Below are 230686 nucleotides of genomic sequence, written 5' to 3' on the forward strand. Positions count from 1 at the left end.
CGTTCGCCCGTTGCCGAAAAAGGCGCGACACTGACAATGGCACGGCGGGAAAAACCGGCCTTCGGGGGCGAAAAGCGCGTCAGGGGGTTTTGGGGTCGGCGACAAAGCAGCACGGGAAAAACCGGGTGGTAACTGACTGAGGGCATTAGGAAAATTGGTGTCCGGCGGCCAACTTCGCAATGGAATGGGTTGTTGCGGATAATAATGCTCTAGCTGTACCAATGCCACCACCACCGATAGCGGGTTCAAACACGGGTGAAGCCGTAAATGAAGCAAATCAGACGATAGCTTCAGCTGTGGACAAAAAATTGAAGGAAATGGGAGAATCTATAGATAAGGCGACTCAATGTTCCTTTGGCCGGGTATGTTCGTCAGATTATGTAGATGGTGAGAATCAACCCAATATATCAAAGGATCTGACAGATTCAGAGAAAGCCGAACTTGGTGGTTCAGGAACAGGAACACCGGGAGGACATGATCCAGAAGATGAGCAGAATGCCAGAAATAACAATCATATTGGCAAATGGTCAGTTGATGAATTGTCAAATGGAGCAAAATATACAGATCCGGCCTCAAAAAAAGGCGATTTGACACTTGCTGGTCGCGCTCTACAAAAACATGGTAGTCGGCCAGGTAGCATTTTTCCAGAGGCTAAAGGAAACCCATCTGCGATAAATGAACAAGGCCAAAAAATTGTAGATAGTATATTGAATGACCCGAACAAAAAGGTGATTCAAAGTAATACAGGACGATACGGTCAAGTTACTGATGTTATATCTTCTAATGGGCGTGGATTACGTTATGATGCTCAAGGTAGGCTTATAGGATTTTTGGAACCACCGAAATGACAAATAAATTAACAGCACAAATAGCGAGCTTGCCAGATCGAGAGAATGTTGTTTACGAGATCTTTTGGGGTACAGATCAAGTAGCAGAAGTCTCGAATGAACCTGAGCATGGCATGAGAATAGAGATCTTTTCTTGTCCGAATGGAGGAATATGGAACTTTGACTTTAGAGAATTCCGTGCTCTTGTAGAGCAAGTAGAAAAAAATATTATCTAAATATTTACCCCCCCGGTTTGTAAAAGCCGGGACTGTTTTTTTAGCCTACTCCGTCAACATCACAATGGCGGTAGTAAAGTTAAACGGTTGCTTACTGAGCAGGCTGTTGTTCTCTAACCGCATCTGGGGAAAGTGGACTATCTGGCTGAAAAAGCGCGTCGGGGCATTATAGGCTGGGTATCAAGCTGCACAGGGAAAAATCGTTTGTAACCGACTGAGTACATTGAGGTAATTGGTATCCGGCGGTCAACTTCGCAATGGAATGCGTTGTTGTGGACAATAACCACCTCAGTGTGGAGAAGAATCAATCACGCAGTGAGGAACTGGTTAATTGTCAGGGTGATACCAGTTGTCGTGCGACTGTCAGGGATAAATATCGGCAGGAATATGACAAGGTTCAGGAGCGGATAGCAACGTGTTCAGGCGCTGACCAGTGCGTTGCCGTTGCCAAAGAACTGCGGGCATTGCAAGGTGATTACAGCGCACGAATAGGCGAAATTCAGGAAAAAGCCAGAATGCAGGGGCTGGATTCCCTCACGCCGGCAGAAGTGCGGGAATGGGCAGATTTACGGGGTGCCATGTCAAATATTGACGCATCACGGAATTTGGTGCTCCATCGTGCCCAAGTCACCGGCGGTTCAGAAGAAACGACCCAGGAAATCGTGAAGATTATGGGGCAGACGGGAATTGCGGCGTCTGCGGGGGTGGCCGGAGGGATCAGTAAGGCTGGAGCAAAAGGCGGCGGAAATGTTGGAAAAGGTAAACAACCGTATCAACCGAATCAGGGGGCTGTTGGTAATATGGGAGAGTTCTTCAAGCAGCCAGGGTTTGGGAACGAAGCGAAAGCAGGTTCACAAAAAACCAGTAAAATATATCAGGGTCAAACGGTTTATAAAGCATCAAAGAACATTAATGATAATATCCGTAAAGGTGACCAGTTCTATCTGGATAATAAACATAAAAATCATCTTGAAGTTTTTGATAACAAAGGAAACTTTAGAGTTGTGTTAAATATGGATGGCTCCATTAATCTGGTCAAAACAAGGGCTGCGGAAGCTGAAGGGAGGAAATTACTAAAATGATTAGTGAAAACTATTTCGATGAATTAAAAAATATTTATCTTTATCTTTCAAAAGAGATATCAGAATGTCCAATAGATCAAGGAGATCTATTGATTGACTATGAGGATAAACAAGATGCTTTATTTGAACGAAATTTCGAGTCACTAAAAAATGCAAAGGAATTACTAAAACAAGCTAAGTTAAATGATGACAAAATCGCAATGCAGGCGGCGTTAGTTTATATCAGAGTGTATGCAATGGGACTGTCAAGCTTTTTTGATTCTTTTAAAGAAGATGCCGACTCTTTGTTAAAGGCTTCAGAGTGGCCGGACATCCCAGAGAATTACCAATTTCCAGAATGTTACAATTATCTACTTAGTAAATAGCATCAATCCCGGTTAATCTGAACTGCCCCCAAATGTTAGATAATCATCCGGCATTTAAAAGGGGCAATTCACTACATCCGGGAAAAGTGGCTTATCAGGCTAAAAAATCGCGTCAGGGCGTTGTGGGCCAGGCATCGAATCGCACCGAGGAAAATCGGTCTGGTGTTGCACCAAATCATACCGGCAACACAGAAAGTAAGTCGGATACTAGCGGAAGTACCACAATTACGCCGATTCCGGAAGAGCCGAATAAAGACGACTTAGCTTATCTGGCTCTGAAAGGAAAAGAAGCCCAAGAAGCAGCAGGGAAATTAGGCTTTGATCGGAGGATAGCTCCTCCTAAAGCATCATTTAACTCACATGGGCAACCTGTATTTTTTGATGGTAAAACCTATATTACTCCCGATGTTGATAGCCATAATGTTACTAATGGCTGGAAAATGTTTGACCGTAGAGGTAAGCGAATGGGGACTTACGATAGTGATCTGAACAGAGTTAAGGACTAATTGATGTTTGGTATATTTCCCGGTGATGCACCTATCAGAGAAAACAATGAGCTAGTTCTGCCTGCAACAATTATTATTGATACATTTACAGAAGCAGTTCACATACCTTTATCTTATTGGAGCTTTGAGGATTACAAGCGGAGTTGGCGAGCTTCTCTTGAGGAGGGTATACACAGTAAAAAACCTGTGGCGCTAGCTGTATCAATGTATGAACCTGATTATACAAATTTTATCTTTGTTTGGGTCATATATTTCTCAGGTGAGGAAGTTTTCTTGCAAAATAGCATCCTCTTTTTAGATGAGTGTCCAGGTTTTACTCCAGAGAAGATAAATAACTTCATAGAGTCGCGTACTACGTACAATGAAGACGGAATGAAAATATCTGAATGGAATACTGATCTGAATAGCATTATAGATTTTTATAACAGTCTTAAAGTTAATACAGAATCCCAGTCTTGAGTTAGGATTTTTACTTTATTGTCCACTAAATTATAGTGGACAATAACCACCTAAGTGTGGAGAAGAATCAATCGCGCAGTGAGAAACTGGTTAATTGTTAGGGTGATATCAACCGCTGTTCTGTTGTCCGGGATAAATATCGGCAGGAGTATGACAAGGTTCAGGCATGAATAACAAGCTGTACTGGTGCAGAGCAATGTGTTGCCGTTGCCAAAGAACTGCGGGTATTACAAAGTGATTACAGCGCGTTAATAGGAAAAATTCAGGGAAAAGCCAAGGTGAAATATTTTTTTTCACTTGGAGATGTAAATAACTACATTAAAAATAGGAGTATTTATCGGACTGACAAGTTATTAGTTTATATACTATCACCTGTATGATTTAACGTGAATTAACAATCAATCTTTGGATTAAAATTACTATTTGGAGAAATTTTATGAAGTGTATTAAATGTGAAAGTCCAGCATTACATGAATCAGACTTTTGTGCAGTATGTGAAGAGAAAGAATTAAGTGGCATTGGCGGGTTTCTCTATTTACCTGCAATAAATCTTATCTTTGCAATATTTGGCTCTTTATTTAGTTCATATAAAACAATGACAATCTTAAACTCTAGTTATGATTCTCTGGGTGAATTACGTATCCTTATAGGATTTGAGTTTTTCTGTTTTACAATTATTTTTGGAATTGCACTTTATACATCTATTCTCTTCTTTAGAAAAAAGAAGAAAACACCTTTGTTTTATATTATCCTGTTAGTTTTTACCTCATTATTTGTCATCACCGATTTAGCGTTGGCTCATTATGGATATGAAATAAAACTGGATTATAATCATCTTTTCTTGCTTTTTAGAACTGTGTTTTATGCATGTGTATGGGTGCCTTACTTTATTATATCTATTCGAGTTAAAAGGACATTTATTAAATAATGGTTAAAATTAAACTATTTTATAAACAATATTCAGTGGGAGTAGGTTAATTTTTTATAATTAATATTTGTTTGAAAAATATGACAGCCAAAACTACCTCGGCCTTGTGAATTGCTCCCCAAAATCAGAAAATTCAAATCACGCTTTCATTAAGGTCCGAGTCCTGTATTTTACTGGACTCAGACCATTTAATTTATACTTGATGCGTAAGCGTGCGGCGAAAAAGGGTAACAGTGTTATGGTCAAGAGAATTTATATTTCAGCTATTAATAACGACTATAATGGCAAAATGATTTTGGTTGATAATTGTTTTTTTACAATCAAAATAAACGTGTCAATGTTATACTGAGATTATCAAGGCTGGCGAAGGAGATAATTCAACAGATTTTAATTTTGCTCAAGAAAACGGTGGGTTCGACTAATAAATGCAATTTTTCATAAAGATAGATCATTTGACTCCCAATAAATTACAATGGGAATCAAATAATCTTTCTAGTTCTTTATCGTATAAGAATACTATGATCTTAACGCTTGGTTATTAAATACTGGATTGGATTGAATATGAATTCTCTGTAAATGCCGTTCTGATTTGGAGGTAAATCCTTCACGTCCATGTAGCAGAGAGAAGTTATCCACAATCACCAGATCGCCTTTTTTCCATGTATGAGCATATAAATGGCGTTTATCATAGAGTGTTTTGATGAAATCTTGCTGAAATTCCGCTACTTGATCAGGGCTGATGTTATGGTATTCAATAGCATGCTTATTCAGGAATTTTTCTCCATCTATTGCTGGTTCATTATATCTGATAACGTATCCGTTTCCGTCAGGATGTTCTTCCAGTAGAGGAGAATGAACCTCTCCACCATAATGAGTGACCTTATTAATGCGATAAGTAATAGATATATTTTTCCATTGTTCTAGTTGCTGTTGAGTAGCATTAGTAACAACACGACGAGTATTGACAAAGGTTGTTCTGCCCCCTTGGTCACTTTCAGGTGCGTGGGCGCAATGGAACATAATAAATTCAGGAATGGTCGGTTTATACATGCCGTCCCAGTGCAATGGCATATAGCTGTTATCAAAAACGTGATCGGTAGCATCTTGATGTTCACGAACATCCAAAATAGCACCAAACGGCCACATCATTATTTCTCCCCAATTATGGGCATATTCTTCATATTTTTTGTGGTCAGATAAGTCAGATTTGAAACCACGTAATATAAGCAGATTGTGTTTTCTAGTCAGTTCTTTCAGTTGTTCCACTGATAATGTATCAATATGTTGATCGGAATATTGAGGAGTAATTTTTAAACCAAATGGGGTTATCTCTTCTGTCTGGAAGTTATTTAATTCTGTCATCGATATTTTCCTTTAAATTATAATTTCTCTTTAAATCACCATATTACGTTAAATTACCATTTTACGTTAAATTACATAGTGACTGGGTTTTCCATGAATATTAACTAGCTTTCCACCCATCATCTGGACTTCTTTGTGTTTCATAAGTATGAATTGTCCATTTACATTGGCTGCGACACCGTGCCAAGGGGTTAACCAATCATCCCGGGTTGGCATCATATGAATACCAAGTTTAATACTACTTGCTGGCTGAGGATGAATAGATAAACGTATGGCGTTTGGAAAATGAGTATCTAATAAACTTCCCCATGCCCAACTTCGTTGAATAACACCGACGGCCCTTTGTTTGGCATCTTTTTGTAGGGCATTGTTTGATCCGGTATAGCCGGGTAACAAGCTGTCTTCATATAAGAAGCGGGTGACCGCACGGTATAATTGTAACCCATCACTATTTTGCAACAGTTCGTCTTTGATAGACTCTTCCGGGCGGGCATAATGTTTGACTAACAGATGTCTCTGTAAATTGAAATCATCACTATGTTCGCAAAGTTCCTTATCGTCATTAAGGTTAAATGTACTTAAATTGATAGCACCCACTTCATGAAGTAATTGTTTAATATCTTCATGATATTGGCTGATAACTGTATCATTGACGTGGATGAGATCACCGAAAACATGCCCATCAGAGCAAATAATAATGCGGGCGCCAGGCGGATAATAAAGCTGGATACGCTGGCAAAGAGAATTAAGAAAAATTAAAGATAGACGTTCTGCCATATCAGGAGCAGTACCAAGCACTTTATTTCTGTTTGGTGATTTTGTTGGGAATGCTGGTAAAATAAATTCGATAGGTTTTTTGTTCTTGATAAATTGTTCAATTCTGGGCAATTGTACAGTTTTAACAATCTCTTCTTCTTTAGCCGAATCCCTCCCTGCGTCAGTAAGGCGTCTGCGATATTGCAACAACTCACGCAGAATCTGCATAGAAATATTATTAGTGGAAACATTCTCGGAAGTAATATTATTAGCGGTGGTAATTTGCATAATTACGATTTCTCATATATTTGTTGCAAGTATATCTATTTTCAAAATAGATAAATAGCGGTTCAACTAATTGGTATAGGCGAAGTGTAAGATAATGCAATTAAAAGATAATATAATATTTAAGAATATCTAATAATTTATTTAATAATAAACAATATGTTTGAATATGATTTATATAATTAGTCAATATATTTGATTGATTGTTACATTAAGGCACCGTTTAATAGGGTTATTAAAACATTCGTTAACTGGTACGATCACTTCAATTAGACACTAGTTAAAGTTAAATGAGCGATGTGCAATGAGATTGAGGCTAATTTTATATTAGTCGTTTTTTGCTGAAATTGATTCTGAATAAGGTAAATAAGGCATTTTTTTGCTATTAATATATTGTTAATAATTATATGATGTGATTTTTGCATAAGGAAAAATTATGAGTTTAATGGGGGAAGATATCATTAAAGTAAATTACTGCATGAGGTTGATCATAAAGACCATTATTATGACTATATCTAGTTATTATCTTTCGTAAATAAAATTTTCCCATAATCCAATCAGATTAGTAATCTTCATTTTATATGCATATTGTCATAGGATTGTTATCTTAGAATAAATATTGATGAATAGATCACAGCATAATTATTCAATAGTACAAATGAATATTGGCCTCGATTTTGGCGGGATTACGTAGAAAAAAGGAGTTATGAAATGTGAATTAAATTGCAGTAAATAGCGTTTCATAATTCTGCTACACATAGCCTTATCCAACCCGTTGTTATATATGGAATTATGAGTGGTATAAGGTGTAGCGCTATTTTGGAATCTTATTTACTTCCCCACAGATTGGTAATCAATCATAGGGGAAGTTAACAGTGGTTTAAGAATGGATTTGATGATGTTCAAAAGTATCAAGTAATTGCTGAATGAATTCCAGACGTGTCATTCTTTCGTTCAGATCGGTGATGAATTTCAGTTTAGCGGGGCCATCCAACCGGTAGATTTCGGGCTGTTTCTGTAACAGGCCGATGAGATAAGTTGGATCGACTTTATGTTTCTCACTAAACTCGATGAACCCTCCTTTTTCATGGGCTTCTATTCGTTTAATACCTAACTTCTGAGCTGACAAGCGAATGGCTGCTGATTGTAATAAATGGCGCCCCGGATTAGGTAATGTGCCGAACCGGTCTATCAATTCAACCTTCAATTCTGTTAATTCTGATTCTTCCTTGGCGCTGGCAATACGTTTATAAAAAGACAAACGCATATTGACATCGGGAATATAATCATCGGGTAACAAAATAGGCATCCGCAATTCAACGTCAGTTTGGCTATTGCTCAAGTCTTCAAGTGAAGGTTTGCGGCCTGCTTTTAGTGCATCGACAGCACTTTCCAACATCTCCATGTAGAGAGTGAAGCCGATGGTTGTCATCTGACCACTCTGTTCTTCGCCCAAGAGTTCGCCGGCTCCACGGATTTCAAGGTCGTGAGTTGCCAATGCAAAACCTGCGCCTAAATCTTCAAGGGAGGCGATGGCTTCCAGACGTTTGTGTGCGTCGGTTGTCATTGCTTTCGGATGTGGTGTCAGTAGGTAAGCATAAGCCTGATGGTGGGAGCGTCCGACGCGTCCACGCAATTGATGCAATTGGGCCAGGCCGAAATGGTCAGCACGTTCAATAATGATGGTATTGGCGCTTGGAATATCGATGCCTGTCTCAATAATGGTGGTGCAAATCAGAACATTAAATCGTTGATGATGGAAATCAGTCATCACCCGTTCCAAATCCCGTTCACGCATCTGCCCATGACCAATTGCGAACCGTGCTTCTGGTACTAACTCTTCGAGACGCAGTTTCGCTTTCTCAATATTTTCAACATCGTTATAGAGGTAGTAGACCTGCCCACCGCGCAAAACTTCACGCAGTATGGCTTCTCGCACAACCAGACTGTCATACTCGCGCACGAAGGTTTTAACTGCCAGACGACGGGCGGGCGGGGTCGAAATAATTGAGAGATCCCGCATACTACTCATTGCCATATTGAGCGTCCGGGGAATTGGGGTTGCGGTAAGGGTCAGAATATCGACGTCGGCACGCATGGCTTTGATCTGCTCTTTGTGGCGAACACCAAACCGATGTTCTTCATCGACAATTAACAAGCCAAGGTCTTTCCAACGCAGGTCGCTTTGTAGCAGTTTATGCGTGCCAATAATAATATCGACTTTACCTTCGGCTGCCATTTCAACGACTTGCTGCTGTTCTTTGGCGCTGCGGAAGCGGGATATCATCTCAATACGTACGGGCCAATTTGCAAAACGGTCGCGGAAATTATCAAAATGTTGTTGAGCCAGTAGGGTTGTCGGAACCAGGACCGCTACTTGTTTGTCATTATGGACTGCCAGAAATGCGGAGCGCATTGCAACTTCGGTTTTGCCAAATCCTACATCACCGCAAATTAAGCGATCCATCGCTACGGGTTGACACATATCATTCAGAACGGCGTTAATCGCTTGTTCCTGATCTGGGGTCGTTTCGAATGGAAAGCTCTGACAGAACAGTTGGTATTGTTCCCAATCATGTTTAAAAGCAAATCCGGGTTTTACGGCGCGGTGAGCATAAATATCAAGCAGTTCCGCGGCCACATCGCGCACTTTTTCGGCTGCTTTCTGGCGGGCTTTGTTCCATGCTTCTCCGCCCAATTTGTGTAATGGGGCATTTTCATCAGCACCACCTGCGTAGCGGCTGATTAGATGCAGGGAAGATACCGGAACATAGAGTTTGTCGTCGCTGGCATAACTTAGGATCAGATATTCAGCTTGGATACCACCTGCTTCCAGCGTAGTTAACCCCTGGTAGCGGCCAACGCCATGCTCCAAATGGACCACCGGCTGATTGGGGTGTAATTCTGCAAGGTTACGGATCAGGGTATCGGTATTAATCGTGCGGCGGGTATCTTGACGGCGGCGAACAATACGCTCACCGAGCATGTCACTTTCACAGATTAGAGCAAATTCATTCTTTGTATCGATAAAACCATGTTCAGCGGCACCAATCATCAAAAAGTGGCCGGGTTGTTGCGCCTGATTTAATCTATTGATTTTAATTGGTTTAATCTTTATTCGTGACAATAATTCCTGTAATGCTTCTTTTCGTCCTTCGCTTTCGACGGAGAAAATTACGCGGCCACTGAATTGTTCCAGGAAACGGCGAAGTTTATCCAGCGGCGCCTTATTTTGTGCAACAACGGAAAGATCGGGCAGTAATTGATAATCAAGGTTTACGTGGCTCGTTTTTTTACTCAATTCTTCCGCTTTAAGTTGAATGCGGGGCCAGTTTTTTAGCGCTGAAAATAATTTATCCGCCGGAAGCCAAAGCTCTTCTGGGGGGAGGAGAGGGCGCATTGGATCAATTTTACGGCTCTCGAAGCGCTGTTGAATATCTTGCCAGAAACGTTCAGCGGCATTATTGATTTCTTGGCTAAGAATCAGGGTGTTATCAGGCAGGTAATCAAACAATGCAGGCAGAGGTTGGCTGAAAAACAATGGTTGCCAGTATTCTATCCCTGCCGGTAGCGTACCTTTGCTGACTTGCTGATAAATATGCTCACTGTCACGACGGACTTCGAAACGTTCCCGCCATTGGCTGCGAAACAGTTCAATCGTCTCTTTATCTGTTGGGAATTCATGAGCAGGCAGTAGGTTGATTTGCTTAACCTCAGTTAGCGTGCGTTGGCTGTCGACATCGAAAATGCGTAAGCTATCGATTTCATCATCGAAAAAATCAATACGATAAGGATGCTCGCTTCCCATTGGAAAGAGATCAAGTAGTGCGCCACGAGTAGCAAATTCGCCATGCTCAAGAACTTGTTCGACACTACGGTAGCCGGCCTGTTCTAATTCAGCACGAAGTTTGTCCCGCGAGAGTCTCTGACCTTTATGCATAACCAATGCATGTCCGTTAAGGTACTCATGAGGGCAAACCCGTTGCATTAAGGTATTTATCGGCAGGATTAAAACACCTTTGGTCATCGTCGGCAGACGGTAAAGTGTAGACAGGCGGTTGGAAATGATTTCCTGATGGGGAGAAAAGCTGTCATACGGCAGTGTTTCCCAATCGGAAAGAAGATCAACCGGGCAGTCGGTAAACTGATGGATTTCATCATGCAGACGCAAAGCGTTTTGCATGTCTTTGGTTATCAGTACGACAGGCCCTTGATGGCGCTCGATAATTTCAGCACACTCTACAGCGCAAGCGGCGCCAATAAGTCGACCTAATTGACGGTTATCACCGCGGCGCTCAGGAAGTTCATAACGATATTTTGAGGACATAAGCGTAAATGTGTTCTCTATGATTCAGTCCATTCCCAACGGGCTTTCGACGCATATATGGTCTTCAAGTAAACACGCAGGCTGGTTGAGAGAAAATAAAAAAACCACAGAATCTGGGTGTTGGTGGTTCCATAAAATATAACTACCCTTTATTATCCCCGAACACTTTGCTTTGGCAACAGGGGCGTAACAGATTTCATGTTTCAATCTGTCTCATTATTTATAGGTTTACGGTATATGCGTGGCCGGGCGGCTGACAAATTTGGTCGGTTTGTCTCATGGCTATCAGCAATTGGCATTACTCTCGGTGTTGCTGCATTAATTACAGTATTGTCTGTGATGAACGGTTTTGAGCGTTCATTGGAAACTAGCATTCTCGGCTTTATGCCACAGGCGATTGTGACGTCGGTAAACGGCTCGCTAGACCCAAAAGCGCATCCTGTTAGTGAACTTGCGGATCTAAAGCAGATTAACAGGGTTACCCCATTGGTGACGGGGGATGTGGTATTGCAAAGCGCCCGGAATGTCGGTGTCGGTGTGATGTTGGGCATCACTTCTGATGAATATGAGCCGCTGGCTGAATATTTAAACGGTGCTTATCGTCATCAACTTGAACCCGGTAGCTACAATGTTATTTTGGGCGAAAGAGTAGCCGGGGAGCTTGGCGTAAAACGTGGTGATCGCATTCGCCTGATGGTGCCAGGTGCAAGTCAGTTGACGCCAATGGGACGTATTCCTAGTCAGCGTCTATTTACTGTTATTGGTACTTTTGCATCTAATAGCGAAGTCGATGGCACACAGATTCTGGTTAACCAGCAAGATGCGGCTCGTCTGATGCGCTATCCGCCAGGTCACATTACTGGCTGGCGTCTCTATCTCTCAGAACCATTGGCTGTAGATAGTTTGAGCTTACAAAACTTGCCTGAGGGATTGTTGTGGAAAGATTGGCGCGAACGTAAAGGTGAGTTTTTCCAAGCGGTCAGGATGGAAAAAAACATGATGGGCTTATTGTTAAGCCTGATTATTGCTGTGGCTGCATTCAATATCATTACTTCGCTTGGTTTACTGGTAATGGAAAAACAGGGTGAAGTGGCGATTTTGCAAACACAGGGGCTGGTACGGCGTCAGGTGATGGCGATTTTTATGATCCAAGGCGCGGGAGCCGGGATCATCGGCACTTTACTGGGAACTGGGCTTGGTGTTCTGCTTTCCAGTCAGCTTAATAACTTAATGCCGCTTATTGGCTTGTTGACCTCAGGGGTTGAACTGCCTGTTGCCATTGAACCGCTACAGGTTGTTACAATCGCAATTTCAGCGATGGCGATTGCCCTATTATCTACGTTATATCCTTCCTGGCGTGCGGCTGCCGTCCAACCTGCTGAGGCTTTGCGTTATGAATAATCAACCACTATTGTTGTGTAATAATCTGTGTAAAAAATATCAGGAAGGACAAGTACTGACCGAGGTGCTGAAAAATGTCACTTTTGCTATCAATCAGAGTGAAATGATGGCGGTTGTGGGAAGTTCAGGTTCAGGTAAGAGTACGCTTCTGCATTTGCTTGGTGGATTGGATACGCCGACTTCTGGTGAAGTCCTGTTTAAAGGGCGCTCGTTGAATAAAATGTCTTCCAGTGCCAGGGCGGAACTGCGTAATCATGAATTGGGCTTTATTTATCAATTTCACCATCTGTTGCCAGATTTTAATGCGATAGAGAATGTCGCTATGCCGCTGTTGATCGGCGGTAAAAATCGTAATCAGGCGCAGAGGAAAGCATTAGAAATGCTGGCGGCTGTTGGTCTGGAGAAGCGAGCCCATCACCGCCCATCAGAATTATCGGGAGGTGAACGCCAGCGTGTGGCAATTGCCAGAGCGTTGGTGAATGAACCCTCTTTAGTTTTAGCGGATGAACCTACCGGCAACCTCGATTTACGTAATGCAGATAGCATTTTTGCATTACTGGGCGAGCTCAACCAGCAGCAAGGCACGGCATTTCTGGTCGTCACCCATGATTTGAATCTCGCCGGCAGATTAAATCGTCAGGTGGAAATGCGTGATGGTTATTTACAGGATAAATTGACCCTGGCGGGGGCGTTGTAATGGCGAATTTGCCTCTCTCTTTGGTCACTGCTTTGCGATTTAGTCGCGGGCGTCGCCGTGGCGGTATGGTATCTCTGATTTCTGTGATTTCTACGCTAGGGATTATGCTTGGTGTCGCTGTTCTGATTATTGGTCTGAGTGCCATGAATGGTTTTGAACGAGAATTGAGAAACCGCATCCTCTCTGTTGTTCCTCATGGTGAAATCTATACGGTTCATCAGCCTTTTGAACAGTGGCAACCTGCATTGGAACGGGTAAAAAACACAACTGGCGTGGTTGCTGCTTCACCTTATATTACTTTCACTGGCTTGATGGAAAAAGGCGCCAGCTTACATGCGGTTCAGGTGAGAGGCGTTGATTTAGCCACTGAATCTCAGGTCAGCTCATTACCGCAATTTGTACAAGATAATGCCTGGCAAGATTTTCAGGCAGGTCATCAACAGGTCATTCTGGGGCAGGGGGTTGCTAATGCCTTGAAGGTTAAACAGGGTGACTGGCTGACTGTTATGATCCCGAACAATGATCCTGAGATGAAATTGTTGCAACCGAAACGAATTCGTTTGCAGGTTAGCGGGATTTTTCAATTGAGCGGCTTGCTTGATCATAGTCTGGCTCTGATTCCTTTGGCTGACGCGCAACAATATTTGGATTATGGACAGGGAATCACGGGCATTGCGCTCAAGGTCGATGATGTATTTGCCGCTGATCAGCGGGTAAGGTCTGCCGGGGAAGCATCACAAGAGTATGTCTATATCAGCAGTTGGATGAGAAGTTATGGCTATATGTACCATGATATTCAGATGGTACGTAGCATTATGTATCTGGCGATGATTCTGGTGATTGGCGTAGCGTGTTTTAATATCGTTTCTACCTTGATTATGGCGGTAAAAGATAAAAGTAGTGATATTGCTATCCTGCGAACTCTTGGCGCTAAAGATAGGCAAATTAGAGCAGTTTTTCTCTGGTATGGGTTACTGACGGGTATGACGGGCAGTATTGCCGGTGTTGTAGCCGGTGTGTTGACATCACTGAATCTGACAGCGCTGATTCATGGGTTGGAAAAGTTGATCGGGCATCAATTTCTTTCTGGCGATGTTTACTTCATTGATTTCCTGCCATCTGAGTTACATGGCATGGATGTTCTGTATGTTCTGGCGACGGCTCTGATTCTGAGTTTATTGGCCAGTTGGTATCCGGCGCGACGAGCAAGTAGACTTGATCCGGCCCGAATTTTAAGTGGAAAATAATTAATCTATTATTGGCATGAGCTGATCAAAACGTTATGGTGTAAAAAACAGAAACCTAAGCAGCATTTAAGAAATCTTAAAGGAAGTCAGTATGCGAGTTCGTCGTCGGCTTAGTCGGCTTGGCCGACTTCGTAAGGTTAAACGTTTGAGACAACAGAGATTTCGTAGCCGGATTTTTTATAGGGATAATCGATTGGCGCTTAATATGAAAAAACCTTACATCGTGGTGTTGACGGGGGCCGGTATTTCGGCCGAATCGGGTATTCGGACTTTCCGCTCTTCTGATGGGTTGTGGGAAGAGCACCGGGTGGAAGATGTTGCCACACCTGAGGGATTTCAGAAAGATCCAGAATTGGTGCAGGCATTTTATAATGCTCGTCGTCATCAACTTCAGCAATCAGAAATAAAACCGAATGCAGCGCATTATGCTTTAGCCGCGCTGGAGCGTGAGCTTGGCGATAATTTTTTATTGATTACTCAGAATATCGATAATCTTCATGAGCGGGCGGGCAGCTATCGTACGGTGCATATGCATGGTGAATTGCTCAAAATTCGTTGTTGCCAATCTGGACAAGTGTTTGAGTGGACAGGCGATTTGACGACAGATGAACGCTGCCATTGTTGTCAGTTCCCCTCGCCATTGCGTCCACATGTTGTTTGGTTTGGTGAAATGCCTTTGGAGATGGAACAGATCTATTCCGCACTGGCTCAGGCAGATATTTTTATCGCTATCGGCACCTCAGGCCATGTTTATCCTGCGGCTGGGTTTGTACATGAAGCTAAACTGGCAGGGGCGCACACGGTAGAGTTGAACTTAGAACCGAGTCAGGTGGAAAGTTTATTTGATGAAAAGCATTATGGGCCGGCTAGTAAGATAGTAGATGAGTATGCCAGAAGGTTAATTGATAGTATTAAAGAATTTAAAGCTGATTTGACGCAATAATTATTGTGTTTCTCTTCCTCATAATGGGTAACAAAATCCCTGGGGGAAGAGAATAATGGACAGATTACTAGAACGTTTTTTTAAATACATATCCTTTGATACTCAGTCAAAGCCGTCAGCGAAGACTATTCCCAGTAGTCATGGACAGCTCGAACTTGCTAACGCGCTGAAGCAGGAACTGATCGAATTAGGTTTTTCCAATGTGGTACAGGATGCTCATGGTTGTGTGATGGCGACATTACCTGCCAATACATCTTGGCCTGTACCTGCTATCGGTTTTATTGCTCACCTTGACACTTCACCTGATTTCTCTGGAAAAAATGTCAGTCCACAAATGTTGGAAAATTATCGAGGCGGCGAGATTGCTCTGGGAGCGGGTAATGAAGTGTTATCGCCGGTTATGTTTCCTATCTTGCATAACATGTTAGGGAAAACATTGATTACCACCGATGGTAAAACGCTGCTTGGCGCCGATGATAAGGCGGGTATTGCGGAAATCATTACTGCAATGGTTCGTCTGAAAAATAGCAATATCTTACATGGTGATATTCGGATTGCGTTTACACCTGATGAGGAGATAGGTAAGGGAGCAAGCTATTTTGATATTAATTCATTTGATGCTGAATGGGCATACACTGTAGATGGTGGTGGTGTAGGTGAATTGGCGTTTGAGAATTTCAATGCGGCAGTAGTAACCGTTAAGATTGTTGGCAATAATATCGACTCTGGTAATGCTAAAAATATCATGATCAATGCATTATCGCTGGCGATCCATATCCATCAGGCATTGCCATCAGAAGAAACACCGGAACATACCGATGGATATGAAGGCTTTTATCATTTGCAACGTATTAAAGGCACGGTTGAGCGTGCTGAAATGCACTATATCATTCGTGATTTTGATCGGAATAACTTCGAAGAGCGTAAAAAGAAGATGATTAAAATTGCTGAAAAAGCCGGTGAAGGGTTGCATTCTGGTTGTTATATCGAACTGACTATCGATGACAATTATTACAATATGCATGATGAAGTTATCAAATATCCGCATGTTATTGAGATTGCCAAACAAGCAATGCTGGATTGTAATATTGAACCCGTTATTAAACCTATTCGTGGTGGTACTCATGGCGCGCAATTGTCATTCCGTGGTCTACCTTGCCCGAATATATTCATGGGAGGGTATAATTATCATGGTAAACATGAATTTGTTTCGTTGGAAGGCATGGAACAGGCTGTCAATGTTGTCATGCGTATTGCTGAATTAACCGCATTGTTGTCTAAAAAATCGGAAATAAGTCCGTCGTTGTGCAGCATTAACTAAGTCGATAATTTGCTGTGTTGTTTTTCGATATATGCAATAAATTAATAGGTCTTGCTTTCTGTTTGTGAGTGATAGAAACAGCATGATTCATTTGTGCTTTCCTTTAATATACAAATCCCAAAATTGCCTTTGAATCAGAGGATCTGATTCAAAGGCAGCGAGTTAATAACTAAATTAGGCGCTAAACAGAATTAATGATCTTTGATAACTCTATTGAAATTAACCTTTTGAGGTGAGGTATCAATCATTAAAGTACCAGTAACCACTATTAACCAATGCAGTGAGCAGCCTGATAAAACGAACATCATCTATCGCTTCACCAAGCATTTCGGCATTAATTTCATAATAGTGACAAAGAACATCAGCCGCTTTAATATGAGGCGTATCTATTAATTCACCGTTAACAAAGCACTGATCACCAATCCTTATAACTCGTAGTCCATTAAGGCGGTGGAGATTTTCACCTTGTTTCATTAATTCATAAATTTCATCACTTTCATAAGGTGGTTCTGGTGGAGCAATATCAAGTTCATGCCGTGACTGAGAGATGAATTCACCAAACCATTGCTGGAAAGTGTCAGGTTGTGCCAATAACTCGTTCATCATGGCATGTAGCTTTGATAATTCATGCGGCTGGACCAGTGCTGGATTTTCACGGAAAGTCAGATCAGGATCGTTATAACGATAGCTGCCTAAATCATTAGCCAGCACATAATCGGCGAAGCTACTGAAAAGCTCACGGGAATTGGGGGCGCGGAAACCAACTGAATAATTTAGTGACTCTTCGATGGCATAACCTTCATGCGGAAATCCAGGTGGGATATAGAGAATATCGCCTGGCTCCATCTCTTCGTCAATAATGGCATTAAAGGGATCAACCTGTAATAGATCGGGGTGAGGGCAGCGCTGTTCCATTGGTAGCTTTTCCCCGATGCGCCAGCGACGGCGACCCATTCCTTGAATGATAAATACATCGTATTGGTCTAGATGCGGACCAACACCACCTCCGGGAACAGAGAAGGAGACCATCAGATCGTCTATCCGCCAGTCAGATAATATGCGGAATGGTTGCATTAATGCGGCGGAAGGATGGTGCCAATGATTAACCGCTTGTACCAGCAGTGACCACTCTTTTTCACCTAAATGATCGTAACTTTCAAATGGACCATGAGAGACATCCCAACGGCCATTTTTCTGGCTGACTAGGCGGCAGTCAACTTCATTTTCCATAGCCAGACCCGCGAGTTCATCGGGAGTAAGGGGATCAATGAATTGACGGAAGCCTTGTTTAATCAGTAAAGGCCGTTTTTGCCAATGATTATGCAAAAATGCCTGCCAGTCCAGGTTCAACTGATAATCCATAGTGACATCCTGAGTGTGAAGTGAATTTCAGGGTATTATAACCAATAGTTAAATCCAGTATCAGACTGTACTGGCATATTTAACTAATCGTCATCATTAATTTGCTGGCATCGGAATATAACGCAAATTCTGGCGCCACCAAGCGGGCTGTCACTGATACTGATATCACCTTTATATTGTTCGATAATTTCAGAAGCAATTGACAATCCTAGCCCTTGACCGGGCTTTAAAGTATCAACACGTTGGCCTCGCTGGAAAATCATTGCCCGTTTTTCAGGCGGCACCCCTGGACCATCGTCATCGACAATAATCATTACCGAATCGTGATCGATCGCCACAGAGATCTCAACAAATTTAAGGCAATATTTACAGGCGTTTTCCAACACATTACCCATGACTTCCATAAAGTCGTTTTTCTCACCAAGCCAGGTGATCTCCGGTGAGACATCTAACGTGAGACTGACGCCTTTACGCTGATAGACTTTTGTTAAAGCGCTGCACAGGCTATCCAGTAAAGCAGGAACAGAAGAAACTTTCCGCATAATGGCGCTATGTTCACTGCGCATACTGGCTCGATGTAGATAATAGCCTATCTGCTGAGAAATACGGCCAATTTGCTCTAGCATGATAGGTTCTGCCTGTTGAATAGTCATTTGTTTGCTGTCGCGTAAAGAACGGAGAGTTGATTGTAAAACAGCCAGTGGCGTTTTCAAGCTGTGTGTCAGATCAGCGAGCGTTGTCCGGTATTTTGTATAGCGGTTGCGTTCATTATTGAGCAACACATTAAGATTACGCACTAGCCCCCGCAGCTCTGTCGGGGGATTCTCATCCAGTTTTTCCCGTTCACCTTTTTCTAACGAACTGATCTGATGAATAAGCGATTTAATTGGCCGTAAACTCCAGTGTGCCGCCAGCCAGATTAATGGGATAACCAGAATAAGATTGGCAATCAATACATAACCGAACCACTCCCACACCAGAACCGCTTTTTGTAAATCCTGTGGAATGGTATCGATGACTACAATAGTTAATGCTGGCAAATGAGCTGTCGCGCTATATCTGTTGACGGAAACGGAGTGGGTTAGCTCGTTATCTTCATTTTCGTCAAGTGCGTCAAGTTTACCTAATTGCCCTTGTGTGTTAGCCGAATTTTTTAGTAAGTCGCGGCTGCTTTTTAGATCAGTATCCAGTTCATATAAACCGTCTTCTTTTAACCATTCACTGGGAATAGAGTTTTCGACTTTTGGGATATGGCGTTGACGCCAGAGGATGGTGCCTTTGTTGTTATAAATCAGAACCAATGATGGGTTATTCAGTGTGAAATTAGGTGGTACTGAAATATCCAGCTTATTATTATTCCACTGTGCAAGGCTGAAAAATAGGTTACTCTGACTGCGTAGCAGTGTATAAGCAGTTTTATCAAAACTAACCAGATAACCGACAATGGCGACAATACCGTAAGACATGGTAAGAGCAAGAATAACCGCCGCAGTTGCCATTAAAAACCGGGTACGGAGTGAGAAAGGCTGCTTTTTGTGCTTAAGCACTTTTTTACCTATGAAAGTCTTACACATCAAAGCGATAGCCTTGGCCACGAACAGTTACGATAGCTTCATAGGGCCAGATATCCAATATTTTCTTCCTTAGCCGACCTATTAAGACATCGATGGAGTGGCCTTCGCGCAGTTCAGCATCGGGATATAATTGGCGCATTAATGACTCTTTAGTGACAACTTTGTCGCTATTACACATCAGTATTTCAATGATTCGGTATTCAAACGCCGTTAGTTTGACGCTCTCTCCGTAAACTGTTAACTCCTTGCGTGACAGATCAATTTTGAAAGGCGGGAATTCAATGATCTGAGAAACTAGCCCATTATTACGGCGTAAGAGTGCCTGCATACGAGCAATAATTTCTTCAAGATGAAAAGGCTTGGTAACATAGTCATCCGCTCCTGCATCAAGAACCGTGACTTTTTCTTGCCAGCTTTCGCGGGCGGTCAGAACAAGAATGGGGAGTTTTTCATCTTTTTGGCGCCAGCGACGGATCAAACTCAAACCATCTTCTCCGGGCAAACCAAGATCAACAATGGCAATATCGGGTTCGCTCTCGACCAGATAGTAATCGGCTTCTTTGGCATTTGCCGCGGCATCAACTAGATGACCGGTATCACGAAGCTGTACCGTTAAATGGTGACGCAGTAACATGTTGTCTTCAACGATCAATATCCGCATGGAATAATCCTTCTCAACTCCAGCAGGCAGTATTGTAATAATCAATTCATTCGGACTGTTATATAGACAAAACTGCCAGTAAAAAATTCAATGCAATGGTTCTGGCTGAACATGTTAGATACATGGATCTGTAACAGCAAGACGTTAAGTAGAAATAGAGAATATAACTTTAAAGTGTGTTTGGGATTGGTTTATATAAGGATAGCAACAGACGGGTGTTTTATCCGTCTGTTGAATATCAATTACTTCAATTCATCAACCAGTGTAATTGCACGGCCAATATAATTTGCCGGTGTCATGGCTTTCAGGCGAGTTTTCTCTTCTTCCGGTAAATCCAGTCCATCGATAAAGATTTTCATCCCCTCAGCATTGACGCGTTTACCGCGGGTAAGTTCTTTGAGTTTTTCATAAGGCTTTTCGATACCATAGCGACGCATCACTGTTTGGATAGGTTCAGCAAGCACTTCCCAGTTTTGATCTAGCTCATCCAGCAGATGCTGCTCATTGACTTCCAACTTATTTAAGCCTTTCATCGTAGATTGATAAGCGATCAGAGCATATCCCAAGCCAACACCAAGGTTACGTAATACAGTTGAATCAGTCAGATCGCGTTGCCAGCGGGAAATCGGTAACTTGCTTGCCAGATGACCAAATACTGCATTTGCCAGCCCCAAATTGCCTTCCGAGTTTTCAAAATCAATTGGATTGACTTTGTGTGGCATAGTGGAAGAACCGATTTCACCGGCAACCGTTTTCTGTTTGAAATGGTTAAGTGCGATGTAACCCCAAATGTCGCGGTCAAAATCGATAAGAATCGTATTGAAGCGAGCGATGACATCGAACAATTCAGCAATATAATCATGGGGTTCGATTTGAGTCGTGTATGGATTCCATTTGATGCCGAGTGAAGTCACAAAAGTTTCACTAAACTGATGCCAATCAACCTGTGGGTAAGCGGCTATATGGGCATTATAGTTACCCACGGCGCCATTAATTTTACCGAGTATTTCGACTTGTTCCAGTTGGCGATACTGGCGTTCCATCCGGTGAGCAACATTGGCAAACTCTTTACCAACGGTGGAAGGTGTGGCCGGTTGGCCGTGAGTGCGAGATAACAGTGGTAAATCTCGATATTCACTCGCCATTTTTTTGATGGTATCAATCATCTGATGCCATTGTGGTAAAAGTACTTCTTCACGAGCTGTTTGTAGCATCAGTGCATAAGCCAGATTGTTAATATCTTCAGAAGTACAGGCAAAGTGAATAAACTCAGAAACCTTGTGTAGTGCAGGAACATGTGCAACTTTCTCTTTCAGAAAATATTCCACTGCTTTGACATCGTGGTTAGTGGTGCGTTCGATAATTTTAATGCGCATTGCATCCTGTTCATTGAAATTTGTGATAATTTCATTCAGGTAAGCGTTTGCGTCTGTATCAAAAGCGGGAACTTCTTTAATTTCAGCACATTCTGCCAGTTTTTGCAGCCAACGTACTTCAACCTGCACTCGGAATTTCAGTAAGCCAAACTCACTAAAAATGGTACGTAATGCGCTGACTTTATCGCCGTAACGGCCATCGATCGGAGAAACAGCAGTTAGTGAGGACAATTCCATTGGTAGCAACTCCCGGATTTTATTTAACAATGAGAAAGAATATCTTTCGCCTGTTGGATCAGGCGTTGACGAGAAAACATTAATTGCAGGCGACCGCCGCCAACTTGTTGCCATAAGACCGCGCAACGGACGCCAGCCAGTAGAATAGCCCGGACTTTCGCTTGTACAAGTGGATTGCGCAGAACATCCGGGGAACCTGTCACTTGGATACGTGGGCCTATTGGGCTGATAACATCGACATAAATACCGGCCAACGCATTGAACATCCCTTCTGACATGGGTTCAAAATGCGCCTGTTGGCGCTCTAACAAACTGATACGATTACCCAGTGCATCGAAAGCGGCCTGATTTTTATTTAGTCGGCGCTCCAGTGCGACTAGACTCAAGATATAGCGGGTGAGATCGGCGGAAATACCATTGTTGTTAGCGCTATTAAACATCCCTAGCAATGCGTTTAGCCCAGTGCGCAGATTGCGTTCATGATTGCCGAACACATCTAAAACAGATGTCGGGTTAGTGTTCAGGATGCTATTAACCATAGTGGCGACAGCATCGGTATCACACTGGTTTTCATGAGCAAGTTGCTGTACCAGACGACCTGACTGGCAAATTCCCGCCAATGCCAGTGTGATATTGTAATAATTCTTTGCCACGATTACTCCTGCAAACGTTGTTCAATCACGCCACCGCCAAGACAAACTTCACCCTGATAAAAGACGGCTGATTGGCCGGGGGTGACTGCGGCGACAGGGTTAGCAAAACGGACTTCAATTTTATCTTCGTTTATGGGGGTGACAGTGCAAGGAATATCCTGCTGACGATAACGTGTTTTGACGACGCAATGGATTTCTTTAGTTAATGTCTCTCTATCAACCCAATGAAGTTGCTGAGCGATAAGGCCGGTAGACATTAAACGAGGGTGTTCATGCCCCTGCGCCACGATCAGGATATTGTTTTGAACGTCTTTATCTATGACATACCACGGCTCTTCGCTGCCTTCTTTCGTTCCACCGATGCCTAAACCTTTACGTTGGCCCAACGTATGGTACATCAGCCCCTGATGTTCACCGACGGTTTCTCCATCTACAGTCATAATGGGGCCAGGTTTGGCAGGTAAATAACGGCCAAGGAAATCACGGAATTTGCGCTCGCCGATAAAACAGATACCGGTGGAATCTTTTTTCTTTGCCGTCGCCAGACCGATTTCTTCCGCGATACGACGAACCTCCGGTTTTTCCAGTTCACCGACAGGAAATAGGCTTTGAGCAATTTGCTGGTGGCTCAGAGTGTATAAGAAATAACTTTGGTCTTTATTGTTATCCAGCCCGCGTAATAATTGGCTTTTACCGTTAATATCTTTGCGACGGACATAATGACCTGTTGCGATGTAATCCGCGCCTAAATCCTCAGCAGCGAATTCCAGAAATGCTTTAAACTTAATTTCTTTGTTACATAGAATATCTGGATTAGGTGTTCTGCCCGCTCGATATTCAGAAAGAAAATGTTCGAAAACATTGTCCCAATACTCGGCGGCAAAATTGACGGTATGAAGTTCGATGCTCAACTTATCGCAAACGGATTGGGCATCAGCCAGATCAGTCGCGGCTGAACAGTACTCTTCATCATCGTCCTCTTCCCAATTCTTCATGAACAAGCCAGCCACTTGATAACCTTGCTGTTGTAGCAAATAGGCGGAGACGGAGGAATCTACACCGCCGGACATGCCGACAATGACTTTTTTCTGGCTGTTATCTGACATGGGAATCTCACTGGAGAAAAAAACGAGCGTCGTACTTTAACACGTTGCAGACAGGGGTGCATCAAACGTATTACTGTTTTGTTATTAAATAAACGGAGAAACATAACTATCCAATAGGGCGAGAGGATATTTTTCGTTTTTCAGGTAGCAGCGGATACTTTCTGCGACGAGAGGAGAACGAAGACAATGGCTATTGAATATTTGTTCGGCTGTAACCCAATGGCAACAGTCAATATCACGGTCTTGTGGATCGGCTAAGGTTTGTTGTTCCATTTCAACCAGAAACAGAAAACGGATAAAGGGCGTGCCGTCTGGCGCAACCCACTGATGAACTTTCAGCAGTGCTTGTGGTTTAGCCTGAATACCGGCCTCTTCCCATAATTCGCGTTCCGCCGCTTGTAACAATGTTTCATCAGCCTCAAGATGACCAGCGGGCTGATTCCATAATGCTTTGCCATTAATTGTCTCTTCAACGACCAGAAATTTATTCTGGGCATGGACAATACAGGCAACTGTGACGTGGGGGTTAAACAAAATTGATCTCCTTCCATTCACCGGGTTTCATCTTGCCTAATTGCAAGCTTCCCATACTAAAACGAATTAGCCGAAGTGTGGGGAAACCGATATGTGCTGTCATTCTGCGCACTTGACGATTTCGGCCTTCATAAAGTGTTATTTTTAACCAGCTTACCGGAATATTTTTACGTTCACGAATCGGTGGCTGGCGACGCCAAAGCCATGATGGTTCATGAACTAACTCAGCGCCTGCGGGTAGGGTAGGCCCATCTTTTAATATGACGCCATTGCGTAACTTATCGAGAGAAGCTTCATCTGGAATGCCTTCAACTTGCGCATAATAAACTTTGGCTGTTTTTTTATTCGGTTGGGTTAGCTGTGCTTGAAGTTTGCCGTCATTGGTCAGAATTAATAATCCTTCACTGTCGCGATCTAAACGCCCGGCAGCATACACATTTGGCAACGGGATAAAGTCTTTTAGTGTTGTTCTGCCCATTTCATCGGTGAATTGGGGTAAAACATCGTAAGGTTTGTTAAATATCAACACTCGACGAGGTTCTGTTGGTTTTTTGACAGAATGTGATATTTTTCTTTGGCTGAATCGGTTAAGTCTGTGTTTTTTAATGGAGAAATTTGTCATTATAGATCACTGCATAAAATGGAAGGGGTATTATACATTAGTCTGCTATCAATTGGCGTTCGCAGAATATTCAAGTAGTATTGACACGTCCCTTACAAAAAATTAACAAGGTATTACGCTTACTTGAAGGAGAGGTTAATGGAAAGCAAAGTAGTTATTCCGGCGGAAGGTAAAAAAATAACAGTCGACGCTAAAGGTAAACTGGTTGTTCCGAATAACCCGGTCATCCCTTATATCGAAGGGGATGGGATTGGTGTCGATGTTACCCCTGCAATGTTGAAAGTGGTCGATGCAGCGGTTCAGAAAGCCTATCAGGGTGAGCGTAAAATTTCCTGGATGGAAATCTACACCGGTGAAAAATCTACTCATGTATACGGTAAAGATGTTTGGTTGCCGGATGAAACGTTGGATCTGATCCGTGAATATCGCGTAGCCATTAAAGGTCCTCTGACGACGCCGGTTGGCGGCGGCATTCGTTCTCTGAACGTAGCATTGCGTCAGCAATTAGATCTGTATGTTTGTCTCCGTCCTGTTCGTTACTACCAGGGTACGCCAAGTCCGGTCAAACGACCTGAATTGACCGACATGGTTATTTTCCGTGAAAACGCGGAAGATATTTACGCCGGTATTGAATGGAAAGCGGGGTCTGTCGAAGCGGATAAAGTGATCAAATTCCTGCAAGAAGAGATGGGCGTAAATAAAATCCGTTTCCCACAACAATGTGGTATCGGTGTGAAACCCTGTTCTGAAGAGGGCACTAAACGCTTAGTCCGTGCTGCCATTGAATACGCAATTGATAATGACCGTGAATCTGTCACTCTGGTTCACAAAGGCAACATTATGAAGTTTACCGAAGGTGCTTTCAAAGACTGGGGTTATCAGCTTGCTCGTGAAGAGTTCGGCGGTGAACTGTTGGATGGCGGCCCTTGGGTGAAAATTAAGAATCCGAAAAACGGCAAAGAGATCATTGTCAAAGATGTCATCGCGGATGCGTTTCTACAACAGATTCTGTTGCGCCCTGCTGAATATGATGTTATCGCCTGTATGAACCTGAATGGTGACTACATCTCTGATGCACTGGCTGCTCAGGTTGGTGGTATTGGCATTGCTCCGGGAGCAAACATCGGTGATGAATGTGCCTTGTTTGAAGCGACTCATGGTACAGCACCTAAATATGCCGGTCAGGATAAGGTGAATCCAGGTTCTGTGATTCTTTCCGCTGAGATGATGTTGCGCCATATGGGGTGGACAGAAGCCGCAGATCTGATTGTTAAGGGCATGGAAGGCGCGATTGCCGCGAAGACCGTGACTTATGATTTCGAACGTCTGATGGAAGGCGCTAAACTGCTGAAATGTAGCGAATTTGGTGACGCGATTATTCAACATATGTAATCCGTCATCATTGTGAAAACTTCACGGTAGCTAATGCTTCCGTGGGGTTTTCTGAATTTACAGGGATTTTTGCTGTAAAATTCTCAAAAATAGTGGAAATAAACGTGTTTTTTTGCGTTATATTCTTCAATTTTATTTTTTTCAGATAGTTATCTGTCGTTTTTACCTTTTTATGCCCTATAGCCTTAATTGGAAAATCTCAATCACTTAAAAGGTATATATTGTTGTTTTATTAGGCATGAAATTTTGCAAGTCACATATGACAGAGTGTATACTGAGGTTAATATTCGTTCTGTCTGATAGGAAGAGGGGAGTAAAAGATGAGTGGCTCAGATGATAAAAAAATAGAGTTTAGTACGAGCGATGTGTTAAATGCTCTCTTGCATCGCGGTCAGAATATGCAACATCTTGCAACTCAGGAAAGCGTGGATAATCTGCGCCGTGAGACTGAGGCTAACTTTGCGTCACTTGATAAGCGTTTCGAATCTATTGATAAACGCTTTGAATCTGTTGATAAGCGATTCGAATTAATAGATAGACGCTTCGAATCTATAGATAAACGTTTCGATGTTATGGATAAGCGTTTTGAATCTATAGATAAACGTTTTGATAAACTTGAAGGTAAATTTGATCGACTTCAATGGTTTATTGTTGCGGCGGCGCTGGCATTGCTATTCAAAGAATATATTTTTAAAGCGGCGGCTGTTATCCAGTAACTTGCAACCTTATTGCAAGTTACTGCCTAACTTATTCTTTCATCTTTTATTTTTTCTCTGTTTCATTGCTTTTTGGCTACAGTATCTTCCAGTTCATCGAAAATTGAAGGGCATTGATAACAAGGTTGTTGGCCGTAAGATATCGCTGTTTATATTGGTAAGTCCTCGTTACACCTATTCACCGTGGTTTATTGCTTTATAAGCGCCTATAAGTGGAATCTGGTGTAACAATATTTCTTGAGTCATATTCAAACCGGCCCATTGCTTGTGAATAAGCTTTCAGCTCCTCGAACCGTTGGCTGAGAAATGCGTTACGTTCCTCTTCATGAATCGAATCGGCATTGCAATCTGTAAAACAATTGGGGGTTTCATAGAGTCTGACGCGGTGAATTTTGAGGCTATCCCATTCACTAAAAAGAACTTCCATAGTGAGGAATATCTCTTTTGCAATATTTTCAACGGTTGGATTGCAGTACTCGCCACTACGATTTAAGCTCATGAGTCTAAATTTACTGCGCGTAGCATGGACAGCGGATATAAAATCTGCATCCTTGGGATTAAGAATCGAGGCGTGATCCAGATACTCATCAATCCATGCTGCGCCGATACGCTTTATCTCTTTAAAATCTATTGCGTATCCAATTGGCTGCATCTGTTCAAATGAGAAAGTGAGTTCATACAGATAAGTGTGTCCGTGGATATTGAAGCATTTCACCCTCTCGTTCATGACTCGATGAGCGGAGTCAAAAGAACCTTTGCGTGTAATATATTGAATTGTCATGCGGTACCTCTAATCAATTCATAGAAGTCTTGCTTGGCAGGTGAATTAGTATCGGCGAATACACCTGAGAACATTTGTGTCTTCATCCGGCTTTTCTGGTGGCGTACACCTCTGCAACTTACACAGTTATGTGATGCATCTATCAATACTGCGACACCCTGATTTCTTTCACATACTTGGTTTACTGCATTATGGATTATTGCTGTTAATCGTTCTTGTATAAGCCCACGTCTGCCAAAATGTTCGACGATCCGATTTAACTTTGACAGGCCAAGAACACGGCCATGTTGACTTGGTATGTAGGCAACGTGAACATAGCCTCTGATTGCTTGATGATGGTGAGAGCACATGGAGTCGAGAGCGATCCAGCCGTCGAATACAATGCCATCGTAGTTATCTGCCGGAAATGTAGTGATAGGTCCCATTGGTTTGTATCGACCTTTCCATAGGTCAAGTACATAAGCTTTCGCAACACGTCTCGGCGTGTCTTTCGAATTAGGATCATTTTGCCAGTCTACGCCAAGAGCGGTCAGGAATTCTCCGAATGATATAGCAGCTTTATCTATGATAAGGTTAAGTTCTGTTTTGGTCAGAGTCTCATTGGGTCCGTGTAATGCGCGTTTTTTTGCTAATTGCATGGATATTCCATCTGCAAATCCATGTGTAGAAATTTCTAAATCTCCTGGTTCCACAGTAGGTACCTCGTTATTGTCACTAAATGGTTCATTATGATCCGTTTAGAAAAATGCATATTTTTGTTTAACGGACCACCAGTATTTAGTCCCTTACTATCTGAATGCTAGATAAAATAGTGGTGGGTATCATGTCCTTTGCAGTCATTCTTAAGACCTTTTAAGTCTTAATTGGGTGAACTGATATTGGGATTCGTGTTTTCCCGCTCACTTAGTCACGTTGTGAAATTGTGCATTAAGTTAGATATGTTATGCCATTATTTCTGCTTGTTTTAATTTCTTGATATGAATATTTAATACTTATCTTTCCAGAGAAAATAATGAGTCTTATTTATTGTTATTGTAAATGTATTGACGTACAGTTTGGGGCTTATTCATTAAATAAATTAATTAATTGTATGAATGGCATCCAGATAGAGAGCGGTTTCACAACTATCAGATACTGTTTTTTAACAAGGTTAGGCAAATCTTGCTCAGTGATCGGTTATAACATATTTACTAAAGGAGGTTTTATGTAATTCGGAATTGATAATATGGGCCCTGATCTAACCTACGGGACAACACCAACTTAAACCTGAACACTTTTAGATGATCTGAAAGGACAAATAAAGATGTGTTCAGAAAGAATAGGCATAAGTCTGTTTAGCGAAAGATGGAGGTTGCATATATATGAAATTGCGACATTTACGGTGTTTTGTGGCGGTAGCAGAAGAATTACATTTCGCGAGAGCTGCGCAGCGCCTGCATATAGAACAATCACCGCTATCAAGGATAATTAAAAACTTGGAAGCTGATCTTGGTACGATGTTATTCGTGCGCACCACAAGGAATATCCGGCTCACACGTGCGGGGGAAATTTTACTGGAGCAGGCTCCTCGCATCTTTTCCGTACTTGGTCAGGTTCGTGATAGTGTGAAAGCAGTTTCGGCTGGATTTCATAGCCAGCTTCGTATTGCATTATCCGATGGTGTTACACCACCCAAGTTAGCCGAATTGTTAGCAAAATGCCGTGAGGACGAACCAGGGATGGACATTCGCTTACATGAGATACCTCTAGCTCAACACATGAATGGATTACGTGACAACCTTTTTGATGTGGGATTTGCTCAATCTATGACAGTAGGCGATGGCATCATTGCCATGCCGGCTTGGTATGATTCGTTGGTGGCGGCTATTCCTATCAGGCACCCGCTTTTAGTGTATAAAGAAGTGCCGTTAGATGAACTTTTATACTATCCACTGATCATCTGTGGTCAGGAGGCGTATGAGGGATATTTGGAGCCGGTGCTGTCTATATTACAAAATGCAAAGTTAGCGCCATCTATATCCGAAAAGGTTGCCAGTTTTGACCTTTTGCTAACTTTAGTGGCCGCTGGATATGGGATTGGGGTGGCGGGAGAGTCACAGATCAACCTGGCTCGGCATGGCGACGTCGCCATAAGACCATTCGCTGGTGATATTCCTAAACTGGTGACATATATGCTTAGGCTTGATGCCCCGTTAACAGAAGAACTTGCCCGGTTTGAAGAAAGAGTTGGAAATTTGTACACCAGTGTTTGTTGATCTTATTAGGGGAAAGAGCCTTTTGGAGTTCTGCTAGTGCTGATTAAAGTGCAATTCGCAATCATCTAAGTATCTAAATTGATAGAGAACTGCGAATTTCTGGCAAATATTTGACCATTTTTTTCCAATGCCTGATGAAAGTTTTCATATCAATCGGAGTCGAGGACTTAAGATACCTATCTTGAGAAAGAATGGAATGATCAGCTTGGTTTGATGAGTGACAAGTAGATGTAAGAAGTTAAAACTGGATAGTTAATTTAATAGCATGTAAAAATCTTTATTGCGTGTGTGTTTAGGCAAAAACCGCTAACGGGAGTTTGTTCTCCCGCTGGTTTTATAACTGTAAATAGAGTACTTACTGTATAATATTTGAAGTGTTATTATTTAGTTATTGTTTTTCCTTATTAAGAATTTTTTCATATTCCTCCCAAACGACAGACAATGGTGAACTTAAACAACAAATGGATATTGAACCCCCTGATGGAGGGTGATATTCATATTTAGATCTCCCACGATAGACTCTTATAGGTAAATTGTTATCAGTGGGATTCTTCCTTTTTCTTCTTAACATCATTCATAACCTCAACGTATATTGTTTAAATTATGCATTTAGAATAAAAGTGAGATATTTATACAATATTAACTTCATAAACATATTTTTTTTGTAAAAGATAACAAATGAAAATATTAGCAGTAGATAATAAAAGATCCAGTTTTATGTTGCATATAAGAGAAGTTTTTTCACATTTTTTATAAAATAATTTCAAAATGAAATAATATTTTATGGAAATTAAAACACAATGTTTGATAAATGTAAAATAAAAGTTGATTTTAACTATGCATGGTTGGGTTAAATCTGCTGTTTTTATAGCCGAATGAAGTGGTGACTAACATATAACTGACTGTTTGGGAGAATTTTGATGCTTATACCCGTCATCTTTAAAGTTGCCTCTTTGTTGGCTGCATTCATTCACCCCGGTCACATAGTTATCTATGCTCCCGGGGATTCGCTCCCTTGCCGTCGCGATGCATCTTGAAATCCATAGGGTATATAGGTATTCAACGAATTGTTGTAACAAAATGGTGGGTGTAATTTTGGTCAAACTATCTCTAACTAGCTATCACGATGGATTGCCAAGTTGAGTCTTGGTATTTTTGTGATTTACCTAAGATACCTCTACTCGTAGTATCCAGCCTTAGGGAAACTCAACGTGGTGATATCATTGTGATAACTTTATTTTGCAGTGTATTCTATTTTACTTAAATTCTATTGCTCATGCGGTAAATTTTCTACAAGCTTTATTAAATATTCAGTCTATCTGGCAGTCGATCAAATTTGTCCTGATGCGGCTGGAAAACTTGCTGAATAAACGTTATTTGCTTCCAAAAGGCAATCAGAGTACCCCTTGATTTTTTATAAAAAAGGATTTTATTATGCCGATTTTATGGTCATTTCATTTTAATTCACTTGCGGAAATATTGGACAATCATCTTGTGGAAAATAGAGTAATAGGAGGCATTAGATATATATTTTGAAGATATTTGCAGAATAGAAAAATAAGCAGAAATGTGTTCGTTAGAATCAGATGAAGAAGTGGGGAACATTCGTTAAAATCTTTTTAATGCTAATGATACTTAACACAAGTAGCTAGGAGAAAAATATCATTTTTTCTTGTGATTTAGGATGCTTACAGATAAATACCAGATATAGGTTAAGGTTTTTATTAGTTTTTTGCATGTTATGTTATTTGTTGGGATGATATTTCCTACATTGAGTGTATGTGTTGGTATTTCATTGTGATCTGATAAGTGAGTTTTTTATCTTTTTGATTTTTAATGTTTTATGTGATGGATGTCACTATGCGAAATTTTCTAAATTAATGATGATTTTTTTGTTAAAGCTGATAATCTGCTCACAAAACTAATCACAATATCTTATTTTTGAATTTTTTTTCTTGATATTAATTGGTTGTTGATTTAATTAACAAGAGGCTCATTGGTAGAACTTTTTTACTTGCATGAGGACTATCGTCGTAGGCTTCATAATAGTAATGGATTTCATATATGTAGCTTATTGTGAATCATAGGTAGGAGGCATCGCCAAAAAAGTGTATGAAATGACTGACGGGCGATAGTCGATTGAATGCCATATCTATTAACTATCAGTCAAAAACAGTACACCAAACATTCATTTAATCTGATGGATAATGTAAAAAGGTCAGTAAACATTACACATTAATTTCAAACTTGTGTTACATTCATAGTGTTTTTCTGACCGGTATCTCTGTGTTTTTTTATACAGCATTGTGTTACTTGTTAATTATAAAGGCATATTAAGCGCAATGAATTCTGCCGGATACGATTTTATGGTCAGACTGGGTTTACTAATTTAAGGGGAAAAATATCTTGACGGAACTAATTAGCTTTCTTAACAGCCTTAACAGTATCCTTTGGGGCTCCGTGCTGATTTATCTTCTTCTTGGCGCCGGTATTTACTTCACGATACGTACAGGTTTTATACAGATTCGCCATTTTGGGCACATGTTTTCAGTATTGAAAAACAGTAAAAAATCTGACAGTGCAGGTATTTCATCATTCCAGGCTCTGTGTACCAGCTTAGCAGCACGGGTTGGCACCGGTAACCTTACTGGTGTGGCAATCGCCTTAACGGCTGGTGGGCCTGGCGCCATTTTTTGGATGTGGATGGTCGCTCTGATTGGAATGGCAACCTCTTTTATTGAGAGTACACTTGCCCAGCTGTACAAGACAAAAGACGATAAGGGGAATTACCGCGGTGGTCCGGCCTACTATATGGAAAAAGGGCTTGGAGTACGCTGGATGGGCATTCTGTTCTCCATATTCCTCATTATTGCTTTTGGTCTGGTATTTAATGCTGTCCAGGCAAATTCCATCGTTCAGGCTGCTGCTTTCGCATTCGATTTCAATCCTTTATATGTCGGCATCGGTTTGGTGATTCTTAGCGGGATCATTATTTTTGGTGGCTTGCGCTCTATTGCTCGGGTTGCAGAGTTGGTTGTCCCTTTTATGGCGATAGCTTATCTGATTCTGGCATTCTGGGTCGTCGGTCATAACTTTGAACGCATGCCAGAAGTGTTTGCATTAATTTTCAAAAGCGCATTCGGTTTACAGGAAGCTGTTGCAGGCACCGTTGGTTATGGTGTTGCACAGGCGATGACACAAGGTGTTCAGCGCGGGCTGTTTTCAAATGAAGCAGGGATGGGTTCGGCACCCAATGCTGCGGCTTCTGCTTCTCCATATCCTCCTCATCCTGCATCTCAGGGTTATGTGCAGATGCTAGGGGTCTTTATGGATACTCTGGTTATCTGTAGTGCTACTGCCGTTATCATCCTGTCATCGGGTGTGCTTGATGGCAATATTTCAGGGATAAGTGGAATAGAATTGACTCAGCGAGCACTGTCTTCCGCTGTTGGTGATTGGGGATCTGAATTTATTGCACTGGCTATCTTCTTTTTCGCATTCACATCAATTATTGCAAATTATGCTTATGCTGAAAGCAATATCGTATTCCTTGAACGTAATCATACTGCTGGTTTAGTGATCTTACGTCTGGCGGCGTTGGGTATGGTGATGTTTGGTTCGTTGGCTGAATTGCCTTTAGTTTGGAAAATGGCTGATTTGTCTATGGCATTGATGGCAATTACTAACCTGACCGCTATTTTGTTGCTTTCTGGCGTCGCATTTAAGCTCGCAAAAGATTACAACCAACAGAGACGTGTTGGTAAATTACCGACATTTGATATCAATCAGTATCCTGAGATTCAGAAAAAAGTTGAAGTTGGTATTTGGGAAGAAACGGCAACTCTTGCCCAATCTAACCAAGCGGTTGACCGCAAGTGAAATGCTAGCACACAGTATCGTTAATACTCTTTAACAACATAGCGACTGATAGCCTTTCACGTTTCATCTGTTATTCTTGCCTTATTTCCATCTAACTTATGGGAATAAGGCATTTTTACTTGTGGTCTATGTCAAGAGCAAAACCGGTAGTTTTATAAAAAAATCATGTAAAACATAAATTTTATTTTGTATTCATTTGATTTCTTTGTGTTATTATCTTGCTTTCAATTAATAGGTAGGACAGGGAAATGATGAAGAAGATCATATTAGTTGGCTTATTTATGCTATTGGCGGGGTGTTCCAGCCTGGAAGATCGGGGCACTTATAAAGTTGATAGCTCTTTTCCTTCACAAGGTCAAAATGACAGAGTAAGGTTTTTGGTATTCCACTATACCGCTGTCAATGATGAAGATTCTTTACGTATACTCACTCAGGGCGGTGTTAGTGCTCATTATTTGCTCCCATCGTTACCGAATTATGTGAGAGGCAAGCCTGTTATTTTGCAACTGGTTCCTGAAGATAAGAGGGCGTGGCATGCTGGTGTTAGTGGATGGAATGGTCGGAAAGACTTGAATGACACTTCGATTGGCATTGAAATTGTTAATAAAGGATTTACGGAAATGCTACTTGAGAAAGAGTGGTATCCGTTTAATGAGCAGCAGATCGATCTATTAACGCGTTTGGCGAAAGATATTATTCAACGTTATGGCATTGAACCTATTAATGTCGTTGGTCACAGTGATATTGCACCTTTGAGAAAGTATGATCCAGGTAAACTTTTCCCTTGGAAGAGTTTGGCTGAACAAGGTATCGGTGCATGGCCTGATGATGCAACCGTTGGAAAGTATATGGCGGGTAGAAAGTGGAATGATGGTGCTTCTGTTGAGTTAATTCAGAAGACATTGGCTAAATATGGCTACACCATTCCACAAACTGGTGTGCTTGATGAGGATACCCGTAAAACAATCAGTGCGTTCCAGATGCATTTCAGGCCAGATGACATCAGTGGTAATCCTGATGCACAAACTGAATCGATAGCTCTGGCTCTGGTTGAGAAATATAAAAAGTAGTTTTGATTTGTAATATTTCATTGTGATCGTGCCATAAAAACAACTTCATCAGAGTGACCTTTATGGCATGATTCTTCTCATTAACTCTATAGATTTTCATGATCTATTCTTCGAGCCTTTCTTCACTTTGTTTTAACCTGCAATGACAGTCTTACCTCGGCAGTTGTTGATCACATCTTTCCTGTTATCACTGTTTTAACATCAGGCGGCTTTCATTATTATTTCTATAGAGAAAGAACTAAGATTATGGCTAAGTAATAAAATATTCAGTGTATATAAATAATCGTCGCTTTATTTTATAGTGACTATTACTGTCTTAAGTAATAGTCAGATTAAATGAAATTTTTGCAATATGGAGAAAATATTAATTTTTATTATTATTTTTCCTTTTTGGCAGAATCAATGCCAGGATAATTCCAATTAGACTGATAAAGGGTGAATATATTATTATTTTGTTTTTGTCGGGAAAATAGTTTGGTAACACACTGCACAGATAGATAAAAATAGAGACTGGCCAACCATACAGCCCCACATCATTAAATCTGTAGGCTGTTTTCATGATTAAATAGTAAACCGTAGCGAAGGAACACATTGCCCATAGGCCAATAGAGATTATATATAACCACACTGATAACTCATATTGCATGTGAGTCGCATAATTGTTTTCTGCTAGATAACCTGAGAGAAAGATCAATATTCCTAAAATAATGGCTATTTTAATAAAGCTAATAATATAATCTTTTCTACTCAATTTTTGGCTGAAATAATTTTTTATTGCACTAACTAGAGAATCGTTCATAAATAGCAGTCAGGTAAATAACAATGTGGCAGATAATAACTGATCTAATGATAGTATGAACAGAAAAATATAAATCAGATATTAGATGAGAATATTTTAAAAGTAATTTTATGATTAAATATGTGTAAATAAGGTGATGATTGTTAAATTATATGATAGTTTTTATCCTTTATGATCTTTTTGGTGTTTAAGCCATTGTGTGAGGAGTTGGCAAATGATTATTCGGTTATCTAAAATTTTGATGATTTTTGCAGTAGCTTTGTTTGCTACATTAGCTGCTTTTGGCAATATCACAGACTATGCTACTAATTTTGCATTTGTACAACATGTATTAATGATGGATACCATCTTCCCAGATACAACTATTACCTATCGTGCAATTCATTCACCAGTGCTACACCACATTGGTTATATTGCCATTATTTCTTTAGAAACTTTAACGGCAGTGTTATGTTGGATTGGTGGTATTCATTTACTGGCGAATTTAAAATCCAATGCTGCTGTTTTTAATAAAAAGAAGACTATTGCGATAGTTGGTCTGACCTTGGGATTCTTGACTTGGCAGGTGGCGTTTATGTCAATTGGTGGTGAATGGTTTGGAATGTGGATGTCCACACAGTGGAACGGCGTGTCGAGTGCTTTCCGTTTTTTTGTCACTATCATTCTGGTACTGATTTATTTGATTCAGTATGACAGAGAACTAGAATAAATATGGGAATAGGTGTGAGAACAAGGATCGAACAACACAAAGCAACTCTGTACGGAATATTGGCGATTATGTTGTGGAGTACAATCGTTGGATTGATAAGAAGTGTGAGTGAAGATTTTGGGCCTGTAGGCGGCGCGGCGCTGATTTATACTGTTGGATCAATTTTTCTGATTCTGCTAATGGGCTTCCCAAAAGTCAGTGCTTTTCCCAGAGTCTACTTGTGGCTTGGCAGTCTATTATTTGTCAGTTATGAAATCTGTTTATCACTTGCATTAGGCTTTGGTGACTGCTCCCCGCCGTAAACGGCAAGGCTTCCCACTTCTCAGGCCGCAACCGTTGATGCAACGGATTTACGCTGGCCTCCGTGGGCAGAAACGACGAGTCCCGCCGCCTGTAATTCCTGTATGCCCTTGCGCTGGATGTTGATCGCTGCGTTGATGTCACGATCATGTTCGACACCACAGCAAGGACATGGCCAGATCCGCTTGTTCAGCGGCATTTCCGGCACTTTATGGCGGCAGCAGTGACACGTTTTCGAACTGGCGAACCATTGATCCAGTTTCACCAGATGGATGCCTGCCGCTTCCGCTTTGTATTCCAGCTTCGTGATGAATCCATGCCAGCCTGCATCACCGATAGCACGAGCCAGCTTGGGATTTTTCATCAGGTTGGCCGATTTCAGTGTCTCCACAATGATCGCTTGGTTTTCGTCAACAATTGAACGAGACAGTTTGTGTTGAAAATCGGCACGGGCATTGGCGACCCGTTCGTGTACACATGCAAGCTGTATACGCGCTTTGCGACGATTGGCACTCCCCTGGTCTTACGGGATAACGCTTTCTGTTTACGCCGCAGGTTGCGGCTGGCGTTGATAAGGTGGCGTGGATTCGCAATCTTATCCCCACTGGATGTGATCGCATAGTGAGACAACCCCATATCCAGCCCGGTGACACGGGCTACCAAAGAGGGCTTTACTGGCGCTTTCATGCCGTCATTGCAGAGGATTGAGGCGTAATACTTGCCTGTTTCAATGTTCTCTGACTATCGTGTCACGAACGGTTGGCAGCAAAATGTAGAGGTAATTTAACTTCGAGCTCAATATCTGGATTCTGCCGGAAATCATAGGGCGTTATGCCATACTCTTTGCGGAACATGTAAGTGAAATGAGACTGAGAGCCGAAGCCGAAATCTAAAGCGATATCAAAAATAGGCAAAGAGCTGTTTCTTAAAAGATGCACAGCGCCGGCCAGGCGTCGCTGGCGGATATATTTACCAAGCGAAATGCCGGTGACTTCCTTGAATATTTTCTGCATGTGCCAAAGCGAGTAACCGGAGTAAGCTGCCAGTTCTTCCAGGTGGATTACCCGGCCAAGGTGATTCTCAATCCATTTGCTGAGAGCACATACAAGTGCTAAGTGATTATCCTGTGGCATTAACAATTTTGTTCTGGTTGAAAATGAAAGGAAGTATACACAACTTTTTCTAAAGATGACAAAGCCTTGACATCACGATTTAGATTGTAACTGAATGTGACAATTGATTTTTTTGTCATAGTGAATAAAATCCACATGGTTAGTATTTGTTTAAACGTGTTCTGATATGTTGTTAGCATACATATTGTTGCCGGTACGATTTTTTCGCAATGAAAGCACAGGATGAATATTTTTCTTGTTTCATTGTTGTAAAATATCATTTTCCAACTTTATTCTTAACGTATTGCGTTCTGACCGAACTTGAAGGAAATAGAATTGGACATAAAAAAAACCATTGCAATCTTAGTATTACTTGGAATATGTCTGTTCTTGTATCTGTTAGCTTTGGATAGCTATTGTGATCAGGGGGGAAAGTTTGATTCAGGTATTTGTTCTGTGACTCGATATCTGCCTTTCTGATTAGTTGCTGATACTCATCAGCCATTTTCCCGTCATATATCTGTGCTAACATATATCTTCAATATCCACCCTTTAAAGCTAGTGTTTTGTTTGCTTTGAATAAAGCAGATAAGGGGAAGCGGTTGTTTTCCCACTAATAACAAGATAGAAGTTGCATCAAGAGGACAAGATGGCAGGACAATCGCAGCGGTCAACACTTAAACGCGGTTTAAAAAACCGGCATATTCAACTTATTGCTTTGGGGGGGGCTGTCGGGACTGGGTTGTTTCTCGGTATTGCACAAACCATAAAAATGGCAGGTCCCTCCGTAATTTTAGGATACGCTATCGCAGGCTTTATTGCATTTCTGATTATGCGTCAGCTAGGAGAGATGGTGGTCGAGGAGCCTGTAGCGGGGTCGTTTAGTCATTTCGCGTATAAATATTGGGGGGATTTTCCCGGATTTTTATCAGGTTGGAATTACTGGGCGATGTTTACTCTGGTTGGCATGGCTGAATTAACGGCTGTGGGAATGTATATCCACTACTGGTGGCCTGATATTCCAACCTGGGTTTCTGCAACCGTCTTCTTTGTCTTAATCAATACAGTAAATTTAATTAATGTCCGATTATATGGTGAAACAGAATTTTGGTTTTCCATCATTAAAGTGACCGCCATTATCTGTATGATTGTATTTGGCGCTTACTTGTTAGTTAGCGGAAATGGCGGACCTCAGGCCAGTATTACTAACCTTTGGCAACATGGCGGCTTTATGCCTAATGGCATCACCAGCCTAATCATGGCAATGGCTGTGATCATGTTCTCTTTTGGTGGATTGGAACTGGTAGGTATTACCGCAGCAGAAGCGGAAAATCCACGTATCAGCATTCCTAAGGCCACCAATCAGGTAGTATACAGAATATTGATTTTCTATATTGGTTCTCTGACCGTGTTATTGTCGCTTTATCCGTGGGGCAATGTCGTTGAAGGTGAAAGCCCATTTGTTATGATTTTTCACAACCTGGATAGTTTCTGGGTGGCTAACGTTCTGAATATTGTTGTCCTAACTGCCGCATTATCCGTTTATAACAGCGGAGTGTATTGTAACAGCCGGATGCTGTACGGTTTAGCAAAACAAGGCAATGCTCCTGGGATGCTGACAAAAGTTAATGAGAGTGGTGTTCCTATCAGAGCCATTGTCGTGTCTGCTTTGGCAACGTCCGTTGGTGTATTGATTAATTATGTAATGCCGGGCAAAGCATTTGAATTATTGATGGCGTTGGTGGTAACAACGTTAGTGATTAATTGGGTCATGATCTGTACGGCGCATTTAAAATTCCGGGCGGAAAAAGTTAAACAGGGAATAGAGCCATCATTTAAGGCATTCTGGTATCCATTCGGTAATTATCTGTGTCTGGCTTTCCTTGCCTTTATACTCGTCATTATTTTGATGATGGACAGCATCCGTATTTCAGTCATTCTGATGCCATTCTGGGTGGGTGTGTTATGGATTGGGTTTTTAATGTCTCGTTCCCGCCGTGATAAAATGAGAGCACAGGAGCAGGGATAACATATATTTGGATTATCTCTATGAAGATACCAGGCTGATATTACACAGCCTGGTATTTTTTATCCAGTTACCATTGCCAACGTAACCAAGCGAAGAGGACGTTACCGTTATTATATGTGCCGGGAATATATGTCCCTTGCAGCGATAACCGATCATATTCTATGGAGAATAACGGTAGTGGCAGTGGAATAGGGACATAATAATAATCATGACGAGCTGTAACGCTTAAAGTGAAACCGATTCCCATTCGGAAACCATCTAAATCACCGGGTATCCACATTTTCTGAAATCCATAGCCAACGATGGGTTCCAAACGGTTATGAGAATCCATAAAAGCCATTGCATAAAGGGAATGCCAATCATTGTCTTGGTCGTAACGATATTTACCATAGCCGAAACCCCAGGGCCGCTCATTATATCTATCGATTTTCTCTTTATCGTAGGTATGCCTGTTATGCCAAGTAATTACCGGCAGATAAAGTTCATTGTCGGGTGCATTCCAGGTGAGAGCGACATTATTGTTGAATTTTTCCCATAAACTACCTGAATTGTTGCTATAACCGAGCGGTGTGTGTGATTGAGTCGTTGCTAATGATTTATTAGCAGTATTTGCTGTTGCTGCCAACACTGTCCCAGATGAGACTAAAAGAGTGGCTGATAGGGTACAGGCTGTGGTTAAATCAAACTTCATTATTTATTGCTCCAAATTTCCCGACGACATAAATTGGGAAGATCCTGCGCATCACGTAAAATATGACAAACATCTAAATTCAGGAATTCTACTCTTGCTATTTTCAATAAAAGTTAAACGAAAAATTAATATTAAGATGTGATAGGTATTAACTGGGTATATTTAATACTGATATTTTAGTCGACTAATATTGGGAGTGTGTTGATTTTTTCTTTCACCCAAACAGTAGAGATTGGCCTCTGTGAACATACTAATAGATATAAAAAATCTAATAATAAGATAGGCAAAATAAATTAGAATTTTTTATGTTATCTGGGGTTTTGTTGAGTGGATAAACTGTAAGCTAATTAGGATAACCTTGGATTTTCAAATTTTTGCAGTTATGTTAAACAATAATTGTTGTTAAGAATTTTAAATATGTGCGTTAGCTCCATAGCTGATAAAAAATGGCTTGCCATCATATTAAGAATATGTGATAAATCGTTCGGGTAAACGAGGTACGGTTCTGTTATACAGTTCTGTTAATAGCAGCAACTTGCTCTAGTTTTTATGTTGCGCCGAAACGGCGAATTAGAATTAAGTGATCCAAAGGAAATTCTTAAAATGGCAAAAATCACTGGTACTGTAAAGTGGTTCAACGAATCAAAAGGTTTTGGCTTTATTACTCCTGCTGATGGTAGCAAAGATGTGTTTGTACATTTTAGCGCTATTCAGAGCGAGGGTTTTAAAACTCTGGCGGAAGGCCAAAAAGTTGAGTTTGAAATTCAGGACGGTCAGAAAGGTCCTTCTGCGGCAAACGTCACTACAGCATAACTTCTTTTTGTCGATCATTTTGGATTGACGAAGTAAATTTGTTGTCTGATTGGTTTTTTACTGGCAACAATGACATACCGATATCACCCTGTTGGTTATCTGATAGGGTGTTTTTGTTTTGGCTCGGGGCGCTCTTTATTGAGCTGAGATGAACCCGTAATACCTGATCTGGATAATGCCAGCGTAGGGAAGTCATGGTGTCTTTTCCTGATACTTGCTTTTCTTTTGCTGGTTGGAAGAGGTGCTTATGATGAGAATCAATTCACTGACAATTGCCGGTACTGATCCTAGCGGCGGTGCCGGCATTCAAGCTGACCTAAAAACTTTCTCTGCACTTGGTGCTTATGGCACAACAGTAATGACAGCGCTTGTTGCGCAAAATACCTGTGGTGTGCAATCCATTTATGATATCGATCCTACTTTTGTTGCGGCACAGCTTGAATCTGTGCTGTCAGATATCAGAATTGATAGCGCTAAGATAGGCATGTTATCTAATGCAGCCAACGTTGTCGTTGTTGCTGATGCAATAAGTCGTTATTCCGTTCCTTATGTTGTATTGGATACGGTAATGATTGCGAAAAGTGGCGATCCGTTGCTGGCGCCGGAAGCGGTTTCCGAGGTTGTTGAACGATTATTACCGAAGGTTTCGTTGATTACCCCAAATTTGCCGGAAGCCGCAGCGATATTAAAGTGCTCTGTAGCAAAAACCGAAACGGACATGCAAAAACAGGGGCGTGAATTATTATCGCTAGGATGCGAAGCCGTTTTACTGAAAGGCGGGCACCTTACAGAGCATGAAAGCCCTGATTGGCTGTTTACTGTTGAGGGTGAATGGCGTTTTACTGCGCCCAGAATCAATACGCGCCATACACATGGTACAGGGTGTACGCTCTCCGCTGCGCTAGCTGCTTTGCGTCCACGTTACTCGAATTGGCAGACAACCCTGCCTGTTGCCAAATCATACCTCCAGGCGGCATTAGAACAGGCGGACTCGTTAGAGGTAGGAAAAGGCATTGGGCCTGTGCACCATTTTCATCAGTGGTGGTGAGAATAACTGACAGGCGTTTTCGGGATTGGGTGAGAAAGTGATAATGAATAAGAAGAGTAAGGTATTTATGCTGTGAGAGCAGTATAACTCAACATTGGTAGCGACTTACTATCTACTCATTATCACCGGCGACAAGCTTGACAGCTTGATTTACGCGATAGTCACTTGCTTATCCAGATAGACATCTTGAACCGCATTAATCAGTTCAATACCTTCTTTCATGGATTTTTTGAACGCCTTACGACCGAGGATTAGCCCCATGCCGCCTGCGCGTTTATTAATGACGGCGGTACGAACGGAGTCACTCAAATCATTATTACCGGATGCACCACCTGAGTTGATCATACCGGCGCGTCCCATGTAGCAGTTAGCTATCTGATAACGGACCAGATCGATAGGATGGTCGCTAGTCAAATTAGTGTAAACACGTTTATCGGTATGACCAAAACCAATTGCAGTATAGCCGCCATTATTTTCGGCCATTTTCTGCTTAACGATATCAGCGCCGATAGTGACGGCCAAATGGTTAGCCTGGCCTGTTAAGTCCGCACTGGAGTGATAATCTACCCCCTCTTTTTTGAAGGCAGAATTACGCAGGTAGGCCCACAATACCGTTACCATGCCCAATTCATGCGCCCGTTTAAAGGCGGCTGAAATTTCCTCAATTTGACGCCGTGATTCAATAGAGCCAAAGTAAATCGTTGCGCCAACGGCAACGGCACCCATCTCAAATGCTTGTTCAACACTGGCATATAAAGTTTGATCATATTGGGCGGGATAGCTCAGTGCTTCATTGTGGTTCAGTTTAACCAAAAATGGGATCTTATGAGCATAACGACGAGAAACAGAGGATAACACGCCATAAGTAGAGGCAACACAGTTACAGCCGGCTTCGATAGCCAGTTCAACGATATTTTTGGGATCGAAATAGAGAGGATTTGCTGCAAAAGAAGCGGCAGCAGAATGTTCTACTCCTTGGTCCACCGGCAAAATAGATAAATAACCAGTGCCTCCAAGACGACCATGATTTAACAATGTTTGCATGGAGCGCAAAACTGTATTGGGTCGGTTATTGTCGATCATTACTCGGTCAACAAAATCGGAGCCTGGCAGATAGAGATTTTCACTTGGGATGGTATTACAACGATGTTGCAATAAACTGTCCGCATCTTTGCCTAACAACTTAGCGATATCAGTCATGTTTTACTCCAGTTATGAAAAGATATCATTGATTGTCATTTATCCTTTTTAGGATAACAAGTTGTATTGGGAGGGAAGTGGTAGTGGATCGCTTCAGGTGGGGGGGATAAAGAGAATTTTATTACTTGGAAAGCGGCTATTTAGCGCAAGAGTGACATGACCATTCTTTAGGGGATATAGGGGCGAAAGCGTAAGCTCTTTATGTGTTGGGTTATATATTTTTGTAATTCTTATTGCTTGCTAGCAGACAATTTTCTTGGATAAGATAAAGAGATGTATGAGATTTAATACTGATAAAGAATAAATTATTCATTGTATTTATGACATTGATATTGATTGGGTTTTGATAAATTGCAATATCAATATAGTTAAACTGATCGTCTTTGTTGATATTGTTAATATTTCCTTTGCTTTTATTATTCAACAATGAAATGTTTTCATTATAGATTGGATATATATTATTGTTTCTATAAAGTTTCGGGAAAAATAATTTATATTTTATTTATTTTAGGTTTTTATCTATGCAGATTATATATTATAAATTTAACTATTTCTCTTTATCAATATCAAAAAAAGGAAATAAATTTATTATCGTAAATCTCTATCTATTAGTGCCTTTTTATTTATGAAAGAATTAATCCTTTAGTTATTGTTCTTTATTGATTTATAATATTACAATGTTGTTGGATAGAATTGATAAGATTGTTAGGTGATTTTGGAGTAAAAACTAATGTTAATTTATCATTCTCAATAAATAACTCATTGATTAATATTAAATTGTTTCATTGTTTGCGTGATTTAATTAACCGATAAATAAAGTTATTCTTTATATTTTACTATTTATATCGCTAAACTTAATGTTTTATTACATGAGTCTTTTATAAAGATACAATATGTTTTTCTATTATTTAAATGAGTTTTACAAGGTTAGGTGTTCATATTTTATTTACAGCTATTGATATAAATTTAATTGGTTTTAATTGTTCGTGTTAATAATTTTTTATTTTGTCAATTGAGTTATAACCATGTTTCAATATTGTACATGATAAATAACCATTTTTGGCATCAATGTTTTTAAATCCACATAATTCTGTAAGCAACAGTCAATATGGTTATTTATTCTTTCTTAAAAGTGATAATAATATAAAATAATAATTATACTAAATTCTTAGTTTTAACTTGTATTTATCCATTAATTAACTAATTGAAAAATACATCAATATAATTTGATTTTGTCACAGGTAGAAAATTTCTCATGTTTTTATTACCAATAGTGACATTTAGGTTTCTTTCATTTGCCAAGAGTGATTTCTTATTACATTTCTTCTTTAGTAATTTGTTTGCAAACGATGTTTTATAAAGTTATTGGCTCTATTGATATAGGTTAAGAGTTTGATAGATAAAGGTTGAATGTCTATTGCTGTTACTCGCTAAGCTAATTTTTCCTGATGTTATTGTTAGGTGATATTTTTCATGCTGGTTCGGTGTAAAAATGGGTTTCTATAGTTTTTTGGTTTACTGAGCAGCTCCTATTGTGGGATTAAATTTCATCTTTACAAGAGAGTAACATGTACTGTGCTGCTGTTTATCAGCTTTGGGGTGATTTGGCTATTTTACCCCTGTTTATACTATGGATATATATAAAACAAAATCCATTTTGGGTTGTTAAGTCGGTATAGTCAGCTAAATGTTGAACTAATAGTTTTAACAATAAGTAAATTGTAATTATCTGTTTTCATAATTTTCACCTGATTAATTCTATCAAATTGTATAATATTTGGTCTAAATATGATGGATTTCCTGAATTATTGAACAGTGGAAAATTTTAATTACATTTCTTTAGATAGTGTGATATTTCAATAAGTAGAAATATTTTCTTATTAATATATAGGTATAAGGAACACATTGATATAAATATTCATGGCTTTAATAGTTAAATTTCTCTATTTAATTAATCATGTAAATGAATTCTGTAACTTGTTGATTTTATTTCTCGGAGGAAAAAAGAAAAGGCCAGCTCAAGGGAGATTGAGCCGGCCAAGGAGGTGGTTCCTAGTCTTACTGTAAAACTTTTTTAATTTTTTATTTTTCGCCAGCAATACTACGGTAAATAAAATAGTATTGATGTGATCTGTTTCTAAAAAAAGAAATATATCCTCATAAAGAGGGGATATTGATGATTATTTGTCTGAGTCTCAGTTCGTTTGAGCAGATTGAGAATTAATACCATTTAGATTACGTATTAATAAGGCATAATTAATATCGATTTGTTCCGGCATTGGCAAATAGACAATATACCCATCCCCAGGCGCAACTTCCATTGGTTGGCCTTTTTTATCCTGCATTGCTTCCAATGTAAACTGGATATTGCCTGATGGTGTCATTAATTCGAGACGATCTCCGATCATGAATTTATTCTTGACAGCAACTTCAGCTAATCCGTTGACTCGTTTACCCGTAAATTCACCAACAAATTGTTGTGTATCGGATATCGAATAGCCATATTCATAAGTCTGATAGGCATCATGGGTATGACGGCGTAAAAATCCTTCGGTATAGCCGCGATGAGCGAGTCCTTCTAACGTTGTTAGCAGAGTTGGATCAAAAGGTTTCCCTGCGACGGCATCATCAATGGCTCGGCGGTAAACTTGTGCTGTGCGAGCGCAGTAATAGAAGGATTTTGTCCGTCCTTCGATTTTCAAAGAGTGAACGCCCATTTTAGTTAATCGCTCAACATGCTCAACAGCACGTAAATCTTTAGAATTCATGATATAAGTACCATGCTCATCTTCGAAAGCTGACATATATTCACCAGGGCGTTTTGCTTCTTCGAACGTAAATACTTTATCTGTTGGTGCGCCCTTTCCCAATGTTGGCTCGATATTTTTTGTCGGTATAGGTTCATGCATATGCACAATATTACCGATATCATCCTCTTTGCCTTCTTGGACATGATATTCCCAACGGCAGGCATTAGTGCAGGTTCCCTGATTGGGATCTCGTTTATTAATGTAGCCGGACAACAGGCAACGACCGGAATAGGCCATACACAATGCGCCATGTACGAAAACTTCCAGTTCCATACCGGGAACCTGCTGGCGAATCTCGTTAATTTCATCGAGAGAAAGTTCTCGGGAAAGAATGACCCGCGTCAGCCCCATTTGTTGCCAGAATTTTACTGTTGCCCAATTAACTGCGTTAGCTTGAACGGAAAGATGAATTTCCATTGCAGGAAAAGCTTCACGAACCATCATGATCAGTCCGGGATCGGACATAATGAGAGCATCTGGTCCCATATCAATGACAGGTTTTAGATCACGGATAAAAGTTTTCAGTTTGGCATTGTGAGGTGCAATATTGACCACAACATAAAAGCGTTTACCAAGTTCATGAGCTTCTTTAATGCCGAGTGCCAGATTTTCGTGATTAAATTCATTATTGCGGACGCGCAGGCTGTAACGTGGTTGACCGGCATATACAGCGTCTGCGCCATAGGCAAAAGCATAGCGCATATTTTTCAGCGAACCGGCAGGGGAAAGTAATTCTGGAGTAAACATGGTTAAAAAATTCTCGATTTGAGTTGAGATTAGTTTTCACTATAAAAAGTAAGGATAAGATGGGGATTCTAACGCTTAATTTGTTAGGGACACAAATTTATTGGCATGAATCGTTCGATTCTATTGATCGATGAAGGGCGCCTTATCAATTGATAGTAACTTTCAACTGATAAGGTGCGGTTTATCATGAAAAAATGTCATTCTGACTTTGTTAAATCTCGGACATTGGTGCTCGAGCCATGTTTAATCGCAGATTGAATGCCTTTTTTGGCCGCGACTTCATTATCGTGAGATTCACTGATGCCGATAACTTGATAGTTTCTCGCTTTCAGCACGAAATAGGACTTGCCAGATTTGTTTTCTCTGATTTCGAAGTTTTTTTCTGCCGGTGAATTTGCTTGGACAGAACGAATTCCTTTATTCGCTGCTGCCTTGGTGGTGTACATTTCACTGGTAAGGATAACTTCACCGTTCGATGCTTTTAAATTGAAGTAATACTGCTTGTTTTTTGTTCTCTTAAGATCATAATGACCTATAGCCATAAGAAATTCCTCCAATTAAAGTAAGTATTTTTAATATAGCTGAATTTCTGACCGGTGAAAGGTTGAGAGAAATTTAATTCAGTTAAAATGTGACAGTTATAACAAACGGCATATATCCGCTTCCCATCGGTAACCAAGTCCATAAATAGAACGAATGAATGTTTTACTGTTGTCCAATTGTTCCAGTTTACGGCGTAAATTTTTAATGTGGCTATCAATAGTACGGTCTGTCACGATTCGGTGATCGTCATACAGATTATTCAGTAATTTATCGCGGGAAAATACTTGTCCTGGGCGACTTGCCATCGTTTTTAATAACCGGAATTCAACCGGGGTTAAATCCAATATTTTATCGCGGTAACGCGCTTGGAAACAGTCCTCGTCAATTTGCAAATCACTTTGTTTGACAATATCTTGTGGTCGATAACAACGACGAAGAATCGTTTTAACTCGCGCAACAATTTCACGTGGACTATAAGGTTTACAAATATAATCATCTGCCCCGATTTCCAATCCAAGTAAACGGTCAATTTCTTCCGTTTTGGCGGTGACCATGATAATCGGTACGTCAGAGAAGCGGCGAATGTCCCGACAGATAGATATGCCATCACAGCCTGGAAGCATCAGATCCAGCAAAATAATATCTGGAATATGTTGTTGTACATGGGAGACAGCTTCATCACCCCGTAGTAGCCACTGGGTTTTGTAATCAGCCGCCCGCAGGTAATCAACCAGCAACTGACCAAGCTTTGGCTCATCTTCAACAATCAAAACAGTATATTGTTCAAACTCTGTACTCATAACATTTCGCCGTCGAGGGATTTAGTTAGCGGCAATTCTACGATAATTCTCAAACCACCTAAAGGTGAGGGTTTAGCATGGATTGTACCGCCATGTGCTTCAACAATGTTATAGCAAATAGCTAACCCAAGCCCTGATCCACCACTGGCACGGTTTCGTGAGGATTCACTACGGTAGAACCGTTCAAAAACCCGTTGGCATTGCTCTGGTGACAAACCGGGCTTACTGTCCTCCCAATTCAGAATGAAGTGGTGCTCGTTAGAGCAACCTTTAATGATTAATTTTCCATTATCAGCGGTATAGCGAAGACTGTTTTCCAGTAAGTTGTGAAATAGCTGAGTCAATCTGCTTGGGTCAGCAAACACCATAATAGTTTCAGGAAGTTTAACATCTATTTGGATTTGTTTATCAAGGAAACGTCCACGATAAGATGCAATAGCAGCCTGAATTAACTCACTGATATTGATAAATTCTTTCCGGTATGCCAGCGCTCCGCGATCGGATAAAGAGAGTTGGTGTAGATCATCAACCAGTTTGGTCAATGTGGTAATTTCAGCCAATAACGAATTGAGCGTTTCTGGGGTGGGTTTGTGAACACCATCCTGTAACGCTTCCAATTCACCGCGCAATATAGAAAGGGGGGTGCGCAGTTCATGAGAAATATCGGCCATATAATCGCGACGCATCTGCTCGTTTTTTTCCAGGGTACTGGCGAGCTGGTTAAAATTGTGGGCAAGCTGACCAATTTCATCTTTACTTGATGGTGTGACTCGGGCGCTGAAATCGCCGGCGGCCAGTTTATGCGTCCCTTCAACCAAACGTTTAACGGGTTTTAACATACCGCGGGACAATAATAGCGTGGCTATGATTGCCAGCAAGGTAGATAAACCGGCGATGATCCAGCTTGTCAGTTGCTGTTGGCGATCAAAACTGATGTCAGCTTGACGGGTAATTTTATCTGATGTGCTGACAATGACCCAGCCAACGACTTGATGATGATAGAGGATCGGTTTGCGATAGGTTTCTGACGGAATTCTACCGTCATGACCAACCAGTAGTTTCATGTCACTATCCACCACCCAAAATTGGGTTCGCCAACCGCGAGGTGGTGGACCTTGGTAGCTTTCACTGGTTTGTTCAATGGAGCGAATGATTTGAAAAATTGCTCGATCATTCCTCTTTAAAAATTTCCAGCTACCATATTGTTGATATTGTTCAGCCAGTGCTTCGGCTAACATAGCGGTACGTAACTGGATATTTTGTTTGATATAACCAATAAAACCATGCTGGAAGCTGCTTCTTACTCCCCAGTGCATGGTGATAAGCACTAGCATACAAGTGGCGAAGATGGCCATAAACAGTTTACCACTGATGCCTAGTTTCATAATGGCTCCATAATTTGTCTGGTGGAACGCCGTTGTTGCCACTTTTCCCTTAGTCGATCAAAACAGAGATAGACAACCGGTGTGGTATATAGCGTTAAAAGCTGGCTCATGACCAAACCACCCACAATGGTTATTCCTAAGGGTTGGCGTAATTCCGCACCATCGCCACTACTTAAAACCAGTGGCAGAGCACCAAACAAGGCGGCCAGCGTGGTCATCAGAATTGGACGGAAACGTAACAGGCTGGCTTGGAATATCGCATCACGGGCGCGAATATTACCGTTACGCTGAGCTTCAATAGCAAAATCCACCATAATAATGGCGTTCTTTTTTACGATACCAATCAATAACATGATGCCTATTAATGCTATCAGGCTGAATGGTGTGTCAAACAGTTCCAATGCCAGCAGGGCGCCAATGCCGGCAGAAGGCAGGGTAGAGAGAATAGTCAATGGATGGATATAACTTTCATACAGTATCCCTAGCACCAGGTAGACGGTAATAATGGCGGCCAGAATCAAGAATAATTGGGATTTCTGGGTTTCCTGGAAAATCTGGGCGGTACCAGCAAAAGTGCCGCGAACTGTCGAGGGTACACTGAGTTCAGTCATGGTTCTTTCAATTGCATTGACAGCATCAGAGAGGGTATAGCCTTCTGGTACATTGAAAGCAATGGTTGAAGCAGCAGAAAGCCCTTGATGATTGACACTTAGCGGAGCGTTAGCCGGTTGCCAATGGGCAAAATAGGAGAGTGGAATAGCTTTTCCTTGATTGTTAATCACAAACATTTTTTCCAGTGCGCTGACATCCTGTGTATATTCTGGTGCAACTTCCATCACAACCTTGTACTGATTAAGTGGTTGATAAATAGTGGATATTTGTCGCTGACCAAAAGCATTATTCAGTAGACTATTGGCTTCACTGACATTGATTCCCAGACGAGACATGGTATCGCGGTCATAGGTTATTGCCATTTCAGCCCCTTTATCCTCTTTATCCGAATTCACGTCGGTCAGTTGGGGCAATTGCCCTAATGCCTTACGGATAACAGGTTCCCATTTGCGAAGATCGTTTAGATCATCTGCCAGCAATGTAAATTGATAGCTAGCATTAGCCTGGCGACCGCCAGCCTTAATATCCTGTACCGGAATGAGAAACAGATTTGCCCCCGGTTCATTGGCAAGTTTAATTCTCAGGCGTGAAATAACCTGTTCAGCGCTTTCTGAACGCTCTTTTAATGGTTTCAGAGAGATAAACATAAAGCCATTATTTACCCTTCCACCACCGGTAAAACCGATAACGTTGTCTACCGTAGAATCTGCATTAATTGTCTGCATGAAGTTTTTCATTTTTTCACGCATAGATTGGAAAGAGATACTTTGGTCTGCCCGAACAAACCCTAGTAACCGACCGGTATCCTGTTCCGGGAAAAAAGTTTTGGGGATATGGATGTAGAGCCAAACATTTAGAGCAATGATGCCAGCCAAAATTAACAATACCCAACGGCTATGATTAAGAACCCACATCAGGGAGCGTCCGTAAATTTGCTGAATTTTCAGCAGAACTTTACCGAATCCCCGTATTTTCTTCTGTGCTTTGGGAAGCTGAGATTTTAGTAAATGAGCGCACATCATTGGCGTTAGTGTTAGAGAAACCAATAATGAGATGCCGATTGAGGTGGTTAAGGTAATGGCAAATTCACGGAACAGCCGACCAACCAATCCATCCATGAGTAGGAGTGGGATAAAGACGGCTACCAGTGAAATACTCATCGAAAGGACCGTAAAACCCACCTCCCGGACACCACGTAGTGCCGCTTGCAGAGGTTTTATGCCTGCTTCAAGGTGGCGGGAAATATTCTCCAGCACCACAATCGCATCATCCACCACAAATCCTGTGGCAACCGTCAGCGCCATTAAAGAAAGATTGTTCAAACTGAAACCGCACAGATACATGGCGGTAAAGGTGCCAATGAGTGAAACGGGTACCGCGATGGCCGGGATCAATGTTGCGCGACCGGAACGCAAAAACAGGAATACCACCAGAATGACTAGCCCGATAGCAATCACCAATGCACGTTCTACTTCTGCTAATGAAGCACGAATCGTTGGTGTGCGATCTTGAGTAACTTTCAGTTGAATACTGGCAGGAATAGATTCACGTAATGTAGGTAATTGTTCCCGGATACGGTTTACTGTGGCAATAATATTCGCGCCAGCTTCACGGCGAATAATCAACAAAATAGCTGGTTCACCGCCAGACATTCCGGCTGCTCTGACATTCTGAACAGAATTTTTTACATTTGCTACATCCTGCAATCGCACTGGTGAACCGTTGTTATAGTGAACGATGATTGGGCGATAGCTTTCGGCTGTTTTTAACTCGTCATTCGTTTGAACTTGCCAGTGTTGCTGATAGGAATCCACATATCCTTGTGGACGGCGAACATTGGCATTGCTGATAGCTTTGCGTACCGCGTCTAGCGAAACTCCCTGATGAAACAGAGCGCCAGGATTTAATTCAACTCTGACTGCCGGTAATGAGCTTCCGCCAACAGAGACTTCACTGACACCTTCAACTTGGGCGATTTTCTGAGCCAGTTGAGTAGAGGCAAAATCATAAAGCTGCCCTTGATTATAGGTATCAGAAGTCAATGTGAGGATCATAATCGGGGCGTCAGACGGATTGACTTTGTAATAATGCGGTCTGCTCGGCATACCGGAAGGCAACAGACTTTGAGCGGCATTCAGTGCTGCCTGTACATCCCTTGCTGCGCTGTTAATATCACGATTAAGGTCAAATTCAAGTGTGATATCGGTATTGCCAAGGGAGCTGCTCGACGTCATTTCATTAACTCCGGCAATTCGGCCTAAGGCATGCTCCAACGGAGTAGCGACAGATGAGGCCATTGTCTCCGGTGAGGCGCCCGGTAATGAGGCGTAAACGGAGATCACCGGAAAGTCCACTTGTGGTAAAGGAGAAACCGGCAACAAGGTAAATCCTAATACTCCACATAGGGTTATGGCTAAACTCAATAGCGTGGTGGCAACAGGACGTTGGATAAATAAGGCAAAAAATTTCACCGCGGCTCCTGATGATCAATAGATGAAGTGCCTGGGGTTGATAGCTGGCGATTGCGGCGATAGTGTGCCAACCGGTCAAACAGCAAATAGATCACCGGCGTAGTAAACAACGTCAGGATCTGGCTCATAATCAGTCCACCTACCATACAGATACCCAGAGGCCGACGTAATTCAGCGCCTACACCGGTGCTGAGCATTAAGGGGAGTGCTCCAAGCAACGCTGCCATTGTGGTCATCAGAATCGGGCGGAAACGTAATAAACACGCTTGATAGATGGCTTCGTAAGGCGATAATCCCTGTTCGCGTTCTGCCGCCAGCGCGAAATCGATCATCATGATGGCATTTTTCTTCACAATACCTATCAACAAGATAATGCCGATGATCGCAATGACATCCAATTCCTGACCTGCCATCATCAGCGCTAATAGTGCACCCACTCCCGCTGTCGGCAACGTGGAAAGGATTGTTACCGGGTGGATGAAGCTTTCATACAATATGCCTAGCACGATATACATAGCGATAATGGCAGCCGCGATTAGCCACAATGTATTGCCCAGTGCGCTTTCAAATGCCAGCGTTGTTCCCTGAAATTGGGTGGAAATATCTTTGGGCATTTTGATCAATTGTGCTGCATCACGAACAGCGTTAACCGCCTGTTCGAGAGAAGCATCCTCGGCAACGTTAAAAGAAAATGTCGCTGAGGGAAATTGAGCGAGATGATTGATTGCCAGTGGGCCAAATCGTTGTTCAATAGTCGCAATAGCCCTGAGAGGCACGACATGGCCGTCAGTTCCGTTAAGGCGGATGTTATCAAATGCTGCTAGCCCTGGAGTCGATGTTACATCATGTTCCAAGATGATCCGATATTGATTAGCCTGGGTATAAATGGTTGAAATTAGCCGCTGGCCGAATGCGTTGTAGAGTGCGTTATCTATAGCGGCCATTGAGATACCCAATCGGCTGGCAGTGTCTCGGTCTACTTTAACGTGAGCGGTAAGCCCCTGATCTTGCCAGTCGCTGCTGATATCAACCAGTTCTGTTCTCTGTTTTAATTCAGCCAATAATTTTGGCACCCAGATACTCAGTTCATCCAGAGAGGTTGCCTGCAAAGTGAATTGGTATTGGGTACGGGTAACCTGAGTGTCAATCGTCAAATCTTGTATCGGTTGCAGATAGAGCTTTATGCCGGGTATAGCGGCAACTTTTTCCTGCAAACGCGGAATAATGTCAACGATTCTGTCATCACGCTGATTCAGTGGTTTTAGTGTGATTTGCAGTCTCCCGTTATTCAATGTTGGGTTACTGCCATCAATACCGACAAAGGTGGCGATATTTTCTACTGCCGGGTCTTGCAGTAATAAAGATGAAACTTGCTGCTGTTTATCTACCATTGCAGCAAAGGAAATGGATTGCGGCGCTTCAAGTGTTCCCTGAATCAGCCCATTGTCTTGCGATGGAAAAAATCCTTTTGGAATCACCAGATAGAGCAGGACAGTTAGCGCCAATGTGCTTAGGGCGATGCCGAATGTGATCCACGGATGGTTCAGCGCTCTTTTTAGCCATACGGCATAACTGGCGATCATTTGTTCAAAAAAGCGTTCACTGGCTTGTTCAAAACGATTGTGTTTTATCTGTGATTCCGGTTTCAGTATTCGAGCGCACATCATGGGGGTTAATGTCAGCGAGACAATGGCTGAAATCAGAATTGCCACGGCTAGGGTAATCGCAAACTCACGAAACAGGCGCCCAACGATATCGCCCATAAAAAGCAGCGGGATTAGCACCGCAATCAAAGAGAAAGTCAGGGAGATAATGGTAAAACCGATTTCACCCGCACCTTTCAATGCTGCTGTCATCGGTTTCTCGCCTTGTTCTATATAACGAGAGATATTTTCAATCACCACAATGGCATCGTCTACGACAAAACCGGTGGCAATGGTGAGCGCCATTAGCGTCAGGTTATTGACGGAGAAACCGCAGAAATACATCACTGCGAATGTACCAATCAGTGAAAGAGGAACGGCGATACTGGGAATGAGTGTTGCAATACCGTTACGTAAAAACAGGTAAATCACCATAACAACCAGTGCAATTGCTAGTAACAGTTCAAACTGAACATCTTTCACAGAAGCACGAATGGTTGTCGTGCGGTCAGTCAGGATTTTCATCTCGACGGATTTAGGCAAGCTGCTGATAAGTTCCGGCAACATCTGACGAATGTTATCTGTGGTTTCAATGACATTGGCGCCGGGCTGGCGCTGAACATTAATCACAATGGCTTGTTTGTTATTTGACCATGCACCGAGTTTGGTGTTTTCTGCGCCTTGTTCAATGGTTGCGACATCTTGTAACCGTACCGGCGATCCGTTTTTATAGGCAACGATCAAGTTACGGTAATCATTGACTGATTTCATTTGATCGTTAGCTGAAAGCGTGACGGAACGGGTCGGACCATCAAGGCTGCCTTTGGCGGAGTTAACGTTGGCATTGTTGATAGCGGTGCGGATCGTTTCGCTATCCAATCCCTGTGCCGCGACTGCTTGAGCGTTGAGTTTCACTCTGACGGCTGGTCGCTGGCCGCCGGCGAGTGTCACCAACCCCACACCGTTGACCTGGGAAATTTTCTGTGCAATACGGGTTTCCACCATATCTTGAATTTGTGTCATTGGCATTGCATCGGAGGTGACTGCCAGCATTAAAATAGGCGGATCAGCGGGGTTAACCTTGCTGTAAATAGGAGGGTAAGGAAGGTCATTCGGCAGTAAATTACTGGCTGCGTTAATGGCTGCCTGCACTTCCTGCTCGGCGACATCTAACGGCAAAGTCAGTTGGAATTGCAATGTGATAACGGAAGCTCCGCCGGAACTTTGGGATGCCATCTGTTTAAGACCGGACATTTGCCCGAGTTGACGTTCCAGTGGTGCGGTGACTGCCGAAGTCATCACATCGGGGCTTGCGCCGGGGTAGAGTGTGACAACCTGAATGGTGGGGTAGTCCACTTCCGGTAATGCAGACACCGGCAGCATGCGATAGCCGATAATACCTGCCAGTAGAATTGCTGCCATAAACAGCGTGGTGGCAACGGGTCGCAAGATGAACAGGCGTGATGGTCCGCCTCCTGGGATTAGGGAGCTTACCTGCATCAGGAATTCTCCGCTTTGTCGTGTTTTTGCGGCTGAGGGTTATTTACTATCGGTGTGACAATATCCACTTTAGCGCCATCTGTCAGGCGATCGATGCCATCAGTGACCACTTTATCACCTGCTGCCAAGCCGGTACTGATAACAACGCGTTTTGTATCCTGCAATTTGACCGTGACCAGATGCTTGCTGACTTTATTCTCTTTGCCTAACATCCAGACAAAATTCCCTTCATTACCCATTTGCAAAGCAGCATTTGGGATCACCACTGCGTTTTCCAGTGTATCGACTTTAATACGGACATTAACGAACTGATTTGGGAATAAAACGCTATCTTGATTGGAAAAACGGGCTTTCAGCTTAATTGTGCCGGTAGCGGCATCAATTTGATTATCAATGCTCAACAGTTTTCCTTCGGCAAGTTGTTGCTGGTTATTGCGATCCCAGGCGCTAACAACGACGTTGTGATTCGCTTTCTGAGCTTGTAAAACAGCATTGATATCGTTTTCAGGGAGTGAAAACAGCACATCTACCGGATCGGTTTGAGTAATCACCACAATAGGAGAGTTGTTGCCACTGGAGATAAAATTTCCTACATCGATCTGCTTCAAGCCCACTTTACCGGAAATAGGCGCCGTAATACGGCTGTAAGTGAGTTGAAGTTTTGCGCTATCAATTGCTGCTTGATCAACCTTTAGACTGGCTTCGTGTTGGCGGACAAGTGCACGTTGATTATCCATTTCTTGTTGGGAAATCAGGTGAGTGTTTGCCAATTTCTGGTAGCGATTGAGATCCTGACGGGCATTCGCCAATATTGCTTCATCTTTAGCAAGTTGGCCTTTGGCTTGTGCTAACTGAACCTGAAAAGGGCGTGGATCAATTTCCGCCAGTAAATCCCCTTGTTTAATTTGTTGCCCTTCCTGAAAGTGCAAAGCGATAAGCTGACCTTCAACCCGGCTGGTTACTGTGGCGGTATTGGCGGCTTGAATGGTGCCAAGCCCGGTCAGAAAGCGAGGGACCGCCTGCTCTTTTGCCGTGGCAATTTGAACCGGGGGTAACGGGGGATGCTTTAAACCGGAAGGTTGATCCGATGTGCTAGATTGTTGAGGGGTTTTAAATTGGTACCAAAAAAATATGGCCGCAGCGATGGCAATGGCGGCTAATGTTGCACGGAAAATAAGGGTACGGCGTTTATTATTTTGATTCATTTCTTCGACATTCTCTCAAACGCAAGGTCAAGGTATTGCTTGATTATGTCCGATTGAAATATCGGTTTAATCACATCTATTAGTTTAGACAGTGAGGATAGGCTAAAAAATGGAGAAAATGTGGAAAATATGTCAAGGAAGCGCTTTTTAAGGTAAATTTAGGCGTTTTTTGTCAGTTTTTTCGAGACGGCTCCAGAAATTATGCAAATGATGTTGCCTTTGTTACCTTCTTTTCCTTTTTCTCGTTCATATTTGAGTATAATTTTAAATAGATAAACTTAATGAAAGACGTTAATTGTCTATCTTAGGCAGCTATTTTTTCTTTATATTTTGCATGTATGTATTATTTATAACCCATAACTTCAAATGATTTATTGACGGTATATACCCAATGGATTTCAAGATGGATCGCGACGGCAAGGGAGCATAGAAAACTATGTGACCGGGGTGAGTGAGTGTAGCCAACAAAGAGGCAACTTGAAAGATGACGGATATATTGTGAAATAGATCACATACTCGTTATATATCTCTATGCACATTGTTTCTTGATTTTGAAAAAAGGTCATGTGACTTTTTTTGGGCGGAACTTATAACTTAATGTAAGGAACATAATAAAGGGAGGTAGTCTATGAGACATTTCATTATTGATACAGATACGGCTTCCGATGATGCGGTTGCATTACTGATGGCGCTTCGTGAGCCATCAGTTTTTATTGAGGGTATCACCATTGTTGCCGGTAATTGTGCTGTTGCTCAATGTAGGAAAAATGCGTTAGTTAGTATTGAGAAAGCAGGAACATATATTCCTCCGGTATATGAAGGAATGAGCAAGCCGTTATTTAGAGAACACTATGCTTCATATCATATTCATGGGAAAGATGGTATGGGTAATATGAATTTACCAGAGCCCTCACTAATAGCAGAAGATAAGCATGCAGTAGATGCAATTATTGATATCGTAAAAAAATTCCCCGGGGAGATAGAAATAATCACTTTGGGGCCGTTGACAAATATTGCAATGGCTGTCTTGAAAGAGCCAGATTTATATAAATTTGTCAAAATGATTTATATTATGGGTGGGTCAGGGATGAAGCCAGGTAATATTACGCCGTTAGCTGAATTTAATATTTATGTTGATGCTGAATCAGCACATATAGTATTGAATTCTGGATTACCTCTTATATTTTGTGGATGGGAGCTAGGTATGGAAGAGGCTTTTATTGATGAATTCGATATGGATAAATTAAATTCTTTAGGTGATCTTGGTCAGTTTGCAGTGAACTGTAATAGAACATTGGTTGAATTTAATGCGGGAAGGACGAATAGAAAAGGGTTTGATCTGCCTGATCCTATAACAATGGCTATTGCTTTATATTCGAATGAAATGATAGAGGATAAGTTAGAGGCGTATGGTTATGTTGAATATCAAAGTGTACGTTCATATGGGCATTTAGTTATTGACTCAACCGATCTTCTCAATCATCCCCATAATATGACTGTGGTGACTAAGATCAAGGGGAGAGTATTTAAGAATAAACTATTTGCATTATTGTCATAATTTTAATCATATAGGCGGATAAAAGATGAATTTTAATCCTGATTTACTGAGAAAGGTGGAGTTACATACACATCTTGATACTGGGTTGAGTTATCATTTCGTTAAAAAACTTATTCCTGATATTACCCAGAAGTCGTTTTGTGAAAAATATATTGCCTCTGAAAAATGTCATGATTTAGGTGATTTTTTAAATAAGATTACTCCTTCATTGGATTTACTGCAAAAAAGGGAGGTAATAGTTGATGCTGTTGAGGATCTTTTCATACAACTAAAAAGCGATAACGTAGTCTATGCTGAGATTAGATTTGCCCCTTTACTGCATCTTCGTTTAGGATTAAATGACCGCGATATTGTGGAAACTGTTTTGGAGGCAATGAAAAGTTCTTCAATTAAATATGGTATAGCAGCCGGTTTAATATTGTGTACATTGCGGCATTTTTCAGAAGATCAAAGTTTGAGAACCGCATATCTAGTCAATGAATATGTTAAATATGGTGTTGTTGCTCTTGATCTTGCTGCCGATGAGGCAAGATATCCACTCAATGCGCATTTGAGGGCGTTTAGAATGGTGTTGGAAAATGGTGGAAATGTTATTGCACATGCAGGCGAAGCGAAAGGGGCTGAGAGTGTGCGTGAGACTATTAATAAATTAAATATCTCTCGTATAGGACATGGTGTCAGAAGCATTGAAGATCGAGATGTTATTGATCTTATTATAGAAAGAAATATACATTTAGAAATATGTCCGACATGTAATATTGTTTGCGATATTTATGATATCTATGAAAACCATCCAGTTAATCTCTTAAAAGAGATTGGTGTCAATATTGGGATTAATACGGATGCCCGGACAGTTGCAAATATAACTTTATGTGAAGAATATTTGAGGATTAATCGATATTTTGGTTGGCAATATAGTGATTTTATTGAAACAAATTTGAATGCATTACAGGCTTCCTTTTCTAGTAATGAATTGAAAAATCGATTAGAAAAGGAAATAACGAGATTATCGTAGTGAAAAATTTTATTTTATTCATCTTTATGTACAATTGAAAAAGTTTATATTAAATCTGTAATCTGTAATCTGTAATCTGTAATCTGTAATCTGTAAATATCTTAGTGGGGAAATTTATGGAGAATAAATGGAAAGATCGGAAATATTTAAATATACTTAGTTATGATGTGATTTAAGATATAGTGGATTAAATATGTGTCTGGGTAAACAGAGAAAGCTGAAAAATTATATTGATAAATATCATCTTGATAGCATTTTTCCATTAGAATTTATGCAAAAATTGGAGGTGGTTGATGTTAAGAAAAATGCTTATCTTACGCATCAGTCATCGAATTTTACTCATCTCTATATTTTGGTTGAGGGGAAACTTAAGGTTGAATTTTATAATGTTAATGGCAAATTCTTTGTTTTTGCCTTTGCTACTCCTCTTTTTCTTATTGGAGATTTAGAACTTTTTCATTCCCAAGAGAATAACATAATTAATACTATTTTTGCTCAGGAGCAGTCAGTACTTCTATCAATACCGTTAGAGACGGTGAAAACGTTTGGCTTAACGGCTCCTGGATTTCTTGAATTTGTTTGTAAACAACTCAGTAATAAGCTTTTCGAGTCATTTTTGTTTCGGTCGGGAGTATTTTTGACTGTTGAGGATAAATTAAAGCGATTTCTTTATTATAATTCGAAAAGAAATGGATTTGTACAGATATTAGAGAGAAGGGAAGACTTAGCATCTATTTTAGGTGTTTCAGTTAGGCAATTAAATAGGGCTATTAAGAGTTTGAATGAGAAAGGAATCATTATGTCAAAAAATAAGAGAGTTGAAATTATTGATTATGATTTTTTAAAAAAGGATATTGAGTTCCAGTTAGATGTTAAGTGATGTAAATAAGAAATTCTATTTTCCCAAATAGCTGCATTGTTAGTAGGATAAACAATGCAGCAATCAACATAATTTAAATTACAGTCTCACACAATGTTGAAATTATGATATGAAATTAAAGTAACCAGATTCTGAGAAATCTTTACCAGATTCTTTGAAACGCTCCTTTGGTAGTGGATAGCCTAAAGAGAGATATTTTTCAGCGAAATAGAGAGCGCTTTGGCTGGTTAAGCCGATAGTATTAAGGTTGTCAACAACGCTCTTTGGTAGATCGCATTTAATATCTTTAACGTAATCTATGATAGTATTTTTTACCCCGCTACCATCTGGCATTCTTATTTTTGGTCTGTCAATGATATATTCGGGTATTTTTCCTCTGAATGCTTCACGTAAAATATGTTTTTCTACTCCGTTATTGAGTTTGTAAGAAAAATCCAGACTTAAAACATAAGGAACCAATGCTGAATCCATAAAGGGAACTCGTGCTTCAACCGTATTTCTCATGCTTGCCCGATCGACTCTTTGTAAATCAGTTCTATGAAGATTATTTAATCGATATAGGGAGAGATAATGGGGATCGGGATATGTCTTAAATAGATCGTAGCCAGCAAAAATTTCATCACTGCCTTCTCCACATAGAGCGATTTTAAAGCCGAGGCGGTTAGCGATATAATAACCAAAGTGAGCAATATTCGAATCAATTGCATCAATTTGTTCGAAAAATTCACCATAATAGATAGCATCTTGGATGTTATTAATTAATTCTTCCTGAGTAAAGGTATAGATGATGTGTTTTATCTTATTCTCAGAACAATATCTTTGGGCAATTTCAATATCTTTTGAACCGGGTAATCCAAATGAAATTGCTGTAACATCGTGGTGATATTTGTGTGCAAGATAGAGCACAATGGTACTGTCTATACCGCCGCTAAACATGATTGATATAGGTAGATCTGTATCAACCCTCTTTTTGACGGCATTATCTAAAAGTGAATAGACTTTTTCTTTTGCCTGTTCGAAGTTATCGTTGCTTGCGGAAATATTTGTGTCGTAGCTAATATATTTTTCACTGGTAAAGCCGTCGAAAATTGAACCGGGTTCAACGGGTTTAATTTCTGAATTAAACTCGATCAATGATTTTATTTCTGATGCTACATACCAGTTACCCTCTTTTTGGGTGTAATAGAGTGGCTTTATTCCGACGTGATCTCTTCCTAATAAGAATTTATTATTCTTATTATCAAATAGAATAAAACTGAACATTCCATCTAATTTTTTAATAAATGACTTGCCATAGCAAATGTAGGCGATTAGGGCAACTTCAGCATCGCCGCCATTTTTGAATTGGTAACCTTGTTTAATTAACTCATTTCGAAGAGATTTATAATTATAAATTTGACCATTCAGCACAAGATGAAGATCATGTTCCTGATTTGATATGGGTTGATAGGCTGAATCACGTTCGACAATCGCCAGTCTGTTGGTTGCGATTGCAAAGTTATTTCTGACAACTTTCTCATTAAACCGAGATGAATCACCTCGATGTGCTATTTTTGACATTATAGTATGTAGCTTATTCTCAATATCATCAATAAGCCTGTTTTCTGTATTAAAAATACCACCAATTCCACACATAGTGAATTCCTTTGGTTAAGAGTTATCAATGATGTTTAGATGTCTTCTGGTATAGGGCCAGAATATTTTAATTCATTCACGTTAGCGCCTAATGTGGATATTTCGGCGAAGTATTCTGGATAAGTTTGACCAACATGATATGGCTCACTAATAATGAGTGGCTCATCACAATGTAAACCTATTGTGGTGAGCGCCATGATTAATCCATGATCATAATGGCCATCGACAATAACACCGCCTTTATATCCATATGGATTACCATAAATAATTAATTGATCTAGCTTTTCTTCTGATCTAATTCCTATTTTGTCTAATTCTCGCCGAAAATCGGAAATTCTATCTGATTCTTTATAGCGGATATGCTCAATGTTATAGAAAACGCTTTTACCATCGGCAAACGCAGCTAATGCAGCAAGTGCAGGTACCGCATCTGGCGCCAGTGAACCATCGAAATCCTGTGCTTTCAGGGGGCCGCCAGAGCGAATATTGAGACAATCTTCTCTGATAAAGCTGATTTTCGTTCCACTGTTAATTAAATAATCCACTACCGCGCCGTTACCTAATTCTTCCTCAAAGAAACCGTTTAGGGTGACGTCAGAATTCAGTGAGGCGCAAAGTGCAAGGATCGCTGCCGTGCTGGCGGGATCAGCGCCGACGCTAAATTCTGATGGGATAAATCGACTTTTTCCTGTGGTAAAGAAATTGCGGAATTTATCGTCATATTCAATATTGATGCCGGCTTTGCGCAAATTATTAATTGTCGTGTGAACCATCGATGGCGCGGTAATTGTGTCGGTGACTTTTATTTGTAGATCTCGTTCACTGATAGCGCCTAAGTAAAGTAGTCCACTCAGGAATTGAGAGCTTTTTCTGCATGAAATCTCAGTGTAATTACCGATGTTTCTATTTGATTTCATGCTTATTGGTAAAAGTGAATCTGGCCCAACGGCGGTACACTGAATATTGAGTAATTTGAGTGCATTGACCATTTCTGATTGTGAACGTGTACCCAGGGAGTGACGGTATTCTGTAATAAATTCAGTATCAGGTAAATAACCGGATACACCCATTAATAATCGTAATACAACGCCAGAATTACCTGGGTTAAAGATGATTTTTTTATCAATCTTTCTGATATCTATACCTTCTACGATTGTCCCTGTAATATCACTATTAAATGATGCTCCTAAACGGGAACAGTTTAATTTCATTGCTGTTGTATTGTTCCCTGATGCCATGTTATTTATTTTACTTGTACCTTCCGTTAATGATGCAGTCAGAATGGCGCGAGTTGAAGAACTTTTTGAGGCAGGTAAAGTTATTGAACCATTTAGTGATTTAGTTTTATTTATTTCGATAAATGGCGGATGATTATTACCATAATACTTCATATTTTTATCTCGCTTATTATACTGTTAGCTAACTTATTCTAGCCCCGAGAGAATTTAAGGATTGGATAAATCCAGGAAAACCATCATCTAATTTATGTATATGATTAACGGTTGTTCGTTCTCTTGCCCCTAGTGATGCAATAATATTGGATGCGCAAATCCGATGATCATAGTAGCTGAATATTTCAACGCCTCCGTTTAATGGCCCGTTACCGTTAATCCTTATTTTGTTGAAAGCCCCAGTGTCATTAAAAATTAAATAACTTTTGCCTCCCATCATGCGTATGTTTTCGTTGATAATAAATGCCCGTTGGCATTTATGATTATTTATAGCATTAAGACCGGAAAATGTAATATCTCCATTACCATTAATCGCCGCCGCGATGATATTAGTCGCAACGGAAGGGAGTTCATTTAAATAGATTTCATCTGTAATGGCGTTATATTCCCCCTCCAGTCTGATATTAAGTTCATTCTTAATTGGATTATAGTTTAAATTCATACCAAGTTTTCTATATATGTCAAATAGTACTCTTTCGTTAATGGTATTCCCTAGATAATAACTTTTTATGGTGACTTTGCTTGGTCGGTTAATACTTAATATTGATGAAGCAATGTAGCTTAGTGATGTGAAATCCGAAGGGATATTGATAGTAATATCCTTTGATTGATATTCAGTTGAAATAAATGTACTGCCTATGCGGGTGATTTTGCTCCCCAGTAACGCCATCATGTTAATTGTTATATCGACATATCCATTCTTAATTTCACCGTTGTTGTTAATGATAAGACTTTTCCCTTTAATAAATGGTGAAACAAGAAGAGAGAATGATAGGAATTGAGTGCTTTTATTGAAGTTTAATGGTGACTGTGATGGATATATTCTCCTGGAAACCGTGACGATATTTTCTTTTTGCTTTTCTGCAAATACATTTAGATATGAAAAAAATGATTCATCATACAGACTTTCTCTGTTAAACAATGAATCATTGCATTTTATATAAACTTCTTTTTCCGTCAGTGAGGCCAAAGCGACACTGATTCTAAATAACATACCAGAGCCATTAGCATTAATAATCCCATTGCAATGATATATTGGACGTGCTCCTTTCAATATGATGCGATTTTTACCTCTGTCCAGAATTTGCAGCCCAAATTGTTGTAAAGCAATAAGGAGATCTTCTGTTTCGGTACACCACGATATATTATTTACGGTAGTTGTTTCTTCATTCAACAATGCTAATAGTAGCGCTCTTTGGATATGAGGCTTAGATGATGGTATGACTATTTCCCCATTAAGAGTAGAGCCGGGGAGCACGCTAATTTTATTCATGCCAAGCCTCCAGGTAGATCAATTACCATTGGTATTATTCTTTAATTTAACTATTTGCTGTCGATGGCAATAGTTGTAATTTCAACATAATGTTCTGGCTTCACCATCGATTTAACGGCAATGGTGGTATTGACCGGCCGTATATCGCCAAATTTCTCATTAAATGCTCGACAATAATCATCAAAATGTTGGAAATCTGTTAAATGTGTTACTGTGCTGACAACATCAGTCAGTTCTGCACCAAGTTCTTTTAAATATTTCTCAATTTTTTCTATGATAAATAGAGTTTGTTCGTAAGCATTTTCTCCCATAACATTTCCATCACCATCTGAGGCGACACATCCTGCAATAAAGATTTGATTGCCAACTCTTTTTCCTCTTGAATATCCCATTTTATTTTCCCACGGGGAAGGGCTGAATACTGTTTTTCTAACTTCATGAGATGACATAAATACTCCTATAAATGAAAATATATAAGAAGAAGATTTGGGAATAATAAATTAATTTAAACAATTTATTCCATTAACTAAAAGATATCCGTAAATCAATGTAGTATTAATAAAAGTATACAAAGTCTGATATGTCAAATAAAATTAATTATTAAAATGGAATAATTGTTTATTTCCTTATTAAAAAAATGAATAAATATTTTATCTTGACAATAAAATTGTTTTTTATGGAAAAATTTCTATTATTATTGAATTGGTTATATATTAAAGAGATGAATCTGGTTGTATTTCGACTATTTTGTATTTGAAAGTCACCTTAGTTGGAACTATACATGATGATTAGGTTGTCTTAATTTTGATGAAAATTTTATTTGTTAATAAAAATGGATAATTTAAAGAGTGAATAAGATGGGTATAAAATAATAATTGTTAACTGATGATGGGGTGGATATGGGCGTTTTTATTTTTATTGAAGTAAGACCGGTTGAATGTTCAGCGATTGATTATATTAGAAATTTAGGGTTTTCTCCTGTTTTGTTTACGTCAATGGAATCGATGAATAAAGGATTATATGATGATTTGAAGAAGGAATTATTCGATAATATTTATTATTTAAATACGAGAAGTAGTGCGGATATCATTAATTTAATTAAAGATAACAACATTCCTGTTGTAGCGATCTTGGGCTGTTATGATGATTTTATGATTATAGCGTCTGAAGTGGCGTTAGAATTCGGTTTGCCTCACTCGGATATCAATGGTTTGAGGAACGCATTTAGTAAGAAGAATGTTAGGGATATTCTGGCGCAACATGGTTATGAACAACCGACCTACGAGGTTTTTCCTTATAATAATATGCCAGAAAATCCTAAAGTTCCTTTTCCGTTTGTTATTAAGCCACTTCGTGATGCGGGGGCTTATGGAGTATCACTTTGTAAATCTCTAGATGATTACCGCCATGTAATTTCAGAAATTTCATCTAATGGCACAATGTCGATGCTTGGAAAAGTCAATGAGGAGTTCTTGATAGAAGAGTTCCTGCAAGGAAATTTTTATGGCGCGGAATTAATTTATAGTCATGATGAATGGCATGTAATTGGTATCAATAGAATTTTTGTTTCTCCTGACGATGACCTGTGTATGATAGGTTTATCTCATCCTGCTGAGCTGCCTGAATTTGAGTTTACAATGGTTTGTAAGCTTATTAAAGAGTGGGTAACTGTTTTGGGATTACGAGGTGGCGCAATAAATGTAGAATTTATTTATACCTCACGCGGGCCAGTATTGGTTGAAATTAATTTACGTATAGCGGGCGCTAGAGCGGCTCAACAGATCTTCATGACCTCTGGGATTAATATGGTTAAATACTTGGTCGATTTTGTTTGTGGTATCGAGAGTTCTATATCACCAGAATCGGAAAGAGTTTATCCATTTGTCGCTGATGCATTTGTTTTTTATCGTGGTGAAGGGATGGTAAATGATATCAGGATAGATGCTGATATTCCTTATTTCATCTCCGCAGGATTTAAAAAAACACCTTTTACTATTTCATTTAAAAGTGAAAGTTCATCGAAAAGTAAAAATTCATCAAAAAATAAAAACTTTGGTTCTATTGTCGGTTATGTTCTGGCTTATGGTAATAGTTGTGAGGAAGCGATGGAAAATGCGACACGTATTGCTAGCAGCGTACAGTTAAAAACAAATTAATAAGAGATCATCATTATGGCTATTTTAATGGGGTTGATTTCAGCATTGTGTTGGGGAAGTACTGATTTTTTGGCAGGACAAGTGGCAAGAAAAGTCGGCGTTGCTAAATCTTTATTCTACAGTCAGCTATTTGGTTTTTTTGTTTTATCGTTGCTGCTGTTTTTTTATTTTGAGATGTCTTTTGTTAATGCAAGCTTCTTGCAACTGACTATATGTGTTGTTGCTTCGGTTTGCAATTTAATGGCAATGGTGTTTCTGCTTAAAGCGTTATCGATCGGCAAAGCCTCTATTGTCGCGCCGATTGTTTCGCTTTATGGGGCCGTTACCACGATTTTGTCACTGATAAATGGGAAACCAATGACCGCTTTGGTTTTGTTTAGTCTATTTATTTGTGTTGTTGGCGCCTGTCTAACCAGTATACCGAAATCAAAAGATGGACAACGAGAATCATCTGGTTCAATTTTCTTCGCGCTTTTATCTTCATTTATGTTTGGTTTGGGCTTCTGGCTGCAAGGGGAATTTGCTGTTAAAGATCTGGGTGTTATCAATGCATTATGGGTTTACTATTTAACCGCTGTGGTTCTTTTGTTCCTCACGTTGTTACAAAAAGGGAATTTATCATTACCGCCGATTTCAATTATCGCTCTGGTTTTTTCAATTAGTTTCTTTAGTTTGATAGGGTTTGCTTCATTAGCTTACGGCTCTGTTACGGGACATGTTGCAGTTGTTACCGTTTTGAGTTCATTGGCAAGTGGCGTCACCGCATTATTAGGTTTTTTTATTCGCGGAGAACGGTTGAGCCAAATTCAGTGGATGGGCATTGTGATAATAATAGTGGGTGTTATTCTTTTGAAATTATGACGTTTATGATAGTTTGTTTCCCCGAATTCTTCGGGGAAACAGTGAAATAATTACATTGATTTAGACGCTAGCTTGATTATTTCATTTGATGATTTTCACTTTTCTCTATTATGACCTTTTTATTTTGCTGATGATGCTCTAATGCCGCTATGGATGAGTAAATGAAACGGCCAAATAACATCAGAAAGCTGATAAGTAAAACCAATTTAATTATCTGAGATCGTTTCTTTTTTTTCATAGTTTAAAATCGCTATATTGATTCCTCGGCTATTTCTAATTGCCAACCCGTAACGTTATGCCAGTAACCTTGCTCTTTTTCCAGATCGAGCTGCATCAGTGTGTTTTCTGATAAATAATTATAAGGCAGGTAGAGCGCCCAATGACTATCATCAGTAACAAGTCTGAGTGATTCAGGGGTGGTTGTGGATTGACGTTGATTATTGAGTAACGTTGCCAGACGTAGGATTTGAATTAATGGCAGATACTGTTTTTTCTTGAATAAATTGAATCTTGGTAAATCATCCAGTTTTATTGTTTTGCGATGACAGCGAACCAGGGTTGCCAACAGTAATTGTTGCTCCTGATTAAAGCCCGGCAAGTTGGTGTTTTGCAGAATATAGGCAGAATGTCGTTGTAATCCGCTTAAGTTAATACTTAATCCAACTTCATGTAGCATTGCCGCCCAGTGTAAAATTGCTTCGAGTTGAGGTTGTACCAGTTTGGGATTCTGCATTGCCCACTGTTGGTAAAGTGTTTCAGTCGTATTAAGTACGCGCTTGGCCTGTTCTCTGTCGATATTATAGTGTTCAGCTAAACTTTTGGCGGTTCTTTGGCGAATATCTTGATGACGGAAGCGGCCTTCCATTTCATACAAAACACCTTCACGTAGTGCGCCGTCTGAGAGTTGTAGCGTTTTTATGTGCAGAGCATCGAATATACCGCATAAGATAGCCAGACCAGGAATAAAAAAATGTTTGCGATCGTCTGATAATCCAGCTAGGTCAAAGGTTTTTAACTTTTTGAATTTGAGTATTTCTTTGACTAACATCTCCAATCGTTCAGGAGTGATTAATCCGTCTTTTTCTCCCATTGCGACCAGTACTTCATATACGGCTTTAATTGTCCCTGATGCGCCAAGTGCTGAGTTCCAGCCGGTGATGCGGTACTGCCATGAGAGATTTTCCAGTTTTTGCGCAGCTTCGAGCCGCGCTCTGCGGAATTTTTCTGCGCTAATTTCGTCATCGGGAAAAAATTGGTGGGCGAAACTAATGCATCCCATTCGGCGGCTTTCTACTAATAATGGTTCAAAATTCTCACCAATCACCAGTTCTGTGGAGCCGCCGCCAATATCAATCACCAGTTTACGGTCTTTTTCTGGTTGCGTATGTTCCACGCCCATATAGATTAGACGGGCTTCTTCATGGCCGGAAATAATTTCAATCGGGTAGGGGATAACGTCTTTAGCGCGTTTGATAAATTCTTTTGCATTACTGGCTTCACGTAAGCTATGAGTGCCCACCAGACAAACATTATCAGCAGGAAAGCTTTGTAATCGTTCTGCGAATAGAGCCAGACAAGCAAGACCGCGCTCCATCGCTTCTTCGCTTAGTCGATTGTTGTGGTCAAGGCCGTCGGCAAGATGGACGCGTTGTTTTAAGCGGCCCAGGATCTGAAATGCACCGTTAACAATTCGTGCGATAATCATATGAAAACTGTTTGAGCCCAGATCAATAGCCGCGATTTCTATTGGTCTGGGTGTTGGCTTGTCGTGTGTTAGCGGCATAGATTAAGCTCTTGGTTCAGGTTGTTCGAGGGCTTTTATATAGTCATAAATAGCCAGTTGTGCCCGGATTTTCCGCTTATTTCCTCGTGGCACATAACTATTGCTCAGTTCTTTATCAACGTAACGGGCTTTGACCGTATCATTGAATTGTAATTCGAGAATATCCAATACCCGTTGTTTTAATTGTGGATCAAGTAGGCAAACCGCAACTTCAATTCGGTAGTCGATATTACGGGTCATCCAATCGGCAGACGAAAGAAAGACTTTTTCATCTCCGTCATTAGTGAATACGTAAACCCGATCATGTTCGAGGAAACGGTCAACGATACTGATGATCTGAATATTTTCGCTAAACCCGGGCTGATTGGGCACCAGTGAACACATACCGCGTATCAGCAGACGTATTTTTACCCCCGCTTCTGAAGCGTCGTATAAGCGGTCCACCAGCTCTTTATCAACCAGATTATTAATCTTTAACGTAATGCCTGCGGGCTTATTTGCTTTGGCGTTGGCGATTTCCTGTGAAATAAGCTGGTTGAGCATCGCGCGGGAATTTTGCGGCGAAACCATCAGGTTTTCAAATTTAACCGGACGGTAGGGATTTTCAATGAAGTTGAATACCCGGCGCACTTCGTTAGTAATTTGTGGATTGGCTGTCAGCAAGGAGTAGTCGGTATAGAGGCGAGCTGTTTTTTCATTAAAATTACCCGTACCAATATGGGCATAGCGAACAATTTCTTCACCTTCCAGACGGGAAATAAGGAACAGCTTTGCGTGAATTTTTAGTCCCGGTGCTGAGAAAATAACATGTACACCCGCTTCGGTTAGTCGTTTGGCCCAATGAATATTGGCTTCTTCATCAAATCGTGCCTGTAATTCAACCACGACGGTCACTTTTTTACCGTTATGGGCAGCATGGATCATGGAATCAATAATGCGGGAGTCTTTTGCTACCCGATAAATATTGATCTTGATGGAAAGTACACTTGGGTCGAAAGAAGCCTGACGTAATAATTCCAATACATGTTCAAAGGTGTGATAGGGATAATAGAGCAGCACATCTTGTTCACGAATCGCATCAAAACCGTTGCGGAAATTATCAAACCAGGTGTGTCGTAATCTCGGCAAGGGTTTATTGAGTAGATTTCTCTTCCCCTCATTGGGGAATTTAATGAAATCTTTAAAATTGTGATAGCGTCCGCCAGCAATCACTGAGTCATCGTTTGACAAACCAAGTTTGCTACGCAGTAATTCCACCATTTCGTCTGGCATTTCTCGCTGGTAAACGAATCTTACCGGTTCCGCTGTCAGCCGTTGTTTCAGCGTGGATGACATCAGTTCGAGCAAGCTTGATTCCATCTCTGTGGCTAGATCATATTCAGAATCACGGGTCATTTTCATTGAGTAGGCGTTCAGGGAATCATAATCGAAAAAGCCTTTGAAAATTTCATCAAGACAATAACGCATAATATTGTCTAGCAGGATCATCGATTTGCGGCGGTGCGGCATTTCAGGTGGCAAGTTAACAAAACGTGGCACCTTATCTGACGGAATTTCCAATAGCGCATATTGAATATTCTGGCCGTGGACAATTTCAACTGCCAGATAAGTGTAGTCATCTTTCAGAAATTCAACCAGGTTGGTTTCTGGATTGATTAATATTGGCGTAGTATGTGGCCGCAGATGTTGACGAAAATATTGACGTAACCAGATTTGTTGATTGGGTGAAATTTGTCGTTCATTGATTAGAAAAATTTGATTACGAGCGATTTCTAATAGCAATTCATTATAGAGCACATCAAATTCTTGATCGGTTTTAGCCACTTTAGCCTGAATTTTTTTCAGTACATTTCGAGCGCTGGTGGCCGATCCCCGTTCTTCATTAATTAATATTCGCCGTTTCACATCAGCAAAACGGACTTTGTAAAATTCATCCAGATTATTGGAGTAAATACCAAGGAACCGCATCCGTTCTATTAATGGATTGCTCTTATCCGCTGCTTCTTGAAGCACACGTTCGTTGAATGATAACCAACTAAGTTCTTTCTCGGTATAGAGCCTGTCTTGGGACATTGTTACTCCAGGTGTTAAGGTAAAAGTATTAAAACTTTGAATACGACAGGGCGTCGTTTGTCGCTATATTTTTGTCTGTAATTGCTGACTCACTTTTTCATCTTTCTTGGATGTAAAATATTGATGTTGGAAAACGCACATGCGAATGGCTGTGTGGTAACTACCATTAATAAAGAATTCGTCTATTAACTCGCCTTCAGTATAGAAACCTAACTTGTTATAGATGTGAATGGCCTTGACGTTCTCTTTATCAACAATCAGGTAGAGTTTATACAGATTAAGGACGGAAAATGCATATTCCATTGCCAGTTTTGCCGCTTTGGTTGCATGACCTTGGCCCTGATGTGCAGGATCGATAATAATCTGAAATTCTGACCGGCGGTGGATATAGTCGATTTCGACTAATTCAACTAAACCCACTTTGGCGTCAGAACCTTCGATAATAAACCGGCGCTCGCTCTGGTCGTGAATATGTTTATCATAGAGATCGCATAGTTCAACGAAAGCTTCATAAGGTTCTTCGAACCAGTAACGCATAACGCTGGCGTTGTTATCTAATTGATGGACAAAAGGGAGATCTTCCCGTTCAAGGGGACGTAACCTAACAGGTGGGGTATGAGAACCACCAGACATTTGGCACCTCAGTGTTTTTAGTAAGGAACATAATTAATAATAGTTCGCAGTGCCGGGTATGTTACCACAGCACTGTAATTAGCCGTTAATATACCCATTAGGGTATAAGTAAATTATTCTGCGGCATAGCCTTCTGGAGGGAGAATCTTTCCATCCAGATACGCTTTGCCATTAACCATACTTAGGCGCCCTTCGATAAACCAGTTGATAACTAACGGATAGATGTCGTGTTCCTGAGTCTGAACTCGTTTAACAACCTCATTTTCCTGATCACCGGCAAAAATAGGAACTTTAGCTTGCAGGATCACCGGACCGCCATCCAGTTCTTCTGTTACAAAATGGACGGAAGTACCGTGCTCTGTATCACCATTTTCTATCGCTTTGCGGTGAGTATGCAGGCCAGGATATTTTGGCAACAGAGACGGGTGAATGTTTAGCAAGCGGCCAAGATAGTGCTGAACAAAATCTGGCGTCAGAATACGCATATAACCCGCGAGGACCACCAAATCTGGTTGATACTGATCAATGGCATGTTTCAACGCTTCATCATAAGCCTGACGATCTGCATAGTCTTTCGGGCTAATAACATGAGCGGGAATATCCGCCTGTTTAGCGCGTAACAGACCGTAAGCATTTGCTGTATTGCTAAATACCGCGCAAACCTGACCATTGATTCTGTTCTGCTGGCAGGCATCAATCACCGCCTGGAGATTGCTTCCGCTGCCAGAGATGAGTACAACGATACTTTTCATTTAATAACAACCTGTTGTTCACCCTCTTGCAGTGTCGCGATAGAGCCGATATGCCAGGCTTTCTCACCGGCGGCAGTGAGTAATTCAATAGCGTGTTCAACGGCTGTTGGTGGTAATGCAATTATCATCCCGACACCACAGTTGAATGTACGGTACATTTCATGACGGCTAACATTACCTGTCTGTTGCAACCAATTAAATATGGCCGGCCATTGCCAACTGGATTCGTTAATCTGTGCCTGGGTATTTTCAGGTAGAACACGTGGAATATTTTCCCAGAAACCGCCACCGGTTAGATGAGCAATAGCGTGAACATCAACGTGTTCAATCAAGGATAAAAGGGATTTCACATAAATTTTTGTCGGGGCGAGCAGGTGATCTGCCAGTGATTTACCTTCAAGCTCGGTTGCTTCTGGATCTGTGTTGCTGACGGCCAGAATTTTGCGTATCAGAGAATAGCCGTTTGAGTGAGGGCCGCTGGCGGCAAGGGCAATCAAGGCATCACCTGCTTGAACCTTACTGCCATCAATGATTTCTGATTTTTCAACCACGCCAACGCAGAAGCCAGCAACATCATAATCTTCGCCGTGGTACATCCCCGGCATTTCTGCGGTTTCTCCACCGACCAGAGCACAGCCGGATAATTGACAGCCTTCCGCGATACCGGTGATAACGCTGGCGGCAGTATCAACGTCCAGTTTCCCGGTTGCATAGTAATCGAGGAAAAATAGGGGTTCTGCGCCTTGAACAACCAGGTCATTAACGCACATTGCAACTAAGTCAATGCCGATAGTGTCATGGCGTTTGAGATCCATTGCCAGACGTAATTTGGTGCCGACGCCATCAGTACCAGAAACCAGAATGGGTTCGCGGTATTTTTGTGGTAACGCGCATAAAGCGCCAAACCCGCCTAAACCGCCCATAACTTCTGGGCGACGGGTCTGTTTTACAACACCTTTAATACGGTTGACTAAGGCATTACCAGCGTCGATATCGACACCGGCGTCTTTATAACTGAGAGAGGTTTTGTTGGTCACTCGAAGCCCCCAAGGCGGTTGCGTTTGATAAATTAAGACAGAATAGTAACAATTCTAACAGTCTAAGCAAACGTTTGCGAGACTCTTGTTTAGGATCGGAATTCTCGCAAGTAGGGCTATGTTTGATGAAAACCAACGGATTGGTAGTGGTGTTATGGTTAAAAGAGGGTATAATCTCGCGGTTTTTTTGTCTGCTGGCGACATGACATACAGTAGGAGATGTCCATGAAGATCGTTGAGGTGAATCACCCACTTGTTAAACATAAACTCGGCCTGATGCGAGCGAATGATATCAGCACCAAACGCTTTCGTGAACTGGCCGCAGAAGTTGGAAGCCTTCTGACTTATGAAGCAACTGCTGATTTAGAAACTGAAAAAGTCACTATTGATGGCTGGTGTGGTCCGGTGGCAGTTGAGCAGATTAAAGGTAAAAAAATAACTGTCGTACCTATTCTGCGTGCGGGGTTGGGGATGATGGATGGTGTATTGGAGAATGTTCCCAGTGCCCGGATCAGCGTCGTAGGGGTTTATCGTAATGAAGAAACCTTAGAACCTGTCCCTTATTTCCAGAAACTGGCCTCCAATATTGATGAACGTATGGCTCTGGTGGTTGACCCTATGTTGGCAACCGGCGGCTCTATGATTGCAACTATCGATTTACTGAAAAAAGCCGGCTGCCAGTCGATTAAAGTTCTGGTTTTGGTGGCCGCGCCTGAAGGTATTGCCGCGTTGGAAAAGGCCCATCCTGATGTGGAACTGTATACAGCCTCTATTGATGAGAGACTCAATGAACAGGGATACATTGTGCCTGGCTTGGGGGATGCAGGCGATAAGATATTTGGTACGAAATAATAAGTTAGCCGACTTTTGAGTCGGCTTTTTTTTGGTTCTAACGCAAGAATATTAAGAGGATAAATTAAGATGACCCGTCGTACGATTGGAATAGATGAGCGGCCTCCTTTTTTACAGACCATTCCACTCAGCTTCCAACATCTTTTTGCTATGTTTGGTGCGACGGTATTGGTGCCGATTTTGTTTAAAGTCAACCCAGCGACAATTTTGCTGTTTAACGGTATCGGTACATTGTTGTATTTGGTGATTTGTAAGGGAAAGGTTCCGGCATATTTGGGATCGAGTTTTGCTTTTATTTCACCGGTCTTATTGTTGTTGCCTCTGGGATATGAGTTGGCTCTGGGCGGGTTTATTCTATGCGGTGTGTTATTTTGTCTGGTTTCACTGATTGTCAAGGTGGCAGGGAGAAGTTGGATTAATGCGCTGTTTCCGCCTGCGGCAATGGGGGCGATTGTGGCTGTTATCGGTCTGGAACTTGCGGGTGTTGCGGCTGATATGGCGGGTTTGCGTCCGGCGGAAGGTGCCAGTATTGATCCGACAACGTTGACAATTTCTCTGGTAACGCTGGCGGTAACTGTGCTGGGTTCAGTGATGTTCCGTGGGTTTCTGGCCATTATCCCGATTCTCATTGGCGTATTGGTAGGTTATGCGTTGGCGTTTCTGATGGGGGTAGTTGACCTGACGCCAATACGTGAAGCGCCGTGGTTTGCATTGCCAACTTTTTATACCCCACGTTTTGAATGGTTCGCTATTATGACGATCTTGCCTGCGGCGTTGGTTGTTATCGCTGAGCATGTTGGTCACTTAGTTGTGACGGCGAATATTGTGAAGAAAGATTTGTTAAAAGAGCCGGGCTTGCATCGTTCTATGTTCGCAAATGGTTTATCAACTGTGATTTCCGGTTTCTTTGGTTCAACGCCGAATACGACTTATGGCGAGAATATTGGTGTCATGGCAATTACCAAAGTTTACAGTACCTGGGTTATTGGCGGTGCTGCGATACTGGCGATTTTGCTCTCCTGCGTCGGTAAATTGGCGGCGGCAATTCAGGCCGTGCCGGTTCCAGTCATGGGCGGTGTATCGCTGTTGCTTTATGGGGTTATTGGCGCGTCAGGTATTCGGGTGCTGATTGATTCCAAAGTGGATTATAATAAAGCACAAAATCTTATCCTAACTTCTATCATTCTTATCATTGGCGTCAGTGGGGCGAAAATTAATATCGGTGTCGCTGAACTAAAAGGCATGGCGCTGGCAACGATTGTTGGTATCGGGATGAGTTTGGTTTTCCGACTGGTCGCTATTTTCCGTCCCGAAGAACGATATATTGAATCTTCCGTTGAATCTGTTAAGCACGGTAAATAACAGAGCAATAAACTTGGGCTGATTTCCCCGCTTTGGGTAGTTTTCATTATTAAGAGGCGGGGATGATGGTCATTATTTTATTCGTAAGGGAGGCAGGAAAGCAAATGTTCGCCACCAATGAGAGGAATGAGTTTTAACAGAACTTCATCGTGGAGTCCAGGTTCTGACGCAGTGATGAATTTTACTTTGCGTTGCCGCCAATCTAGAGTTTGGATCAAAGTTGTTGCTACTATGCAAGGTTGTTCCAGATTAGTAACAGGTACTTCTGTAGGTGCTCCTCTGATACTGGTGCTAATAGGACAACAGATAACTAATCCAGTTAGTCGGTTATAGGTTTCATGCGATAATATGAGTGTTGGGCGATATTTGCCAATTTCTTTGCCTTTTGTTGGTTCGAAATCAAGCCAGCAAATATCTCCACGTTTAGGAACAAACATCAGTAATTGAGTTCCTTGTGATTCGGAGCTGCCAGTTCATCAGCATGCGCAGTGTAAGCGGATAAGCCATTTAATAAATCAGACTCGGTTAACCGTTTCTTGACGGCTTTTTGAATAACTAATCCTTCTTCACTGATGTTAATGTTTACGATATCACCCGCTTCAAGATTAGGTATCGTTTTCAGATTTCCCGATAATCGTAGAGCAATACTGTTTCCCCATTTTTGCAAAACTGCTTGAGTGCGCATATCTATGCCTCCATAAATGTTTCTTCATGTCTAGTAAGTATACATTATAACCGTATGAGTATCTACTAAGTAGATACAAAAGAAAGCCATTATCTAGGGTATCAGATTTGTTTAGTGTGGAGTAAAAAAGGAGCGAAAAGCTCCCTTCAAGTGTTTATCGGACTACGTACCAGTTTGGTTTTTCATTGAGATACTGAACAGTACCCTCTCTTTCGGATTTTTTTAGGGCGCTGTAAGCAGCTCTCATACGTTCCGCTTTTTTAGCTACCGCTTTTTCGAGTTCAAGCTTTTCTTTTTCAGCTTGTTCGTTATATATGTATGACATAACCCCTCCCGTTTGGATCTAACTTATCTATTATGGTAAAGCCGTTTTGTGTCACAAATCGATATATATACCGCTTATAGACCCTGTTTAGTCGCTCATCTGCGGCTAGTAAAATGTATCCACTAGGGCTGACCGCATTATAGTGCTCATTAATCAGCCTTTCAACTGCGTACATAATCCCTATCATCTGATTATGGTTATTTGTAGGACACCTCTCAAATAGCGTGTTGTTATCTAAATTGTTTTTTGCATCAAATGAGACTTCGAAAAAATTGTTTAAATCGAAGCTGTAATTTTCAGGTAAAAAGACAGAAGAATCTCCCTTTGAAATAATCTCCATTATAATCAGGGTATATTCCACGCCAGACACCTCAAAATCTGAGATATGTGCTTCACCATATCCCAAGTTTTCTATTTTAAATGGCATAGATTTTCCTAAAATTTCAACGTATTGAAACTTTATATTCCAATATTCTTCAATCAATTGATTTCAGCACAGTATAATACAGAATCTCTTGTTCAAACTTAACGTGAAAGATAAATGCGTGCGGCGCCGCAAAAAAAGAGGTTACAAAGTCAGTTAGCGATATCTGTTAGTCAGAAGTAACAGATATCGTTTTAACTTTATGTTTATTCATTGAAATTGCGGTAGATAATCACGGTTTATTGTTAATACGTCATTCAACAGTGGTGAAGCAATGTCTACATCGGCAACCAGTGGGTTGGTGATCAGTGCCAATAGTGCGGCGTGGCGGTCGCCATGAACTGCTGCTTTGATCGTTAAGCGTTCATAGGTTTTTATCTGTTGCGTCAAAGGATACATACTGTCAGGCAGGCGGCCGAATGTTAGCGGGTGGGCGCCTTCTGCATTAATAATACAATTGGTTTCGATGACGGCATCGTCCGGTAAACCCCGAATAGCGCCGTGGTTTGTGGTATTGACCACCAATTGGCTATCGAGATTGTTATGAATGGCGCAAATCAGATCCAGTGCAACCTCAGAATAGAATGCGCCACCGCGGAAACTGAGTTGCTCTGGCTTGTGATCAAGTTCTGGATCAGCATACAGTTCAAATAGTTCCTGTTCTACTTTCATGACCTGTTCTGCCCGAGTGCCTTGTGCGACAGCGGCTTCGTGCTCTTCCTGTAACATATTGCGGGTTTGGTAGAAGTAGCGGTGATAAGGGCAAGGGATTGCGCCTAGTGCTTTAAGTAGTGGCGGAGGCCAGGGGGCCTCTTGAATATTATTCATGGTTAAGACTGCACCATTGCATAGCATATCAAGTACCTGTTGAGTTTTATCCTGACCTGCAACCAGTACTTGATGTACCCAGACCATATGATTCAGCCCGGCAAAGTGTAACTGCACATCTTGATAAGGGCGTTGTAGCATATTAGCTATCATGTGATGCATTGTGACTGGGACATTACATAGGCCGATAATTTTTGCTTTGCTATAGCGGGAAATTGCTTCGGTGACAATCCCGGCTGGATTGGTGAAGTTAATAATCCATGCGTCCGGTGCAAGTTGTTCAACTTTATGGGCAATATCCAGCAAAATGGGGATGGTGCGTAATGCTTTGGCAAAGCCGCCTACGCCGGTAGTTTCCTGACCGATCAAGCCATATTTTAGCCCCAGACGTTCGTCCGCAGCGCGAGCCGGAAGCTGGCCGACACGTAATTGAGTTAAAATAAAATTAGCCCCGCGAATGGCGTTATCTGGTGTGAAATGGACGCTGACAATAACGTGTTCCATGCCATGACGAGCTAACATACGGCGAGTAAGCGCGGCGATAATTTCTACTTTCTGTTTTCCACTGTCAATGTCAACTAATGCCAGTTCAGATAGTGGAATGTTTTTTTGGTGTTGAATAAGCCCTTCGACTAATTCAGGTGTGTAGCTGCTACCGCCGCCAATAACGGCTATTTTGATTCGTTTCATACCTTTTCCTCTTATGATGGTATTCGGCGATAGAGTTCAATCATATCGCTGGCAAGATCTTGAATAACCATTGCGTTCATTAAATGATCTTGCGCATGGACAGTGATGAGATTGACAGGTAATTTACCGCAGCCTTCATCCAATCCGATGAGGGTGGTTTGAATCGTGTGTGCTTCTTTAATTGCCTGTTGGGATTCAGCCATCAGTATTTGTGCTGTCTGAAAGTCACTGTTTCTGGCATGTTGTAATGCCATTAGGGCGTGACTGCGCGCACTTCCGGCATGAACCAATAGCTCTACAATAATTTTTTCTAAATCAACAAATTGTTCTAAATCCATGTGTAAATCCTCCGAAAATTAGGGTTGGGATCGAGTTTCTACACCGGTGGATGCTGTGTTTTCTCGCTGTTTATTTTCTTCGTTGACCAACTGTTTTTCATAAATTTTGAAGAAGGGATACCAGATAAAGAGGTCGATTATCATTAGTATGAACACGAGCACTGCCGCACGATAATCCCAGGCAGCGGAAATCATTGCGCCGAATGGCGCTGGCGTAGTCCAGGGGGAAAGGGCGACCATTTTATGCACTAGGCCAAGATGCAGAGTGCTGTAGGACAATACTGCATTGACCAATGGCACAACCAGTAGTGGAATGAATAAGGTTGGATTCATCACAATCGGTGAGCCAAATAACAGTGGTTCGTTAATATTGAATATGGACGGAACCACGCTCAGTTTTCCGATAGTACGCAAATGTATAGAACGGCTGCGCAGATAAAGGAACGCCAGAACCAGCGTAGAGCCAGAGCCGCCAATACAGATATAAAACGACCAGTAAGGGTCAGTAAAAATTTGTGTTGTAGCAGTACCTTGAGCCATTAATGTTGCATTGGCAGCAATATTTGCCATAAAAATAGGGGCCATCAAGCCAGTGACAATGTTGGCGCCATGAATACCGGCAAACCACAGTAGGTTAGCAATGAGTAGCGCCAATATAATGGCGGGCAGAGTATCACCGATGGAAATGAGTGGATGGAACATCTGCATTATTGCTGCGGGAATAAGTAGATTGAATTCACTCTGTAATAGCAAGCTGGCAGGATAAACTGTCAACAAGATACCTATGACTGGGTACAGAAGTTCAAAAGAACGGGCAATTGCTGGCGGCACTTGTGTTGGCATTCGGATGGTGATGTTATATTTTTTTAGTAAACGTGTTAGTTCAACTGACCAGATAGCGCAAATTAATGCGGTAAATACACCCGTGCCACCGAGGAAATCGAGAGCTATTTTGTTTTCTATCTGTGGTGCTGCTGCTAGCAAAAACGCCATTAGTGACAGTAAAGCAGAAGTTAGTCCGTCCAGACCGTAGGATTTAGATAAACTGTAGGCGGTGCCGACCGAAACAAAGACACTCATTAATCCCATAGTCATAAAGTAAGGCATAGTGATGGTGCCCCAGTGAGTTTTGGCAAAGGACAACCAAGCTTGGCCGAATGAGGATGCAGTCTGTAAATCGAAGGGTGGGTTTGCCACAATTAACATCATGCTGCCGATGATCAAAAATGGCATGGCTGAGATAAAGCCGTCACGTATTGCAATGATATGCCGTTGGTTACCGATTCGCCCGGCAATCGGGATAATATAGCTTTCTAAGACGCGCGTAAAAGAGGTATAGAGACTCATGGGAGGACTCCGAGTGGTGGTGAAATTGCTTATTCCAATAGGCTTAATGCTTTATCGAGAACCTTATCACCACGAAGAGAGCCATAATCCATCATGTCAATAACGTCGATTGGCTTACCGAGTGGTTTGGCGATAGCGGAAAGATGGGTTAATTGATATCTCACCTGTGGGCCGAGTAAAACAACGTCAGCATCGGCTATCTGGTGTTCTAATTCAGCCGTGGGGGCAGCTTTGATCTCAATGTCCAATGCCCGTTTTATCACTTCTGCTTGCATACGTTGTACCAACATGCTGGTGGACATACCGGCCGCGCAACACAATAGGATTTTTTTCATTGCTAAGTCTCCAGTTTGTTATACCGTTTCTTATGAGATAAGTGGTTGGTGAAAGCTTTCACTTTTTATTAAGACTAGCAATTTATGTTAAATATGTTGCGATTTTGTTCGCATATTAATCAAGAATAGTTTAAGGAATAGGGATAGAATGTGATCTTCGTTTGTATTGTACCTAGGTAGTGTACATAGCGTGAAAATGTCAAATTATATAGGGCGTTGCAGCGAGATTTTTCACTTATGGAATAAGAGTGAGTGTTTGGATACAGTAAATATTGGCAACTAGTGATGAAGCAATGCTAAAGTTAATTCCTGAAGTAGATTTCGATATCAAACTTAACATGACAGAGAAAAATGCAGAACACACTCAGGCTTTCATTGAACGCGGAGTGAAAGACTTTTCTTTGCCTGGATTTGTTACTCCACATGGTTACCGCTTACTGACATCTGTTTCTGGCAATCAATATAGATTGGTGACTGATGCAGATATGCCGGGGACGGTTTACGCGGTAAAGCTCGAATTTATGGAATTACTTGTTCTGTAATGGAATATAGCCCGCGGTTCCTCGTCAGACCTGCCGCGGGCTAGCTAAAGTAAACACGAAATACAGATCCTTAATAATCTTAATAAATCCGAGTATTTTGGGCAAAATGTGGATCACTTTGCTGCTAGTTAAATTGGTTTTCTAATGGATTCAGGCGAACTGCATCATTCAAATAATCAGGTGAAAAATGAGCGTAAATCATGGTTTGCACAATTGAAGCGTGCCCTAGAATTTTTTGCAGAGTTAATATGTTGCCCCCATTCATCATAAAATGGCTTGCGAATGTGTGTCGTAGCACGTGTGTTGCCTGCCCCCGCGGTAGATTTGGAATCATTGATTTAAGTAATAGTCGTACATATGTATAATTGACGTCGGGAAATAATTGTCGGTTTTTATGTTGCAGAATTTCATCATAAAGTGATTTAGAGATGGGAACTGTTCTGTTTTTCCCATTCTTTGTGTCTATGAAAGTAACTTTGTGCTTTATTACCGCTTCCCTAGTCAGGCGTGCTGCTTCATTCCACCGTGCCCCGGTAGCTAAGCACAATCTTGCAACCTTTAAGTTGTCACCATCGAGCGCGGACAGAAAAGCCTCAATCTGTTCCCGGCTGAGAAAAGCCATCTCAGCTTGGCTTTTCTTTAGCTGTTCAATTCCTTTTAATGGATGGATACCATGATATTTGTCCAATTTGATTAACGTCGTGAAAACCCCACTGAGCAACATTTGCTTTTTGTTGATCGTTGCTGGCTTTATACCCGCCAGTAGCTTCTCTGACCTGTAGTCTGCAAATGTGCTTTTCGTCATTTTCAGTACTGGGGGGTTTCCCATATCATGTGCCATATTCAGCAAATTCTGTTTAGATTCTTCACCTGTTTTTAATGATTGCCCTTTGTGCATCCACCACAGCTCAATTAACTCAATGAGAGTCCGGCGATCCGCTGCCTTATTTAACCAACCTTTATCGTGTTGGGTAGCAATCACCCATCGCTCATATTGTTGCGCTTCGGACTTTGTACTAAAACGCTTGCGAATACGTTTGCCCTTACGTCCTTGCGGACGAACGTCAACAAGGTACTGCCCGCTATCTAATTTTGATACACTCATAATCAGTACCAACTAATGAGGGCGCGGCTAAGTTTATATGGCGTGCCCTCAATGCGTGTATATTTTATATACGGTTAACCAACTTTCTGGTCGCTTTGGTTGTCGGATATGCCGTCGTCTCGCCCATCAGAGGAGAGAATAGGGGATATCTGCCCCGCCGCTTTTGACGTCTTATCTGTCATTAGCCATAACGCGTATCTTTCAAATCTGGGGTGATGAGTGACTTTATCAATAATTGATAAGCCAGCCTCTCTATGCCCCGTTTCATAATTTCTTACAGTACTCAAACCTAATCCTAATTCTTTTGCAAATGCGACTTGTGTTAGTCCCTCTGCTTTTCTGATTAGTTTAAGTTTTTCTGCATAGCTGCTTGACAAAGTTCCCACTTGATCCATTGATTGATAATCACCATCAAAAATATTTTCATTAATGAGTTACTTAATTTATAAGCTAAGGGAAACGTTCAGCGCAAATCCCACCACGCCCCCAACGTATGTATATGTTATATATAGTTAACCAGCCTTCTGGCCGCTTTGGTTGTTGTATGTGTCGTCGTCTCGCCCATCAGGGGAGAGAGCGGGGGATATCTGCCCCGCCATTTCTAAAGTTTTATTACTCATTAGCCACATCGTGTATTTTTCAAATCTGGGATGATTAGTGACTTTACCAATAGTTGATAAACCAGGATCTTTATGTCCCGTTTCATAATTTTTTACAGTACTCAAGCCCAATCCCAATTCTTTTGCAAATGCGACTTGCGTTAGCCCCTCGGCTTTTCTAATGAGTTTAAGTTTTTCTGCATAACTGCTTGACAAGGTTCCCATGTGGAGACTATCCTCATATTGCGGCCTCCCATAGGAGACCTTTGAAGTACGGCGAAGTCCGGCTAAATCCGAACGAAACTCAGATAAAGATTTGGGAAGAATAAACTATGTCAGTTAAAAGACCTAAGCCTCTCGTGATAAAAATGCCCGATTGCCCTGTTGTTTTCTGTCTGCCATACCCAAAGCTAACGCTTTCAGCATATGCAGAGGTTACAGGTCAAACGGTCAGAACCGTCCAACAACAAGCCAATGAGCAAAAATTGATACTGACAAAGAAAAAGAAAGGCAGAGAACGTGAAGTAAATATGGTTTATGAATTCCTTGAAGCTTATGAAGAAGCTCAAGAAGCACTCCGCATGAAGTTTTAAAAATAGCTGAGGTGATTAATGATGAATCACACAAATCTCGTTTTAAAACATGTTAGCAATCATACAGAGAGTTACGGTGCTTTTGCAATTCGCCGATTGCCGAAAAACAAAATCAATACAACGACTCGCTATCAAGTCAGTGATGGTGAGTACTCTTACGGCAAGTTTGACTCAAAAGAACAGGCAATGGGCCAAGTCAGACAATTATATAGGAGCCGAGAACATGCAACGTCTAGCAACTGATTCTGGATTACCAAATTTAAAATTATTATCCCCAATTGAGCGTGCTGATTTTCATTTAACAATCGTGCGCCGAATAACAGATGTCCTGCAATATGCGGGAGACGAAACTCCGTTGTCTCTTTCAGACGTGATAGCAATCTTTGAATCATTCATGAAGATTAGCACCGGTGAAAATTATGAACTGAGATTATTAAATAGAGGATTAAACGATGTCACAAAATAAAAAACACGTGCACGCTGAATTAATGATGCAATATGCACAAGACGCTCTGAAAACCGACGAGCCCTGGCTGATGTGGGAACGGCTTTACACTAAAGCAATCGGCTGGGAACAATGTCCACACAATCCGGGATGGAACCCAGAATTTAAATATCGTCATAAACCCGAAATAATCACTGTCGGTTCTGTGAGTTTTCCAAAGCCAATAAGTGAAGCTCCTGCGCTCGACACTTTATGTTATGTTGTTGCTATACGCAGTAATATTAATATTCACCGTATTACTTGGCATAACGGTTCGCCGATGTTTAGCAATTTCTTAAAGCAAGGGCTTATTCATTTAACGGAAGATGCCGCTCAGCAACACTTAGAAGCGTTAATTAAGATAAATAGGGGGGAATTCTAATGAACTCACTCGAAAAGATGGCTCATAAATATAAATTAACTGGCGAAGATTTTCGCGCACCCAAACTGACTGACGGATTATTATATCCGCTCGTCATGTTGTATGTTGCGTCGGCGATTATCTTCTTACTGAAATAAAACTTTCCTGCATTCTTATACGGGGGAAGCATGGCAAATACAGAAGCATTTCGCTTTGCTGAAATAGCGATGGGAAACCGGGCTGATGCACTTAATCAGTTATCAGCAATACGATATCAACACTTTAGAGGAAATGAAAAAGAGTTAGGCGAGTTTATTTCACTCATGCGTGATAAATGGGAGTGGCCCGACAGCTTCGCATTTAACAAGCGCGTTCTGACAGCTATTTTCAATCTCGCTGATATTCCTGAATCCCGACACAATATTAGCTTTAATGAATTCACTCCTGATGAGAAGAAATCATTAGTACGAACAATTAATCACTTGAAAGTGGTGGCTAGCATATTTCCAGAGCGATTATCTATGCCCCGTTAATTGATGCTTAATTTAATGGCGTAAACCCGCCTGGCCTTTTATTACCTAAATAAAGGAAAGTGAAAATGAGAAATATCGAAAAGAGAAAAATAAAAATAGGTGGCAAAGTTGAAGACAATACTTTGCTTGAATTGCTTAACGACGCACGCGCAGACGAAAGGCAATGCTGCGCAGCTCGCTTTTCAGCACGTCTTGCAAAACTCTCAACGCACATTCTTAAGCATAAGCTTGATTATGCTAATGCTTCTCTGTTGTTAACCGACGAAGCGCGTGAAATCGAGCGTCAAGCAGGGGAGTGGCATTATGTCTGATTCTATTGATGTTGCTGAAAAACATATTGCTGCAACTTTAGAGCGCCAAATCAAAGCTGTTACTGGCCGCCACATTAGTGTTTCAGCTTTTGAGTGTGAAGACTGCGGTAATTCTATCTCAGAAGAACGCCGAAAGGCTGTAACCGGAGTCACTCGCTGTATGACATGCCAGTCAATTCTTGAGCTTAAGAATAAACACTACGCAGGTGGGTGCTGATGAGCGCAGCTTATTACAACGAGATAGATCCATTTGCCGCGCAGTGGCTGCGTAATCTGATTGCAGCAGGACATATTGCCACCGGTATTGTTGATGAACGGAGTACTGAAGATGTCACGCCAAATGATTTGCAAGGATTTACACAATGCCACTTCTTTGCCGGGATCGGCGTCTGGTCTTATGCATTGCGCCGCGCTGGATGGCCGGACGACAAACCCGTCTGGACAGGCTCTTGCCCTTGCCAGCCTTTCAGCGAAGCAGGCAAGAAAAAAGGATTTGCTGACGAGCGGCACCTCTGGCCAGCCTTTTTTCATCTCATCAGCCAGTGCAGACCTGGCGTCATCTTTGGTGAACAAGTTGCAAGTAAAAACGGCCTTGCTTGGTTCGACATTGTACAGGCTGACTTGGAAACAGAGAATTACGCCAGCGCAGCGGTCGATCTCTGCGCTGCGAGCGTCGGCGCGGCGCACATCAGACAACGGCTGTTTTTCTGCGCTACCGACGCCAATGGCACGCGATTACCGTGGGCGTATGAGCATGAAAAACCTAGAGAAGCGGAAATTACATCGGCGTGGAGTGAATTTACAAGAATTCATGCAACGGCAGATTGGAAGACCTGGTTATCTCAATCCGGAAATCCCGCGCTTGTTGATGGGACTGCCGGCAGAGTGGGACGAACACGCGCCTACGGCAATGCGATTTGTGCGCCCGTCGCGCAAGTATTTATAAGATCATATATAGAGTGTTACTCAAATGAATAAAACCATTCTGAAATGGGCGGGCAGTAAAGCCCGCATCATGGATAAATTACATTTACCAGCCGGGCGGCGGCTGGTAGAACCTTTCGCAGGTTCATGCGCTGTCATGATGAATACGGATTATGACGAGTATTTAATTGCTGATATCAATTCAGATCTGATTAATATGTATCAGCAAATTAAAAATGATGTTGAATTATTTATAGAATTATCACGAGATTTTTTTAAGTTCTATAATAATGAGCATGGCTTTTATCTGCTAAGAGACAAATTTAACTCAGCGTTGCCAGAATGCCGTTCCCCACTTATTCGCGCTGTCTGGTTTTTATATCTGAATCGTCATTGTTTTAATGGCTTGTGTCGATACAACAAAAGTGGTCATTTCAATGTCCCATTTGGTAAATATAAATCTGTGTATTTCCCGGAAGATGAAATTCGTGCTTTTGCTGAAAAAGCGCAGCGAGCAACGTTTATTTGTGCTGACTGGAGAGAGACATTGCAGCTTGTTAAAGCTGATGATGTTGTATATTGCGATCCGCCCTATCTTGGTAAATTCACCAATTATCACAGTAATCATTTCAGCTTTAGTGAACAGCATAAACTGACGAATGCATTAATCACATTACATAACGAATCGGGTAATCCTATTGTTGTATCAAACAGTATGGAAGCAAAAGGTATTTATAAAGATTTTGATATTACAGAAATTACAGCTCAACGTTCTATTGCAGCGTCAAGCAATAGCAGAAAGCCCGCGGCAGAAATTATTGCCAGTCTGTTGGCGGGAGTGGACGCGTGAGTATGGAACTCCAAGAATGGGCGTTTCCGTGGAATGAACCCCGCCCGGCGATAGCGTCACCTTATCTTGATGATACTGATACTTTGTTATCAAAGGGTGAAATGACGTCCGAACATCCGCATGTAAAAAAATATCTCACCCGCTTGATAGAGCGGGATTTACTGCATAGCCAGGTCTTAACGCCTGCGCAACAGGAATCCCGCCGCCGATTTGCTTTACAAGAGAAACAAGCTTATGAAGAAAGCCGGAGCTCGTGGCAAGAAACTGCCGCGGGCGTTGAGTCTTACTTGAACGAACAGCCGCATTTTATTAAATCGTATTTTCAGAAAAAAATAATCTGGTTACGGAAAAATCGCGGTACAAAACACAGCAATGCATTTTTACTGGGAACAGTTAAGAGTGCATTGCTGCGTTTAGATGCGGTCAGAGAAAAACAGGGCGTCAAACCTTACTGTGAGCTGGCTGCTTATTATCAGGGCGTTTTCCGCCATCTTGCCGAAATGAATAAGCGCCGGATTAAATCGCTGGCGAATGAAATTGCGGCACGCGTCAATGAGATGTTTTGTACTGAGACCGAAGACGAAAACGGCGATACCGCAGAGATATCTCATGATGACTTCTTGTTGATATATTACAATATTGCCGCAGAAGTCTATTCTTTGCATATTATCCCGCCGCGACTGTCTCCATTTTCTGCAATGGCAAGAATGATTGATGCGACGTGGTGGGAACGTCAACTCTGGCGTCTGCGCTGTGACTGGCGAGAAAGTCAGTTACGCGCCGCAAATCAGGTGAATAAAAAGGCCCATCCCTACTTAAGTTACGAAGCCGTATCAGACTGGCAGGAACAGCGTCGCCGCAATACCGAGTTCTTTAAAGCGCACGATTTGGTTGATGAAGCCGGTAACGTGGTTTCGTTAGAAAGCATGGTTTATGCCAGTATCAGTAATCCGGTTTTGCGCCGGCACGAATTGATGACAAGAATGCAAGGCATTGAGTTTGTCGCGCAAGAGCGTGGCGACGTCGGCGTTTTTTATACCATCACTTGCCCATCAAAGTATCACGCCAATAATCACAGCGGGCACGCTAACCCCAAATGGAATCATTCAACACCGGTTCAGGCACAACGCTATTTACGCAAAGTGTGGGCTAACATTGGCTCAAAACTCGATCGCGACGGATTGCGAATTTATGGCTTCCGGGTTGTTGAGCCGCATCATGACAGTACCCCGCATTGGCATTTATTGCTGTTTATGCGCCCGAATGAGCGTAAAGCTATTACGGATATTATGCGTAGCTATGCGATCAAAGAAGACCGGCAAGAACTGGGTAAGCGAACAGGTGCCCGGTTTACGGCCAAAAAACTCGATCCAAAAAAAGGCAGTGCCACTGCTTACGTGGCTAAGTACATTTCGAAAAATATCGATGGTTACGCGCTTGATGGCGAGCGTGATAAAGAAACTGGCAAGCCACTAAAAGAGACGGCTAAATTCGCGATGGCTTGGGCGTCACGTTATCGCATTCGTCAGTATCAAGCTATTGGTACGCCGCCAGTTACTGTCTGGCGTGAACTGAGAAAACTCAGCAATCAATTGACGTCAGTATTAAAAATTTCGGGCGAGTTTAAGCGCGGGCAAGCGCTGTTAAGCGATCCGATGATGGATGCTGTTACTGCCGCAGCCGATGCGGGGTGTTTCGCTACTTACATTATGAAGCAGGGCGGCGTACTAATTCCGCGCAAAGATTACGCAGTTCATCTTGCGTATCAGCAAAATGATGAACCTAACGCTTATGGCGAAACCGTCGATAAGATTTACGGTATTTATTCCCCCCGGCTGGGCGAAGATTCCCGGGTTTGCACCCGTCTTACAAAATGGAAAATTGTCTCTAAGAAAACTAACTCCAGCTCTAACAACTCTGATGCTGAATCCGTGGGTTTGTCTTTTGGGTCTTTGTCTTTTAGCGGCCCCGCCGCCCCTTGGAGTTCTGTCAATAACTCTCCGGTAGTTCAAAATTCAAGCAAAATTAAGAGAGAAATTGACAGACATTACGACGAGCTATTGGTGAATGAGTTTCATCAAAACTACCCGATGATGCCTTTTGATGAAAAAGTGAAACGGATTTATGAGTCGGCATCGCTCAATAACATCGAAATGGACGATTTTTTAGCCCGCTCATTACTTGATGGAGGAAATATTATCGTCAATGACGAACATTATTGCTTATCTATGTTTGGTTATTTGCAGAAAGAAACCAAACAACATAGAAAAAGCGTAAAAACAATCATGAACAGGTTAAATGATAGATTGGGTAACACTATCAATCTTAACGATATTTTTCATGATCCAAAGATGCATTACTCTGTCATGTTAAAAAACATTGGCCGTGATGCGTTGTTGTAAACTACTTACATAATGATGAGGTAAAAATGAAAGATTTAATGATTCACTTAGAAACACTGGGAACGGGTCCCGACGCGGTAATCGTATCAATCGGTGCTGTATTTTTTGAACCAGCCAAAGTCGAATTCGGTTTTGGTCATACATTTTATGCGGTTGTTAATCTTGCGAGTGCAATGAATACTGGCGGAAAAATCGACGCGCATTCTATAAAATGGTGGTTGAGTCAACCCAAACACGTGAGATCTGAAATTAAACGGGGAACGTCTCATATTGCCACTGTTTTACGTGAACTCAGCGATTTTGTCTGTGAAGATGAAGCATACTTACGAGTGCGAGTATGGGGTAACGCCGGGTTTGATAATGTTATTCTTCGCTCTGCCTATGAACGTTGTAATATTCCGGCATTCTGGCGTAACTATGACGACAGAGATGTAAGAACGATTATCGATGTGGGCGAATTAATGGGGATTGACTTAAAGAAAGAGGCATCACTGATAAATACTCTTTACGTTAGGGTTGGGCGGTTTAGTCTTCATAACAATGGATTAGATAATGCCATTGAACAGGCTAAGTTTGTGTCTGTTGTTTATCAAAAATTAACAGCGGGAAAAGATAATGACTGACCATTCAAAAACCCAAGCTATAAGTAGCGTTCTGTCAGAAATGACAAAGCAGGATGAACTCTGGGGCGCTGACCGCGATCATGACCCGTTCGTATGGGCTTCAATTTTGGGCGAGGAAATAGGCGAGTTTAACCAGGCTATTCTTCATGATCAGTTTGGTGGCGGTCACGCAGGAACGGCAAGAGATGAAGCGGTACAGATTGCCGCCGTCGCGCTGCAAATTATTGAGTATTACGACCGTAAAAATTGACCAAATAGCCCGTTTATACGGGCTGTTTTTTGCATTAAATGACGAATAAGTTATGCTTAAAGAAGCAAGGACGTTAACTGGCTAAAATGAACTTAACTGTCTTGTTGTTGTCTAACGTCATATAAGCTCTGTTGAGTTGTGTACATAGGTGTATGATTTATTTGAAAATAGGAGGTAACTATTATGTCATTTGCATTAGATCCGACCGAACGCCTCGCCCGGGTTCTGAAAGAAAATAAGAGAAAATTTGCGGTAAGTAAAGATGGCTATGTCTCTATCGACTTGAATAATAAAGAAGTGATTTCTGAGATAAAACAACGGTTTGAAAAGTTTGAAGAAATGGAACACAGTTTTGTACAGGGAAGTAAATGAACACAATACTTATCGCAATCATACTTATTAGTGGTTACATTTACGTCAATTTATCATTATCAACAAGGTATAAATATAAGCGTTCCGAGGGTTGGGACGCTTATTTTTTTGTCGCTACGTGGGGTGTTGTGTTTGTTTTTGGGGCCTGGTTCCTCTGTTCACTTCTGAGCGCAGCAGGTTTGTTTCGCTGGCTGATCAATTCAATGCTGCATTGGAAAGCCGATGTTTTCCAACAATTTTTCCCGATTTCTTTCGAAAAAGACAGTAATCATCTTAAGGAGTTAAAGGTTACGGTCTGGGGATTGGTATCGATTGGCCTTGCAAGTCTCTTCGGATATCTGAGCAAGCGTAAAACAGAAAAAGGTGATCGTCGGTTCGACGCGTTGGCTCGCGCCGTGGGGAACAACCCTGTTGAAAATATGTTGATGGAAGCTTCTGTCAGGCAATTTCCGGTTATTGTCACTTTAAGTTCAAGAAAATTCTATGTCGGGATTGTATCATGTCCGGCTTTTGAACATGGCGATTGTCATCATATAGAGTTGTTGCCACTATGGAGCGGTTATCGTGATAAAGACACATTAACGATCAACATAACAACTAACTATCGTCGCCATTATATTGAGAGTATCGGCGGGCTTGCGTTAAGTGATTTTCGAACGCTTATCGATAAAAGTGTAATAGAATCAATATCTTTTTTTGATCCTCACACTTACTCTATTTTTAAACAGCACGAAGAATATGACAAGCAAGCATGTAAATCACTCGATCACAACTTTCAGCCGCGAAAATAGTCACCGCATAGCATAAATAGAGAGATAAATTAGGTTGCAGTCGCAGCCTTTTATTTTCTTGATTACCTCTTAATATTCTTAAATTTATCTCACAAATTCCTTGCACAAATCTGCATAATTTTGCACAATAACCACCACGCCAGTAATTCCCTCCCACGCCAGACCCGGCAAGACTTCATCCACTCCGCACAATTGCACAAAAACGCCCCCTTTTTGCGTGCGGGCGAGGCGGGGGAGCAAGCGCGAGCCAAGAGGGGTATTAGCAGGTTACTTTGGTGATCTCGGTAATCGCGAAATAGGCCGCTGATACCGCGTCAGAGCCGCACAGAGATGCGGATGTCATAACGTTCAAGGCGGGGACGGAAAAGAAAGAAAATGAACACAGCGCGATTGAGTGACGATTAAATGCGTTGTGTCCGTGGAAAGGTTGGTTTGGTAGTTATTTGTTGCTGTTCAACGCATCAAGCAAAGCGTAGCGATTGAATTGCACAACGGCTTCACCCGCCCAATCATTGACTGACTTCAAGCTTTCAATAATGGGGCTAAGTTCGTTGATAGAAAAAACTTTCGCCGCTTTCTCAATATCCCCGAAGTTACCCCCACTCGTGGGAACAATCCCCATCAATTGCGGCGGTACGCGGTGCATAGCTAGCATGTCGTCGCGGGTGGCTTCTTTAACGTTAGTAAATTCATCTTTGGCGCTGATTTGGCTGAATGGTAGGATTTGCAATCCGTCTTTTTTCCCGTTAGCTGCATAGACAAACAGGTTCTTGAATGCGCCCTCTCGCCGCGATTTTTGCAACGCGGTTTTCAGATTGTCTACGCCTCTGGGATCAGCCAGTGCATCGGTCAGATAGACAATAACGCCGGCATGACTGCCGTTTTCGTAATAGTTCATTCTGAATGCGGTTGCCGAGCGGTTGAGGTTTGCCGAGAGAAGACCGGCCAGGTACTCGGGTAAACCGTAAATTTCTTGATGAATGTCGGGGTTCATCAGATGAAAAATACTGCCCGCCTTGAATTCAAATTCTTGTAGCCAGCTTTGTACGAACCAGTATTTGTCGATTTCTTCTCCCCGTCGTGTGTACTTTGCTGGCGTGTGCTTGAGCTTTAACAGTCCGCCAACTCGATTCATTCGCTTTTCAAGATAGGCATTACCAAATACCAAATAATCCAGTACATAGGCGGCCATGTCCTGTCGTGACAATAACGGGTGAGGTTTAAAGCAGCTCATGATCACATTACGTTTAAAAAATAGGGGCGACTGATGGTAAACCGCCGCCGAAAATGCGCGTGCCAGCCCATAAAAATCAATGGGGGTTTCATACCAGCGGCCATTTTTGGCGCATTCCATGCAATCAAGCAGATCCCAACCGGATGTCATTGGCGTGGGCGTATCAAAAGTAAATGCCGCGCACTGTGCCGCGTCGTCGCTAATGGTATTCGTTACTTCGGGTAGATATGTGTGCATGATTAAAACTCCGTTACAAAAGACTCATTAGTGCCTGCGTCGCTGGATATGGGTTCCCCGTACAGAACATTCATCACAGCCCAAGCAATGTCACCATGATCAATGCCGCGTGTGCGGTCGGCGTCATAAGTCACAACACCGCCCTGTGTAATTATTTTCTTAATAGACATAAACGAAGTAGCGACTTGTTTCATGCCGGCATCGTATTCAAATCGGCCGGAACGGATTAGCATTTGTGCTTTCATCACCAGAAGACGTTTAAGCGGCGCGGAATATTTCAATAGGGTTGCTGCCGGGAACCATTTACAAACCAGTTCATGCACGGCTTCGCCGGTACCGCCGGTACCGTCTATCGTGATCCCTTGCACGTTATAGCGCTCAGTGAGTTTGCGAATTTCTTCGGCTTGCTTCTCAAAAGCCATACCGCGGCATTGCAGCGCTTCAATGACTCGCCATTTACCGCCACTGATAGCAGGCGGTGACATCACAACCAGTCCTAAGCCGTCACCGTTACCCCCGGTACCGGTCGGATCCGCGCCGATATAGACGGGTTTGCGTCCTAGCGGCCGCAGCGCATAGGGTTTCCAGTCCGGCCAGACATTATCGTTGTAACCGTCAACACCGCATTTAATCACTTCGTTATAGTCAAAAGCTCGTTCACCCGATTTAACAAAAATGCAGCGGTAAAGATTATCAAAATCCCCAGGGTTGTTTTCACTCTCGATTTCTTCTAAATCAACAAGATTCAGACCTGCCGCGATAGCGTCATGAATAGTCACGATCTGTCGCCAAATGTTATCCCCGCACAATACACCATGTTGTAATGTGGCATGACTGGTATCAATAACAACTTGTTTCTTGCCGGGGCGGGCTTTATTAAAAAAGTCCCCTGTCCAGAACGGATATCCCTCGTGTTCCTCGCTGGACGGTACCGAAAAATAAGTTCGTCTTAATCCTATGTGGGTTGCCATTCCCGCTGCAACTTTGCGCAGGTTCATAAAATTGCTGACCCAAAAGAATTCATCGAAATAGAGATCGCCGGTATAGGATTGCGCATTAGCAGCCGATGTACCGAGAAAATAGAGTGTTGCCCCGTTTGACAAAATAATCTCGTCACCGCCTTTGAGCTCAACACCGACTTGCCGCGCGGCAACACGGATAAATTTCTTGAACTGATATGCCTGCGCCCGGCTGGCAGACAAAAAAATCTGATTATTGCCGGTTTCCAGCGCGGTGATCAGCGCTTCACGGGCAAAATACCACGTGGCCCCAATTTGCCGCGATTTTAATATCATGCGGTTGCGGCGGTCTTTCTGTTTGTACCAGCGTTTTTGATACTCAAACAGGGATTCATAGACCAATGCCCGCAATTCAACGATTTGTTCATCACTAAAGTGATTTTTCGGGGTTTTTGCTTTTTTCTTCCCTTCTTTTTTGGCTTCAGCGCGATCGAAACGTTCCAACTGGCGATAAAGAAAATCCAGCGTCTTGAAGTCATGCGGTGTCAGGGTTTCTTTCGCCTGTAATCGTAATATTTTTACGTGAAGCTCGCCGTTGACGCGCTCGATGGGGTTGGCTTCATCCCATTTATCGCGCCGCCGCCAGGAGTAAATCGTGTTCGCACTGACGCCCAGCTGTTTTGCTATTTGCGAAACGCTGTAGGCTTGCCAGTACAGGCTTTTGGCTTCATATCGAGGATCATGTTCTGTCGTCATCATGCCGCCACTTTCCCACAGCCCGCGCGTGCGCCGCTATGACTCCCGCCTGTCACAGTGCCACGACACGGCGAAAGCTTTGAGTCAAAAAGCCGTGGCTGCGAACATAGCACCATCAAAAGTCAGAGGTCTTGTTGGAGAAGTGACTATGCCAAAAACCATTAAATTAACGGTCTGCACGGAGGGAATGACGCTCAATGGCTTTGCCGTCACCCGCGAACAGATCCAACAAATGGCGGATAACTATAACCCCCGTCTGTATGCGGCACGTTTGAATCTGGAACACGTGAAAAGCCTGTATCCAGACAGCCTGTTTCGTCATTATGCCCTCGTCAAGTCAGCCGGTGCTTATGAAATCAAAGACGGTCCGCTACAGGGCAAGCTGGCGCTAGAAGTCACTGTGGAGTTGGACGAAGAGAAAGACGCGGCGGTGTTCAAGCTGAACCAGACCGGACAGAAGATCTTTTCCAGCATTGAATTTTACTCGTGCTTTCCTCAGACCCAGAGTGCTTATCTGACCGGGATTGCGTTGACCGATACGCCTGCCGCCGTGGGCACAGAGCTGATTAAATTAAGCGTTCAGGAACGTGGGTTACCAAGTAGCGATGACCGTTATTTGTCTGCTTCATTAGAAACCGCCGTCGAACTGATTGAAGGCGTAGAACAAAGCAATGCCGCCGATAAATCCATCGGTGAGAAGTTTGTGCTGTCCGTGAAAAAAGCACTGGGGCTGCGCCGCGATCATAACAACGCGGAATTAAACACCTTGCGGGAGATGGTGCAATTAACCGCTGAAAAATGCGGTGAAGCCCTTAATCAAGTGCAAAAGTTGTCCCAACTGGAAGTGCTATACACCAGTCAGTCGGAAAAAATCACTGCGCTTGAAAATGAACTCTCTACGCTGAAAAACCAACTCAGCCAGCAGGATAATTCATCAACACATCGACCACTGGCAAATGGTTCAACCCAAGTGTTAGCCGATTATTAATTGCTTACAGGAATTTTATCTATGTCACTCAGTAACGAAGGACGTCAACAATATCTGTCCTACCTTGATCAACAAGGCAAATTAAACGGCGTCAGGCGCGAAGGGGATAGCATTCAATTAACTGTGACCCCCGCTGTTCAGCAGCGCCTTGAAAAAGCCAAAATGGAAGCCAGCCCCTTTTTGAAAGAAATCAATTCTATCGGCGTAACCGAGCAAGAAGGGGAAAAAATCGGCGTGGGTATCAACCGCACCATTGCTAGCCGTAATACATCAACCACGGAACGCCGTGAGCCAGTCAGTGTCCATGATTTAAAGGCTAACCGCTATCGTTGTGAGCAAATTAACTTTGATACCTTTGTCGGCTATACGCAGATTGATGCATGGAATGACCACCCGCAATTTCAGCAACTGATTAGCCAGCAGATTGTCCAGCAGGAAGCCAATGACCGTCTAATGATTGGTTTTAATGGCACGTCGTGCGCCCTGAAATCCGACCGTGCAAAAAACCCGCTGTTGCAAGATGTCAATATCGGCTGGTTACAGCACATGCGCGACAACGCCCCGCAGCGTGTGATGAAAGGCATTACTATTACCCGTCGTGATGAGGACGGGAAAATCATTAAGAAAGGCGACTACGGCAACTATGACGCCGCTGTTTATGACGCGGTGACTTCTTTGCTTGATCCGTGGCATCAGAACGCCCCCGGTTTGCTCGCTATCACCGGTTCACGCCTGACGACCCAGAAAAATTTCAAGATCCTGAACCAGCACAGCCAAAACAGCCCGAACATGGAGCTACTGGCGGGTAATGAGTTGATGAAGCTTAGTACGCTGGGTGGTCTGCCGACGATGAGAGTCCCTTTCTTTCCTGACGGTACTATTTGGATCACCACCTTTAAAAACCTGTCGCTCTATTGGCAGAAAGGGAAATACAACCGCTATATCAAAAACGAGCCGGAATACAACCGCATAGCAACCTATGCGCAAAGCAATGACGGTTATGTTATTGAAGACTATGGCCTGAGTTGTCTGATCGAGGGGATTTCGTTGGCAAGCGCAGAAAGCGGCGGCGAAGAATAAGTCACAGTATCCGGTGCCGTCATCATTCGGCACTGGCACGAGGGGGAATGATGCTGACACCGGCACAACAACATTGGCAACAGGTTATGGCTTCACGCCGTGGCGATGAAATTATGTCATCAGAAGCGCTGACTGCATATGAACAGATATTACACCGCCTGCGCATTGATCAGTCACGGTTATCTGTCCTGCAAGGCACAGAGCGAAAAATTGACTACAAACGCGAAGTCATTGCGCATTATGACAGTTGGATTAACGGAGTATTAGACGCTGACACCGGTCAGGCCGACGAGGTACTCATTCACGTAATGATTTGGGACATGGACATTGGTAATTACGCGCGGGCACTGACGCTGGCCGAGTATGTCATTCGCCATAACCTGCCCTTGCCCGATCACTATCGCCGTACAGTGGGACCATTATTAGTAGATGAGATTTGCGATAAAGCACTAACGATTTTTTCAGCGTGTAGCGAGTCCGTTGAGCCTGTCCCTCTCGCAATACTGGAGCGACTCGCTGAATTGGTTGAGCCGCTGGACATGCCCAGCCAAGTTAGAGCCAAGCTATTTAAAACAGTGGCGTATACCTTGCGCCTCAGTGAGCGGCGGGCAGACAAAGAACGCGCATTATCTCTTATGCAGCAAGCATTGTTATTGTTTGCCAATATCGGGGTGAAAAAAGATATCGAAACGCTGACGAGAGAATTAAAAAAAACCGCTGATGACTCGGCTTCGCCGGATAACGCAGTAGCTGAGCCCCCAAAGACGAAACCCGCAGCGACTGGAAAAAAAACGACCAAGACAAAAACAACAGCGGCGAAGAATAAATCTTCACGTTAACTGAATGCACCCCGCGTGCCAGGCGGCACGGTGATCAGACCGGTTTTTAAACTCAGTCCGTTTTGCCGTTCACCGCCGTTTCTTTCAGCAGGTGAATTATGAGCTTAGTAGCAGCCAAACAACCTCATCCTATCGATACTCATGCCGATATCAATGACAAAGTCACTTCTGGTACATTCTGGCCGGAGATAACGTTATCTGATTTGCGCAATTCGATGCGCCTGAACGGCGCAGTGACAACTGAGCGATTGATACACATCACTGTTGAAGCGGTGTTATATGTCAATCAATTGCTGTCTGCGTGGCAACAAGAGCAGGAAGAAAACGGCTTTGCTTCACTCGTTTCGGTTCCTTCTCCTGCTATCAACGACACTACGGCGTATGTTTTTCGCTACCGCCACGCGGTTTACAGCTTCACTAAAGCTTTGCTGATTGAAAATTATCGCGACATTGACACAACACGCGACGGAGAAAAACACGCCGAGGCGTTGAGCACACAAATTGATGATCTGCGACGGGATGGACAAAATGCCCTCCGCGATGTGCTCGGTAAAAATCGCATGATAGCGGAGTTGGTTTGATGGAAGTGCAGGCGCTACAGGGGGATACCGTTGATCTATTGTGTCAACGTTATTACGGACGTACGCAAGGTGTTGTTGAAGCTGTGTTAAGCGCTAATAACGATATTTGCAACACGACGCTGTTGCGCCCCGGCCAGCTTGTTATCTTGCCAGATTTCGCACCACAGGCACAGGATAGCATTGTTCAATTGTGGGATTAAATTAAGACACTAGGCTGTACAACTAGGGAGCCTGTGACAAAAGGATGATACATGAAAAATCAGCCTGACATTTTTTTTCAGTTATGGGAGTGGCTGTTATCAGTTAGAGAGCAGGGTATAGGTGCCGCGCTGGCCGCCGCAATGGCGTATCTCAGAGGTCGCTATAACGGCGGTAAATTCTGGACAACGATTATGGACGCCATTATGTGTGCCATGATTGCATGGTTTATTCGTGATGTGCTGGATTTCTTTGGTATGAGCACGGATTTGGCTTACATCGGCAGCGTCATTATTGGTTATCTTGGTACCGACTTTTTCGGTCAGTTAATGCGCGGAACGTTAAATAATAAAGCGGGGATAAAAAATGAATATGAGTCGAGGCATCCGAAATCATAACCCTGGCAATATCCGTTGGGGCCTTCCTTGGCAAGGTTTGGTACTGGGATCGCAACGTACTGATAAATCTTTTTGTCAGTTTAGTAGCCCTGAATATGGTATTCGGGCCATGATTAAAATTATTCAGAATTACAATCGCAAATATGGAATTAATACAGTCAGCGGCATTATTTCTCGTTGGGCACCCTCTAATGAAAATAATACCGATGCCTATATTAACCACGTATGTAACGGCACGGAATTGACTCGCGATCAGGTTGTTGATGTATTTAATAAAGAATTTATGACAAAGCTTATTAAGTCCATTATTACCATGGAAAATGGTAGTCAACCTTATAGCGATTCGGTCATTGATAAAGCCTTTTCCCTTTTGTAGGGCGATATTATGAAGTTTAATTCTCATGGTTATACGGTGATTGCGCTGGCGCTTGTCTGTCTTATTGCTTATCACTATCGAAGTCAATATACAGACCAGCTTAATACAAGCCTCAGGCTGCAAAACGAGTTGCTGGAACAACAGAATGAAATTGTTAATCAGCAGGAGAAAATAAAGCACCTGTCTGAACTGGATAATCAGAATATAAAGGAACTTGCTCGTGCGAAATCTGAAATTGATGTGCTTCGCAACGATGTTACCGCTGGTCGTCGCCGGTTGCGCGTCGCGGCCACCTGTCATCAAGGCAAAGCCGGTTCCTCCGGCAGCGTGGGCCATGCAGACACCCCACGACTTAACCCATCAACTGAACAAGATTATTTCGATTTCCGAAGAATGATTGTTGAGAACGAACAACAAATAAAATATTTGCAGGACTACATTAAAACCCAGTGCCAATAACGGGGGAAATATGCTGAAAACAAAGCTGATGAGAGACATTATCACAAAACACAATCCCTTTTTTGTTCAAAATCCAGACCGGCTGGAAGTGTATGTAACTGAGGGAAATCTGATAGCAACTGGCACGACTTCACCGTCATTTTTGTATCAATATAAATTGCATGTGCTAGCACTTGATTACCCGGCATCACTCGATAGCCTCAGTATCCCGGTGCTTGAATGGGCGCGTCGGCATCAACCTGACCTGTTATTTAATCCTGATCAGCGTACAGACGGCATTAAATTTGACGCGGATATTTTAAGTGATGGTACCGCAGATATTTTATTTGTATTGCGAACAACTGAACGCGTCATTGTTCATGCAGAAAACGGGCAATTGACAACACACCATCTTGATGAGCCTCCTTATCCTTCTAGTCCCGATCCTTGGGGGGTATTGGCGGGGACGTACAGCAATGACGGAAAATAATTCACTGTTCATTACGCTTGATAATGAACTGCAAAGATTAATCAGTACAACAAAACCAGTATATCGCCGCAGGCTAGCTAACAAACTGGCAAAAGCGATTCGTGCTGACCAACAGAAACGCATTCGCAGTCAAAAAAATGTGGATGGCACCCCTTATGAGCCTCGCCGCCGTCGCGTATTGCGCTCACAAAAAGGCATTAAATTTTTGTACCAAGGAGATGTACGCACGTTGAAAAATTGGCGGGCAACCCGTGGTCGGCGGGGGCGTATGATTACCGGCTTTGATGAAGAACGTAACGCGGTGCGCTCATTTTATCGCAGCGGCATAGAGCGTTATCTGGAAATCAATCACAGTGAAGTGAAAAAAACATCAAATCGCCGCGATCCGATGTTCCGGCGATTGAGAACCGCCCGTTTTCTTAAGTCCAGCGCATCATCATCAGCCGCTGTTGTTGGCTTCCAGGGACGAGCCGCTGTTGTTGCTCGTCAGCATCAATATGGTTTGGAGGGCAGTATTAACGCTCTTGCGGAGGTGCGTTATCCGCAGCGCCAATTATTGGGCCTCACACCCCATGATCGGTTGCAATTGATTGAACTGATTTATCATGACTTAGTAGGACAATTATGACATTAGCCGAATTGCACCGACTGTTAACAAATATTATCCGCGTCGGTTTAGTCACAGACATTGATCTTGTCGGTCATCGTTGCCGTGTGCAAACCGGCGGCTTAAAAACCGACTGGTTGTGTTGGTTGACACTGCGAGCAGGTCGTTCCCGAAATTGGTGGGCACCCAGTATTGGCGAACAGGTTTTATTGCTGTCTGTAGGGGGAGAATTGACAACCGCCTTTGTATTACCGGCCGTTTATTCTGATCAATTTCCGGCACCGTTGGTTTCTGCCGACGCTGTTCATATCGCTTTCCCTGATGGGGCAGTAATGGAATATGAACCGGCGTCCAGTGCCTTAAAAGTAACCGGTATTAAAACCGCAACGGTGAATGCGTCTGAATCAGTCAGTGTAACCGCACCAAAAATCACTTGCATCGCGAGCAGTAATATCACGCTTGATACACCAGAAGTCATTTGCACCAATTTACTGACAACAGCCAGCTTGGTAGTGCAAAAAGGCGGGAAAATGGCGGGCAATATTGAACATAGCGGCGGGCAATTCAGCTCAAACGGGGTGATCGTGGATTCACATAAGCACACCGGCGTTAAATCAGGCGGTGATACATCGGGGGGCCCCGCATAATGAAATTTTTGGGTATGAATAAGCAAACCGGCCGCAACATGACTGATATTGAACACGTTCGCCAAAGCATCACCGATATTTTGATGACCGCTATCGGCGCTCGCGTTATGCGCCGTGAGTACGGTTCATTGCTGCCCGCACTGATTGATCAGCCGCAAAATCCGGCCTTGCGTTTAAAAATCATGAGCGCATGTTATCTGGCTATTTTGCGCTGGGAACCCCGTGTACGACTGACAGCGATTACATTTCAGCGTACAGAGGCGGGAGAAATGCACGTTGAAATAACCGGCGTTCATATTAATGGCAATGATTTAGCGATAGCTATTCCTGTGAGGTGAAACTATGCCAACTATTGACCTAAGCCAGTTGCCGCCACCTGATGTCGTCGAGCCACTGGATTATGAAAGCTTGTTGGCTGAACGTAAAGCCAGGCTGATATCTCTTTATCCCGAAGCGCAACGAGCTGCAATCACTCGTACGCTTGAGCTGGAATCTGAGCCAATTGTGAAATTATTACAGGAGAATGCTTATCGGGAATTGTTGCTACGTCAACGCGTGAATGAAGCCGCCCGCGCGGTAATGGTAGCCTATGCAACGGGTAGCGATTTAGATCAGTTGGGCGCAAATAATAATATCTCGCGATTAATATTACAGAATGCCGATGACAGTACTATCCCGTCAACTCCTGCGATCATGGAATCTGATAGAGATTTTAGGGTTCGTATCCCGCAGGCTTTTGAAGGGCTAAGTGTTGCCGGTCCTGTTGCGTCTTATGAATATCATGCCCGTAGCGCCGATGGCCGTGTTGCTGATGCATCGGCTATCAGTCCGTCACCGGCCAATGTCACTGTGACTATTATGTCGCGGGAAAATAATGGTGTTGCTTCACAAGATTTACTCAATAAAGTCGCAGCAGCACTGAATGACGAGAACGTTAGGCCCGTTGCTGACCGACTGGTCGTTCAATCAGCTAAAGTAGTTGAATATCAGATTGATGCCGTGCTTTATCTCTATCCTACGCCGGAGTCTGAGCCGATTCGCGTTGCTGCCGAGCAACAAATGAAACGCTATACAGAAACCCAACATCGGTTGGGGCGTGATATTCGCTTATCTGCCATCTATGCCGCTTTGCATGTCGAAGGTGTGCAACGCGTGGAATTGAAATCACCCACAAATGACGTCGTGTTAGATAAAACTCAAGTGTCATTTTGTACCGCCGCAAAACTAAGTGTTGGGGGTTCTGATGAATGACCGTCTATTGCCAACAGGCTCTACGGTTTTGGAAGTGGCCGCAGCTAAGGCATGCGCACAATTACAAGACGTGCCGGTACCACTTCGCCAGCTCTGGAATCCTGATACTTGCCCGGTGGAATTATTGCCTTATTTGGCGTGGGCGTGGTCCGTTGATCGTTGGGATGAAAACTGGCCGGTAACGACTAAGCGAGAGGTAATAAAAAACTCACTATTTTTGCACAAACATAAGGGCACTATTGGTGCTATCCGCCGTGTGGTGGAGCCGTTGGGCTATTTCATTCAAATAAAGGAATGGTGGCAAACCAATGATGCGCCCGGCACTTTCCGACTTGAAATCGGCGTTCGTGAGAGCGGGATTACCGCTGAAATATTTTCAGAGCTTGAGCGTTTAATCTCTGATGCTAAACCCGTAAGCCGTCACTTAATTGGTTTAGCTGTTAGTTTAGATATATCGGGTGTCATTCACTGCGCGGCAACAAGCTATATCGGCGATAGTCTGACAGTTTACCCCTATTTGCCAGAACTGATTGAAACCAAAGGTACCGCTCATGCGGGATCAGCGGTTCATTTGATTGATACGATGAGGATTTTATCATGAAATACTTTGCCATTTTAACTAAGTTGGGCGCGGCAAAGCTGGCGAATGCTGCCGCACTGGGTACCAAGATTAGTATTACTCATATGGCCGTGGGTGACGGTGGCGGCAAATTGCCGGAGCCTGACGCCAATCAGACAAAATTAGTTAATGAAAAGCGTCGCGCTGCAATTAATACATTAAGTGTTGACCCGGTGAACACCAACCAAATTATTGCTGAACAAATTATTCCCGAAAATGAGGGGGGTTGGTGGCTGCGTGAAATTGGCTTATTTGATAGCGAGGATAGCTTAATTGCAGTAGCAAATTGTCCAGAAACCTACAAACCACAATTACAAGAAGGTTCAGGTAGAACACAAACGGTGAGAATGATTCTAATTGTTAACAACACTGAATCAGTCACGTTAAAAGTTGATCCGTCTGTAGTATTGGCAACACGTGAGTATGTCGATAAAAACACGATTGAAGTGAAAGCTTACTGTGATAATGCGTTTAAAGCCCATCTTGCAGCTAGTGATCCGCATCCGCAATATTTATTAAAAAAAGATTTACCGCCTTTGCCTGATGCCTCATTGACTCAGAAAGGAGTTGTACTACTGAGTAGTGCAACAAATAGCGTAAGTGAAACCCTGGCTGCTACGCCAAAAGCCGTAAAAGCAGCTTATGATCTTGCAGCAAGTAAGCTTGCAAGCGTGCCCGACGCCTCATTAACCCAAAAAGGCATCACCCAACTCACAGACAAAACAGGTAACAGTAATACCCTTGCAGCCACTCAGAAGTTAGTTACTGATGTGAATGACAATGCTAATAGTAAGCTTGCCAAAAACCAAAACGGTGCCGACATCCCTAACAAAAGTGAGTTTGTGAAAAACCTCGGGTTGGTGGAAACCGTCAATTTATCTAAGAATGCGGTACCGAGCAGCCGGAAAATTAACGGCAAGGCGTTAACCGGGGATGTCAGTCTGAGTGCCGGGGATGTGGGGGCTGTTAACGGCCTCAATAATTTTTCAGATTTACCAAATAATAATTATGTCGGCATATTTCAAGCTGGGCTTGAAACCCAATGGGCAAAAGGGATCAATATAGGTTCAGAAAAAGGCGACATCGGACAAATCTACGTTGATAAAGACGGAAATCTTTATTCATATTTTCTAAAGGCAAGCTCAAAAGCGCGGCTTGGCGGAGTAGTCAATACTCACCCCGTTGGCTCTCCCATTCCGTATCCCCATCGCTACACACCACCCGGCTATCTAACATGCAACGGTCAAACGTTTGACAAATCCTTATACCCAAAGTTAGCGGAAGCCTACCCGGACGGCAAAGTACCTGATTTAAGAGGGGAGTTTATTCGAGGATGGGATGATAGCCGGGGGGTAGATCCGGGGCGAGTGTGTGGGTCGTGGCAAGCTGATAGAACAAAAAAAATACAGCTTGCGGAGGGTAACGCAGATAGTCGCTATATGTCACCCAATCAGGGGCCGGTGAATGGCTACAATTTCCCACTCGGTAGGGATGTGAAAGGTGGCGCCACTGATACATCAATTGCTAACAATACAGGCGGCAACGAAACCCGTCCCCGCAACGTCGCATTTAACTACATAGTGAGAGCAATATAATGACAGAACAGAAATACTCTTTAGAACATGAAAAAGCCGTATTGGGTAAAGATGGATTAGCTACTCAGGCCGGCTGGATAAAGGTTTATCACTCGAATCAAATAACGAGAGAATTTACCAACTCTGATATTGAGTACGTAATGCTCGGCGTCAGTCTGTCAGCCGGGGCTTATCCTGATGCTCCCGAACTGCCGAAATCTCCTGACGAAGCTGTCTGTCGTAGCGAAGACGGCAAGTGCTGGGAAATACTCCCCGACTATCGCGGAAAAATCGCTTACGACACGCTGACTCGTGACCCGATTGAAATTACTGAAATTGGGGAATTGCCGGAAACCCTGACCTTCAAGAAACCACCTACCGATTTCGACAAATGGGATGGTAAGGATTGGGTAGTTGATAAAGACTTACTCAAGTCTCATCAAATCAACGAAGCAAAACAGAAACAAGCAACACTGTTACAGCAAGCAAATGAAACAATCTCCTTGCTACAAGACTCTGTTGACTTAGAAGTCGCTACAGACTCAGAGAAAGAAGCTCTGTTGGAATGGAGAAAATACAGAGTATTGCTGACTCGTGTAGATGTGAATCAAGCGCCGAATGTTGAGTGGCCGGAAGTGCCGAAGTAATAAAAAACAGGGCCGTGAGGCCCTTGTTCGTGTTCAAGATATGGAGATGAGAGATGTCAATGCGTCGTTTTTTTATTGCTGCAAGCAGTATTATGAATATCATGCCAGCCACTAATTACAAAAAACTTATATCATCGAAAAGTGATAAAGAGAAAATCAGCAATGATATTGCTGCGATATCTCAAGATACTATTAATGTTTTAAATAAAAATACAATCAACAAGCGTAAATTATTTAACAATATTAAGTAGGTCATCAGCAGTAATATTGCTTAAGCCTTCTCGAATATCTTCACTGACTTTTTTCAGTGATAAAGTAAATTCAATTTTTCGGGCTTTACCATCTGAGAAAAATTCAGTGCGGGTTTCATTCAGGCTTTCAATCACAAACATGCCATAGATCATGCCTGTCCCTTCAATCAGCGGCCATGCCCTGCCCGCGTACGCCAGCGTGCGCAGGGCTTCAAGAGAAATATCACCGCCAGTCACTTCGGGGTACAGCACTCCATCTAACGTAATACTGTCTTCACCGGCACCGATATACTGCCACTTTGCCGATTTTCCGACACGATCATTTTTCACATGCCGCCAGGCCATTTCGCGACTGAGCGACTGATAGGGCGTGGTATTCAGCATAAAAACAAACATGCCATAAATCATCATCATAAAATTAATCTCCGTCAGTCAAACGAGAACGCCGACGAGTATTAGTTTCTCGCATCAGTTCACTTATCTTTTCTTTTACTAAGTCACCCAGCGCTTTGCTATCACGCATATCAATACCGTAGAAGTTCAGCTCAAAAGTGTAATTGTCACTCGCTCTTTGCCGCTCATTTCTGTTTCCGTTCAGATCAATCGGTACAGGAATACCTGCAAATGCTGGCTGTACAGGTTCGGGCAGTACAGCACTGGCAAGCCCGATCGCAGAATCTTTGAGTCGAGATAACAATGAGGCGCGTGGGACATTCAACTGGGGCTCACGATACGCGCCATCTATCGCCGTTACTGCCGGGTAATTCTTAAAGACAATCTCGCCCAGTTTATTAGCATCAGCTAGTGACGTGGATGTGGTACCTGGCGACGATGTATTTGCGGCTCCACCACTTGATGAATTTTTATTATTCTTTTTATCCCCTTTAGGAGTATAAACTTGTGTGCCATATGCAGGTATGTTGCTATCACCTGTCGTAGCAGTGTCCTGCTTAAGTTTTTTCTTTTCCGCAGCACTGGCGGCGGCTTTGACTTTATTAATAACGCCTTTTGTTTTATCTCCTAGTGCCGGGAGAATACTACTTGCCCAGCTCGGCACGACGAGTTGTTTGACTTTTTCACCCATTTCATCAAGTTTCTTAGATGTGCTGTCTGAGACTTTGACGGGTTTGTTGTTCATGGCTTCGGCAGCTTCAGCGGCGGCTTTTGTAGCGTCAGGAATTGCGCCTAATTTTTCCAGTATAAAGCCTAGGCCCTTTGCTACCGCGGTGATGGGTAACATGAGGGCGCTGATTGCAGCACCCACAATTTCCCCAAATGTTTTTCCAGCCTCAGTGCACGCTTTCAAATCTTCTGATGTGGTATTGACGGGTTCAAATAGCTTTGTGAACCAGTCCCACACTTTTTTAACCGCACTGGCAATGCCATCAAAAATGGGGGCGAGGGGCTTAAATGCTTCTTTAATGGGCGCTAACCCTTTCATCAGCCCCTCAAAAAAGCCGCTAAAAAACGCTTTAATGGGTTCCCAATATTTCCAGATTAATATCGCAGCGCCGACAACAGCAGCAATCAAGAGACCGAGCGGGCTGAGTAACAGTGAAAACCCGCTCATCAGTGCCCTAATCGCCACTGTTCCGCCGCTCCGCAATGCGCCGAACACCGAAGAAACCGAGTTCTTTAACCCGTTGAACAGCGTAGACATCGTAGCCGCTGGCTGTGTGAATGCCATTGCGATCCCACGCCCCGCCGCCGATGCGCCGCCAGATAATGCCTTAAACCCATTTGCTCCGCTTGTTGCGAGTTGACTGCCAAGGCGACTTAGCGCCGCACTGCTATTTTTGAAAATAGGCCCCCAGCCTTTAACGCTTCTGCTTACGCCGCCCAGTGACGGTAATAGTCCCTTCAAGCCGCCCGTTAATCTGCCGACTGACGGAATTAACTTGCCGATCCCGCCGCCACCCGTCAGCATAAATAGACTGAGTTTCATCGCAGCTAAGGGCACGATAACGGCAGCGGCCGCTAGCGCCAGCGCACCCAGCGCACCGACCAGCGTCACGATAACCAACGTGCCAACCATCAGTGCATAGGTTAAGTTGGGATGAGTTTTCATCCAGTCGCCGACGCGAGCAATAACCTTTGTTAGCCCTTGTGCCAGTTTTCGGAACGGAGAGTCAACGCTCTCTTCCATTTGTATCCCCAAATCTTCCCATGCTGATTTTAATTGCTTGAGATCACCTTTCAGATTATCGATTTTGACTTTTGCAACTTTTTCGGCTTCACCCTTCGAATTTTCGTTGGCTTTTTTCTGTTCGTCATATTTACCGTTTTGGGTACCTTCTAACACGGCCCCCATCCCGACCATAGCCTCCTCGCCAAAAATATCTTTTTTGATGCGGATTTGGCTGGCTTGATCATATTTGCGGAGTTTTTGCGCCACCTCTTTTAGGATATCGCCCATGTCCCGCAGCTTGCCATTGGCTCCGCTGACTTTAATCCCCATTGCCTTCATAGCATCCGCGCCTGCGCCGACTGGCGCAACAAGGCGCGATAATCCCCCGCGCAAAGCCGTACCTGCCATCGAGCCGCGCATGCCATTCGCGGCCATCATTGCGGCCATTGCCGCCATACTTTCTAGACTAACACCCAGGTCGGCAGCCACTGGCCCGGCATAGGTCATCGCTTCGCCAAGTTGCCGTAAATCAGTATTGCTACGGGTAAAAGTCGCAGTCAGAACGTCAGACACCCGGTCCATCTGATCAGCATTGAGTTTGAACTGGGTCAGCACGTTTGAGCCAATATCAGCCGCTTCACCCAGATCAACATCCCCGGCTAATGCCATGTTTAGCACGCCCGGTAATGCTGCTTTAATAGATTCGGGGGTAAAACCCGCCATCGCTAAAAATTTCTGACCCGCCGCGGCATCAGTTGCCGTAAATGCTGTACTGGCTCCCAGCGCTCTGGCTTGTTCTCTGAGCATCTTAAGGCGAGGATCATTCTTATCAAGACGGGTTAGTGCTTGAACGCCCGACATGCCTTCATCGAAATCCAGACCGGGCGCCATAATGCGAGATGACGCATACAAAAAGCCCGCGCTGCCCGCAGTTGCAGCAGCCCCCGCCGTGGCAAGCTTCCCGCTCACTTCCTTAGCTTTGCTATAGCTACTCTGAGCGCGTGTAACGGCATTTAACCGCCGTTGTTGTTCGGCTAATTGTTGATTGTAAATTTCAGTGCGACGGGTAATTTGAGCGGTAACATTATCACTCTGACGAATAGAAATATTATGCCTATCCATCTGTTCACCCACGGCCTGCAATTTCTGCTTTTCTTTAGCCAAGGTGCGGCCATAGCGATCCCGTTCCTGTCTTGCTGCAAGCAGGATTTTACGCTGTTCTTCGGTTTGCTCCCTGAATTTTGGAAATTGCGCCGCTAGCTCTTTAACTTTGGCTTTTTCCTTGTCGTAAGCCTCTGTGTTTTTTTTAATAGAATCGCTTAAGCGGTCAAACGTTTTTGCCTGACTGGCTAAGTTTTTAATGTCGCCTGATGTGGATTTGATTTGAGACGCCAGCGCCGCCGCTGCACGTGATGCAGCGGAAACGGGGCCAGAAAGTTTATTAGCGGCGCTCAGTGATACCCGAATATTCAGATTACGATCTGTCATGAATCACTTCCATTGCGTGCCGCCGCCCGCTCATGCCATTTCAGCAATTCAGGCACGGTCATAACGTCATATTCAGACGGGGCCCAGTGAAAAACCGTCGCGATATCCGCGATAATTTCGTCGGTTTCGACAAGCGGACAGGGAATTATTTTTCGTCCTGTGCTTGTGTCGTATCGACTTCCGAGCTCGGCGCTAAAAAATCAGCAACACCGCTCGCCAGTTGCGTGAAATCCTGAATACCCATGCTATTAATCTCTGCTTCTGTCAAACGCGGCTGCGTTACGCGTGGTAACAGAGTGATAAGCGAGTTCACATCACTGGTCATCACGTCATACAATTTTAGTCCGCGCAACGCACCGACTTGCTTCATCGTGTCAGTGATAACAACCTCTGTAATTTTTTCCCCGTTGTGACGTTCTAATGGCTCTGAAAGGGTAATTGTTTTTGACATGGTTCAATCTCCTGCAATTGGCTATGTAATGACGGCCATTGATTTTAAGTAGATGAGTAGATTAATGGCCGATATTGGCCCGGTGTTGTTCAAGTAAGTCTTTGCCGTCGACTTTCCAAACCAAGTTCAACATGTCGACTTCAAACACTTCACTATTATCAATAGTGACTTTGCAATACGTGTTTTTCAGCGTGTATTTATGCTGAGTGTTGTCACCGGCTTTTGCAGAACCCCAGTCCAGTTCTGTAAAACGGCCGCGTGTCTGAATTTCACACGCGATAGTTTGCCCGGTGGCGTCATCGTAATAAGAACCCGCGAAGCGCAATTGCAGACTGTCAAGCGTGCCGCCCCATGTTTTCAATAATGCCGCTTCAATGCCACCCATCGTCACATCCATATCAAGGGCCCCGCCATCCATGCCAACGAGTACGGCAACAGATCCCGGCATCCCGGCCCCTTGATAATCCTCAGTTTTTAATGACAATTTCGGCGTAGTAACTTCTTCAACTTGCCCCAAATAAGTTTGACCGTTGATATACGTATCAAACATGAATAACTTTTTTGGCATACCCATTGTGTATTCCTCTTAATTAACCCAACTGGTTAAAGACGGCAAAATATTCGTCAGTGAAAGTTTGCGTTAATTGCAGATTTTCTAATGGCGGTACCGGCGTATATTTATAACGAATATGCGCTTTACCATCCCGTAAGCTTTCTTTCGGATTGTCTGCCGGGTCATACCAGCATTCAAAACCCAATAGCTTCCCTTCTGTGACAAGCTGTACCCCTTTCCTGTTGATTCCATCGATCACGTCTTTGATGAGAGAGGGTGTTAGCGTTTTATCAATATAAGAGAAATGGGCTTCGGCAATCATATCTGCCAAGATCTGCGCCGTCCGGGTGTAGACTTCAAAAAAGTAGGTTTCACTGTCACAAGTACGATTACCCCAAAAACGGAAACCATCTCTTTTAATCAGTGTGGTTATGCCCTTGCTATTGAGATCGTTAGCGTCAGTATCTGCGCCTTGGAGTGTCCACCAAATATCTGCGGAAATACCGACAACGCCATTAACGGCCACGTTTGACAGGGACTTATGCCAGCCTTGATCTGCATCAATACGTGCCCTCAGTCCTAGGGCAAACGCCGTAGCCGGAATAGTTTCATTTTTTCCTGACTGGCTGTTGTAAGTAATGAAGTCGGGATAAATCACCATCAGTTCACGCTGATTGAAGTTTTCGCGATACTTCTTCACGTCAGCAAGCGTCTTATTGCCATTTGCGCCGATATATGCAAATGCTCGCAACTTCTCAGCAAATATCGCTAGTTGAGCCGCGACGGGCTGCGTATCAAGTCCGGGAGCCGCTAGAATCCGTGGATGTTCACCTACGTTTGATTCCGCTGTTAATAGCGCATACAGGCCGGTATAACGTCCATCAGCTCCAACACCACCAATAACAAGCTGATCTTGTGTTTTGGCATCTTCGCCTGACTTTTGTTTCGCTGCGTCAGCAACACGAATAACAATCACTTTCGGGCTGCACTGATCAGAAATGGCTTTCAAGGTGGTGTATAACGTCCCGGTTTTTCCGGCTTTACCAATCACACTGTTAATACGCGTTACCAAGGTTGGCGTGTCTAGCGGAAACAGGGCAGGATCGGCGTCATCCGCAGTGCAAACGACACCGATGATAGATGTATCAATATCCCGGATTAGCGTACTGAGTTTTGTGGTTTCTGTAACAGATACGCCGTGGTGAAAAGCGGCCATGATTTTTACTCTCATGATTGAACATGTTGCTATAGTGATAGCTCGGCAACAGAAAATCATGTTGTGCTGCGTGTCGTGGAACCGCGACAACGCCCGCCAATTGTCTACGCGCACGCGTGCGGCAATGATGAACTGAAATAAATCGGACTGAGTAAGCAATGAGTTTTCTTGATAATTTAATGGCGAGTGAATACATCAAGCAACCGGCCTTTGATCTGATGATTGGCGGCCAACAAATCACCACGCTGAATGACCGACTGATTTCACTCTCATTGACTGATAATCGGGGTTTTGAAGCGGATACGCTTGAGCTTGTGATTGACGATTCAGACGGTAAAGTCGCATTACCGCCACGCGGTGTCGAGATTTCTGTTGCAATTGGCTGGCAGGGGGAGCCGCTGATACACAAGGGCTTTTTCACTGTCGATGAAATTAGTCACGGTGGCCCACCTGACCAGTTAACTGTGACTGCCAGGTCCGCAGACTTTAGACAAGAATTCAATGTCAAACGAGAATATAGCTGGCACGATATCACCGTTGCAAAAGTCGTGAGCGCCATTGCCGGTCGATACAATTTAAAGCCCGGCGTCAGTCGTCAGTTGATGAATATTGAAATTGATCACGCCGACCAGACCAATGAAAGCGATATTAGTTTTTTGAGCCGGATGGCGGAAATGCTCGGTGCCATTGCAACAATCAAAAACGGCATGTTGCTGTTCATTGTGCCCGGTCAGGGCGTTTCACGCAGTGGCAAGCCGCTGCCTGTTATTACAATCAAACGTGAATCTGGCGATAAGCATAATTTTAGCCTGGCCGATAGAGATGCCTACACCGGTGTTAAAGCATTTTGGTTGGATTTGAATTTTGGTAAAAAACCCGCAACAACGATGAAGCGTAAAAGTCAGTCTGACAAATCCACAAAAACCAAGGCAACAGCATCAAGTAAAAAAGAGGGCGATTATTTAGAGGGTGCCGAAGGAAATGTGTATGTGATGCGCCAGACATTCAAAACAGAACGTATAGCCCGCCGTGCTGCCGCGGCGAAATGGGCCGCTTTGCAACGAGGAGCCGCCGAATTTAGCATTACTCTCGCAAGAGGCCGCCCGGATCTTTATCCCGATCTGTATGCTCAGGTGATGGGCTTTAAAACTGTCATTGATTCATCAGGGTGGGTAATCACGAGGGTGGTGCATAATATTGGTGACAGTGGCTATACAACTTCACTTGAACTTGAATTAAAAATTAAGAATACAGAAATGAGCGCGGGTGACGAAAATAGCAAAAATAATAACAAGTCATGATATGCTTATATTAAGCAAACCCCTGATTAGAGGGCTATATCATGGCGTTTATATGTCCCCGCTGCAATGCTGTAGCAAAAACTCGCACAAGTGAAATGATGAGTGAAGAAACTCGTCGCAGCTATCATCAATGCCAAAATCTACTTTGTGGCTGTACATTTACAACAATCACAACAGTCGAACGCTATCTCTGTACACCCAATCAACAAGAATTGCCGCCCAATTTTAAATTACCAAAGATGGCATTTCCATCGAGTCATTACGGTGATGAGCAAATAGGGTTTGGATTCTGATTGAAAACGAATAAGCCCGAGACAGAAAACTGGGCTTATTCTTAGACTGACAAAGATTATCGATTCATGTGACCGTGAGTGTGAGATAAAATGATAAGATCAACATTATCATCTGTTGCTTTGCCGACGTCATCACATGATGAACGTGGATTTTCAAAAACATAGCCAATATAGTTATGTCTGTTCAGTACACGAATCTCTTTTGTATTTTTCAAGTATGAATTTTTGACACCCAGCCAGATTGGGCCACATACGCCCATCTTAATTACTGACTTATAAATGTCGCTTGTTACCTGACCTTCATCCATCGTTAGTGTAATGACATCTCCGCTATCACTGATTGATAGTGGTTGCCATGACCGCATTGATTTTTGTAAAACTGAGTAATTGGTTGATTGTGCAAAAACGCTGAATGATGTCAGTACAAGTAAAAATAGCGTGCAGATATATTTTTTCATTAAATCTATCCTCTGTTTGTAGTAGAAACCCATACGACAAAACGGGTTTCCGTGAACTTTTTATCTTACCTGAATTTGGATATTAAAAGCCCCGAAAATCAGGGCTATTTCTCGACATGTGGTCAATATCGGGACACAAAATAAATATAATCATTTTAATTCAATAGGTTAAGTTAAAAATAAATGAATTACTTGTTCCATCAAAAAAAACATGCACACAGATACTTGTGTGGCGTACAGTCCTTCCTCAACATGACGGGGCTGTGCGAGGTTTGCCACAAGAGTTTTTTAGATTTTTCCTTGAAAGATACTCCATTGTCGTGTCTGACAGTGAGCAAACGCTAGATGGACGTAGGTTTTGGGAGCGTATGATTGCTTGAGCTATCAGCATTAGTGGGTATCATGTGTATGTTTCTGATGGCACTAAAGAGGAACGTCCACTGAACCTGATTACCTCGTGGGATGACTTCTATGGAACCTGGGCTAATTATTGCTGGGGTCATGATAAGGATTATCACTATCATCGCCTTTTTATTATCAGTAAGGAGCTATTACATTGATCTCTGCTAAGAATGAATAAAACTCACTATCTGATGGCTTTTTCTTAAATAATATAGCTCTTAAATAACATAATTCTTAAATAACATAGGACTGAAAACTTAGATTTTTCCTGCTCTTACATGAGGAATATTTTATAGGAATTTGCGAGTCGTTCTGTGCTATGACGAGATATTATGCGCTTCTGGGACTGGAATGGATTTAACTTATTGAATCCTAAAAATAGTTTTTTTATTCTTTACCTATACAGTTCATTTACAACTATTTTCTGTGATAAACTTGTTGGCGTTTATTACCAGCTCTGTTTGAGGTGCTTCTGAACACACCATCGCAGCTTTCGTTACCTTTGTATCTTCCCGATGATGAAACTTTTGCCAGTTTCTTTCCGGGGGAAAATGCCACCCTGTTAGCTGCAATCAAATTGGCCATTAATCAGCCGCATGGCAGCTATATTTATTTTTGGTCCCGTGACAGTGGGGGCCGAAGTCATTTGTTGCATGCCGCCTGTGCTGAGTTGTCCCTGAAAGATGAAGCTGTGGGTTATGTTCCGCTGGATAAACGTGCCTATTTTATCCCTGAGGTGCTTGATGGCATGGAACACTTATCACTGGTTTGTATCGATAATATTGAGAGTATTGCTGGTGATGAAGAGTGGGAAATGGCGATTTTCAATCTTTATAATCGCATTCTGGAGATTGGCCGCACTTGTTTGCTTATTAGCGGCGATCGCCCACCTCGCCAGATTAATCTTAAGTTACCTGATTTGGCTTCTCGTCTGGATTGGGGGCAAATTTATAAATTACAACCGCTTTCCGATGATGAGAAATTACAAGCTTTGCAATTGCGAGCGAAGTTACGCGGCTTTGAATTGCCAGAAGATGTAGGTCGCTTTTTACTGAAAAGATTGGACAGAGAAATGCGGACTCTGTTTATGGCATTAAATCAGTTAGATCACGCTTCGATAGTGGCCCAGCGTAAGCTGACGATTCCATTTGTGAAAGATATTTTGCATCTTTGAAGATGATGATGGTGGTGTGACCATCATCATATCTATTCTTATCAATCAAGAAGTTCTTTTACTTTTTCCGGTGGGCGCCCAAGTTTAGCTTTATCACCGCAAACGACGATTGGGCGTTCAATCAGTTTAGGATTGGCAATCATCGCTTTCAGTAAATCATGCTGAGTGAGTTTTTCATCAGCCAGATTCAACTCCTTGTATAGATCTTCTTTCGTTCTCATCAATTGGCGTGCATCATGGAAACCAAGCTGTTCTAGCAGAACGGATAATTGCTCTACAGTGAGAGGAGCCTCCAGATAGAGAATAATCTGTGGTTTAATTCCCCGTTCTTCAATAAGAGCTAAAGTTTCACGGCTTTTGGAGCAGCGGGGATTATGATAGATCGTCACCTGTTGCATGAGAATTCCTTAACGTTTGTATTGACTGTAACGCTGTTGTAGCTGGCGTAATTGATCGATACGAGCATCATAACGTGCTTGATCGTAACTGCCTAATTTTACGAGTGCGCTGGCACTACTGAGATACTTGATGGCATTGTCAAATTGACCGCGAAGTGCCATTTCTTCAGCATATGCTGATAGTTCTTCATGGCGTTTGCCTTGTTTGGCGGCGGCTTCGGCCATCAGGCGCCAACCGTTTGGATCATCTGGGTTATTGAATGTATAGCGGTGGAGCAGCTTTAAAGCTTGTTGATATTGTTTTGCGTGAATAAGCGCATTAGCAAGATTAATTTGTAATACCAAATTGTCCTTTTGTTTTTGCAAGGCGTTCTGTAACCGGGTGATAGCTTGAGCAATTCGGTTCTGTTCAATGTCGATATCAGTCATTGTGTCAATAAACCAGACATTATCCGGTTGTTTTGCTAACAGTGGTTCCAAAATAGCCCGTGCCTCAGTGTATTTTTTATCTTGAGAAAGCAAGATTGCCCGGCCATAAGCGGCGGCAAGTTGCTCTTTAGCTGTGCCTCTACGGTAATTTTCTAAAATTTGCTCAAGATAGCCGCGTTGCTCTGTGCTGTACATGCCCATAACACGGATTCTGGCGAACAGAAAATCTTGAGATTGTGGAATGTTCTGGGCCGGATATTGATTAGCGCGGTTACGCGCATCAGCAAGGCGGCTGTCAGGTAACGGGTGAGTGAGTAACATTTCCGGTGGTTTAGAACTGTAACGGGTTTGATCTACCATGATTTGCATAAAAGCTGGCATACCTTGAGGATCAAAGCCAGCTTTACGTAGTGTCTGCATGCCAATACGATCAGCTTCTTGTTCATTGGATTGAGTAAAACTGATCATGCCTTGTTGTACACCGGCAAGAGTACCACTGAGGGCTGCCATCCCTGCTTGCGGGTTAGCCATTAGCAAAAGGATAGAACCCAACGTGCCTGCCCAGGCTAGCGGTGCTGTACGTTGTTGATCTTCCATCATTCGTGCCAGGTGGCGTTGAGTGACGTGAGAAATTTCGTGAGCCATTACGGAGGCAAGCTCGCTTTCATTACGGCTATAACGAAAAAGTGCGGCATGGAGTACCACATTTCCGCCAAAGAAAGCGTAAGCGTTGATATTCGGGTTATCAATCAGATAGAAATGGAAAGGCGTTTTAACCGAGTCAGCATGAGCCACTAACCTCTGTCCAATGGCATTAATATATTGTGTTAACAATGGGTCATAAATCAGCGGAGCGTTGTCACGCATCTGGCGAACGTAAAAATCTCCCATTGCTAGTTCCTGATTGATGCTCAGGACTGAACCTGCCGTGGTGCCGATATCCGGTAATGAATCTTCAATAGAGGCGCTGAGAACAGGGGGACTTGTGAGCAATAATGTATTGATTAATATTGCTGTCAGAGATTGATTAGACATTATTTTCATAAAACAAAAGTGCTCTCATTTGGCCATCGTCTTAGATAATGCGTGTATGATAAATAAGGGTACCTTAAAATTAATCAATTAGTACAATTTTTAAGAAAAATAGAAATATGAATATTGCTATCAAGGAGCCTGGTCAATGCTGGATATGATTATACAGTGGTATCGCCGTCGGTTTACTGATCCGCAAGTTATTGCGTTATTTGTCATCCTTTTAGCAGGGTTTTGCATTATTTATTTCTTACATGGCATTTTGGCGCCTTTGCTGGTAGCGATTGTTCTTGCCTACTTGCTGGAATGGCCAACGGCTAAACTTGAAAGGTTGGGATGTTCGCGCACAGTGGCTGTTTGTATTGTGCTGATTATTTTTTCCGGTATTAGTTTGTTGGTTATCTTTATTGTAGCGCCAACCGCATGGCAGCAGGGGATTAATCTGTTGTCAGATATACCCAATATGCTTAATCGGTTTAATGAATATGCCCAAACATTACCGGCCCGTTATCCGGTTTTGGTTGATGCTGGCATCATTGATGTGATGGCTGAAAATCTGCGTAGTAAGATTTCAACTGCCGGGGAATCTGTGGTGAAGTTTTCGGTGGCTTCATTGATTGGTTTATTAACGCTGGCTATCTATCTGATTCTTGTGCCGTTGATGGCCTTTTTCTTATTAAAAGATAAAACCCAGATGCTGCAAGCATTGCAACGGGTCCTGCCGCGTAACCGCATTTTGGCCGGACAGGTATGGCGCGAGGTGAATCAACAAATTACTAACTATATTCGGGGTAAAGTCACCGAGATGGCGATCGTCGGTATTTGTACCTATGCGGTGTTTGCCTTTCTTGGATTGGATTATTCATTGCTGCTTTCTGTTTTGGTCGGGCTATCAGTGTTAATTCCTTATGTGGGGGCGCTGATTGTCACGATTCCTGTTGTATTGGTCGCGCTATTTCAATGGGGAGTCGGGACAGATTTCTGGACCTTGATTATTGCTTATTTGGTCGTTCAGGGGCTGGATGGTAATTTGCTGGTGCCGATTTTATTCTCCGAAGCGGTGAACTTGCACCCTTTGGTAATCATTCTTTCTGTGATTACTTTTGGTGGTTTGTGGGGATTCTGGGGCGTATTTTTTGCTATTCCGCTGGCGACGCTGATTAAGGCGGTGATCCATGCATGGCCGGAAGAGATAGTTATAACAGAGGACGATGAAATAAAAGAGTAAATCTATTTTTAATGATACTGGTACCCGTATTAGAAGAAGCACGGGATGGGGATATCCCTCCCGTACTTGCCTTTGGCATCTTGAGCTGTTAAATGAGCGTGATTAAATTTTGAAGCATTTTCTATTTAAGGATGCTGTTTCAGATAATCCACCACGACTTGGTGGTGATCACTGGTCTTAAATTTATCAAAAACGTGCTCAATATTGCCGTTGGTATCGATCAGGAAACTGATACGGTGCATACCGTCATAGGTTTTTCCCATAAATTGTTTCTCGCCCCAGACACCAAACTGTTCAGCAACTTGATGATCCTCATCGGACAACAATGTGAAGTTCAGCATTTCTTTCTCCACAAAGCGTGACAATTTACTTGGGGTGTCTGTGCTGATGCCTAGCACTTCAACACCGGATGCCTTTAATGTATCCATTTCATCGCGCAGACCACAAGCTTGTACAGTACAACCAGGAGTCATTGCTTTAGGGTAAAAATAGACTAAAACACGCTGACCTTCGAAATCAGATAAATTGATTGTTTCTCCATCTTGGTCAGGAAGGCTGAACTGAGGGGCCTTATCACCGGCTTTCAGTGGGTTCATCCCGTATTCTCCGTTTAATCTTTCAACTAAAGTGGTTCAAGAATACTAATACTGCCTTGTGCATTTAGATCTGTACATAGCTTATTAAACGCCTGCTTAATAATTATGCCGTCATCCTCTAATAGACTATGGGCAGTAATCTGGATCTGCAACCGAGCAGGGATATTGCTTTCCGGTGGATGTGTTTTTGATACCAGTTCAGCAATATTAAAATCTTGTGTGGTAAATAGATTGGTAAACTGCTCGACAATGCCGGGTGAATCATCAACATCGACCTTAACGGAAACCGTGGAAGGAAATGTTGTATGGGCATCGCACTTTGTGCGTTTCATGACGATAAGAAGATCGAGCTCGGCTCCTTTCTGTGGCAGTGAAGATTCAATCATTGTGATAGCGTTCCAGCTACCGGAAAGCAGCATAATGAAGGTGAATTCCTCACCAAACATGGCTAAGCGGCTGTCTTCAATGTTACAACCACACTCACTCACAAGACGAGTAATGGTGTTGACGATGCCAGGACGGTCAGCGCCTAAAGCGGTTATAACGAGAAAATGTTGTTGTGATTGTGGCAAAGTCACTTTTCCTTCTCTGCTATGGTTTCGTTAAGGTAAACATAAACATAAAAAGGCTATACTGCCAAGGCCAATTGCACCAAAGTTGTTCTATTGTGTTCCCATAAAGTTGTTCTATTGTGTTCCCATATTGTGTTCCCATTCACTGACATTGAATTTCAACAAATTACTTTGATTATCATTTCTTTTTAATGGAGGTTATCTGGTATTAACAAAATTCATTGAAATTCCGTGTTAAATAGTTTCCTTCTGGATGACTAAAAAGTACCATTGAGTTCTTGTTTGTATAGGGGGTAATGTAATGTCTAGCGGGAGATTTGAATTTACAGGCAGCATTGTTGCGCTGGTAACACCAATGGATACAAATGGTCAGGTTGATAAGGTCAGTTTGAAAAAGCTAATCGATTACCATGTTGCTAGTGGGACATCAGCGATAGTCTCGGTAGGAACAACCGGAGAATCAGCCACATTGAGTCATGATGAGCACGGTGATGTTGTTTTGACAACCGTAGAATTGGCGGATGGGCGTATTCCGGTTATTGCCGGAACAGGTGCAAATGCGACTGCTGAGGCAATATCCCTAACGAAACGTTTTGAAAACAGTGGTGTTGTTGGTTGCCTAACGGTAACGCCTTATTATAATAAGCCGTCGCAAGAAGGTTTATATCAGCATTTTAAAACGATTGCTGAAAATACGGATTTACCACAAATTCTGTATAATGTGCCTTCTCGTACCGGGTGTGATCTGCTGCCGTCAACTGTAGCGCGTTTGGCGAAAATTAAAAATATTGTCGCAATTAAAGAAGCTACAGGGAACTTAAATCGTGTCAGTCAAATCCAAGAATTGGTTAATGATGATAGTTTCATCTTATTGAGTGGTGATGATGCAAGTGGGTTGGATTTTATCCAGCTTGGTGGTAAGGGGGTTATTTCTGTTACTGCAAACATTGCAGCGCCTGATGTTGCTAAGTTTTGTGAATTGGCATTAAACGGCCAGTTTGCAGAGGCGCGTAAGGTGAATAATCGCCTGATGGATTTACATCGTCAGCTATTTGTTGAACCTAATCCGATTCCAGTTAAATGGGGATGTTACAAATTGGGTTTGATTGCTGATGACACCGTGCGTTTGCCGATGACGCCATTGACAGATGCAGGAAAAGTCTCAGTTGAAAAAGCCTTGAAAACGGCCGGATTACTGTAAAATTTAGGGAATTTTAATGGCAATATTGTTGCAAAAATCGAAGGTGATAAAGGTTGCTGGTATGTCACTTGTCGTGTTACTGGCCGCCTGTTCTAATGACCAGAGCTATAAACGCCAAGTCAATGATGATGACACATATCTTGAAACACCTCCCCTGAAGGCGTTGAAAGTTCCTGCGGGTATGGCATTGCCATTGCAGAATGGTGAATATGATATTCCAGCAATAGCCTCTAAAGGGCAGGTTGGGAAAGCGCTTGATGTTCGCCCGCCATCTCAAACATTAGCCCTGTTGAGTGGTTCCCGTACTGAAAACAGTGCCAAGAGCAGTAAGTTGCTACTTGAAGACACGCCTGAGAATAGCCATTTGTGGTCACAGATTAACAATGTTTTGTTGAAAAAAGGTTATCAAGTTAGCCAACGCGATGATGCTAGCCAGACATTGACAACTGATTGGATCGATTGGCCGCGTGCAGATGAAAATGTTTCATATCAGACTCGTCATCGTATTAGTGTTGCACGCCAGAGCTATCAAATTGAGTTATCCGTGACTAATGAAGGGCTGAGACAAGGTGATCAACAGGTCACTGATCCTATTGAAATCCAGCGTTATAACTCACTGATGCTCAATGAATTAATTGAAGGTGTAAACCAGCAGCGCGAACGCGTTAGCGATGATGCCGTGGCGCGTAATCTAGGTCCATTGGATGTACAGAGTGGCGGTGACACATCTGGATTGCCTCAGATAATTGTTCGTGCGCCATATAATATTGTTTGGGATCGATTACCGGCAGCATTGGAAAAAGTAGGCATGAAAGTGGGTAGCCGCAGCCGTTCAACAGGGGCTATCACTGTGACTTATAAAAGCCTCAGTTCATCTAGCTGGAAATCAATGGGTGTTAGTGAACCATCCATTAGTGAAGGTGATTACAAATTACAGGTTGGTGATTTGAATAACCGGAGCAGTTTACAATTTATTAGTGATAAAGGTAAACCGTTGACCCAATCACAAAATGATGAATTAGTTGCAGCGTTGAAAGCCGCTTTTAGCCAGACAACGGGATTATAGGTTTAATAAAGGGGTGAAAAGCCCTCGGATTATTGACAAAGCGCTGGCTGTCTAGCTAGCGTTTTGGTTTTTATATAAAAAACGAGTTTGGCACGAGATTAAGAAGGTTCCCAACGCAATTTTTCCTCGAATCCTCGATAATCAATTGTGAATTTATCTGTAACTGCCTAATACCGATTGCTAATATACAAAAGATAGACTATATCTGACAGTCATCATATTTCTGAAAGCTTAAAATCCTGTCATCAAAATCATTGATTTTCCTTTCTCTACTATGAATGATCATTTCACTAATATATTAATGACCGAACTGGCAACTAAGTTAGGCATGAATGGACTCTCCTTTGATGAAGAGGGGAATTGCTTCTTACTTGTCGATAACTCTCTGCCTGTTATTTTGCGTCGCCAGGAAGAACATTTAGTCATTATTTGCCAAATAGATATGGTACTTCCAGATTCAGCAGATGCTGATACTCTTCGTTATTTGCTCAATACAGCACTTAATCCATTAAATAACCGGCTACCTGGTATTGGTTGGCATCAGGAGCTTGGGGTTGTTGCGTATAAAATATTGCCCTTACTACATCTAACGGCCAATAAGTTGGAGCATGAATTGTCTGAATTTATTACTTGGGCAAATAAATTTCCATCGTCACTATCACAGAAAAGTACCTTGCAATCGTCTTATGACAGGAGAATGATTTATGATCGAATTTAAGAATCTTGCTGTATTACAACATGCCTCGCCACAAATACAAGAACAGGTTCGTAGCGAAGGTAAACTGCAAATTGCTGGCCGTGAATACCATATTAATGCAGATCTGCAACAGGTTCTGCGTACGCACCCAAAAGGAAATCACTTTGCCCGTTTCCTTGAAGGGGTAAGTAAATTTTTCTTACATGGCAGTAGTGCTTCAGTAGCCAAAGAGGTGACTAAAACCCTCTTTTCTACAGAGGGGGCACAGCAACAGCGTTTACAGAGTACAGATTCGGTCAGCCATGCTCGTATGTTGTTTAAGGATGGTAATTTGCAGACACCAGAACAAGTACTAGAAAAATTAAGGACGGTGGATACACATAAAATGACAGAAGCCATGTTGGCTGAACATACGCTTTTACTACAGCGTACTATGTCAGAATCGCTACAAAATACAGAAACTGGTAAAAAATTACAGGATTTGATGGGGCGCCAGGCAACAGCTCAATTGACCAACAAATTGGTTGCCCCCCAACAGTCTTTTGTCAGCCTTGAACAATTGCGTAAGCAATCTTCGGCTGCTAATGCTGTTGCCAGTCTTGAGCCAGTTTTGATGATGGAAGAGAAGAACTTACTGGCGGCCCAACATCATCAAGAAGCAATAAGAGGCCAAGATCTTAGCCAAGGCATTTATGCAGAAACACTTTCTGAAGAGTTTTATAACCCAGGTAAATTAACTGATAATGTTGATCGGGCTGCGGCTTGGATACTTAAGGCATCGACTTCGGGGGGGAATGAGTGGAGTAACTTCACAGCGCTACTCAAGGAGTATACCCATAACGGCAAAGATCTGACTGATAGCCAAGTCCTCAAGGAACTTCATCATAGATTAGTTCCCAACATAGAGCGTGATTATCGCGGTCCAGCAATCAGCGGCGGGAGTCTTCCTTCTAGTATAGGTGGTGCAGCAATGCTGGCACAGCATTTGGAGACATTGGATAAAGCAGATCCCCAGATTGGGAAACAGCTTTTTGCTGCTGTCGTCGGTTTTCACGGTTTCACTGATGGTAATGGCAGGATGGGACGCCTCCTCTATGCGCTGACAGAACTGAGAGCGGATCAATTTACCCCCCTTTCGGTCAAAGCAGAAAATGCTTTGCATGGGATTCACTGAAAAAAAGCCTGCATATGTATGCAGGCCAGCTTATTGACCTAGCGCTGTGTTAAGAATGTCCCCTTCATGTAATTTCTTCCTAAGACTCCGGAAATTCAAGTTAATATCGCTTACTACCGCTGGTTAGCATACTGCTAAGGTATTGACGATATTTTGGTTTTGTAACTGCTTAGTAATTTAGAAATGCAGAATCGATTAATTTTTTTATTAGCTTTACTTACCGGATGGACTTTTAGGGTAAGTTTTTCGAAGGTTATCAGCTTGCCTTGAAACTGATTAGGGAATAGAGGAAGTTTTTTAGCATGATGTTTGGCTGTTTTTTATACTAACCAGATAACTATAGAAAAAATCAGCCCTTTGGACAGGATTTTATCGACAATCTGTTTTATTATTTATCTATGGTATTTATACAGTAGTAATATCTCTGGAGATATAAGATGCAAAAAAAAGCTGAGTTGTATCGTGGAAAGGCAAAAACGGTGTATACCACGGATGATCCTGATTTGCTCGTGCTGGAGTTCCGTAATGATACATCAGCATTGGATGGCGAACGTATTGAACAGTTTGATCGTAAAGGGATGGTGAACAATAAATTTAACCATTTCATTATGAGCAAATTGGCAGAAGCAGGGATTCCGACACAAATGGAACGGCTGTTATCGGACACTGAGGTATTAGTTAAAAAGCTGGATATGGTGCCGGTTGAATGTGTTATTCGCAATCGGGCTGCGGGCTCATTAGTTAGACGCCTTGGTGTTGAAGAAGGTTTGGTATTGAATCCACCTCTGTTCGATCTGTTTCTGAAAAATGATGCTAAGCACGATCCAATGGTGAATGAGTCTTATTGTGAAACTTTTGGTTGGGTTAGCAAAGAACATCTGGCTGAAATGAAGGAATTGAGCTACAAGGCCAATGAAGTATTGAGCAAATTGTTTGATGATGCGGGTTTAATTCTGGTTGACTTCAAACTGGAATTTGGTTTGTTCAAAGGCCAGGTAGTTCTGGGAGATGAATTCTCTCCTGATGGTAGCCGTTTGTGGGACAAAGAGACTTTGAACAAAATGGATAAAGATCGCTTCCGCCAAAGCCTTGGTGGCCTGATTGAAGCGTATGAAGAAGTAGCGCGCCGTATTGGCGTTATTTTAGACTAATTGCGCAAACGATTACTTGGGCCGAAAGGCCCTTTTTATTGGCCTCTTATGGCCAAATCTCATCCGACTACTAAGTAGTTAATATGAATTAATCCAATTATAGAATAGACTAGCCCTTTGCAAGAGATAATTTGCTTAAACTTAGAACAATTTAAGGCATGTTAATATTGAATAGGAATTCATTTATATAATCGCTATATATTTTAAAATTACTATAATTCATTGTAATTATTGGTATTATTTATCCCATCTACGATTCTTCGTTTGGAATAAGTTACTTATTATTCATATTGGCGATATATTTTTCAATTAGTGCATTAAATAACCTAACAAAGGTATTGATATTGTCGGATAAAGTATCAATTTTATTTTTCGGCTATTTTCTTGTGATAGCGTTTATAAACATTTCAATCAGATCGTGATAAATGCGGGTATTTTGCGATAATTACATTTTGCTAAATGTGAACCAGATCTTGCTGTTGTGATCGATCTGTTATTAATAACCTTGATGTTGGCTGCATACACTGATGTTGCAAATAACATCGCTAATTTTGATGAGGTGCCATAACCTAAAGATGAAAAGCGTGATGTCAAAGAATTTAACTGTATGGCGGATATTGCTACAGAGCGCCATACCATTTAAGGGGACAGTTTTATGTGCGTTTTTGGCCTTAGCCGTTACATTATCGTGCGATCTAAGCGGTCCTTATATTATTCGGAATTACGTTGATAAGGCGACATCAGGGACGACTGTTGATCAACTTATCATGTTGGCAATCATTTATGTTTTTATTGCGTCGATTGGTGTTATCGGTAGTCTGGTAACCAGTTACATGAGCACCAAGGCAGGTTGGGGTATTGCTGATACTATTAGATATAAGCTATTTCGCCATGTGATGACAGTTTTACCTGTATTGGAAATAGAACGACGATCGCAGGGGGAGTTGCTGGAAAATATCGAAGGTAATGCTGATATTATAGGAAAAACGATTTCTAAAGCAGGCTTCAAAGCCATTGCTAATTTAGCGCTGACATTAGGGACATTGATCATTATATTCAGCGTCATGCCTCAGGCAGGTATTGCCATAGCAATCGTCGTCATACTGGTGGCGTATGTATTGATTCAGTTAACCAGACTTTCTGTCCGTCGTTGGCTAATTGCGCGAAATGAAAAAGCCCGCATCTTTGGTTTTGTTGGTGATTCGTTACATGCAATGGATGATTTACAGCCATTGTCGCAGGCGCATTGGCCTGCCATTGCATTTCGTAAGATGCTGTCAATGTTGCTCAAGTTTGAACGCAGTGCCTATATTGGCGGCAGGGTTTTTTGGCCAATTACCCAGATCTTCTTTGCACTCTGTTTCGGTATAGGTTTTGGTTTTGGGCTTCAATTACTTGGTGTGGGCAGCTTAAGCATCGGTACATTAACGATGGTTTATCTCTACGTTGATAAACTTCGGGAACCGGTGGAGGATATGTCATCAGAAATAGAGCTGATACAGAAATTATTTGCTGCTTTGTCACTTTCGGCAAAAATGTTAAATGAAGGTACCCCAGATAAATCATCGAATAATTTATTGCCTGATGGTCCTCTCTCTATCCATTTCGATAATGTTGATTTCAGTTATAACGGAGAAGAAACGCAAGTTTTGCATGGCGTTAATTTTTACGTCGCTCCGGGGAGCAAAATTGGCATTATTGGTAGAACGGGAGCGGGAAAAAGTACCATTCTTAATTTGATGTGTGGATTTGCGCGACCCGATTCAGGAAGAGTGACCATTGGCAATGTCGATGTCTCAACCATTCAGCCGGAAGAGTTTGCGAAAAAGATTGCTGTTCTTAGTCAACGTTCTCATCTGTTTTCCGCAACGTTGCGGGAAAATTTAACGCTTTTCAGTAATGAAATATCTGACGATCAAATTTGGGAGGTTCTTCAAGAATTAGATGCGCTTGAATGGGTTAGGGCGCTGCCAGATGGTCTTGATACACAGGTTGGTACTAATGGTCTGATGCTATCAGCAGGAGAAATTCAAATGATAGCGGGCGCCAGAGTGATGTTACAGCATTGCTCGTTAGTGATTATTGATGAAGGAACTTCTCAGCTTGATCCCCGAACGGAAAAGAGTTGGCTGAAATTGCTTGAAAAGTTAAGCCGCAATTGCACCGTAGTGATGGTTGCACATCGCCTTCACACGCTTTCGGTCGTTGATGAAATTATCATTATCGATGATGGACGGATTCAACAACGAATCCCTGAAACAGAAGTCGCAATGTTAACGAGTAATCATGGGCTTATGGTATGACTATATCCAATGTATCAACTAAACTTAAAATGCTACCAGCCTTGACTGAGCTGATAAAAAAGTTTGCTCCTCTCTATTTCATTACCATGTTTGTGTGGACGTTAATGCATGGTTTTCCTCTGTTGATTGGTTACCAAATCAGCAAATTACTCGATAGAGCGATGAATGAGCCAACTAACCCTGTCGTCTGGTGGTTGCTGGCCTCTGCGATTGCGACTATGGTCTTGCGATCACTATTTCTATTCTTGGGATTAACCTTTGATTTTACGTTGATTTTCAAGGTCAGTGCTTACCTGAAGGAGCGGGTTTTGTGGGGAGTGAGCCATTGTTCTCACGATCAGAGACAGGCTTTTTCTCAAGGCGATATACTGAACCGTATTCGTGATGATAGTGATGAGATTGCGGAATTTCTGAGTTGGACCTCTGATTTTATTTACCGCGCATTACTTTTAATTATCGCATTAGTTGTGCTTATCAACACTGACATAATAACCACACTTGCTCTTATGCCTATGATTGTGGGCCTTTGGGTCGGGGCGATACTTAAACGCAAGGTAGGGAATTTACAGAAGAGTAAACGTCAATCGCAAGGGGACATTGCTGGCAAGATTACTGATGTCTTAACGGGGATACGCGACTTGCGTCTTGGCAACAAAATGGAAGGGCAGATTGAGCGGTTATCGCAGAAATTTGTCAATCGACGGGCTATTCAAGCCAAACATCAGGTATTTACTGACCTTCTTTCTGGGCTGTTCAAAAATATTGTCATACTTGGGACGTCGGCTGTTTTATTGATAGTGAGTAAACGAATCGTCGATGGCAGTTTTACGGTAGGTAATCTGGCATTATTTTTGACCTATATCGGCTGGATCAGTGAACAAATACTTTTCTTTGGTCGGTCAGTTGCCTATTACAAAAATGCTGATGTGTGTTATGGCCGAATTAGGCAGTTTCTGGCAAATAAAGTCGATAAAAAAGAAACCAAAGAATATGGACAAGATGAAATCTTACATAAGCTAAGTGTTAATCATCTAGCTTACTCAAAAACTCAGCCTCCTGTTTCGTTTGAGGCAACGGCTAATCAGGTTATTGGCATTGTCGGTGATATTGGTTCGGGTAAAACCACCTTTTTGCGTTACCTGATTGGTCTGGAAAAATCCAGTTCCGGCAGTGTACTGTGGAATAACCGAGAGGTTCTGGGCAATGAAAACTGGTGGCGGAATCCACGTATCGGATATGCCAGACAGAAAGCGGGTTTTTTTGGTGGAACCGTAAGGCAAAACCTCGCGTTGGGTGATAAGGATATCGATGATGATGTCATGGTGCGGGCGCTGGAGGCGGTAGGTTTAACGCCCGGCTCATATGAATTACCAGAAGGGCTTGATACCGTCATTAATTCTGGCAGTGCCGGTCAATTATCTGGCGGCCAGCGTCAGCGTTTGGCATTGGCCCGGATGTTATGTCGTCCCGCTGATGTTTATATTGTTGATAACTGCGATTCGTCATTAGATACGGATACGGCTCGTCGTTTATGGACTGTTTTACCTGAGCACTGGCCTGGTTTGTGGATTGTTGTTTCACATAATGCCGATCTTCTCGCTAAAGCGGATCATATTGTCACCGTTCAACAACGGAGAGAATTAGCATAATCCATTGGATATCCACTCCTGGCTAAGTCGGTAGGAGTGGATGTCAATAATGAAATGGTATATATTTTTTTATATCAAACGAGGAGGGGCTATGGGTAAACAAGCTGTTTTTACTATGAAACTTGAATCAGATCTGCGTGATCACTTTATGGCTGCTACGGCGGCAGAACACCTCCCAGCTTCTCAAGTTGTCCGTGAACTGATGCATGAATATGTCCAGCGTCATAAATATCGTGCTTTCCTTCAGGAAAAGGTTGATATCGCACGCCAATCTGTAAAAGAGGGTAATGGTGTTGAACATAGCGACGTAAAAGCGATTTTTGCGGCTCGAAGAGAACAGGTTAAAGCTCGTAAGTGAACGTGATTTGGACACTCAGGCGCTATTGACTGGTTTATGAGGACTATCTGGATTTTAGCTTTAGTACATACATCGCGGTTGTGGCCGCAAGAAGTTGAGTAATTACATGCTTATTAAGAACTTAATTGCCACATTGGAAGGTGAAATACAGATATTAATAACCACATTGCTTAATGAGCAATGGGAAACAGCCAGGGAATTAATGAATGAATCATTGCGTATGGCGGCTGATGATTTAGCTTTAACTGTATTGGCAGACAATTTGTGTAACTCAGATATCGATATTATTTATCACCAGCAAGGTGCTTGTCATCTGCGGCTAAATACCCTCAATGGAAAGTTTAATCTTTATATTGGGATTAAAGATCGGCAAATTGATTCTCTCACGCTATCTCGATGCCCAATACCTGATGCGTATGCAAAACAGGGTATTTTTATCGAAAAAACGTTAAAGACGTTTGGTCTTGGAGATGTCCCGGATGGTTTGATATGTTTGCCATCACCACATAATGTCAAAGCAGTTGTACTATTGCTAGCGGGTTCTGGTCCGCATTCGATGGATTATGATGTTGGGCCTAATCCACTGTTTCGTATGTTGGCGCATGAATTAAGTCAATATGGGATTGCGAGTGTGCGTTTTGAAAAACGTTATTACCGCATCCGGCAGGGAAATATGAACTCTGAGGTTATCGATCTTAATACGGAAATTGTTGACGATGCTTGTAATATTCTGACCGGTTTGATGGGACATATTGAATTTTACGATGTGCCAGTATTTCTGGTTGGGCACAGTTTCGGCGGATATGTCAGCCCATTAATTGCAAAAAACTTACGGCAAAAATCGGGTTTAAATGTTGCGGGTATTGCGATGTTGGCGGCGCCTTTCCGTAATTTACTCCGGGTGATTTTATCCCAATTATCCAGTGGGAAAGAGAAAGATACAGTATCTCTTGAGAGCTTTTTGTCAGTGCCGGAGAGTTATCTCAAACAGATTGAGAATTATCATGCATTTGACTGCTTAAACAGCTTGCCTGCAATGCCGTTATTCTTTGCCCAGGGAGATCAGGATTTCCAGATTTTGCATAATGTTGATTTCACGATGTGGAAAAACGCACTGCAAAATAATAGGCAGGCAGAGTTCAAACTCTACACTGGATTGAATCATATTTTATTGCCCACAATGGGGTGCGATGGTGGCGAGGATTATCTGCAACCAGGTCAGATCCCGGTGCAGGTAATTGCAGATTTGGCTGCATGGATCAGCCACCATTCGTCATGAAATAGACAGCGCTATTTATCTTTTGCGAGCAGTTTGATCCAATCGTTGATTGTCGGCCAGCGAGCTAAATCTGCAAAGTTGACTGGGTACCCTGCATAATTTAGCCGATCAACCAGCATCAGCATTTTTACCGAATCGAAACCGATATCGAAAAGATTTTCATCCTCCGGTATTGTCTCTACTTCTGGGTAAAGCGCTCTGATTTCTCGATGTAAAATTTCATAGATAAGCTGATTTTTCATTGTGTCTCCAAAAAGTTTTATGAAACGAAACAAGCTACAATTCTCTGATACCTTCGATTGGCGCTGATGCGGCTGCGCGATGTGATGGATATACACCAAATACTACGGTGATAAAGCAGGCTGCGAGGGAAGCGAGTAAAAAGGAATATAAAGAGAAGCCAACCGCGATATCAAATAGTAATAAAATTCTGAAACCGATAAATGAGAATAACAATCCTAATAGTGTTCCCAATAGTGAAATCAAAAATGCTTCGGTAAGAAATTGGTAAAAAATATCGGAATAACTTGCTCCTACAGCAAGCCGTATACCAATCTCTCTTCTACGTTCTCTGACACTAATGAGAATGATATTCATGACACTGACACCCGCAACAAAGAGGGTTACTGATGATATTGACAGCAGGAAAAGATTAATTTTTGATTGAGTTTCATGCAACGTTTTTAACAATTCCGTGGTATTACGTATCTCATAGCTTTGTTGATGTTTAAACCGTGATAATCGTTGTTCAACAGCGTATTTAACCGGCTCAATATGAGTGGCGTCTTTGGCTTTCAACACCATGCCGCTAGGAGGTGTGTGGCCGAACAGCCGTACCAGATAGCTGTTGCTTGGCAAAAATGCGGCATCATCGACACCGGCATCCATGCCTTCGCCTTTCTGTGTCAGGATACCGATAACTTGCATTGAGATGTCATTGATCTTGATGTTTTGCGCAAATGCGGTTTCTTTTTGTGGAAAAAGTCGTTCGGCCAGAGATGCTCCCAAAACAACGACATTTGCCAGAGCTGCATCGTCTTGTGGTGTATAAAAACGTCCACGATCAATCACCAGATTACGGATAATCGCGATATCTGCATTGGCGCCAATCAATTGAACATCAGCAGATCCTTGTGGAGAAACTATCGTTCCTGACGCGGTGTAAAACAGGGTGCTGTGACTAATATGGGGGTTATCTGCAAGTGACGTTATATCCTCTTGCGTCAGATAATTATTATGGGAATCGAAAGCGCCGTTTTTTTGTCCCTTGTATTTTACTGAAATGATATTACTTCCCATTGAAGAGACCATCTTAACAATATGATGCTTGGTTTCTGTGCCAATTGCTTGCATGATCACAATCGAAGCTACCCCGATGGCAATGCATAATAGGGTCAAGAAGACTCGTGTTTTATGAGCGGTAAGAGAGCGTGCCGCCATTTTGAGATTGAACAGGATAACGGTTAAATACGCATTGAATTTTAAGGTTATTTTACTCATGCTCATTGAGTCACCAAACAACCATTATCCAGATACAACTTGCGTTTGGCGTATTCGGCGACAGCTTGATCATGTGTTACCAGGATGATACCGCATCCATTATGATGTAATTCAGTAAAAAGCTGCATGAGATTGGTCGCATTAGTGGTATCTAACGCGCCAGTAGGTTCATCGGCAATAATAAACTTTGGATTGTTAATTAAAGCGCGAGCTACAGCAACCCGTTGCTGTTCTCCTCCTGACAGATGGCGCGGATATTTATCTAATAAATTATTAAGCTGGAGGCGATCAATTAAGTAATGGAAATGTTCTCTGTCATAATCGAAGTTTCTTTTTAAGTAATACATGGGCATCAAGATATTTTCATCAATGCGGTAGTTTTCCAGCAGACTATAATTCTGAAAGACAAAGCCAAAATATTTTCGCCGTAAAAGCGCCAATGAGTGAATCTTTTGCTGAGTCACCGTGAGATCGTTAATAAGATATTCTCCCGCACTGGCGATATCCAAAAGCCCTATTATATTCAATAAAGTACTTTTCCCTGAGCCAGAACGACCAAGAATAGCAATATAATCATTCTGGTTTATGGTTAAGCAAATATCTTTCAGGACAAGATGCCGTTTACTCTCATTGCCGTAGGTTTTGCAGATATTATTTAGCGTTATCATTGTTACTACCCCCAAGATTATCTTGTTTAGCAAGTACAACGATTTGCTCATTATTCTGCAATCCACTGACAACGACTGAACGTCTTCCGTCGTTATGGCCGATCAGCAATTTTCTTACAACGATGTTTCCATCTTTCATCTCACGTAAAAAATAGGTAGTTAGATCATTGTTCAAAGGTTGATGCCGTTTATTATTCAGTATGTCGCTGGGTATGGTCACTACTCCGGTGCTTTCGTGGGTCACAATAGTGACATCCGCACTCATACTGGGTTTGAGCAGGAGATTATCATTAGGGACATCAAAGAGCACCGTATAATAGACGGCATTATTAATGAGATCAGGTTTATACATAATCTTCTTAACATTGCCGTGCCATATATGTTGATTTGCCCCATAGATCTTAAAGGCGGCTTTTTGCCCTGTCACAATTTGGTTAATATCTGCTTCGGAAACTTTTGCATAAACCGTCATATTTTTGAGGTCGGCAATTTGCATGAGAACCGGTGTCTGTTGATTGACATTCAGCGTTTGCCCCGGATCGACATGGATTGCAGTCACTACACCGGCAATGGGTGAATAGATTTGGGTATAACTGAGGCTGACTTCTTCACTATGCAAAATATGTTCATTCTGTCTGATATCTGCCTTGAGGCTTTCAATTCTTGCCTGACTTTTTTTGACGCCAAAAGCAGCCTCATCCAGCAGTTGTTGGCTGGTTGCGGAGCGCAGGTTAAGTTCTCTTTGGCGTTTTTCCGTGATGACCAGAAGTTGATAGGCGTATTGTTCCTCCTGCAACATGGCCCGCAATTTTTCTAGCCGCGCTCGGCTGGCCTCAACTTTAGTGCGATAAAAAGTATCATCAATGCTGGCGACCAGTTTACCTGCTTCAACGATATCCCCGACCTCAACATATAACTTGGTTAGCTGGCCTGAGATTTGGCTGCCAACATTGACTTGTCTGGTTGGTTGTGTAACGCCGGCGGCACTTACCGTAGTAATAACGTCACCTAATGTTCCGGTGACAATTTGTTCTGCCGTAACCGCAGACGTCTCTTTTTGGCGAGAGTTGTTATAAAGCACGGCAAGAAAAACGATCATGACGATAGTGATAACAACCCATTTCTTTTTTTTAACCAGCACAATCAGCATCCATTTTAATACTTGTTATCGTTCCGTATCGCCAGGCATCAGGTCATGCTGAGTGCCCATGCAATCCAATAAATCAATCAAAAATAGCCCCATATCACTGATGATATCTTCAGAGAAAATATCATCATCGTAGAGCCATTCCAGCCCTATTCCGGTTGGCAAATTGATCAGTTCGAGCGCAATATCTCCTTTAGGCTTGAGTCCTTTGATTTTTTCCTTGGTACAACGGGTTTCACCAAGATATAAACTGGTTTCAAATCCTATTTGAGAAGAAAAATAGTAGGTAACTTCCGGCAATTGCATACCGTGGTGGTGGTGAAGGTGTTGTTTTAAATACGCCAGTGAGATATTGGAATGAGTATTCGCGTCTGCCAGAAAATCGCGGACATACCGGGATACGTTAATCAACGAAGTTTCCGTGGTAACGTAGGGCAGCAGCAGTGTTGTTGCGAAGCTACCAACACTGTCAAACGATATGGGAGGAACGCGGTTGGCACAAGGAATACCGACGATAATCTCATCTTTATTGAGTAATGAATTAATAGTCATCAGAAATGCGCCAATCACAATATGTTCCAGAGTCACCGCGTATTTTTTCTGCGTGTTGGATAGTGAGGCAATTAATTGAGGAGACAACGGCATTGAATAACGTCGCCCCCGGCTCCTCTGATGAGCTTCTGATGTATCATTGCGCTGTCCGGCAGCCGAAAGTACATTGAACAATTTTTCTGTCCAAAAATTTAATGTTTCGTCTGACATGCGCTGATTGATGACATTAATACCTGTTTTCGTAGCGGCTTCAATTTTTGGTACATTATCGGCGTAAGCGGAAGATAATTTTTGCAGTACATGAGCAATCGACATCCCGTCACAAAATGCATGATGGAAATTTAATAAAAGGTAGTGCTCGTGCTCTGCTATTTTTAATAACTTAAAATATACCGGCGGATTATCTTGCAACGCCATCGGCTTAAATGCCATATCATTTAAGATTTTGCGTAATGAAATCTCAATATTAATGCCGGTAGCATGAGTTAAATCGATATATTCGAAAGGCAGATTCTCTTCGGCAGCAGGTGAGAAGGTTAAAGAGAGTTGCCCATCTGTTATGGTGACTCGTTGGCAGAGGGCAGGAAAATATTGCATGATATACAGCAAAGCGTAACGTAATTTCTTTAAATCAATCTCGCCGGTCAGATGATAATATAGCGGGATATTATGAGCGCCGGATCGATTAGAGATGGTATCGATAATCCAATAATATTGGTCGTGTTGCTCTGTCAGGCAAGTGCTATTTTTATCGGTTAAAACCGGTATTTGCCCTTGTTGAATGATAGATTGTAATAGATAACCTACTCTTGGGGCGTGATAGAAATCTTCCAGGTGGAGAGAACAATTAAAGCGTTGCTGGATCTTATTAATTAACAATAATGCTTTAAGCGAAGTACCGCCTGCGTCAAAGAAATTAGTCTCTTCATCAATAATGCTATCACTATCGCCAAAAACTTCCCGCCATAAAGTAAAAAATATTTCTCGTTTTTCCCCTTTAATTTGCGAAATATTATCTTTTTTATTCAACTCCGACACTGGAGAAGCATCGTTGGATGCTGCTAGTTCGACAATAAAAGGTACTTGCAATTTTGGATAACATCCACGCAAGAATGAGACGATTTCGTGACGTGTAATTGAGTAGGAACCATCAGGTATAAATATATTAATATATTGGTACCCAGTCTCATTTTCTTTGATAGTTAAATGAATGTCATCAATATTAATCGCCGCTGTAAGTAATTTTTGCATTTCATCCAGATCGACACGTTTCCCGTCAATTTTACGCTCTTTATCCAGGCGGCCAATGAAATTTAAATTCCTTTGGTCATCGTAAAATCCACGGTCTCCGGTTAAATAATAGATTTCTCCATCGTTCAACTGTAAGAACTTACGTGAAGTTGACTGATTATCGTTAATATATCCAGTACAGATAGAATCGCCACGAATGCATATTTCTCCACTACTGCCACTAATGATCTTATCAGTTCCATATTCCCGAATAACGATAGTGGTATTTGTTAGCGCTTTACCAATGATATTGCCGGGTTGAAATTTATCATCTATGTTGTGACAGCTAGCTACAACGCAACATTCTGTTGGGCCGTAAGAATTAATTAGGGAAATACCACATCCTACTTTTTCCAACCAATGATGAATGGCTTTATCCATTGCCAGATCGCCACCGATAATTGTCATTCTAATCGAAGGGGTGAGTTCTTTAATCGCTGCATGTAGGAAAAAGACAATTTGATGCCAATAATTGGTAGGAAAGTTAACTATAGTGACTGATTGTGCGTGGCAAAATGAAAATAGCGCATCAAGCTCAACGATCATGTGATCGTCGGCAATCGCCAATGTAGCGCCTTGATAAAAACAGCCGAACACCTCTTCAATATAAGCATCAAAAACCGGGGTGCTGAAATTGAGAATAACGTCATCTTGTTTAATACCATACTGCGTTGTCATCGCAGCTAAATAAGCATAAAGCCCCTTAAATGTTATTGGTACTGCTTTCGGTACACCAGTGGTGCCTGAGGTAAAAAAGATATAGGCTTCGTCCTCTTGAGTCGCGGGACGTTTTATATCATTCCCCAGGAATATCTCGGAAGGACGAGTCTCTATATCTTCAATAAAGAGAAGATGCGTATTATTAATACTGTTTACTTTTTCATGATAACGTCGGGCAGTAATTAATAAAGAAATATTCAGGCCATCTAATATGCTGTTAATTTCCTCTTGACTGAATGTCATATTGATTGGGACAAAACATAATCCCGCAGTATGGATTGATAATATAGATAATAATGACTCTACCCCTCTGGGTAATAATACAGCTACCCTTCGGTTTTGTAGCGGGCAGGATAGTAGTAGTTGACTGAAAGTTAATAATTTGTGGTAAAGTTCGTGATAATTAAGGCAATGCACACTGCTTATTTCTGCTTGATTCCCATAAATGACTGATTTTTTATCCGGCGATATTTCAACGACTTGTGCTATTCTGGCAAGAATACTCTCTTTGATCGGATGATGAGTGAAAATATTTTCTGGGTTCCACAGGACTGAGGTAATATTATCTATTGGTTTAATTTCTTTATATTTTTTCCAATATGCCTCGACCGTTTCATTAATATTTTCTGCAATAATGCTATAAATACGTAAATAATCGTCGATCAGAACATCAGCGGCAAAATGACTGTACAATCGGCTCCCCACATCCAATTCAACTAATGCTGATTTCTCATTAGGAGAAAACCGGATGTTAATACCATAATTATTGACTGCGCCGGAAGTCATACAACCGCGAATAGCGCGATTATCTTTCATGAGATCATGTTCAAGCTCATGCAGCAGATTAACATAAGGAGCGGCAGTGAATTGATCTGCTCGATTGATTGCCTCATCGTTTAAATCGTTTATATCAATACGGCTATGCTTGCTATGCAGACTCATTTGCGACTGCATTGCTACAAGGATCTGTTTTATTGTTGCCTGAGGAGTTAAAGAAACCATCAGAGGTAACGTGTTCATTGCCGGGCGATAATAACAGTATTCTCCTTTGTCGCGTCGGTTAGAGAAAGGTAAATTAATGATACTTGTTGATAAGCGACCTCGTTTGCTCATTTGCAGACATAAAGCCAGTATCATCATGAATTTATCATTAAAGGTAAAACTACCGTTGTTTGCAGTGAGCGGCCGGCTTACCTTAATTGCTTTTGAAGGAAATAGGCGTTTACGGGCGTAATCCTCTAATTTGGGCAGTTGGTTGAGATAATTATTCCAATACTCTTTGTTGTTGGCATAATGCGCGTTTGCTTTATATTTAACATCGTTAAGGTAAGCCTGATAGGTAAAAACAGGCGCTGATGTTGGGTGGAATGTTTGCCGTTCATAGCAAGACAAAACATCGTGAATCAACTGACCTATGCCCCAATAATCTGTGGCGATATGGTGAGCGATGATTCCCCAAAAACAGCACCCAACATCATTAAAGTAAAGATAATGTCTTATCGTCACCCCTTTTTCAGGCGCTAGCGGTTGAGTTGTTCTCTTTGCAAAATCAGCTTTTGCCGCTGGTTCTACTGCTGGATCTGACAGTTTTATTGGTATAACTTCGACCGGCGTAGCGCTCTTTTCCTGAAAAATATTGTGTTCGGCAATACGGTAACGTAAGGAAAAACCATCATTGAATTGATGAATGGTAATAATGGCCTGCTTCAATTTTGCCAGGCTAATATTATCACTGAAGCTGACGAATTCACCGACATTAAAGACAGATTTATCGTCAGCAACAGTATTAGCGATAGCTAAGCGGAGCTGTGTATAATTCAACGGCCAATGATTGTCACGGTATTCCATTATCTTGTGGCTCCACGCTATATTTTATCTTGCAACTCGCCTTTTATTTTTTCAAAAATAGATTCATCTATGCATAACCCAATATTACCTTCTGAGTTAAAGCAAATCAGAGGGCGTTTGCTTACACGTAGAATGAAATATTTATTTTTTCCCTTGTGATAGTATCCAGACGAATAATGGATAATATGTATACCATTACTGCGACTGAAATCTTCCAGGGAAACGCCTTCTTCCCGGCGTAATGAGGAAATAACCCATTCGTGTGAATATACCCCGGACTTCATCAATAATTTTTCTTCCTTGACCACGGCTTTATTTGATAACAGTTGATAGCCTACAAATAAGGCAATGATGACAAAGAGAGTCGTCGCGATACTTGCCGCCAGCTTATTGGGATTATTGTTACTGAGCCAGTATGGTACAGGCAGAAAAACTAAAGCGATCAGGACGAGCATAGCGACATTCATTAATATGACTTTGAAGTCTGGATTTAATCCCACGATATTATTCATGCTGCTGCCATTCCTAAAGATAATTCGGTAAAGAGATGAATCACTTCTTTGCGCTCTTCACGTGTTGCGGGCAGATTGATATAACCACACTTTTGCGCTGCAAACAGGCAAGCGGTGATCTCCCTTCTGACAGCTTCTTTGACCAGTGTATCGACCATTTCTTGGTTGTTATAGAGTCTGGCAAGATGAAGAGAAGCCGTGCCGGTTGAAAGGTCGCTATGATCAATTTTGGGTAAATAATTTGCCATACATACAGTAACCGCTGTTTGTACCGCCAGGCTTAAGTAGGCTACTACGTTAACTGCCGCCGCCGCATTCACTGCTGCGACAACTCGGGTGCCGACAGCCACGTTGACCGCAGCGACGACATTGGCCCCTACCGCAAGGCGAGCAATCTCAATACTGGTGTCATCTGCATGGTTTAAGGGTTCCAGAATTTCCTTCAGCCGGATAAGAGGAGGACTGTTTGTATCTTGGAGCTGGTAGGATTCGATGTTTTCTTTAAAATGTGCGAACAGGCTGGCATCTTGATTGAGATGGTGATTGATTCGGCTTCTCAGACTTGAGCCTCTTTCGTTTAAACCATAGGTTTTTAGGTGGGAAAAGAGGGCTTCATAGTCGTTGGTTTTTACCGCATTCATTAAATCTTTATCATAAGTGATGAATAGCAGTAATTCCTCCGCGGAGCCGGGGCTAACGATATCTTTGTCTATGCCAAATTCAGCCAACACTTTTTCCGGCGACTCCCGGTATTCTAATGCCAAATTGGGCTGCTGTTGTAGGGTTTCCCAGAATCGGTTATAGGTGATGATCTCTTCCCAAACTTCAACCGGAAGTTTAGCGTTTGACATTGACAACCTTAGCTTATTTTCTTCAACCTCTCCCGGAGAGAGTAATGAACGTGGCACGCCAAAGAGGCGGTTACTATCAGTGCGAGCGTTAACGGTGGGTATAACACTGCCAATAGCTGCGCCGGCAGCCACGCCAATAAATGTACGTCTTTTCATAATTCGTTCCTTTATAAGTTAACGGAATTCTTTTTTTATTGAGCGTTATATAAGATAAGATGTAACCTTTCCTTATTAAGTTTCTTCATTACTGAGATAATTTCATTAAATAATTATTTAACTGATATTTCTTACCTGCGATATTCATTGTGAGTATATATTATGATTACCATAACAGGATTTGGGTATCGTTCCTGATACTCAATGGAAAAACATTCAATAGGAAAACATGGAATAATTTACCCTCCGTTAGATTAAAGGTCAGACGATACTAACTATTGGCTGGATGGTGACATTTTGCAATAGCTTAGTGGATTAAATTTATATTTTGAGCGTTTAGACTAAACATATTTTGTGACAAAAGGCACTTATTTAGAGTCCGATCACAAAATAGTAAGTAAAAATATTCCTAAAGAAGAATAAAGCCTTTCCTTGATTACCACCTCATTCAATAAAAATTTTCTAGCCGAAAAGGAGTTATTTTGCTGATATTCGTTAGTAATAACGTTAAAATTTGGATTCGATCTTGTTGTATTTTTCATCAAACTATTCCTCAGTTAAGTTAATGGTATTTTTCTCTGCTGAGTAGTAGATGAGATCCAGTCTTTCTTTAGCATTAAATTTCTTCATCACGGGAATAATTTCTTTGTGATAATTATCTAACAGATTCCGGCGTGTACCTTCGTCTTTATGCAAATGAGCACAGGCTTGGCAGGGATGAACGATTTTTTCCAGATTAATGTTGCTATCCAGCGGGCGATATTTTTTTAGGATCTTGTATGGTCCTTCTGTCCTTAACCATACTTTCATAAAATCTTCTTCCTGACCTTTAAAAAGCTGAGATACATCGCCCCCTTGCAAACGGCCAAGTTTCATTTCGGGAATATGTTCTAATGTTAGCCCACAACAGGCGGAAATTTCACCGTGTGGTGTTAGTACAATATTTTCAAAGACCTGATCGCACCCTTTTGCCAATTGTTGATCCCGGTTTGGCACATCTTTTCGTTCTTCACTGGTGTCATAGAACGGCATCCATGTATTTCGTTGTAAATTAATCTTGTTTTGTTCTTTCAGGCGCTTAATGACCGGGTTCTGTGTGATTTGCGTTGCAATGGCAGAATCAGCGGTATCCTGTTCTACTGTAATCAGTGTTGTAATGTTTTGTTCGGCTAATGCTTCTGCTGCTGCAACTACGCTGTCAAGAGGAATCCATTCACTGTGATCTTTCCCGGTGCTGATGTTCATCTCTGTGATGCCGGCATCTAGTAAATCTTGGGCGATCCTTTGCGCCTTCTCTCTATTTTTTCCCCAATAACCATTAGTCACGCAACGGGTTAATAAGCCATGATCTGAGGCAAAGCGAATAGCTTCAATCAGATCTTTACCCAGTAGGAAACATTCACCACCACTGAAAACGACGAGCTTTAGCCCCGGAAAATTCGCTTTTGAGTGTGTAATAAATTGTTTAATTTCATCCAGGCTTAAACGTGCTTTTACAGAGGGATTACATTCAAAACAACATTCTTTGCAAGCTGCATTGCAAGTATATGTTGTGATCACAGTGGCAGTATTCGGATATTGCTCCCAATACCCGGGAGGAAAGCATGACATAATTTACCCCTTTTAAATTAAAGGTTATACGTTACTAACTATTAGCAGTATAAGTTTATTTTGCAATATGTTGGGTAATATAAATTTGTATTTTGAGCGCTTGCACTAAGTATGACCTGTTACGAAATGTATTTATTTAGAAGCGGCTCACAAAATAGGGATCGAAATATTTCTGGTTGAGGGTAAAGTAAATATGTATAAACAGTAGTTGGCGATTGTTCAAGGTATTGAATATTATTGTAAGGAATAAAATCATGTCTATTGAATTTACACCCTGGCCGGTTGAATTAGCCGAACGTTATCGTGAAAAGGGTTATTGGTTGGGTAAACCCTTAACTGACATACTTTATAAACAATGTCAGATACAACCTGAAGCAATTGCTATTATCTGTGGTGACCGTAAATTTAGTTATCATCAACTTGATCAACAATCCTCTGCATTAGCTACAAATCTCACTTTAGCAGGAATAAAGCGAGGTGATACTGCTATCGTACAATTGCCAAATATAGCTGAATTTTATATTACGTTTTTTGCGCTCTTGAAAATGGGAGTAGTACCTATTAATGCATTATTTAGCCATAATAAACTTGAGTTACTTGCTTATGCACAGCAAATTGATCCAAGTTTGATTGTACTTTCATCAGAACATTCACTTTTGCAGAATAATGATTTCCTGGAGCAATTAAAAACAGATTGTCCACGGTTGAGAAATATCGTCGTTGATGGTCGGAAAATACAATATGTCAATGAATTATATACCAATGAATTAAAGCCGTGGTTAGAATCGACAGATTTACCTTTGAATTTTGAGGCGACACGTTCAGATGAAGTCGCTTTTTTTCAACTTTCAGGTGGGAGCACAGGAACACCTAAATTAATTCCAAGGACGCATGACGATTACTATTATAGCATTAGACGTAGTGTTGAAATTTGTGAGTTGACACAACAAACCCGTTATCTTTGTGCTTTGCCGGCGCAACATAATTATCCGTTGAGTTCTCCGGGGGCGCTTGGCGTATTTTACGCTGGCGGTTGTGTCATATTAGCAACAGATCCTGGGCCTACTACCTGCTTTCCACTAATACGTGAACATCAAGTCACAATGACCTCACTGGTGCCATCGGCCGTCGCGTTATGGATTCAGGCGATTAGGAAATACGAATATTCACTGGAAAGTCTTCAACTATTACAAGTCAGTGGAGCAAAGTTAAGTGAAAGTGTGGCGCGAGTGATACCGAAACTTTTTTCATGTAAGTTGCAACAGATTTTTGGTATGGCCGAAGGGTTAGTATGTTATACCCGGCTTAATGACGATGATGAACGTATATTTACCACTCAGGGGCGTCCAATGAGTGAAGATGATGAGGTACGTATCGTTGATGATAACGGCAATATACAAGCGCCAGGTTCGGAGGGGATGTTAATCGTTCGTGGGCCATATACATTCCGGGGATATTATAAAAGCCCGGAGCACAATTCGAAAGTATTCGACAAAGAAGGTTTTTATTATTGCGGTGATTTAGCTTATATGACTAAAGAGGGTTATGTATGTATTATCGGTCGTGAGAAAGATCAAATTAATCGCGGCGGTGAAAAAATTGCTGCGGAAGAAATTGAATCTTTGCTACTCAAACATGAAGGTGTTATCCATAGTGCTTTAGTTGCGATGCCTGATCCTTTGTTGGGGGAAAAAAGTTGTGCTTTTATCGTGGCGGCTGATCCGAATATAACCGGGTTGCAACTGCGGAAATATTTAAGGGGGTTAGGAATCGCTGAATATAAATTGCCTGATCGTTTCGAGATGATTGATGTTATGCCTGTTACACCGGTTGGAAAGACCAATAAATTATTATTAAGAAAAATCATTCGAGATAAATTAGAAAATTAATTTAATGACATGAAGGTATTGAAATGACCATTCCATCATTGAAAAATTATAAACTACCTCAGCCGAAAGATTTTCCAGGCAATAAAGCCTCCTGGTTATTCGAACCCCATAAAGCAATCTTGCTTATTCATGATATGCAGGACTATTTCTTGCAATTTTTCGGTAATAATAGTCCTTTAGTTAATAAATTAATTGAAAATATTTATTTATTGAAACTATTTTGTCAAGAAAAAGAGATTCCCATTATATATACAGCGCAACCTAAATTACAAAGTGATGAAGAGCGCGCATTACTTAATGATATATGGGGAGCTGGCTTAAATAGATCACCCCATTTACAGAATATTAGCCATGCTTTAGCCCCTAATCGCGATGATATTGTGATAGTTAAGTGGCGTTATAGTGCATTTCAACGTTCTTCGCTGGAAAAAAATATAAAAGAGTTAGGGAGAGATCAATTAATTATTTGCGGAGTGTACGGACATATTGGTTGCATGATTACTGCGGTTGACGCATTCATGAGAGATATAAAGCCTTTTTTAGTGGGTGATGCGATAGCGGATTTTACGCTTGAAGATCACCTTATGGCTTTAAAATATGTTGCTGAAAAATCAGGAATGGTTATGAGTACGAAAGAAATAATTTCATCAGTAAATTTCGATAAATCGGATTTATAAAAAATGCGTAATAAATCGCTATCAAAGAAGAAATAATATGAAAAATAAACAAAATTTACAGATGGATTTTAGCCATAAAACCGTCTGGGTAACGGGAGCGGCACGTGGCATTGGTGAACAAATTGCCCGTGATTTTACCGCGCTTGGTGCTAACGTAATAGGTTTCGATCGCGTATTTGAGCAAGATGATTTGCCTTATCAATGTATACAACTCGATATTAGTGATCCAGAAAAGGTCGAAATGATTTGTTCCCAACAACTGTCTATCTCAGCCAAATTAGATATTTTGGTTAATGCTGCCGGTATATTGCAATTGGGAAATATTGATGAGCTAAATATTAGTGACTGGCATCGTTGTATTAATGTCAATGCTTCTGGGGCTTTTTATCTATTGCGTGCCGTGGTTCCCCATTTTAAACGTCAGCGCAGTGGCGCTATTATCAGCATTAGCTCTAATGCGGCACATGTTCCACGTATGCGAATGGCGGCTTATTGTGCATCAAAATCAGCACTGACAAGTTTAACGCATTGTGTTGGGTTAGAACTCGCGCCGTTTGGTATACGTTGTAATGTTGTATCTCCGGGTTCGACGGATACGCCTATGCAGCGTTCCATGTGGAAAACCGATGATGATGAAAAAAATATGATTAACGGGTATCCTGAGCAATATAAATTGGGTATTCCCCTTGGTAAGATTGCAAGCGTTAATGAAATTTCACATACCGTACTCTTCTTGTCTTCTGATTTGGCAAGCCATATAACGCTACAGGATATTGTGGTTGATGGTGGTGCGACGTTAGCTTGTTAATTGTTTGAATCAATACGAAAATACCCGTTGTTTCTGTAATATAAGGAAAAATTGCCCTCGCCTAATAGGATTAGGCTGTTGTAGGGTATTGAAATCTATGAGTCATCTCGATCCTACTTTACTGGTGCTGCTAGTGTTGGCAGCACTGGGCATCATCAGCCACAACATGACCGTCACTCTTGCAATGCTGCTCTTGCTGGTTATTCGCATAACGCCACTAAATCATTTTTTCCCGTGGGTGGAAAAATATGGGTTGACTATTGGTGTACTTATTTTGACTGTGGGAGTAATGGCGCCTATCGCCAGTGGAAAAATTACGGTACAGGCTGTCCTTAACTCGTTTATGAATTGGAAATCGTTACTCGCGATAGTGATAGGTGTATTAGTGTCATGGTTAGGTAGTCGCGGTGTTTCACTCATGTCTAATCAACCATCGACAGTTGCGGGTTTGTTGGTCGGGACGGTATTAGGCGTTGCCCTGTTTAAAGGTGTTCCTGTGGGGCCGCTGATTGCCGCGGGGATTTTGTCATTGTTGATTGGTAAATCATAGCCGTTATGTTGTCAGAATTGAGTGTGATACAGGCGGAAATGCAGCAGCAAGGGTTTCGTCGTTTGCTGGTATTGAGTGGAGATTATCATTGGTGCTATTTACAGGCTAATGAGTTACAGCAGAGATTTACTGGTGATTGGTTATGGATCTCTCATCGTAAACAGAATGCTGTGTTGCCAGAAAAGGCGGTCAGTTTATTAGGTCAGGAATATCTACACGGAATATTTGACGCTACCGAAGGTTTTAATGCGGAAGCTCTGGCGATATTAGCAGGCACATTGAAAGCTGGGAGTTGGTTGGTGATGATGGTTCCATCTTGGCGCCAATGGCGTTATCAACCAGATAAGGATAGCGCGCGTTGGAACGAACAGTTAGATGCTATTCCAACGCCGAATTTTGTTCAGCATATTCAGCAGCAAATTGTTAGCGATTCCCAAGTTTTGCTCTGGCGGCAAAATGATCCCTTATGCATCCCTGAATTTCCACAGTACAGCGCGTGGCAACTGCCTGATGGCACCCCAACTGCTAGTCAGCATGCCATTTTGGCTCGACTTTTGCGGGCAAATCGGGGGGTATGGGTCATTACTGCTCCAAGAGGGCGAGGTAAATCGACACTTGCTGGTATGTTAATGCAGCAATGGCAGGGAAATTGCTGGTTAACCGCACCGGCGAAGGCGACAACCGAAGTTATCAGGCGCTATGCGGGGGACAAGGGAAAATTCTGGGCCGTAGATAGTTTGCTCAAATATTGTAGACAAAATAGCGTATCAGATATTGATTGGTTGCTTATTGATGAAGCCGCTGCCATTCCAATGCCGCAATTATCTGAGTTGATCAGCTATTTTCCCCGAATATTATTGACCACAACGGTACAAGGATATGAAGGTACCGGGCGCGGATTTTTACTTAAATTTTGTGCTGGGATTCCTGATAGCCATATTCTGAATCTAACGGCTCCTGTGCGTTGGGCGGAAAATGATCCGCTGGAAAACTGGTTGGAAAACGCTTTACTGTTTGAGGATGCCATTCCTGCCAATAATTCTGATCAGGCGATCAGTTATCACGTCTATCATCAGCAACAATGGATTAATCAGCCTGAATTACTGAGGCAGTTTTACGGCATATTAACCAGCGCTCACTACAAAACTTCACCTTTGGATTTACGGCGTTTACTCGATGCCAAAGGGATGCAATTTGTTGCCGCTCTTAGAAATAATGCCTTGATGGGGGCTTTATGGATGGTTGAAGAAGGTGGGTTGTCGCGTGAATTAGCCCATGAAATATGGGCAGGCAGGCGTCGTCCAAGGGGAAATCTGGTTGCGCAATCGTTAGCTGCCCATAGCGGTTTACCACAGGCGGCGGTTTTGAAATCTCAACGGATCAGCCGGGTTGCTGTACAGGCTAATAATCGCAGACAGGGTATTGCTCAGGGAATGATCGCGTATCAACGGGAAAGGGCAGAAAAACAAGGCGTGGATTTTATTTCCGTTAGCTTTGGTTATACCGCAGAGCTATGGGCATTGTGGCAGAAATCTGGTTTCCAATTAGTGCGAATGGGAACTCATCTGGAAGCCAGTAGCGGTTGTTATACGGCAATGGCTATTTTTCCTCTGAGTGAACAGGGGATTGTTCTGGGGATTCAAGCTCAGCAACAGCTTGCTCGCGATGCACATTGGCTAGAATCCCAGATTGGATTTAGCTTGCCTGTTGATTACCAGACTGACCATCATCTCAATCGGCATGATTGGCAGGAACTATCAGGTTTTGCATTTGCTCACCGGCCACTTTCCGCTTCATTGCCGGCCGTGCAACGATTGTTGCTGAACAGTGATTTGCCGTTGATTGCGCTGAGAAATCATCTCCAGCAGGAAATGAGTGTTGAGCAATGTGTCTCTGTATTGAGGTTGAGTGGTTACAAAGCATTAGTGCAACTCTGGCGGCGAGAAACCGCACAGGCGTTGTTAAGTCTCGATGAGAAACTTGCCAGAGACTGGCAAGAGTGGACTACGGCTTTTTCTGTGGCCAATCATCTTCATCATCCCACTTGTTATTGAGATCCCGATGAGGAGGCAGTTCCGGTTTGTTGTCCAGAAATTTTTTCACATCCAGGCGACGTAACTCTTTAATGGCATTGAGAAGAACGCCAACCAATAAAATTAAAATAATCCACCAGTAATCAGCTAACCATTGCATTAGGTTATCTCCTGCTCAACATGGAGGTAGTTTTCAAATATATAAGGTAAGTTAGCCGATAACCAGTCAATGCCTGCGATGTCATGTTGTTGCCATACATCCAGCAACATTTGTGGAGTCAGCAATTTTTTTAATTGTTTGGCTAATGGTTGGTAGCTGATATGCCACGGTTCATAAGCGATGCCGCTATTGTGACCGACAAAGGGACGGTAAAAACCGAAATGGGCCATATTCTCGGTTAACCAGTAAGTTAATGGTTCGAAATAACCGCCATTTTCATATTCCCAAGGTTCGAGTAATAACTTCTGGTTATCCGGTAGCATTGTTGGATCATAAATATCCAGCTCTGTTCCCCAGTGATGGCGGCTACCACCGGGCAGGGCAGACCAACGAAGAATTGCCTTACAGCGTTCTCCTTCTGATAACTGGGTGATATCCATTGGTTGGCTGTTTTCATCCAACACCGGGCGTTCACCACGAAATTTTCCATTCCAGATAGCTTGCTGACGCTGAAAATCGCGGAATGTGCTGGCAGGTTGCAGATTAATGCCGGCCTTTTCAGCGGCTTGTTGCATGGCAAGAAAAGCATTGGCGGCTTCTGGTTGTAATCGGTGATTGCCGGAGAGAGAAATCAAGTGACCAGTAGCCAAGCCGGTTAACATATTTGCTGTGATCACTGGATTAGCTGCTCCATAACGCGTTGATAAATCCGGCTGAGTTGTTGCAGATCGGCGGCGCTAACAGACTCATTAACTTTATGAATTGTTGAATTTAGTGGTCCCAGTTCGACAACTTGAGCGCCCATTTGGGCGATAAATCGGCCATCGGAGGTACCTCCACTGGTAGATAATTCAGGTTGGTAGCCACAATACTGGTCTATTGCCTGTATGACAGCATTGACTAACTCACCTTTGGCTGTCAGAAAGGGCTGGCCTGCCAGTATCCACTCAATCGTGTAATTCAGGTGGTGATTTTTTAGGATAGTTTCAACTTGTTCACGAATTTGGCTATCAGTCAGTTCTGTACTGAAACGGAAATTAAATTGAACTTGCACATTTCCAGGGATCACATTATGGCTGCCTGTTCCTGCGTGAATATTGGCAATTTGCATACTGGTCGCCGGGAAAAATTCGTTTCCTTCATCCCAGTGCGTATTGACCAGTGTCTGTAAAGCAGGAAGGACACGGTGGATTGGGTTATCAGCTAAATGCGGATAGGCAACGTGGCCTTGAATACCGTGGACGGTGAGATTCGCAGTCAGGGAACCGCGACGGCCATTTTTCACCATATCGCCAAGGCGATGCTGGCTAGAAGGCTCACCGATCAGACAGTAATCCAATCGTTCATTGCGGGACATTAAGGCTTCAACCACTTTGACGGTGCCGTGAGTGGCTTTCGCTTCTTCGTCTGAGGTAATAAGGAAGGCCAGACGACCATTATGGTTGGGATAGGAGGCAACGAAACGTTCAGCCGCGACAATCATGGCAGCTAACGAGCCTTTCATATCTGCCGCTCCCCGGCCATATAACATGCCATTACGGATAGTTGGCTCAAATGGGGGATATTCCCACTGAGATTCATCGCCCGCCGGGACGACATCAGTGTGTCCGGCAAAGGCTAACGTCGGGCCTGCGCCGCGATAGGCCCAAAAATTGTTTGTATCGCCAAAGGGCATCCGTTCAACGGTAAAGCCAATTGCTTGCAAGTGGGCGATCATAATATCTTGGCAACCTCTATCATCCGGGCTGACAGAGGGTTGCTTGATGAGTTGTTGGGCAAGTTCAATTACAGGACAAGTCATTTCAGAGTGCCTCAGCAAAAAATTGCTGATATTCATCCACTTTATAACCTAATAGGCAATCACCTTTTGCAGAAATTAATAGTGGACGTTTGATAATCGCGGGTTGTTCCAACATCAACGCTTTTGCCGCGTCAGCATTATTAATTGTCGCTCGTTGTTGATCGGTCAGTTTACGCCAAGTTGTACCGCGAGTGTTAATCAATGATTCCCAACCGAGTTTGTCAATAAATGACTGCAAAAGTGCCGCGTTTAATCCATCAACACGATAATCATGAAACAGGTAAGTAATTTCTTGTTCTTCCAGCCAACGACGGGCTTTTTTTATCGTGTCACAATTCTTAATCCCATAGAGAGTAAAAGCGGGTTGAGAAGATTTATCCAACATCATTTAACAGATCCTTAAAGAAAATTTAAATACCTAAACATAATGCTGGAAAATGCTAGTTTTATCCAGATGATATCCTGATTTTTATTACCGGAGATATCAAAGCAGGAAACTCAATTTTGTTGGCTGGTTTCATAGGAGGTATTTGCCGCATAACATTTGCTACATAACGACGATAAGAGCCGATCCTCGGTAATAAGCTCAAGGATCGGTTCGGGAGAAGTATTAGGCTACTCCATTTTTCCTATGTTGCAAATACATGATTGTTGCAGCCAGGCGGGAGCGTACATTCAGTTTTTTTAACAAGTTTCTGATGTGTACCTTCACGGTCTCTTCAGAAATAAATAAGACATCAGCAACTTCCTTATTAGTCATGCCACTGGAAACTTCTTTTAATACATCTAACTCACGTTTGGTCAATTCAGATAAAGGATCAACATGTTTATGACGGTTAGCGAGATGTTGGTATATTTTTTCGCTAAATACAGTTTGTCCACGAGCAGCGTGGCGAATACTGCTTAATAACGAATCTAGATCGCTATCTTTAAGTAAGTAGCCATTGGCTCCAGCGTCAATAGCGGCGTAAACATCATTTCGATCATCTGAAACGGATAATACCAGTACATAGGAATTGATCCCTTTTCTACGGATAGATTTAATTGTGTCCACGCCTGAAAGACCATTCATATTGAGATCTATCATAATGACATCAGGTTTCAGCTTGCATGCAATATTTATTGCTTCTTCACCATTGTCAGCTTCTGCTGTCACGGTAAGCGCTCGATCGAGCTCTACAATCTGTTTCAAGCCATGGCGAATGAGAGGGTGGTCATCAACTATCATCACTGAATGGTTATACATTTTCCTTCTCCCTTAATAAGTAAAGCCACGAAATGCAGACTTTGAATTTGATTAAAAGGCAGTAATGAATGGGTCTGCCATAAATTAAATTGCTATGAAAAAATTTTACCAAAACCGATTGATTTACAGAATTGATAGCTCTGTAAGTCCAGAAAGCACATCCTGATATAAAAATATAAATAGCGCAAATTAGTTTGATAAGTAAAAAAAGAAGATGAGTAATTTTCACAAAAAACACATAACTTCCTGACTTAAAATGATGTTAAAAATCAATAAATTAAATTTGTGATTATTAGATTTGTTTTCTTTTATAAAATTTATTTTAATTGAATTTATATTGAGAATTTTTTTATGTGATAATTATTGTAGTTATTATAATTTTAGTGATATTGTATGAATGATAATGTTTCTCTCTTTATTTTCCTATATAAAGTAGGGTCGTTAGTAGATAACTTGGGTAGTGTTTTTTATGAACAAATAAAGTGCTACTTTATTGATAAGGTGCTGCCAATGTTATGATTTGACACACAGTACCTATTATACTGCTCCCGCTCTTACTCCAGATTGTAGAATGTATATAAAGGATCCGACGATGGATGAAAAATTAAAACAGAGTGCATTGGATTTTCACCAGTTTCCACAACCAGGGAAAATCACGATTACTCCGACTAAGCCCCTGACAACTCAGCGAGATTTAGCCTTAGCTTATTCACCAGGTGTTGCCGCGCCTTGCCTGGAAATTGCAGAAGATCCATTAGCGGCTTATAAATATACGGCGCGTGGCAATCTTGTGGCCGTGATATCTAATGGTAGCGCGGTCTTAGGATTGGGGAATATTGGCGCACTGGCAGGTAAGCCAGTGATGGAAGGAAAAGGTGTCCTGTTTAAAAAATTCTCAGGTATTGATGTATTTGATATTGAAGTCGATGAGTCTGATCCTGATAAGTTGATTGATATCATTGCGGCGCTGGAGCCGACATTTGGGGGAATTAACCTCGAAGATATTAAAGCACCGGAGTGTTTCTATATTGAGAAAAAACTTCGGGAAAAAATGAACATTCCGGTATTCCATGATGACCAGCATGGTACAGCGATAATTTGTACCGCTGCTGTTTTGAATGGCTTGCGGATTATGAAAAAAGAGATTTCAGCGGTTCGCTTAGTTGTTTCTGGCGCCGGTGCTGCCTCAATTGCCTGTATGAATTTACTGGTTGCGCTTGGGTTGCAACGCAAAAATATTGTGGTATGTGATTCTAAAGGGGTGATTTATCGCGGTCGCGATAAAAATATGGAAGAGACTAAAGCTGCTTATGCGATTGAAGACAATGGCAGCCGCACATTAAGTGATGTTATCCCTGGCGCGGATATTTTCCTCGGATGTTCCGGCCCTGGCGTGTTGACTCAGGACATGGTGAAAACGATGGCCAAAGATCCACTCATCATGGCATTAGCAAACCCTGAACCGGAAATTTTGCCGCCATTGGCGAAACAAGTTCGCCCTGACGCCATCATTTGTACTGGCCGTTCTGATTATCCGAATCAGGTTAATAATGTGCTCTGTTTCCCGTTTATTTTCCGTGGCGCGCTGGATGTTGGCGCAACAACCATTAATGAGGAGATGAAGCTTGCTTGTGTTCATGCGATTGCTGATTTGGCGCTGGCGGAACAGAGTGAAGAAGTGGCTTCTGCTTATAATGATCAGGATCTGTTTTTTGGTCCTGAATATATTATTCCTAAACCGTTTGATCCACGCCTGATTGTGAAAATTGCCCCGGCAGTTGCCAAAGCCGCAATGGATTCCGGCGTGGCAACCCGTCCGATTAAAGACTTTGGCGCATATATTGAGAAGCTAAATGAGTTTGTCTATAAAACAAACTTGTTTATGAAACCTATTTTTTCTCAGGCTAAGAAAGCGAAAAAACGTATCGTTTTGGCCGAAGGGGAAGAAGTACGTGTATTGCATGCGACTCAGGAATTGATCTCTCTTGGGCTGGCTTACCCAATTCTAATTGGTCGCCCTAGTGTTATCGAAATGCGTATTCAGAAACTGGGATTGCATATTGAAGCGGGTAAAGACTTTGAAGTCGTTAATAATGAGAATGATCCGCGCTTCAAAAAATACTGGCAGGAATACCATAATATTATGAAACGTCGAGGTGTTTCTGCTGAACAAGCTCGCCGGGCGGTTATCGGTAATCCAACCCTGATTGGGGCGATTATGGTGCTGCGTGGTGAAGCTGATGGTCTGATTTGTGGTACCGTTGGCAGTTACAGTGAACATTACGAGGTTGTGAGAAACGTATTTGGTTTCCGTGATGGGGTTCATACTGCCGGTGCAATGAATGCACTGATGTTGCCAAGCGGTAATACTTTTATTGCGGATACTTATGTCAATAATGATCCAACGCCTGAGCAATTGGCCGAGATTACCCTTATGGCGGCAGAAACTATCCGCCGTTTCGGTATCGAACCAAAAGTTGCGCTGCTTTCTCATTCAAGTTTTGGTTCCACTGATTGCCTCTCAGCACGGAAAATGCGTCAGACGCTGGAGTTGGTGAATAAAATGTCACCTTCACTTGAAATTGATGGTGAAATGCACGGTGATGCTGCATTGGTTGAAAGTATTCGCCGTGACATCATGCCAGATAGCCCATTGAAAGGGGCTGCCAATCTGTTAATTATGCCGAATATGGAATCTGCCCGTATCAGTTATAACTTGCTACGTGTCACCAGTTCTGAAGGCGTTACCGTTGGTCCAGTTCTGATGGGGGTTTCCAAACCGGTACACATTCTGACGCCAATTTCTTCTGTACGCCGTATCGTCAATATGGTCGCTCTGGCGGCAGTTGAAGCGCAAACTCATCCGCTGTAACACCTACTGCCCCTGTTTCCTGTACGAGCAGGGGCTGTTTGTTGTAAACGATTCTTATCATCTATATGATGCGCAAAACATTAATATGGATAATGGACATGATAAAATTTCTCACGACTGTAAAATCTTTTCTGATTATCTGTGGTTTACTGATCTTATCTGGATGTGTATCTGTACAACAAAAACCAACTCTCCAAACGCTTTCACCGGAACTAACTCAGCAAGGGGCTATTATCGATCTTAAAACAGGTCACGCCCTGACCCCTAATGAATTGCTCAATCGATTGGCGCCACATCAGCGGATAGTGGTGGGTGAAAAACATGATAATCCATATCATCATCAGATAGAGCTTTGGCTGGTTCAGCAACTTCCGCTCAAAAGAGAGCAGGGTTCGGTCCTGTTAGAGATGATTAACCCTGATCAGCAGCAAAAAGTGAATAAAGTTAAGAGTTGGTTGCAAACTAAGCCTATTGTACGTGAAAGCCGTATAAAAGAGCTTCTTACATGGCGAGAGGGGTGGCCGTGGGAGTTGTATGGCGGATTGGTCATGGAGCTGATATCTCAGCCTTATCCGTTGCTGTCTGCAAACTTGGATCGCAGTGAAATTAAAGCGGCTTACAGTAACCCTCCGCTCCTCCAGGGGAATATTTCTGTTGCTGAAAATGTTAAAGCGCAGATTAAAGCGGTGATTGAAGATGTCCACGGTGGTGAAATAACGGAACAACAGTTATCTGCCATGACAACTATTCAGCAAATGCGGGATCGCAGAATGGCGGAACAGTTACTTAAAGCGCCGGTTCCCGCCACATTGATTGCGGGTGGATACCATGCAACGAAAGTAATGGGTGTTCCTCTGCATGTTAAAGAGCTATCGCCCCAAGAGGATCTTGTTGTGTTGATCATCGCTGAGAAAAGCAATGTACTGGATGACCAATATGCTGATTATGTCTGGTATACACCAGTAAAGAAACCATAGATATTTTAAACAAATATCCCCGTTATCTTTCAAGTTGTCTCTTTGTTGGCTGCACTCGCTCACCCCGGTCACATAGTTAGCTATGCTCCCGGGGATTCACTCCTTTGCCGTCGCGATACATCTTGAAATCCATAGGGTATAGTGGTCTTTTCCCTTATATAAAGGGCTTTGGCACAAGGATGTGCTCAAGTTAACGATACATGTAAAAATAATTTTCATTAGCATATGAAATTAATTATCATTACTAAATGATAATTAAAATTATGCGCTATCATCCATGTTGACGCTGACACACCCGGCCTTTCAAACGGGTCATTTTAAAAAAGGGCTCGTTTCTGCTATTGCTGCTCATCTCATTTTGGCTGGCTGGATTATCTACCAGCCAGAAGAAATTGCCGTTGATGAACTGATGCCACCGCCAGCGGTGATGATGGAGCTTTCATTGTTGACAGAAGCGACGCATCAGGTACAAAAACAACCTATTGGTCTTGAACAGCAACTTTCTGTTGCCAGCCGACAGCAGGAAAGTGAGGTTAATGAGATTAAAATGCCTGAGCTTATGAAAGATGAACAGGCGCAGATTCTGGTGCATAAACCTAAAAAGCAGAAAAAGCGCCATGAAGAGATTAAAAAGACACCACCGGTGAAGCGCCAGCAGGTAGAAGAACAAGAGAGTGAAAAATCTCAAAGCAGTGCTGCTATGGTAAGCAGTACTGCCACTTCCACTAATCTGACTTCGCGGGTTGCCGCTGCTTATGACAGTGATTCAAAGGCGGTTGCTGATGCGGATGCGCTATGGCGAGCGGAAGTTATCGGGCATTTAAATCGATATAAACGTTATCCAGAGGATGCACAGAGAAGAAACCGCACGGGTCGGCCTACAGTCAGATTCACGATTGATAAACAGGGCTATGTTACTCACAGTGACTTAGTTCGTCGTTCTGGAACTCATTCTTTAGACAGGGAAGCGAAGCAAGTTCTGGCAAGGGCGCAGCCGTTGCCAGCTCCCCCCAATACCGTTTTAAACGGTAATGAAATTACGATAGAACTTCCGATTGATTTTAGTTTAGTTAATTAATATTTTTGAACGATTTAAGGACAGCATATATGTTAAGGCAGCAAGTGCGATTTGCCCTGAAAACTAAAGGGCTGTTATTGATATTTTTATTGAGCGGCTGGTTGAATTCTGCCGCCGCAGAGGAAGAAATTATGCCACCAAAGGCGATGAAGCAACCACACCATATAACTATTCACGATGATACTCGTATAGATGATTATTACTGGATGCGGGATGATACTCGTAAGGATCAAAAAGTTATTGATTATCTGACCGCCGAAAATAAATATACCGAACAGGTGTTAAAACCCGGTGAACAGTTGCGGGATACGTTATACGAAGAAATGGTTGGCAGGATGAAGCAGGATGATCAATCAGTACCCTATACTTATAATGGGTATATTTATCGGACAACTTATGAAACTGGCAAAGATTTCCCGATTTATCAGCGTAAACCTGCTGATGGCTCATCAGATTGGCAGGTGCTGGTCGATGGTAATGAGAGAGCCAAAGGGCATGAATATTATCAATTGAGTAATTTTGCGATTACTCCAGATAATAAACGTATTGCGATTGCTGAAGATACGCAGGGGCGCCGTAATTATCAGATCTCTTTTAAAGATATTGCTGACAAACAGTGGAATAACGATGTAATAAACAATACTTCTGGTAATATTGTTTGGGCGAATGATAACAATACGTTGTTTTATGTGCGCAAGCATTCACAAACATTGTTGCCATATCAGGTATTTCGTCATCAATATGGTACTAATACCAGCGAAGATCAGAAGATATATCAGGAAGAAGATGAGCGTTTTTATTTAGGCATATCTAAAAGCACTTCCCGTGATTATATTATGTTGTCGATAACCAGTAATTCGACTTCTGAATATTTGCTGATTGATGCAAACAAACCACAAGCGGAACTGCAACTCTTTTCTCCTCGTAAGGAAGGCCGAGAGTATTATATTGACCATTTCCGCGATCATTTCTACATCCGTTCAAATCATGAAAATGAAACCTATGGGCTTTATCAGACGGACGCCATCAATACGCCGTGGAAAATAGTCATCGCTCCGCAGCAGGATAGTGATCTTGAAGATTTCGATCTGTTTAATGACTGGTTAGTCGTACAGGAACGAACAAAAGGATTACCGACAATTCGTCAGATTAATTGGCAGACACAGCAAGAAAAACAGATTAAGTTCGATGATCCAAGTTATATGGCATGGATTGATTACAACCCTGAACCCGATACTGATTTTGTCCGTTATGGTTATTCATCCATGACGACACCAAGCTCAACATTCCAATGGAATATGAAAACAGGTGAGCGGGAATTACTTAAGCAGCAAGAAGTAAAAGGTTTCGATAAACATCATTATGAGAGCCAGCGTATTTGGGTGAAGGCTCGTGATGGCGTTGAAGTTCCTGTCTCTCTGGTTTATCGAAAATCACTGTTTAAAAAAGGCCAAAACCCGATATTAATATATGGTTATGGGGCTTATGGTATCAGCATGGACCCTTCATTTAGCTCACCGCGATTGAGTTTATTAGATCGGGGCTTTGTTTACGCATTAGTACATGTACGTGGTGGCGGAGAACTGGGTAAGAAATGGTATCTACAGGGTAAGGTCGAAAATAAAATGAATAGTTTTAATGACTTTATCGATGTGACTAAAGCACTGATTGCTCAGAAATATGGTGACAGCAAACGGGTTTATGCGATGGGAGGGAGTGCTGGTGGTTTGCTGATGGGCGCTGTGATTAATCAGGCACCGGAATTATATCGCGGCGTGGTTGCTCAAGTTCCCTTTGTTGATGCCGTGACAACCATGCTTGATCCTTCTATTCCTCTGACAGTAGGAGAATATGAGGAGTGGGGTAATCCTGAAAATAAAGAGGATTATTCCCGGATTAAATCATATAGTCCGTATGACAATATAAAACACCAACGTTACCCAAATTTATTGGTGACGAGTGGATTTTATGATTCCCAAGTGCAATATTGGGAACCAACTAAATGGGTAGCAAAATTACGGGATATGAAGGAAGGTAACTCTATTTTATTATTAGAAACCAATATGAGCGCCGGGCATGGTGGTAAATCAGGCCGATTTAATCGATTAAAAGATACTGCAATGGATTACAGTTTTATTTTGATGCTGGATGACGCTAAAAAGTATTTTCCGCAATTAAAAGATAACTGAAATAAATTATAAATAATATAAATTTGTTATTTGAAGCACTGATAATAATTTATCAGTGCTGAATATTTTTGTTTTCTGAATACTGGTATGTGAGCAAATATTGATTTGTATGCATTTAGGATAATTGAAATGAAAATAATGACAAAGATAGCAGGGGCTGGCGTGGTTTTAATTGGGCTGCAAGGGTTTGCTTATGGTGAGGAAAAGCAAGAGAGGAAATCAGATAAGGTAATGAAGTTCAGTAGCCTTAAGGTTTCTGGTTCGCAGGATGATGCGGAAGTGCGGGCAATGGAAAGGCCCGGTTCTTACAGTTCTAAAGGTGAAGATACAAAACTTCAATCAATGGATAGCATATTACGTAGTATGCCAGGGACCTATACCCAAATAGATCCGGGGCAGGGAACGGTGAGTGTGAATATTCGTGGATTAAGTGGATTTGGTCGAGTAAATATGATGGTTGATGGTGTTAGCCAGAGTTTTTATGGTACATCTCCGACGAGTCCAGCTCACGGTACTACTTATAACCAATTCGGTACAATCATTGATCCTAATTTTATTGTAGGAGTTGATGTCAATCGTGGTCAATCTGATGGCGCAGGTAGTGTTAATGCGTTGGTAGGTAGCGCCAATTTTCGCACAATTGGTGTAGATGATGTGATATTCGCAGGGAATTCATTGGGAGTACGCACGAAAACAGCTTATGGAAATAATGGTGTTGGCTATAATGGTATGATAGCCGTTGCGGGTAAAACACCTGCTTTCAGTTCTGAAGGTTCAATAGGTGCTATGTTGGCTGTCAGCGGGCATTCAATTGATGCACATTATAAGAATGGCGACGGAGTATTAAGCGATGAGTTTGTTACAGATAAATCGTTTAAACAAAAACCCAATTCGCAATTAATGAAAATAAAAATTGAACCAAATGAATTTCATGATATGGAGATAAGTGGTCGTAACTATCATAATAAATTTACTCGCCGTCATATTGATAGTCGGGATATTTATTTAAAATACAATTACACTCCATTTAGTGAATGGGTTGATATAAAATTATTGGTCAGCAACAGTGAGAGTAGTCAACGCTATGAAGGTGATTCACTTTTTAAGTTGCTAAATAGCAACGCCAAAAATAAGTCAGATGCAGTAGATATCAGTAATATTAGTCGCTTCGACTATGGAGATACAAATTTTGAGTTAACACTTGGCAGTAAGTTGATGGAGACCGAATATAGCAGGACAACGAATAGTGTTTATTCTGGTCAAGGTAAAGATGAAAAAGAAAAGGAAAAATATAAAAAGACAGATAGTGAAGTAAAAGAAAATAATGTTTTCGCGCCAAGTGGCAAACAAGATATTGCCAGTATTTATGGTGGATTGAAAATAAGTCGTGGAATTTATCAGGCAGATATTACGTTTAATTATATGGATTACAGTGTCAAAGGCTATAAACCGGCTTGTGATCTACGGATTCCTTGTTTTCCTCAGGGAGCAACCGAGTTAGATTTGAAAGAACATGGGTTTAATCCAGGAGTTTTATTATCAGCAGAGATTATTCCTGAGTTCCAACCATTCGTCAGTTATGCCCGTTCAATGAGAGCACCAAATATTCAAGAGACTTTCTATAGTAATGAAGGTGGTGGATCTATGAACCCATTTCTGAAAGGAGAGGAGTCAGACACTTATCAAATTGGCTTTAACAGTTTCCGCCCAGATTTAATTGTAAAGGGGGATATTTTCCGCCTGAAAGCTGCTTGGTATCATACTAAAGTAAAAAATTATATTCTCAGTGATATCTGGCTTATATGTGGCAATAGAAACAAATGTAAAGCTGATAGTTCGACAGATTACAATGAAGTCGATCCTAACATCAAAATGTATATCTATCACAATAGCTTGACTCCGGTAAAAATACGCGGATATGAAATTGCTGCTGATTATGATGCAGGTATGTTTTACAGCAAATTGGCTTATAGTTGGCAAAAAACTCGCCAACCAACCTCTGCTGCTACAGCGCATTTTGGGGCAGAGCCATTGTCACAATTACCTGATCGCTTTATGACGTTGGATACCGGTGTTCGTTTATTTAATGAGAAACTCCGTGTTGGTGCGATTGTTAAATATACCGGTGATTCTCATAGACTGGACCCAGATCAATATAATTTTGATGACGAGGGAAGGGTTATACAGCAAAAAGAACCTAAAATACCAACGATAGTCGATCTTTATAGCGATTATCAGATAAATCACAATGTGTTGTTGAAATTTTCAGTACAGAACTTGGCAAATAAAAATTATTCTGAAGCACTTAATCGTGCAAACTCTTCTCCATTAATGACTGAGCAAACTTCAGCTATGCAAACCGCTCGGGGCCGGACCTATATTGCCGGTGCAGAAATCCGTTTCTGACATAGGAAAAATAAGTGGCAAAGGAAGGCCACTATTTCAGATTCAGATTTGCAGATCGTCTTTTCCGTTCTTTCTTGATTTTCAATACCTCACTCTCAATCCAGCCATCTTGTAAACGGGTATTCAGGACATCACCAACACGTACCTGTTTGGTTTGTTTTAGTAATTTTCCATCCGATGTTTGACTAATGTTATAACCACGAGCCAGTGTTGCCAAAGGGCTAACCGCTTCCATTCGTGAACAGGAAATGGCAAATTTTTCTCTGGAACGACTAATTTGCCTCTCAATCGCTTGTCTTAACCGAAAATCTTGTTGTTGAATCTGTTGGCTATACTGGTGGATCTGCGGACTAGGTTCAGCGTACCAGAGCCGTTGCTGTAATTTCTCATAAGTCAGGCTGCTTTGCTTTAAGTACCGTTGCAAACTGTCAGTGAGTCGCTGGCGTAAACTGATCAGTAAGTTTTGCTGACGCGCTAGTCGTAAATGAGGATGTTGCTGTTGTAAACGATGAGATACCAGACTGAAAACACGCTGTTTCTGGGCAAAGAAGTAGTCCATTGCCATTTCCAGCCGTTGTTGCTGCGACTGAATGTGACGTAACAATTCGAGCTGATTACGGCTGACTAATTCAGCCGCCGCTGAGGGTGTCGGGGCGCGTAAATCTGCTACAAAGTCAGCAATGGTAACATCTGTTTCATGACCGACCGCACTGACTATCGGAATATCACTGTGAAAAATGGCTCTGGCGACGTGTTCGTCGTTGAAACTCCATAAGTCTTCTAAAGAGCCGCCTCCGCGTCCGACAATCAGTACATCACATTCCTGCCGTTCATTGGCTAATTCAATAGCTCGGATAATCTGTAACGGTGCTTCTGTTCCCTGAACCGCTGTCGGATAAATGATGATGGGCAGTGATGGATCACGGCGCTTTAAAATATTCAAAATATCATGCAGGGCGGCGCCACTGGTTGAAGTAATTACACCAAGCTGTTGAGCCGGGGATGGCAATGGTTTTTTATGGCTTTGGTCAAATAACCCTTCTGTACTGAGTTTTTGTTTCAATAGTTCAAACTGTTGCTGTAACAGACCATCACCGGCGGGTTGCATACTTTCAACAATAAGCTGATAGTCCCCTCTTGGCTCATAAAGCGTAATTGCCGCACGAACCAAAACTTGCTGACCATTTTGCGGCCTGAATGTTACCCGTTGATTGCTATTGCGAAACATCGCCGCTCGCACTTGGGCACGTTCATCTTTTAGCGTGAAATACCAGTGCCCGGAGGAGGGCTGAGAAAAATTGGATATTTCAGCGCTTAGCCAAATTCTGCCCATTTCCATTTCAAGCAGTTGCCGAACCGTCTGATTGAGACGGCTGACAGAAAAAATTCCAGTATTAAAAAGTAGTGACATGTGAGAAAGATCAAATTTCAAAACAATAACTTAATGTGCTGATACTAACCTGCATCATGAAGTAAGCAAGAAATTTTTTAATAAAATGCTGGAGGCAACCGATTACGTTCTGTATAATGCCGCGGCAATATTTTATCCCTTAAATTTTCAGCAGCTTGGTGAGATATTGCTTATGTTACGAATTAAAAAAGAAGCTTTAACCTTTGATGATGTTCTGTTAGTTCCTGCTCACTCTACTGTTCTACCTAACACTGCTGACCTGTCTACTCAACTGACCTCCACCATTTGTCTAAAAGTTCCAATGTTGTCTGCCGCTATGGATACTGTCACTGAATCCGGTTTGGCTATCGCATTGGCTCAAGAAGGTGGCATGGGTTTCATCCATAAAAATATGTCTATTGAGCGTCAGGCAGAAGAAGTTAGCCGAGTCAAAAAACATGAGAGTGGTGTTGTGACAGATCCAGTCACTGTGGCACCTGAAACAACGCTGCGTGAAGTTAAAGAATTGACAGAACGTAATGGTTTTGCGGGTTATCCGGTTGTCACTGGAGGAAATGAGTTGGTTGGTATTATTACTGGCCGTGATGTCCGTTTCGTTACCGATTTGGATCAGCCTGTTACTGCGGTAATGACGCCTAAAGAGCGTCTGGTGACAGTAAAAGAAGCTGAAGCCCGTGAAGTTGTGTTGCAGAAAATGCATGAAAAACGTGTTGAGAAAGCGTTGGTAGTTGATGAGGATTTTCATCTACTCGGCATGATCACAGTTAAAGATTTTCAGAAAGCAGAACGTAAGCCTAACGCCTGTAAGGATGAACGTGGTCGTTTACGTGTTGGTGCCGCGGTTGGCGCCGGCGCTGGCAATGAAGCGCGTATTGATGCATTGGTTGCCGCTGGTGTTGATGTTCTGCTTATTGATTCCTCGCATGGTCATTCAGAAGGGGTACTGCAACGTATCCGTGAAACTCGTGCTAAGTACCCAAATCTACAAATTATTGGTGGTAACGTGGCGACTGGGGAAGGTGCAAAAGCGCTGGTAGCGGCAGGCGTCAATGCGGTTAAAGTCGGTATTGGTCCCGGTTCTATCTGTACTACCCGTATTGTTACCGGTGTAGGAGTGCCGCAAATTACGGCTATCTCTGATGCCGTTGAAGCGTTGGAAGGCACTGGTATTCCAGTTATTGCTGATGGCGGCATTCGTTTCTCTGGCGATATTGCCAAAGCTATCGCTGCGGGAGCGTCGTGCGTTATGGTGGGTTCTATGTTGGCAGGGACAGAAGAATCACCAGGAGAAATTGAGCTGTACCAAGGACGTTCATTTAAATCTTACCGTGGCATGGGATCATTAGGGGCGATGTCCAAAGGCTCTTCTGATCGATATTTCCAAACTGATAATGCCGCAGACAAGCTGGTACCGGAAGGTATTGAAGGTCGTGTTGCCTACAAAGGCTTGCTGAAAAACATTGTCCATCAGCAAATGGGAGGCTTGCGCTCCTGCATGGGTCTGACTGGCTGTGCAACTATTGATGAATTGAGAACCAAAGCAGAATTTGTTCGCATTAGTGGTGCTGGCATTCAGGAAAGCCACGTTCACGATGTCACCATTATCAAAGAGTCTCCAAACTACCGGTTAGGTTTGTAATCCATATTTATTGTGGCCCGTATAAGGGCCGCTTATCTTTATTTGTTACTTGTTTTTTTGGAATTCACCGCACATGACAACTAATATCCATCAGCACCGCATTCTTATCCTTGATTTTGGTTCGCAATACACTCAATTGATTGCTCGCCGTATCCGTGAAATCGGGGTTTATTGTGAACTTTGGGCATGGGATGTCACTGAAGAGCAAATCCGCGAATTCAACCCAAGCGGTATTATTCTTTCCGGTGGTCCGGAAAGTACTACAGCACAAGGAAGTCCCCGGGCTCCTGAATATATTTTTAACGCGGGCGTTCCGGTTCTGGGCGTTTGCTATGGCATGCAAACGATGTCAGTACAATTCGGTGGTAAGGTAGAGGATTCTACTGAACGTGAATTTGGTTATGCTCAAGTTGAGATTAAAGCGGAAAGCGCATTATTCCGTGGAATTCAAGATTCATCAAATGAGCAAGGTAAACCATTATTGGATGTATGGATGAGTCACGGAGATAAAGTTACTGCAATTCCTAAAGACTTTATCATCATCGCCAGCACTGATACCTGTCCATTTGCCATCATAGCGAATGAAGAAAAACGTTTTTATGGCGTACAATTCCACCCGGAAGTCACCCATACCCATCAGGGGCAGCGTATATTGGAGCGTTTTGTACTGGATATATGCCAATGTGAAGCGTTGTGGACACCTGCTTCTATTATCGAAGATACCGTTGTACGCCTGCGTGAACAGGTTGGTGAAGATCACGTTATTCTGGGGCTGTCCGGTGGTGTTGATTCATCTGTCACTGCATTGTTACTGCATCGTGCAATTGGTGATCGCCTGACCTGTGTATTTGTTGATAACGGCTTACTGCGTCTGAATGAAGCTGATCAGGTGATGGAAATGTTTGCCGGCAAATTTGGGCTGAATATTGTTCATGTCCCAGCAGAAGATCGCTTCCTTGCTGCACTGGCCGGTATCCATGATCCGGAAGAGAAACGTAAAACGATTGGTCGTGTATTTATTGAAGTCTTTGATGAAGAGGCAAGTAAACAGACTCAGGTCAAATGGCTGGCGCAAGGTACTATTTATCCAGACGTCATCGAATCAGCGGCATCTGCGACAGGCAAAGCACACGTTATCAAATCTCATCATAACGTAGGTGGTTTGCCGGAAGAGATGAAATTGGGTCTGGTGGAACCGCTGAAAGAGCTGTTTAAAGATGAAGTACGCAAGATTGGTTTGGAATTGGGATTGCCTTATGACATGTTGAACCGTCATCCATTCCCTGGCCCAGGTTTGGGTGTTCGTGTATTGGGTGAAGTGAAGAAAGAGTACTGCGATCTGCTACGTCTGGCTGATGCTATTTTCATCGAAGAGCTGCACAAAGCTGATTTGTACAACAAAGTCAGTCAGGCGTTTACCGTATTCTTGCCGGTTCGCTCCGTGGGCGTAATGGGGGATGGTCGTAAATATGACTGGGTTGTTTCGTTACGGGCAGTAGAAACGATTGATTTTATGACCGCACATTGGGCGCATTTACCATACGATTTCCTAGGCCGGGTTTCTAACCGGATCATCAATGAAGTCAATGGAATATCAAGAGTTGTCTATGATGTCAGCGGTAAACCACCTGCGACTATTGAGTGGGAATAAGTCCTCAGAGTCTATAGACATCGGTTGAAGCCTAAATTAAAAGCACCAATAAAACTAAAGCGTTTTTTGGTGTTTTTATCTATGATATGCACTGTGGATATTCACTTTAGGTTATTGTTAAGACTTGGTTTTTTCAGCTTTATTTTGTCTAGAATCTGGATTGGGTTTAGTGACAACAAATGGGCTATATGCACAAATTCCACGACATCCAGTCTCCTTTCACCATTTTCAACTTTGGCTATAAATGATTGAGGGCGGCCAAATGCTTGGGCCAGTTTTTCCTGTGTAATGCTTTTTTCCAAGCGTGTTTCGCGTAATAATCGGATAACATGCTGATATTCTTCTGAGTAAATCGAGCTCATTTGTTTTGTCTTAATAAAAAATACTAAGATAGGATATCTCTTATTTGCAAAAATATCCAAAATAAGAAAAAAACTTCACCGGCTAAATATCAAGAAACTCAGGTTTGAAGTCTTTAGGGCGATAATAAAAGCATATAAGATAAAGACATTAAACTGGTTTTATAATTAGCTCACAGTTGGAAGGAAAAACATGGTGAATGAACAGTTTACTCGTTGGGATTCAACAGAATACCTAAAAACTAAAGTTGACATGGCTATGTATTTGAATGCCTGTATTGAAGAAGCGGGTGATGATCCTGCCTTTATTGTGCGTGCATTAGGTACGATTGCGCGTGCGCGTGGTATGACTCAGGTGGCAAAAGATGCCGGTCTGTCTCGTGAGAGTTTATATCGAGCGTTATCTGGTGACGGAAACCCTGAGTTTGGCACTATTCTGAAAGTCGTTAAAGCATTAGGTCTAAAACTCCATGTGACAGAGGAATAATATTGATCATAGGTAAGTAACCCGAATTCTGGATAAGAAATTGACGAGAAGCCTGTTCCAGGAGCAAAGTTTTGGTGCAGACCCAAAAACAGCTCCGAGGTGGAACAGGCTATGGACAACTTAGTTGAAATTTTCTGTGATGTCGATGATTTTTGCCGTTTTTTCATCCCTCAATGGGAACAATTTTGTCTCGATAGCGGGCATCTTTTACGCCGCCGACAAGGTCACATGTCTCCCAGTGAAATCATGACCATTTTGATCCTTTTTCATCGGTCGCATTACCGGGATTTTAAACATTTTTATTTAGAACATATTTGGAAATATCACCACAACTATTTTCCCACCTTACTCAGCTATCCCCGTTTTGTCAGTGTGGCCCCTTCCGTTTTGGTACCACTATGCAGCTATCTGACGCAATTAAAAGGAAAACCCACAGGCATTGCTTTTATTGATTCCACCTGTTTGAGTGTCTGCCATAACATTCGCATTCCTCGACATAAGGTCTTTGCGGGGATAGCCAGGCGCGGAAAAAATTCAATGGGATGGTTTTACGGTTTCAAATTATACCTGGTTGTCAATCATCAGGGGGAAATTTTGGCGCTTAAAGTCACTGCCGGTAATGTCGATGATCGGGAACCTGTTCGCGAGTTAACAGCAGAATTAACGGGTTCTCTGTACGGCGATAAAGGTTATCTCAGTCAGGAATTGGCTGACGACTTAGCTAAAGCGGGACTCACTTTCATCACCCAAAAGCGCCGAAATATGAAAGCTCACCTGCAAGCTGAGTGGGATAAGATAATGTTATCAAAGCGTTTTATCATTGAAACGATTAATGGGCAATTAAAAACTATTTCTCAAATAGAGCATTCCCGCCACCGAAGTATAAAAGGCTTTCTGTTGTGCGTTTTAGGTGGATTGATTGCTTACTGCCTTAAATTGAAGAAGCCATCACTGAAAGTTTTCTACTCAGAAGAAGATTTTTCAATGACGGCTTAAGCAGAATTCGGGTTAAGTAATGAATGACCTGCTATTTGCCAGCTTGCTGTGGAGAAAGGGAAAATTGAAAGGAGTGAACTATACTGGTTACAGAGCAGGTTCACTCACTCCTTTAGGGATGTTGCAGTTAACGCCATATGCAAAGCTACAGATTCGTAGAGACTGTTATTTGTATTAGTCTAGCGATACTCCCACTTATATTTAAGCTCAATGAATTTGCTGTCAGAACCTAAGCTGGCATCAGCTTTTTCCATTTTTTCAAGCCATTTCTCAAAATCATAAGGCCATTTTTTTACATCCTCAGGTAAAATTTTGGATAAGACCGCTATTGTTTCTTTTGGGAATTTTTTAACTATTGCTTCATTTTTAATATGATACATTAAGGATTCACCATTGTTCGTGCATGTTAAGAAAGGCAGAACAATATCTATTAACTCTGGAAACATAGTTTCTTGAGAAAATAAAAGACGGGCAATATTTTCTGTTGTTTTTGGTGATTTTATTGCTTTTTGATGAGGCCAAACATGGGTAAAAAATTGAATTATTAAAACTCGCCATTGTAAAAAATTTTTATTATCAGGTTCATCTTTTGAAGAAAGCCACCATAGCAACAATAGGATTTTATGGCGTAATTTCTCATCACCATAAACAAGTGCATCTCTAAATTCAGAATCGGAAATAAATTGCTTTGATTTCTCATACAATTCACTAGCCCAACCGAATAATAAAAAATTTGCTATTGAATTTGTTTGATGCTCAGAGTGAAATGACACGCTATTACGTAAAAAGCCTAGTAAAAATGGTTTCAAAGTATCATACAACTGAGAGCTTCTGGGGTAGGTTTCTCCCCAGAAATAGCCATTCCAGAATGCTTCCTTCTCGTCTGGCTCACCATTTTCAATAACATGTAACAAATTATTATTAGTCCACACTGGAATATGGTGATGTAACCAAATTAGTTGTTTAGCTAAATAGACTAAGGCATATTTCCTAGAATCACCTGATAAAATATTCAAATGTTCAATATGAGAAAGCCATTGTTGAGATAATTTATCTTCTAAATGGAAGTTTTTTAGACGAGAGTCTTTAAACAATATATGTGCGATTGATGATATGGGAGAGTTTTCAGCTTCTGGAGTCCAATCGCGCCGTTCTCTTTTAATTTCGATGGTAGTAATAGGAATTGGCATTATCCCTATAATATCAATAAGATGCTTTAATAATGCATCATAGATATCAATATCTATAGAAGCTAACTTTTCATTTATAGACGAAACCCAAGATAAAACAGGATCAATAATTGAAACTAAATCTTCGTTAGAAGAGGACATCATGTGTCTTGCAATAAAACAAATGAACTTTCTTTTATCATCTTTTCGCGATTCAGACGACAGGAATTTTCTCCATATTTCTTTGGGATACTCCTTTTTCTCTTTAGCCCAATATCTTAGTACGGAAAAAGCCCTTAATGGATATTGCTTTGATAATCCTTTAAAAGGGTCGTTCCTATCTAAAAAGATCCGTTCAACAGAATTAAATTCTAAGACTTTAGGAATAATATCCCTTATAGGAATATCCAATAATTCATTACAGTTAGATTCAATACTTATATACCCACCTTTCGGTTCCATAGAAGTAATGGCATTGTCTGCTAGCCCAATTTCCCATTCAGGATATATATTTTGAAGTTTTCTAACACGCTCTTTTATATCAATATAAAGATTACAGCCTTTACTCTTAAGCCAGAATATTCTATTTAGGATACTATTAGCTTGCCATTTATCTCCTAGATTACTATCTATCCATGCAGGAATGAGCCTACCTTTTAATAAACGCTCAATAATTTCAATGCATTCATTCTCTCTTAATTCATCCCATCTATCTGCAAGTGTCAGCATCAGGTCTCTTTGATTATGTTCGTTCCAAAATTCATCATCGCTTAATGCATTGATAAGTGGGTAAAAATCGGAAGAGGGGACGATTTCAGGCTTACATGCAATCCATATACGAAGTTGTGAAAATATGGGGTTATTTCTGGGCCAACTCAAGAATTCGTTTCTTGCTTCATACAGGTCTAGTTGAATTAACCTTTCATACAAATGTACGTATCGCAATACGTATCCTGCCAGCCCGACATCTCTTATACTTAGACCTAGTTCTATACTGCTATCCTCTCTAATTGGTGATAACAAATGCACTGAGTGAGGTATCCTTTTCTCTGATTCTAACGAACAAGCGTATTCAATATTTTTCCTCAGTTCTGGAATCACTTTAATTAGTAAAGAGTTTGGGATATTAATTGCGTCAAAATGGTGTTTCTCTATATACCGTACATCTAATTCCAGAAATTCACGAAGCTCAGTTATCGTATTAATTGGAGGAAGAAGGCTATTTATTTTGCTAGATACAGCTAAATATGGGCGCATCAGTTTTACATATTGACGGAACGTCACTTCATTCCAACCGTATGTTTTAATTTCGTGTGATAGACTATACCAGTGGCGATCAAAATCTTCATCTTTATATTCATATTGCCAAGACTCAATTAGGTATTGCCAGATTTTGCTAATTTCACTATCTACTTTATTCTCTTTGAGTTTCTGTAAAATATAATGTTGGATAGTTGGTTCAAGATAATTTTGTTTCGTTGCCCACCATATGGCTGCTGGTCGATGAGCTACTTTTGCAAGCCAGACACCAAGAAACCATTGTCTACTAGATAACTTTGAGTTTCCATATTCAGATGTTGTTCTGAATGAAGCAAAATGTTTCTTGCTTAACTCTTTAATATCATCATGATGTGGTTGAAACGCATCCCATGCTTTTTTAGCTATTTCTCTATCTATAACTTCATTATTATTTTGATAAATATCAGGTGTTTTATCAAAGTCTAAACCGTATAAAGTGAAAGGTTCAGGGGAAGTGTTACATCTCAAAGGCCAGCGGCTAGAGTGTGTAGCAAGTCGTATACGAGAATCAAAAACACATAACCATTCTGCAGAAGGTGGATTATCGACAAGTGCAAACTTCTCCATACCTTTTGAAGTAGACACAATATGAGCAATTTGTCCACGTTCGTGGGGTAAGAGATTGGTTGGGCCACGTCGAGCCATCTCTATAGTTTCGCTATACCATTGCTCTACGTTCTGCGCTCTTTTCGCCCAAGCATCTAATGTCTTCCAAAGAGCGGTATGTTTATCTTCAGGACTATAAGCAATCGCTTGAACACCCTTATGTTCCCATAGTTTTCTTGCTTCTTCTATGGTTCCAGATTGAAATGCATATACATTTTTTGCTTTTATCAGGTTTTTATTAAGTCCTTCGAGCAAATATTGCATTGGGGGATCATTTGCAGAATAGCCAATAAATACAACTGTATATTTAGAAAAAATTTCTCGAATAAAGTTCGTGGCCCAACCATCAGAAAGATAGGCTCTTCCAAACTCTGAACCTGATAAAACAAAACCATTGCCTTCTGCACCAATGTAATCGGAGTTAGATCTTCCATGAAGATATACCAGTCCATCAATTAATTCATTTTTGGATAAAGCCGGTAAATTTGGAGGTAGAAAACACGGAATCTCTGTCAAGGAACACTCATTGAATAAGCGATCAAAGTTAGTTGTAATTAATTGCACTCGACCTTCGGGTGTAGTGGCAAGGTCTAACAATAATTTATGTGCAGATGTGTCAACTGTGTCCGATGGTTTCAGCACTTGAGCTACAGTTTTTTCAATTAAATTCGTTTCGAACTCTTGTTCTAATAAGCTGAATATCCGATCTGTTGAAATAAGAGTTGATGCATAAGAAGGTAATTCAACTTCATTTCCTTCCTTATCTTTTAACCCTTTATTCAGAAAATCATAAAGTTGACGTGCTTGGCTATCATTAGTCGTTCCGAGTAAATCAATAACTTTCTGTGCCAATTGAAAAAAACTAGGAAGTTTAGCTTTAGCAAGAGATACCCCTGCGCCACAAAAGAAAACCACGTGCCCTTGATCACGGGCAAGTAATAATTCATCAGGAATAAGTGGCCCATCTTGAATAAACCGCAATTTTTTCTCCTTATATTGCAAATAATTTCATTATACTTTTTTATCATTTACCTTGGAATAAGGCAACTTTTTTCCACCCCATGTTTGTGTTTCTGATATTGTTCATAAAGCGTTAATAAATAAGATTCCAAAATAGCGCTACATCATATATTACCCATAATTCTATGTATAACAATGGGTTGAAGAAGGTCATGTGTAGCAGAATTATGAAACGTTATTTATCTCTGAATCAAGCAATTGATAATATAATAGATTGATATCACCTTGATTAGATTGCTTAGCTATTTTAGGGTGTTTTTCGGTGACTATTTTTCTCATATATCGTCTCTTTCCCTGTAGATAATATAATTTCATCATTGAATTGCTTTAGTACAGCGGCAAAGTCCGCACGGACTTTATCCAGATCATCCGCTAAAGTATCAACGTCACTTTTCTGTGGGATAAAATCCAAATAGTTTGTATTGGGCATAATATTGAATTTCGGTGAAATTGATCTTAATTTATTAAAATATTGTATGAAAATATTTATTATATTATCCGCATTATTAGTTGTTTCTATTAGTTAAATAATTTATTAGCAATGATGTTTTCTTAAGTTTTGATTGAAGAATCATACCTGATAAATAGATTTATGCCATAGAAATATTGCGAGCCGTTTCAAAAAAAGGACTGAAAATAATGGAATATAATTTCATTCAAGATAATGATTAGTCGTTTATATAGAATTATTAATTAGTATGATTTACGACGAAAAGTATCAGAATATGCTATAGTGCCGGCTGGTTTTTGCTTATATTTTTGGAATCTTATGTCTTATCAATGTCCTTTATGTCATCAATCTTTATTGCTCGCTCGACAGCAATGGCGCTGTGAGAATAATCATCAGTTTGATTGTGCTAAAGAAGGGTATGTTAATTTGATGCCCGTTCAACATAAAAAATCCAAGGAACCGGGGGATAGTCCGGAGATGATGCAATCAAGAAGAGCGTTTTTAGATTCAGGGCATTATCAACCATTACAACAACGGGTTTCGGAATTACTGGAGAAGTATCTGCCAGAAAATGTAGAGAGTTTGTTGGATATAGGATGCGGTGAAGGTTATTACACCGCTGCGGTTGAAGCGCAATTAAGCAAGAGACGTAATTTTAAAATCTATGGGTTAGATGTTGCTAAGATCGCAGTTCGTTATGGAGCTAAGCGTTATCCGGCTGTTAGCTTTTGTGTTGCGTCGAGCCATCGTTTGCCATTTGCCGATAAATCGCTTGCCGGGGTATTAAGGATTTACGCGCCTTGCAAAGCGGAAGAACTGGCAAGGGTGGTTAAGCCACAGGGAATTGTTTTGACAGTCACCCCAGGTCCTCGCCATCTTTATCAGCTCAAGGAGTTGATTTATCAAAATATTCATCTTCATCCATTGAAGGCAGAACCGTTGGAAGGATTTGAATTGATAACCGATGAATCGTTATCTTATCCAATGAAATTAGATGGCGTACAAGCGTATCATTTATTACAGATGACACCATTTGCCTGGCGAGCAACAGAGGATGTGAAAAAAGGATTGGCAGATAGACCGTTGTTTGAATGTGAAACTGATTTTATACTGCGGGTCTATCAACGCCTTAATTGATCAAGATTTCAGCCCAAAATATAGCGTTTAACAGATATACCCTATGGACTTACGGGCATAAATATTTTGGGCTGGTAGCGCTATTTGGCGTACATAAATAATTCGAGATGTTCAAACAAGATATTGAAGCCAATTGCAATCAGAATTAGCCCACCAATAAGTTCAGCACGTTTGCCTAACCGTGGGCCAATATAACGGCCAATTAACATGCCCAATGTTGCCATAATCATTGTCATCATTCCGATAGCCATCGCAGTATGCACGATATTGACTTCAAGGAACGCTAGCCCAATACCAATTGCCATTGCATCCAGACTGGTGGCAATGGCTGTTGTTATCAACACAATTGAATTATGGCGGCAGGGTGATTCACACTTTTTTTCCTGCTTTGCTTTGAAACTCTCTGTAATCATTCTACAACCCAGAATGAATAACAGAGTGAAAGCAACCCAGTGATCCCACTCCATAATATATTGGCTGGCATAAAGCCCTAGAGACCAGCCAATCAATGGGGTACAGGCTTCTGCCAAACCAAATATTAAACCTGTACGGATTGCTTCACGAAAATGCGGTCTATGTAGTGCGGCCCCTTTACAAATTGAAGCAGCAAAGGCATCCATTGAAAGTGCTAAAGCTAGGATGAGGGTTGCGTACATATTCATTAATATAGCCTCGGTTGGGTGTTTCCATATACATATAACCCACCCCCAACCAATGATGGTGCTATATGCAATGGTCTTGCCAACCGAATTAATAGCTATCTCATTAGACTATTTCATTTGCTATTTTGAGCAACAATAATGCCTGTTAAGATAGCAATAAGGCTACCCGCACCACGTTTATTTTGTAACGAGCGTGTTGATACGGGCTTTTCAGAGAAATTAACTAAATCGTTTCTCTGAAACAGGCTACTCCCCATGACAATTTAAAAGATAGCACAATAATTCAAAAAGGGAAAATAATATTATTTTTAGGGTTAATCAATGATATTGATAATAATTATCATTATCTATTTTATGGGAAAAATAAAAGCCAGCGTATAGCTGACTATTTATTACTTATTTGCTAATTCATTATTGTTTCTTATCTATCTGTTATCGATAAGGAATTTATAAATTCTTTCTAAATCATCAAGTTGGTTTACTGATATATATAATTTCTTGTTTTCTAAACCAATAACCAGGATGCCATCTTCAGATAAATTCATGGTTTTTATCCGGTTATAGGAAATAAAGGTGTTTGCATAGAAGAAACCGTTATTCTTAAACAATAATTTAGGCGAACGTATATAGGCAATATAAATAGTCACCAGGATAGTAAACAGTAATAAATATGTGGTTAAACGGCTACCATAGGCGGTAATATTGTTATAAACAACAATAAGTATAAGGATAATAAAGATGAGTGCATCAATTTTGTGTTTTCTTTTTAGCTTTATTTGTAAGTAAGTTTTCCCTTTCAGTAAGTTAACCACGAATTCATCATAAACAGCAAAAGCTAGCATTAGTACGATTAAGCCAGCTAATACTATATCATTAAGGCTCATTCCTTATCCCTATATTGTTATAAAAAAGAAAAGATGGGGAGGAGTTCCTCCCCGAATGATATTGTACTAGAGACCAAGGAAACCAAATCTGGCGCCAATAATCCCCAGAATAAAGAAGCCAATAATGATCCACAGGGCATTGACTTTATGCCGTAATAACCACATACAGGCAAATGTCAGTAAAAGGGGTACCAGGCCCGGCATCAACTGATCGAGGATATTCTGAACTGTGGTTATTGTCGTTTCACCCGTCTGTTGGTTAGGAATTTCTGATACAACCAACGGGATATTGACTTTCGTCCATTTATTGACTAATGCCCCCATGACAAATAGGCCAAGGATTGACGCTCCTTCCGTCATTTTTTGCAGGAAGCCACCACCCATATCCTGAACGATATTGATCCCTTTCTTATAACCATAAGAGATACCAGAATAGAGAACCAACAGGCGTACAAGGTTGAATAAGAAGAAGAACAAGACAGGCCCAAGCCAGCTACCGCTCATTGCGAGGCCAGCACCCAAAGCAGCAAATACTGGGCGGGCTGTTCCCCAGAAAATAGGGTCGCCAACACCGGCCAATGGTCCCATCAGACCAACTTTGATACCGTTGATTGCACCATCATCAATGGTTGCACCGTTAGCACGCTGTTCTTCCATTGCCATAGTGACACCCAGTACAGGCGCAACGACGTAGGGGTGAGTGTTAAAGAATTCAAGGTGGCGTTTGAGCGCCTGTTTACGTTCATCGGTATTTTCTGGATACAAACGACGAAGAGCTGGCACCATAGAGAAGCAGAAGCCTAGGGCCTGCATACGTTCAAAGTTCCATGAACCTTGAAACGCATTAGAACGGAGAAATACACCGCGGATATCACTGGGCGTCAGTTTTTTCTGGTCTGCTGTCTGAGCAGCCGTTTTTGTTGTATCTAACATGTTGCTCATCCTTTTAATCTAATTCGTTATCAAGATCGTTATTGGTGTGTCCGGGGGCGGCAACTACCTGAGATTTGTTATATTTAGGGCTTAGCTGAATGTACAGCACGGCCATAACAATACCAATAATGCCTAATGCAACCAGGTTAAATTCAGTGAATGCCGCTGTGACGAAGCCGAGGTAGAAGAAAGGCATTAGGTAGCCGGCGCGCATCATGTTGATAACCATTGCATAACCCACAACGACGATCATCCCTCCTGCGATGTTCAAGCCATCTGTTACCACTTTTGGAATAGAGGCAAGTAACTGCTGGACTTCGTTGGTGCCAACCGATAGTGCAACGATCAGGGCAGGGATGGCGATACGCATAGCCTGGAGCAGTAATGCGGATAGATGGATAAAGCTAATCGCACGCAGGCTGCCACGTTCTGCCGCGTTGTCAGCCGCATGCTGGAAGGCGACTGTGATGGTACGTACAATGATAGTCAGAACTTGTCCTGCCGCGGCTAGTGGAATGGCCAAGGCGATACCTTCACCGATATCACGACCACCGGCGATGACCAGAATCGTTGAGATGATTGATGCTAAGGCCGCATCCGGGGCAATTGCAGCACCGATATTCATCCAGCCAAGGGCGATCATCTCTAGCGTACCACCGATAATGATACCGGTTGTCATATCACCAAGAATGATCCCGATTAAGGTGCAGGCCACGAGTGGGCGGTGGAATTGAAATTCATCAAGAATGGAATCCATTCCGACTATACAAGCTACGATGAATATCAATGTAATTTGAACAACGGTAATTTCCATTGTTTGTCTCCTGTAACCAAATTAAATTTGGTGAGAAATTTTTATCATTGAGAAATTTTTGTCATTGAGTAATAGTTAAATTGCTCTGATCTGGTTTTCGTTTTTAACCTTCTGGAGTAGATCCATCATTTGTAGACGGCTGTCACTGGCAACCTTACGGGCTTCAAGCTCAATACCTCGTTCATCTAGTTTTTTGAAGGCTTCAATATCGGTTTCATCAACGGATATTGCGTTGTTAACTTGTGTTTTCCCTTGACGGAAAGCCATTCCTCCGATGTTGACAGATGTGATATCGACACCATCCTCGACTAAACGCAAAACATCTGTTGGGTTTGTAAACAGCAACATGACACGTTCATTGGCATATTTCGGGTTGTTATAAACGCGAACACATTTTGCAACATCAACAACGTGAGCACTGAGCCCCGGCGGAGCAACTTGTTTTAGTAAGGTGGTACGGACAGTATCGGCAGCAACTTCATCGCTGACGACAATGATCCGTTTGACATTGGTTTCTTTTGTCCAACGAGTAGCGACCTGACCATGAATGAGGCGGTCATCAATTCGGGCCAGTGCGATTTTCATATGACCACCAGTTGATGGTGCAAATGAAGGCGCCGCAACGGATGCTACAGGCTTGGCTGGCTCAGTTTTTTGAGGTTCTTCTGTTTTCAGGGCCCGGATGCCTTCTTTCCCTGTTTCCAGAGCAACAGAAACCAGCTCTGTCAGAGATGGGTCATCATCTCGACACATAAAGGTTTCAACCAGCATTGGAACGTTAACACCAGTGATGATCTCATAATTCTCTTTATCTACGGCGATACGGCTAGCCGCATTGAATGGACTTCCTCCCCATGTATCGACAAGAAACAGTACACCTTGCTCTGTATTAAGCGTTTCGAGTTTACTGTTGTATTTTTCAAATAAAGTATCGGCATTTTCACCAGGAACGAAGTCAATGTAGGAAACATTTTCTTGCTCTCCAATTAACATCTCTGCGGTACGAAGCAGTTGCTCAGCCGCAGCCCCGTGCGTGCCAATCATAATGGCTATACTCACTTGTTTTCCCCTCTGTTAACAATATATACCCGTTATCTTTCAAGTTGCCTCTTTGTTGGCTGCATTCACTCACCTCGGTCACATAGTTATCTATATCTATGCTCCCGGGGATTCGTTCCCTTGCCGTCGCGATCCATCTTGAAATCCATTGGGTATCAACGCAGGATTATTACAAAGTTACTGCAATAATTTTGATGAATCATTCCTCCAATAAAAATCTTATTTGTATGAATAATGACCTTTTATCAATATGATACCTAAATATTTGACTTGATTTAGACTTTATCTCTTATTGACTGAAAAAATCGGCTGTTAGATTAACATTAGAAATACCAGAGGAAAATTGCTGTCAGTCAGAAAAAATGAAATAGATAAAAATGTTAACCATAAAACAATTTAATAAGCTGAAAATTGTAAAATTAATTTATAATTATCTATAATTTGTTTATTGTTAGATGTTTATTCTGTTTCTGGTAACATCTTATTAATTTAAAATAGAAAATATATTCATCTTTTTAGATCAAAAGATGATCATTTTGATTTTTGGCTAAAAAATATCCCTACCATAAGGTAGGGATATTTTCATTACAGAAGCATTTATTGATTAAAAAACAGGTTATTTATTTGATTAATCACACTGAACTTTAATTGCCAAACCACCGCGGGATGTTTCACGATATTTAGCGTTCATGTCTTTACCTGTTTCGTACATGGTTTCAATAACTTTATCGAGAGAAACACGAGGTTCACTGGTACGGCGCAAAGCCATGCGTGCAGCATTGATTGCTTTTACTGAAGCAATGGCATTTCGTTCGATACAAGGTACTTGTACCTGGCCTGCCACCGGGTCACAGGTAAGGCCGAGGTTATGTTCCATACCGATTTCAGCCGCAACACAGACCTGTTCAGCGCTGCCGCCAAGCAGCTCAGCAAGGCCGGCTGCCGCCATCGAACAGGCAACACCTACTTCCCCTTGGCAACCCACTTCAGCTCCAGATATTGATGCATTCATTTTATAGAGAATGCCAATAGCGCCGGAAGCGAGGAAATAGCGGATATAGAGTTCTGGCGTTACAGGTTCAATGCAGTGGTTGTAATAAGCGAGTACGGCAGGAACAATGCCACAAGCGCCATTGGTTGGAGCGGTAACAACACGCCCACCCGCAGCATTTTCTTCATTGACTGCCAGGGCGAACATATTCACCAAATCCACAACATTCATTGGATCATTGGACAGATTGTTTGATGAAGTCAGCATGCGATGTAGTGCCGCTGCCCGGCGTGGTACACGCAGTGGGCCAGGTAAAACCCCTTCTGTATTCAAACCACGTTCAATACAAGCCTGCATGGTATCCCAGACATCGGCAAAATAGGCATTAATTTCTTCTTTGCTGTGGAGGTCCAGCTCATTTTTCATCATTAAACCGGAAATAGATAACCCGGTTTTATTACAATTCATCAGTAATTCTTTTGCTGAATTGAATGGATATGAAACGGGTTTGGTATCCTGAGAAGGTTTACCAAAGTGTTCTTCATCAACAATAAAACCACCACCAATTGAGTAGTAGGTTTTGCTATAAACTTTTTTGTCCCCCGCGAATGCGTGAATTTGCATGCCGTTTTCATGTAATGACAAGTTATCACTACGGAAAACCATGCCGCTATCACGTGGGAAATCGACTTCATGTAAACCGTTGGCTAACTTAATGCGCTGTGTTTGCTCTACATCACGAATAAAACCGGGGATCGAATCAATATCAACGGTGGCGGGTAAATTCCCTGCCAGACCCATGATAATGGCGATATCCGTATGGTGACCCTTGCCGGTTAATGAGAGTGAGCCGTAAACATCGACGGCTACACGCGTGATAGAAGGCATTAATCCCTGGTTTACCAGATCGTCGACAAACTGTTTGCCGGCTTTCATCGGGCCAACCGTATGAGAGCTAGATGGGCCAATACCGACCTTAAACATGTCGAAAACGCTAATCACGCCAGACTCCTTAAAAAAGATAGAGATATAGTTATATATATTGGGGTACGCTACTTTACTGTGATTTAGTAGTGTTGATAAGGGAGTTTACAGTTTTTTTTGAATTATGATAGCAACAGTGATAAAGATGGGCGAAAAAAATACAAATTAGTTATCCTTAAATGATTTAAATCAAACCTGAACTTGTTGAGCTAATTGATGAATTATCGTTGCTGTCAGTCCCCAGATGAGGTGTCCCTGGTACCAGTAAAAATAGATACGATTCTGCTGACCGCGACGGTTAATATCAAGATAATGGTAACTCGAAAGTGAAAGCGCTTCTGATAGAGGGACTTCGAATATTTTGGCAACTTCTGCCGGGTTGCTGTGGAGGGGTAATCCGGGGGGCAATAACCCGACAATAGGGGTCACCAGGTAACCACTGATGCTATTTAAAGGAGCGAGTTGTCCCAGAACCTGAACTTTTTGACGAGGTATGTTAACTTCTTCTTCCGCTTCCCGTAGTGCTGTCGCGATTATTGATTTATCTTTAGGATCAACAGCTCCCCCTGGGAAGGCGACTTGACCGGCATGTGACCGTAAAGTGGCGGAGCGTCGGGTCAATAATAATGTTGGTTTCGGTTTGCAGATGATGGGTAATAACACCGCGGCATGGCGGTTGTTATCTAAAAGCCGTTTAGGTGGTGGTGGAAGTTGTAACTGAAATCTGTTAACGAAATCAGACAGCGATATCATATGACTTTTATTTTCCCTAGTTGTGGCAAAATACAATTCAACTTATCAAATGTTTCCTGATACTCTTTTTCAGCAATGCTGTCGGCAACGATCCCGCCGCCAGCCCAACAATATATTTTTTCTTTCTCAGTTAAGAGGGTACGAATGGTGATATTGCTATCCATTGTGCCACAGAAACTAATATAGCCAATTGAACCACAATAACCATGTCGGCGATGAGGTTCAAGTTCTTCTATTATCTCCATCGCTCTGATTTTGGGCGCTCCGGTAATAGAACCTCCGGGAAAACAGGCACGTAATAGATCCGTTGCATGTTGTGCATTTGGCAGTGTTGCGGTGATTGTGCTAACCAGATGATGAACGGCAGGGAATTGTTCAACCACAAATAATTCAGGAACTTTAACTGACCCCGGTGTAGCTACCCGGCCAATATCATTCCGTAATAAATCGACGATCATCAAATTTTCAGCTTGGTCTTTTTTCGACGCTGCTAGTTTTTCAGCTTGTAAAGCATCCTTTTCTGCATCACCTAAGCGCGGTAATGTTCCCTTGATCGGGCGAGTTTGAATTTGTTTATTTTCCAAGAGTAAAAAACGTTCGGGAGAGACACTGATAACGCTGTTTTCCGGTAAACGAATAAAGGCTGAAAAAGGTGCGCGGTTGCTCTCATTAAGTTTTATGAATGCTTGCCATTCATCTCCTTGGTAATCGGCGCAAAATCGTTGTGCCAGATTAACTTGATAACAATCGCCATTTAACAGATAGTGATGAATGCAGTTAATCTTCTCATTATATTGTTTAGCGCTCATATTTGACTGCCATTCACTGGTCAACGTAAAAGCTGCTTTTGGTGAAACTTGGCGAGATGTAAGCCAGTTCAGACGCGTGTCAACATTACTGTAACTGAATAAAATCACCTCTTTTTTATGATGATCAACAATCAGTGCCCAGTCATAAATACCTATTGCCATATCTGGAAATGACAGCTCATTTTTGGCTTGTGACGGTAATTCTTCAATATAACGCCCTAGGTCATATCCCCATAAACCGAGTGCGCCACCCTGAAATGGCAAATCAGCATCAAGTTTTGCTGTAATATTTAATTTCTTTAGTTGTTTTTTTAGCAGGTGAAAGGGATCTTCCTCAGTAATATAGATATCACCATCTTCGTTTATTTCAGTCGATTTATTATGACTGAGCAGAGTTATCCGTGGTTCTGCAACCATAATATCAAACCGGTTATGGGGGTGGTTGGCAGAACCAGAATGGAGCAGCATTGCCCAAGGTTGGTTTGACATCGGCGCGAAATAGTTGATGGCAGCGTCTGGTTGATAAGGTAATTGTCGTTTTTGTAGTGAAATACTCATTATGATGTTGGTTTAGCAGTTGTAACGTAAAAGTTAGTTTTGATTTTAATCCTTACAGATTAGCATAGAAATCCATTCCTTACTTGAGTTAAAAATCGCTATACTCCTCGGCATAGATCACTTTATAGAGGTTATTATCATGTTTTCGGATATGCCAACTTTATCCCATCAGGAACAGCAACTAGCAGTGGAAAAGATTCAGCAATTGATGGTTGAAGGAATGAGCAGTGGGGAAGCGATTGCGTTGGTTGCTCAAGAAATTCGTGAACAGCATCGAGGAAAAGAACAGGTGAATGTAGTGTTTGATGATGAAAAATGAACATAATTAAATTATTTATTTAACAATAATCACACATTTGTTTTACCTGACATGCTAGGTTAGCTCCATATTTAATCTCTTACTTTGAGATATTAACGGGAGGTAGTATGAAAGCATGTCATATCATTAACAGAGTTGGCCTATCGGGTGCTGCACTTTTGCTCACTGTTTCATTCACAGTATCTGCTGTATCGGAGAACAAACGTGTTGATAAATTTATTTCTTGCGATAATTTAACCAAATCGCAAATTGCCGCTCAAGTAAAGCGTGATTTTCTGCAAAACCGCATTAACCATTGGTCAGAAGATAGAAAGCAGTTGGGAACTTCTAAACCAGTGGTGTGGGTAAAGGCGGAAAATATTACTGGCGATAAAGATATCTTAAAAATTCCGCTGACTGTTCGTGGTTCTAAACGTGACAAAGGCTACCGTGTTGTCGTTGATTGTCAGCAAAATACGATTAGCTATAGCGAATTGAAATAACATTTTCTGCTAGTTATCTCTACCCGTCGTTAGACGGATACTGGGTTTGGTGTTAGTCAGTAAAGGAAATGTTATGTCAGAATTGAGAAAATTATATCCGGTTTGTGAAGCTTATCGCTCGGGTTATTTGGATACAGGCGATGGTCATCAAATTTATTGGGAATTGTGCGGTAATCCTGTAGGTAAGCCTGCTGTATTTATTCATGGCGGGCCGGGCGGTGGTATTGCCTCTTATCACCGTCGGTTATTCGACCTGAAGAAATATCATGTCATGCTATTCGATCAGCGTGGTTGTGGACGTTCAAAACCTCATGCCAGTTTGGAAAATAATACCACTTGGCATTTAGTTGAAGATATTGAGCGTTTACGTCAATTGATGGGGGTGGAAAAATGGCTGGTATTTGGTGGCTCGTGGGGTTCAACTTTATCTTTAGTTTATGCCCAGACTCATCCTCAACGCGTTTCTGAATTAATTCTTCGGGGAATTTTCTTGCTGAGACCACAAGAGTTGCACTGGTATTATCAGGATGGCGCTTCTAATTTCTTCCCTGACAAATGGCAACGCACAGTATCTATTTTATCCGAGGAAGAACGAAAGGATGTGATCGGAGCATATAATAAGCGGCTGACCAGTGATGACCTTCGTGTGCAATTAGAAGCCGCTCGTCTCTGGAGTTTGTGGGAAGGGGAGACGGTGACATTGCTTCCTTCAAATAGTGTGGAGTGTTTTGCAGAAGATGAGTTTGCTTTGGCATTTGCTCGGATTGAAAACCACTATTTTATCAATGAAGGTTTTATGAATGAGGAGCAGCAACTGTTGAATAATATTGACGTTATACGGGATATTCCGGCAGTTATCATTCATGGCCGATATGATATGGCTTGCCGGGTGCAAAATGCTTGGGATTTAGCGCAGGCATGGCCGGAGGCGGAATTACATATTATTGAAGGAGCAGGGCATTCATTTGATGAGCCGGGTATTTTACATCAGCTTATTAGTGCAACAGATAGGTTTGCCGATCAGTGATTGGATATAACCACCGGTTATCCGGTGGTTACCCATGCTTACTGGCTGATTAGCGGCTTTTGGGTTCGTAGGGTAAACGGGAAAATTGTTTGGATAATTGGCGATAATACACTAAACGTTGTTGAAAATATTGCCGCAGATACTCGGGTTGCTCTTGTTCAACGGTATCAGGCAGTACTGGCATATTGTAACGCTCCTTAAAAGCTACGCCGGAGGCTGCCAAATCAACATTCACTTTGTCCATGTTCTCTGTGGAAAGCTCGGCCAGATTATGTTTCATAAGTGTCTTTCTCATTCACACACAAAGTGATAAAACTAATCCAGAAGAGTTTTTCTGGCAAGGTCTGAATTGATTATTTTATAAATATAAATAATATTCATTATCATTAAATATAAAAATTCCTTGATGAAGATTATTTTGTAAATGTAATTCATTTTCATTTAAATACATTAAATGAGATTCATTTTCATTTTATTTGTCAGGAAATATATTTATATTTCAATATGATATGTATATTTAATTTATTTTCTCTTATTGGGTTTTATTATTCTAATTTAATTGGCATAATATAGGTGAATTAATGACTGGAGTATCTATTATGTTAAACCGAGAAATGATTGATAAATTAAATGAACAGATGAATCTGGAGTTCTATTCTGCGAATTTATATCTACAAATGAGTGCATGGTGCGGTGAACAAGGATTACCTGGCGCTGCTGCGTTTTTTAAATCACACTCCCAGGAAGAAATGCAGCATATGCATCGTTTGTTTGATTATCTGAGTGATACAGGTGCAATGCCACGTTTGGGGCAAATTGATGCGCCTTCCGCCGATTATGAATCTATAACCCATGTACTCAATAGAACTTATGAACACGAGAAGTTTATTACTGCCGAAATTAATAAACTTGCTCATTTGGCGATAACCACGCAGGATTATTCTACTTTTAACTTTCTGCAATGGTATGTAGCGGAACAGCATGAAGAAGAGAAATTGTTTAAATCTATCCTTGATAAATTAGGTATGGTTGGCGAGGATGGTAAAGCACTTTTCCTATTGGATAAAGATCTGAAAGGTCTGGCTGCTGCAAATCCTGTCTAATGAAATGGAATTAATTAGCCGCAGTAGTCGCAATAACTTTAGGTATTTAAAGTCAATGCTGCGGTTTTCCTTTATTTTTGCGCGATAGTTCACAAGACGAAATTCTCATTGTAAGTTATCGCAGATAAAATAACTCTTTTGATATAAAATGATGACAACTTATCGAGATTCATTTGAAAATTAAGAGGTTATTGATGACTATTAGCACAATTCGCTCTTTTTGCCGAAAATTATCTGCTCTAATTGTTCTTTTTGTTGGCATATCCTGCCAGCAAGCTTTGGCCCATGCCCATTTGACAGAACAAATTCCGGCGGAAGATACTACTGTAGAAAATACACCGCAGGTAATCACATTAAGCTTTTCTGAAGGTATTGAACTGAATTTTAGTAAAGTAAAAGTGACTGGTCCGGAAAATAGACCCATTAAAACCGGAAAATTGAAGCTTGATCCGGCAACTAATACAAAACTGATTCTTCCTATCGAAGATAAACTAACGACAGGGAGATATGATGTGAACTGGAGCGTGGTCTCTGTTGATGGGCATAAGACCAAAGGTGTCTATAGCTTTACAGTGAAATAATTATGTCTCTGGCGGCGCTGTATATTCTTTGTCGCTTCACCCATTTTGTGGCAGTTATGTTAATGTTTGGCTTTAGCGTATTTACTGCCATCTTGGTTCCTGAGCGTTTATCTGTTCTGATTGATGCGCGCCTCCGTTTAGGGGTAATTATCAGTACCGTTGTGACATTAATAACAACAATTGGATGGTTGGCAATTCAGGCGGGAATAATGGGTGATGGCTGGCAGGATATTTATAATCTAGAAATCTGGTTGGCAGTACTGGGAACAACTTTTGGTAAAGTTTGGCAATGGCAAATACTGATTTCAATAGTTGCTACGGGGTTTTTGTTTATCAGTAAACAAAAAGCCAGAAATATTCTGATGTTAATCAGTTCTACGGTTTTACTCGCCTGCCATGCCTTTATAGGCCATTCGGTAATGCATGATGGGATAACCGGCGTTTTTTCTCAGGTCAATCAGGTAATTCACTTAGTGAGTGTTGGGTATTGGTTTGGTGGATTATGGCCTTTTTTATTATGTCTGAAATTTTTACGGATACAAAATGAATTGGCCATAGGGTTGGATAAACAGATTATGATTTCTATGATGCGTTTTTCCACGTATGGTCACGTTGCTGTAACCCTGATTATTATAACGGGCATCATAAGCAGCTTAATTTTGCTGCCGAACTGGCCGAAATATAGCGGCAGTGAATATCAATCCATGCTATGGCTGAAGATAGCATTAGTGGCGGGCATGGTGATGCTAGCATTAATTAACCGCTATATCCTGGTTCCCAAACTGAAACAACCTGGCCGTTATCAGTTGTTGATTATCAATAGTTGGATTGAAATTATCCTCGGAGCATTGGTTTTATTATGTGTTGCTGCTTTTGCCACTTATCAACCAGTTTGATTTTCTTAGCTAACTATCTATCTCAATAGGTGCTATTGGTGCAGCCTATTCTTGACACTAAATATATAGTGAATATGGAAAAAGCTGGAGTGTATAAAGATCCACTTCGCTCGCTTTTATATCTACATTGGTAACTATTATGAAACGTTTACTCTTATTACTTTCCTTGTTTTGTCTCTCTTTTCAAAATGTTGCTGCGCCGATTGAAACGGTGAGTAAGCTACAATTTGGTGATAAATGGGCATTTACACGGGAAGAGGTGATGTTGGATTGCCGAGCAAATAAGGCTCTGTTTGTGATTAATCCAAGTACGTTAGTGCAATACCCATTGAATGATATAGCCACAGAGATGATGCAGGTAGGGAAAGTGAATGCTAAGTCTTTGGATATTATTTTATTGGATGATAGCAAAAATCCAACTCAAAAAATGAGTATAGAGCCATTCCAACAAGCAGCTTTAGCATTGTGCGATAAAAAATAATGTCATTGAGTAAGCGATAGCGTCTATATTTGGCTTAATGGAAGATGTTGTTTTTGATTATTTATTATCCAAAAAGTTGGTAAAATGCAAGTATGTCGGCTACGCTTTAAGTTGTAAGTTGTTTTTCGTCTCAATGACACTTTTAGCGCACGGCTCTTAAGAGCCATTTTCCCTAGGCCGAGTAGAGGAGTCAACTCGGCCTTTTTTTGTCACAAGTTTTGTGGACATCAGACCACCCTCATAACCCATGCATGTCTTTGTCTATCATAATGCTTTCTGTAGAGAAGAATGTGTTTATCGTTTAATAAGGCGGGAATACTGGTGTGTTCATCCCATCCATCCAACTGCATACAGAGTTCGCGGTCGGAATTACAGGGAATGCTGATGGTGATATCATCCTCTTCAGAAGGTGAAGAGAGAATAGCATCATCAATTTCGTAGCTGGAAATTCTTAATATTGTCTGGTTCATGATCGCTCCTTAACTTTTAGATAACAGGTAAGACCAGTGTGGCCATCATTGAGGATAGATCAAATAGCTGAGATTTCCAGTAATAATATTTTCTATGTTGGATAATCGGTAGATGATATTGCTGTTATAATTATCTGTTCTAAAACTTACTATCGTCATATTGCTTTTTTTATCTTTGTCATTCTTTGACCTTTTATACATTCAGTAGGAAATATTTATTTGGTGTGGTAGTAAGGAGTAAAAGTGTTAGTGATGGTGTAGTAAATGCAATAATTCTACGGATAAATTGTTTGAATGTTTTGTTTTTTACTACACAACCAGTCAATTCTCAAATGGAAGAGGCTAATGAACGACACTGTTATCAGATAATTGATCTTTATAATTGTGGAAAAGTTCAATTTAATTTTATTGTATGGGAACCTGGAGGTGCTGACGGTGAATCATATTCATACTGGTTGCGCCCCTGATAATGTTTTGGTAAGTAGTGTGATATCTCACAAGCTTTTGCAAGTATTCAATAAATATATTAAAGAATATCTTATTAAAGATAGTAAAGAATTTACGTCAGTGTGACAGACTGTTAACCTTATTGTTATGGGCATTTGATATTTTTTTGATATAAAAATAGAGATGCGTTTTGTGAATTTCATCGGATAGGTCAATTATGAATAAAAATGAGTTCTATCGGGAGCTTACGGGGGACTTAAAAGCTCTGTTGTCTGGTGAGTATGACTTAATAGCAACGCTGGCTAATGCCAGTGCATTGTTGTATGAACGCTTGCATGATGTTAACTGGGTTGGTTTTTACCTGATTGATGGCGATACGTTGGTGTTAGGGCCATTTCAGGGAAAAGTTGCTTGTGTCAGAATACCTGTTGGCAAGGGGGTATGCGGAACGGCTGTATTAGAAAAGCGCATCCAGCGTGTTGATGATGTTCATACGTTCCCAGGCCATATCGCCTGTGATGCCGCTAGTAACGCTGAAATTGTGCTGCCGTTGATTGTAAGCGATAGAATCATCGGTGTATTGGATATTGATAGTACGGTCTTTAATAGGTTCGACGAGAAAGACGAATTTGGCTTACAAGCCCTTATTGATGGGCTTTGTGCTCATTTAGAACAGTGCGTTATGCCTAAATATGTTGAATTGAATGTAACTTAACATATGGATAACGTGGCATTTATCAGCAACGCTATTATAATGACGCCAGTTCATGCCTATGCTGGTTGGCAAAACCGTTGTAATCAGGAAATTTCATGGAAAATCAACCTAAGTTGAATAGTAGTAAAGAGATTATTGCATTTTTAGCTGAGCGTTTCCCGCTCTGTTTCGTAGCAGAAGGTGAAGCTCGTCCTTTAAAGATCGGTATTTTTCAAGATATCGTTGAACGTATTCAGGACGAAGAGTGTTTAAGTAAAACACAACTGCGTTCCGCCTTACGTCTGTACACATCAAGTTGGCGCTATCTGTATGGTGTTAAAGAAGGTGCACAGCGTGTTGACCTTGATGGTAATTCATGCGGTGAACTGGAAGCGGAACACATTGAACACGCTCTCCAGCAACTGACTGAAGCCAAAGCACGGGTTCAGGCACAGCGTGCGGAACAAAGAGCTAAGAAACGTGAAGCTGAAAATGCGGCGGCTGGTGAAAAAAGTGAACGGCCCGCAGCCAAGAAACCTGCACCTCGTCGCCGTGCTAACAATACTGAGGGGGAAAAACGGCAGCAACAGCCACGCCAACAAAAGCGTCCTCAGCAAGCACGTAAGCCAGTTGCTAAACCTGCTCAACCTTCACCTACTCAGATTATCGATGTTTCATCGCTGAAAATTGGTCAGGAAATTAAAGTAAGAGTGGGTAAGAGTTCAGTGGATGCTTCTGTGCTTGAGATCGCCAAAGATGGTGTACGAGTACAATTGCCTTCCGGTTTGGCAATGATTGTACGCGCAGAACATTTACAGTTCTGATACGGAGGCCAACCTGGGCATGAACAAATTCGTCAGACTGGCTTTTGTCTTAGGTGTTTCAATTTTTGGTACTTGTTATGCAAATACAAACAGTCCGGTGGCTGTTCCTGTTGGCATTGAACAACTACCTATATTGAAGCAGGAACCTCAGCATTCAACAGTGAGCGAGCGGGTAACATCCCGCTTCACTCGTTCTCATTATCGCCAATTTGATTTAAATGGTGATTTTTCGGCAAAAATATTTGATCGCTACCTCAATATACTGGATTACAGCCATAACATATTATTAGCGTCAGATATTGCTCAGTATGCCGATAAGAAAAAGTTGTTAGGCAAGGAATTGGAAAGTGGGAATCTGGAAATTCCATATGACTTGTTTAATTTGTTACAGAAACGTCGCTTTGAGCGTTATCAGTACGCTTTATCGCGTCTTGAACAGCCAATGAATTTTGATGGTAACGATACAATTGATATTGATCGTTCCAAAGCCCCTTGGCCACAGAGTGTGGAAGAGCTAAATAAACTTTGGGATGCTAAAGTTAAGTATGATTGGCTCAACCTCAAGCTCAGTGGCAAAGAGGACAATAAAATCAAAGAGATGCTCACCAAACGTTATCAATCCGCGTTAAAACGTCTGACACAAAGTCAAAGTGAAGATGTTTTCCAATTGATTATGACTGCGTTTGCTCGTGAAATTGATCCTCATACCAATTATCTTTCACCACGCAATACTGAACAGTTTAACTCAGAAATGAGTCTTTCCCTGGAGGGGATTGGTGCTGTTTTGCAAATAGATGATGACTACACGGTTATAAATTCTTTGGTTGCTGGTGGACCTGCCGCCAAAAGCAAAGCATTAAACGTGGGCGATAAGATTATTGGTGTCGCTCAGTCTGGGAAGTCTATGGTGGACATTATTGGCTGGCGTCTGGATGATGTGGTTGCGCTGATTAAAGGTCCTAAAGGGAGTAAAGTACGGCTTGAGGTTATTTCTGATACCAAAGGGGCAAAACCACGTACTGTTACTTTAACTCGTGAACAGATCCGTTTGGAAGATCGGGCTGTGAAGATGTCAGTTAAGACAATGGGTCAGGAAAAAGTGGGCGTTCTTGATATCCCCGGTTTTTATGTTGGTTTGACTGATAATGTTAAAACGCAATTACAAAAACTGACCAAACAGCATGTCAGTGCTATTGTCATTGATTTGCGTAGCAATGGCGGTGGTGCGCTGACAGAGGCGGTTTCTTTATCAGGCTTGTTTCTCCCAAGCGGCCCGATTGTCCAAGTTAGAGATAATAATGGAAAAATCCGTCAGGATTCTGATACCGATGAAGTGGTGTACTATAAAGGACCTTTGGTTGTTCTGGTAGACCATTTTAGTGCTTCTGCTTCTGAAATTTTTGCCGCGGCAATGCAGGATTATGGGCGAGCGTTGATTGTTGGTGAACCGACTTTTGGTAAAGGCACAGTTCAACAATATCGTTCTTTGAGTCGTATTTACGATCAAATGATGCGTCCTGATTGGCCATCACTGGGTTCTGTCCAATATACGATTCAGAAGTTCTATCGCGTGAATGGCGGTAGTACTCAGCGTAAAGGGGTTACTCCTGATATTGTAATGCCGACGGGGGTTGATCCGGCAGAAACGGGGGAAAGTTTCGAAGATAATGCTTTGCCTTGGGATAGCATTCCTCCTGCCCGTTATACAGGGTCTAAAATTGTTGCTGCATTGGTTCCTCAGTTGAATGTCGTTCACAATGCTCGCATTACAAATGATCCAGAATTCAAGTACATCAATGAGGATATTGCTCACTATAAGGCGATGAAAGAGCATAAAAATCTTGTTTCTTTGAACTACGCACAAAGAGAGAAAGAGAATAAGGAAGCGGATGCTCTGAAGTTGAATCGCATAAATGATCGCTTTAAACGCGAAGGTAAAAAGCCGTTAACTTTACTGGATGATTTACCTAAAGATTATCAGGGGCCAGATCCCTATCTTGATGAGTCAGTGAAGATTGCACTTGATTTAGCACACCAACCTGCTGAGAAAATGTTAGCTAAATCTAAATAAAATAATGGGTTAAAGCCTGTCAATGATTAATGCCCAATATCGTTCGCTTGAGATGTTTTGAGTGAACGGTATATTGGGTTTTCAATAAAATAATATGAACAGCCTTTTTAAGGTGTTTTTTCTTTTCAGAAAAGATGAATTGTTTCACATTTTCTCAGCATTACTAGGGGTTGGAGTATTTTGTTTAACCAATTGGTGTTAGGCTAATGCGGGTTTTTTTATGATTTTGTAAAGTTGTGTTGATCTTATCGCTTAACAGGTTAAAAGCCTTGAATATAGTAAGAACAGCCTTATTTATAGAGTAGTTCTGAAAGTGCATTTATGATTATTAATAAAGGAAGCCGGTTTTTATGATGCGAATTGTTTTGTTCCTCCTCACTAACCTCGCTGTTATGTTGGTGTTCGGGATAATACTTTCTTTGACAGGAATTCAGAGGAGTAGTGTACAAGGTCTGATGATTATGGCTGGCCTGTTTGGTTTTGGGGGAGCATTTGTTTCCCTGTTGATGTCCAAATGGATGGCTTTGCGCTCTGTGGGTGGTCAGGTCATAGAACAGCCAGCAAATGAAGTTGAACATTGGTTAGTTGAAACTGTTCGTCGTCAAGCGGAACAGGTCAATATTGCCATGCCCCAGGTTGCGATTTATGCCGCGCCTGATATTAATGCATTCGCTACCGGAGCGCGTCGTAATGCTTCTCTGGTAGCTGTCAGCACCGGTCTATTGGACAACATGAGTAGGGCAGAAGCAGAAGCCGTTATTGCTCATGAGATTAGTCATATTGCTAATGGTGATATGGTGACGATGACCTTGTTGCAAGGGATAGTAAATACTTTCGTGATCTTTATTTCTCGTTTGTTGGCTCAGGCTGTATCAAGTTTCCTGTCTGGCAACAGTGATGAGGAAGAGAGTAACTCCTCTGGTAATCCGATTGTTTACATGGTTGTTTCAATGGTGCTGGAAATAGTATTTGGTATTCTGGCGAGCATTATCACAATGTGGTTCTCCCGTTACCGCGAGTTCCATGCAGATGCAGGTTCTGCCAAATTAGTCGGCCGTGAGAAAATGATTGCTGCTTTACAGCGTCTGAAAACCAGTTATGAACCGCAGGAAGAAGGCAGTATGATGGCGTTCTGTATTAATGGTAAATCAAAAACATTCAGTGAGCTGTTCATGTCTCACCCACCATTGGACAAACGTATTGAAGCGCTGCGTAGTGGACAATACCTGAATAAATAATCCTGAATAAAGTATTGTGAATAAAATAAAGAGCCGGGAAATCAAAACCCCGGCTTTTTTGCAGTTTTTGAAGTTCTAAATTATAGCTGACTTAATTCAACCTGTTCTTCCTGATCGAAGATAGTTTTATCAGTTTGTCCCATCAGTTGACTGGTAATAGTACCAGCAGTCATTGAGCCACTTACATTCAGCGCCGTACGGCCCATATCAATGAGAGGCTCAACAGAAATCAATAAAGCAATCAACGTCACAGGTAATCCCATTGCGGGTAAGACAATCAGTGCGGCAAATGTAGCACCGCCACCTACACCGGCAACACCAGCAGAGCTGATAGTGACAATGCCAACGAGTGTTGCAATCCACATCGGATCGAGAGGGTTTATACCTACTGTTGGAGCAACCATTGTTGCCAACATGGCGGGATAAATCCCGGCACAGCCATTCTGACCAATTGTTGCTCCGAAAGATGCTGAGAAACTGGCGATAGATTCTGGCACGCCAATACGGAGTGTCTGGGTTTCGACATTCAGTGGAATACTGGCCGCACTGGAACGGCTGGTGAATGCAAAAGTCAACACTGGCCAGGTTTTTTTGAAGAATCTAAGTGGATTGATGCCGATGAGAGAAAGCAGAAACCCATGAACAACAAATACGAGTGCTAATGCAATGTAAGATGCGATAACAAAGGTTCCCAGCTTTGCAATTTCATGGATATTAGAGTTGGCGACAACTTTGGTCATTAGAGCCATAACACCATACGGCGTTAGGCGCATAACCAGACGAACCAGCTTCATTACCCATGCTTGTATAGTATCAATAGCGACTAATATGCGCTCACCTCTTTCATGATCATCTTTCAGCATTTGCAGGGCTGCGATACCTAAGAAAGTTGCAAAAATGACAACGCTGATAACAGAGGTTGGATTAGCGCCGGTGAAATCTGCAAACGGATTTTTAGGAATAAAAGATAAAATCAATTGTGGTACAGATAAATCAGAGATTTTGCTGACATAGTTGTTTTCGATAGCAGATAGGCGCGTTGTTTCTTGGGGACCTTGAATCAGACCTTCAGCAGTCAGGCCGAACAGGTTGATAATTATGATACCGATAAGCGCTGCAATCATTGTAGTGAATAGCAACGCTCCAATGGTCAGAAAACTGATTTTTCCTAAAGAAGATGCTTTGTGTAATTTGGCAACTGCACTCAAAATAGAGGCAAATACCAGAGGCATAATGACCATTTGTAGAAGCTGTACGTAACCATTACCGACAATGTTGAACCATAATATGGATTCCTTCACTATGGTATTATCAGAGCCATAAACTAGTTGCAGTGCCAAGCCAAAAATAATGCCAATGGCAAGGCCCGCAAAAACCTTTTTCGACAAGTTCCATTGCCGTGAACTAGCTTTTGACAATAGCAAAAGCAGTGCTACGAAGACGAGCACATTCGAAATGAGTGGTAAATTCATCCCCAAACTCCAGAATTCAATTTAGTTGAGTCATAAGTTGTATCGAATCGTGTAAGTTTGCAAACGAACACATTACAACAAGCAGTTGGGGAATATAGTATCAGCTTAAATTATTCTCATTTATAACTATATAGAATTTGATATAACAAATGTGACTTTTAAGATTTATTTTTAGTCAATTAGAGTATTATAAATAGAGATCTTTGATGCGATTGATATAAAAAAGTATAGAGTATTCAATATCTTTTGGTAGAAAAATGGCAATGACAATTAAGAGAGCAGAAATAAACCTTTCTGCTTTCTTATTTCCTTGCTTGCCAAGCACCGGTAGACAGAAACGTATTTTGATTGGCCATAATAACGGCACACCCGCAGGTGTTAACATATCTGCAATCAGATGGCTTAAATAGCCAACAATCATGGCATGGAAAAAATCAGTTGGGATTAGCCACTCTTCTGGTATTTTTAGCCAAAATAAAGTGATTCCTAATATGAGAGCAAGTAAGCTGTGAGTAAATCCTCTATGACCACAGAGTTTGGCAACAGGAATGGAGATAAATCTGAATAATCTACCCAAAGTTGAATTGGGGTGATCGATATCGGGTAACAAGGCAGTAAGCAGCACCCCTGGTAGCATATGCAGCCAGTCTCCATTTGCTATCTCTGTTGTTATTTCTAGCTTGTGTGCCAGGATAATGCTGGCAACTGAAAACAAAAGATGCCCTTCTGCGGTCATAAATTCCTCTGACTAATAACTGTCTATCCATACAGTTGGCGAAGTATAGAGGGTTTTACGTGGGTAAGATAGAGGGTGAAAAGCAAAAATATCTTATTTAATAATATATAGCGTTAATATCTAATTAGATCTTTGTTTGACAGAATAAGATATAAGCACCGTGGCTGTTATGTGAACAATTGAGAAGCTGCCATCGATATCAAAAAATGGCCGCTTTTATTGGTAAATGAAAAGACATTTAGCAAAATCCGCCGTAAACCCTAGCCCAGTGCGGGCGGGAATATCAGGCGAAAAGCCCTTTGGGCTTTAGGTCTGGCTACTGCGACGTCTCCTGAATGAATGGATATCTGCCGGTAAAACAGGCTAAAATGAATGCACTTTATCAATGAGCGCTGAATATGTTAAGAGCGACCAAGGTCCGCATCTACCCCACACCCGAACAGGCCGAGTATCTTAACGGTCAGTTTGGGGCGGTCCGTTTTGCGTACAACAAGGCGCTGCACATCAAAAAGCATGCCTACAAACGTCACGGCGTGAATTTAAATCCGCGCAAAGACCTCAAACCGTTACTGGCGGTCGCGAAGCAATCCCGCCAGTATGCCTGGCTCAGGGCATATGATTCTATCGCGTTACAGCAGGCGGTGCTCAATCTGCATACCGCGTTTGATAATTTCTTCAATCCGAAGTTGCGCGCCCAATTTCCCACGTTCAAGCGTAAACAGGGCAAGCAATCCAGCTATCACTGTGTTGGGGTGAAAGTGCTGGAGGGCGCAGTGAAGATCCCGAAATTGTCACCGATAAAGGCCCGCATACACAGAAAAATTGAAGGGAAAGTGAAGAGCATTACGCTCTCTCGCACCGCCACGGGAAAATATTTCGCCGCTATCCTGTGTGACGACGGCAAAGAGGCGCCGGAAAAGCCGGGCGTTATCACCCGCGTGACCGGGTGTGATATGGGTTTGTCCCACTATCTTATCGTGTCGACCGGGGAGAAGGTCAATAACCCCCGTCACCTTATCAACGCCACCCGTAACCTGCGTCGTAAACAGAAATCACTGTCCCGCAAACAACAGGGCAGCGTTAACCGCGGCAAGGCCCGATTACGTCTGGCGGCCGTCCATGAGCGGGTAGTCCATGTCCGCGCCGATTTTCAACACAAACTCTCTCGGACAATGGTTGACGAAAACCAAGCGATCATTGTTGAGACACTGAAATCGGCCAACATGATGAAGAATCACCACCTTGCCCGCGCTATCGGGGATGCGGGCTGGCATGGCTTCATCAAGAAACTGGAATATAAAGCCGCAGCGGCGGGCGTCCATCTGGTCAAACTGGATCAGTGGTTCGCCAGTTCGAAAACCTGCCATTGCTGCGGTCACAAAATGCCGGAAATGCCGCTGAACAAGCGGATCTGGCCATGTCCTTGCTGTGGTGTCGAACATGATCGTGACATCAACGCAGCGATCAACATCCAGCGCAAGGGCATACAGGAATTACAGGCGGCGGGACTCGTCGTTTCTGCCCACGGAGGCCAGCGTAAATCCGTTGCATCAACGGTTGCGGCCTGAGAAGTGGGAAGCCTTGCCGTTTACGGCGGGGAGCAGTCACTTAACTAAATATAAAGTTAAATTTGGTGATTGATGGGCTATGATTAGCCAAAAATAAAATCTGCTGATTGCTATGAGGGGTATCGATGACTTACCAAAAAGCCGGATACATCGCTATTATTAAGCGAGTTTTAGGTTGGATGATTTTTATTCCGGCACTTTTATCGACCATTGTTTCTGTGATCAATCTTGCCTGGTTGCATGGTATTAAAGGTGATGGTATCAATGCTGTTTTGGGTGATTTGCTGAAAATGATGGCTGAAATGGTGCGTTTTAATACCCCATTTCTGGATTTCTTCTGGAAAAATTCTCCAACACCTGATCATCTGGCTGACTTTACCGGGTCAACACTTGGTTTCCTGATTATCTATTTTCTTATTTTTTTCGGCCTTGCTATGAATGCATCAGGTCAACGTATGTACAGGCAAGTGAAGTTTGTACGCGAAAATATTGAAGATCAGCTTATTATTGAAAAAGTTAAAGGCAATAATGGACTGACGAGAGAACAGATTGAATTAAAAATTAAATTTCCTCGTCATACACTGTTCAGTCAGATTTATATCTTATATATTTCACCGGTAATTATCGGTGCGATTTTTTATTTTCTATTGAAAATCTTAGGCTGGTAAACGCTCCGGTTGGCTATAGCTGCGGAATAAGGTTTTCGCAGCTTGATTACCACTGATTAGCTATTTTTAGTCAAAATATTATCAATAATATTTTGAACCGCAATAAGATTATCACCACCAAACAGATTACACCGGTTAAGCAAATAATAGAGCTGATACATAGGCTGTCGTTCGATAAAGTTGGCAGGGAGCGGCCATACGCTCTGATAGCCATCAAAAATTTGCATCGGTAAATCAGGGTATAACGGTAACATAGCGAAATCACATTCACGATCTCCCCAATAACAGGCTGGGTCGAAGGCAACGGCTTGATCATCTAACGAAGCACAATTAGCTGGCCAGAGATCGCCATGTAAGAGAGAGGGTTGTGGCTGATGGTGTTGAAGTTTGTTACTTATGGTTTGAACGATATTATCAATGTCGCCAAATATCATGTTTTTTTCTGCTGCGATTTGTAATTGCCAACCAATCCGCTTTTCCGCATAAAATTGGTGCCAACGTCGTTGCCAGCCATTGGGTTGTGGTGTCGTTGCCAGCATATTGTCAAAATCAAAACCGAATTGAGGTTGCTCACTCCATTGATGAAGTTTTGCCAGTTGTTGACCGAAGCAATAGGCACTGTGAGGGTCAAAAGATTTTAAAGGCAGAAATTCAAGCAAGAGAAAGCTATGGTCACGGGTGTTGCCAATACCATAAACAGTTGGAACACGGATAGTCTGGCTGCGTGCCAAGAGTTCAAGTTGTTCTGATTCTGCTTTGAAGACAGGGAGCATTTCCCGCAGGTTTGATTTGACAAAAATTTGTCGTTTTCCATGTGTGATTCGCCAAGCTTGGTGGATGTCCCCTCCGGCTAACTCAGTTTTATCGTGAATTTCAGCAACACCGAAATGTTCGTTTAACAAACGATTTATTGCTTGCCACATGGTTCACCTCTCTACGTCGTCAATTACTTTATGAACAATTATAGTCAGAGAAAATATATGATCAGGTAAAAAATATGATTAACAGGGTTATATCTCAAAACAGATATAACCCTTTTTGTTATTGGTTGGGTTCGTTAGAGATTTGTAGAGCAGCTTGATACGTTTTACGTTTAGATTTTGTTCTTACAAGTTTTATCTGATTGTAAGCCAGTGCTAGTGTAAAGAAGATAGCCTGAACAATAACAATGCATGGTCCCGTTGCGCCATCAATGTGGAAACTGATCAGAGTACCTAGGACACAGGAACTGACCGATGCAATGATAGCGACAATTAACATTCGGTCAAAACTGCGGCATAACATGAAAGCGATAATGCCTGGTGATATCAACATTGCAATAACCAAAATCATTCCCACTGCTTGCAGGGAAGCGACGATGGTCATGGACAGCAGGCAAAGCAAACCATAATGCAAAAGCTTAACAGGTAATCCCACAACGCGCGCTTGGTTCGGATCGAAGCAGTAAAGCATAAAGTCTTTGCGCTTTAGCAGTACCACCGCCATAGTGATGCCGGTAATCCATAATGTTTGGTTCAACTCATCTTTAGTAATCCCTAGTATATTTCCGAACAGAATATGAGTGAGATGTTGGTCGGTATCCATACGGGCAAAAAGAACTAAACCAAAGGCAAACATGCCTGAAAAGACAATTCCCATGACAGTATCTTCTTTTATCCGGCTATGTTCTTTCAGATATCCCGTTGCAACAGCACAAAAAATACCGGAAAGAAATGCGCCAATAGCCAGTGGTATACCGGCAGCGAAAGCCAGCACAATACCTGGTAATACAGCGTGAGAAATGGCGTCTCCCATTAACGACCAGCCTTTAAGAACCAGATAGCAAGAGAGCATTGCACATACCGCACCTGTTACAATCGCGGCGAATATCGCTCGTTGCATAAATGGAAACATAAACGGCTCAGTGAGTAACTGTATTAACTCATTCATGGTTGTGTCTCCTGAGCCAATGTCGAGGATTCTTTTTTGGCACGCATACGTGAAGCGAATAGTCCATGTTTTGGCGCAAAGAAGAATGCTAGCAAGAAAATAATGGTTTGCAGTGTGACAATGACACCACCAGTAGCGCCGTTAAGGAAGAAACTTAGGTAAGCGCCAAATGCACTGGTCAGAGAGCCAATAGCAACAGCAATGATCAGCAGGTGCTTAAAGCGGTCAGTTAATAAATAAGCTGTTGCGCCTGGAGTGACTACCATTGCAATCACTAGAATAGCGCCGACAGTTTGTAGAGCTGCGACAGTACAAGCACTCAACAAAGTAAAAAAAATGATTTTCATCCGCAAGGGAGATAAGCCGATAGAGCGTGCGTGCGTTTCATCAAAAAAGACAACGAGCAAATCTTTCCAGATAAACATGAGCACGATAAATGAAATTGCGATAATGATTTCAACCTGGAGAACATCTTCATCAGCGATGCCAAGGATATTGCCGAAAATAATGGTTTGTACGTTAACGGAAGTAGGATTGAGAGAAACGATTAATAAGCCGGCTGCAAAGAAAGTGGAAAAAATGAACCCGATCACCGCATCTTCGCGTAAACGAGTGATATGACGAACCAGAGTCATAGATAGCGCTGCCAGCATTCCGGTAAAAAAAGCACCACCTGCATAAGGGAGACCCAGTGCGTAAGCACCGGCGACGCCAGGTACAACTGAGTGAGAAAGAGCATCTCCCATCAATGACCAGCCTTTTAGCATCAGGTAGGAGGAAAGGAAAGCACAGACGGCACCGACGATAGCACTAACCCAGATGGCTTTTACCATGTAATTGTAGTGAAAAGGTTGCAGCAAAAGTTCTGTCATGATTGGCGCTTCTCCTTATGCTGACTCTGCCGCGGCGGAACATGGTGATCATGACCATAAAATACGGCTGCGCGTTCATCATCAGTAATAACCGTCAAGGAGCGTGGATCATCATCATCATGTAATTCCGGGCCGGATAGATTAATATGACGAAGCACTCCACCAAAAGTCATCTCTAAGTTTTTTTGGGTGAAAGTTGTTTCTGTTGGGCCGCTTGCCAGAACAGTCCGGTTGATTAAGATGACATGATCGCAGAATTCAGGCACGCTACCAAGGTTATGTGTGGAAACCAAAACCAGATGGCCCTCATCACGTAAATCACATAGTAGGTCAATGATGGCATTTTCTGTTTTTACATCAACACCAGTGAAAGGTTCATCCAGTAATAGAACTTTGCCTTCCTGAGCCAGAGCCCTTGCAAGAAAAACCCGTTTTTTCTGTCCGCCTGAGAGTTCGCCAATTTGCCGGTTGCGTAGGGCGGTTAAGCCGACACGTTCAAGGGCTTTATCAACCGCTTGGTGATCTTTTTTACTTGGGATTCTCAGGAATCCCATTTTCCCATAGCGGCCCATCATAACGACATCAGAAACCAATACGGGAAAGTTCCAGTCGACTTCTTCTGTCTGAGGGACATATGCAATAATATTTTTTTTCAAAGCATTTTTGACTGGCATATCACTCAGAGTTACTTTTCCCTGAGATGGGCTTACCAGCCCCATGATGGTCTTAAACAGTGTGGATTTACCACTACCGTTAATGCCCACCAATGCACAGATAGTTCCACCGGTGATAGAAAAACTTGCATCATAAATAGCTGTGTGACCGTTGTTATAAGTCACAGTAGCGTCATCGACGACTAAATGAGGACGTTCAAACAGCATATTGCTATTCATTGATTAAATCCTTTTGCGATTGTATCTACAGTTTTGTTCAGTAAATCAATATAAGTTGGTACTGGGCCGTCACTGCCGGAGAGTGAATCCACATAAAGAACGCCACCATAACGGGCATCTGTTTCTTTACTGACTTGTTTAGCGGGTTTATCTGAAATTGTACTTTCACTAAACACAACTGGGATTTTATTTGCTCTTACAGTATCGATAACATGACGAACTTGTTGTGGTGAACCCTGTTCTTCCGCATTAATTGGCCATAGATAAACTTCCTTGAATTGGTAATCTTTAGCCAAATAGCTAAAAGCCCCTTCGCTGGTGACTAACCAACGTTGATCCTGTGGAATCCGGGAAAGACGTTCTCGCAGTGGAGAATCTAGTTGGGCGATTTTTTCAGCGTAGGCTTTGGCGTTCCTATTATAAATTTCTGCATTTTCAGGATCGTATTTCACAAATGCTTGGCGGATATTCTCGATATAGACCAAAGCATTTGTGGGTGACATCCAGGCGTGAGGATTAGGGTTCCCGTTGTAAGGCCCTTCACGGATAGGGAGTGGTTCAATGCCGTCAGTAATGACAACGGCAGGTACATCTTTAAGGTTTTCAAAGAAGCGTTCAAACCAGCGCTCTAGATTTAGCCCATTCCAAAGGATCAAATCAGCATGTTGAGATTTTATAATATCTTTGGGGGTAGGTTGGTAATCATGGATTTCGGCGCCAGGTTTAGTAATTGATTCAACAATCGCCGCATCACCTGCTACGTTTTGTGCGATATCTTGAATGATAGTAAAGGTAGTGACGACTTTAAATTGTTTGGCGGCAGCTACCTGATGGCTAAATAAAATTGTGGATAAGAGAATTAACATAATTCCCAGAACAGGAGGGGAAAGTAAAAGCAGAGAAAGTTTTTTCTTCATCAATTCAAACCTTACTTGTTATAAGTATATATATGATAACGATTATCAATATCATCTAAGTAAAGTCAAGATTATAAAATTTGGGAACAGCGATTATTGCGATAGTCATTCCATATGAATATGAACACGAATACAGTGAAAAGTTAAGTAAAAATATTTTTAGATTGTAAACGAAATTGTATATGCTGCGCTTTAGTAAAATTTGATCCAGAGGATTATAGGGTGAAATTAAGACTGAGCTTTGTGGCACTGATCGTGCTGTTAGTCGGTTGCGCTGAGAGAAATGCTCAGCAAACAAATGCGGGTAAACAGTCCGGTCAGCAACGTATGCTTAGTGGCAATACTGCTAACGCAGCTAGAATTTCTTCTTTCCCGCCAACGCCCTTTGACACATTTATTCAACAGGCATCCAATCGATACGGCGTTGATGAAACGCTTATCAGAGCGATTATTCAAGTTGAATCCGGTTTCCGTCCTGATGCGATCAGTAAATCGAATGCAATTGGTCTTATGCAGATTAAAGCATCGACCGCAGGACGGGATGTGTATCGACAAAAAGGGCGTCTTGGTCAGCCGACAACTCGTGAGTTGAAAGATCCTAAAACCAATATCGATCTTGGCACTGCTTATATCAGTATTCTGAAAGAGCAACATCTGGCAGGTATTGATAACCCTGAGACCCTCTACTATGCCACTATTGTTGCCTACGTAAATGGTGCGGGTGCTCTTTTGCGTACTTTTAATGTGGATCGTCAGTTAGCCGTTAATAAAATAAACCGCATGACACCGGATGAGTTTTATCAATATGTTCAGGATAATCATCCAGCACCTCAGGCTCCACGCTATTTATGGAAGGTAAAAAAGGCTTATCGTTCGTTAGTAATGGCAGATTGAGTTGCTGATAAAAATGACGATTCCATTTACGACATCCTCGCATTGGTCGGGAGTTTACGGCGGTTTTTGCTAAATTTAACTGCGAAAGACTTGTTCTTAATTTGTAGTGGATTCTGGGAAATAAAATGATCCCTCCTTTGGTACTGATTGTGGAGGAGGGGACTTTAATATATGTGTTCACTGGTGTTTACAAGCTAAACGGTATAGGACCTCATTTCAATTTACATCATGCGATGGTAAATATTATCTGATATCCGATAATTCATATCTTATGTTTCTTATGAACAATACGGTATTCCATCAATGTTGATCTTAACTACATTATTATAAGATAATATATAGTTAGATTGATTTTAATTGGAAATTGTTTTCTTATGAAGTTAAAGATAATTAATTTTTACATTAATTGCATAAGATTATTATTATAAAATAATGATAAATGAAGTTAATTTTAGCCTAAACTTATGTTTTAAAGTGATTAAATATACAGATTTTCTTTGTGAATGTTTAATGAGTTGTATTTGATATGGCATTTTACCTGCTCCTTGTTTAAAGGGTGAGGCGTTATTTTTCAATAAATTATCGAAGTTTTCTCGTACTCATAATGGAATTAAGCATCAGCCCAAAAGTGCTTATCCAAAAAATAAGGATGAAATAGAACATATATTTACGTTTCATAAATGACCATTTCCCGGGTTTAGGAAAGTTATCATCACAGAATTGCTAATAAATAAGTTATTTACATCCAATTACAGAGAGAAAACATTGCTGAGTATTTTAGTTGATGTTTAACGTGCCCATTTTTATTCCGCTTGGGATAAGTGGGGCAAAAATAAAAAAACACTTGTGATGATTGCTAAGAATGATAGTTGCCAAATATCTAACAGATTTATTGAGGTAGTAGATGAAAGATAGCATTACTAAAAAAGCGGAAAGTATCCTTAAAGCCGAACTTCTCTCTCAGACATCAGAAAATATAACCAATAACGTAAAGAATATACCTGCTCTGTCACGTAATTGCGTCGTGGTCGGGGGAACGACCCTTGCAATATTCTGTGCCGAACAAATTCAGGCGGCCGGGCATACAATACAAGCAATACTGACGACTGATACCGTCCTGCAAACATGGGCTGCCCGGAAAGAGATTATTTGTGTGAACTCTGTCGAGGCATTACAAGCGCAAATTGCACAACATCCTGTGGACTGGCTGTTCTCCATCGTTAATCCGATTATCCTGCCTGTGTCGCTGATTGGGCAGATTCGCTGCGGTGCTTTTAATTATCACAATAGCCCCTTGCCACGTTATGCGGGAAGTCATGCCACTTCTTGGGCACTGTTAGCGCGGGAGACACATTACGCCATTTCGTGGCATTGTATTGAGGCAGGGGTGGACACTGGTGATATAGCGGTGCAATGGCCGGTATCTATTGAGGAACACGATAATGCATTTTCATTGAATCTGAAATGTTATCAGGCAGCTCAGGAAGGGTTTATCAAATTGCTTCGGGATCTTGAGCAGGAAGAGTTGGTGACTTATCCGCAGGATCTGACACAACGAAGTTTTTATGCTCAGTCTCGTCGTCCCGATGGTGGGGGGTATCTGTGTTGGCAGCAGTCGGGTGAGGTACTTTCAGCTTTAGTACGGGCATTAGATTTTGGCGAAAATTATTTAAATCCACTGGGTTGCCCGAAACTGTTACTGAAATGGGGCACAGTGCGAATTTCCTGGCTTCAACGGCTGAATCACTATTCTGGAGGGGCACCCGGTACGTTGATTGCTGTAGAGGAGGATGCCTGGCAGGTAACAACCGGAAGTGAGGATGTTAGGCTCGGAGGGTTTGCCACACTTGAGGGAGAATTACTCTCCGCTGGGGAACTTGCTGATATATCAGAACTTGGACCAGGCAAGCAGTTGCCTCTGCTTTCTTCACAACAGACTCAGAATGTAAAAGATATCCTCCAGGCATTGGCACCCAGTGAATCATTCTGGCGTGAGCGTCTTGCCTCTTTTCTGCCACTCCAATTACCTTTCGAAACTGCCGGGAAGTCAGCAGCACCGGAATGGGCATTAAGTGCCTGGCAATCGCCGCTATTAGAAAATGGTGAAAAAAAACCATTGCAGACACTGTTACAGACATTTGCTATCTATCTTGCACGTTTGACTCATCAAACCGAGTTCCAAATCGGCTGGTGTGTGGATAGGGTAAAAGATGAATCGGATGTGTTGTCTGTTTTGGCGCCAGTGGTGCCAATGACTGTTAAGGTGGAGTTTGATCAGCCGTGGTATGCGGTAGCGAATTGGATGGAGGATGAGCTTGCACGGCTGACGCAGCATCGTACATTTTGCCGTGATCTCCTTTCTTGTTCTCCTTCACTGTGTGTTATCCCAGCATTAACAGCAAGTCGCCCGTGGCGAGTTGCCGTCTCTTTCACGCCGGATAATAAACAGTGGGAGCAGAATGCATTAGGTGAATTGCTGACACTCCAGATAAATACTCAGGGTGGTTTTCGCTGGATTTACGATATAAACCGTTTGAGTACGGAAGTGGTTCAGCGGATGAGTGAACATTTACAGGTGTTGGCATTATCGGCAGATGAACGGAATGACATTCCCGTCTGGCAACTTAATTTGTTGCCTGAAGCTGAACGCACGCTGCTGCTGGAAACCTGGAACGCGACTGAAACGGTATATCCTGACCGGTTATGTATTCACCGGCTGTTTGAACTACAGGTGGAGAAAACCCCTAACGCTATAGCGCTGATGTATGAAGAACGCGTTCTTAACTATGCTGAATTAAATGCCTGTGCTAATCGGCTGGCGCATCAACTGATTACGTTGGGAGTCTCACCAGAGCAGCGGGTGGCAATTTGCGTCGCGAGTTCGCCAGCGCGGATAGTGGGGCTGCTGGCAGTACTGAAAGCCGGGGGGGCCTATGTACCGCTAGACCCGGCTTATCCGGGGGAACGTCTGGTTCATATTTTGACCGATGCTGAACCAGCTATTGTACTGGCAGATGATACTGGACGTGCCGCGTTAGGCGAAAAAGTACTGGCAACACTGACCGTGCTGGACCCGAATTCATTGCCCAACCACCCGGATAGTAACCCGCAAGTACCGGCGTTAACCCCACGCCATCTGGCGTATGTGATTTATACCTCCGGTTCGACCGGCATACCAAAGGGCGTGATGGTCGAACATCATGGGCTGGTTAACCTGATTCAGGAAAAAATCGTTCAGTTTGATATTCATCCGGGTAGCCGGATGTTGCAGTTTGCCTCATTTGGCTTTGATGCGAGTGTCTGGGAAACCATGATGGCATTGTGCAGTGGGGCTGCTTTGGCGATCCCGGACGACATGATTCGTCAGGAACCTCGCTATCTCTGGCATTATCTGGAAGAGCAGGCGATAACCCATGCCTGCCTGACACCGGCCTTACTTCGGGAGGGGACCGATCTGCCGGTGATGACAATAAGACCGACGTTGATACTCGGTGGTGAGGCGCCTAGCGCAACACTGCTTCAGGCACTGAGTCGTCGGGCAACGGTGTTTAATGCGTATGGCCCAACGGAAATCACGGTGTGTGCAGCTACCTGGCGTTGTCCGTCAGACTACACTGAGGGCGTCATTGCGATTGGACGTCCGACAGCTAACACACAAGTTTATTTGCTGAATACTGACGGCCAGCCAGTGCCGTTAGGCGCGGTCGGTGAGCTGTATATTGGCGGTGTGGGGGTAGCGCGAGGCTATCTCAACCGCCCTGATTTGACAGCGGAACGTTTTCTGGCCGATCCGTTTAGTGGTGAACCCAATGCCCGTCTGTACCGGACCGGGGATTTGGCCCGCTACCTGCCGGATGGCAATCTGGAATTTCTGGGCCGTAATGACCAGCAGGTGAAAATCCGTGGTTTCCGTATTGAACCGGGGGAAATTGAAGCTCGATTGCTGGAACACCCGGCTGTGAACGAAGCACTGGTGCTGGCTCTGGGCGATGGTCAGAATAAACGGCTGGCGGCTTATGTGGTGGCAGAAGCAGATGACGGGCTAGTTAATAGCTTGCGTGCCTATCTGAGTGCCATTTTGCCGGATTATATGGTACCGGCAGCCTTTGTACGCTTGGATACCTTCCCGTTGACGCCAAACGGCAAACTGGATCGCCGAGCGTTGCCTGCGCCAGGGGCAGAAGCCTTTGCCCGTCAGGTTTATGCCGCGCCGCAAGGGGAGATAGAAACTCTGCTAGCTGCTGTCTGGAGTGAATTGTTGGGCATTGAACAGGTCAGTCGGCACGACAGTTTTTTTGCTTTGGGTGGGCATTCGTTGCTGGCGGTACGAATGATTGAACGTCTGCGTAATGTGGGGTTAACACTGGCAGTACGTGATTTATTCCAATCCCCGGTGTTATCTGAATTTGCCCAAACAGTAGGGCAATCACCGGCGCTATTGGTGCTGGCGAATGTTATTACCCCGGCAACCTCGGTACTTACACCTGAAATGTTGCCGTTGATTGATCTGACTCAGACTGAGATTGACCATATTGTGGCTCAGGTACCAGGTGGGGTTGCCAATATTCAAGATATTTATGGTTTGTCACCATTGCAGGACGGTATTTTGTTCCATCATCTGCTGGCGAATAAGGGTGATCCGTATCTATTTATTAGCCAGATGATCTTTGCTGACCGTGCCTTGTTGGACAGTTATTTAGTGGCAGTGCAACAGGTGGTTAACCGTCACGATATTCTGCGTACCGCCTTTGTTTGGCAAGGATTATCAGCGCCTGTTCAAGTGGTTTGGCGTCAGGCTCAATTATCAGTCACTGAACTGACACTAGACCCGATTGATGGGCCGGTCCGTGATCAGTTAGCTCAACATTTTGACTTACAACATCATCGCCTTGATTTGAACCAAGCACCCTTATTGCACTTTGCGGTAGCGCAGGAAGAGGATGGTCGTTGGAGCGTACTGCAATTGCTGCATCATCTGATTGGCGACCATACGACGCTGGAAGTGATGAATGGTGAAATTCAGGCTTATCTTGCCGGACAGGAAGGGAACTTACCTGTGCCGATCCCTTTCCGTAATCTAGTGGCTCAGGCCCGATTGGGGATGAGTGAGTCTGAACATACCCGCTTCTTTACTGACATGTTGGATGAGGTGGATCAACCGACGCTGCCATTCGGGTTGACGGAGGTGCATCGGGATGGTTCGCAGGTGACAGAATCGCACCGGATGTTATCCACTAAGTTGAATGACCGCCTGCGCAGCCAGGCCCGGCGTCTGGGCGTCAGTTTGGCGACTTTGTGCCATTTGGCTTGGGCACAGGTGTTGTCACATACCAGCGGACAGACGAAAGTGGTGTTCGGTACCGTATTGTTTGGTCGGATGCAAGCGGGGCAAGGCGCTGACAGCGGTATGGGGCTGTTTATTAATACCTTGCCATTACGGCTGGATGTGGATGATACCCCGGTACAGGACAGTGTACAGGCAGCACATACTCGACTGGCGGAATTACTGGATCATGAACATGCGTCACTGGCATTGGCCCAGCGTTGTAGCAGTGTGCAGGGGGAAACTCCGCTCTTTAGTGCTTTGCTGAATTATCGACATAATGATCAGTCGGCGATTCCAAATAAGGTAGTGCCAGGTATTGAATTCCTTGGTGCACAGGAACGAACCAACTATCCGTTTGTACTGTCAGTAGAGGACGGCGGTTCTACGTTGGGATTGACCGCTCAGGTGGTGCAGCCATTTGAATCAGAACGAGTATGCGGTTATATGCAACAGGCGTTGGAAAGTCTGGCCGCGGCGCTTGAACAGCATCCGGAGACACCGGTACGAACACTGAATATCTTGCCGACAGCGGAAAAAAAGCTGTTGTTGGAAACTTGGAATACAACAGAAACGTCGTATCCGGATCACGATTGTATTCACCGACTGTTTGAGCAATGGGCAGAGAAAAGTCCAGATGCCACAGCACTGGTATATGAAGAAGAGAGTCTCAGCTATGCCGAACTCAATGCCCGTGCCAACCGTCTGGCACATCAACTGATCACGTTGGGCGTTACGCCGGACCAACGGGTAGCGATTTGCGTGTCACGTTCACCGGCAATGGTGGTGGGGGTATTAGCGGTGCTGAAAGCCGGGGGGGCCTATGTGCCGCTAGATCCGGTCTATACCGGTGAGCGCCTGGCATATATCTTGAGCGATGCTGCCCCCGCTATTTTGCTGGCGGATAACGTCGGGCGTGATGCGCTGGGAGAGGACGCGCTGGCAGGTCTGACGGTACTTGACCCGAATAGTTTGCCTGATCAGCCGGACAGTAACCCGCAAGTGCCGACATTGACGGCACAGCATCTGGCCTATGTGATTTACACCTCGGGTTCGACCGGCACGCCGAAGGGGGTGATGGTCGAACATCGTCATATCCTGCGTTTGTTTGACGCGACTAAATCCTGGTATCACTTTAATCGGCAGGATATTTGGTGCCTGTTCCATTCCATAGCGTTTGACTTCTCGGTATGGGAATTATGGGGGGCATTACGCTACGGCGCTAAACTGGTGCTGGTTTCGCACGCGATTGCCCGCTCACCCCAGGAGCTGCATCAATTCGTGTGTCAGCACGGTATCACGGTGTTGAATCAAACCCCCAGTGCCTTCAAAGCCTTTATTGCCAGTTATGTCGCCAATCCGTTACCGGACTGCTTGCGCTATATCATCTTTGGCGGGGAAGCCCTCGATCCGAGTATTTTGAAGCCGTGGTATGCCCTGCGTGAGGAGACGTTGCCTCAGTTGGTGAATATGTACGGTATCACCGAGACCACGGTTCACGTCACTTACCGGGCTCTGACTCGCCATGATGCAGAACAGACAACGAGTCCTATTGGCACGCGTATTCCGGACTTAACCCTCTATCTGCTGGATAAGTATGGTCAGCCAGTACCGTTAGGCGCTGTGGGTGAGTTATATATTGGCGGGGCTGGTGTGGCACGGGGTTATCTCAATCGCCCTGAACTGACCGTGGAACGTTTTCTGCCAGATCTGTTCAGTAGTGAACCGGATACCCGAATGTACCGTACCGGGGATTTGGCCCGCTATCTGCCGGACGGCAATCTGGAGTTCTTGGGCCGAAATGACCAGCAGGTGAAAATCCGTGGTTTCCGCATTGAGCCGGGTGAAATCGAAGCCCGATTAATGGAACACTCAGCGGTGAGAGAAGCGGTCGTGCTGGCACTGGATGATGGTCAGGATAAACGGCTGGTGGCTTATGTGGCGGCAGAAGTGGATGAGGCATTGGTTAACCGTCTGCATACTCATTTAAGTGCGGTTTTACCGGATTATATGGTGCCGGCCGCTTTTGTGCGTCTGGATGCCTTCCCGTTGACACCGAATGGCAAACTGGATCGACGGGCATTACCGGTGCCGGGGGAAGAAGATTTTGCCCGGCAGATTTACGCTGAGCCGTCAGGGGAGATGGAAACCACATTGGCGGCTATCTGGCGTGAATTACTGGGCGTTGCGCGAATTAGCCGATATGACAACTTTTTTGCACTGGGCGGTCATTCTCTGTTGGCGGTGCGGATGATGAACCGGGTAGCGGCGTTGGGGATTGAATTGCCATTGTCCACGCTGTTTACATTCCCGTCTTTGATGGCCTTTGCTGAAGTGATGAGTGCCCGGTTTGATGAGTCAGGCGGGGCATTGCCCGCTATCGTTCCGCTATCCCGTGAGGGTAAATTGTCGTTGTCATTTGCGCAACAGCGTCTGTGGTTCCTCGCCCAGTTTGAGGGAGTGAGTGAGACTTATCATATTCCGTTGGCCCTGCATTTGCGTGGTCGACTGGATATCGTCGTCTGGCAACAGGCGCTTGATACGCTGTTTGCCCGCCATGAAGCATTGCGTTCCGTTTTTGTTGCTGTTGACGGTCAGCCGCAGGTGAAATTGTTGTCGGCGGCATTGGGCCTGCCGATGAAAAAATATGGTCTGCGTAACACGCCTGATGTGGATGCACAGCTTGCGTCCCTCTCTGCTCAGGAAGTTGAAACACCGTTTGATCTTGCCAGTGGTCCATTAATTCGTGCCAGTCTGATACAGCTGGCTGACGATGATCACGTTTTCTTGTTGACCCTGCATCATATTGTTTTCGATGGTTGGTCTGTCAGCGTGTTGATGCGTGAATTGAGCACCCTTTACACCGCGTTTCTGGCGGGGCAGTCAGATCCGTTGCCGCCATTGGCGATTCAGTATCCTGATTACGCCGCCTGGCAACGTCAATGGTTGTCGGCTGAACGCATACAGTCTCAATCTGATTATTGGCGTGCGAGGCTGATTGATGCACCGGTTCTGCTGGATTTACCTACTGACCGGCCACGTCCGCCTCAGCAGTCGTTTGCTGGAGCCTTATTGCCCGTCAGTCTGGATGCCGAGTTAACCCAATCTCTAAAACGCCTGAGTGAGCAACAGGGCGTCACGTTATTTATGACCGTGTTAGCTGCCTGGGCAACAGTGCTGTCACGCCTGTCGGGTCAGGAAGATCTGGTTATCGGTACGCCGAGTGCTGGTCGCGGGCGTCAGGAAGTGGAATCCCTGATTGGCTTTTTTGTGAATACGCTGGCGTTGCGGATAGATTTATCCGGTACGCCGAATGTGGCGGAATTGCTGGCGCGGGTGCGGCAAACCGCGCTGGCGGCACAGGAACATCAGGACCTGCCATTTGAACAGGTGGTGGAAATCGTGCAACCGCCGCGCCGACTGGCGCACACCCCACTGTTCCAGGTGATATTTGCCTGGCAGAACAATGAGAACGCAGAATGGCAATTGCCGGGAGTGGCGGTTTCACCTGCCGATCAATTCGTCGATATCGCTAAATTTGATCTTGAATTGAGTTTGTCTGAGGTGGATGGCCGAATTGTCGGTTATCTAAATTATGCCGCCGCGCTATTTGATCAAGCGACTATTGAGCGGCAGGTGGGCTATTTCCATACCGTATTGCGGGCGATGGTGGCTAACCCTCAACAGACGGTCGGGAAAATCGATATCCTGACCGTAGCGGAACGCAAGTTGCTATTGGAAACCTGGAATGCGACCGAAATATCGTATCCAGATTACGGTTATATTCACCGACTGTTTGAACAATGGGCGGAGAAAAGCCCGGATGCCATAGCGCTGGTATATGCAGGACAAGCCCTCAGTTATGCTGAATTAAATGCCCGTGCTAATCGGCTGGCGCATCAACTGATTACGTTAGGAGTGGCACCAGAACAGCGGGTGGCAATTTGCGTCGCGAGTTCGCCAGCGCGGATAGTGGGGCTGCTGGCAGTACTGAAAGCCGGGGGCGCCTATGTACCGCTAGACCCGGCTTATCCGGGGGAGCGTCTGGTTCATATTTTAACTGATGCTGTGCCAGCTATTGTGCTGGCAGATGATACTGGATGTGCCGCGTTAGGCGAAAAAGTGCTGGCGGCGTTAACTGTACTGGACCCAAATTCATTACCAAACCAACCGGATAGTAATCCGCAAGTACTGGCATTAATCCCACGCCATCTGGCATATGTGATTTATACTTCCGGTTCGACTGGCATACCAAAGGGCGTGATGGTCGAACATCGTGGGCTGGTTAACCTGATTCAGGAAAAAATCGTTCAGTTTGATATTCATCCGGGTAGCCGGATGTTGCAGTTTGCCTCATTTGGCTTTGATGCCGGTGTCTGGGAAACCATGATGGCATTGTGCAGTGGGGCCACTTTGGCGATCCCTGCCGATACGGTTCGTCAGGAGCCCCGCTATCTCTGGCATTATCTGGAAGAACAGGCGATAACCCACGCTTGCTTGACACCGGCCTTGTTCCGGGAAGGGACCGATGTGCCGGAGATGACAATAAGACCGACGTTGATACTCGGTGGTGAAGCACCCAGCGCAACGTTGCTTCAAGCACTGAGTCGTCGGGCAACGGTGTTTAATGCGTATGGTCCAACGGAAATCACGGTGTGTGCGGCCACCTGGCGTTGTCCGTCAGACTACACTGAGGGTGTCATTGCTATTGGGCGTCCAACAGCTAACACACAGGTTTATTTGCTGAATACTGACGGCCAGCCGGTGCCGTTAGGCACGGTTGGAGAGTTATATATTGGCGGCGTGGGGGTGGCGCGAGGCTATCTCAACCGCCCCGATTTGACGGCGGAACGCTTTCTGGCTGATCCATTTAGTGGTGAGCCCGATGCCCGGATGTACCGAACCGGGGATTTGTCCCGTTACCTGCCGGATGGCAATCTGGAATTCCTGGGCCGTAATGACCAGCAGGTGAAAATTCGTGGTTTCCGCATTGAACCGGGGGAAATCGAAGCTCGATTGCTGGAACACCCGGCGGTGAGTGAAGCGCTGGTGCTGGCTTTGGGTAACGATCAGGATAAACGGTTGGTGGCTTATGTGGTGGCAGAAGCGGATGACCGGCTGGTTAACAGTTTGCGTGTCTATCTGAGTGCCATTTTGCCGGATTATATGGTACCGGCAGCTTTTGTACGCTTGGATACCTTGCCGTTGACGCCAAACGGCAAACTGGATCGCCGAGCGTTGCCAGCGCCGGGTGCGGAAGCTTTTGCCCGTCAGGTTTTTGAAGCGCCGCAAGGAGAGACAGAAACCCTGCTGGCTGCTGTCTGGAGTGAGTTGTTGGGCATTGAACAGGTCAGTCGGCATGACAGCTTCTTTGCCTTGGGCGGTCATTCGTTGCTGGCGGTGCGGATGGTTGAACGTCTGCGTAATGTAGGGTTAACCCTGGCGGTACGGGATTTATTCCAGTCCCCAGTGTTATCTGAATTTGCCCAAACAGTAGGGCAATCACAGGCGGTGATAGTGCCGACAAATGTCATTACCCCGGCGATCACAGCACTTACACCCGAAATGTTGCCGTTGATTGATCTAACTCAGTCTGAAATTGACCATATCATTGAACAGGTGCCGGGTGGGGTGGCTAATATTCAGGATATTTATGCCCTGTCACCGTTGCAGGATGGCATTCTGTTCCATCATCTGCTGGCGAATAAAGGTGATCCGTATCTATTAATCAGCCAAATGAATTTTGCTGATCGTCCATTGCTGGATCGTTATCTGGCGGCAATGCAACAGGTGATTAACCGTCACGATATTCTGCGTACCGCCTTTGTTTGGCAAGGGCTATCGGCACCGGCTCAAGTGGTTTGGCGACAGGCTCAATTGTCAGTCACTGAACTGACATTAGATCCGGTTGATGGGCCGATTCGTGACCAGTTAGCTCAATATTTTGACCCACGTCATCATCGCCTCGACTTGAACCAAGCACCTTTGCTGCGCTTTGCGATAGCGCAGGAGGAGAATGGCCGCTGGAGCGTACTGCAATTGCTGCATCATCTAATTGGCGACCATACGACGCTGGAAGTGATGAGCAGTGAGGTTCAGGCTTATCTTGCCGGACAGGAAGATAGCTTGCCTGCGCCGGTCCCTTTCCGCAATTTGGTGGCTCAGGCCCGGTTGGGGGTGAGTCAGGCCGAACATACCCGCTTCTTTACGGACATGTTGGTTGAAGTGGACGAGCCAACGCTGCCATTCGGGTTGACGGAAGTCCATCGGGATGGTTCACAGGTAACGGAATCGCACCGGATGTTACCCACTAAGTTGAATGATCGTCTGCGCAATCAGGCCCGGCGTCTGGACGTCAGTTTGGCTGCGTTATGCCATCTGGCCTGGGCGCAGGTATTGTCGCGTACTAGCGGACAGGTGAAAGTGGTGTTCGGCACCGTGCTGTTTGGGCGGATGCAGGCAGGGGAAGGGGCTGACAGCGGCATGGGGCTATTTATCAATACCTTGCCGTTGCGGCTGGATATGGATGATACCCCGGTGCAGGAGAGGGTGCGGTTAGCCCATACCCGGTTAGCCGGATTGCTGGAGCATGAACATGCGTCGCTGGCGCTGGCTCAGCGTTGCAGTGGAGTATCGGGGGAAGCGCCTCTCTTTAGTGCTTTGCTGAACTACCGGCATAGTGCGCAGCCAGTTACCACGGATGCAATCATCAGTGGTATTGAAGTCCTTAGCGAGCAAGAGCGCACGAATTATCCGTTTGTCTTGTCGGTGGAGGATTTTGGTCACGCACTGGGATTGACGGCGCAAATTGTTCAACCGATTGATCCAGAGCGGATATGTGGTTATATGCAACAGGCGCTAGAAAGCTTGGCGGAGGCCCTTGAGAAGAGGCCAGAGGCACCAGTACGGGCATTGAATATCTTGCCGGCAGCAGAAAAAAGGTTGTTGCTGGAGACCTGGAATGCGACTCAGGCGCCATATCCGGACCAGCGTTGTATTCACCAGCTATTTGAGCAACAGGTAGAAAGCACTCCTGATGCGATAGCGCTGGTGTATGGAGAACACATTCTCAACTATGCCGAATTAAATGCCCGTGCCAACCAACTGGCTCACTGGTTAATTGGGCAGGGTATCCAGCCGGATAACCGGGTCGCCGTGCAGTTAGAACGTTCTATTGAACTGGTAGTGGCTCAGTTGGCTATCCTCAAGGCCGGGGCCGTTTATGTGCCGATCGATCCCAGAGTGCCGGATGAGCGGAAGCACTGGCTGATAACCGACTGTTCAGCCAAATTATTGCTTACTGATATCCCGGTTGACCTGGCCGATGAGATCGGCGCTATCAGGACGGAGGATTATCGCAATCCTGATTTGCTCCGCTCCAGTACTGAGCTGGCTTATATTATGTATACCTCCGGCTCGACTGGTACACCCAAAGGGGTAATGGTGCCGCATCGGGCGGTAGTTAGACTGGTCATCAATAACGGGTACGCCGAAATTGGGCCGGATGATCGGGTGGCGTTTGAAGCTAATCCAGCTTTCGATGCCAGCACCTTTGAAGTTTGGTCGCCGTTGCTCAATGGCGGTACGCTGGTGGTGATTGATCATGCGACTTTGTTGACGTCTAAAGAATTTGTTCAGGCATTACAGACTTACCGCATTACCGTACTGTGGCTGAGTGTCGGGCTGTTTAACCAGTTGGCGGCAGAGTTGTCCCCGGCTCTCCCGCAGCTCAAAATCCTGATGGTTGGCGGCGATGTGTTGGAGCCACATGTGATTAAGCAGGTTCTGCGTAATAACCCACCTCAACAATTATTGAATGCTTATGGACCAAGTGAAGGGACCACCTTTACCAGCACCTACCGTATTACAGCGTTACCGTCGGAAGTGGTGAGAATCCCTATTGGTCGACCGATAGCCAATACGCGAATTTATCTGTTGGATACAAGTGGTCAACCAGTACCGTTGGGTGCGGAAGGGGAAATTTATATCGGTGGAGATGGGGTTGCCTGTGGCTATCTTAATCGTCCTGAACTGACCGCGGAACGTTTCCTGCCGGATCCATTTAGTGACGAACCGGATGCTCGGATATACCGAACCGGGGATTTGGCCCGCTATCTACCGGATGGCAATTTGGAATTCTTGGGCCGTAATGACCAGCAGGTGAAAATTCGTGGTTTCCGCATTGAACCGGGGGAAATTGAAGCCCGGCTGATGGAACATCCGGTGGTGAGTGAAGCCGTTGTTCTAGTATTGGGCGATGGTCAGGACAAACGGTTGGTGGCTTATGTGGTGGCAGAAGAGAATGAAGAGTTGGTCAATCGTCTGCGCACTCACTTAAGTGCGGTGTTACCGGATTATATGGTGCCGGCCGCTTTTGTCCGCCTGGATGCTTTCCCGCTGACCCCGAATGGCAAGCTGGACCGTCGGGCGCTACCGGTACCGGGGGAAGAAGATTTTGCCCGGCAAATTTACACCGCGCCATCAGGAGAGATGGAAACCACATTGGCGGCTATCTGGCGTGAATTACTGGGCGTTGAGCGGATTAGCCGGTATGACAACTTTTTCGCACTGGGCGGCCATTCGCTGTTGGCGGTGCGAATGATAAACCGGCTAGCGGCCTTAGGGATTGAATTACCGCTGTCCACGCTGTTTAGATTCCCGTCGTTGATGGCCTTTGCTGAGGCGATGTGTGCTCGGTTTGATGAATCAGGCGAGGCATTGCCTGCTATCATTCCGTTGTCCCGTGAAGGCCAATTGCCGTTGTCATTTGCGCAACAGCGCCTGTGGTTCCTGGCGCAGTTTGAGGGAGTGAGTGAGACTTATCATATTCCGCTAGCTTTGCGTTTGCAGGGTCGCCTGGATATCGCCGCTTGGCAGCAGGCGCTTGATACGCTGTTTGCCCGTCACGAAGCGTTGCGTTCTGTTTTTGTTGCTGTTGATGGTCAACCTCAGGTGGAGTTGTTGCCGGCGGCATTGGGCCTGCCGATGAAGAAATATGATCTGCGTAACACACCTGATGTGGAAGCGCAGCTTGCGTCTTTCTCTGTTCAGGAAATTGGTACGCCGTTTGATCTTGCTCGTGGCCCGTTAATTCGTTCCGCTCTGGTACAACTGGCTAATGATGAACACGTTTTCCTGCTGACTCAGCATCATATTATTTTCGATGGCTGGTCTGTCAGCGTATTGATGCGTGAATTGAACACCCTTTACACCGCTTTTCTTACCGGGCAACCGGACCCATTGTCTCCGTTGACGATTCAGTATCCTGATTACGCTGCTTGGCAGCGTCAATGGCTATCGGCTGAACGTATACAGTCCCAATCTGATTATTGGCGTGCGAGACTGATCGATGCACCGATTCTCTTGGATTTGCCTACTGATCGGCCACGTCCGCCTCAGCAGTCATTTGCCGGAAATATCTTGCCCGTCAGTCTGGATGCGGAGTTAACTCAATCCCTTAAACGTTTGAGTGAGCAGCAGGGCGTCACGTTATTTATGACCCTGTTAGCGGCTTGGGCGACGGTTCTGTCGCGTCTATCAGGCCAGGAAGATCTGGTTATCGGTACGCCGAGTGCCGGTCGTAGTCGGCAGGAAGTGGAATCTCTGATTGGTTTCTTTGTGAATACGCTGGCGTTGCGGATGGATTTATCCGGTGAACCCAATGTGGAGGAAATATTGGCGCGGGTGCGACAAACCGCGCTGGCAGCACAGGAATATCAGGACCTGCCTTTTGAGCAGGTGGTGGAAATCGTGCAACCGCCACGTCGACTGGCGCATACCCCGCTGTTTCAGGTGATGTTTGCCTGGCAGAATAATGAGAACACGGAATGGCGGCTGCCGGGATTGACGGTTTCACCTGTCGAGCAACTCATCGATATCGCTAAATTTGATCTTGAATTGAGCCTGTCTGAGGTGGACGGCCAAATTGTCGGTTATCTGAATTATGCCACCGCGCTATTTGATCAAGCGACCATTGAGCGACATGTGGGTTATCTCCATACCGTACTGCGGGCGATGGCGGCTAACCCTCAACAGCCGGTCGGGAAAATCGATATCCTGACCGTGGCGGAACGCAAACTGTTATTGGAAACCTGGAACACGACCGAAATGTCGTATCCAGATCACAGTTGTATTCACCGACTGTTTGAGCAATGGGCAGAGAAAAATCCGGATGCCACGGCGCTAGTCTATGAACGGCACATCCTCAGTTATGCTGAATTAAATGTGCGTGCTAATCGGCTGGCGCATCAACTGATTACGTTGGGTGTAATGCCGGATCAGCGAGTGGCGATTTGTGTGGCACGTTCGCCAGCAATGATAATCGGGTTGTTAGCGGTGCTGAAAGCCGGGGGTGCCTATGTGCCACTGGATCCGACTTATTCTGGCGAGCGTCTGGGGCATATTCTGGCTGATGCCGAGCCGGCTATTTTGTTGGCGGATAATACCGGACGTGCTGCGTTGGGTGAGAAGGCGCTTGCAGACCTGATTATGCTTGATCCGAATATCCAGTTTGACCAGGCGGACAGTAATCCGCAGATACCTGAATTGACTGAACGACATTTGGCCTATGTGGTTTACACCTCAGGTTCGACCGGCACGCCGAAAGGGGTGATGGTGGAACATCGCGGGGTAGTTAACTTGGCTCTGGCTCAAATTACCCGATTTAGCGTTGATGAAACCAGTCGGATATTGCAATTTGCTTCATCAGGTTTTGATGCCAGTGTCTCGGAAATCATGACCGCGTTAAGTGGCGGGGCTTGTCTGGTTATTCCTACCGATATCATCCGTCATGATCCGCGTCGTCTTTGGTCTTATCTCGAAAAACAAGCAGTAACGCACGCTTTCTTGCCACCGGCTCTGTTCCGGGAAGAGAGCGATTTACCGGTAATAACGATAAAGCCTACGTTAATATTTGCAGGAGAAGCGCCAGGTTCAACCCTGTTCCGGACGTTGTGTGATCGGGCAAATCTATTCAATGATTATGGCCCGACAGAAATTACGGTTTGCGCCACCTCTTGGTCTTGCCCATCAGACTATACAGATGCATGGGTTCCTATTGGACGCCCAACAACCAACACACGGGTTTATCTGCTGGATGCTTATGGTCAGCCGGTACCGTTGGGGGCAGTGGGGGAATTGTATATCGGTGGCGTGGGTGTTGCTCGTGGTTATCTCAATCGTCCTGAGTTGACCGCTGAACGTTTCCTAACAGATCCGTTTAGTAATGAACCTGATGCCCGCCAGTATCGCACCGGGGATTTAGCCCGTTACCTGCCAGACGGCAATCTGGTATTCGTTGGCCGTAACGATCAGCAGGTTAAAATCAGGGGGTTCCGTATTGAGCCGGAAGAAATTGAAACGCGGCTGACGGAGCATCCTGCGGTAAGTGGCGCGTTGGTGCTGGCGTTAAGTGACGGGCAGGACAAACGGCTGGTGGCTTATGTGGTGGCAGAGCCAGATGACGGATTGACGGCGAGCCTGCGTGAATATCTGAGCGCCATTTTGCCTGATTATATGGTGCCGGCCGCTTTTGTACGCCTGAATGCCTTCCCTCTGACCCCAAGCGGTAAGCTGGATCGCCGAGCACTGCCAGCGCCGGGGGCGGATGCCTTTGCTCGTCAGGTTTATGCAGCGCCGGAAGGGGAAACAGAAACCTTATTGGCCGCTATCTGGGGCGAGTTGTTGGGTATCGAACAGATCAGTCGGCATGACAGTTTCTTTGCCTTGGGCGGCCATTCTCTGCTTGCGGTGCGAATGATTGAACGTCTGCGTAACGCGGGATTAACGCTGGCGGTGTATGATCTGTTCCAATCTCCGGTGTTGTCCGCATTTGCCCAAACAGTAGGGCAGTCACAAGCGGTGGTGGTGCCGGAGAATGTCATCACACCGGCCACCACGGCACTCACACCTGAAATGTTGCCGTTGGTTGAGCTGACCCAAACTGAGATTGACCATATCGTTGCACAAGTACCATGTGGGATGACTAATATTCAGGATATCTATGCTTTGTCACCGTTGCAGGACGGGATTCTGTTCCACCACTTATTAAGTAATGAAGGCGATCCATATCTATTGGTCAGCCAGATGGTCTTTGCTGATCGTTCATTGTTGGATCGTTATCTGGCGGCAGTGCAACAGGTGGTTAATCGCCACGATACTCTACGTACTGCTTTTATCTGGCAAGGATTATCTGCGCCGGTTCAGGTAGTCTGGCGTCAGGCGCCGTTATCAGTTGTGGAACTGATATTAGATCCTGCTGACGGGCCGGTTTATGAGCAATTGGCTCAACGTTTTGATCCGCGTCAGCATCGTCTCGATCTGGGCCAGGCGCCACTGTTACGTTTTGTTATTGCACAGGAAACGGATGGTCGCTGGATTGCGCTGCAATTACAGCATCATCTGATTGGCGATCATACCGCAATGGAAGTGATGAGCCGCGAAGTTCAGGCGTACCTTGCCGGGCAGGAAGAGAGCTTACCGGCACCGGTCCCTTTCCGCAATCTGGTGGCTCAGGTTCGTCTTGGGGTGAATCAGGCAGAGCATACCCGTTTCTTTACTGACATGTTGGCAGATGTGGATGAACCGACGTTGCCGTTCGGATTGATGGAAGTACATCGGGATGGTTCTCAGATGACCCAATCGTACCGAATGTTGCCCGCGATACTGAACAACCGCTTGCGTAGTCAGGCTCGGCGTTTGGGTGTCAGTCTGGCGTCGCTGTGCCATCTGGCTTGGGCGCAGGTATTGTCGCGTACCAGCGGACAGGAGAAAGTGGTATTCGGCACCGTATTGTTTGGGCGGATGCAGACAGGGCAAGGAGCTGACAGCGGTATGGGGCTATTTATCAATACCTTGCCGTTACGGCTGGATATGGATAATACCCCAGTACGGGGGAGTGTACAGGCGGCACATGCCCGGTTAGCCGAATTACTGGAGCATGAACACGCTTCACTGGCGCTGGCTCAACGTTGCAGTGGGGTACAAGGTGAAGTTCCACTCTTTAGTGCTTTGTTGAACTACCGGCACAGTGCGTTATCCGCGACTTCGAATGAAATCATGAATGGCGTTGAATTTCTTGGCGCGCAGGAACGTACCAACTATCCGTTCACTCTGTCGGTAGAGGATTTTGGTAATGCATTGGGGCTAACAGCGCAAATTGTTCAGCCATTTGATCCGGAACGGGTGTGCGGTTATATGCAACAAGCGCTGGAAAGTTTGGCAGAAATACTTGAGCTGGCCCTGGAAACGCCGGTACGGACATTGGAAATTTTGCCCGAGTCTGAACGCACATTGTTATTAAAAACCTGGAATGCGACTGAAACTGCCTATTCTGATCCGTTGTATATCCATCAATTATTTGAACAACAAGTGGAGAAAAAACCGGATGCCACGGCACTGGTGTATGAAGAACAGAGGTACAGCTATGCGGAATTGAATACTCGCGCTAACCGCCTGGCCCATCAATTGATTGCGCTGGGTATTGCGCCAGACCAACGAGTGGCGATTTGTGTTACACGTTCACCGACGATGGTCATGGGCTTGTTGGCTGTATTGAAAGCGGGGGGAGCCTATGTTCCATTGGACCCGGCCTATCCGAGGGAACGTTTGGCACATATTTTGGCTGATGCAGCACCGGCTATTGTGCTGGCGGATAATGCCGGATGTATCGCACTGGGTGAGAAAGCGCTTGCAGGACTCACTGTACTGGATCCGAATACTTTGCCGGATAAGCCGGACAGTAACCCGCAAGTGACCGCACTGACTGCGCAGCATCTGGCGTATGTGATTTACACCTCGGGTTCAACTGGCACACCAAAAGGTGTGATGGTTGAGCATCGTGGGCTAATTAATCTTATCCGGGATAAAATCACCCAGTTTGGCATTCACTCGGATAGCCGGATGTTGCAGTTTGCCTCATTGAGTTTTGATGCCAGTGTTTGGGAAATCATGATGGCGTTGGGAAGTGGGGCCTGTCTGGTTATTGCTGTCGATATCGTCCGTCAGGACCCGCTTCGCCTCTGGCATTATCTGGAACAACAGGCAGTGACCCATGCCTGTTTGACCCCGGCTTTGCTTCGGGATGGGGGAGATTTACCTGCGCTGACGATAACACCGACAGTGATATTAGGCGGTGAAGCACCTAGTGCTGCACTATTTCAGACACTTTGTCGTCGGGCGACGGTGTTTAATGCCTATGGCCCGACAGAAATCACGGTGTGTGCGACGACCTGGCGTTGCCCGCCAGACTACACGGATACGTTAGTGCCTATCGGCTATCCGACGGCGAACACCCAGATTTATTTGTTGGACACCTACCGCCAGCTTGTGCCATTGGGGGTTGTGGGTGAGTTGTATGTCGGTGGTGCGGGGGTGGCGCGTGGCTACCTTAATCGTCCTGAACTGACGACTGAACGCTTCTTAGATGACCCGTTTAGTGAGATGCCGGATGCGCGGATGTATCGGACCGGGGATTTGGCCCGTTATCTGCCAGATGGCAATTTAGTATTTGTTGGTCGTAATGACCAGCAGATTAAAATTCGGGGCTTCCGGATTGAACCGGGTGAAATTGAGACCCGATTAATAGAGTACCCGGCGGTACGTGAAGCGGTGGTATTAGCGCTGGGTCAGGGGCACGATAAGCGTTTGGTAGCCTGGGTGGTGGCAGAAGAAAACGATGAGTTGGCGAATAGCCTGCGTACTCATCTGAGCACAGTTTTGCCGGATTATATGATGCCGGCGGCTTTTGTCCGTTTGGATACACTGCCGTTGACGCCAAATGGAAAACTGGACCGTCTAGCTTTACCGGCACCGGACGAAGAAGCATTTTCCCGTCAGATTTACGAAGCGCCACAAGGCGAAACAGAGATAGCACTGGCGGCTATCTGGCGTGAGTTACTGGGGATTGAGCAGGTGGGGCGGTATGACAGCTTCTTTGCCCTAGGAGGCCATTCGTTGTTGGCGGTGCGAATGATGAACCGAATAGCGGCTTTAGGCATTGAATTGCCGCTGACCACGTTGTTTAAATCACCGACATTGGCAGCCTTTGCTGAGGTAATGGGGATTCAGCTTGGTGAACAGAACAATAGCGTGTCTGCTATGGTACCGATATCCCGCGTGGGCGGCGCATTACCTTTGTCATTTGCTCAACAGCGTCTATGGTTCCTGGCGCAATTTGAGGGGGTTAGCGAGACCTATCATGTCCCAATGGCCCTGCGTTTACATGGTCAGTTGGATATCGTCGCCTGGCAGCAGGCGCTGAATCGCTTGTTTGCCCGTCACGAGGCTTTGCGTTCCATCTTTATCTCGGTGGATGGTCAGCCTAAAGTCGAATTGTTGTCGGCTGAATTGGGTTTGCCGATGAGCAAACACGATTTGCGCAAAGTGTCTGATGCAGATAAACAGTTTGAGCGTTTATGTGTACAGGAAGCGGAGGCGCCGTTTGATCTTGCTGGTGGTCCGTTAATCCGAGCGGGTCTGATACAACGGGCTGACGATGATTACGTCTTTTTGCTGACTCAGCATCATATTGTGTCAGACGGCTGGTCGGCTGGCGTGTTGATGCGCGAATTAAGCGCCCTCTATACCGCTTTTTCAATGGGGCTGCCAGATCCGTTGCCGCCATTGGCAATTCAGTATCCTGATTATGCCGCTTGGCAGCGTCAGTGGCTGTCGGCGGAGCGGTTACAAATCCAATCTGACTATTGGCAAATGAGGCTGGCGGACGCACCGGTTCTACTGGATTTGCCTACTGGCCGGCCACGTCCACCTCAGCAGTCGTTTGCCGGGGCTTTATTGCCCGTCAATCTGGATGCGGAATTAACCCAATCTCTTAAACGTTTGAGTGAGCAACAGGGCGTCACCTTATTTATGACGTTGTTGGCTGCCTGGGGGACAGTTCTGTCACGCTTGTCAGGTCAGGAAGATCTGGTTATCGGTACGCCGAGTGCGGGCCGTAATCGGCAGGAAGTGGAATCTTTGATCGGTTTCTTTGTAAATACATTGGCGTTGCGCATGGACTTATCCGGCGCCCCCAATGTGGCAGAATTGCTGGCGCGTGTGCGACAAACTGCGCTGGCGGCACAGGAGCATCAGGATCTACCGTTTGAACAAGTAGTGGAAATCGTACAACCACCACGCCACCTGGCACACACTCCGCTGTTCCAGGTGATGTTTGCCTGGCAAAACAATGAAGGCATGGAATGGCGGATGCCGGGACTGACGGTTTCACCTGCCGATCAACCTATTGATATCGCTAAGTTTGATCTTGAATTGAGCCTGTCTGAGGTGGATGGACGAATTGTCGGTTATCTGAATTATTCCATCGCGCTGTTTGATCAACTGACCATTGAGCGGCAGGTGGGTTATCTCCATACCGTACTACGGGAGATGGCGGCTAACCCTCAACAGCCAGTTGGGAAAATCGATATCCTGACCGTGGCGGAGCGCAAGCTGTTACTGGAAACCTGGAATGCAACCCAGACGCGATATCCTGACCAGACATGCATTCATCGGTTGTTTGAACAGCAGGCGGAGAAAACCCCTGATGCAGTAGCGCTGGTGTATGAAGAGCACATTCTCAGTTATACCGAATTAAATGCTCGTGCCAACCGACTGGCCCGCCAGTTAATTAAGCGAGGGGTACAGTTGGATGATCGGATTGTGGTGCTGTTAGAACGATCTATTGAGCTGGTTGTGGCTCAATTGGCAATTCTCAAAGCCGGAGCCGTGTATGTGCCAATCGATCCCCGTGTGCCAGATGAGCGGAAAAACTGGCTGATAAGCGATTGTTCAGCCAAATTATTGCTCACTGATATCCCGATTGATCTAGCTATTCCCACGTATTGCCTTGCTGATGAGATGGGTATTATCAGGGAGGAGGATTACCTTAATCTTGACTTGCCTAGGTCCAGTACCGAGCTAGCTTATATTATGTACACTTCCGGCTCGACTGGCACGCCAAAAGGGGTAATGGTGCCACACCGCGCTGTGGTTAGACTGGTCATCAATAATGGGTACGCTGAAATCGGGCCGGATGATCGGGTGGCGTTTGAGGCCAACCCGGCTTTTGATGCCAGCACCTTTGAAGTCTGGGCGCCATTGCTCAATGGCGGTACGCTGGTGGTGATTGATCACACCACATTGCTGACGCCTAAAGAATTCGTTCAGGCATTACAGACTTATTGTATTACGGTGCTGTGGCTGAGTGTCGGGCTGTTTAACCGGCTGGCGGCAGAATTGTCTCCGGTGTTGCCACAAATCAAGATTCTGATTGTTGGCGGTGATGTCCTTGATCCCCATGTGATGGCGCAGGTTTTACGTAATAGCCCGCCGCAACAGTTATTAAATGGCTATGGACCAAGTGAGGGCGCCACCTTTACCACCACCTACCGTATCACAGAATTATCGCCAGAAGTGACTCGTATCCCCATTGGTCGACCAATAGCTAATACACGGGTTTATCTGTTGGATACCTATGGTCAGTTAGTGCCGCAGGGAGTAATCGGTGAGATTTATATCGGTGGAGATGGGGTTGCCTGTGGCTATCTCAATCGTCCTGAATTGACCGCGGAACGTTTTCTGCCAGATCCGTTTAGTGATAAGCCGGATGACCGCCTGTATCGGAGCGGGGATTTGGCCCGTTACCTGCCAGACGGCAATCTGGATTTCTTGGGACGTAATGACCAGCAGGTGAAAATCCGTGGTTTCCGTATTGAACTAGGGGAAATAGAAGCCCGATTGCTGGAGCACCCGGCAGTGCATGAAGCGGTTGTGCAAGTACTGGGCGACGGTCAGGACAAACGGTTGGCGGCTTATGTGGTAACAGAAGCGGACGAGGAGTTAGTTAACCGTCTGCATACCTATCTGAGTACCATTTTACCGGATTATATGGTACCGACGGCCTTTGTACGTCTGGATACTTTCCCGTTGACGCCAAACGGCAAATTGGATCGTCGGGCATTACCGGTGCCGGGGGAGGAAGCGTTTGCCCGACAGGTTTATGAAGCACCGCAGGGAGAAACAGAAACCCTATTGGCTGCTATCTGGAGCGAATTGTTAGGTATTGAACAGATCAGTCGGCACGACAGTTTCTTTGCCCTAGGCGGCCATTCTCTGCTTGCGGTGCGGATGATTGAACGTCTGCGCCATGTTGGACTAACGCTGGCGGTGCGTGACCTGTTTCAATTCCCGGTGTTATCGGCATTTGCCCAAACAGTAGGGCAATCACCGGCGGTGGTGGTGCCGACGAATGTGATTACCCCGGCGACCACGGTACTTACACCTGAGATGTTGCCGCTGATTGAGCTGACCCAACCTGAAATTGACCATATCGTGGAACAAGTGCCGGGTGGGGTGGCTAATATTCAGGATATCTATGCCTTGTCACCGTTGCAGGACGGTATTCTGTTCCACCATCTGCTGGCGAATGAAGGTGACCCGTATCTATTGGTCAGCCAAATGGTCTTTGCTGATCGTTCATTGTTGGATCGTTATCTGGCGGCGGTGCAACAGGTAGTTAATCGCCACGATATTCTACGTACCGCCTTTGTTTGGCAAGGGTTATCAGCGCCTGCTCAAGTGGTTTGGCGTCAGGCTCAATTGTCAATCATTGAACTGACATTGGACCCGGTTGATGGGCCGATCCATGACCAGCTAGCTCAACACTTTGATCCACGTCGCTATCGTATTGATCTGCAACGAGCTCCATTGTTGCACTTTGTGGTAGCACAGGAAGAGGATGGTCATTGGCGCGTACTGCAATTGCTGCATCACCTGATTGGTGATCATACTGCAATGGAAGTGATGCATGGCGAGGTTCAGGCTTATCTTGCCGGACTGGAAGAGAACTTGCCTGTGCCGGTCCCTTTCCGCAATTTGGTGGCTCAAGTTCGTCTGGGAATGAGTCAGGCCGAACATACCCGTTTCTTTACTGACATGTTGGTTGAGGTGGATGAACCAACACTACCATTTGGGTTCACGGAGGTACATCGGGATGGTTCGCAGGTGACGGAATCGCACCGGATGTTACCCGCTATGTTAAATGATCGTCTGCGCAGTCAGGCACGACGTCTGGGGGTCAGTTTGGCGACTTTGTGCCATCTGGCTTGGGCACAGGTGTTGTCACGTACCAGTGGGCAGGAGAAAGTGGTGTTCGGCACCGTGCTGTTTGGGCGAATGCAGGTAGGGCACGGAGGTGACAGCGGCATGGGGCTGTTTATCAATACCTTGCCGTTGCGACTGGATATGGATGATACCTCGGTGCAGGACAGTGTACGGGCAGCGCATGCCCGGTTAGCTGGATTGCTGGAGCATGAGCATGCCTCACTGGCGTTGGCTCAACGTTGCAGTGGAATACCGGGGGAAGCGCCCCTCTTTAGTGCTTTGCTGAACTACCGACATAGTGCGCAGTCGGTTACTACGGATACAATCATCAGCGGTATTGAATTCTTGGGCGGACAAGAACGCACTAACTATCCGTTTGTCTTGTCCGTAGAGGATGTTGGTCATGCTTTGGGATTGACGGCGCAAATTGTTCAACCGATTGATCCGGAGCGGATATGTGGTTATATGCAACAGGCGCTGGAAAGTCTGGCGGAGGCTCTTGAACAGCGTCCGGAAACACCGGTACGAGCACTGAATATCTTACCGACAGCGGAGAAAAAGCTGTTGCTGGAAACCTGGAATGCAACCGAAACGTCGTATCCAGATCACGATTGTATTCATCGACTGTTTGAACAATGGGCAGAGAAAAGCCCGGATGCCACAGCACTGGTATATGAAGAACAGAGTCTCAGCTATGCTGAGCTCAATGCCCGCGCCAACCGTCTGGCGCATCAACTGATAGCGTTGGGCGTTACGCCGGACCAACGGGTGGCGGTTTGCGTGTCACGTTCACCGGCGATGGTGGTGGGGGTATTAGCGGTGCTGAAAGCCGGTGGCGCCTATGTGCCGCTGGATCCGGTCTATACCGGTGAGCGCCTGGCACATATCCTGACTGATGCTGCCCCTGCTATTTTGCTGGCGGATAAAGTCGGGTGTGAGGCGCTGGGAGAGGACGCGCTGGCAGGGCTGACGGTATTTGACCCGAATAGCCTGCCTGATCAACCGGACAGTAACCCGCAGGTGCCGGCATTGACGGCACAACATCTGGCGTATGTCATTTACACCTCGGGCTCGACCGGCACGCCGAAAGGGGTGATGGTGGAACATCGTAATATTCAGCGTTTGTTTGATGCGACTGAATCCTGGTATCGCTTTAATCGGCAAGATATTTGGTGCCTGTTCCATTCCATAGCGTTTGACTTCTCGGTATGGGAATTATGGGGAGCGTTACGCTACGGCGCTAAACTGGTGTTGGTTCCGCACGCGATTGCCCGTTCACCTCAAGAGCTGCATCAATTCGTGTGTCAGCACGGTATCACGGTGTTGAATCAAACCCCCAGTGCCTTCAAAGCCTTTATTGCCAGTTATGTCGCCAATCCGTTACCGGACTGCTTGCGCTATATCATCTTTGGCGGGGAAGCCCTCGATCCGAGTATTTTGAAGCCGTGGTATGCCCTGCGTGAGGAGACGTTGCCTCAGTTGGTGAATATGTACGGTATCACCGAGACCACGGTTCACGTCACTTACCGGGCTCTGACTCGCCATGATGCAGAACAGACAACGAGCCCTATTGGCACGCGTATCCCGGACTTAACCCTCTATCTGCTGGATAAGTATGGTCAGCCAGTACCGTTAGGCGCTGTGGGTGAGTTATATATTGGCGGGGCTGGTGTGGCACGGGGTTATCTCAATCGTTCTGAGCTGACAGCGGAACGTTTCCTGGCAGACCCGTTTAGTCATATTCCAGATGCCCGGATGTACCGCACCGGGGATTTGGCTCGTTACCTGCCGGATGGCAATCTGGAGTTCCTGGGCCGAAATGACCAACAGGTGAAAATCCGTGGTTTCCGCATTGAGCCGGGGGAAATCGAAGCCCGGCTGATAGAACACCCGGCGGTGAGTGAAGCGGTTGTGCTGGCGCTCGGCGACGGTCAGGACAAACGGCTGGTGGCTTATGTGGTGGCCGAAGTGGATGAGGAGTTAATTAATCGTCTGCGTACTCACTTAAGTGCGATTTTACCGGATTATATGGTGCCAGCCGCTTTTGTTTGTATGGATGCCTTCCCGTTAACACTGAACGGCAAACTAGATCGCCGGGCGCTACCGGCACCGGGAGAAGATGCCTTTGCCCGTCAAGTTTATGCGGCACCACGAGGGGAAACAGAAACTCTGCTAGCCACTATTTGGAGCGAGTTGTTGGGTATTGAACAGGTGAGTCGGTATGACAGCTTCTTTGCATTGGGAGGACATTCGCTGTTGGCGGTTCGGATGATTGAACGTTTGCGTAATGCGGGGTTAACGCTGGCAGTGCGTGATTTATTCCAATCCCCGGTGTTATCGGCATTTGCCCAAACAGTAGGGCAATCACCGGCGGTGGTGGTGCCGACGAATGTCATTACCCCAGCGACCACGGCACTCACACCTGATATGTTGCCGTTGGCTGATCTGACTCAACCTGAAATTGACTATATCGTTGCACAAGTACCGGGTGGGGTTGCCAATATTCAGGATATCTATGGTTTATCACCGTTGCAGGACGGTATTCTGTTCCACCATTTATTGGCGAATAAAGGCGATCCGTATCTACTGGCTGGTCAGATAGTTTTTGCTAACCGCGCCTTATTGGACAACTATTTGGCGGCAGTACAACAAGTGGTTAATCGCCACGATATTTTGCGTACCGCTTTTCTCTGGCAAGGATTATCCGCGCCGGTTCAGGTAGTTTGGCGTCAGGCTCAATTATCAGTCACTGAACTGACACTAGACCCGGTTGATGGATCGGCCTGTGACCAGTTAGCTCAACATTTTGATCCGCGTCGCTATCGTATTGATCTGCAAAGAGCACCACTGTTGCACTTTGCAGTGGCGCAGGAGGACGATGGCCGTTGGAGCGTACTGCAATTGCAGCATCATCTGATTGGCGACCATACCACAATGGAAGTGATGCATGGCGAGATTCAGGCTTATCTTGCCGGACAGGAAGAAAACTTGCCTGCGCCGGTCCCTTTCCGCAATCTGGTGGCTCAAGTCCGGTTGGGGGTGAGTCAGGTCGAACATACCCGCTTCTTTACTGACATGTTGTCTGAAGTGGATGAACCGACGCTGCCGTTCGGGTTGACGGAAGTCCATCGGGATGGTTCACAGGTGATGGAATCGTACCAGATGTTAACGCCTGAACTGAATGATCGTCTACGTAGTCAGGCCCGGCGTCTGGGTGTTAGTTTAGCAACTTTATGCCATCTGGCCTGGGCACAGGTTTTGTCGCGTACCAGCGGACAGGTAAGAGTGGTATTCGGCACCGTGCTGTTTGGACGGATGCAGGCAGGGCAAGGGGCTGACAATGGAATGGGGCTGTTTACCAATACCTTGCCGTTGCGACTGGATATAGATGATACCCCGTTGCGAGACAGTGTACGAATAGCCCATACTCGGTTAGCTGAATTGCTGGAGCATGAACATGCCTCACTGGCGCTGGCCCAACGTTGCAGTGAGGTGCCGGGGGAAACGCCCCTCTTTAGCGCATTACTAAACTACCGGCATAGTGCGCATCCGGTTACCACGGATGCAACCATCGGCGGTATTGAATTCCTTAGCGGACAAGAGCGAACTAACTATCCGTTTGTCTTGTCGGTGGAGGATTTTGGTCACGCACTGGGGCTGACGGCGCAAATTGTTCAATCGATTGATCCGAAACGCGTGTGCGGTTATATGCAACAGGCGTTGGAAAGTCTGGCAGAGGCGCTTGAGCAACGGCCGGAGACACCGGTACGGGCACTGAATATCTTGCCAGAAGCAGAGAAGAAACTGTTATTGGCAACCTGGAACGCGACTCAGGCACCATATCCTGACCAGAGTTGTATTCACCGGCTGTTTGAACAACAGGCAGAAAACACTCCTGATGCGATAGCATTGGTGTATGGAGAGCACATTCTTAACTATGCCGAATTAAATTCTCGTGCCAACCAACTATCCCATTGGTTAACTGGGCAAGGGGTTCAGCCGGATAACCGGGTTGCTGTGCTGTTAGAGCGTTCTGTTGAGCTGGTAGTGGCTCAATTGGCTATCCTCAAAGCCGGGGCCGTTTATGTGCCGATTGATCCCCAGGTACCGGATGAGCGGAAGCATTGGCTGATAAGCGACTGTTCAGCTAAGTTATTGCTTACCGATATCCCGATTGATTTGGCGATCCCCCGGTTTTGTCTGGCCGATGAGATGGATGCTATCAGGCAGGAAGATAACCGCAATCCTGACTTGCCACGTTCCAGTACTGAACTGGCCTATATCATGTAT

Annotated in this window: 195 protein-coding genes, 5 pseudogenes and 1 riboswitch (1 of these 201 cut by a window edge); of the genes and pseudogenes, 107 read left to right on the forward strand and 93 right to left on the reverse strand. The window is 43.1% G+C overall.

Annotated elements, in window-relative coordinates; genetic code table 11:
- Positions 1 to 179: 179 nt before the first annotated feature.
- The 7 genes from EAE93_RS06600 to EAE93_RS06630 all read left to right on the forward strand — a co-directional run bounded on the left by EAE93_RS06600 (position 180) and on the right by EAE93_RS06630 (position 4403).
- Positions 180 to 848 carry a hypothetical protein gene (locus EAE93_RS06600; RefSeq protein WP_214039493.1) on the forward strand — a complete coding sequence of 223 codons (669 nt, stop codon included), beginning with the start codon at positions 180 to 182 and terminating at the stop codon, positions 846 to 848.
- A complete protein-coding gene (locus EAE93_RS06605; RefSeq protein WP_036774990.1) occupies positions 845 to 1063 on the forward strand; it encodes a hypothetical protein in 219 nt (72 codons plus the stop codon). Before EAE93_RS06600 ends, EAE93_RS06605 begins: the two co-directional genes overlap by 4 nt.
- Before the next feature lie 257 nt (positions 1064 to 1320).
- Complete coding sequence (locus tag EAE93_RS06610) at positions 1321 to 2145, forward strand: hemolysin BL-binding protein (RefSeq protein ID WP_082302136.1); 825 nt, start codon at positions 1321 to 1323, stop codon at positions 2143 to 2145.
- Positions 2142 to 2510, forward strand: coding sequence for a hypothetical protein (locus EAE93_RS06615; protein WP_036804986.1), 369 nt, complete (start codon positions 2142 to 2144; stop codon positions 2508 to 2510). Before EAE93_RS06610 ends, EAE93_RS06615 begins: the two co-directional genes overlap by 4 nt.
- Positions 2511 to 2542: 32 nt before the next feature.
- Positions 2543 to 3016 (forward strand): toxin C-terminal domain-containing protein, encoded by a 474-nt coding sequence (locus EAE93_RS06620; protein WP_036804989.1) that lies wholly within the window; start codon positions 2543 to 2545, stop codon positions 3014 to 3016.
- A gap of 3 nt (positions 3017 to 3019) precedes the next feature.
- The gene (locus EAE93_RS06625) at positions 3020 to 3475 is read left to right on the forward strand and encodes a hypothetical protein (RefSeq protein WP_036804992.1); all 456 of its coding nucleotides are present in this window, start codon (positions 3020 to 3022) and stop codon (positions 3473 to 3475) included.
- Between the two features lie 436 nt (positions 3476 to 3911).
- On the forward strand, positions 3912 to 4403 hold the full coding sequence (locus tag EAE93_RS06630; protein ID WP_214039348.1) for a DUF2569 domain-containing protein: 492 nt from the start codon (positions 3912 to 3914) through the stop codon (positions 4401 to 4403).
- Positions 4404 to 4919: 516 nt separating this feature from the next.
- On the opposite strand, the gene EAE93_RS06635 is transcribed toward EAE93_RS06630, so the two are convergent.
- The 3 genes from EAE93_RS06635 to mfd all read right to left on the reverse strand — a co-directional run bounded on the left by EAE93_RS06635 (position 4920) and on the right by mfd (position 11133).
- Complete coding sequence (locus EAE93_RS06635) at positions 4920 to 5765, reverse strand: TauD/TfdA family dioxygenase (protein WP_040152699.1); 846 nt, start codon at positions 5763 to 5765, stop codon at positions 4920 to 4922.
- A 66-nt stretch (positions 5766 to 5831) separates the two neighbouring features.
- Positions 5832 to 6809, reverse strand: a complete 978-nt coding sequence (gene pvcA / locus EAE93_RS06640; protein ID WP_036805003.1) for an L-tyrosine isonitrile synthase — start codon at positions 6807 to 6809, stop codon at positions 5832 to 5834.
- A gap of 877 nt (positions 6810 to 7686) precedes the next feature.
- Entirely contained in the window at positions 7687 to 11133 is a 3447-nt protein-coding gene (gene mfd, locus EAE93_RS06645; protein WP_214039349.1) for a transcription-repair coupling factor, read from the reverse strand.
- A 198-nt stretch (positions 11134 to 11331) separates the two neighbouring features.
- On the opposite strand from mfd, the gene lolC reads away from it, so the two are divergent.
- The 5 genes from lolC (at position 11332) to pepT (ending at position 16742) form a co-directional block, all read left to right on the forward strand.
- Positions 11332 to 12534, forward strand: a complete 1203-nt coding sequence (gene lolC, locus EAE93_RS06650) for a lipoprotein-releasing ABC transporter permease subunit LolC (protein ID WP_214039350.1) — start codon at positions 11332 to 11334, stop codon at positions 12532 to 12534.
- Positions 12527 to 13231 carry a lipoprotein-releasing ABC transporter ATP-binding protein LolD gene (lolD, locus tag EAE93_RS06655; protein ID WP_040152690.1) on the forward strand — a complete coding sequence of 235 codons (705 nt, stop codon included), beginning with the start codon at positions 12527 to 12529 and terminating at the stop codon, positions 13229 to 13231. Before lolC ends, lolD begins: the two co-directional genes overlap by 8 nt.
- A complete protein-coding gene (gene lolE, locus EAE93_RS06660) occupies positions 13231 to 14478 on the forward strand; it encodes a lipoprotein-releasing ABC transporter permease subunit LolE (protein ID WP_105399397.1) in 1248 nt (415 codons plus the stop codon). Before lolD ends, lolE begins: the two co-directional genes overlap by 1 nt.
- 91 nt (positions 14479 to 14569) lie before the next feature.
- Positions 14570 to 15421 carry a Sir2 family NAD+-dependent deacetylase gene (gene cobB / locus EAE93_RS06665; RefSeq protein ID WP_036805014.1) on the forward strand — a complete coding sequence of 284 codons (852 nt, stop codon included), beginning with the start codon at positions 14570 to 14572 and terminating at the stop codon, positions 15419 to 15421.
- 55 nt (positions 15422 to 15476) lie between these two features.
- Positions 15477 to 16742 carry a peptidase T gene (gene pepT, locus EAE93_RS06670; protein WP_040152687.1) on the forward strand — a complete coding sequence of 422 codons (1266 nt, stop codon included), beginning with the start codon at positions 15477 to 15479 and terminating at the stop codon, positions 16740 to 16742.
- Positions 16743 to 16982: 240 nt separating this feature from the next.
- On the opposite strand, the gene EAE93_RS06675 is transcribed toward pepT, so the two are convergent.
- The 8 genes from EAE93_RS06675 to rluE form a co-directional block, all read right to left on the reverse strand.
- Positions 16983 to 18104, reverse strand: coding sequence for a ribosomal protein uL16 3-hydroxylase (locus EAE93_RS06675; protein ID WP_214039351.1), 1122 nt, complete (start codon positions 18102 to 18104; stop codon positions 16983 to 16985).
- Between the two features lie 83 nt (positions 18105 to 18187).
- The gene (gene phoQ, locus EAE93_RS06680) at positions 18188 to 19651 is read right to left on the reverse strand and encodes a two-component system sensor histidine kinase PhoQ (RefSeq protein WP_036781507.1); all 1464 of its coding nucleotides are present in this window, start codon (positions 19649 to 19651) and stop codon (positions 18188 to 18190) included.
- 19 nt (positions 19652 to 19670) lie between these two features.
- Positions 19671 to 20339, reverse strand: coding sequence for a two-component system response regulator PhoP (gene phoP, locus EAE93_RS06685; protein ID WP_036781478.1), 669 nt, complete (start codon positions 20337 to 20339; stop codon positions 19671 to 19673).
- 242 nt (positions 20340 to 20581) lie between these two features.
- Complete coding sequence (purB, locus tag EAE93_RS06690; RefSeq protein ID WP_110087239.1) at positions 20582 to 21952, reverse strand: adenylosuccinate lyase; 1371 nt, start codon at positions 21950 to 21952, stop codon at positions 20582 to 20584.
- A 23-nt stretch (positions 21953 to 21975) separates the two neighbouring features.
- On the reverse strand, positions 21976 to 22605 hold the full coding sequence (gene hflD / locus EAE93_RS06695; protein ID WP_110087238.1) for a high frequency lysogenization protein HflD: 630 nt from the start codon (positions 22603 to 22605) through the stop codon (positions 21976 to 21978).
- Positions 22606 to 22607: 2 nt separating this feature from the next.
- Complete coding sequence (gene mnmA / locus EAE93_RS06700) at positions 22608 to 23711, reverse strand: tRNA 2-thiouridine(34) synthase MnmA (RefSeq protein WP_110087237.1); 1104 nt, start codon at positions 23709 to 23711, stop codon at positions 22608 to 22610.
- An 84-nt stretch (positions 23712 to 23795) separates the two neighbouring features.
- A complete protein-coding gene (locus EAE93_RS06705; RefSeq protein ID WP_110087236.1) occupies positions 23796 to 24245 on the reverse strand; it encodes an NUDIX domain-containing protein in 450 nt (149 codons plus the stop codon).
- Complete coding sequence (rluE, locus tag EAE93_RS06710) at positions 24238 to 24867, reverse strand: 23S rRNA pseudouridine(2457) synthase RluE (protein ID WP_214039352.1); 630 nt, start codon at positions 24865 to 24867, stop codon at positions 24238 to 24240. Before rluE ends, EAE93_RS06705 begins: the two co-directional genes overlap by 8 nt.
- Before the next feature lie 138 nt (positions 24868 to 25005).
- On the opposite strand from rluE, the gene icd reads away from it, so the two are divergent.
- Complete coding sequence (icd, locus tag EAE93_RS06715) at positions 25006 to 26259, forward strand: NADP-dependent isocitrate dehydrogenase (protein ID WP_214039353.1); 1254 nt, start codon at positions 25006 to 25008, stop codon at positions 26257 to 26259.
- A gap of 320 nt (positions 26260 to 26579) precedes the next feature.
- A complete protein-coding gene (locus EAE93_RS06720; protein WP_214039354.1) occupies positions 26580 to 26975 on the forward strand; it encodes a hypothetical protein in 396 nt (131 codons plus the stop codon).
- A gap of 196 nt (positions 26976 to 27171) precedes the next feature.
- Here the strand turns inward: EAE93_RS06720 and EAE93_RS06725 are convergent, their stop codons facing one another.
- Both EAE93_RS06725 and folE read right to left on the reverse strand, forming a co-directional pair.
- Positions 27172 to 27756, reverse strand: a complete 585-nt coding sequence (locus tag EAE93_RS06725; protein ID WP_214039355.1) for a 6-carboxytetrahydropterin synthase — start codon at positions 27754 to 27756, stop codon at positions 27172 to 27174.
- Positions 27753 to 28448 carry a GTP cyclohydrolase I gene (gene folE / locus EAE93_RS06730; protein ID WP_105399408.1) on the reverse strand — a complete coding sequence of 232 codons (696 nt, stop codon included), beginning with the start codon at positions 28446 to 28448 and terminating at the stop codon, positions 27753 to 27755. Before folE ends, EAE93_RS06725 begins: the two co-directional genes overlap by 4 nt.
- A gap of 669 nt (positions 28449 to 29117) precedes the next feature.
- On the opposite strand from folE, the gene EAE93_RS06735 reads away from it, so the two are divergent.
- From EAE93_RS06735 to EAE93_RS06745, 3 genes are all read left to right on the forward strand, one after another.
- Positions 29118 to 30011 (forward strand): LysR family transcriptional regulator, encoded by an 894-nt coding sequence (locus EAE93_RS06735; protein WP_044467150.1) that lies wholly within the window; start codon positions 29118 to 29120, stop codon positions 30009 to 30011.
- 2406 nt (positions 30012 to 32417) lie between these two features.
- Entirely contained in the window at positions 32418 to 33890 is a 1473-nt protein-coding gene (locus EAE93_RS06740; RefSeq protein WP_036805057.1) for an alanine/glycine:cation symporter family protein, read from the forward strand.
- A gap of 251 nt (positions 33891 to 34141) precedes the next feature.
- A complete protein-coding gene (locus EAE93_RS06745; RefSeq protein ID WP_036805060.1) occupies positions 34142 to 34960 on the forward strand; it encodes an N-acetylmuramoyl-L-alanine amidase in 819 nt (272 codons plus the stop codon).
- Between the two features lie 364 nt (positions 34961 to 35324).
- Here EAE93_RS06745 and EAE93_RS06750 read toward each other — a convergent pair whose 3' ends face one another.
- Positions 35325 to 35759 (reverse strand): DUF805 domain-containing protein, encoded by a 435-nt coding sequence (locus tag EAE93_RS06750; protein ID WP_036805063.1) that lies wholly within the window; start codon positions 35757 to 35759, stop codon positions 35325 to 35327.
- 214 nt (positions 35760 to 35973) lie between these two features.
- Between EAE93_RS06750 and EAE93_RS06755 the strand changes: the two genes are divergently transcribed.
- Positions 35974 to 36468 (forward strand): DUF2165 family protein, encoded by a 495-nt coding sequence (locus EAE93_RS06755; protein ID WP_036805066.1) that lies wholly within the window; start codon positions 35974 to 35976, stop codon positions 36466 to 36468.
- A gap of 2 nt (positions 36469 to 36470) precedes the next feature.
- A pseudogene (locus EAE93_RS06760) lies at positions 36471 to 36749 on the forward strand (EamA family transporter); the annotation flags it as partial.
- A 41-nt stretch (positions 36750 to 36790) separates the two neighbouring features.
- Here the strand turns inward: EAE93_RS06760 and EAE93_RS06765 are convergent.
- Both EAE93_RS06765 and EAE93_RS06770 read right to left on the reverse strand, forming a co-directional pair.
- A pseudogene (locus EAE93_RS06765) lies at positions 36791 to 37494 on the reverse strand (RNA-guided endonuclease InsQ/TnpB family protein); the annotation flags it as partial.
- Positions 37495 to 37517: 23 nt separating this feature from the next.
- The gene (locus EAE93_RS06770; protein ID WP_036805072.1) at positions 37518 to 37901 is read right to left on the reverse strand and encodes a helix-turn-helix domain-containing protein; all 384 of its coding nucleotides are present in this window, start codon (positions 37899 to 37901) and stop codon (positions 37518 to 37520) included.
- A gap of 315 nt (positions 37902 to 38216) precedes the next feature.
- Here EAE93_RS06770 and mgrB point away from each other — a divergent pair, with 315 nt between their 5' ends.
- On the forward strand, positions 38217 to 38360 hold the full coding sequence (mgrB, locus tag EAE93_RS06775; protein WP_082300881.1) for a PhoP/PhoQ regulatory lipoprotein MgrB: 144 nt from the start codon (positions 38217 to 38219) through the stop codon (positions 38358 to 38360).
- Between the two features lie 169 nt (positions 38361 to 38529).
- Positions 38530 to 39909, forward strand: a complete 1380-nt coding sequence (locus tag EAE93_RS06780; RefSeq protein WP_036805075.1) for an amino acid permease — start codon at positions 38530 to 38532, stop codon at positions 39907 to 39909.
- A 67-nt stretch (positions 39910 to 39976) separates the two neighbouring features.
- Here the strand turns inward: EAE93_RS06780 and pagP are convergent, their stop codons facing one another.
- Positions 39977 to 40600 carry a lipid IV(A) palmitoyltransferase PagP gene (gene pagP, locus EAE93_RS06785; protein WP_036781808.1) on the reverse strand — a complete coding sequence of 208 codons (624 nt, stop codon included), beginning with the start codon at positions 40598 to 40600 and terminating at the stop codon, positions 39977 to 39979.
- Between the two features lie 603 nt (positions 40601 to 41203).
- Here pagP and cspE point away from each other — a divergent pair.
- A complete protein-coding gene (cspE, locus tag EAE93_RS06790; protein WP_036781809.1) occupies positions 41204 to 41413 on the forward strand; it encodes a transcription antiterminator/RNA stability regulator CspE in 210 nt (69 codons plus the stop codon).
- A gap of 114 nt (positions 41414 to 41527) precedes the next feature.
- Positions 41528 to 41620: riboswitch (TPP riboswitch) on the forward strand.
- 40 nt (positions 41621 to 41660) lie between these two features.
- Positions 41661 to 42461, forward strand: coding sequence for a bifunctional hydroxymethylpyrimidine kinase/phosphomethylpyrimidine kinase (gene thiD, locus EAE93_RS06795; protein ID WP_214039356.1), 801 nt, complete (start codon positions 41661 to 41663; stop codon positions 42459 to 42461).
- Between the two features lie 150 nt (positions 42462 to 42611).
- On the opposite strand, the gene fbaB is transcribed toward thiD, so the two are convergent.
- The 8 genes from fbaB to EAE93_RS06835 form a co-directional block, all read right to left on the reverse strand.
- Positions 42612 to 43661, reverse strand: a complete 1050-nt coding sequence (gene fbaB, locus EAE93_RS06800) for a class I fructose-bisphosphate aldolase (protein ID WP_105395017.1) — start codon at positions 43659 to 43661, stop codon at positions 42612 to 42614.
- Positions 43662 to 45856: 2195 nt separating this feature from the next.
- Positions 45857 to 47218 (reverse strand): prephenate-dependent tRNA uridine(34) hydroxylase TrhP, encoded by a 1362-nt coding sequence (gene trhP, locus EAE93_RS06805; protein WP_105397089.1) that lies wholly within the window; start codon positions 47216 to 47218, stop codon positions 45857 to 45859.
- 197 nt (positions 47219 to 47415) lie between these two features.
- Positions 47416 to 47760: a YegP family protein gene (locus tag EAE93_RS06810; RefSeq protein WP_036805088.1), complete on the reverse strand. Its 345-nt coding sequence runs from the start codon at positions 47758 to 47760 to the stop codon at positions 47416 to 47418.
- Between the two features lie 96 nt (positions 47761 to 47856).
- Positions 47857 to 48561 carry an envelope stress response regulator BaeR gene (baeR, locus tag EAE93_RS06815; protein WP_036805090.1) on the reverse strand — a complete coding sequence of 235 codons (705 nt, stop codon included), beginning with the start codon at positions 48559 to 48561 and terminating at the stop codon, positions 47857 to 47859.
- On the reverse strand, positions 48558 to 49946 hold the full coding sequence (baeS, locus tag EAE93_RS06820; protein WP_214039357.1) for an envelope stress sensor histidine kinase BaeS: 1389 nt from the start codon (positions 49944 to 49946) through the stop codon (positions 48558 to 48560). The genes baeR and baeS overlap by 4 nt, the downstream gene beginning before the upstream one ends.
- A complete protein-coding gene (gene mdtC / locus EAE93_RS06825) occupies positions 49943 to 53029 on the reverse strand; it encodes a multidrug efflux RND transporter permease subunit MdtC (RefSeq protein WP_214039358.1) in 3087 nt (1028 codons plus the stop codon). The genes baeS and mdtC overlap by 4 nt, the downstream gene beginning before the upstream one ends.
- Positions 53026 to 56172 (reverse strand): MdtB/MuxB family multidrug efflux RND transporter permease subunit, encoded by a 3147-nt coding sequence (locus EAE93_RS06830; RefSeq protein ID WP_214039359.1) that lies wholly within the window; start codon positions 56170 to 56172, stop codon positions 53026 to 53028. The genes mdtC and EAE93_RS06830 overlap by 4 nt, the downstream gene beginning before the upstream one ends.
- Positions 56172 to 57377, reverse strand: coding sequence for an MdtA/MuxA family multidrug efflux RND transporter periplasmic adaptor subunit (locus tag EAE93_RS06835; protein ID WP_036805100.1), 1206 nt, complete (start codon positions 57375 to 57377; stop codon positions 56172 to 56174). The genes EAE93_RS06830 and EAE93_RS06835 overlap by 1 nt, the downstream gene beginning before the upstream one ends.
- A 628-nt stretch (positions 57378 to 58005) precedes the next feature.
- On the opposite strand from EAE93_RS06835, the gene EAE93_RS06840 reads away from it, so the two are divergent.
- The 3 genes from EAE93_RS06840 (at position 58006) to EAE93_RS06850 (ending at position 60830) form a co-directional block, all read left to right on the forward strand.
- A complete protein-coding gene (locus EAE93_RS06840) occupies positions 58006 to 58935 on the forward strand; it encodes a nucleoside hydrolase (protein ID WP_214039360.1) in 930 nt (309 codons plus the stop codon).
- 25 nt (positions 58936 to 58960) lie between these two features.
- Positions 58961 to 59950: an adenosine deaminase gene (gene add, locus EAE93_RS06845; RefSeq protein ID WP_036805104.1), complete on the forward strand. Its 990-nt coding sequence runs from the start codon at positions 58961 to 58963 to the stop codon at positions 59948 to 59950.
- Between the two features lie 193 nt (positions 59951 to 60143).
- Positions 60144 to 60830: a Crp/Fnr family transcriptional regulator gene (locus EAE93_RS06850; protein ID WP_072165536.1), complete on the forward strand. Its 687-nt coding sequence runs from the start codon at positions 60144 to 60146 to the stop codon at positions 60828 to 60830.
- 102 nt (positions 60831 to 60932) lie between these two features.
- On the opposite strand, the gene EAE93_RS06855 is transcribed toward EAE93_RS06850, so the two are convergent.
- From EAE93_RS06855 to EAE93_RS06870, 4 genes are read right to left on the reverse strand one after another with little or no spacing between them, the layout of a single operon-like run.
- Entirely contained in the window at positions 60933 to 62465 is a 1533-nt protein-coding gene (locus EAE93_RS06855; RefSeq protein ID WP_214039361.1) for an asparagine synthetase B family protein, read from the reverse strand.
- A 35-nt stretch (positions 62466 to 62500) separates the two neighbouring features.
- A complete protein-coding gene (gene aroA / locus EAE93_RS06860; protein WP_214039362.1) occupies positions 62501 to 63856 on the reverse strand; it encodes a 3-phosphoshikimate 1-carboxyvinyltransferase in 1356 nt (451 codons plus the stop codon).
- A gap of 28 nt (positions 63857 to 63884) precedes the next feature.
- The gene (locus EAE93_RS06865) at positions 63885 to 65189 is read right to left on the reverse strand and encodes a 3-phosphoshikimate 1-carboxyvinyltransferase (RefSeq protein ID WP_214039363.1); all 1305 of its coding nucleotides are present in this window, start codon (positions 65187 to 65189) and stop codon (positions 63885 to 63887) included.
- 50 nt (positions 65190 to 65239) lie between these two features.
- Positions 65240 to 65638, reverse strand: coding sequence for a RidA family protein (locus tag EAE93_RS06870; RefSeq protein ID WP_036805111.1), 399 nt, complete (start codon positions 65636 to 65638; stop codon positions 65240 to 65242).
- Positions 65639 to 66088: 450 nt separating this feature from the next.
- On the opposite strand from EAE93_RS06870, the gene EAE93_RS06875 reads away from it, so the two are divergent.
- The gene (locus EAE93_RS06875) at positions 66089 to 67345 is read left to right on the forward strand and encodes an ATP-grasp domain-containing protein (RefSeq protein WP_040153268.1); all 1257 of its coding nucleotides are present in this window, start codon (positions 66089 to 66091) and stop codon (positions 67343 to 67345) included.
- 15 nt (positions 67346 to 67360) lie between these two features.
- Positions 67361 to 68206 carry a DMT family transporter gene (locus EAE93_RS06880; protein ID WP_214039364.1) on the forward strand — a complete coding sequence of 282 codons (846 nt, stop codon included), beginning with the start codon at positions 67361 to 67363 and terminating at the stop codon, positions 68204 to 68206.
- A gap of 76 nt (positions 68207 to 68282) precedes the next feature.
- Here the strand turns inward: EAE93_RS06880 and EAE93_RS25520 are convergent, their stop codons facing one another.
- The 6 genes from EAE93_RS25520 to purM all read right to left on the reverse strand — a co-directional run bounded on the left by EAE93_RS25520 (position 68283) and on the right by purM (position 74484).
- Complete coding sequence (locus EAE93_RS25520) at positions 68283 to 68444, reverse strand: YfgG family protein (RefSeq protein ID WP_105397102.1); 162 nt, start codon at positions 68442 to 68444, stop codon at positions 68283 to 68285.
- A gap of 12 nt (positions 68445 to 68456) precedes the next feature.
- Positions 68457 to 69989 (reverse strand): exopolyphosphatase, encoded by a 1533-nt coding sequence (gene ppx / locus EAE93_RS06885; RefSeq protein WP_036805121.1) that lies wholly within the window; start codon positions 69987 to 69989, stop codon positions 68457 to 68459.
- Between the two features lie 3 nt (positions 69990 to 69992).
- On the reverse strand, positions 69993 to 72062 hold the full coding sequence (ppk1, locus tag EAE93_RS06890; protein WP_036805124.1) for a polyphosphate kinase 1: 2070 nt from the start codon (positions 72060 to 72062) through the stop codon (positions 69993 to 69995).
- Positions 72063 to 72125: 63 nt separating this feature from the next.
- Positions 72126 to 72695: a spermidine N1-acetyltransferase gene (gene speG, locus EAE93_RS06895; RefSeq protein ID WP_036805128.1), complete on the reverse strand. Its 570-nt coding sequence runs from the start codon at positions 72693 to 72695 to the stop codon at positions 72126 to 72128.
- Positions 72696 to 72808: 113 nt separating this feature from the next.
- Positions 72809 to 73447, reverse strand: a complete 639-nt coding sequence (gene purN, locus EAE93_RS06900; RefSeq protein WP_036805132.1) for a phosphoribosylglycinamide formyltransferase — start codon at positions 73445 to 73447, stop codon at positions 72809 to 72811.
- Complete coding sequence (gene purM / locus EAE93_RS06905; RefSeq protein ID WP_036805134.1) at positions 73444 to 74484, reverse strand: phosphoribosylformylglycinamidine cyclo-ligase; 1041 nt, start codon at positions 74482 to 74484, stop codon at positions 73444 to 73446. Before purM ends, purN begins: the two co-directional genes overlap by 4 nt.
- A 225-nt stretch (positions 74485 to 74709) precedes the next feature.
- Here purM and upp point away from each other — a divergent pair, with 225 nt between their 5' ends.
- Together upp and uraA are read left to right on the forward strand one after the other, a co-directional pair.
- A complete protein-coding gene (gene upp, locus EAE93_RS06910; protein ID WP_036805138.1) occupies positions 74710 to 75336 on the forward strand; it encodes a uracil phosphoribosyltransferase in 627 nt (208 codons plus the stop codon).
- A 69-nt stretch (positions 75337 to 75405) separates the two neighbouring features.
- Positions 75406 to 76698, forward strand: coding sequence for a uracil permease (gene uraA / locus EAE93_RS06915; RefSeq protein ID WP_214039365.1), 1293 nt, complete (start codon positions 75406 to 75408; stop codon positions 76696 to 76698).
- 77 nt (positions 76699 to 76775) lie between these two features.
- Here the strand turns inward: uraA and EAE93_RS06920 are convergent, their stop codons facing one another.
- From EAE93_RS06920 to EAE93_RS06955, 8 genes are all read right to left on the reverse strand, one after another.
- Positions 76776 to 77135, reverse strand: coding sequence for a type II toxin-antitoxin system PemK/MazF family toxin (locus EAE93_RS06920; RefSeq protein ID WP_036805143.1), 360 nt, complete (start codon positions 77133 to 77135; stop codon positions 76776 to 76778).
- Positions 77135 to 77383 (reverse strand): AbrB/MazE/SpoVT family DNA-binding domain-containing protein, encoded by a 249-nt coding sequence (locus EAE93_RS06925; protein WP_036805145.1) that lies wholly within the window; start codon positions 77381 to 77383, stop codon positions 77135 to 77137. Before EAE93_RS06925 ends, EAE93_RS06920 begins: the two co-directional genes overlap by 1 nt.
- A 154-nt stretch (positions 77384 to 77537) precedes the next feature.
- Positions 77538 to 77708 carry a hypothetical protein gene (locus EAE93_RS06930; protein ID WP_214039366.1) on the reverse strand — a complete coding sequence of 57 codons (171 nt, stop codon included), beginning with the start codon at positions 77706 to 77708 and terminating at the stop codon, positions 77538 to 77540.
- Positions 77692 to 78135 carry a hypothetical protein gene (locus EAE93_RS06935; RefSeq protein ID WP_214039367.1) on the reverse strand — a complete coding sequence of 148 codons (444 nt, stop codon included), beginning with the start codon at positions 78133 to 78135 and terminating at the stop codon, positions 77692 to 77694. Before EAE93_RS06935 ends, EAE93_RS06930 begins: the two co-directional genes overlap by 17 nt.
- Positions 78136 to 78342: 207 nt before the next feature.
- Positions 78343 to 79650 (reverse strand): 6-phospho-beta-glucosidase, encoded by a 1308-nt coding sequence (locus EAE93_RS06940; protein WP_214039368.1) that lies wholly within the window; start codon positions 79648 to 79650, stop codon positions 78343 to 78345.
- A gap of 11 nt (positions 79651 to 79661) precedes the next feature.
- A complete protein-coding gene (locus tag EAE93_RS06945; RefSeq protein WP_214039369.1) occupies positions 79662 to 79988 on the reverse strand; it encodes a PTS lactose/cellobiose transporter subunit IIA in 327 nt (108 codons plus the stop codon).
- 18 nt (positions 79989 to 80006) lie between these two features.
- Positions 80007 to 81335: a PTS sugar transporter subunit IIC gene (locus tag EAE93_RS06950; RefSeq protein ID WP_214039370.1), complete on the reverse strand. Its 1329-nt coding sequence runs from the start codon at positions 81333 to 81335 to the stop codon at positions 80007 to 80009.
- Positions 81336 to 81364: 29 nt separating this feature from the next.
- Entirely contained in the window at positions 81365 to 81670 is a 306-nt protein-coding gene (locus EAE93_RS06955; RefSeq protein WP_036805159.1) for a PTS sugar transporter subunit IIB, read from the reverse strand.
- Positions 81671 to 81963: 293 nt separating this feature from the next.
- Here EAE93_RS06955 and EAE93_RS06960 point away from each other — a divergent pair.
- Positions 81964 to 82206, forward strand: a pseudogene (locus EAE93_RS06960) (hypothetical protein); the annotation flags it as partial.
- 130 nt (positions 82207 to 82336) lie between these two features.
- Here the strand turns inward: EAE93_RS06960 and EAE93_RS06965 are convergent.
- The 3 genes from EAE93_RS06965 to EAE93_RS06975 form a co-directional block, all read right to left on the reverse strand.
- The gene (locus EAE93_RS06965) at positions 82337 to 83317 is read right to left on the reverse strand and encodes a phage integrase (RefSeq protein ID WP_214039371.1); all 981 of its coding nucleotides are present in this window, start codon (positions 83315 to 83317) and stop codon (positions 82337 to 82339) included.
- A 74-nt stretch (positions 83318 to 83391) separates the two neighbouring features.
- Positions 83392 to 83712, reverse strand: coding sequence for a helix-turn-helix domain-containing protein (locus EAE93_RS06970; protein ID WP_250150927.1), 321 nt, complete (start codon positions 83710 to 83712; stop codon positions 83392 to 83394).
- A 117-nt stretch (positions 83713 to 83829) separates the two neighbouring features.
- On the reverse strand, positions 83830 to 84141 hold the full coding sequence (locus EAE93_RS06975; RefSeq protein WP_065390754.1) for a helix-turn-helix domain-containing protein: 312 nt from the start codon (positions 84139 to 84141) through the stop codon (positions 83830 to 83832).
- Between the two features lie 107 nt (positions 84142 to 84248).
- On the opposite strand from EAE93_RS06975, the gene EAE93_RS06980 reads away from it, so the two are divergent.
- The 15 genes from EAE93_RS06980 to EAE93_RS07050 all read left to right on the forward strand — a co-directional run bounded on the left by EAE93_RS06980 (position 84249) and on the right by EAE93_RS07050 (position 92410).
- Positions 84249 to 84509, forward strand: a complete 261-nt coding sequence (locus tag EAE93_RS06980; RefSeq protein ID WP_049585555.1) for a hypothetical protein — start codon at positions 84249 to 84251, stop codon at positions 84507 to 84509.
- 21 nt (positions 84510 to 84530) lie between these two features.
- Positions 84531 to 84752 carry a hypothetical protein gene (locus EAE93_RS06985; protein ID WP_214039372.1) on the forward strand — a complete coding sequence of 74 codons (222 nt, stop codon included), beginning with the start codon at positions 84531 to 84533 and terminating at the stop codon, positions 84750 to 84752.
- Complete coding sequence (locus tag EAE93_RS06990) at positions 84733 to 84975, forward strand: hypothetical protein (protein ID WP_214039373.1); 243 nt, start codon at positions 84733 to 84735, stop codon at positions 84973 to 84975. Before EAE93_RS06985 ends, EAE93_RS06990 begins: the two co-directional genes overlap by 20 nt.
- Positions 84962 to 85375 (forward strand): hypothetical protein, encoded by a 414-nt coding sequence (locus EAE93_RS06995; RefSeq protein WP_214039374.1) that lies wholly within the window; start codon positions 84962 to 84964, stop codon positions 85373 to 85375. Before EAE93_RS06990 ends, EAE93_RS06995 begins: the two co-directional genes overlap by 14 nt.
- Positions 85375 to 85512, forward strand: a complete 138-nt coding sequence (locus EAE93_RS07000) for a hypothetical protein (protein ID WP_165603294.1) — start codon at positions 85375 to 85377, stop codon at positions 85510 to 85512. The genes EAE93_RS06995 and EAE93_RS07000 overlap by 1 nt, the downstream gene beginning before the upstream one ends.
- Positions 85513 to 85542: 30 nt before the next feature.
- Positions 85543 to 85887 carry a DUF5347 family protein gene (locus EAE93_RS07005; protein WP_214039375.1) on the forward strand — a complete coding sequence of 115 codons (345 nt, stop codon included), beginning with the start codon at positions 85543 to 85545 and terminating at the stop codon, positions 85885 to 85887.
- Positions 85888 to 85952: 65 nt separating this feature from the next.
- Positions 85953 to 86198 carry a DUF2732 family protein gene (locus EAE93_RS07010; RefSeq protein ID WP_065390746.1) on the forward strand — a complete coding sequence of 82 codons (246 nt, stop codon included), beginning with the start codon at positions 85953 to 85955 and terminating at the stop codon, positions 86196 to 86198.
- A complete protein-coding gene (locus tag EAE93_RS07015) occupies positions 86191 to 86415 on the forward strand; it encodes a TraR/DksA family transcriptional regulator (protein ID WP_214039376.1) in 225 nt (74 codons plus the stop codon). Before EAE93_RS07010 ends, EAE93_RS07015 begins: the two co-directional genes overlap by 8 nt.
- On the forward strand, positions 86415 to 87176 hold the full coding sequence (locus EAE93_RS07020) for a DNA cytosine methyltransferase (protein WP_214039377.1): 762 nt from the start codon (positions 86415 to 86417) through the stop codon (positions 87174 to 87176). The genes EAE93_RS07015 and EAE93_RS07020 overlap by 1 nt, the downstream gene beginning before the upstream one ends.
- Positions 87169 to 87972, forward strand: coding sequence for a DNA adenine methylase (locus EAE93_RS07025; protein WP_214039378.1), 804 nt, complete (start codon positions 87169 to 87171; stop codon positions 87970 to 87972). The genes EAE93_RS07020 and EAE93_RS07025 overlap by 8 nt, the downstream gene beginning before the upstream one ends.
- Positions 87973 to 87974: 2 nt before the next feature.
- On the forward strand, positions 87975 to 90374 hold the full coding sequence (locus EAE93_RS07030; protein WP_214039484.1) for a replication endonuclease: 2400 nt from the start codon (positions 87975 to 87977) through the stop codon (positions 90372 to 90374).
- A gap of 26 nt (positions 90375 to 90400) precedes the next feature.
- Positions 90401 to 90997, forward strand: a complete 597-nt coding sequence (locus EAE93_RS07035; RefSeq protein WP_214039379.1) for a 3'-5' exonuclease — start codon at positions 90401 to 90403, stop codon at positions 90995 to 90997.
- A complete protein-coding gene (locus EAE93_RS07040) occupies positions 90990 to 91247 on the forward strand; it encodes a MazG-like family protein (RefSeq protein WP_214039380.1) in 258 nt (85 codons plus the stop codon). Before EAE93_RS07035 ends, EAE93_RS07040 begins: the two co-directional genes overlap by 8 nt.
- 183 nt (positions 91248 to 91430) lie before the next feature.
- A complete protein-coding gene (locus tag EAE93_RS07045) occupies positions 91431 to 91619 on the forward strand; it encodes a hypothetical protein (RefSeq protein WP_065390740.1) in 189 nt (62 codons plus the stop codon).
- On the forward strand, positions 91616 to 92410 hold the full coding sequence (locus EAE93_RS07050) for a hypothetical protein (RefSeq protein ID WP_110091572.1): 795 nt from the start codon (positions 91616 to 91618) through the stop codon (positions 92408 to 92410). The genes EAE93_RS07045 and EAE93_RS07050 overlap by 4 nt, the downstream gene beginning before the upstream one ends.
- Positions 92411 to 92849: 439 nt before the next feature.
- Here EAE93_RS07050 and EAE93_RS07055 read toward each other — a convergent pair whose 3' ends face one another.
- Entirely contained in the window at positions 92850 to 93881 is a 1032-nt protein-coding gene (locus EAE93_RS07055; RefSeq protein ID WP_214039381.1) for a phage portal protein, read from the reverse strand.
- A 2-nt stretch (positions 93882 to 93883) separates the two neighbouring features.
- The gene (locus tag EAE93_RS07060; RefSeq protein ID WP_214039382.1) at positions 93884 to 95599 is read right to left on the reverse strand and encodes a terminase large subunit domain-containing protein; all 1716 of its coding nucleotides are present in this window, start codon (positions 95597 to 95599) and stop codon (positions 93884 to 93886) included.
- A 145-nt stretch (positions 95600 to 95744) separates the two neighbouring features.
- Between EAE93_RS07060 and EAE93_RS07065 the strand changes: the two genes are divergently transcribed.
- The 17 genes from EAE93_RS07065 (at position 95745) to EAE93_RS07145 (ending at position 106580) form a co-directional block, all read left to right on the forward strand.
- Positions 95745 to 96584, forward strand: coding sequence for a GPO family capsid scaffolding protein (locus tag EAE93_RS07065; RefSeq protein ID WP_214039383.1), 840 nt, complete (start codon positions 95745 to 95747; stop codon positions 96582 to 96584).
- A 21-nt stretch (positions 96585 to 96605) separates the two neighbouring features.
- Complete coding sequence (locus EAE93_RS07070; RefSeq protein WP_110091576.1) at positions 96606 to 97664, forward strand: phage major capsid protein, P2 family; 1059 nt, start codon at positions 96606 to 96608, stop codon at positions 97662 to 97664.
- A gap of 47 nt (positions 97665 to 97711) precedes the next feature.
- Positions 97712 to 98503 carry a phage terminase small subunit gene (gene gpM / locus EAE93_RS07075; protein WP_250150928.1) on the forward strand — a complete coding sequence of 264 codons (792 nt, stop codon included), beginning with the start codon at positions 97712 to 97714 and terminating at the stop codon, positions 98501 to 98503.
- Positions 98504 to 98601: 98 nt separating this feature from the next.
- The gene (locus tag EAE93_RS07080) at positions 98602 to 99084 is read left to right on the forward strand and encodes a head completion/stabilization protein (RefSeq protein WP_214039384.1); all 483 of its coding nucleotides are present in this window, start codon (positions 98602 to 98604) and stop codon (positions 99082 to 99084) included.
- Entirely contained in the window at positions 99084 to 99284 is a 201-nt protein-coding gene (locus tag EAE93_RS07085; protein WP_214039385.1) for a tail protein X, read from the forward strand. The genes EAE93_RS07080 and EAE93_RS07085 overlap by 1 nt, the downstream gene beginning before the upstream one ends.
- Before the next feature lie 51 nt (positions 99285 to 99335).
- Positions 99336 to 99680: a phage holin, lambda family gene (locus EAE93_RS07090; RefSeq protein ID WP_214039386.1), complete on the forward strand. Its 345-nt coding sequence runs from the start codon at positions 99336 to 99338 to the stop codon at positions 99678 to 99680.
- A complete protein-coding gene (locus EAE93_RS07095; protein ID WP_214039485.1) occupies positions 99655 to 100056 on the forward strand; it encodes a structural protein in 402 nt (133 codons plus the stop codon). The genes EAE93_RS07090 and EAE93_RS07095 overlap by 26 nt, the downstream gene beginning before the upstream one ends.
- A 9-nt stretch (positions 100057 to 100065) precedes the next feature.
- A complete protein-coding gene (locus tag EAE93_RS07100; protein ID WP_214039387.1) occupies positions 100066 to 100515 on the forward strand; it encodes a lysis protein in 450 nt (149 codons plus the stop codon).
- Positions 100516 to 100525: 10 nt separating this feature from the next.
- A complete protein-coding gene (locus EAE93_RS07105) occupies positions 100526 to 100984 on the forward strand; it encodes a phage tail protein (RefSeq protein WP_110091583.1) in 459 nt (152 codons plus the stop codon).
- Entirely contained in the window at positions 100971 to 101612 is a 642-nt protein-coding gene (locus EAE93_RS07110; protein WP_214039388.1) for a phage virion morphogenesis protein, read from the forward strand. Before EAE93_RS07105 ends, EAE93_RS07110 begins: the two co-directional genes overlap by 14 nt.
- Positions 101609 to 102238: a phage baseplate assembly protein V gene (locus EAE93_RS07115; RefSeq protein ID WP_214039389.1), complete on the forward strand. Its 630-nt coding sequence runs from the start codon at positions 101609 to 101611 to the stop codon at positions 102236 to 102238. The genes EAE93_RS07110 and EAE93_RS07115 overlap by 4 nt, the downstream gene beginning before the upstream one ends.
- A complete protein-coding gene (locus EAE93_RS07120) occupies positions 102238 to 102576 on the forward strand; it encodes a GPW/gp25 family protein (RefSeq protein ID WP_110091586.1) in 339 nt (112 codons plus the stop codon). Before EAE93_RS07115 ends, EAE93_RS07120 begins: the two co-directional genes overlap by 1 nt.
- A gap of 4 nt (positions 102577 to 102580) precedes the next feature.
- The gene (locus tag EAE93_RS07125) at positions 102581 to 103489 is read left to right on the forward strand and encodes a baseplate assembly protein (protein WP_214039390.1); all 909 of its coding nucleotides are present in this window, start codon (positions 102581 to 102583) and stop codon (positions 103487 to 103489) included.
- Complete coding sequence (locus EAE93_RS07130; RefSeq protein WP_214039391.1) at positions 103482 to 104090, forward strand: phage tail protein I; 609 nt, start codon at positions 103482 to 103484, stop codon at positions 104088 to 104090. Before EAE93_RS07125 ends, EAE93_RS07130 begins: the two co-directional genes overlap by 8 nt.
- Positions 104087 to 105703 (forward strand): phage tail-collar fiber domain-containing protein, encoded by a 1617-nt coding sequence (locus EAE93_RS07135; RefSeq protein WP_214039392.1) that lies wholly within the window; start codon positions 104087 to 104089, stop codon positions 105701 to 105703. Before EAE93_RS07130 ends, EAE93_RS07135 begins: the two co-directional genes overlap by 4 nt.
- Complete coding sequence (locus tag EAE93_RS07140; RefSeq protein WP_214039393.1) at positions 105703 to 106329, forward strand: tail fiber assembly protein; 627 nt, start codon at positions 105703 to 105705, stop codon at positions 106327 to 106329. Before EAE93_RS07135 ends, EAE93_RS07140 begins: the two co-directional genes overlap by 1 nt.
- Before the next feature lie 53 nt (positions 106330 to 106382).
- Positions 106383 to 106580 carry a hypothetical protein gene (locus EAE93_RS07145; RefSeq protein WP_214039394.1) on the forward strand — a complete coding sequence of 66 codons (198 nt, stop codon included), beginning with the start codon at positions 106383 to 106385 and terminating at the stop codon, positions 106578 to 106580.
- Here the strand turns inward: EAE93_RS07145 and EAE93_RS07150 are convergent.
- The 6 genes from EAE93_RS07150 to EAE93_RS07175 form a co-directional block, all read right to left on the reverse strand.
- Positions 106560 to 106994, reverse strand: a complete 435-nt coding sequence (locus tag EAE93_RS07150) for a phage tail protein (protein ID WP_065390718.1) — start codon at positions 106992 to 106994, stop codon at positions 106560 to 106562. The two genes, EAE93_RS07145 and EAE93_RS07150, sit on opposite strands and share 21 nt — an antisense overlap.
- A 4-nt stretch (positions 106995 to 106998) precedes the next feature.
- Positions 106999 to 110196 (reverse strand): phage tail tape measure protein, encoded by a 3198-nt coding sequence (locus EAE93_RS07155; RefSeq protein ID WP_214039395.1) that lies wholly within the window; start codon positions 110194 to 110196, stop codon positions 106999 to 107001.
- Positions 110193 to 110258: a GpE family phage tail protein gene (locus EAE93_RS25290; protein ID WP_321208849.1), complete on the reverse strand. Its 66-nt coding sequence runs from the start codon at positions 110256 to 110258 to the stop codon at positions 110193 to 110195. The genes EAE93_RS07155 and EAE93_RS25290 overlap by 4 nt, the downstream gene beginning before the upstream one ends.
- A gap of 83 nt (positions 110259 to 110341) precedes the next feature.
- Complete coding sequence (locus EAE93_RS07165) at positions 110342 to 110647, reverse strand: phage tail assembly protein (RefSeq protein WP_214039396.1); 306 nt, start codon at positions 110645 to 110647, stop codon at positions 110342 to 110344.
- 61 nt (positions 110648 to 110708) lie between these two features.
- Positions 110709 to 111221 (reverse strand): phage major tail tube protein, encoded by a 513-nt coding sequence (locus EAE93_RS07170; RefSeq protein WP_214039397.1) that lies wholly within the window; start codon positions 111219 to 111221, stop codon positions 110709 to 110711.
- A gap of 16 nt (positions 111222 to 111237) precedes the next feature.
- Positions 111238 to 112431 (reverse strand): phage tail sheath subtilisin-like domain-containing protein, encoded by a 1194-nt coding sequence (locus EAE93_RS07175; RefSeq protein WP_214039486.1) that lies wholly within the window; start codon positions 112429 to 112431, stop codon positions 111238 to 111240.
- 143 nt (positions 112432 to 112574) lie between these two features.
- Between EAE93_RS07175 and EAE93_RS07180 the strand changes: the two genes are divergently transcribed.
- Positions 112575 to 113717, forward strand: a complete 1143-nt coding sequence (locus EAE93_RS07180; RefSeq protein ID WP_214039398.1) for a phage late control D family protein — start codon at positions 112575 to 112577, stop codon at positions 113715 to 113717.
- A 41-nt stretch (positions 113718 to 113758) separates the two neighbouring features.
- Positions 113759 to 114010, forward strand: coding sequence for an ogr/Delta-like zinc finger family protein (locus EAE93_RS07185; protein ID WP_214039399.1), 252 nt, complete (start codon positions 113759 to 113761; stop codon positions 114008 to 114010).
- Between the two features lie 56 nt (positions 114011 to 114066).
- On the opposite strand, the gene EAE93_RS07190 is transcribed toward EAE93_RS07185, so the two are convergent.
- Positions 114067 to 114468: a hypothetical protein gene (locus EAE93_RS07190; protein WP_065390711.1), complete on the reverse strand. Its 402-nt coding sequence runs from the start codon at positions 114466 to 114468 to the stop codon at positions 114067 to 114069.
- 167 nt (positions 114469 to 114635) lie between these two features.
- Between EAE93_RS07190 and EAE93_RS07195 the strand changes: the two are divergent.
- Both EAE93_RS07195 and hda read left to right on the forward strand, forming a co-directional pair.
- Positions 114636 to 115028 (forward strand): annotated as a pseudogene (locus EAE93_RS07195) (hypothetical protein); the annotation flags it as partial.
- A gap of 308 nt (positions 115029 to 115336) precedes the next feature.
- A complete protein-coding gene (gene hda, locus EAE93_RS07200) occupies positions 115337 to 116044 on the forward strand; it encodes a DnaA inactivator Hda (protein WP_011146972.1) in 708 nt (235 codons plus the stop codon).
- A gap of 41 nt (positions 116045 to 116085) precedes the next feature.
- On the opposite strand, the gene arsC is transcribed toward hda, so the two are convergent.
- Positions 116086 to 116442, reverse strand: a complete 357-nt coding sequence (arsC, locus tag EAE93_RS07205; protein ID WP_036805162.1) for an arsenate reductase (glutaredoxin) — start codon at positions 116440 to 116442, stop codon at positions 116086 to 116088.
- Between the two features lie 9 nt (positions 116443 to 116451).
- The gene (gene bepA, locus EAE93_RS07210; protein WP_214039400.1) at positions 116452 to 117915 is read right to left on the reverse strand and encodes a beta-barrel assembly-enhancing protease; all 1464 of its coding nucleotides are present in this window, start codon (positions 117913 to 117915) and stop codon (positions 116452 to 116454) included.
- A 136-nt stretch (positions 117916 to 118051) separates the two neighbouring features.
- Here bepA and EAE93_RS07215 point away from each other — a divergent pair, with 136 nt between their 5' ends.
- Positions 118052 to 119131: an AI-2E family transporter gene (locus tag EAE93_RS07215; RefSeq protein WP_036779716.1), complete on the forward strand. Its 1080-nt coding sequence runs from the start codon at positions 118052 to 118054 to the stop codon at positions 119129 to 119131.
- 125 nt (positions 119132 to 119256) lie between these two features.
- Here EAE93_RS07215 and bcp read toward each other — a convergent pair whose 3' ends face one another.
- A complete protein-coding gene (gene bcp / locus EAE93_RS07220; protein ID WP_036779718.1) occupies positions 119257 to 119727 on the reverse strand; it encodes a thioredoxin-dependent thiol peroxidase in 471 nt (156 codons plus the stop codon).
- Positions 119728 to 119753: 26 nt separating this feature from the next.
- Positions 119754 to 120299 carry a glycine cleavage system transcriptional repressor gene (locus EAE93_RS07225; RefSeq protein ID WP_036779720.1) on the reverse strand — a complete coding sequence of 182 codons (546 nt, stop codon included), beginning with the start codon at positions 120297 to 120299 and terminating at the stop codon, positions 119754 to 119756.
- A gap of 301 nt (positions 120300 to 120600) precedes the next feature.
- Here EAE93_RS07225 and dapA point away from each other — a divergent pair, with 301 nt between their 5' ends.
- From dapA to EAE93_RS07270, 9 genes are all read left to right on the forward strand, one after another.
- Positions 120601 to 121500 (forward strand): 4-hydroxy-tetrahydrodipicolinate synthase, encoded by a 900-nt coding sequence (gene dapA, locus EAE93_RS07230; protein WP_036805167.1) that lies wholly within the window; start codon positions 120601 to 120603, stop codon positions 121498 to 121500.
- Between the two features lie 16 nt (positions 121501 to 121516).
- Positions 121517 to 122566, forward strand: a complete 1050-nt coding sequence (gene bamC / locus EAE93_RS07235; RefSeq protein WP_214039401.1) for an outer membrane protein assembly factor BamC — start codon at positions 121517 to 121519, stop codon at positions 122564 to 122566.
- Between the two features lie 274 nt (positions 122567 to 122840).
- Positions 122841 to 123284 carry a type III secretion system chaperone gene (locus EAE93_RS07240; protein WP_214039402.1) on the forward strand — a complete coding sequence of 148 codons (444 nt, stop codon included), beginning with the start codon at positions 122841 to 122843 and terminating at the stop codon, positions 123282 to 123284.
- Positions 123271 to 124437 (forward strand): VopS family T3SS effector adenosine monophosphate-protein transferase, encoded by a 1167-nt coding sequence (locus EAE93_RS07245; RefSeq protein WP_036805173.1) that lies wholly within the window; start codon positions 123271 to 123273, stop codon positions 124435 to 124437. The genes EAE93_RS07240 and EAE93_RS07245 overlap by 14 nt, the downstream gene beginning before the upstream one ends.
- Positions 124438 to 124874: 437 nt before the next feature.
- Positions 124875 to 125588 (forward strand): phosphoribosylaminoimidazolesuccinocarboxamide synthase, encoded by a 714-nt coding sequence (gene purC, locus EAE93_RS07250; protein WP_036779728.1) that lies wholly within the window; start codon positions 124875 to 124877, stop codon positions 125586 to 125588.
- Positions 125589 to 126175: 587 nt separating this feature from the next.
- A complete protein-coding gene (locus EAE93_RS07255) occupies positions 126176 to 127891 on the forward strand; it encodes an ABC transporter ATP-binding protein (RefSeq protein ID WP_250150929.1) in 1716 nt (571 codons plus the stop codon).
- Positions 127888 to 129540, forward strand: coding sequence for an ATP-binding cassette domain-containing protein (locus tag EAE93_RS07260; protein WP_040153496.1), 1653 nt, complete (start codon positions 127888 to 127890; stop codon positions 129538 to 129540). Before EAE93_RS07255 ends, EAE93_RS07260 begins: the two co-directional genes overlap by 4 nt.
- A 91-nt stretch (positions 129541 to 129631) precedes the next feature.
- Positions 129632 to 129898, forward strand: coding sequence for a hypothetical protein (locus EAE93_RS07265; protein ID WP_036805179.1), 267 nt, complete (start codon positions 129632 to 129634; stop codon positions 129896 to 129898).
- Between the two features lie 106 nt (positions 129899 to 130004).
- The gene (locus EAE93_RS07270) at positions 130005 to 131177 is read left to right on the forward strand and encodes an alpha/beta hydrolase (protein ID WP_214039404.1); all 1173 of its coding nucleotides are present in this window, start codon (positions 130005 to 130007) and stop codon (positions 131175 to 131177) included.
- A gap of 11 nt (positions 131178 to 131188) precedes the next feature.
- On the opposite strand, the gene EAE93_RS07275 is transcribed toward EAE93_RS07270, so the two are convergent.
- The 8 genes from EAE93_RS07275 to EAE93_RS07310 all read right to left on the reverse strand — a co-directional run bounded on the left by EAE93_RS07275 (position 131189) and on the right by EAE93_RS07310 (position 142032).
- On the reverse strand, positions 131189 to 131419 hold the full coding sequence (locus tag EAE93_RS07275) for a phosphopantetheine-binding protein (protein ID WP_036779738.1): 231 nt from the start codon (positions 131417 to 131419) through the stop codon (positions 131189 to 131191).
- 34 nt (positions 131420 to 131453) lie between these two features.
- Entirely contained in the window at positions 131454 to 132677 is a 1224-nt protein-coding gene (locus tag EAE93_RS07280) for an ABC transporter permease (RefSeq protein WP_214039405.1), read from the reverse strand.
- Between the two features lie 2 nt (positions 132678 to 132679).
- Positions 132680 to 133345: an ABC transporter ATP-binding protein gene (locus EAE93_RS07285; protein ID WP_214039406.1), complete on the reverse strand. Its 666-nt coding sequence runs from the start codon at positions 133343 to 133345 to the stop codon at positions 132680 to 132682.
- Entirely contained in the window at positions 133329 to 134486 is a 1158-nt protein-coding gene (locus EAE93_RS07290) for an efflux RND transporter periplasmic adaptor subunit (protein ID WP_214039407.1), read from the reverse strand. The genes EAE93_RS07285 and EAE93_RS07290 overlap by 17 nt, the downstream gene beginning before the upstream one ends.
- A 24-nt stretch (positions 134487 to 134510) precedes the next feature.
- Positions 134511 to 138902, reverse strand: coding sequence for a condensation domain-containing protein (locus EAE93_RS07295; protein WP_214039408.1), 4392 nt, complete (start codon positions 138900 to 138902; stop codon positions 134511 to 134513).
- A gap of 17 nt (positions 138903 to 138919) precedes the next feature.
- Positions 138920 to 139414, reverse strand: coding sequence for a hypothetical protein (locus tag EAE93_RS07300; RefSeq protein WP_036779744.1), 495 nt, complete (start codon positions 139412 to 139414; stop codon positions 138920 to 138922).
- Positions 139411 to 140421 carry a hypothetical protein gene (locus EAE93_RS07305; RefSeq protein ID WP_036779746.1) on the reverse strand — a complete coding sequence of 337 codons (1011 nt, stop codon included), beginning with the start codon at positions 140419 to 140421 and terminating at the stop codon, positions 139411 to 139413. The genes EAE93_RS07300 and EAE93_RS07305 overlap by 4 nt, the downstream gene beginning before the upstream one ends.
- 546 nt (positions 140422 to 140967) lie before the next feature.
- Positions 140968 to 142032, reverse strand: a complete 1065-nt coding sequence (locus EAE93_RS07310; RefSeq protein ID WP_036805186.1) for a radical SAM protein — start codon at positions 142030 to 142032, stop codon at positions 140968 to 140970.
- Positions 142033 to 142286: 254 nt separating this feature from the next.
- On the opposite strand from EAE93_RS07310, the gene EAE93_RS07315 reads away from it, so the two are divergent.
- The 5 genes and pseudogenes from EAE93_RS07315 to EAE93_RS07335 all read left to right on the forward strand — a co-directional run bounded on the left by EAE93_RS07315 (position 142287) and on the right by EAE93_RS07335 (position 148010).
- A complete protein-coding gene (locus tag EAE93_RS07315) occupies positions 142287 to 143921 on the forward strand; it encodes a (2,3-dihydroxybenzoyl)adenylate synthase (protein ID WP_036805188.1) in 1635 nt (544 codons plus the stop codon).
- A 23-nt stretch (positions 143922 to 143944) separates the two neighbouring features.
- Positions 143945 to 144565: pseudogene (locus EAE93_RS07320) on the forward strand (isochorismatase family protein); the annotation flags it as partial.
- 70 nt (positions 144566 to 144635) lie between these two features.
- Positions 144636 to 145406, forward strand: coding sequence for a 2,3-dihydro-2,3-dihydroxybenzoate dehydrogenase (gene dhbA / locus EAE93_RS07325; RefSeq protein WP_036779753.1), 771 nt, complete (start codon positions 144636 to 144638; stop codon positions 145404 to 145406).
- A gap of 97 nt (positions 145407 to 145503) precedes the next feature.
- Positions 145504 to 145956 carry a DUF441 domain-containing protein gene (locus EAE93_RS07330; RefSeq protein WP_011146947.1) on the forward strand — a complete coding sequence of 151 codons (453 nt, stop codon included), beginning with the start codon at positions 145504 to 145506 and terminating at the stop codon, positions 145954 to 145956.
- Positions 145957 to 145961: 5 nt separating this feature from the next.
- The gene (locus EAE93_RS07335; protein ID WP_036805190.1) at positions 145962 to 148010 is read left to right on the forward strand and encodes a tRNA(Met) cytidine acetyltransferase TmcA; all 2049 of its coding nucleotides are present in this window, start codon (positions 145962 to 145964) and stop codon (positions 148008 to 148010) included.
- On the opposite strand, the gene EAE93_RS07340 is transcribed toward EAE93_RS07335, so the two are convergent.
- The 5 genes from EAE93_RS07340 to EAE93_RS07360 form a co-directional block, all read right to left on the reverse strand.
- Positions 147961 to 148149, reverse strand: a complete 189-nt coding sequence (locus EAE93_RS07340) for a YpfN family protein (RefSeq protein WP_036779759.1) — start codon at positions 148147 to 148149, stop codon at positions 147961 to 147963. The two genes, EAE93_RS07335 and EAE93_RS07340, sit on opposite strands and share 50 nt — an antisense overlap.
- Positions 148149 to 148811, reverse strand: a complete 663-nt coding sequence (locus EAE93_RS07345; protein WP_214039487.1) for a M15 family metallopeptidase — start codon at positions 148809 to 148811, stop codon at positions 148149 to 148151. The genes EAE93_RS07340 and EAE93_RS07345 overlap by 1 nt, the downstream gene beginning before the upstream one ends.
- An 11-nt stretch (positions 148812 to 148822) precedes the next feature.
- Positions 148823 to 149950 (reverse strand): succinyl-diaminopimelate desuccinylase, encoded by a 1128-nt coding sequence (gene dapE, locus EAE93_RS07350; protein WP_036805194.1) that lies wholly within the window; start codon positions 149948 to 149950, stop codon positions 148823 to 148825.
- Between the two features lies 1 nt (position 149951).
- Entirely contained in the window at positions 149952 to 150335 is a 384-nt protein-coding gene (locus EAE93_RS07355; RefSeq protein ID WP_036779792.1) for an ArsC family reductase, read from the reverse strand.
- A 225-nt stretch (positions 150336 to 150560) separates the two neighbouring features.
- Entirely contained in the window at positions 150561 to 151196 is a 636-nt protein-coding gene (locus EAE93_RS07360) for a response regulator (RefSeq protein ID WP_011146941.1), read from the reverse strand.
- Between the two features lie 592 nt (positions 151197 to 151788).
- On the opposite strand from EAE93_RS07360, the gene maeB reads away from it, so the two are divergent.
- The 5 genes from maeB to EAE93_RS07385 all read left to right on the forward strand — a co-directional run bounded on the left by maeB (position 151789) and on the right by EAE93_RS07385 (position 160718).
- Positions 151789 to 154068 (forward strand): NADP-dependent oxaloacetate-decarboxylating malate dehydrogenase, encoded by a 2280-nt coding sequence (maeB, locus tag EAE93_RS07365; RefSeq protein WP_036779765.1) that lies wholly within the window; start codon positions 151789 to 151791, stop codon positions 154066 to 154068.
- Between the two features lie 98 nt (positions 154069 to 154166).
- On the forward strand, positions 154167 to 155045 hold the full coding sequence (locus tag EAE93_RS07370) for a ChaN family lipoprotein (protein ID WP_391529379.1): 879 nt from the start codon (positions 154167 to 154169) through the stop codon (positions 155043 to 155045).
- 277 nt (positions 155046 to 155322) lie between these two features.
- Positions 155323 to 156123, forward strand: coding sequence for an energy transducer TonB (locus tag EAE93_RS07375; RefSeq protein WP_214039409.1), 801 nt, complete (start codon positions 155323 to 155325; stop codon positions 156121 to 156123).
- Positions 156124 to 156254: 131 nt separating this feature from the next.
- Positions 156255 to 158312: a S9 family peptidase gene (locus EAE93_RS07380; RefSeq protein WP_110086456.1), complete on the forward strand. Its 2058-nt coding sequence runs from the start codon at positions 156255 to 156257 to the stop codon at positions 158310 to 158312.
- 129 nt (positions 158313 to 158441) lie between these two features.
- Entirely contained in the window at positions 158442 to 160718 is a 2277-nt protein-coding gene (locus EAE93_RS07385) for a TonB-dependent receptor domain-containing protein (RefSeq protein ID WP_214039410.1), read from the forward strand.
- Between the two features lie 31 nt (positions 160719 to 160749).
- On the opposite strand, the gene xseA is transcribed toward EAE93_RS07385, so the two are convergent.
- The gene (xseA, locus tag EAE93_RS07390; RefSeq protein WP_214039411.1) at positions 160750 to 162129 is read right to left on the reverse strand and encodes an exodeoxyribonuclease VII large subunit; all 1380 of its coding nucleotides are present in this window, start codon (positions 162127 to 162129) and stop codon (positions 160750 to 160752) included.
- A 172-nt stretch (positions 162130 to 162301) separates the two neighbouring features.
- On the opposite strand from xseA, the gene guaB reads away from it, so the two are divergent.
- Both guaB and guaA read left to right on the forward strand, forming a co-directional pair.
- Positions 162302 to 163768, forward strand: a complete 1467-nt coding sequence (guaB, locus tag EAE93_RS07395; protein ID WP_214039412.1) for an IMP dehydrogenase — start codon at positions 162302 to 162304, stop codon at positions 163766 to 163768.
- A gap of 73 nt (positions 163769 to 163841) precedes the next feature.
- Positions 163842 to 165419, forward strand: a complete 1578-nt coding sequence (gene guaA, locus EAE93_RS07400; RefSeq protein ID WP_214039413.1) for a glutamine-hydrolyzing GMP synthase — start codon at positions 163842 to 163844, stop codon at positions 165417 to 165419.
- Positions 165420 to 165520: 101 nt separating this feature from the next.
- Here guaA and EAE93_RS07405 read toward each other — a convergent pair whose 3' ends face one another.
- Complete coding sequence (locus EAE93_RS07405; RefSeq protein WP_214039414.1) at positions 165521 to 165781, reverse strand: helix-turn-helix domain-containing protein; 261 nt, start codon at positions 165779 to 165781, stop codon at positions 165521 to 165523.
- A 190-nt stretch (positions 165782 to 165971) separates the two neighbouring features.
- Between EAE93_RS07405 and EAE93_RS07410 the strand changes: the two genes are divergently transcribed.
- Positions 165972 to 166265: an addiction module antidote protein gene (locus tag EAE93_RS07410; protein ID WP_040153348.1), complete on the forward strand. Its 294-nt coding sequence runs from the start codon at positions 165972 to 165974 to the stop codon at positions 166263 to 166265.
- 111 nt (positions 166266 to 166376) lie between these two features.
- Positions 166377 to 167261: an IS982 family transposase gene (locus EAE93_RS07415; protein WP_214039415.1), complete on the forward strand. Its 885-nt coding sequence runs from the start codon at positions 166377 to 166379 to the stop codon at positions 167259 to 167261.
- 179 nt (positions 167262 to 167440) lie between these two features.
- Here the strand turns inward: EAE93_RS07415 and EAE93_RS07420 are convergent, their stop codons facing one another.
- Entirely contained in the window at positions 167441 to 171316 is a 3876-nt protein-coding gene (locus EAE93_RS07420; RefSeq protein WP_214039416.1) for an SIR2 family NAD-dependent protein deacylase, read from the reverse strand.
- 286 nt (positions 171317 to 171602) lie between these two features.
- Positions 171603 to 171785, reverse strand: coding sequence for a hypothetical protein (locus EAE93_RS07425; RefSeq protein WP_040153353.1), 183 nt, complete (start codon positions 171783 to 171785; stop codon positions 171603 to 171605).
- A 339-nt stretch (positions 171786 to 172124) separates the two neighbouring features.
- Between EAE93_RS07425 and rlmA the strand changes: the two genes are divergently transcribed.
- Entirely contained in the window at positions 172125 to 172943 is an 819-nt protein-coding gene (gene rlmA / locus EAE93_RS07430) for a 23S rRNA (guanine(745)-N(1))-methyltransferase (protein WP_214039417.1), read from the forward strand.
- 80 nt (positions 172944 to 173023) lie between these two features.
- Here rlmA and mntP read toward each other — a convergent pair whose 3' ends face one another.
- From mntP to pabB, 8 genes are all read right to left on the reverse strand, one after another.
- Positions 173024 to 173605: a manganese efflux pump MntP gene (gene mntP, locus EAE93_RS07435; RefSeq protein WP_044467173.1), complete on the reverse strand. Its 582-nt coding sequence runs from the start codon at positions 173603 to 173605 to the stop codon at positions 173024 to 173026.
- 425 nt (positions 173606 to 174030) lie between these two features.
- Positions 174031 to 174489: a DUF986 family protein gene (locus EAE93_RS07440; protein ID WP_214039418.1), complete on the reverse strand. Its 459-nt coding sequence runs from the start codon at positions 174487 to 174489 to the stop codon at positions 174031 to 174033.
- Between the two features lie 66 nt (positions 174490 to 174555).
- A complete protein-coding gene (locus EAE93_RS07445; protein WP_214039419.1) occupies positions 174556 to 175422 on the reverse strand; it encodes a PTS mannose transporter subunit IID in 867 nt (288 codons plus the stop codon).
- 13 nt (positions 175423 to 175435) lie between these two features.
- Complete coding sequence (locus tag EAE93_RS07450; protein WP_036781969.1) at positions 175436 to 176236, reverse strand: PTS mannose/fructose/sorbose transporter subunit IIC; 801 nt, start codon at positions 176234 to 176236, stop codon at positions 175436 to 175438.
- A 75-nt stretch (positions 176237 to 176311) separates the two neighbouring features.
- Entirely contained in the window at positions 176312 to 177295 is a 984-nt protein-coding gene (manX, locus tag EAE93_RS07455; RefSeq protein WP_110086447.1) for a PTS mannose transporter subunit IIAB, read from the reverse strand.
- A gap of 628 nt (positions 177296 to 177923) precedes the next feature.
- Positions 177924 to 179288 (reverse strand): L-serine ammonia-lyase, encoded by a 1365-nt coding sequence (locus EAE93_RS07460; RefSeq protein WP_112893997.1) that lies wholly within the window; start codon positions 179286 to 179288, stop codon positions 177924 to 177926.
- Positions 179289 to 179459: 171 nt separating this feature from the next.
- Positions 179460 to 180023: a CoA pyrophosphatase gene (locus EAE93_RS07465; RefSeq protein ID WP_105397138.1), complete on the reverse strand. Its 564-nt coding sequence runs from the start codon at positions 180021 to 180023 to the stop codon at positions 179460 to 179462.
- On the reverse strand, positions 180020 to 181390 hold the full coding sequence (gene pabB, locus EAE93_RS07470; protein WP_214039420.1) for an aminodeoxychorismate synthase component 1: 1371 nt from the start codon (positions 181388 to 181390) through the stop codon (positions 180020 to 180022). Before pabB ends, EAE93_RS07465 begins: the two co-directional genes overlap by 4 nt.
- Positions 181391 to 181529: 139 nt before the next feature.
- Between pabB and EAE93_RS07475 the strand changes: the two genes are divergently transcribed.
- The 3 genes from EAE93_RS07475 to pip all read left to right on the forward strand — a co-directional run bounded on the left by EAE93_RS07475 (position 181530) and on the right by pip (position 183218).
- A complete protein-coding gene (locus EAE93_RS07475) occupies positions 181530 to 181709 on the forward strand; it encodes a YoaH family protein (RefSeq protein WP_036781980.1) in 180 nt (59 codons plus the stop codon).
- 107 nt (positions 181710 to 181816) lie between these two features.
- The gene (gene yebF / locus EAE93_RS07480; protein ID WP_110086449.1) at positions 181817 to 182191 is read left to right on the forward strand and encodes a protein YebF; all 375 of its coding nucleotides are present in this window, start codon (positions 181817 to 181819) and stop codon (positions 182189 to 182191) included.
- 73 nt (positions 182192 to 182264) lie between these two features.
- Complete coding sequence (gene pip, locus EAE93_RS07485) at positions 182265 to 183218, forward strand: prolyl aminopeptidase (protein ID WP_040153326.1); 954 nt, start codon at positions 182265 to 182267, stop codon at positions 183216 to 183218.
- 49 nt (positions 183219 to 183267) lie between these two features.
- Here pip and EAE93_RS07490 read toward each other — a convergent pair whose 3' ends face one another.
- On the reverse strand, positions 183268 to 183498 hold the full coding sequence (locus EAE93_RS07490; protein WP_040153323.1) for a DNA polymerase III subunit theta: 231 nt from the start codon (positions 183496 to 183498) through the stop codon (positions 183268 to 183270).
- A 319-nt stretch (positions 183499 to 183817) separates the two neighbouring features.
- Here EAE93_RS07490 and ftnA point away from each other — a divergent pair, with 319 nt between their 5' ends.
- The 4 genes from ftnA (at position 183818) to EAE93_RS07510 (ending at position 186279) form a co-directional block, all read left to right on the forward strand.
- Positions 183818 to 184321: a non-heme ferritin gene (ftnA, locus tag EAE93_RS07495; RefSeq protein ID WP_036782010.1), complete on the forward strand. Its 504-nt coding sequence runs from the start codon at positions 183818 to 183820 to the stop codon at positions 184319 to 184321.
- 194 nt (positions 184322 to 184515) lie between these two features.
- A complete protein-coding gene (gene yobA / locus EAE93_RS07500; RefSeq protein WP_036781988.1) occupies positions 184516 to 184902 on the forward strand; it encodes a CopC domain-containing protein YobA in 387 nt (128 codons plus the stop codon).
- A 2-nt stretch (positions 184903 to 184904) separates the two neighbouring features.
- Complete coding sequence (gene copD, locus EAE93_RS07505; protein WP_214039421.1) at positions 184905 to 185798, forward strand: copper homeostasis membrane protein CopD; 894 nt, start codon at positions 184905 to 184907, stop codon at positions 185796 to 185798.
- Between the two features lie 139 nt (positions 185799 to 185937).
- Complete coding sequence (locus EAE93_RS07510) at positions 185938 to 186279, forward strand: YebY family protein (RefSeq protein WP_036781991.1); 342 nt, start codon at positions 185938 to 185940, stop codon at positions 186277 to 186279.
- 227 nt (positions 186280 to 186506) lie between these two features.
- Here the strand turns inward: EAE93_RS07510 and EAE93_RS07515 are convergent, their stop codons facing one another.
- Entirely contained in the window at positions 186507 to 186749 is a 243-nt protein-coding gene (locus EAE93_RS07515) for a DUF1480 family protein (RefSeq protein ID WP_036781993.1), read from the reverse strand.
- A 664-nt stretch (positions 186750 to 187413) separates the two neighbouring features.
- Between EAE93_RS07515 and EAE93_RS07520 the strand changes: the two genes are divergently transcribed.
- From EAE93_RS07520 to htpX, 4 genes are all read left to right on the forward strand, one after another.
- Entirely contained in the window at positions 187414 to 187911 is a 498-nt protein-coding gene (locus EAE93_RS07520) for a GAF domain-containing protein (protein WP_036781995.1), read from the forward strand.
- Positions 187912 to 188006: 95 nt separating this feature from the next.
- Complete coding sequence (proQ, locus tag EAE93_RS07525; protein ID WP_040153316.1) at positions 188007 to 188714, forward strand: RNA chaperone ProQ; 708 nt, start codon at positions 188007 to 188009, stop codon at positions 188712 to 188714.
- A gap of 19 nt (positions 188715 to 188733) precedes the next feature.
- Positions 188734 to 190785, forward strand: a complete 2052-nt coding sequence (gene prc, locus EAE93_RS07530) for a carboxy terminal-processing peptidase (protein ID WP_214039422.1) — start codon at positions 188734 to 188736, stop codon at positions 190783 to 190785.
- 350 nt (positions 190786 to 191135) lie between these two features.
- The gene (gene htpX / locus EAE93_RS07535) at positions 191136 to 192023 is read left to right on the forward strand and encodes a protease HtpX (protein ID WP_036805251.1); all 888 of its coding nucleotides are present in this window, start codon (positions 191136 to 191138) and stop codon (positions 192021 to 192023) included.
- Between the two features lie 80 nt (positions 192024 to 192103).
- Here the strand turns inward: htpX and EAE93_RS07540 are convergent, their stop codons facing one another.
- Together EAE93_RS07540 and EAE93_RS07545 are read right to left on the reverse strand one after the other, a co-directional pair.
- Entirely contained in the window at positions 192104 to 193495 is a 1392-nt protein-coding gene (locus tag EAE93_RS07540) for an L-cystine transporter (protein ID WP_040150651.1), read from the reverse strand.
- 187 nt (positions 193496 to 193682) lie between these two features.
- The gene (locus tag EAE93_RS07545; protein ID WP_036782006.1) at positions 193683 to 194231 is read right to left on the reverse strand and encodes a metal-dependent hydrolase; all 549 of its coding nucleotides are present in this window, start codon (positions 194229 to 194231) and stop codon (positions 193683 to 193685) included.
- 398 nt (positions 194232 to 194629) lie between these two features.
- Here EAE93_RS07545 and EAE93_RS07550 point away from each other — a divergent pair, with 398 nt between their 5' ends.
- Together EAE93_RS07550 and EAE93_RS07555 are read left to right on the forward strand one after the other, a co-directional pair.
- Complete coding sequence (locus tag EAE93_RS07550) at positions 194630 to 195799, forward strand: RNA-guided endonuclease InsQ/TnpB family protein (protein WP_214039423.1); 1170 nt, start codon at positions 194630 to 194632, stop codon at positions 195797 to 195799.
- A gap of 125 nt (positions 195800 to 195924) precedes the next feature.
- A complete protein-coding gene (locus tag EAE93_RS07555) occupies positions 195925 to 196467 on the forward strand; it encodes a YniB family protein (protein ID WP_214039424.1) in 543 nt (180 codons plus the stop codon).
- 56 nt (positions 196468 to 196523) lie between these two features.
- Here EAE93_RS07555 and EAE93_RS07560 read toward each other — a convergent pair whose 3' ends face one another.
- The 5 genes from EAE93_RS07560 to EAE93_RS07580 all read right to left on the reverse strand — a co-directional run bounded on the left by EAE93_RS07560 (position 196524) and on the right by EAE93_RS07580 (position 201078).
- Complete coding sequence (locus EAE93_RS07560; protein WP_046397549.1) at positions 196524 to 197390, reverse strand: fructosamine kinase family protein; 867 nt, start codon at positions 197388 to 197390, stop codon at positions 196524 to 196526.
- Positions 197391 to 197508: 118 nt separating this feature from the next.
- On the reverse strand, positions 197509 to 198396 hold the full coding sequence (locus EAE93_RS07565; RefSeq protein WP_036775951.1) for a metal ABC transporter permease: 888 nt from the start codon (positions 198394 to 198396) through the stop codon (positions 197509 to 197511).
- Positions 198393 to 199268, reverse strand: a complete 876-nt coding sequence (locus EAE93_RS07570) for a metal ABC transporter permease (protein ID WP_036775950.1) — start codon at positions 199266 to 199268, stop codon at positions 198393 to 198395. The genes EAE93_RS07565 and EAE93_RS07570 overlap by 4 nt, the downstream gene beginning before the upstream one ends.
- A complete protein-coding gene (locus EAE93_RS07575) occupies positions 199265 to 200161 on the reverse strand; it encodes a manganese/iron ABC transporter ATP-binding protein (protein WP_036775949.1) in 897 nt (298 codons plus the stop codon). Before EAE93_RS07575 ends, EAE93_RS07570 begins: the two co-directional genes overlap by 4 nt.
- Complete coding sequence (locus EAE93_RS07580) at positions 200158 to 201078, reverse strand: metal ABC transporter substrate-binding protein (protein WP_036805264.1); 921 nt, start codon at positions 201076 to 201078, stop codon at positions 200158 to 200160. Before EAE93_RS07580 ends, EAE93_RS07575 begins: the two co-directional genes overlap by 4 nt.
- A gap of 222 nt (positions 201079 to 201300) precedes the next feature.
- Here EAE93_RS07580 and EAE93_RS07585 point away from each other — a divergent pair, with 222 nt between their 5' ends.
- Complete coding sequence (locus EAE93_RS07585) at positions 201301 to 201972, forward strand: transglycosylase SLT domain-containing protein (RefSeq protein ID WP_036805267.1); 672 nt, start codon at positions 201301 to 201303, stop codon at positions 201970 to 201972.
- Positions 201973 to 202876: 904 nt separating this feature from the next.
- On the forward strand, positions 202877 to 230686 hold the 5' portion of the coding sequence (locus EAE93_RS07590; protein ID WP_214039425.1) for a non-ribosomal peptide synthase/polyketide synthase. It continues 21306 nt past the right edge of the window; only the first 27810 of its 49116 coding nucleotides appear in the window; its start codon is at positions 202877 to 202879; its stop codon lies beyond the right edge, outside the window.

The organism is Photorhabdus akhurstii (assembly GCF_018448925.1).
Taxonomy (GTDB): Bacteria; Pseudomonadota; Gammaproteobacteria; order Enterobacterales; family Enterobacteriaceae; genus Photorhabdus; species Photorhabdus akhurstii.

What these genes read in the sequence shown, in the direction of transcription:
- pagP (WP_036781808.1), bottom strand. Translation starts at nt 40,600, where the DNA reads ATGAAGTTTGATTTAACCACAGCCTGTACCCTATCAGCCACTCTTTTA.
- ppk1 (WP_036805124.1), bottom strand. Translation starts at nt 72,062, where the DNA reads ATGTCCCAAGACAGGCTCTATACCGAGAAAGAACTTAGTTGGTTATCA.
- EAE93_RS07045 (WP_065390740.1), top strand. Translation starts at nt 91,431, where the DNA reads ATGTCATTTGCATTAGATCCGACCGAACGCCTCGCCCGGGTTCTGAAA.
- EAE93_RS07270 (WP_214039404.1), top strand. Translation starts at nt 130,005, where the DNA reads ATGCTTATTAAGAACTTAATTGCCACATTGGAAGGTGAAATACAGATA.
- EAE93_RS07300 (WP_036779744.1), bottom strand. Translation starts at nt 139,414, where the DNA reads ATGAATAATATCGTGGGATTAAATCCAGACTTCAAAGTCATATTAATG.
- mfd (WP_214039349.1), bottom strand. Translation starts at nt 11,133, where the DNA reads ATGTCCTCAAAATATCGTTATGAACTTCCTGAGCGCCGCGGTGATAAC.
- EAE93_RS07330 (WP_011146947.1), top strand. Translation starts at nt 145,504, where the DNA reads ATGAGTCATCTCGATCCTACTTTACTGGTGCTGCTAGTGTTGGCAGCA.
- EAE93_RS07295 (WP_214039408.1), bottom strand. Translation starts at nt 138,902, where the DNA reads ATGGAATACCGTGACAATCATTGGCCGTTGAATTATACACAGCTCCGC.
- EAE93_RS06870 (WP_036805111.1), bottom strand. Translation starts at nt 65,638, where the DNA reads ATGTCATCTCATGAAGTTAGAAAAACAGTATTCAGCCCTTCCCCGTGG.
- EAE93_RS06745 (WP_036805060.1), top strand. Translation starts at nt 34,142, where the DNA reads ATGAAGAAGATCATATTAGTTGGCTTATTTATGCTATTGGCGGGGTGT.
- EAE93_RS06605 (WP_036774990.1), top strand. Translation starts at nt 845, where the DNA reads ATGACAAATAAATTAACAGCACAAATAGCGAGCTTGCCAGATCGAGAG.
- EAE93_RS07265 (WP_036805179.1), top strand. Translation starts at nt 129,632, where the DNA reads ATGGGTAAACAAGCTGTTTTTACTATGAAACTTGAATCAGATCTGCGT.
- upp (WP_036805138.1), top strand. Translation starts at nt 74,710, where the DNA reads ATGAAGATCGTTGAGGTGAATCACCCACTTGTTAAACATAAACTCGGC.
- add (WP_036805104.1), top strand. Translation starts at nt 58,961, where the DNA reads ATGAATTTTAATCCTGATTTACTGAGAAAGGTGGAGTTACATACACAT.
- EAE93_RS07155 (WP_214039395.1), bottom strand. Translation starts at nt 110,196, where the DNA reads ATGACAGATCGTAATCTGAATATTCGGGTATCACTGAGCGCCGCTAAT.
- EAE93_RS07115 (WP_214039389.1), top strand. Translation starts at nt 101,609, where the DNA reads ATGACATTAGCCGAATTGCACCGACTGTTAACAAATATTATCCGCGTC.
- EAE93_RS06615 (WP_036804986.1), top strand. Translation starts at nt 2,142, where the DNA reads ATGATTAGTGAAAACTATTTCGATGAATTAAAAAATATTTATCTTTAT.
- EAE93_RS07040 (WP_214039380.1), top strand. Translation starts at nt 90,990, where the DNA reads ATGACTGACCATTCAAAAACCCAAGCTATAAGTAGCGTTCTGTCAGAA.
- EAE93_RS06970 (WP_250150927.1), bottom strand. Translation starts at nt 83,712, where the DNA reads ATGGATCAAGTGGGAACTTTGTCAAGCAGCTATGCAGAAAAACTTAAA.
- EAE93_RS07175 (WP_214039486.1), bottom strand. Translation starts at nt 112,431, where the DNA reads ATGAGAGTAAAAATCATGGCCGCTTTTCACCACGGCGTATCTGTTACA.
- EAE93_RS06880 (WP_214039364.1), top strand. Translation starts at nt 67,361, where the DNA reads ATGGCTATTTTAATGGGGTTGATTTCAGCATTGTGTTGGGGAAGTACT.
- EAE93_RS07010 (WP_065390746.1), top strand. Translation starts at nt 85,953, where the DNA reads ATGAGAAATATCGAAAAGAGAAAAATAAAAATAGGTGGCAAAGTTGAA.
- EAE93_RS07285 (WP_214039406.1), bottom strand. Translation starts at nt 133,345, where the DNA reads ATGATAACGCTAAATAATATCTGCAAAACCTACGGCAATGAGAGTAAA.
- EAE93_RS06625 (WP_036804992.1), top strand. Translation starts at nt 3,020, where the DNA reads ATGTTTGGTATATTTCCCGGTGATGCACCTATCAGAGAAAACAATGAG.
- EAE93_RS07100 (WP_214039387.1), top strand. Translation starts at nt 100,066, where the DNA reads ATGAAGTTTAATTCTCATGGTTATACGGTGATTGCGCTGGCGCTTGTC.
- baeS (WP_214039357.1), bottom strand. Translation starts at nt 49,946, where the DNA reads ATGAAACTAGGCATCAGTGGTAAACTGTTTATGGCCATCTTCGCCACT.
- EAE93_RS06930 (WP_214039366.1), bottom strand. Translation starts at nt 77,708, where the DNA reads ATGTCATACATATATAACGAACAAGCTGAAAAAGAAAAGCTTGAACTC.
- EAE93_RS07000 (WP_165603294.1), top strand. Translation starts at nt 85,375, where the DNA reads ATGAACTCACTCGAAAAGATGGCTCATAAATATAAATTAACTGGCGAA.
- EAE93_RS06780 (WP_036805075.1), top strand. Translation starts at nt 38,530, where the DNA reads ATGGCAGGACAATCGCAGCGGTCAACACTTAAACGCGGTTTAAAAAAC.
- pvcA (WP_036805003.1), bottom strand. Translation starts at nt 6,809, where the DNA reads ATGCAAATTACCACCGCTAATAATATTACTTCCGAGAATGTTTCCACT.
- EAE93_RS07410 (WP_040153348.1), top strand. Translation starts at nt 165,972, where the DNA reads ATGGTGAATGAACAGTTTACTCGTTGGGATTCAACAGAATACCTAAAA.
- EAE93_RS07150 (WP_065390718.1), bottom strand. Translation starts at nt 106,994, where the DNA reads ATGATGATGATTTATGGCATGTTTGTTTTTATGCTGAATACCACGCCC.
- EAE93_RS06875 (WP_040153268.1), top strand. Translation starts at nt 66,089, where the DNA reads ATGGGCGTTTTTATTTTTATTGAAGTAAGACCGGTTGAATGTTCAGCG.
- dhbA (WP_036779753.1), top strand. Translation starts at nt 144,636, where the DNA reads ATGAAAAATAAACAAAATTTACAGATGGATTTTAGCCATAAAACCGTC.
- EAE93_RS06855 (WP_214039361.1), bottom strand. Translation starts at nt 62,465, where the DNA reads ATGTGTGGAATTGGTGGTATTTTTAATACAGAAAACAGGCTTATTGAT.
- ppx (WP_036805121.1), bottom strand. Translation starts at nt 69,989, where the DNA reads ATGCCGCTAACACACGACAAGCCAACACCCAGACCAATAGAAATCGCG.
- phoP (WP_036781478.1), bottom strand. Translation starts at nt 20,339, where the DNA reads ATGCGGATATTGATCGTTGAAGACAACATGTTACTGCGTCACCATTTA.
- EAE93_RS06940 (WP_214039368.1), bottom strand. Translation starts at nt 79,650, where the DNA reads ATGAAACGAATCAAAATAGCCGTTATTGGCGGCGGTAGCAGCTACACA.
- EAE93_RS06950 (WP_214039370.1), bottom strand. Translation starts at nt 81,335, where the DNA reads ATGAGTCTCTATACCTCTTTTACGCGCGTCTTAGAAAGCTATATTATC.
- EAE93_RS07490 (WP_040153323.1), bottom strand. Translation starts at nt 183,498, where the DNA reads ATGAAACATAATCTGGCCGAGCTTTCCACAGAGAACATGGACAAAGTG.
- EAE93_RS07345 (WP_214039487.1), bottom strand. Translation starts at nt 148,811, where the DNA reads ATGTTAACCGGCTTGGCTACTGGTCACTTGATTTCTCTCTCCGGCAAT.
- EAE93_RS07060 (WP_214039382.1), bottom strand. Translation starts at nt 95,599, where the DNA reads ATGATGACGACAGAACATGATCCTCGATATGAAGCCAAAAGCCTGTAC.
- EAE93_RS07025 (WP_214039378.1), top strand. Translation starts at nt 87,169, where the DNA reads ATGAATAAAACCATTCTGAAATGGGCGGGCAGTAAAGCCCGCATCATG.
- EAE93_RS07280 (WP_214039405.1), bottom strand. Translation starts at nt 132,677, where the DNA reads ATGAGTAAAATAACCTTAAAATTCAATGCGTATTTAACCGTTATCCTG.
- EAE93_RS07030 (WP_214039484.1), top strand. Translation starts at nt 87,975, where the DNA reads ATGGAACTCCAAGAATGGGCGTTTCCGTGGAATGAACCCCGCCCGGCG.
- EAE93_RS07335 (WP_036805190.1), top strand. Translation starts at nt 145,962, where the DNA reads ATGTTGTCAGAATTGAGTGTGATACAGGCGGAAATGCAGCAGCAAGGG.
- EAE93_RS06920 (WP_036805143.1), bottom strand. Translation starts at nt 77,135, where the DNA reads ATGTTTGTTCCTAAACGTGGAGATATTTGCTGGCTTGATTTCGAACCA.
- EAE93_RS07425 (WP_040153353.1), bottom strand. Translation starts at nt 171,785, where the DNA reads ATGCCCAATACAAACTATTTGGATTTTATCCCACAGAAAAGTGACGTT.
- icd (WP_214039353.1), top strand. Translation starts at nt 25,006, where the DNA reads ATGGAAAGCAAAGTAGTTATTCCGGCGGAAGGTAAAAAAATAACAGTC.
- EAE93_RS07355 (WP_036779792.1), bottom strand. Translation starts at nt 150,335, where the DNA reads ATGTTGGATAAATCTTCTCAACCCGCTTTTACTCTCTATGGGATTAAG.
- lolC (WP_214039350.1), top strand. Translation starts at nt 11,332, where the DNA reads ATGTTTCAATCTGTCTCATTATTTATAGGTTTACGGTATATGCGTGGC.
- EAE93_RS07405 (WP_214039414.1), bottom strand. Translation starts at nt 165,781, where the DNA reads ATGAGCTCGATTTACTCAGAAGAATATCAGCATGTTATCCGATTATTA.
- EAE93_RS07110 (WP_214039388.1), top strand. Translation starts at nt 100,971, where the DNA reads ATGACGGAAAATAATTCACTGTTCATTACGCTTGATAATGAACTGCAA.
- EAE93_RS06850 (WP_072165536.1), top strand. Translation starts at nt 60,144, where the DNA reads ATGTGTCTGGGTAAACAGAGAAAGCTGAAAAATTATATTGATAAATAT.
- EAE93_RS07260 (WP_040153496.1), top strand. Translation starts at nt 127,888, where the DNA reads ATGACTATATCCAATGTATCAACTAAACTTAAAATGCTACCAGCCTTG.
- EAE93_RS07120 (WP_110091586.1), top strand. Translation starts at nt 102,238, where the DNA reads ATGAAATTTTTGGGTATGAATAAGCAAACCGGCCGCAACATGACTGAT.
- EAE93_RS07140 (WP_214039393.1), top strand. Translation starts at nt 105,703, where the DNA reads ATGACAGAACAGAAATACTCTTTAGAACATGAAAAAGCCGTATTGGGT.
- trhP (WP_105397089.1), bottom strand. Translation starts at nt 47,218, where the DNA reads ATGTTTACTCCAGAATTACTTTCCCCTGCCGGTTCGCTGAAAAATATG.
- maeB (WP_036779765.1), top strand. Translation starts at nt 151,789, where the DNA reads ATGGATGAAAAATTAAAACAGAGTGCATTGGATTTTCACCAGTTTCCA.
- EAE93_RS06965 (WP_214039371.1), bottom strand. Translation starts at nt 83,317, where the DNA reads ATGAGTGTATCAAAATTAGATAGCGGGCAGTACCTTGTTGACGTTCGT.
- EAE93_RS07575 (WP_036775949.1), bottom strand. Translation starts at nt 200,161, where the DNA reads ATGAATAGCAATATGCTGTTTGAACGTCCTCATTTAGTCGTCGATGAC.
- EAE93_RS07190 (WP_065390711.1), bottom strand. Translation starts at nt 114,468, where the DNA reads ATGAAAAAATATATCTGCACGCTATTTTTACTTGTACTGACATCATTC.
- EAE93_RS06925 (WP_036805145.1), bottom strand. Translation starts at nt 77,383, where the DNA reads ATGCGCACTCAAGCAGTTTTGCAAAAATGGGGAAACAGTATTGCTCTA.
- EAE93_RS06835 (WP_036805100.1), bottom strand. Translation starts at nt 57,377, where the DNA reads ATGAATCAAAATAATAAACGCCGTACCCTTATTTTCCGTGCAACATTA.
- EAE93_RS06620 (WP_036804989.1), top strand. Translation starts at nt 2,543, where the DNA reads ATGTTAGATAATCATCCGGCATTTAAAAGGGGCAATTCACTACATCCG.
- EAE93_RS06630 (WP_214039348.1), top strand. Translation starts at nt 3,912, where the DNA reads ATGAAGTGTATTAAATGTGAAAGTCCAGCATTACATGAATCAGACTTT.
- yebF (WP_110086449.1), top strand. Translation starts at nt 181,817, where the DNA reads ATGAAAGCATGTCATATCATTAACAGAGTTGGCCTATCGGGTGCTGCA.
- copD (WP_214039421.1), top strand. Translation starts at nt 184,905, where the DNA reads ATGTCTCTGGCGGCGCTGTATATTCTTTGTCGCTTCACCCATTTTGTG.
- EAE93_RS06935 (WP_214039367.1), bottom strand. Translation starts at nt 78,135, where the DNA reads ATGCCATTTAAAATAGAAAACTTGGGATATGGTGAAGCACATATCTCA.
- EAE93_RS07570 (WP_036775950.1), bottom strand. Translation starts at nt 199,268, where the DNA reads ATGACAGAACTTTTGCTGCAACCTTTTCACTACAATTACATGGTAAAA.
- cspE (WP_036781809.1), top strand. Translation starts at nt 41,204, where the DNA reads ATGGCAAAAATCACTGGTACTGTAAAGTGGTTCAACGAATCAAAAGGT.
- EAE93_RS07005 (WP_214039375.1), top strand. Translation starts at nt 85,543, where the DNA reads ATGGCAAATACAGAAGCATTTCGCTTTGCTGAAATAGCGATGGGAAAC.
- EAE93_RS06830 (WP_214039359.1), bottom strand. Translation starts at nt 56,172, where the DNA reads ATGCAGGTAAGCTCCCTAATCCCAGGAGGCGGACCATCACGCCTGTTC.
- EAE93_RS06990 (WP_214039373.1), top strand. Translation starts at nt 84,733, where the DNA reads ATGCAACGTCTAGCAACTGATTCTGGATTACCAAATTTAAAATTATTA.
- EAE93_RS07180 (WP_214039398.1), top strand. Translation starts at nt 112,575, where the DNA reads ATGAGTTTTCTTGATAATTTAATGGCGAGTGAATACATCAAGCAACCG.
- EAE93_RS07340 (WP_036779759.1), bottom strand. Translation starts at nt 148,149, where the DNA reads ATGCAATGGTTAGCTGATTACTGGTGGATTATTTTAATTTTATTGGTT.
- EAE93_RS07560 (WP_046397549.1), bottom strand. Translation starts at nt 197,390, where the DNA reads ATGTGGCAAGCAATAAATCGTTTGTTAAACGAACATTTCGGTGTTGCT.
- EAE93_RS07050 (WP_110091572.1), top strand. Translation starts at nt 91,616, where the DNA reads ATGAACACAATACTTATCGCAATCATACTTATTAGTGGTTACATTTAC.
- bepA (WP_214039400.1), bottom strand. Translation starts at nt 117,915, where the DNA reads ATGAAAATAATGTCTAATCAATCTCTGACAGCAATATTAATCAATACA.
- dapE (WP_036805194.1), bottom strand. Translation starts at nt 149,950, where the DNA reads ATGACTTGTCCTGTAATTGAACTTGCCCAACAACTCATCAAGCAACCC.
- EAE93_RS06840 (WP_214039360.1), top strand. Translation starts at nt 58,006, where the DNA reads ATGAGACATTTCATTATTGATACAGATACGGCTTCCGATGATGCGGTT.
- EAE93_RS07310 (WP_036805186.1), bottom strand. Translation starts at nt 142,032, where the DNA reads ATGTCATGCTTTCCTCCCGGGTATTGGGAGCAATATCCGAATACTGCC.
- proQ (WP_040153316.1), top strand. Translation starts at nt 188,007, where the DNA reads ATGGAAAATCAACCTAAGTTGAATAGTAGTAAAGAGATTATTGCATTT.
- EAE93_RS07450 (WP_036781969.1), bottom strand. Translation starts at nt 176,236, where the DNA reads ATGGAAATTACCGTTGTTCAAATTACATTGATATTCATCGTAGCTTGT.
- EAE93_RS06975 (WP_065390754.1), bottom strand. Translation starts at nt 84,141, where the DNA reads ATGGGAACCTTGTCAAGCAGTTATGCAGAAAAACTTAAACTCATTAGA.
- purN (WP_036805132.1), bottom strand. Translation starts at nt 73,447, where the DNA reads ATGAAAAGTATCGTTGTACTCATCTCTGGCAGCGGAAGCAATCTCCAG.
- EAE93_RS06995 (WP_214039374.1), top strand. Translation starts at nt 84,962, where the DNA reads ATGTCACAAAATAAAAAACACGTGCACGCTGAATTAATGATGCAATAT.
- pip (WP_040153326.1), top strand. Translation starts at nt 182,265, where the DNA reads ATGTCAGAATTGAGAAAATTATATCCGGTTTGTGAAGCTTATCGCTCG.
- yobA (WP_036781988.1), top strand. Translation starts at nt 184,516, where the DNA reads ATGACTATTAGCACAATTCGCTCTTTTTGCCGAAAATTATCTGCTCTA.
- EAE93_RS06810 (WP_036805088.1), bottom strand. Translation starts at nt 47,760, where the DNA reads ATGGCTATAGGTCATTATGATCTTAAGAGAACAAAAAACAAGCAGTAT.
- EAE93_RS07090 (WP_214039386.1), top strand. Translation starts at nt 99,336, where the DNA reads ATGAAAAATCAGCCTGACATTTTTTTTCAGTTATGGGAGTGGCTGTTA.
- EAE93_RS06980 (WP_049585555.1), top strand. Translation starts at nt 84,249, where the DNA reads ATGTCAGTTAAAAGACCTAAGCCTCTCGTGATAAAAATGCCCGATTGC.
- guaB (WP_214039412.1), top strand. Translation starts at nt 162,302, where the DNA reads ATGTTACGAATTAAAAAAGAAGCTTTAACCTTTGATGATGTTCTGTTA.
- pepT (WP_040152687.1), top strand. Translation starts at nt 15,477, where the DNA reads ATGGACAGATTACTAGAACGTTTTTTTAAATACATATCCTTTGATACT.
- thiD (WP_214039356.1), top strand. Translation starts at nt 41,661, where the DNA reads ATGATGAGAATCAATTCACTGACAATTGCCGGTACTGATCCTAGCGGC.
- EAE93_RS07165 (WP_214039396.1), bottom strand. Translation starts at nt 110,647, where the DNA reads ATGTCAAAAACAATTACCCTTTCAGAGCCATTAGAACGTCACAACGGG.
- speG (WP_036805128.1), bottom strand. Translation starts at nt 72,695, where the DNA reads ATGTCTGGTGGTTCTCATACCCCACCTGTTAGGTTACGTCCCCTTGAA.
- EAE93_RS07135 (WP_214039392.1), top strand. Translation starts at nt 104,087, where the DNA reads ATGAAATACTTTGCCATTTTAACTAAGTTGGGCGCGGCAAAGCTGGCG.
- aroA (WP_214039362.1), bottom strand. Translation starts at nt 63,856, where the DNA reads ATGAAGTATTATGGTAATAATCATCCGCCATTTATCGAAATAAATAAA.
- EAE93_RS07015 (WP_214039376.1), top strand. Translation starts at nt 86,191, where the DNA reads ATGTCTGATTCTATTGATGTTGCTGAAAAACATATTGCTGCAACTTTA.
- EAE93_RS07245 (WP_036805173.1), top strand. Translation starts at nt 123,271, where the DNA reads ATGATCGAATTTAAGAATCTTGCTGTATTACAACATGCCTCGCCACAA.
- mntP (WP_044467173.1), bottom strand. Translation starts at nt 173,605, where the DNA reads ATGAATATGTACGCAACCCTCATCCTAGCTTTAGCACTTTCAATGGAT.
- purB (WP_110087239.1), bottom strand. Translation starts at nt 21,952, where the DNA reads ATGGAATTGTCCTCACTAACTGCTGTTTCTCCGATCGATGGCCGTTAC.
- EAE93_RS07385 (WP_214039410.1), top strand. Translation starts at nt 158,442, where the DNA reads ATGAAAATAATGACAAAGATAGCAGGGGCTGGCGTGGTTTTAATTGGG.
- rluE (WP_214039352.1), bottom strand. Translation starts at nt 24,867, where the DNA reads ATGACAAATTTCTCCATTAAAAAACACAGACTTAACCGATTCAGCCAA.
- guaA (WP_214039413.1), top strand. Translation starts at nt 163,842, where the DNA reads ATGACAACTAATATCCATCAGCACCGCATTCTTATCCTTGATTTTGGT.
- EAE93_RS07170 (WP_214039397.1), bottom strand. Translation starts at nt 111,221, where the DNA reads ATGGGTATGCCAAAAAAGTTATTCATGTTTGATACGTATATCAACGGT.
- EAE93_RS07380 (WP_110086456.1), top strand. Translation starts at nt 156,255, where the DNA reads ATGCCACCAAAGGCGATGAAGCAACCACACCATATAACTATTCACGAT.
- pabB (WP_214039420.1), bottom strand. Translation starts at nt 181,390, where the DNA reads ATGAGTATTTCACTACAAAAACGACAATTACCTTATCAACCAGACGCT.
- EAE93_RS07580 (WP_036805264.1), bottom strand. Translation starts at nt 201,078, where the DNA reads ATGAAGAAAAAACTTTCTCTGCTTTTACTTTCCCCTCCTGTTCTGGGA.
- EAE93_RS07375 (WP_214039409.1), top strand. Translation starts at nt 155,323, where the DNA reads ATGTTGACGCTGACACACCCGGCCTTTCAAACGGGTCATTTTAAAAAA.
- EAE93_RS07540 (WP_040150651.1), bottom strand. Translation starts at nt 193,495, where the DNA reads ATGAATTTACCACTCATTTCGAATGTGCTCGTCTTCGTAGCACTGCTT.
- EAE93_RS06735 (WP_044467150.1), top strand. Translation starts at nt 29,118, where the DNA reads ATGAAATTGCGACATTTACGGTGTTTTGTGGCGGTAGCAGAAGAATTA.
- ftnA (WP_036782010.1), top strand. Translation starts at nt 183,818, where the DNA reads ATGTTAAACCGAGAAATGATTGATAAATTAAATGAACAGATGAATCTG.
- EAE93_RS06635 (WP_040152699.1), bottom strand. Translation starts at nt 5,765, where the DNA reads ATGACAGAATTAAATAACTTCCAGACAGAAGAGATAACCCCATTTGGT.
- purC (WP_036779728.1), top strand. Translation starts at nt 124,875, where the DNA reads ATGCAAAAAAAAGCTGAGTTGTATCGTGGAAAGGCAAAAACGGTGTAT.
- EAE93_RS07550 (WP_214039423.1), top strand. Translation starts at nt 194,630, where the DNA reads ATGTTAAGAGCGACCAAGGTCCGCATCTACCCCACACCCGAACAGGCC.
- EAE93_RS07520 (WP_036781995.1), top strand. Translation starts at nt 187,414, where the DNA reads ATGAATAAAAATGAGTTCTATCGGGAGCTTACGGGGGACTTAAAAGCT.
- EAE93_RS07020 (WP_214039377.1), top strand. Translation starts at nt 86,415, where the DNA reads ATGAGCGCAGCTTATTACAACGAGATAGATCCATTTGCCGCGCAGTGG.
- EAE93_RS07515 (WP_036781993.1), bottom strand. Translation starts at nt 186,749, where the DNA reads ATGAACCAGACAATATTAAGAATTTCCAGCTACGAAATTGATGATGCT.
- EAE93_RS07240 (WP_214039402.1), top strand. Translation starts at nt 122,841, where the DNA reads ATGAATGATCATTTCACTAATATATTAATGACCGAACTGGCAACTAAG.
- EAE93_RS07215 (WP_036779716.1), top strand. Translation starts at nt 118,052, where the DNA reads ATGCTGGATATGATTATACAGTGGTATCGCCGTCGGTTTACTGATCCG.
- rlmA (WP_214039417.1), top strand. Translation starts at nt 172,125, where the DNA reads ATGTCTTATCAATGTCCTTTATGTCATCAATCTTTATTGCTCGCTCGA.
- EAE93_RS07305 (WP_036779746.1), bottom strand. Translation starts at nt 140,421, where the DNA reads ATGAAAAGACGTACATTTATTGGCGTGGCTGCCGGCGCAGCTATTGGC.
- EAE93_RS07440 (WP_214039418.1), bottom strand. Translation starts at nt 174,489, where the DNA reads ATGAGCCTTAATGATATAGTATTAGCTGGCTTAATCGTACTAATGCTA.
- EAE93_RS07085 (WP_214039385.1), top strand. Translation starts at nt 99,084, where the DNA reads ATGGAAGTGCAGGCGCTACAGGGGGATACCGTTGATCTATTGTGTCAA.
- EAE93_RS06750 (WP_036805063.1), bottom strand. Translation starts at nt 35,759, where the DNA reads ATGAACGATTCTCTAGTTAGTGCAATAAAAAATTATTTCAGCCAAAAA.
- uraA (WP_214039365.1), top strand. Translation starts at nt 75,406, where the DNA reads ATGACCCGTCGTACGATTGGAATAGATGAGCGGCCTCCTTTTTTACAG.
- EAE93_RS06755 (WP_036805066.1), top strand. Translation starts at nt 35,974, where the DNA reads ATGATTATTCGGTTATCTAAAATTTTGATGATTTTTGCAGTAGCTTTG.
- EAE93_RS06955 (WP_036805159.1), bottom strand. Translation starts at nt 81,670, where the DNA reads ATGAAAAAAATCCTATTGTGTTGCGCGGCCGGTATGTCCACCAGCATG.
- EAE93_RS07445 (WP_214039419.1), bottom strand. Translation starts at nt 175,422, where the DNA reads ATGTTAGATACAACAAAAACGGCTGCTCAGACAGCAGACCAGAAAAAA.
- lolE (WP_105399397.1), top strand. Translation starts at nt 13,231, where the DNA reads ATGGCGAATTTGCCTCTCTCTTTGGTCACTGCTTTGCGATTTAGTCGC.
- arsC (WP_036805162.1), bottom strand. Translation starts at nt 116,442, where the DNA reads ATGCAACAGGTGACGATCTATCATAATCCCCGCTGCTCCAAAAGCCGT.
- EAE93_RS06610 (WP_082302136.1), top strand. Translation starts at nt 1,321, where the DNA reads ATGGAATGCGTTGTTGTGGACAATAACCACCTCAGTGTGGAGAAGAAT.
- bamC (WP_214039401.1), top strand. Translation starts at nt 121,517, where the DNA reads ATGGCAATATTGTTGCAAAAATCGAAGGTGATAAAGGTTGCTGGTATG.
- EAE93_RS07545 (WP_036782006.1), bottom strand. Translation starts at nt 194,231, where the DNA reads ATGACCGCAGAAGGGCATCTTTTGTTTTCAGTTGCCAGCATTATCCTG.
- baeR (WP_036805090.1), bottom strand. Translation starts at nt 48,561, where the DNA reads ATGAGTACAGAGTTTGAACAATATACTGTTTTGATTGTTGAAGATGAG.
- EAE93_RS07555 (WP_214039424.1), top strand. Translation starts at nt 195,925, where the DNA reads ATGACTTACCAAAAAGCCGGATACATCGCTATTATTAAGCGAGTTTTA.
- EAE93_RS06865 (WP_214039363.1), bottom strand. Translation starts at nt 65,189, where the DNA reads ATGAATAAAATTAGCGTGCTCCCCGGCTCTACTCTTAATGGGGAAATA.
- EAE93_RS06675 (WP_214039351.1), bottom strand. Translation starts at nt 18,104, where the DNA reads ATGGATTATCAGTTGAACCTGGACTGGCAGGCATTTTTGCATAATCAT.
- prc (WP_214039422.1), top strand. Translation starts at nt 188,734, where the DNA reads ATGAACAAATTCGTCAGACTGGCTTTTGTCTTAGGTGTTTCAATTTTT.
- EAE93_RS07275 (WP_036779738.1), bottom strand. Translation starts at nt 131,419, where the DNA reads ATGAAAAATCAGCTTATCTATGAAATTTTACATCGAGAAATCAGAGCG.
- mnmA (WP_110087237.1), bottom strand. Translation starts at nt 23,711, where the DNA reads ATGTCAGATAACAGCCAGAAAAAAGTCATTGTCGGCATGTCCGGCGGT.
- EAE93_RS06725 (WP_214039355.1), bottom strand. Translation starts at nt 27,756, where the DNA reads ATGACAATTCAATATATTACACGCAAAGGTTCTTTTGACTCCGCTCAT.
- EAE93_RS07105 (WP_110091583.1), top strand. Translation starts at nt 100,526, where the DNA reads ATGCTGAAAACAAAGCTGATGAGAGACATTATCACAAAACACAATCCC.
- EAE93_RS07080 (WP_214039384.1), top strand. Translation starts at nt 98,602, where the DNA reads ATGAGCTTAGTAGCAGCCAAACAACCTCATCCTATCGATACTCATGCC.
- EAE93_RS07565 (WP_036775951.1), bottom strand. Translation starts at nt 198,396, where the DNA reads ATGAATGAGTTAATACAGTTACTCACTGAGCCGTTTATGTTTCCATTT.
- bcp (WP_036779718.1), bottom strand. Translation starts at nt 119,727, where the DNA reads ATGAACCCACTGAAAGCCGGTGATAAGGCCCCTCAGTTCAGCCTTCCT.
- EAE93_RS07315 (WP_036805188.1), top strand. Translation starts at nt 142,287, where the DNA reads ATGTCTATTGAATTTACACCCTGGCCGGTTGAATTAGCCGAACGTTAT.
- EAE93_RS06600 (WP_214039493.1), top strand. Translation starts at nt 180, where the DNA reads ATGGAATGGGTTGTTGCGGATAATAATGCTCTAGCTGTACCAATGCCA.
- EAE93_RS07055 (WP_214039381.1), bottom strand. Translation starts at nt 93,881, where the DNA reads ATGCACACATATCTACCCGAAGTAACGAATACCATTAGCGACGACGCG.
- cobB (WP_036805014.1), top strand. Translation starts at nt 14,570, where the DNA reads ATGCGAGTTCGTCGTCGGCTTAGTCGGCTTGGCCGACTTCGTAAGGTT.
- EAE93_RS07130 (WP_214039391.1), top strand. Translation starts at nt 103,482, where the DNA reads ATGAATGACCGTCTATTGCCAACAGGCTCTACGGTTTTGGAAGTGGCC.
- EAE93_RS07360 (WP_011146941.1), bottom strand. Translation starts at nt 151,196, where the DNA reads ATGTATAACCATTCAGTGATGATAGTTGATGACCACCCTCTCATTCGC.
- EAE93_RS07370 (WP_391529379.1), top strand. Translation starts at nt 154,167, where the DNA reads ATGATAAAATTTCTCACGACTGTAAAATCTTTTCTGATTATCTGTGGT.
- EAE93_RS07415 (WP_214039415.1), top strand. Translation starts at nt 166,377, where the DNA reads ATGGACAACTTAGTTGAAATTTTCTGTGATGTCGATGATTTTTGCCGT.
- EAE93_RS07070 (WP_110091576.1), top strand. Translation starts at nt 96,606, where the DNA reads ATGTCACTCAGTAACGAAGGACGTCAACAATATCTGTCCTACCTTGAT.
- EAE93_RS07035 (WP_214039379.1), top strand. Translation starts at nt 90,401, where the DNA reads ATGAAAGATTTAATGATTCACTTAGAAACACTGGGAACGGGTCCCGAC.
- fbaB (WP_105395017.1), bottom strand. Translation starts at nt 43,661, where the DNA reads ATGACTGATATCGCTAAGTTGTTAGGCAAAGATGCGGACAGTTTATTG.
- EAE93_RS06945 (WP_214039369.1), bottom strand. Translation starts at nt 79,988, where the DNA reads ATGGATTTAGAACAATTTGTTGATTTAGAAAAAATTATTGTAGAGCTA.
- EAE93_RS07255 (WP_250150929.1), top strand. Translation starts at nt 126,176, where the DNA reads ATGTCAAAGAATTTAACTGTATGGCGGATATTGCTACAGAGCGCCATA.
- EAE93_RS25520 (WP_105397102.1), bottom strand. Translation starts at nt 68,444, where the DNA reads ATGAAAAAAAAGAAACGATCTCAGATAATTAAATTGGTTTTACTTATC.
- lolD (WP_040152690.1), top strand. Translation starts at nt 12,527, where the DNA reads ATGAATAATCAACCACTATTGTTGTGTAATAATCTGTGTAAAAAATAT.
- dapA (WP_036805167.1), top strand. Translation starts at nt 120,601, where the DNA reads ATGTCTAGCGGGAGATTTGAATTTACAGGCAGCATTGTTGCGCTGGTA.
- EAE93_RS07185 (WP_214039399.1), top strand. Translation starts at nt 113,759, where the DNA reads ATGGCGTTTATATGTCCCCGCTGCAATGCTGTAGCAAAAACTCGCACA.
- EAE93_RS07145 (WP_214039394.1), top strand. Translation starts at nt 106,383, where the DNA reads ATGTCAATGCGTCGTTTTTTTATTGCTGCAAGCAGTATTATGAATATC.
- EAE93_RS07125 (WP_214039390.1), top strand. Translation starts at nt 102,581, where the DNA reads ATGCCAACTATTGACCTAAGCCAGTTGCCGCCACCTGATGTCGTCGAG.
- EAE93_RS07475 (WP_036781980.1), top strand. Translation starts at nt 181,530, where the DNA reads ATGTTTTCGGATATGCCAACTTTATCCCATCAGGAACAGCAACTAGCA.
- EAE93_RS06985 (WP_214039372.1), top strand. Translation starts at nt 84,531, where the DNA reads ATGAATCACACAAATCTCGTTTTAAAACATGTTAGCAATCATACAGAG.
- xseA (WP_214039411.1), bottom strand. Translation starts at nt 162,129, where the DNA reads ATGTCACTACTTTTTAATACTGGAATTTTTTCTGTCAGCCGTCTCAAT.
- EAE93_RS07510 (WP_036781991.1), top strand. Translation starts at nt 185,938, where the DNA reads ATGAAACGTTTACTCTTATTACTTTCCTTGTTTTGTCTCTCTTTTCAA.
- gpM (WP_250150928.1), top strand. Translation starts at nt 97,712, where the DNA reads ATGATGCTGACACCGGCACAACAACATTGGCAACAGGTTATGGCTTCA.
- EAE93_RS06720 (WP_214039354.1), top strand. Translation starts at nt 26,580, where the DNA reads ATGAGTGGCTCAGATGATAAAAAAATAGAGTTTAGTACGAGCGATGTG.
- EAE93_RS06770 (WP_036805072.1), bottom strand. Translation starts at nt 37,901, where the DNA reads ATGCCACAGGATAATCACTTAGCACTTGTATGTGCTCTCAGCAAATGG.
- EAE93_RS07095 (WP_214039485.1), top strand. Translation starts at nt 99,655, where the DNA reads ATGAGTCGAGGCATCCGAAATCATAACCCTGGCAATATCCGTTGGGGC.
- EAE93_RS07465 (WP_105397138.1), bottom strand. Translation starts at nt 180,023, where the DNA reads ATGATATCGCTGTCTGATTTCGTTAACAGATTTCAGTTACAACTTCCA.
- EAE93_RS07065 (WP_214039383.1), top strand. Translation starts at nt 95,745, where the DNA reads ATGCCAAAAACCATTAAATTAACGGTCTGCACGGAGGGAATGACGCTC.
- htpX (WP_036805251.1), top strand. Translation starts at nt 191,136, where the DNA reads ATGATGCGAATTGTTTTGTTCCTCCTCACTAACCTCGCTGTTATGTTG.